Annotated in this window: 201 protein-coding genes, 1 tRNA gene, 5 pseudogenes and 3 riboswitches (1 of these 210 cut by a window edge); of the genes and pseudogenes, 89 read left to right on the top strand and 118 right to left on the bottom strand. The window is 74.0% G+C overall.

Annotation, left to right across the window (positions count from 1 at the left end; all coding sequences use genetic code 11):
- Positions 1–231 precede the first annotated feature (231 nt).
- The 3 genes from ACYP53_RS35645 (at position 232) to ACYP53_RS35635 (ending at position 3,179) form a co-directional block, all read left to right on the top strand.
- Positions 232–876 (top strand): MerR family transcriptional regulator, encoded by a 645-nt coding sequence (locus tag ACYP53_RS35645; protein ID WP_189926856.1) that lies wholly within the window; start codon positions 232–234, stop codon positions 874–876.
- A gap of 145 nt (positions 877–1,021) precedes the next feature.
- Positions 1,022–1,693, top strand: a complete 672-nt coding sequence (locus ACYP53_RS35640; protein WP_459650957.1) for a SanA/YdcF family protein — start codon at positions 1,022–1,024, stop codon at positions 1,691–1,693.
- Positions 1,694–1,769: 76 nt separating this feature from the next.
- On the top strand, positions 1,770–3,179 hold the full coding sequence (locus ACYP53_RS35635; RefSeq protein WP_189917340.1) for a DNA polymerase IV: 1,410 nt from the start codon (positions 1,770–1,772) through the stop codon (positions 3,177–3,179).
- Positions 3,180–3,326: 147 nt separating this feature from the next.
- Here ACYP53_RS35635 and ACYP53_RS35630 read toward each other — a convergent pair whose 3' ends face one another.
- Positions 3,327–4,823: an MFS transporter gene (locus ACYP53_RS35630; RefSeq protein WP_189917342.1), complete on the bottom strand. Its 1,497-nt coding sequence runs from the start codon at positions 4,821–4,823 to the stop codon at positions 3,327–3,329.
- A 203-nt stretch (positions 4,824–5,026) separates the two neighbouring features.
- Positions 5,027–6,193: a PRC and DUF2382 domain-containing protein gene (locus ACYP53_RS35625; protein WP_459650496.1), complete on the bottom strand. Its 1,167-nt coding sequence runs from the start codon at positions 6,191–6,193 to the stop codon at positions 5,027–5,029.
- A gap of 151 nt (positions 6,194–6,344) precedes the next feature.
- Positions 6,345–6,448, top strand: a riboswitch (glycine riboswitch).
- 1 nt (position 6,449) lies between these two features.
- A riboswitch (glycine riboswitch) is annotated at positions 6,450–6,582 on the top strand.
- Between the two features lie 104 nt (positions 6,583–6,686).
- Here ACYP53_RS35625 and gcvP point away from each other — a divergent pair.
- A complete protein-coding gene (gene gcvP, locus ACYP53_RS35620) occupies positions 6,687–9,587 on the top strand; it encodes an aminomethyl-transferring glycine dehydrogenase (RefSeq protein ID WP_459650495.1) in 2,901 nt (966 codons plus the stop codon).
- A gap of 152 nt (positions 9,588–9,739) precedes the next feature.
- Here gcvP and ACYP53_RS35615 read toward each other — a convergent pair whose 3' ends face one another.
- Both ACYP53_RS35615 and ACYP53_RS35610 read right to left on the bottom strand, forming a co-directional pair.
- Positions 9,740–9,931 carry a DUF5999 family protein gene (locus ACYP53_RS35615; RefSeq protein ID WP_030256473.1) on the bottom strand — a complete coding sequence of 64 codons (192 nt, stop codon included), beginning with the start codon at positions 9,929–9,931 and terminating at the stop codon, positions 9,740–9,742.
- Between the two features lie 476 nt (positions 9,932–10,407).
- Positions 10,408–10,982: pseudogene (locus tag ACYP53_RS35610) on the bottom strand (hypothetical protein).
- 382 nt (positions 10,983–11,364) lie between these two features.
- On the opposite strand from ACYP53_RS35610, the gene ACYP53_RS35605 reads away from it, so the two are divergent.
- Together ACYP53_RS35605 and ACYP53_RS35600 are read left to right on the top strand one after the other, a co-directional pair.
- Positions 11,365–12,870: a glutamate--cysteine ligase family protein gene (locus ACYP53_RS35605; RefSeq protein WP_189917361.1), complete on the top strand. Its 1,506-nt coding sequence runs from the start codon at positions 11,365–11,367 to the stop codon at positions 12,868–12,870.
- Between the two features lie 105 nt (positions 12,871–12,975).
- Positions 12,976–13,764 carry a CPBP family intramembrane glutamic endopeptidase gene (locus ACYP53_RS35600; protein ID WP_459650494.1) on the top strand — a complete coding sequence of 263 codons (789 nt, stop codon included), beginning with the start codon at positions 12,976–12,978 and terminating at the stop codon, positions 13,762–13,764.
- Here the strand turns inward: ACYP53_RS35600 and ACYP53_RS35595 are convergent.
- The 6 genes from ACYP53_RS35595 to ACYP53_RS35570 all read right to left on the bottom strand — a co-directional run bounded on the left by ACYP53_RS35595 (position 13,742) and on the right by ACYP53_RS35570 (position 19,436).
- The gene (locus tag ACYP53_RS35595; RefSeq protein WP_459650493.1) at positions 13,742–14,278 is read right to left on the bottom strand and encodes an HAD domain-containing protein; all 537 of its coding nucleotides are present in this window, start codon (positions 14,276–14,278) and stop codon (positions 13,742–13,744) included. The genes ACYP53_RS35600 and ACYP53_RS35595 overlap by 23 nt on opposite strands.
- 99 nt (positions 14,279–14,377) lie before the next feature.
- Complete coding sequence (locus ACYP53_RS35590) at positions 14,378–15,661, bottom strand: MFS transporter (protein WP_459650492.1); 1,284 nt, start codon at positions 15,659–15,661, stop codon at positions 14,378–14,380.
- A 64-nt stretch (positions 15,662–15,725) separates the two neighbouring features.
- Entirely contained in the window at positions 15,726–16,427 is a 702-nt protein-coding gene (locus tag ACYP53_RS35585) for a dienelactone hydrolase family protein (RefSeq protein ID WP_459650491.1), read from the bottom strand.
- A gap of 87 nt (positions 16,428–16,514) precedes the next feature.
- Complete coding sequence (locus tag ACYP53_RS35580) at positions 16,515–17,927, bottom strand: sugar porter family MFS transporter (protein ID WP_229928694.1); 1,413 nt, start codon at positions 17,925–17,927, stop codon at positions 16,515–16,517.
- 117 nt (positions 17,928–18,044) lie between these two features.
- On the bottom strand, positions 18,045–18,749 hold the full coding sequence (locus tag ACYP53_RS35575) for an FMN-binding negative transcriptional regulator (protein WP_189917369.1): 705 nt from the start codon (positions 18,747–18,749) through the stop codon (positions 18,045–18,047).
- A 15-nt stretch (positions 18,750–18,764) separates the two neighbouring features.
- On the bottom strand, positions 18,765–19,436 hold the full coding sequence (locus ACYP53_RS35570) for a pyridoxamine 5'-phosphate oxidase family protein (protein ID WP_189917371.1): 672 nt from the start codon (positions 19,434–19,436) through the stop codon (positions 18,765–18,767).
- A gap of 34 nt (positions 19,437–19,470) precedes the next feature.
- On the opposite strand from ACYP53_RS35570, the gene ACYP53_RS35565 reads away from it, so the two are divergent.
- Both ACYP53_RS35565 and ACYP53_RS35560 read left to right on the top strand, forming a co-directional pair.
- Positions 19,471–20,808, top strand: a complete 1,338-nt coding sequence (locus ACYP53_RS35565; RefSeq protein WP_459650490.1) for an aminotransferase class I/II-fold pyridoxal phosphate-dependent enzyme — start codon at positions 19,471–19,473, stop codon at positions 20,806–20,808.
- Positions 20,809–21,043: 235 nt separating this feature from the next.
- Entirely contained in the window at positions 21,044–22,246 is a 1,203-nt protein-coding gene (locus ACYP53_RS35560) for a GDSL-type esterase/lipase family protein (RefSeq protein ID WP_459650489.1), read from the top strand.
- A 65-nt stretch (positions 22,247–22,311) separates the two neighbouring features.
- Here ACYP53_RS35560 and ACYP53_RS35555 read toward each other — a convergent pair whose 3' ends face one another.
- Positions 22,312–23,670, bottom strand: coding sequence for an NAD(P)/FAD-dependent oxidoreductase (locus tag ACYP53_RS35555; protein WP_189917375.1), 1,359 nt, complete (start codon positions 23,668–23,670; stop codon positions 22,312–22,314).
- A 153-nt stretch (positions 23,671–23,823) separates the two neighbouring features.
- Here ACYP53_RS35555 and ACYP53_RS35550 point away from each other — a divergent pair, with 153 nt between their 5' ends.
- The 4 genes from ACYP53_RS35550 (at position 23,824) to purB (ending at position 27,052) form a co-directional block, all read left to right on the top strand.
- The gene (locus ACYP53_RS35550; protein WP_459650488.1) at positions 23,824–24,579 is read left to right on the top strand and encodes a HipA family kinase; all 756 of its coding nucleotides are present in this window, start codon (positions 23,824–23,826) and stop codon (positions 24,577–24,579) included.
- Positions 24,576–24,989 (top strand): DUF3037 domain-containing protein, encoded by a 414-nt coding sequence (locus ACYP53_RS35545; RefSeq protein WP_189917379.1) that lies wholly within the window; start codon positions 24,576–24,578, stop codon positions 24,987–24,989. Before ACYP53_RS35550 ends, ACYP53_RS35545 begins: the two co-directional genes overlap by 4 nt.
- A 104-nt stretch (positions 24,990–25,093) precedes the next feature.
- Positions 25,094–25,549, top strand: coding sequence for a MarR family winged helix-turn-helix transcriptional regulator (locus ACYP53_RS35540; protein WP_189917380.1), 456 nt, complete (start codon positions 25,094–25,096; stop codon positions 25,547–25,549).
- A 63-nt stretch (positions 25,550–25,612) separates the two neighbouring features.
- Positions 25,613–27,052, top strand: a complete 1,440-nt coding sequence (purB, locus tag ACYP53_RS35535) for an adenylosuccinate lyase (protein WP_229928696.1) — start codon at positions 25,613–25,615, stop codon at positions 27,050–27,052.
- A 25-nt stretch (positions 27,053–27,077) separates the two neighbouring features.
- Here the strand turns inward: purB and ACYP53_RS35530 are convergent, their stop codons facing one another.
- On the bottom strand, positions 27,078–28,610 hold the full coding sequence (locus ACYP53_RS35530) for an MFS transporter (RefSeq protein ID WP_459650487.1): 1,533 nt from the start codon (positions 28,608–28,610) through the stop codon (positions 27,078–27,080).
- A 311-nt stretch (positions 28,611–28,921) separates the two neighbouring features.
- Positions 28,922–29,102, top strand: a riboswitch (cyclic di-AMP (ydaO/yuaA leader).
- A 2-nt stretch (positions 29,103–29,104) separates the two neighbouring features.
- Here ACYP53_RS35530 and ACYP53_RS35525 point away from each other — a divergent pair.
- A complete protein-coding gene (locus ACYP53_RS35525; protein WP_459650486.1) occupies positions 29,105–30,073 on the top strand; it encodes a M23 family metallopeptidase in 969 nt (322 codons plus the stop codon).
- Between the two features lie 261 nt (positions 30,074–30,334).
- Here the strand turns inward: ACYP53_RS35525 and ACYP53_RS35520 are convergent, their stop codons facing one another.
- From ACYP53_RS35520 to ACYP53_RS35505, 4 genes are all read right to left on the bottom strand, one after another.
- Positions 30,335–31,054 carry a DUF2470 domain-containing protein gene (locus tag ACYP53_RS35520; protein ID WP_459650485.1) on the bottom strand — a complete coding sequence of 240 codons (720 nt, stop codon included), beginning with the start codon at positions 31,052–31,054 and terminating at the stop codon, positions 30,335–30,337.
- Between the two features lie 154 nt (positions 31,055–31,208).
- The gene (locus ACYP53_RS35515) at positions 31,209–31,637 is read right to left on the bottom strand and encodes a RidA family protein (protein ID WP_189917388.1); all 429 of its coding nucleotides are present in this window, start codon (positions 31,635–31,637) and stop codon (positions 31,209–31,211) included.
- Positions 31,638–31,666: 29 nt separating this feature from the next.
- Entirely contained in the window at positions 31,667–32,416 is a 750-nt protein-coding gene (locus tag ACYP53_RS35510; RefSeq protein ID WP_459650484.1) for an IclR family transcriptional regulator, read from the bottom strand.
- Entirely contained in the window at positions 32,413–33,618 is a 1,206-nt protein-coding gene (locus tag ACYP53_RS35505) for a sugar kinase (protein ID WP_459650483.1), read from the bottom strand. The genes ACYP53_RS35510 and ACYP53_RS35505 overlap by 4 nt, the downstream gene beginning before the upstream one ends.
- A 271-nt stretch (positions 33,619–33,889) precedes the next feature.
- On the opposite strand from ACYP53_RS35505, the gene ACYP53_RS35500 reads away from it, so the two are divergent.
- From ACYP53_RS35500 to ACYP53_RS35475, 6 genes are all read left to right on the top strand, one after another.
- Positions 33,890–35,221 (top strand): alanine racemase, encoded by a 1,332-nt coding sequence (locus ACYP53_RS35500; protein ID WP_459650482.1) that lies wholly within the window; start codon positions 33,890–33,892, stop codon positions 35,219–35,221.
- On the top strand, positions 35,221–36,909 hold the full coding sequence (locus tag ACYP53_RS35495) for an N-acyl-D-amino-acid deacylase family protein (protein WP_459650481.1): 1,689 nt from the start codon (positions 35,221–35,223) through the stop codon (positions 36,907–36,909). Before ACYP53_RS35500 ends, ACYP53_RS35495 begins: the two co-directional genes overlap by 1 nt.
- Positions 36,906–37,532 carry a bifunctional 4-hydroxy-2-oxoglutarate aldolase/2-dehydro-3-deoxy-phosphogluconate aldolase gene (locus ACYP53_RS35490; RefSeq protein WP_189917399.1) on the top strand — a complete coding sequence of 209 codons (627 nt, stop codon included), beginning with the start codon at positions 36,906–36,908 and terminating at the stop codon, positions 37,530–37,532. Before ACYP53_RS35495 ends, ACYP53_RS35490 begins: the two co-directional genes overlap by 4 nt.
- A 164-nt stretch (positions 37,533–37,696) precedes the next feature.
- A complete protein-coding gene (locus tag ACYP53_RS35485; protein WP_459650480.1) occupies positions 37,697–39,319 on the top strand; it encodes an alpha-amylase family glycosyl hydrolase in 1,623 nt (540 codons plus the stop codon).
- Positions 39,320–39,478: 159 nt separating this feature from the next.
- A complete protein-coding gene (locus ACYP53_RS35480) occupies positions 39,479–40,549 on the top strand; it encodes a hypothetical protein (protein WP_189917403.1) in 1,071 nt (356 codons plus the stop codon).
- A gap of 315 nt (positions 40,550–40,864) precedes the next feature.
- Positions 40,865–41,620: a FadR/GntR family transcriptional regulator gene (locus ACYP53_RS35475; RefSeq protein WP_459650479.1), complete on the top strand. Its 756-nt coding sequence runs from the start codon at positions 40,865–40,867 to the stop codon at positions 41,618–41,620.
- Positions 41,621–41,731: 111 nt separating this feature from the next.
- On the opposite strand, the gene ACYP53_RS35470 is transcribed toward ACYP53_RS35475, so the two are convergent.
- Both ACYP53_RS35470 and ACYP53_RS35465 read right to left on the bottom strand, forming a co-directional pair.
- On the bottom strand, positions 41,732–42,508 hold the full coding sequence (locus ACYP53_RS35470; RefSeq protein ID WP_459650478.1) for a (2Fe-2S)-binding protein: 777 nt from the start codon (positions 42,506–42,508) through the stop codon (positions 41,732–41,734).
- Between the two features lie 176 nt (positions 42,509–42,684).
- Positions 42,685–43,260, bottom strand: a complete 576-nt coding sequence (locus tag ACYP53_RS35465; RefSeq protein WP_459650477.1) for a hypothetical protein — start codon at positions 43,258–43,260, stop codon at positions 42,685–42,687.
- 188 nt (positions 43,261–43,448) lie between these two features.
- Here ACYP53_RS35465 and ACYP53_RS35460 point away from each other — a divergent pair, with 188 nt between their 5' ends.
- Positions 43,449–44,696, top strand: coding sequence for a sensor histidine kinase (locus tag ACYP53_RS35460; protein ID WP_459650476.1), 1,248 nt, complete (start codon positions 43,449–43,451; stop codon positions 44,694–44,696).
- Positions 44,697–44,786: 90 nt separating this feature from the next.
- Here the strand turns inward: ACYP53_RS35460 and ACYP53_RS35455 are convergent, their stop codons facing one another.
- A complete protein-coding gene (locus tag ACYP53_RS35455; RefSeq protein WP_459650475.1) occupies positions 44,787–46,391 on the bottom strand; it encodes a purple acid phosphatase family protein in 1,605 nt (534 codons plus the stop codon).
- A gap of 157 nt (positions 46,392–46,548) precedes the next feature.
- Here ACYP53_RS35455 and ACYP53_RS35450 point away from each other — a divergent pair, with 157 nt between their 5' ends.
- Positions 46,549–47,238, top strand: coding sequence for a response regulator transcription factor (locus ACYP53_RS35450; RefSeq protein ID WP_308437577.1), 690 nt, complete (start codon positions 46,549–46,551; stop codon positions 47,236–47,238).
- A gap of 333 nt (positions 47,239–47,571) precedes the next feature.
- Here the strand turns inward: ACYP53_RS35450 and ACYP53_RS35445 are convergent, their stop codons facing one another.
- Together ACYP53_RS35445 and ACYP53_RS35440 are read right to left on the bottom strand one after the other, a co-directional pair.
- Positions 47,572–49,236 carry a peptide-N4-asparagine amidase gene (locus ACYP53_RS35445; RefSeq protein ID WP_459650474.1) on the bottom strand — a complete coding sequence of 555 codons (1,665 nt, stop codon included), beginning with the start codon at positions 49,234–49,236 and terminating at the stop codon, positions 47,572–47,574.
- 205 nt (positions 49,237–49,441) lie between these two features.
- Entirely contained in the window at positions 49,442–50,344 is a 903-nt protein-coding gene (locus tag ACYP53_RS35440) for a LysR family transcriptional regulator (RefSeq protein WP_459650473.1), read from the bottom strand.
- A gap of 159 nt (positions 50,345–50,503) precedes the next feature.
- Here ACYP53_RS35440 and ACYP53_RS35435 point away from each other — a divergent pair, with 159 nt between their 5' ends.
- Together ACYP53_RS35435 and ACYP53_RS35430 are read left to right on the top strand one after the other, a co-directional pair.
- Entirely contained in the window at positions 50,504–51,547 is a 1,044-nt protein-coding gene (locus tag ACYP53_RS35435) for a pseudouridine-5'-phosphate glycosidase (RefSeq protein WP_459650472.1), read from the top strand.
- Between the two features lie 3 nt (positions 51,548–51,550).
- The gene (locus tag ACYP53_RS35430) at positions 51,551–52,498 is read left to right on the top strand and encodes a carbohydrate kinase family protein (RefSeq protein WP_459650471.1); all 948 of its coding nucleotides are present in this window, start codon (positions 51,551–51,553) and stop codon (positions 52,496–52,498) included.
- Between the two features lie 28 nt (positions 52,499–52,526).
- Here ACYP53_RS35430 and polX read toward each other — a convergent pair whose 3' ends face one another.
- Positions 52,527–54,254, bottom strand: a complete 1,728-nt coding sequence (gene polX / locus ACYP53_RS35425; protein ID WP_459650470.1) for a DNA polymerase/3'-5' exonuclease PolX — start codon at positions 54,252–54,254, stop codon at positions 52,527–52,529.
- A 113-nt stretch (positions 54,255–54,367) separates the two neighbouring features.
- Entirely contained in the window at positions 54,368–55,129 is a 762-nt protein-coding gene (locus ACYP53_RS35420; RefSeq protein WP_189917421.1) for a histidine kinase, read from the bottom strand.
- 273 nt (positions 55,130–55,402) lie between these two features.
- Here ACYP53_RS35420 and ACYP53_RS35415 point away from each other — a divergent pair, with 273 nt between their 5' ends.
- Positions 55,403–56,104 carry an ArsR/SmtB family transcription factor gene (locus tag ACYP53_RS35415; protein WP_459650469.1) on the top strand — a complete coding sequence of 234 codons (702 nt, stop codon included), beginning with the start codon at positions 55,403–55,405 and terminating at the stop codon, positions 56,102–56,104.
- A complete protein-coding gene (locus tag ACYP53_RS35410) occupies positions 56,101–57,474 on the top strand; it encodes an MFS transporter (protein WP_459650468.1) in 1,374 nt (457 codons plus the stop codon). Before ACYP53_RS35415 ends, ACYP53_RS35410 begins: the two co-directional genes overlap by 4 nt.
- Before the next feature lie 19 nt (positions 57,475–57,493).
- Here the strand turns inward: ACYP53_RS35410 and ACYP53_RS35405 are convergent, their stop codons facing one another.
- A complete protein-coding gene (locus tag ACYP53_RS35405; RefSeq protein ID WP_459650467.1) occupies positions 57,494–58,156 on the bottom strand; it encodes a DUF6629 family protein in 663 nt (220 codons plus the stop codon).
- A 7-nt stretch (positions 58,157–58,163) separates the two neighbouring features.
- Positions 58,164–59,183, bottom strand: coding sequence for a DMT family transporter (locus ACYP53_RS35400; protein ID WP_459650466.1), 1,020 nt, complete (start codon positions 59,181–59,183; stop codon positions 58,164–58,166).
- Between the two features lie 307 nt (positions 59,184–59,490).
- Here ACYP53_RS35400 and ACYP53_RS35395 point away from each other — a divergent pair, with 307 nt between their 5' ends.
- Together ACYP53_RS35395 and ACYP53_RS35390 are read left to right on the top strand one after the other, a co-directional pair.
- Positions 59,491–59,754, top strand: a complete 264-nt coding sequence (locus ACYP53_RS35395) for a dsRBD fold-containing protein (RefSeq protein ID WP_189917431.1) — start codon at positions 59,491–59,493, stop codon at positions 59,752–59,754.
- Between the two features lie 152 nt (positions 59,755–59,906).
- Positions 59,907–60,458 (top strand): DUF1707 SHOCT-like domain-containing protein, encoded by a 552-nt coding sequence (locus ACYP53_RS35390; RefSeq protein ID WP_459650465.1) that lies wholly within the window; start codon positions 59,907–59,909, stop codon positions 60,456–60,458.
- Between the two features lie 259 nt (positions 60,459–60,717).
- Here ACYP53_RS35390 and ACYP53_RS35385 read toward each other — a convergent pair whose 3' ends face one another.
- Positions 60,718–61,572, bottom strand: coding sequence for an alpha/beta fold hydrolase (locus ACYP53_RS35385; RefSeq protein WP_459650464.1), 855 nt, complete (start codon positions 61,570–61,572; stop codon positions 60,718–60,720).
- A 171-nt stretch (positions 61,573–61,743) separates the two neighbouring features.
- On the opposite strand from ACYP53_RS35385, the gene ACYP53_RS35380 reads away from it, so the two are divergent.
- Positions 61,744–62,181 carry a MarR family winged helix-turn-helix transcriptional regulator gene (locus ACYP53_RS35380; protein ID WP_459650956.1) on the top strand — a complete coding sequence of 146 codons (438 nt, stop codon included), beginning with the start codon at positions 61,744–61,746 and terminating at the stop codon, positions 62,179–62,181.
- Positions 62,182–62,250: 69 nt separating this feature from the next.
- Here the strand turns inward: ACYP53_RS35380 and ACYP53_RS35375 are convergent, their stop codons facing one another.
- The gene (locus tag ACYP53_RS35375; RefSeq protein ID WP_459650463.1) at positions 62,251–63,177 is read right to left on the bottom strand and encodes an AEC family transporter; all 927 of its coding nucleotides are present in this window, start codon (positions 63,175–63,177) and stop codon (positions 62,251–62,253) included.
- Between the two features lie 235 nt (positions 63,178–63,412).
- Between ACYP53_RS35375 and ACYP53_RS35370 the strand changes: the two genes are divergently transcribed.
- The gene (locus ACYP53_RS35370) at positions 63,413–63,970 is read left to right on the top strand and encodes an HD domain-containing protein (RefSeq protein WP_459650955.1); all 558 of its coding nucleotides are present in this window, start codon (positions 63,413–63,415) and stop codon (positions 63,968–63,970) included.
- Between the two features lie 166 nt (positions 63,971–64,136).
- Here the strand turns inward: ACYP53_RS35370 and ACYP53_RS35365 are convergent, their stop codons facing one another.
- Both ACYP53_RS35365 and ACYP53_RS35360 read right to left on the bottom strand, forming a co-directional pair.
- Entirely contained in the window at positions 64,137–64,511 is a 375-nt protein-coding gene (locus ACYP53_RS35365) for an aggregation-promoting factor C-terminal-like domain-containing protein (RefSeq protein WP_229928701.1), read from the bottom strand.
- Between the two features lie 584 nt (positions 64,512–65,095).
- Positions 65,096–66,733 (bottom strand): carboxyl transferase domain-containing protein, encoded by a 1,638-nt coding sequence (locus tag ACYP53_RS35360; RefSeq protein WP_459650462.1) that lies wholly within the window; start codon positions 66,731–66,733, stop codon positions 65,096–65,098.
- A 294-nt stretch (positions 66,734–67,027) separates the two neighbouring features.
- Between ACYP53_RS35360 and ACYP53_RS35355 the strand changes: the two genes are divergently transcribed.
- Positions 67,028–67,420: a ribonuclease gene (locus ACYP53_RS35355; RefSeq protein ID WP_189917444.1), complete on the top strand. Its 393-nt coding sequence runs from the start codon at positions 67,028–67,030 to the stop codon at positions 67,418–67,420.
- Positions 67,421–67,596: 176 nt separating this feature from the next.
- On the opposite strand, the gene ACYP53_RS35350 is transcribed toward ACYP53_RS35355, so the two are convergent.
- The gene (locus ACYP53_RS35350; protein ID WP_459650461.1) at positions 67,597–68,415 is read right to left on the bottom strand and encodes an MOSC domain-containing protein; all 819 of its coding nucleotides are present in this window, start codon (positions 68,413–68,415) and stop codon (positions 67,597–67,599) included.
- A 156-nt stretch (positions 68,416–68,571) separates the two neighbouring features.
- Here ACYP53_RS35350 and ACYP53_RS35345 point away from each other — a divergent pair, with 156 nt between their 5' ends.
- Positions 68,572–69,252 carry a TetR/AcrR family transcriptional regulator gene (locus tag ACYP53_RS35345; RefSeq protein WP_189917448.1) on the top strand — a complete coding sequence of 227 codons (681 nt, stop codon included), beginning with the start codon at positions 68,572–68,574 and terminating at the stop codon, positions 69,250–69,252.
- Between the two features lie 224 nt (positions 69,253–69,476).
- The gene (locus tag ACYP53_RS35340; RefSeq protein ID WP_459650460.1) at positions 69,477–70,001 is read left to right on the top strand and encodes a universal stress protein; all 525 of its coding nucleotides are present in this window, start codon (positions 69,477–69,479) and stop codon (positions 69,999–70,001) included.
- Between the two features lie 42 nt (positions 70,002–70,043).
- Here the strand turns inward: ACYP53_RS35340 and ACYP53_RS35335 are convergent, their stop codons facing one another.
- The 3 genes from ACYP53_RS35335 to ACYP53_RS35325 all read right to left on the bottom strand — a co-directional run bounded on the left by ACYP53_RS35335 (position 70,044) and on the right by ACYP53_RS35325 (position 72,794).
- Positions 70,044–70,766, bottom strand: coding sequence for an alpha/beta hydrolase (locus ACYP53_RS35335; RefSeq protein WP_459650459.1), 723 nt, complete (start codon positions 70,764–70,766; stop codon positions 70,044–70,046).
- Between the two features lie 178 nt (positions 70,767–70,944).
- Complete coding sequence (locus tag ACYP53_RS35330) at positions 70,945–71,871, bottom strand: aldo/keto reductase (protein ID WP_459650458.1); 927 nt, start codon at positions 71,869–71,871, stop codon at positions 70,945–70,947.
- Positions 71,868–72,794 carry an NAD-dependent epimerase/dehydratase family protein gene (locus ACYP53_RS35325; protein ID WP_189917456.1) on the bottom strand — a complete coding sequence of 309 codons (927 nt, stop codon included), beginning with the start codon at positions 72,792–72,794 and terminating at the stop codon, positions 71,868–71,870. The genes ACYP53_RS35330 and ACYP53_RS35325 overlap by 4 nt, the downstream gene beginning before the upstream one ends.
- A 45-nt stretch (positions 72,795–72,839) precedes the next feature.
- Here ACYP53_RS35325 and ACYP53_RS35320 point away from each other — a divergent pair, with 45 nt between their 5' ends.
- Positions 72,840–73,379 (top strand): Lrp/AsnC family transcriptional regulator, encoded by a 540-nt coding sequence (locus tag ACYP53_RS35320; protein WP_189917458.1) that lies wholly within the window; start codon positions 72,840–72,842, stop codon positions 73,377–73,379.
- 49 nt (positions 73,380–73,428) lie between these two features.
- On the opposite strand, the gene ACYP53_RS35315 is transcribed toward ACYP53_RS35320, so the two are convergent.
- Positions 73,429–74,235, bottom strand: coding sequence for an IclR family transcriptional regulator (locus ACYP53_RS35315; protein ID WP_189917461.1), 807 nt, complete (start codon positions 74,233–74,235; stop codon positions 73,429–73,431).
- 387 nt (positions 74,236–74,622) lie between these two features.
- Here ACYP53_RS35315 and ACYP53_RS35310 point away from each other — a divergent pair, with 387 nt between their 5' ends.
- The 3 genes from ACYP53_RS35310 to ACYP53_RS35300 all read left to right on the top strand — a co-directional run bounded on the left by ACYP53_RS35310 (position 74,623) and on the right by ACYP53_RS35300 (position 77,888).
- On the top strand, positions 74,623–75,963 hold the full coding sequence (locus ACYP53_RS35310) for an extracellular solute-binding protein (RefSeq protein WP_459650457.1): 1,341 nt from the start codon (positions 74,623–74,625) through the stop codon (positions 75,961–75,963).
- 126 nt (positions 75,964–76,089) lie between these two features.
- A complete protein-coding gene (locus ACYP53_RS35305; RefSeq protein ID WP_459650456.1) occupies positions 76,090–77,013 on the top strand; it encodes a carbohydrate ABC transporter permease in 924 nt (307 codons plus the stop codon).
- Positions 77,014–77,015: 2 nt separating this feature from the next.
- Positions 77,016–77,888: a carbohydrate ABC transporter permease gene (locus tag ACYP53_RS35300; protein ID WP_459650954.1), complete on the top strand. Its 873-nt coding sequence runs from the start codon at positions 77,016–77,018 to the stop codon at positions 77,886–77,888.
- A gap of 72 nt (positions 77,889–77,960) precedes the next feature.
- Here the strand turns inward: ACYP53_RS35300 and ACYP53_RS35295 are convergent, their stop codons facing one another.
- Both ACYP53_RS35295 and ACYP53_RS35290 read right to left on the bottom strand, forming a co-directional pair.
- Positions 77,961–78,719, bottom strand: a complete 759-nt coding sequence (locus ACYP53_RS35295; protein ID WP_459650455.1) for a VOC family protein — start codon at positions 78,717–78,719, stop codon at positions 77,961–77,963.
- A gap of 126 nt (positions 78,720–78,845) precedes the next feature.
- On the bottom strand, positions 78,846–79,487 hold the full coding sequence (locus ACYP53_RS35290; protein WP_189917469.1) for an alpha-ketoglutarate-dependent dioxygenase AlkB: 642 nt from the start codon (positions 79,485–79,487) through the stop codon (positions 78,846–78,848).
- Positions 79,488–79,697: 210 nt separating this feature from the next.
- Between ACYP53_RS35290 and ACYP53_RS35285 the strand changes: the two genes are divergently transcribed.
- The 4 genes from ACYP53_RS35285 to ACYP53_RS35270 all read left to right on the top strand — a co-directional run bounded on the left by ACYP53_RS35285 (position 79,698) and on the right by ACYP53_RS35270 (position 82,518).
- The gene (locus tag ACYP53_RS35285; protein WP_459650454.1) at positions 79,698–80,117 is read left to right on the top strand and encodes an ester cyclase; all 420 of its coding nucleotides are present in this window, start codon (positions 79,698–79,700) and stop codon (positions 80,115–80,117) included.
- Between the two features lie 10 nt (positions 80,118–80,127).
- The gene (locus ACYP53_RS35280; protein ID WP_459650453.1) at positions 80,128–81,225 is read left to right on the top strand and encodes a LuxR C-terminal-related transcriptional regulator; all 1,098 of its coding nucleotides are present in this window, start codon (positions 80,128–80,130) and stop codon (positions 81,223–81,225) included.
- Between the two features lie 51 nt (positions 81,226–81,276).
- On the top strand, positions 81,277–81,894 hold the full coding sequence (locus tag ACYP53_RS35275; RefSeq protein ID WP_459650452.1) for a hypothetical protein: 618 nt from the start codon (positions 81,277–81,279) through the stop codon (positions 81,892–81,894).
- A gap of 105 nt (positions 81,895–81,999) precedes the next feature.
- Positions 82,000–82,518 (top strand): universal stress protein, encoded by a 519-nt coding sequence (locus ACYP53_RS35270; RefSeq protein WP_189917484.1) that lies wholly within the window; start codon positions 82,000–82,002, stop codon positions 82,516–82,518.
- Between the two features lie 45 nt (positions 82,519–82,563).
- On the opposite strand, the gene ACYP53_RS35265 is transcribed toward ACYP53_RS35270, so the two are convergent.
- The 9 genes and pseudogenes from ACYP53_RS35265 to ACYP53_RS35225 form a co-directional block, all read right to left on the bottom strand.
- A complete protein-coding gene (locus ACYP53_RS35265; RefSeq protein WP_459650451.1) occupies positions 82,564–84,198 on the bottom strand; it encodes an amidohydrolase in 1,635 nt (544 codons plus the stop codon).
- Positions 84,195–85,127, bottom strand: coding sequence for a PaaX family transcriptional regulator (locus ACYP53_RS35260; RefSeq protein ID WP_459650450.1), 933 nt, complete (start codon positions 85,125–85,127; stop codon positions 84,195–84,197). The genes ACYP53_RS35265 and ACYP53_RS35260 overlap by 4 nt, the downstream gene beginning before the upstream one ends.
- A gap of 149 nt (positions 85,128–85,276) precedes the next feature.
- Complete coding sequence (locus tag ACYP53_RS35255; RefSeq protein WP_308437578.1) at positions 85,277–86,035, bottom strand: maleate cis-trans isomerase family protein; 759 nt, start codon at positions 86,033–86,035, stop codon at positions 85,277–85,279.
- Between the two features lie 15 nt (positions 86,036–86,050).
- Positions 86,051–86,944, bottom strand: a complete 894-nt coding sequence (locus tag ACYP53_RS35250) for a fumarylacetoacetate hydrolase family protein (RefSeq protein ID WP_459650449.1) — start codon at positions 86,942–86,944, stop codon at positions 86,051–86,053.
- Positions 86,945–87,009: 65 nt separating this feature from the next.
- Complete coding sequence (locus tag ACYP53_RS35245) at positions 87,010–88,131, bottom strand: cupin domain-containing protein (RefSeq protein ID WP_459650448.1); 1,122 nt, start codon at positions 88,129–88,131, stop codon at positions 87,010–87,012.
- The gene (locus tag ACYP53_RS35240; protein ID WP_459650447.1) at positions 88,128–89,108 is read right to left on the bottom strand and encodes a carbon-nitrogen hydrolase family protein; all 981 of its coding nucleotides are present in this window, start codon (positions 89,106–89,108) and stop codon (positions 88,128–88,130) included. The genes ACYP53_RS35245 and ACYP53_RS35240 overlap by 4 nt, the downstream gene beginning before the upstream one ends.
- An 85-nt stretch (positions 89,109–89,193) precedes the next feature.
- Entirely contained in the window at positions 89,194–91,566 is a 2,373-nt protein-coding gene (locus ACYP53_RS35235; RefSeq protein WP_189917496.1) for an oxidoreductase, read from the bottom strand.
- 73 nt (positions 91,567–91,639) lie between these two features.
- Positions 91,640–92,011, bottom strand: a pseudogene (locus ACYP53_RS35230) (acyl-CoA thioesterase); the annotation flags it as partial.
- Between the two features lie 45 nt (positions 92,012–92,056).
- A pseudogene (locus tag ACYP53_RS35225) lies at positions 92,057–93,667 on the bottom strand (AMP-binding protein); the annotation flags it as partial.
- Positions 93,668–93,913: 246 nt separating this feature from the next.
- On the opposite strand from ACYP53_RS35225, the gene ACYP53_RS35220 reads away from it, so the two are divergent.
- On the top strand, positions 93,914–95,218 hold the full coding sequence (locus ACYP53_RS35220; protein ID WP_459650953.1) for a sensor histidine kinase: 1,305 nt from the start codon (positions 93,914–93,916) through the stop codon (positions 95,216–95,218).
- Positions 95,203–95,850: a response regulator transcription factor gene (locus ACYP53_RS35215; protein ID WP_189917501.1), complete on the top strand. Its 648-nt coding sequence runs from the start codon at positions 95,203–95,205 to the stop codon at positions 95,848–95,850. The genes ACYP53_RS35220 and ACYP53_RS35215 overlap by 16 nt, the downstream gene beginning before the upstream one ends.
- Positions 95,851–95,853: 3 nt before the next feature.
- Here the strand turns inward: ACYP53_RS35215 and ACYP53_RS35210 are convergent, their stop codons facing one another.
- From ACYP53_RS35210 to ACYP53_RS35195, 4 genes are all read right to left on the bottom strand, one after another.
- On the bottom strand, positions 95,854–96,345 hold the full coding sequence (locus ACYP53_RS35210; RefSeq protein WP_459650446.1) for a hypothetical protein: 492 nt from the start codon (positions 96,343–96,345) through the stop codon (positions 95,854–95,856).
- 947 nt (positions 96,346–97,292) lie between these two features.
- Positions 97,293–98,633 (bottom strand): hypothetical protein, encoded by a 1,341-nt coding sequence (locus tag ACYP53_RS35205; RefSeq protein WP_189917505.1) that lies wholly within the window; start codon positions 98,631–98,633, stop codon positions 97,293–97,295.
- 106 nt (positions 98,634–98,739) lie between these two features.
- Complete coding sequence (locus tag ACYP53_RS35200; protein WP_189917513.1) at positions 98,740–99,237, bottom strand: GNAT family N-acetyltransferase; 498 nt, start codon at positions 99,235–99,237, stop codon at positions 98,740–98,742.
- The gene (locus tag ACYP53_RS35195) at positions 99,234–100,601 is read right to left on the bottom strand and encodes a DUF6271 family protein (RefSeq protein ID WP_459650445.1); all 1,368 of its coding nucleotides are present in this window, start codon (positions 100,599–100,601) and stop codon (positions 99,234–99,236) included. Before ACYP53_RS35195 ends, ACYP53_RS35200 begins: the two co-directional genes overlap by 4 nt.
- Positions 100,602–100,959: 358 nt before the next feature.
- Here ACYP53_RS35195 and ACYP53_RS35190 point away from each other — a divergent pair, with 358 nt between their 5' ends.
- From ACYP53_RS35190 to ACYP53_RS35155, 8 genes are all read left to right on the top strand, one after another.
- Positions 100,960–102,159, top strand: coding sequence for a peptidoglycan-binding protein (locus tag ACYP53_RS35190; RefSeq protein WP_189917517.1), 1,200 nt, complete (start codon positions 100,960–100,962; stop codon positions 102,157–102,159).
- A 172-nt stretch (positions 102,160–102,331) separates the two neighbouring features.
- Positions 102,332–103,033, top strand: coding sequence for a DUF2269 domain-containing protein (locus ACYP53_RS35185; RefSeq protein ID WP_459650444.1), 702 nt, complete (start codon positions 102,332–102,334; stop codon positions 103,031–103,033).
- 93 nt (positions 103,034–103,126) lie between these two features.
- Positions 103,127–104,134, top strand: coding sequence for an LLM class flavin-dependent oxidoreductase (locus ACYP53_RS35180; protein ID WP_459650443.1), 1,008 nt, complete (start codon positions 103,127–103,129; stop codon positions 104,132–104,134).
- Positions 104,135–104,743: 609 nt separating this feature from the next.
- Complete coding sequence (locus ACYP53_RS35175) at positions 104,744–105,127, top strand: hypothetical protein (RefSeq protein ID WP_189917519.1); 384 nt, start codon at positions 104,744–104,746, stop codon at positions 105,125–105,127.
- A gap of 190 nt (positions 105,128–105,317) precedes the next feature.
- Entirely contained in the window at positions 105,318–105,974 is a 657-nt protein-coding gene (locus ACYP53_RS35170) for a transcriptional regulator (protein ID WP_459650442.1), read from the top strand.
- Positions 105,971–106,474 carry a hypothetical protein gene (locus ACYP53_RS35165; protein WP_459650441.1) on the top strand — a complete coding sequence of 168 codons (504 nt, stop codon included), beginning with the start codon at positions 105,971–105,973 and terminating at the stop codon, positions 106,472–106,474. Before ACYP53_RS35170 ends, ACYP53_RS35165 begins: the two co-directional genes overlap by 4 nt.
- An 82-nt stretch (positions 106,475–106,556) precedes the next feature.
- A complete protein-coding gene (locus ACYP53_RS35160; RefSeq protein ID WP_308437579.1) occupies positions 106,557–106,952 on the top strand; it encodes a roadblock/LC7 domain-containing protein in 396 nt (131 codons plus the stop codon).
- A 132-nt stretch (positions 106,953–107,084) separates the two neighbouring features.
- The gene (locus ACYP53_RS35155; RefSeq protein ID WP_189917531.1) at positions 107,085–107,459 is read left to right on the top strand and encodes a hypothetical protein; all 375 of its coding nucleotides are present in this window, start codon (positions 107,085–107,087) and stop codon (positions 107,457–107,459) included.
- A 96-nt stretch (positions 107,460–107,555) separates the two neighbouring features.
- Here the strand turns inward: ACYP53_RS35155 and ACYP53_RS35150 are convergent, their stop codons facing one another.
- The 7 genes from ACYP53_RS35150 to ACYP53_RS35120 form a co-directional block, all read right to left on the bottom strand.
- Positions 107,556–107,981 (bottom strand): DUF6188 family protein, encoded by a 426-nt coding sequence (locus tag ACYP53_RS35150; protein WP_189917533.1) that lies wholly within the window; start codon positions 107,979–107,981, stop codon positions 107,556–107,558.
- Between the two features lie 120 nt (positions 107,982–108,101).
- Positions 108,102–109,301: an NUDIX domain-containing protein gene (locus ACYP53_RS35145; RefSeq protein WP_459650440.1), complete on the bottom strand. Its 1,200-nt coding sequence runs from the start codon at positions 109,299–109,301 to the stop codon at positions 108,102–108,104.
- 106 nt (positions 109,302–109,407) lie between these two features.
- Positions 109,408–110,292, bottom strand: a complete 885-nt coding sequence (locus ACYP53_RS35140) for an SGNH/GDSL hydrolase family protein (RefSeq protein ID WP_459650439.1) — start codon at positions 110,290–110,292, stop codon at positions 109,408–109,410.
- Entirely contained in the window at positions 110,267–111,496 is a 1,230-nt protein-coding gene (locus ACYP53_RS35135; RefSeq protein ID WP_459650438.1) for a glycosyltransferase, read from the bottom strand. The genes ACYP53_RS35140 and ACYP53_RS35135 overlap by 26 nt, the downstream gene beginning before the upstream one ends.
- Positions 111,493–112,794, bottom strand: a complete 1,302-nt coding sequence (locus ACYP53_RS35130; RefSeq protein WP_459650437.1) for a glycosyltransferase family 4 protein — start codon at positions 112,792–112,794, stop codon at positions 111,493–111,495. Before ACYP53_RS35130 ends, ACYP53_RS35135 begins: the two co-directional genes overlap by 4 nt.
- Positions 112,795–112,914: 120 nt before the next feature.
- The gene (locus ACYP53_RS35125) at positions 112,915–113,103 is read right to left on the bottom strand and encodes a YegP family protein (RefSeq protein WP_189917543.1); all 189 of its coding nucleotides are present in this window, start codon (positions 113,101–113,103) and stop codon (positions 112,915–112,917) included.
- 356 nt (positions 113,104–113,459) lie between these two features.
- Entirely contained in the window at positions 113,460–114,044 is a 585-nt protein-coding gene (locus tag ACYP53_RS35120; protein WP_459650952.1) for a tyrosine-type recombinase/integrase, read from the bottom strand.
- A 319-nt stretch (positions 114,045–114,363) separates the two neighbouring features.
- On the opposite strand from ACYP53_RS35120, the pseudogene ACYP53_RS35115 reads away from it, so the two are divergent.
- Positions 114,364–115,283 (top strand): annotated as a pseudogene (locus ACYP53_RS35115) (transposase).
- Between the two features lie 73 nt (positions 115,284–115,356).
- Here the strand turns inward: ACYP53_RS35115 and ACYP53_RS35110 are convergent.
- Positions 115,357–115,752: a hypothetical protein gene (locus tag ACYP53_RS35110; RefSeq protein ID WP_459650436.1), complete on the bottom strand. Its 396-nt coding sequence runs from the start codon at positions 115,750–115,752 to the stop codon at positions 115,357–115,359.
- A 252-nt stretch (positions 115,753–116,004) separates the two neighbouring features.
- A complete protein-coding gene (locus ACYP53_RS35105) occupies positions 116,005–116,790 on the bottom strand; it encodes a hypothetical protein (protein ID WP_459650435.1) in 786 nt (261 codons plus the stop codon).
- 281 nt (positions 116,791–117,071) lie between these two features.
- Between ACYP53_RS35105 and ACYP53_RS35100 the strand changes: the two are divergent.
- Positions 117,072–117,224, top strand: a pseudogene (locus ACYP53_RS35100) (DUF6349 family protein); the annotation flags it as partial.
- Between the two features lie 180 nt (positions 117,225–117,404).
- Here ACYP53_RS35100 and ACYP53_RS35095 read toward each other — a convergent pair.
- From ACYP53_RS35095 to ACYP53_RS35065, 7 genes are all read right to left on the bottom strand, one after another.
- Positions 117,405–117,481 (bottom strand) — tRNA-Met (locus tag ACYP53_RS35095).
- Between the two features lie 212 nt (positions 117,482–117,693).
- A complete protein-coding gene (locus ACYP53_RS35090; protein WP_459650434.1) occupies positions 117,694–119,385 on the bottom strand; it encodes a serine/threonine-protein kinase in 1,692 nt (563 codons plus the stop codon).
- 407 nt (positions 119,386–119,792) lie between these two features.
- Positions 119,793–121,199 carry an IS1380 family transposase gene (locus tag ACYP53_RS35085; RefSeq protein WP_459650433.1) on the bottom strand — a complete coding sequence of 469 codons (1,407 nt, stop codon included), beginning with the start codon at positions 121,197–121,199 and terminating at the stop codon, positions 119,793–119,795.
- 121 nt (positions 121,200–121,320) lie between these two features.
- Entirely contained in the window at positions 121,321–122,100 is a 780-nt protein-coding gene (locus ACYP53_RS35080) for a class I SAM-dependent methyltransferase (protein WP_459650432.1), read from the bottom strand.
- Between the two features lie 50 nt (positions 122,101–122,150).
- The gene (locus ACYP53_RS35075; RefSeq protein WP_459650431.1) at positions 122,151–123,098 is read right to left on the bottom strand and encodes a MerR family transcriptional regulator; all 948 of its coding nucleotides are present in this window, start codon (positions 123,096–123,098) and stop codon (positions 122,151–122,153) included.
- Between the two features lie 478 nt (positions 123,099–123,576).
- Positions 123,577–123,804: a hypothetical protein gene (locus ACYP53_RS35070; RefSeq protein WP_459650430.1), complete on the bottom strand. Its 228-nt coding sequence runs from the start codon at positions 123,802–123,804 to the stop codon at positions 123,577–123,579.
- 115 nt (positions 123,805–123,919) lie between these two features.
- On the bottom strand, positions 123,920–124,330 hold the full coding sequence (locus ACYP53_RS35065) for an ester cyclase (RefSeq protein WP_189917548.1): 411 nt from the start codon (positions 124,328–124,330) through the stop codon (positions 123,920–123,922).
- A gap of 128 nt (positions 124,331–124,458) precedes the next feature.
- Between ACYP53_RS35065 and ACYP53_RS35060 the strand changes: the two genes are divergently transcribed.
- Positions 124,459–125,154: a helix-turn-helix domain-containing protein gene (locus ACYP53_RS35060; RefSeq protein WP_189917550.1), complete on the top strand. Its 696-nt coding sequence runs from the start codon at positions 124,459–124,461 to the stop codon at positions 125,152–125,154.
- Between the two features lie 93 nt (positions 125,155–125,247).
- On the opposite strand, the gene ACYP53_RS35055 is transcribed toward ACYP53_RS35060, so the two are convergent.
- The gene (locus tag ACYP53_RS35055) at positions 125,248–125,907 is read right to left on the bottom strand and encodes a TetR/AcrR family transcriptional regulator (RefSeq protein WP_459650429.1); all 660 of its coding nucleotides are present in this window, start codon (positions 125,905–125,907) and stop codon (positions 125,248–125,250) included.
- A 111-nt stretch (positions 125,908–126,018) separates the two neighbouring features.
- Between ACYP53_RS35055 and ACYP53_RS35050 the strand changes: the two genes are divergently transcribed.
- Complete coding sequence (locus tag ACYP53_RS35050; RefSeq protein ID WP_189917553.1) at positions 126,019–126,684, top strand: hypothetical protein; 666 nt, start codon at positions 126,019–126,021, stop codon at positions 126,682–126,684.
- A 298-nt stretch (positions 126,685–126,982) separates the two neighbouring features.
- On the opposite strand, the gene ACYP53_RS35045 is transcribed toward ACYP53_RS35050, so the two are convergent.
- Positions 126,983–127,630, bottom strand: a complete 648-nt coding sequence (locus tag ACYP53_RS35045; RefSeq protein WP_189917555.1) for an HNH endonuclease family protein — start codon at positions 127,628–127,630, stop codon at positions 126,983–126,985.
- A 293-nt stretch (positions 127,631–127,923) separates the two neighbouring features.
- Positions 127,924–129,306, bottom strand: coding sequence for an amino acid permease (locus ACYP53_RS35040; protein WP_459650428.1), 1,383 nt, complete (start codon positions 129,304–129,306; stop codon positions 127,924–127,926).
- Between the two features lie 414 nt (positions 129,307–129,720).
- On the opposite strand from ACYP53_RS35040, the gene ACYP53_RS35035 reads away from it, so the two are divergent.
- Positions 129,721–129,945, top strand: coding sequence for a hypothetical protein (locus ACYP53_RS35035; protein ID WP_189917559.1), 225 nt, complete (start codon positions 129,721–129,723; stop codon positions 129,943–129,945).
- Between the two features lie 158 nt (positions 129,946–130,103).
- On the opposite strand, the gene ACYP53_RS35030 is transcribed toward ACYP53_RS35035, so the two are convergent.
- A complete protein-coding gene (locus ACYP53_RS35030) occupies positions 130,104–132,218 on the bottom strand; it encodes an MMPL family transporter (RefSeq protein ID WP_459650427.1) in 2,115 nt (704 codons plus the stop codon).
- A gap of 172 nt (positions 132,219–132,390) precedes the next feature.
- On the bottom strand, positions 132,391–133,332 hold the full coding sequence (locus ACYP53_RS35025) for a deoxyribonuclease IV (protein WP_459650426.1): 942 nt from the start codon (positions 133,330–133,332) through the stop codon (positions 132,391–132,393).
- Between the two features lie 187 nt (positions 133,333–133,519).
- Between ACYP53_RS35025 and ACYP53_RS35020 the strand changes: the two genes are divergently transcribed.
- The 3 genes from ACYP53_RS35020 to ACYP53_RS35010 all read left to right on the top strand — a co-directional run bounded on the left by ACYP53_RS35020 (position 133,520) and on the right by ACYP53_RS35010 (position 137,492).
- Positions 133,520–134,920 (top strand): cytochrome P450 family protein, encoded by a 1,401-nt coding sequence (locus tag ACYP53_RS35020; RefSeq protein ID WP_459650425.1) that lies wholly within the window; start codon positions 133,520–133,522, stop codon positions 134,918–134,920.
- Positions 134,921–135,304: 384 nt separating this feature from the next.
- Positions 135,305–136,390, top strand: a complete 1,086-nt coding sequence (locus ACYP53_RS35015) for a right-handed parallel beta-helix repeat-containing protein (protein WP_459650424.1) — start codon at positions 135,305–135,307, stop codon at positions 136,388–136,390.
- A gap of 67 nt (positions 136,391–136,457) precedes the next feature.
- Entirely contained in the window at positions 136,458–137,492 is a 1,035-nt protein-coding gene (locus ACYP53_RS35010; protein ID WP_189917569.1) for a methyltransferase, read from the top strand.
- A gap of 127 nt (positions 137,493–137,619) precedes the next feature.
- On the opposite strand, the gene ACYP53_RS35005 is transcribed toward ACYP53_RS35010, so the two are convergent.
- The 9 genes from ACYP53_RS35005 to ACYP53_RS34965 form a co-directional block, all read right to left on the bottom strand.
- On the bottom strand, positions 137,620–138,315 hold the full coding sequence (locus tag ACYP53_RS35005) for a class F sortase (RefSeq protein WP_459650423.1): 696 nt from the start codon (positions 138,313–138,315) through the stop codon (positions 137,620–137,622).
- A gap of 102 nt (positions 138,316–138,417) precedes the next feature.
- Entirely contained in the window at positions 138,418–138,855 is a 438-nt protein-coding gene (locus ACYP53_RS35000) for a hypothetical protein (protein WP_459650422.1), read from the bottom strand.
- Positions 138,856–139,216: 361 nt separating this feature from the next.
- Positions 139,217–139,537: a TcmI family type II polyketide cyclase gene (locus tag ACYP53_RS34995; RefSeq protein ID WP_189917921.1), complete on the bottom strand. Its 321-nt coding sequence runs from the start codon at positions 139,535–139,537 to the stop codon at positions 139,217–139,219.
- Positions 139,538–139,542: 5 nt separating this feature from the next.
- The gene (locus tag ACYP53_RS34990) at positions 139,543–139,998 is read right to left on the bottom strand and encodes an SRPBCC family protein (protein WP_189917575.1); all 456 of its coding nucleotides are present in this window, start codon (positions 139,996–139,998) and stop codon (positions 139,543–139,545) included.
- 1 nt (position 139,999) lies between these two features.
- Positions 140,000–140,260 carry an acyl carrier protein gene (locus ACYP53_RS34985; protein WP_189917577.1) on the bottom strand — a complete coding sequence of 87 codons (261 nt, stop codon included), beginning with the start codon at positions 140,258–140,260 and terminating at the stop codon, positions 140,000–140,002.
- A gap of 49 nt (positions 140,261–140,309) precedes the next feature.
- Positions 140,310–141,551 carry a beta-ketoacyl synthase N-terminal-like domain-containing protein gene (locus tag ACYP53_RS34980; RefSeq protein ID WP_189917579.1) on the bottom strand — a complete coding sequence of 414 codons (1,242 nt, stop codon included), beginning with the start codon at positions 141,549–141,551 and terminating at the stop codon, positions 140,310–140,312.
- Positions 141,552–141,556: 5 nt separating this feature from the next.
- On the bottom strand, positions 141,557–142,813 hold the full coding sequence (locus tag ACYP53_RS34975; RefSeq protein WP_189917581.1) for a beta-ketoacyl-[acyl-carrier-protein] synthase family protein: 1,257 nt from the start codon (positions 142,811–142,813) through the stop codon (positions 141,557–141,559).
- The gene (locus tag ACYP53_RS34970; protein ID WP_189917583.1) at positions 142,810–143,235 is read right to left on the bottom strand and encodes a cupin domain-containing protein; all 426 of its coding nucleotides are present in this window, start codon (positions 143,233–143,235) and stop codon (positions 142,810–142,812) included. Before ACYP53_RS34970 ends, ACYP53_RS34975 begins: the two co-directional genes overlap by 4 nt.
- Positions 143,236–143,277: 42 nt before the next feature.
- The gene (locus tag ACYP53_RS34965; protein ID WP_189917585.1) at positions 143,278–144,453 is read right to left on the bottom strand and encodes a SchA/CurD-like domain-containing protein; all 1,176 of its coding nucleotides are present in this window, start codon (positions 144,451–144,453) and stop codon (positions 143,278–143,280) included.
- 208 nt (positions 144,454–144,661) lie between these two features.
- Here ACYP53_RS34965 and ACYP53_RS34960 point away from each other — a divergent pair, with 208 nt between their 5' ends.
- A complete protein-coding gene (locus tag ACYP53_RS34960; protein WP_373313756.1) occupies positions 144,662–146,383 on the top strand; it encodes an FAD-dependent oxidoreductase in 1,722 nt (573 codons plus the stop codon).
- Positions 146,384–146,450: 67 nt separating this feature from the next.
- Here ACYP53_RS34960 and ACYP53_RS34955 read toward each other — a convergent pair whose 3' ends face one another.
- The 3 genes from ACYP53_RS34955 to ACYP53_RS34945 all read right to left on the bottom strand — a co-directional run bounded on the left by ACYP53_RS34955 (position 146,451) and on the right by ACYP53_RS34945 (position 149,838).
- Positions 146,451–148,112, bottom strand: a complete 1,662-nt coding sequence (locus ACYP53_RS34955; protein ID WP_459650421.1) for an APC family permease — start codon at positions 148,110–148,112, stop codon at positions 146,451–146,453.
- A 384-nt stretch (positions 148,113–148,496) separates the two neighbouring features.
- Positions 148,497–148,706 (bottom strand): MbtH family protein, encoded by a 210-nt coding sequence (locus ACYP53_RS34950; protein WP_189917591.1) that lies wholly within the window; start codon positions 148,704–148,706, stop codon positions 148,497–148,499.
- A 196-nt stretch (positions 148,707–148,902) separates the two neighbouring features.
- Positions 148,903–149,838, bottom strand: a complete 936-nt coding sequence (locus ACYP53_RS34945; protein ID WP_459650420.1) for a serine/threonine dehydratase — start codon at positions 149,836–149,838, stop codon at positions 148,903–148,905.
- Between the two features lie 257 nt (positions 149,839–150,095).
- On the opposite strand from ACYP53_RS34945, the gene ACYP53_RS34940 reads away from it, so the two are divergent.
- On the top strand, positions 150,096–150,968 hold the full coding sequence (locus ACYP53_RS34940; RefSeq protein WP_189917595.1) for a DMT family transporter: 873 nt from the start codon (positions 150,096–150,098) through the stop codon (positions 150,966–150,968).
- Positions 150,969–151,113: 145 nt separating this feature from the next.
- A complete protein-coding gene (locus tag ACYP53_RS34935; protein ID WP_189917597.1) occupies positions 151,114–151,374 on the top strand; it encodes a hypothetical protein in 261 nt (86 codons plus the stop codon).
- 24 nt (positions 151,375–151,398) lie between these two features.
- On the opposite strand, the gene ACYP53_RS34930 is transcribed toward ACYP53_RS34935, so the two are convergent.
- Positions 151,399–151,740 carry a hypothetical protein gene (locus tag ACYP53_RS34930; protein ID WP_459650419.1) on the bottom strand — a complete coding sequence of 114 codons (342 nt, stop codon included), beginning with the start codon at positions 151,738–151,740 and terminating at the stop codon, positions 151,399–151,401.
- A complete protein-coding gene (locus ACYP53_RS34925) occupies positions 151,737–152,048 on the bottom strand; it encodes an SAV_915 family protein (protein WP_459650418.1) in 312 nt (103 codons plus the stop codon). Before ACYP53_RS34925 ends, ACYP53_RS34930 begins: the two co-directional genes overlap by 4 nt.
- Before the next feature lie 345 nt (positions 152,049–152,393).
- Here ACYP53_RS34925 and ACYP53_RS34920 point away from each other — a divergent pair, with 345 nt between their 5' ends.
- On the top strand, positions 152,394–154,613 hold the full coding sequence (locus ACYP53_RS34920) for an NADP-dependent isocitrate dehydrogenase (RefSeq protein ID WP_459650417.1): 2,220 nt from the start codon (positions 152,394–152,396) through the stop codon (positions 154,611–154,613).
- A gap of 117 nt (positions 154,614–154,730) precedes the next feature.
- Here the strand turns inward: ACYP53_RS34920 and ACYP53_RS34915 are convergent, their stop codons facing one another.
- The gene (locus tag ACYP53_RS34915; protein WP_189917605.1) at positions 154,731–155,321 is read right to left on the bottom strand and encodes a YdcF family protein; all 591 of its coding nucleotides are present in this window, start codon (positions 155,319–155,321) and stop codon (positions 154,731–154,733) included.
- Positions 155,322–155,464: 143 nt separating this feature from the next.
- Positions 155,465–156,472, bottom strand: a complete 1,008-nt coding sequence (locus ACYP53_RS34910; RefSeq protein ID WP_459650951.1) for a cytochrome c oxidase assembly protein — start codon at positions 156,470–156,472, stop codon at positions 155,465–155,467.
- Between the two features lie 202 nt (positions 156,473–156,674).
- On the opposite strand from ACYP53_RS34910, the gene ACYP53_RS34905 reads away from it, so the two are divergent.
- Complete coding sequence (locus ACYP53_RS34905) at positions 156,675–157,661, top strand: NAD-dependent epimerase/dehydratase family protein (protein ID WP_229928704.1); 987 nt, start codon at positions 156,675–156,677, stop codon at positions 157,659–157,661.
- Here ACYP53_RS34905 and ACYP53_RS34900 read toward each other — a convergent pair.
- The 5 genes from ACYP53_RS34900 to ACYP53_RS34880 all read right to left on the bottom strand — a co-directional run bounded on the left by ACYP53_RS34900 (position 157,658) and on the right by ACYP53_RS34880 (position 163,177).
- Positions 157,658–158,653 (bottom strand): 2-hydroxyacid dehydrogenase, encoded by a 996-nt coding sequence (locus tag ACYP53_RS34900; protein ID WP_459650416.1) that lies wholly within the window; start codon positions 158,651–158,653, stop codon positions 157,658–157,660. The two genes, ACYP53_RS34905 and ACYP53_RS34900, sit on opposite strands and share 4 nt — an antisense overlap.
- Positions 158,654–158,770: 117 nt before the next feature.
- Positions 158,771–159,796, bottom strand: a complete 1,026-nt coding sequence (locus ACYP53_RS34895; RefSeq protein ID WP_189917609.1) for a 6-phosphofructokinase — start codon at positions 159,794–159,796, stop codon at positions 158,771–158,773.
- Positions 159,797–160,169: 373 nt separating this feature from the next.
- Complete coding sequence (locus ACYP53_RS34890) at positions 160,170–160,898, bottom strand: type 1 glutamine amidotransferase (protein WP_189917611.1); 729 nt, start codon at positions 160,896–160,898, stop codon at positions 160,170–160,172.
- Positions 160,899–160,944: 46 nt separating this feature from the next.
- Entirely contained in the window at positions 160,945–162,207 is a 1,263-nt protein-coding gene (locus ACYP53_RS34885) for a MurT ligase domain-containing protein (RefSeq protein WP_189917613.1), read from the bottom strand.
- A 262-nt stretch (positions 162,208–162,469) separates the two neighbouring features.
- A complete protein-coding gene (locus tag ACYP53_RS34880) occupies positions 162,470–163,177 on the bottom strand; it encodes an N-acetyltransferase family protein (protein ID WP_459650415.1) in 708 nt (235 codons plus the stop codon).
- 316 nt (positions 163,178–163,493) lie between these two features.
- On the opposite strand from ACYP53_RS34880, the gene ACYP53_RS34875 reads away from it, so the two are divergent.
- The 3 genes from ACYP53_RS34875 (at position 163,494) to ACYP53_RS34865 (ending at position 168,556) form a co-directional block, all read left to right on the top strand.
- Positions 163,494–167,420 carry a non-ribosomal peptide synthetase family protein gene (locus ACYP53_RS34875; RefSeq protein WP_459650414.1) on the top strand — a complete coding sequence of 1,309 codons (3,927 nt, stop codon included), beginning with the start codon at positions 163,494–163,496 and terminating at the stop codon, positions 167,418–167,420.
- 106 nt (positions 167,421–167,526) lie between these two features.
- Positions 167,527–167,784 carry a hypothetical protein gene (locus tag ACYP53_RS34870; protein WP_459650413.1) on the top strand — a complete coding sequence of 86 codons (258 nt, stop codon included), beginning with the start codon at positions 167,527–167,529 and terminating at the stop codon, positions 167,782–167,784.
- 73 nt (positions 167,785–167,857) lie between these two features.
- The gene (locus ACYP53_RS34865; RefSeq protein ID WP_459650412.1) at positions 167,858–168,556 is read left to right on the top strand and encodes a hypothetical protein; all 699 of its coding nucleotides are present in this window, start codon (positions 167,858–167,860) and stop codon (positions 168,554–168,556) included.
- A gap of 4 nt (positions 168,557–168,560) precedes the next feature.
- Here ACYP53_RS34865 and ACYP53_RS34860 read toward each other — a convergent pair whose 3' ends face one another.
- The 4 genes from ACYP53_RS34860 to asnB all read right to left on the bottom strand — a co-directional run bounded on the left by ACYP53_RS34860 (position 168,561) and on the right by asnB (position 173,790).
- Complete coding sequence (locus tag ACYP53_RS34860) at positions 168,561–168,974, bottom strand: hypothetical protein (protein ID WP_189917621.1); 414 nt, start codon at positions 168,972–168,974, stop codon at positions 168,561–168,563.
- Between the two features lie 77 nt (positions 168,975–169,051).
- The gene (locus ACYP53_RS34855) at positions 169,052–170,476 is read right to left on the bottom strand and encodes a pyridoxal phosphate-dependent decarboxylase family protein (protein ID WP_459650411.1); all 1,425 of its coding nucleotides are present in this window, start codon (positions 170,474–170,476) and stop codon (positions 169,052–169,054) included.
- A 132-nt stretch (positions 170,477–170,608) separates the two neighbouring features.
- A complete protein-coding gene (locus ACYP53_RS34850; protein ID WP_459650410.1) occupies positions 170,609–171,733 on the bottom strand; it encodes a hypothetical protein in 1,125 nt (374 codons plus the stop codon).
- Between the two features lie 200 nt (positions 171,734–171,933).
- Positions 171,934–173,790 carry an asparagine synthase (glutamine-hydrolyzing) gene (asnB, locus tag ACYP53_RS34845; RefSeq protein ID WP_459650409.1) on the bottom strand — a complete coding sequence of 619 codons (1,857 nt, stop codon included), beginning with the start codon at positions 173,788–173,790 and terminating at the stop codon, positions 171,934–171,936.
- A 238-nt stretch (positions 173,791–174,028) separates the two neighbouring features.
- Here asnB and ACYP53_RS34840 point away from each other — a divergent pair, with 238 nt between their 5' ends.
- Both ACYP53_RS34840 and glmS read left to right on the top strand, forming a co-directional pair.
- Entirely contained in the window at positions 174,029–174,304 is a 276-nt protein-coding gene (locus ACYP53_RS34840) for a hypothetical protein (protein ID WP_189917629.1), read from the top strand.
- 144 nt (positions 174,305–174,448) lie between these two features.
- Complete coding sequence (gene glmS / locus ACYP53_RS34835) at positions 174,449–176,275, top strand: glutamine--fructose-6-phosphate transaminase (isomerizing) (protein WP_189917631.1); 1,827 nt, start codon at positions 174,449–174,451, stop codon at positions 176,273–176,275.
- A gap of 72 nt (positions 176,276–176,347) precedes the next feature.
- Here glmS and ACYP53_RS34830 read toward each other — a convergent pair whose 3' ends face one another.
- The 3 genes from ACYP53_RS34830 to ACYP53_RS34820 form a co-directional block, all read right to left on the bottom strand.
- Positions 176,348–177,259 (bottom strand): glutaminase, encoded by a 912-nt coding sequence (locus ACYP53_RS34830; RefSeq protein WP_459650950.1) that lies wholly within the window; start codon positions 177,257–177,259, stop codon positions 176,348–176,350.
- 203 nt (positions 177,260–177,462) lie between these two features.
- The gene (locus ACYP53_RS34825) at positions 177,463–178,197 is read right to left on the bottom strand and encodes a DUF3152 domain-containing protein (RefSeq protein WP_189917633.1); all 735 of its coding nucleotides are present in this window, start codon (positions 178,195–178,197) and stop codon (positions 177,463–177,465) included.
- Positions 178,194–178,850 (bottom strand): hemerythrin domain-containing protein, encoded by a 657-nt coding sequence (locus ACYP53_RS34820; protein WP_459650408.1) that lies wholly within the window; start codon positions 178,848–178,850, stop codon positions 178,194–178,196. The genes ACYP53_RS34825 and ACYP53_RS34820 overlap by 4 nt, the downstream gene beginning before the upstream one ends.
- A gap of 363 nt (positions 178,851–179,213) precedes the next feature.
- Here ACYP53_RS34820 and ACYP53_RS34815 point away from each other — a divergent pair, with 363 nt between their 5' ends.
- Positions 179,214–179,438, top strand: coding sequence for a heavy-metal-associated domain-containing protein (locus ACYP53_RS34815; RefSeq protein WP_189917644.1), 225 nt, complete (start codon positions 179,214–179,216; stop codon positions 179,436–179,438).
- Between the two features lie 66 nt (positions 179,439–179,504).
- Here the strand turns inward: ACYP53_RS34815 and ACYP53_RS34810 are convergent, their stop codons facing one another.
- A complete protein-coding gene (locus tag ACYP53_RS34810) occupies positions 179,505–180,077 on the bottom strand; it encodes a DinB family protein (protein ID WP_189917645.1) in 573 nt (190 codons plus the stop codon).
- A gap of 100 nt (positions 180,078–180,177) precedes the next feature.
- Here ACYP53_RS34810 and ACYP53_RS34805 point away from each other — a divergent pair, with 100 nt between their 5' ends.
- A complete protein-coding gene (locus ACYP53_RS34805) occupies positions 180,178–181,173 on the top strand; it encodes a helix-turn-helix transcriptional regulator (protein WP_459650407.1) in 996 nt (331 codons plus the stop codon).
- A 98-nt stretch (positions 181,174–181,271) separates the two neighbouring features.
- On the opposite strand, the gene ACYP53_RS34800 is transcribed toward ACYP53_RS34805, so the two are convergent.
- Positions 181,272–182,606, bottom strand: a complete 1,335-nt coding sequence (locus ACYP53_RS34800) for an aminotransferase-like domain-containing protein (protein WP_189917649.1) — start codon at positions 182,604–182,606, stop codon at positions 181,272–181,274.
- Positions 182,607–182,763: 157 nt separating this feature from the next.
- Here ACYP53_RS34800 and ACYP53_RS34795 point away from each other — a divergent pair, with 157 nt between their 5' ends.
- Positions 182,764–183,540, top strand: coding sequence for a crotonase/enoyl-CoA hydratase family protein (locus tag ACYP53_RS34795; protein ID WP_189917651.1), 777 nt, complete (start codon positions 182,764–182,766; stop codon positions 183,538–183,540).
- Positions 183,541–183,619: 79 nt separating this feature from the next.
- Here ACYP53_RS34795 and ACYP53_RS34790 read toward each other — a convergent pair whose 3' ends face one another.
- Complete coding sequence (locus tag ACYP53_RS34790; protein ID WP_189917653.1) at positions 183,620–184,555, bottom strand: LysR family transcriptional regulator; 936 nt, start codon at positions 184,553–184,555, stop codon at positions 183,620–183,622.
- A gap of 242 nt (positions 184,556–184,797) precedes the next feature.
- On the opposite strand from ACYP53_RS34790, the gene ACYP53_RS34785 reads away from it, so the two are divergent.
- Both ACYP53_RS34785 and ACYP53_RS34780 read left to right on the top strand, forming a co-directional pair.
- Positions 184,798–185,367 carry an SRPBCC family protein gene (locus ACYP53_RS34785; protein ID WP_189917655.1) on the top strand — a complete coding sequence of 190 codons (570 nt, stop codon included), beginning with the start codon at positions 184,798–184,800 and terminating at the stop codon, positions 185,365–185,367.
- A gap of 71 nt (positions 185,368–185,438) precedes the next feature.
- On the top strand, positions 185,439–185,831 hold the full coding sequence (locus tag ACYP53_RS34780) for a hypothetical protein (RefSeq protein WP_459650406.1): 393 nt from the start codon (positions 185,439–185,441) through the stop codon (positions 185,829–185,831).
- A 41-nt stretch (positions 185,832–185,872) separates the two neighbouring features.
- On the opposite strand, the gene ACYP53_RS34775 is transcribed toward ACYP53_RS34780, so the two are convergent.
- Together ACYP53_RS34775 and ACYP53_RS34770 are read right to left on the bottom strand one after the other, a co-directional pair.
- Positions 185,873–188,332 (bottom strand): FtsX-like permease family protein, encoded by a 2,460-nt coding sequence (locus ACYP53_RS34775; RefSeq protein WP_459650405.1) that lies wholly within the window; start codon positions 188,330–188,332, stop codon positions 185,873–185,875.
- Positions 188,326–189,246, bottom strand: coding sequence for an ABC transporter ATP-binding protein (locus ACYP53_RS34770; RefSeq protein WP_459650404.1), 921 nt, complete (start codon positions 189,244–189,246; stop codon positions 188,326–188,328). The genes ACYP53_RS34775 and ACYP53_RS34770 overlap by 7 nt, the downstream gene beginning before the upstream one ends.
- Positions 189,247–189,404: 158 nt before the next feature.
- Here ACYP53_RS34770 and ACYP53_RS34765 point away from each other — a divergent pair, with 158 nt between their 5' ends.
- Positions 189,405–190,628, top strand: coding sequence for a sensor histidine kinase (locus ACYP53_RS34765; protein ID WP_459650403.1), 1,224 nt, complete (start codon positions 189,405–189,407; stop codon positions 190,626–190,628).
- Positions 190,610–191,263 carry a response regulator transcription factor gene (locus ACYP53_RS34760; RefSeq protein ID WP_459650402.1) on the top strand — a complete coding sequence of 218 codons (654 nt, stop codon included), beginning with the start codon at positions 190,610–190,612 and terminating at the stop codon, positions 191,261–191,263. Before ACYP53_RS34765 ends, ACYP53_RS34760 begins: the two co-directional genes overlap by 19 nt.
- Before the next feature lie 85 nt (positions 191,264–191,348).
- Here ACYP53_RS34760 and ACYP53_RS34755 read toward each other — a convergent pair whose 3' ends face one another.
- The 5 genes from ACYP53_RS34755 to ACYP53_RS34735 all read right to left on the bottom strand — a co-directional run bounded on the left by ACYP53_RS34755 (position 191,349) and on the right by ACYP53_RS34735 (position 196,661).
- A complete protein-coding gene (locus tag ACYP53_RS34755) occupies positions 191,349–191,840 on the bottom strand; it encodes an HPP family protein (protein ID WP_189917659.1) in 492 nt (163 codons plus the stop codon).
- Positions 191,841–192,151: 311 nt separating this feature from the next.
- Positions 192,152–193,555, bottom strand: a complete 1,404-nt coding sequence (locus tag ACYP53_RS34750) for an erythromycin esterase family protein (RefSeq protein ID WP_459650401.1) — start codon at positions 193,553–193,555, stop codon at positions 192,152–192,154.
- 240 nt (positions 193,556–193,795) lie between these two features.
- A complete protein-coding gene (locus ACYP53_RS34745; protein WP_189917663.1) occupies positions 193,796–194,095 on the bottom strand; it encodes a hypothetical protein in 300 nt (99 codons plus the stop codon).
- Positions 194,096–194,240: 145 nt separating this feature from the next.
- Positions 194,241–195,878, bottom strand: coding sequence for an amidohydrolase (locus tag ACYP53_RS34740; protein WP_459650400.1), 1,638 nt, complete (start codon positions 195,876–195,878; stop codon positions 194,241–194,243).
- Between the two features lie 84 nt (positions 195,879–195,962).
- Positions 195,963–196,661: a TetR/AcrR family transcriptional regulator gene (locus ACYP53_RS34735; protein ID WP_459650399.1), complete on the bottom strand. Its 699-nt coding sequence runs from the start codon at positions 196,659–196,661 to the stop codon at positions 195,963–195,965.
- A gap of 71 nt (positions 196,662–196,732) precedes the next feature.
- Here ACYP53_RS34735 and ACYP53_RS34730 point away from each other — a divergent pair, with 71 nt between their 5' ends.
- From ACYP53_RS34730 to ACYP53_RS34715, 4 genes are all read left to right on the top strand, one after another.
- Positions 196,733–198,241: a purine-cytosine permease family protein gene (locus tag ACYP53_RS34730; RefSeq protein WP_459650398.1), complete on the top strand. Its 1,509-nt coding sequence runs from the start codon at positions 196,733–196,735 to the stop codon at positions 198,239–198,241.
- 268 nt (positions 198,242–198,509) lie between these two features.
- Complete coding sequence (locus tag ACYP53_RS34725; protein ID WP_459650397.1) at positions 198,510–199,748, top strand: glycosyltransferase; 1,239 nt, start codon at positions 198,510–198,512, stop codon at positions 199,746–199,748.
- A gap of 294 nt (positions 199,749–200,042) precedes the next feature.
- Positions 200,043–200,753, top strand: coding sequence for a DUF6461 domain-containing protein (locus ACYP53_RS34720; RefSeq protein WP_459650396.1), 711 nt, complete (start codon positions 200,043–200,045; stop codon positions 200,751–200,753).
- A gap of 322 nt (positions 200,754–201,075) precedes the next feature.
- Positions 201,076–201,447 carry a hypothetical protein gene (locus tag ACYP53_RS34715; RefSeq protein WP_189917675.1) on the top strand — a complete coding sequence of 124 codons (372 nt, stop codon included), beginning with the start codon at positions 201,076–201,078 and terminating at the stop codon, positions 201,445–201,447.
- Between the two features lie 32 nt (positions 201,448–201,479).
- On the opposite strand, the gene ACYP53_RS34710 is transcribed toward ACYP53_RS34715, so the two are convergent.
- Positions 201,480–201,899: a MazG-like family protein gene (locus ACYP53_RS34710; protein ID WP_459650395.1), complete on the bottom strand. Its 420-nt coding sequence runs from the start codon at positions 201,897–201,899 to the stop codon at positions 201,480–201,482.
- Positions 201,900–202,153: 254 nt separating this feature from the next.
- Here ACYP53_RS34710 and ACYP53_RS34705 point away from each other — a divergent pair, with 254 nt between their 5' ends.
- The 3 genes from ACYP53_RS34705 to ftsH all read left to right on the top strand — a co-directional run bounded on the left by ACYP53_RS34705 (position 202,154) and on the right by ftsH (position 206,812).
- A complete protein-coding gene (locus ACYP53_RS34705; RefSeq protein WP_459650394.1) occupies positions 202,154–203,773 on the top strand; it encodes an alpha/beta hydrolase in 1,620 nt (539 codons plus the stop codon).
- Positions 203,774–203,959: 186 nt separating this feature from the next.
- A complete protein-coding gene (locus tag ACYP53_RS34700; protein WP_459650393.1) occupies positions 203,960–204,619 on the top strand; it encodes a mycothiol-dependent nitroreductase Rv2466c family protein in 660 nt (219 codons plus the stop codon).
- 108 nt (positions 204,620–204,727) lie between these two features.
- Positions 204,728–206,812 carry an ATP-dependent zinc metalloprotease FtsH gene (gene ftsH / locus ACYP53_RS34695; protein ID WP_189917683.1) on the top strand — a complete coding sequence of 695 codons (2,085 nt, stop codon included), beginning with the start codon at positions 204,728–204,730 and terminating at the stop codon, positions 206,810–206,812.
- On the opposite strand, the gene ACYP53_RS34690 is transcribed toward ftsH, so the two are convergent.
- A complete protein-coding gene (locus ACYP53_RS34690) occupies positions 206,809–207,258 on the bottom strand; it encodes an Lrp/AsnC family transcriptional regulator (RefSeq protein WP_189917685.1) in 450 nt (149 codons plus the stop codon). The two genes, ftsH and ACYP53_RS34690, sit on opposite strands and share 4 nt — an antisense overlap.
- Positions 207,259–207,334: 76 nt before the next feature.
- Between ACYP53_RS34690 and ACYP53_RS34685 the strand changes: the two genes are divergently transcribed.
- Positions 207,335–208,279, top strand: a complete 945-nt coding sequence (locus tag ACYP53_RS34685; RefSeq protein WP_189917931.1) for an SMP-30/gluconolactonase/LRE family protein — start codon at positions 207,335–207,337, stop codon at positions 208,277–208,279.
- A gap of 34 nt (positions 208,280–208,313) precedes the next feature.
- Here ACYP53_RS34685 and ACYP53_RS34680 read toward each other — a convergent pair whose 3' ends face one another.
- Together ACYP53_RS34680 and ACYP53_RS34675 are read right to left on the bottom strand one after the other, a co-directional pair.
- Positions 208,314–208,844 (bottom strand): STM3941 family protein, encoded by a 531-nt coding sequence (locus ACYP53_RS34680; protein ID WP_459650392.1) that lies wholly within the window; start codon positions 208,842–208,844, stop codon positions 208,314–208,316.
- A gap of 66 nt (positions 208,845–208,910) precedes the next feature.
- Positions 208,911–209,369 (bottom strand): hypothetical protein, encoded by a 459-nt coding sequence (locus tag ACYP53_RS34675; RefSeq protein WP_459650391.1) that lies wholly within the window; start codon positions 209,367–209,369, stop codon positions 208,911–208,913.
- A gap of 153 nt (positions 209,370–209,522) precedes the next feature.
- Here ACYP53_RS34675 and ACYP53_RS34670 point away from each other — a divergent pair, with 153 nt between their 5' ends.
- Together ACYP53_RS34670 and ACYP53_RS34665 are read left to right on the top strand one after the other, a co-directional pair.
- Positions 209,523–210,290 (top strand): SDR family NAD(P)-dependent oxidoreductase, encoded by a 768-nt coding sequence (locus ACYP53_RS34670; RefSeq protein WP_229928708.1) that lies wholly within the window; start codon positions 209,523–209,525, stop codon positions 210,288–210,290.
- A 136-nt stretch (positions 210,291–210,426) separates the two neighbouring features.
- Positions 210,427–211,707: a nucleotide disphospho-sugar-binding domain-containing protein gene (locus tag ACYP53_RS34665; protein WP_459650390.1), complete on the top strand. Its 1,281-nt coding sequence runs from the start codon at positions 210,427–210,429 to the stop codon at positions 211,705–211,707.
- 39 nt (positions 211,708–211,746) lie between these two features.
- Here ACYP53_RS34665 and ACYP53_RS34660 read toward each other — a convergent pair whose 3' ends face one another.
- From ACYP53_RS34660 to ACYP53_RS34650, 3 genes are all read right to left on the bottom strand, one after another.
- Positions 211,747–212,463 (bottom strand): hypothetical protein, encoded by a 717-nt coding sequence (locus ACYP53_RS34660; protein ID WP_459650389.1) that lies wholly within the window; start codon positions 212,461–212,463, stop codon positions 211,747–211,749.
- A gap of 225 nt (positions 212,464–212,688) precedes the next feature.
- Positions 212,689–214,362 (bottom strand): DUF885 domain-containing protein, encoded by a 1,674-nt coding sequence (locus ACYP53_RS34655; protein WP_459650388.1) that lies wholly within the window; start codon positions 214,360–214,362, stop codon positions 212,689–212,691.
- 261 nt (positions 214,363–214,623) lie between these two features.
- A complete protein-coding gene (locus ACYP53_RS34650) occupies positions 214,624–215,052 on the bottom strand; it encodes a DUF5997 family protein (RefSeq protein WP_189917696.1) in 429 nt (142 codons plus the stop codon).
- 58 nt (positions 215,053–215,110) lie between these two features.
- Here ACYP53_RS34650 and ACYP53_RS34645 point away from each other — a divergent pair, with 58 nt between their 5' ends.
- Positions 215,111–215,944 carry a LysR family substrate-binding domain-containing protein gene (locus tag ACYP53_RS34645; RefSeq protein ID WP_459650387.1) on the top strand — a complete coding sequence of 278 codons (834 nt, stop codon included), beginning with the start codon at positions 215,111–215,113 and terminating at the stop codon, positions 215,942–215,944.
- Positions 215,945–216,002: 58 nt separating this feature from the next.
- The gene (locus ACYP53_RS34640; protein WP_459650386.1) at positions 216,003–216,569 is read left to right on the top strand and encodes a DUF421 domain-containing protein; all 567 of its coding nucleotides are present in this window, start codon (positions 216,003–216,005) and stop codon (positions 216,567–216,569) included.
- Between the two features lie 61 nt (positions 216,570–216,630).
- On the opposite strand, the gene ACYP53_RS34635 is transcribed toward ACYP53_RS34640, so the two are convergent.
- Entirely contained in the window at positions 216,631–217,359 is a 729-nt protein-coding gene (locus ACYP53_RS34635; RefSeq protein WP_189917700.1) for a rhomboid-like protein, read from the bottom strand.
- 136 nt (positions 217,360–217,495) lie between these two features.
- Entirely contained in the window at positions 217,496–218,839 is a 1,344-nt protein-coding gene (locus ACYP53_RS34630) for a cytochrome P450 (RefSeq protein WP_189917709.1), read from the bottom strand.
- A gap of 316 nt (positions 218,840–219,155) precedes the next feature.
- On the opposite strand from ACYP53_RS34630, the gene ACYP53_RS34625 reads away from it, so the two are divergent.
- Complete coding sequence (locus ACYP53_RS34625) at positions 219,156–220,595, top strand: amidase (RefSeq protein ID WP_459650385.1); 1,440 nt, start codon at positions 219,156–219,158, stop codon at positions 220,593–220,595.
- A 29-nt stretch (positions 220,596–220,624) separates the two neighbouring features.
- On the opposite strand, the gene ACYP53_RS34620 is transcribed toward ACYP53_RS34625, so the two are convergent.
- On the bottom strand, positions 220,625–222,595 hold the full coding sequence (locus tag ACYP53_RS34620; RefSeq protein ID WP_459650384.1) for an FUSC family protein: 1,971 nt from the start codon (positions 222,593–222,595) through the stop codon (positions 220,625–220,627).
- A 505-nt stretch (positions 222,596–223,100) separates the two neighbouring features.
- Between ACYP53_RS34620 and ACYP53_RS34615 the strand changes: the two genes are divergently transcribed.
- Positions 223,101–223,303: the beginning of a phytanoyl-CoA dioxygenase family protein gene (locus ACYP53_RS34615; protein ID WP_459650383.1), read on the top strand. The gene runs 880 nt beyond the window's last position; only the first 203 of its 1,083 coding nucleotides appear in the window; the start codon lies at positions 223,101–223,103; the stop codon falls past the right edge of the window.

The following is a 223,303-nucleotide window of genomic DNA, read 5'->3' as shown; positions in this document are numbered from 1 at the left end:
ACCGGCTCTCTGACCGACGCGGCGAGCGTCGAGCCTTGGCGTTTTGCCAAAAACCGTCGACCTACCCACACTGGGGGCACGAAAAACCACTCTCCTGAGTGATGTGGTTTGTCTGGCCCGGCGTGGCGATCGTTGACGGGTCATAGGGGACTGCCTACCGTCAGGAGTGGCTGTCCGGGTGGCCGATGCCCGCAGTCGGGTTGCCCGCAGCACAAGTGGACGGAGGCAGGCATGAGCAGCACCGGCGATGACGCGGCCGTGGGAGGCCTGTGCGCCGTGCACGTGCCGCGCACCGCTCGCGGCGTCACGGACCTGCCCCGGGTGGGCAGGTTCCCGGCCGTACAGCCGGGCCAGCCGGCCATCGAGCGGCTGCCCCCGACCTCCGAACTGATCGGCTACCGCGGCCCGACGGCCTGCGCGGCCGCCGGCATCACCTACCGCCAGCTGGACTACTGGGCCCGCACCGGGCTGCTGGAGCCCAGCGTCCGGACGGCGTACCCGGCGGCCAGTCAGCGGCTCTACAGCTTCCGCGACGTGCTGCTGCTCAAGATCGTGAAGCGGCTGCTCGACGCGGGCGTCTCGCTGCAGAACATCCGGGTGGCCGTCGCCCATCTGCAGGCCGCCGAGCAGGGCGACCTGGCCGGGATGACGCTGATGTGCGACGGCGCGACGGTGTACGAGTGCACCACGCCGCAGCAGGTGGTGGACCTGCTGAAGGGCGGTCAGGGGGTCTTCGGCATCGCGGTGGGGGCGGTCTGGCGGGAGCTGGAGCTGACGCTCGGCCGGCTGCACGCGGAGCGCACCGACACCGGCGAGACCCTGGTCGGGCAGGACCCGGCCGACGAACTGGCGCAGCGCCGCAACCGGGCGGTCTGAGGACCAACACGACGAGGCCGTGGGCCCGGACGGGGAACCGTCCGGGCCCACGGCCTCGTCGTGTTGCCTGGCGAAATCGAACGAGGAGGGGCACGTGGGGGTCGGCACCGGGATAACGGGGTTGCTGGGGCGCAGGGCCGCGCGGATGCGGGCACGGCTGCGGCAGCGGCGGACGCAGCGCAGGGTGTTCCAGGTCGGGACGCTGCTCTGCACGCTGGCGCTGGCGCCCAGCGCCTGGGTGTGGCTCTCGGCGGGGGACCGGGTGGGCACGGTGGAGAGCGCGCCGTCCGCGCCGGTCGCCGTGGTCTTCGGTGCCGGGCTGGACTCGGGCAAGCCCTCGCCGTACCTGGAGCACCGGCTGGTCGCCGCGGTGGACCTGTACCGGGAGGGCAAGGTGCGGGCGATCCTGGTGACCGGGGACAACGGGCGGGTCGAGTACGACGAGCCCGACGCGATGTTCAGGTACCTGACCGAGCACGGGGTGCCGGCGGAGCGGGTGGTCCGCGACTACGCGGGCTTCGACACCTGGGACTCCTGCACCCGGGCCCACCGGATCTTCGGGGTGGACCGGGCGGTCCTGGTCAGCCAGGACTTCCACGTCCGGCGCGCCCTGGCGCTCTGCGAGGCGGCGGGCATCCGGTCGTACGCGGTCGGGGTGACCGAGCTGCACGACGAGACCTGGCTGTACGGCGGGCTGCGGGAGGTCGCCGGGGCGGGCAAGGCGGCGGTCAACGCCTGGCTGCGGCCGGACCCGGTCTTCCTCGGGCCCCGGGAGGACGGCATCCCGAAGGCGCTGGCGGACGCGGCGCGGAAGTAGCCGGGGGCGGGCCGGGCCGCGCGGTGTCCGGCCCGGGTTCGTACGCACTGTCGGACCCGTACGCGATGATCGGCGGGTGCGATCACTGCCGAGCATCATCCACCTCGACATGGACGCCTTCTTCGCGGCGGTGGAGCAGGCGGCCAAGCCGAGCCTGCGCGGCAAGCCGGTGGTCGTCGGCGGGCTCGGCGGGCGCGGGGTGGTCTCCACCGCCTCCTACGAGGCGCGGAAGTTCGGGGTGCACTCGGCGATGCCGATGGCGCAGGCGCGTCGGCTCTGCCCCAACGCGGCCTTCCTGTCCGGGCGTTTCGAGGCGTACCGGCAGGTCAGCGAGATCGTGATGGGCCTGCTGCGGGAGCTGTCGCCGCTGGTGCAGCCGCTGAGCCTGGACGAGGCCTTCGTGGACCTGGAGGCCGGTCCGTACGGCCCGGCGCTGCTGGAGGCGGACCACGAGACCGGCGAGCGGCTGGTGCTCGCGCTGGCGGAGGACCTGCGGGCGGACATCCGGCGGCTGACGGGGCTGACCGGCTCGGTCGGGGCGGCCGGGTCCAAGCTGATGGCCAAGATCGCCTCCGAACAGGCCAAGCCGGACGGCCTGGTGCTGATCGAACCCGGGCAGGAGCGGGCCGTACTCGGGCCGATGCCGGTCCGGGCGCTGCCCGGGATCGGGCCGGCCACCGAGCAGGTGCTGCGGCGGGCCGGGCTGACCACGGTGGCCGACCTCGCGGAGGCGGGCGAGGCGGAGCTGGTCCAGCTGCTCGGCCGGGCGCACGGCGCCGGGATCCACCAGATGTCGACGGGGCTGGACGAGCGGCCCGTGGTGGCCGACCAGGACGCCAAGTCCGTCTCGGTGGAGGACACCTACGAGGTGGACCTGGCCGACCGGGAGCGGGTGCTGCGCGAGGTGGAGGCGCTGGCCGCCCGGTGCGTGCGGCGGCTGCGGGCGGCCGGGCGCTCGGGGCGGACGGTGGTGCTCAAGGTCCGCCGGTTCGACTTCTCCACGCTGACCCGCTCGGAGACGCTCGGCGGGCCGACGGACGACGAGGCGGTGATCACCGCGACCGCGCGCCGGCTGGCCGAGCAGGTGGACATCACCGGCGGGGTCCGGCTGCTCGGCGTGGGCGTCGCGCAGCTCGCCGACTACACCCAGGAGGACCTGTTCGCGCAGGCCCTGCGGGAGGAGGCGGCCGAGCACGCGGAGGTGGCGGCGGAAGCGGTGGAGGCCGAGGAGGAGCCGGAGGCCGTCGTGGTGCGGCGGTGGATGCCCGGGCAGGACGTCCGGCACGAGGAGTTCGGGCCGGGGTGGGTGCAGGGCAGCGGCGTCGGGAGGGTCACCGTACGGTTCGAGACGCCGTGGAGCGGGCCGGGGCGGGTGCGGACCTTCGCGGTGGAGGACCCGGCGCTGGAGCCGACGCGGCCGCTGCCGCTGCGCCGGGAGGCGGAGGGGGAGGCGGCCCCGGCCCCGGCGCCGGAGGAGGGGGCTTGAGAAGACACGAAAACGGCCCCACCCGGTGGGGGAGTACCGGGTGGGGCCGTATCACCGTGCCGGTCGCCGTACGGTCGTGATGCCCTCGCGACGTACGGAGGCCGGGGCCCCGCGCCCTGTCCCTGAGCGCGGGGGCCGGACGCCTCGTCAGGCGTCGGTCTTCACCAGCTTGTCGCTGGAGTCCTGCGGGGCCGTGCCGTCGACGACGGTCAGCGGGGCGGCCGGCTTGGCGGCGCGGATCAGGAACGGGACGACACCGGCGACGACGCAGACCACGGCGGCGGTCCAGAACGCGTGCTTGTAGGCGTCCAGGGTGGGCAGCGCCAGCGGGATCTGCGGCGGCAGCTTCATGAGGTCGCCGGTCAGGATGGCGGCCATGACGGCGGTGCCGATGGCGCCACCGACGGTGCGCAGCACCGAGTTCATGCCGTTGGCGATGCCGCTCTGCTCGACCGGGACGGCGCCGTTGATGTAGGCCGGCATCGCGGCGAACGCGAGGCCGACACCGAGGCCGAAGATCGCCGAGGCGGTGTAGAGGTCGCCCTCCTTGCCGTGCCGCAGGGCCAGGTAGGCCATCGCCACGGCGCCGAGGACGCCACCGAGGACCAGCGGCAGGCGCGGGCCGCGGCGGGCGATCAGCAGGGCGCCGACCGGGGCGGCGACCATCGAGCCGATCGCGGACGGCAGCAGCATGACGCCGGCGTGCAGGACGGTGGCGGTGAAGCCGTAGTGGGTCAGCTTCTCCGGGGTCTGGGCGAAGTTGCTGATGACCATGAAGGAGCCGTACATGCCGAAGCCGATGAGCAGGCCCGCCAGGTTGGTGAAGGCCACGGCCGGGCGGGACATCATCTTCATGTCCACCAGGGGGTGCGCGACCTTGGTCTCGATGATGCCCCAGACCAGGGCCACGACGGCGGCGACGGCGAACAGGCCGAGGGTCTTGGTGGAGGTCCAGCCCCAGTGGTTGCCCTGGCTGACCGCGACCAGCAGCGCGGAGAGCCAGCCGGCCAGGGTGATCGCGCCGAGCGGGTCGGCGCCGCCCTCCTTGTCGGTGACCGGGTCGGTCGGGACGCGGAAGGCGACCAGGGCGATCGCGATCAGGCCGAAGAGCAGGCCCATCCAGAAGATCGACTTGTAGTTCCAGTGCTCCAGCAGGAGACCGGTGGCGACCAGGCCGAGGCCGGAGCCGACGCCCATCGAGGCGCTGATGGCGGCGACGCCGCCGGTCACCTTCTGCTTGGGCAGCTCGTCGCGGACGATGCTGATGGCCAGCGGCATGACGCCACCGCCGGCGCCCTGCAGGACGCGGGCGACGACCAGCCAGGTGAAGGAGTGGGTGCTGACCGCCAGCGCCGAACCGGCGACGAGGCCCGCCAGCGAGATCAGCAGCATCGGCTTGCGGCCCCGGAGGTCGCCGAAGCGGCCCAGGAGGGGAGTCAGCACGGCGGCGGAGAGCAGGTTGGCGGTCATCAGCCAGGTGACGCTGGAGGCCGAGACGTTCAGTTCCTTGGCCAGCGAGGGCAGGATCGGGACGACCGCGGTCTGCACCACGCTGAACGACAGCATCGCCAGGATGAGGGCCGGCAGGACCCGGGCGTTGCTCTGCTTCTCGGCCGCGGTGGTGGGCTGTGGTGCCTCACTCACGGTTGCTTCCTCCCGTACATAGTGAATGAACTGAAGTAACCATGCCCAGAGATACTTCAGAGTGTCAAATATCGAGTGGTTAAGCTTTGGCAAAGGGGGGAAGAGGCAGGCCCCCCGGGGTGGCCCGGGTGGGCGTGGGCGGCGTGGCCGGGCACGGCGAAGGGCCCCGACCGCGGGTGGTCGGGGCCCTTCGGGTGGGGCGGTCAGACGAGCGGGCGCAGCGCGGACGGGCGGGGGGTGTCCGCGGCCGGCGTGGTCGTCGACGGAGCCGGGGCGGCGTCCGGGGGCGTGGTGTCGTCGTGCACCTCGACGTGCTCCCGGCGGAGCTCGTCCCGGATCACCTCCTCGGCGGTGTAGCGCTCGACGACCAGGCGGACCCGCTCGATGGGCGCGAGGTACTTGCGGACCACCGGGCGTTCCTCACGGAGGGTGACCTCCTCGACGGCCTCGGCGATGTCCTTCTCGGTGAGGGAGGCGCGCTCGGCCTCGCTGACCGGCATCCGCTCGACCCGGACGCGCTCGCGCACCACCGGGACCCGGCGCTCGATCTGCTCGGTCGTCACGTACTTGCGCAGCTTCGCGGTACCGACGGTGTGCCACTCGGTGGTGACGTCCAGCCGCTCCTCGCGGCAGGTGATCTCGACCGGGCCGGCGGGGGCGGCCGGGGCGGTGCCGGTGGTGGGCGCGGTGCCCGTCGCGGCGGGTGTCGGATGCGGGGCGGCGTGCGGGGCCGGGTGCGGCTTCGGCTCGACGGCGGGTGTGACGGCGGGAGCGGGAGCGGGGGTGCTGAGGGTCCGCACGTGGGCCTCCGGGGCGGTGCTGGTGTCGGTCGGGGCGGGTTCGGGGGAGCGGAAGGCGTGCGGCTTGGCGATGGTGGTGGCCGCGGCGGGCGCGACGGCGGCGGCCGGGGCGGTGCCGAAGTCGAGGTCGGGCCCGGCGGCCCGGTCGCGGCCCTCGCCGTGCTCGCCCGACGGGTGGCCGTCCGCCGGGGTGTCGAGGCCGTAGTAGCGGTAGAGCTGGAGCTCCTGGGCGGGGGACAGGTGCTGGCCCACGCCGAAGTCCGGGGACTCCTTGACCAGTGACTTGTCGTACGGCACCCGGAGCTCCTCGCCGGAGAACTCGCTCGTGGTGAGCGGGACGAAGGCGTCCCGGCCGAAGATGCCGGTGCGGACGGCGGCCCACTCGGGCCGGCCGGTGGCGTCGTCGAGGTACACCTCGTCGACCGTGCCGATCTTGTCTCCGTTGCGGTCGACCGCCTTGTGGCCGATGAGGTCCCGGGGGTCGATGTCGGTCTGCACTCTTTCCTCCAGTGCGCTGAGCCTGCGGAACTCCCGCAGGACGGCGGCCTGATCACCCGTCCCGTCCGCCACTTCACACCAAAGGCCATGAATCGGACGGGCGCGACCGGGGTGCGCCGGACGGGCTGCGCGCTGGGCCGTCCGGGGGACGCGCGTAGACCCGGGGTGACCGGAAGCACCCGTGATCGGAAGGCCTCCCGCTGGTACCCTGGGCGGCGACCGCAGAGCCCGCTCGGGAGAGTCTCCGACCGCGAAATGCGCTGGTCGGAGCGCCGAAGGAGCAACTCCTCCCCGGAATCTCTCAGGCATCCGTACCGTGTGGGGTAGGTCACTCTGGAAAGCAGGGCAGGAGTGTCGGCGCGGGAGCCGGCGATCACCACCCTCACCGACGGTGCAAGCCGACGGAGCGCCCACAGCGCGCCGTGCGGGCGAAGCTCTCAGGTCCCGATGACAGAGGGGGAGGCCTGACGGGTCCGCCCGCCTCGGCTGAGCCGCTGTCCGCAGCGGGCAAGGCCGGCCGGCGTGCGTACCCCCGCCGGTCCGTGACCAGGAGGCCTCGACCACCATGAACGCCCAGCCGAACGCGGGACGCCCCACCGGCGCCTCGACCCTCACCGAACTTGAGCTGGCCAGCCCGTTCGAGAACCGCCACATCGGCCCCGACGCCGCCGCGCAGGACAAGATGCTGGCGTCCATCGGCTACGGCTCGCTGGACGAGCTCGCCACCACGGCCGTCCCCGAGGCGATCCGCTCCATCACCGGCCTGGACCTGCCCGCCGGCCGGACCGAGGCCCAGGTCCTCGCCGAGCTGCGCGAGCTGGCCGGCCGCAACCAGGTGCTCCAGCCGATGATCGGCCTGGGCTACTACGGCACCTTCACCCCGCCGGTGATCCTCCGCAACGTCATGGAGAACCCGGCCTGGTACACCGCGTACACGCCGTACCAGCCGGAGATCTCGCAGGGCCGCCTGGAGGCGCTGCTCAACTTCCAGACCCTGGTCTCCGACCTGACCGGCCTGCCGACCTCCGGCTCCTCGCTGCTCGACGAGGGCACCGCGGCCGCCGAGGCGATGGCGCTGGCCCGCCGCGTCACCAAGGTCAAGGGCGGCGTCTTCCTGGTCGACGCCGAGACCCTGCCGCAGACCGTCGCGGTGATCAACACCCGGGCCGTGCCGACCGGTGTCGAGGTCGTCGTCGCCGACCTGTCCGAGGGCATCCCGGCCGAGATCGCCGAGCGCGGCGTCTTCGGCGTGCTGCTGCAGTACCCGGGCGCCACCGGTGTGGTCCGCGACCTCACCCCGGTGATCGAGCAGGCGCACGGCCTGGGCGCGATCGTCGCCGTCGCCGCCGACCTGCTGGCGCTGACCCTGCTCAAGTCCCCGGGCTCGCTGGGCGCCGACATCGCCTGCGGCACCTCGCAGCGCTTCGGCGTGCCGATGGGCTTCGGCGGCCCGCACGCCGGCTACCTGTCGGTGCGCGCCGAGTACGCCCGCTCGCTGCCCGGCCGCCTGGTCGGCGTCTCCGTCGACTCCGACGGCAACCGCGCCTACCGCCTGGCGCTGCAGACCCGCGAGCAGCACATCCGCCGCGAGAAGGCCACCAGCAACATCTGCACCGCCCAGGTGCTGCTCGCCGTCATGGCCTCGATGTACGCCGTCTACCACGGCCCCGACGGCCTGGCCGACATCGCCCGCCGCACCCACCGCTACGCCGCCGCCCTCGCCGAGGGCCTGCGGGCCGGCGGCGTCGAGCTGCTGCACGGCGAGTTCTTCGACACCGTCACCGCCGTCGTCCCGGGCCGCGCCGCCGAGATCGCCGCCGCCGCCCGCGCCAACGGCGTCAACCTGTACCAGGACGGCGCGGACCGGATCTCCGTCTCCGCCGACGAGACCACCACCCGCGAGCACCTGGCCGCCGTCTGGGCCGCGTTCGGCGTCGAGCCGGTCGAGGTCCCCGAGACCGCCGACGCGCTGCCCGCCGCGCTGCTGCGCGAGGACGAGTACCTGACCCACCCGGTCTTCCACAGCCACCGCTCCGAGACCGCCATGCTGCGCTACCTGCGCCGCCTGTCGGACCGGGACTACGCGCTGGACCGCGGCATGATCCCGCTGGGCTCCTGCACCATGAAGCTCAACGCGACCACCGAGATGGAGGCGGTGACCTGGCCGGAGTTCGGTCAGCTGCACCCCTTCGCGCCGATCGAGCAGGCCCAGGGCTACCTCACCCTGATCCGCCAGCTGGAGCAGCAGCTGGTCGAGGTCACCGGCTACGACGCCGTGTCGATCCAGCCGAACGCCGGCTCGCAGGGCGAGCTGGCCGGCCTGCTGGCCGTCCGCGCCTACCACCACGCCAACGGCGACACCCAGCGCGACATCTGCCTGATCCCGTCCTCCGCGCACGGCACCAACGCGGCCTCCGCCGTGATGGCCGGCATGCGGGTGGTCGTGGTGAAGACCCTGGTCGACGGCGATGTGGACGTCGAGGACCTGAAGGCCAAGATCGAGCAGCACCGTGACAACCTGTCGGTGCTGATGGTCACCTACCCGTCGACCCACGGCGTGTACGAGACCCAGATCACCGACATCTGCGCCCTGGTGCACGAGGCCGGCGGCCAGGTCTACGTGGACGGCGCCAACCTGAACGCGCTGGTCGGCCTCGCCAAGCCGGGCAAGTTCGGCGCGGACGTCTCGCACCTGAACCTGCACAAGACCTTCTGCATCCCGCACGGCGGCGGCGGCCCGGGCGTCGGCCCGGTCGCGGTGCGCGCCCACCTGGCGCCGTACCTGCCGAACCACCCGCTTCAGGAGGAGGCCGGCCCGGCCACCGGCGTCGGGCCGATCTCGGCCGCGCCGTGGGGCTCGGCGGCGATCCTGCCGATCTCCTGGGCGTACGTCCGGCTGATGGGCGGCGAGGGCCTCAAGCGCGCGACCCAGGTCGCGGTGCTGAACGCCAACTACATCGCCAAGCGCCTGGCGCCGCACTTCCCGGTGCTCTACACCGGCCCGGGCGGGCTGGTCGCGCACGAGTGCATCATCGACCTGCGCCCGCTGACCAAGGAGACGGGCGTGACGGTGGACGACATCGCCAAGCGCCTGATCGACTACGGCTTCCACGCGCCGACGATGTCCTTCCCGGTGGCCGGCACGCTGATGATCGAGCCGACCGAGTCCGAGGACCTGCACGAGATCGACCGGTTCTGCGACGCGATGATCGAGATCCGGGCCGAGATCGACAAGGTCGGCTCGGGCGAGTGGGCGGCCGACGACAACCCGCTGCGCAACGCCCCGCACACCGCCGCCGCGCTGGCCGGCGACTGGGCGCACGGCTACTCGCGGCAGGACGCCGTCTTCCCGGCGGGCGTGAACCCGGCGGACAAGTACTGGCCGCCGGTGAGCCGGATCGACGGCGCCTACGGCGACCGCAACCTGGTCTGCTCCTGCCCGCCGCTGGACGAGTACGGCGTCTGAGGAACGGCAGGGACGAACCGGTACGGCTGAACGGTTCGGACCGAGGCGGGGCCCCGGCGGAGTCTTCCGTCGGGGCCCCGCCCTTACTCGCCCGATCGGCGGCCGCTCCCGCCTCCCGCCGTACGGCCGGACCGGGCGGTGAGGCCGTACGGTCAGGCCGCGTGGGCGACGGGGCGGCGCGGGGCGATCACCCGGCCGTCGGGCAGCAGCTCTCCGGTGTCCTCGAACAGGACGACGCCGTTGCAGAGCAGGCTCCAGCCCTGCTCCGGGTGGCAGGCCACCGACACGGCCGCCTCTCTGTCCTCGGATTCGGCCGACGGGCACTCAGGACGGTGCTGGCACATACGTACCCTCGCTTCGCTCTGCGATCCTCCCCGTGGTGCGGTCACCGGAGGTCGTGCCGTCCGGGGGCCGCCGCGGTAGTCGGATCCTGTCCGCACGCGGGCCAGGTGTTGACCAGCGCTCAAGTGGGTAGGACAGGTGGTCCTTCCACGCTGGTTCCCAGTGTCGGCATCTGCGGACGCGCCCGCAGGGATTTCGTGACATGCGCCACAACTCCCGGGCAGAGATCACCCGTTCAGGTGGAGCCGGGAGGAAAACACGCACCGGTGGGTCAGGCGGGGGATGGCCCGATCGGGCCATGGCGGGTGCCTCGTTCGGGGGGTTGCCGTTCGGGTGACGCCGCGGGGCCCCGGGCTCGGGCACGGCTGAGGGCCGCCGGGCGGGTGGTCCGGCGGCCCGTGGGATGCGGGTGGGGCGGGGGTGCGGGTGGGGCGGGGGTGCGGGGGGTCGGGGTGCGGGTGGTTCCGGCGGGGGCGCTTCAGGGGGAGCCGAGGAGCAGCGGCCCGGTGAGCGGGGCCCGCGCGAGCAGCGGCAGCAGTTCGGCGGCCGGGTAGGCGCGGTGGGCGGTGACGCCGAGCGGGGCCGGGGCGAGCGGGATCAGCAGGTCGGCGTCCGGCCCGGCGTCCGGGCCGTGCAGCCAGAGGGCCGTCGCGTACTGGCCGGGGAAGGTCAGCAGGCGCGGCTGCCGGCGGAACCGGGAGCTCTGGGCGAGCTGCCAGGCCTCGCGCAGCGCCCGGACCGTCGAGTCGAGGTAGGGGCCGGCGGTGAAGTGCGAGAAGGTGTGCCCCTCCACGCTCTGCACCACCTCGGCGGCGGCGGCGACCTCGGCGCCGTCCTTGATCAGGAAGCGCCAGCCGGTACGGCGGGCGGCGGACAGCTCGGGCGGCGCGGGCCGTCCAGGACGTGCACCGCGAGCGGATGTGCGGGGACCAGTGGGCCGGCCGGGTGACGCAGTGCTGCGGCGGCGGGCTGGCGCAGCGCGGTCTCCGAGTCGAGTGCGCCCAGGACCGCGCGTAGGGCACTCGGTGGGGGCTGGGGGGTCTGCAGAGTCATGGCGGGGTCCGCCTCTCCAAGCGAGATCGGCGTGCGAGTGCGGCATACCGGCGTGGCGTGGCGTGTCTTCGCTGACGGGCCCCGGCCGTGTCCGGTTGTGCAGGATCGCGGTGCCGGCGCGGCCGTCGCCGTCGACGAGGGCTTTCGAGGCGGGGGCGGGCCGGCCGGAGCGCTGTGCGAATTCCATCGAACGGATGCGCAGGGTGATCTGTTTATCACAGGCGGTGGCGCCGAGCAAGTCTGCAGTTGGCCTGAATCATCGTCAGATTCCTTGCTTTGCAAGCCAGTACACGCATTCGGGTATCGATCTTCGAGGTGGGCATGATGCTTGCACGGTCGGTCGGCCGGGTGGCTCAACGGGGTGTCTCATGAGGAGGGGACCGTGGGCGAGAAGGTCGTGGCGACTCGGGCTGATCTTGCGGACCGACAGCTGTACCGGCGCAAGCTCCAGGCCTGTCAGGAGGCGCTGGGACGGATGCTGCGGGAGGACCGCTTCGACCGGCCACGGGCGGTGATGGGGCTGGAGATCGAGCTCAACCTGGCCGACGAGCAGGGCCTGCCGGCCATGAACAACGCCCAGGTGCTGAGCGAGATCGGCTCCAGCGACTTCCAGACCGAGCTGGGCAAGTTCAACATCGAGGTCAACATCACGCCGCACCGGCTCTGCGGGCACGTCTTCGAGGACCTGCGCGAGGAGATCGACACCGGGCTGCGCTACGCCGACCGGCGGGCCGCCGAGGCCGGGGCCAGGATCGTCATGGTGGGCATCCTGCCGACGCTGGAGCACGCCCACACCGGACTGGACGCGATGAGCCACAACCAGCGGTACTCCCTGCTCAGCGACCAGATCCTGGCCGCCCGGGGGGAGGAGATCGCGCTCGACATCGAGGGCGTCGAGCACCTCCAGCTGGAGTCCATCACCATGGTCGCCGAGGCCGCCGCGACCTCGCTGCAGCTGCACCTCCAGGTGACCCCGGAGCGCTTCTCCTCGGTGTGGAACGCCGCCCAGGCGCTGTGCGGACCGCAGCTCGCGCTGGGCGCGAACTCCCCGTTCCTGTTCGGGCGGGAGCTGTGGCGGGAGACCCGGCCGGTGCTCTTCCAGCAGGCCTGTGACACCCGTTCGGCGGAGCTCAAGGCGCAGGGCGTGCGCCCCATCACCTGGTTCGGCGAGCGCTGGGTGGACTCGGCGTACGACCTGTTCGAGGAGAACCTGCGGTACTTCCCCGCGCTGCTGCCGATCTGCGACGACGAGGACCCGCTGAAGGTGCTGGCCTCCGGCGGTGCGCCCAAGCTCGCCGAGATGCGGCTGCACAACGGCACCATCTACCGCTGGAACCGGCCCATCTACGACGTCTCCGGCGGGGTGGCGCACCTGCGGGTGGAGAACCGGGCGCTGCCGGCCGGGCCGACGGTGGCCGACACGCTCGCCAACGCCGCCTTCTACTACGGGCTGGTGCGGGTGCTCGCCGAGCAGCCCCGGCCGATCTGGAGCAGGCTGCCGTTCGAGCGGGCCGACGAGAACTTCCGGCAGGGCGCCCGGTACGGCATCGACGCGGTGTTCCAGTGGCCGCGCCCCGGCCGGGCCGGGCGCGGCGGCGGGCTGCAGACGGTGTCCGCCGTCGACCTGGTGCTCGGCGAGCTGCTGCCGATGGCCTACCAGGGCCTCGACGAGTGGGGCGTGGAACCGGCCGACCGGGACCGCTACCTGGGCATCATCGAGCAGCGCTGCCTGCGCCGCACCAACGGCGCGACCTGGCAGAGCGCGACCTTCCACCGGCTGCGCGAGCAGTACGGGATGGACCGGCCGGCGGCGCTCGCGGCGATGACCCGGCGCTACGCCGAGCACATGCGCGGCGGGGAGCCGGTGCACACCTGGCCGGTGGGGTAGTGGCCGCGCTCCCGGCCGACGGGCCGGGGCATCCGCTGTGTCAGGATGATCGCTCCGGCGGTCGGCCGACGGCCGGAGCGACCGCCCGTCCGCTGGAGCCCCCTTGTGACCACCGTCCCGACCGCGCCGGAGACCGCGCAGCCCACCCGCGGGCGGCTCGGGGCGGAGCTGCTGATCGTCCTCGGCCTCTCGCTCGGCGCCAGCGGGATCAGCGCGCTGATCAGCTTCGCGGGCTCGCTCACCGAGCCGGTCCGGCTCGGTCAGCAGGTCGCCACGCTGAACGGCTCGCGGGCGCCCGGGCGGCCCTGGCTCGACCTGGTGTGGCAGCTGTACTACATCGGGCGCGGCCTGATGCCGGTGGTGCTGGTCGGCTACCTGCTGCTGCGCGAGGGCGTCGCGCTGCGGGTGCTGGGCTTCGACCTCGGGCAGAAGCTGCGCGACCTGGGCCGGGGCGCCGCCGTGGCGGCCGCGATCGGCGGGTCGGGGCTGGCGCTGTACCTGGCCTCGCAGGCGGCCGGTTACAACCTGACGGTGGCGCCCTCGGGGCTGCCGGACGTCTGGTGGCGGGTGCCGGTGCTGCTGTTGTCGGCCTGGCAGAACGCGATCCTGGAGGAGGTCGTCGTCCTCGGCTACCTGCTGCGCCGGGTGGGGCAGTTGGGGTGGTCCTGGCCGGCCGCGGTGGTGGCCAGTTCGGTGCTGCGCGGCTCGTACCACCTGTACCAGGGGGTCGGCGGGCTGGTCGGCAACATGGTGATGGGGGCGGTGTTCTGCCTGCTGTACCGGCGCTGGGGGCGGGTGATGCCGCTGGTGGTCGCGCACGCGCTGATCGACACGGTGGCCTTCGTCGGGTACGCGCTGCTGGCTGGGCACGTCAGCTGGCTGCCGACCCCCTGAGCGCCCCGCCGGGGAGGGCCTGGCCGCGCGGCGGGCGGGTCAGCAGGCGGTCGACGTGCCGGCGCTCCAGGCCCTGGCCGGGGTCGATCGGCAGCAGCAGGCGGTCCCGGCGCCAGAGCGACCTGCGGACCAGCCGGGCGGGGATGACGTCGTCCACCCAGGCGAACGGACGGCCGTCGGCGTAGCGCAGCAGCGGTGCCCACTTCTGGGCGGAGAACAGCTCCATCAGCGGGACGCGCGGGTCGCCGGGCTGCGGGACGTAGCCGCTGAATCGGACCACCGGGAGCGGGTCCAGGCCGATCGCCGGGGCGATGTGGGTGTTGGCGTCCTCCTCCCAGGTGGTGGCCCAGACCAGTTCGTACGTCCCGGCGAGCTCGCGCAGCCACGCGCCGTGCCGGGCGGAGAGCAGGACGGCGTAGCCCAGCAGCGTGTGGGTGTCGAACCCGGCGTCCGGATGCGGGCAGACCGGGTTCAGGACGCCGTCGACGTCCAGGAACAGCAGTGGCTTCGGCACCGGTGGCCCCCCAGAGCGGTCGTGTTTCCTACCTGTCCGGACGAACCACCCGTACCGGTGGTTGCTCACGGACGGGCGCACGCGGGGCGCACAGGGCGCTCACGACGTGGGTACGGGCTCGGCGGCGGGCTCCGGTGCGTCGGTGGTGCTACGGCGGCTCAGCCGGCGCACCTGCGGATCCAGCAGGACGGCGGCGCTGAGCACCAGGCAGGCGACGGCACAGGTCCAGAGCGCGCCGCTCAGCCCGAGCGCCACGGCGGCCGGGCCGGCCAGCGCGGTGCCGATCGGGGCGAGCGAGTAGGAGCCCAGTTCGTCGTACGCCGCGACCCGGGAGAACATCTCCGCCGGGATCTCCTGGCGCAGCGCGACCATCCAGTTGACGCCGAAGACGGTGACGCCGGCGCCGGAGAGGAACATCGCGGCGATCAGCAGCGGCAGCGGTACGGCGGCGGCGAGGGCGAGCGCGGGCACGCCGAAGAGGAACACGCCCCAGTTGCCGACCAGCAGGAGCCGGCGCGGACGCCAGCGCGCCATCAGCAGGCCGGTGACCACCAGGCCGACGCCGTAGGCGGCCATCGCCACGCCCCAGGCGCCCGCGCCGCCGAGCCGCTCCTTGGCGACGGCGGGCCCGTACACCGACTCGACCGCGCCGATGCAGGCGACCAGGACGGAGAACTGCAGGACGACCACCCAGAGCCAGCGGCGGGCGGCGAACTCCCGCCAGCCCTCGCGCAGGTCGCGCAGCATGCCGCCGCCCGAGGAGGCGGGGGCCGTCTCCGGCTCCAGGAAGAAGCGCAGCCCGGCGGCGATCAGGAAGCAGAGGGCGTCCAGGGCGAGCACCCAGCCCGGGCCGAAGGCGGCGGTGAGCGCTCCGCCGAGGGCGGCGCCGCCGATCTGGGAGGCGTTCTGGCCCATCCGGAAGACCGAGAAGGCGCGGGCGGCGTGCTCCTCGGGGACGGCCTGCATGATCATGCCGCCGGAGGCCGGGGAGTAGAGCGCGTAGCCGGCGCCGCCCGCGGCCGAGAGCAGCAGCAGGTGCCAGAGCTGCGCGTGCCCGGCCAGCACCAGGGCGGCCAGGACGGCCTGGGAGGCACCGCTGAACAGGTTGGCGGCGACCATGATCCGGTGCCGCGGCATGCGGTCGGCCAGGGCGCCGCCGAGCACCAGGAGCAGCACGGTGGGCAGCAGGCGCGCGGCGGTGACGTAGCCGACCTCGGTGGTGCTGCCGCCGTCATCGAGGACGGCGAAGGCGGTGGCGATGGGGGCGCCGGCGTTGCCCAGGCCGCTGATCACGGTGGCGGCGGTCTGGATACGGAAGTTGCGGCTCGCCCAGGCGAAGCGGCGGGGGTACGGGGGACCGGGATGCGGGGGAATGGTCGGCACCCGGCGACTATGACCGGAGCCCGGACAGGTGTCCACCGCGTTTTCGCGCCTGTCGGGCGGGCGGTCAGCCGAGGTGGCCCCAGAGGAAGGTGAGGGTACGGCGCCAGGCGATCCGGGCCTGCAGGGGGTCGTAGGTGCCGAGCAGGTTCTCGTCGTTCATGAAGGCGTGTCCGGCCGGGTAGAAGTGGAACTCGGGCCGGACGTCGGTGGCCTCGCCGATCCGGATCGCGGCCTCGTCCACGGCCTCCATCGGGATCGAGCCGTCCAGTTCGCCGAAGTGGCCGAGGACGTGCGCGGTCAGGCCGCGGTAGTCGAAGTCCGGGTCGGGCGGGAGGCCGTAGAAGGGCACCGCGGCGGCCACCTTGTCGCCGGCCCGGGCGGCCAGCAGCAGGGCGAAGCCGCCGCCCATGCAGAAGCCGACCACCCCGACCGCGTCGCCCACCACGCCGTCCAGCGCGAGCAGGTGGTCGACGGCTCCGGAGAGGTCCTCGACCGCCCGCTCGACCGGGAGTTCGCGTTTGAGCCGGGCCGCCTCGACGCGGTCGTGGGTGGTCGCGCCGCCGAACAGGTCGGGGGCGAGGACCGTGAAGCCCTCGGCGGCGAGGGCGTCGGCCGTCGCGGCGACGTGCGAGGTGAGCCCCCACCACTCCTGCACCACCACCAGGCCGGGACCGGCGCCCTGCGGCGGGCGGGCCAGGTACCCGTGCGCGGTACGGCCGTTGCTCGGGAAGGTGACGTTCTGCCGGGAGCCGCGCTGGTCAGGCATGGCTTCCTCTCGATGGGTCGGGCCGCGTGCGGCGGGGGTTCGGTGGGGCGGGCCGCGCGCGGCGGAGGTCCGGTCGGTCGGGCCGGGTCAGCCCATCTCCTCCAGGGCGCGGCCCTTGGTCTCCTTGATGCAGAAGGCCACGAACGGGATGGAGAGCAGCGCGAAGGCCGCGTAGATGACGTACGTCGCCGAGAGGTTCCAGTCGGCGAGGTCCGGGAAGCTGACGGTGATCGCCCAGTTGGCGATCCACTGGGCGGAGGCGGCGACGGAGAGGGCGAGCGCGCGGATCCGGTTGGGGAACATCTCGCCGAGCAGCACCCAGACCACGACGCCCCAGGAGAACGCGAAGCAGAGCACGAAGACGTGTGCGGCGACCAGGGCGACGGTGGCGTGGGTGTTGTCCAGGGTCGCGCTGTCACCGGTGCCGTGCCGGTACGAGAACGCCCAGGCGGCGGTGGACAGCGCGACCGCCATGCCGATCGAGCCGGCCAGGGCGAGCGGCTTGCGGCCGATCCGGTCCACCAGGGCCATCGCGATCACCGTGCCGATCACGTTGATGATCGAGGTGGAGAGGCTGATCAGCAGGGAGTTGGACTCGTTGATGCCGACCGACTGCCAGAGGAAGGACGAGTAGTAGAAGATCACGTTGATGCCGACGAACTGCTGGAACGCCGAGGCGCCGATGCCCACCCAGACGATCGGCAGCAGGCCGAAGCGGCCGCCGAGCAGGTCCTTCAGCCGGGGCTTGCGGGCGGACTGCAGCACCGAGCGGATCTCGGCGACCCGGGCGTCGAGGTCCACGTCCTCGCCCTCGACCTCCACCAGCACCTTGCGGGCCTGCGCCTCCCGGTGGTCGGCGATCAGGAAGCGCGGCGACTCCGGGATGGCGAGCGCCATCAGCCCGTACACCAGGGCCGGGACGGTCTCGACGCCGAGCATCCACTGCCAGGCCTGGACACCGCCGAGGTGACCGGTGGACTCGCCGCCCGCGGCCTGGTTGAGCGCCCAGTTGGCGAGCTGGGAGACGGTGATGCCGAGCACGATCGCCATCTGCTGGAAGGAGGCGAGCCGGCCGCGGTAGGCGGTCGGCGCGACCTCGGCGATGTAGGTGGGCGCGATCACCGAGGCGATGCCGATCGCGACGCCGCCGACCACGCGCCAGGCGGCGAGGGTCTCGATGTTCGGCGGGAACATCGAGCCGATGCCGCTGGCCGCGAACAGCGCGGCGGCCAGCAGCATCGTGCGCACCCGGCCGAGGTGGTCGGCGAGCCGGCCGGCGGCCACCGCGCCGGCCGCCGAGCCCAGCAGGGCGATCGCCACCACGAAGGCGGTGGTGCCGTGGCCCACCGCGAAGTGCTTCTGGATGCCCGTCACCGCACCGTTGATCACCGCGCTGTCGTAGCCGAACAGGAAGCCGCCCATGGCGGCGGCCGCCGAGATGAACACCACGTGGCCGAGGTGGGCCTCTCCGGACGCCCGTTGGCTGTTGAGTGTGGACACGCGCGCTCCCCGGGGTGGACGGGCCCGCTCTGACGGAGAGTGGGCAGGGCTCGTCTCACATTCGATCAGCGCCGGGGCCGACCCGCGCGTGTTGTGGGCCGACCGGGTGCGGCCGGGTCAGTCGGCGGCGCGCGGTGCGGTGGTGCGCTGTTCGGTGGTGCGCGGTCCGGTCGTGCGCGGTGTGGTGCCGCGCCGCTGGTGCCGTCGGAGCAACTGGGTACGGGCGGCGCCGTACTGGTCGCGGCCGCGGCCACCGTCGTCCGCGCGCTCGGCGAGGCGATCGGCCAGCGCGGCCTGCGACTCGGCGGGCTTCTTGTCGTCGTACTTGAACTTCGCCCGCACCTCGTCCACCGTCAGCCGCAGCCCGCGCAGTCCGGGCAGCAGCCGGGCGAACTCGCCCTCGCCGGGCACCACGCGGACCTCCGGCGTCTCCGGCTGGAAGTGCGCCAGCTGGCGGTTGAGGATCTCCGCCTTGGCGGCGGCGGACTCCACCACCTCGGCGGTGCAGTGGAAGTGGACCGAGGCGTAGTAGCTGGTCGGCGTGCCCGGTGCGCCGCGCCAGTGGCCCGGGGCAAAGGCGTAGCCGTCGGTGACCGCGAGGGTGACCTTCGGGTCGGCCCGGACGGCGGCCAGCAGCGGGTTGGGCGCGGCGAGGTGGAGCAGGATCTCGCCGCGATCGGCGTCCAGCAGGAAGTGCGTCGGGACGAGCACCGGGCCCTCGCCCGGGCCTCCGTTGGCGGCGAGCAGGCCGAAGTCGCGGCCCTCGGCCAGCCAGGCGCGCCACTCGTCCTCGTCCCCGCGGTCCCAGGACCTGATCAGCATCGGTGTGTCCTCCCGTCAGCGGGGGTAGCGGCGCAGGTGCGCGGGGAGCGGGACGGTGGTGCCGGGGTGCGGCTCGGGGGTGCCGTGCACGGTGGTGACCGGGATCAGGCCGGACCAGTGCGGGAGGTCGACGTCCTCGGGGTCGTCGTCGGCGCCGTCCTCGCGGGTCTTGGCCGAGACCTCGTCGAGCTCCAGCCGCAGGACGGCGGTGGCGGCGAGCTCCTTGGGGTTGGCCGGACGGACCTCGGCGGAGCGGCCGGGGACCGCGTGGTCGACCAGGGCCGCCAGTGCGACGTCCAGCTCCTCGGGGTCGGTGACCTGGTACGCGGTGCCGTGGGCGACGACCGAGCGGAAGTTCACCGAGTGGTTGAACGCGGACTTGGTCAGCACCAGCGCGTCGACCTGGGTGACGGTGACGCAGACCGGCATCCCCTGCTCGCCGGAGGCGCCGCGCATCGGACGGCTGCCGGTGGAACCGTGGACGTAGAGCCGGCTGCCGACCCGGGCGTAGATCGTCGGCAGGACCACGGGGGCGCCGTCGGCGACGAAGCCGAGGTGGCAGATGTAGGCGCTGTCGAGGATGGCGTGGATCGCCTCCCGCTCCCAGGTGGCCCGGTCCTTGTACCGGGTGGGCGTGGTCCTGGGGGTGCGGGAGTAGCTCGGCGAACCTTCCGTGGTGTCTGACATGACATCCTCTATGTACTAGTGCATAATTTGCTTTGTGCTAGGAGAGTATCCGCTGAAAGGGCGACGCGCCAGCGAAATCGCGGCGCACATCGAACAGGGCGTGAGCAGCGGACTGCTCGCCCCCGGAACCGCGCTGCCCCCGCTGCGCGACCTCGCCGCCGAACTCGGCGTCAACCCCAACACCGTCGCCGCCGCCTACCGGCTGCTGCGCGACCGCGGCGTGATCGAGACGGCCGGCCGCAAGGGCAGCCGGATCCTGCCCAGACCCGCGCTCACCCCGCGCGACCAGATCCGCGTCCCCGTCCCCCCGTACGCCCGGGACCTCTCCGCCGGGAACCCCGACCCGGCGCTGCTGCCCGACCTCGGCCCGGCCCTCGCGGCGGCCGCCGAAGCCGCCCGCGCCGAGCCGGTGCTGTACGGGCACCCGGTCGGCGACCCCGTCCTGCTCGGGCTCGCCCGCGCCGCCTTCGAGGCCGACGGCCTGCCCGGCGGCCCGATCGCCGTCGCCTCCGGCGCGCTCGACACCATCGAACGCCTCCTCGGCGCCCGGCTGCGCCCCGGCGACGCGGTGGCCGTCGAGGACCCGGGCTGGGGCAGCCTGTTCGACCTGCTGCCGGCGATGGGTCTCAAGTGCCTGCCCTTCCGGCTGGACGACGAGGGCCCGCTGCCGGACTCCCTCGCGGCGGCGCTGGGCGAGGGCGCCCGGGCCGTGGTGATCACCAGCCGGGCGCAGAACCCGACCGGGGCGGCGCTCACCGCGGGCCGGGCCGAGCGGCTCAGGGCCGTCCTGGCCGAGCACCCCGGGGTGCTGCTGATCGAGGACGACCACGGGCGCGGCATGGTCGACCAGCCGTACCACCCGCTGGTCGGCGCCGGCTCCCGGCACTGGGCGGTGGTCCGCTCGCCCGCCAAGGCGTACGGGCCGGACCTGCGGGTCTCGGTGGCCGTCGGCGACGCGGAGACGATCGGGCGGGTGACCGGACGGCTGCGGCTGGGCGCCGGCTGGGTCAGCCACCTGCTGCAGCGCACCGTCGCCGAGCTGTGGCGCGCCGACGCGGCGCCCGCCGAGCGGGTGGCCGCCGCCTACCGGGCCCGGCGGGACGCGCTGCTCGGCGAGCTGGCGGCGCGCGGCATCGAGGCGCACGGGGAGAGCGGGCTCAACGTCTGGGTGCCGGTGCCGGACGAGACCTCGGCACTGGCCGCGCTGGTGCAGCGCGGCTGGGTCGCGGCACCCGGTGCCCGGTACCGGATCCAGTCGCCGCCCGGACTGCGGTTCACCGTGGCCCGGCTGGAGTCGGCGCAGGCCAGGGAGTTGGCGGAGGACCTGGCGGCGGTGCTGGGAGCGGGCGGGGACGGCTCCCGGCTGGTGTGAGCGGAGCGGCCGGTGGGGTGGATGAGGCGGGTGTGAACCAGGGGCGGCATCCGGTCGTCGGTTGCCGGTCTGGTCTGAACCCGGCGGTAACAAAAGCGGAAACCTGCTGCAGATACCTAGCGGTAACCAACGAGGGCATGTCATCTTCATCGCGCCACCGGCCGGCGGCCCACCCTCACCTGAGCGTCTTCCCGTTCCCCATCCCACGGGGAGACCGAGCCGCAGGAGTTCCGCAGTGCCCGAAAACCGTTCGAGCATCACCCGCAGCACGCCTCGACTCGGCCGACGGCTGCTCACCGCAGCCCTCGCCCTCCCGCTCACCGTCGCCGGCCTGGCCGTCGCCGCACCGGCCTACGCCGCACCGGTCGCACCGACCGCCGCGCCCACCGGCCCCACCGCCAGCGTCACGCTCGGCGACAGCTACATCTCCGGCGAGGCGGGCCGCTGGAAGGGCAACTCCGCCGGCACCAGCGGCAACCGCAACGGCTCCGACCGCGCCTGGACCGGCAGTTCGTACGACCCCTCGCGGGTCTACGGCGCCACCGCGTCGAGCGGCTGTGACCGCTCGGACGTCGCCGAGGTGCTCAGCGCCTCGACCGGGGCCCAGAACGAGATCAACCTGGCCTGCTCCGGCGCCGTCACCGCGAACGTCTTCCGCGCCTCCAACGGCGGCCAGTCGTACAAGGGCGAAGCCCCGCAGGCCGACCAACTCGCCACCGTGGCACGGCAGAACAACGTCAAGCTGATCACCCTGTCGATCGGCGGCAACGACCTCGGCTTCTCGGACGTCATCTCCACCTGCGTGCAGGACTACCTGATCTGGTACTCCTACTGCCACAACTCCGCGCAGTCCCAGATCGACGACAAGCTGCCCACCGCGATGGCCGGCGTCGGCAAGGCCATCGACGAGGTCCGCGCGGTGATGGCCGACGCCGGCTACGCGCAGTCGGACTACCGTCTGGTCCTGCAGTCCTACCCGTCGCCGATCCCGCGCAGCGCCGAGATGCGCTACCCGGAGAGCGGCTGGACCCGCTCCAACACCGGCGGCTGCCCGTTCTGGGACGGCGACGCCGACTGGGCCCGCGACACGATGGTGCCGCAGATCTCCCAGGCGCTCGCGGGCGTCGCCTCCGCCAAGGGCGCGCAGTTCCTCGACCTGTCGGACATGCTGCAGGGCCGCGAGGTCTGCTCCACGGCCACCAAGCAGCCGACCACGACCACCGGACCGTCCGCGACCACCAGCGAGTGGGCGCGCTTCCTGGACGGCGGGCTCAACTCCACCCAGGGCGCGCTGCAGGAGTCGATGCACCCCAACTACTACGGCCAGCAGGCGGTCGGGCGCTGCCTGACGCTGCTGTGGGCCCGCCCCGGCGGTGACTACAGCTGCCGCAACACGGCCGGGCAGGACGCGAGCGGGATGTACCTCACCGCGCGCTGACCGCACACCTCGGCGCCCCCCGCGACAGTGTCAGCGGGGGGCGCCGGGGACGTTCAGTGCTCGGCTCAGCCCTTGGCGAGCAGGGACTGGGCGTGCGCCTTCACCTGATCCTTCGTCAGATAGGCGTCGGTGTACTCGAAGTCGCGCAGCCGGGCGGGCTGACGGGCGAGGAAGCCGGTGCGGACGAAGTCGTCCCCGGCGGTCGCGTTCAGCAGCCAGTTGGTACCCACCCGGAACTTCGCCACATTGGTGCGCATCGCCATCAGGTGGTAGCCGCGCGCCACCAGCTGGGCGGGCACCCCGCGCAGCTCCACCCCGAGCGGCTTGGACACCGCGTCCTTGCCGCCGAGGTCGACCACCAGGCCCAAGTCCTTGTGGTAGTACGGCTCCAGCGGCTGGTTGCGGAGCGAGGCGATCACGTTGTCCGCCACCACGCGGCCCTGCCGGGCGGAGTGCTGGGCGGTCGGCGGGCAGACCGCGCCGTCGCCCTTCGCGAGGTCGGGCACGGCGGCGGCGTCGCCGAGCGCGAACACGCCCTCGAACTGCGGCACCCGCATCTCCGCCGTCACGGCCAGCCGGCCGCGGACCGTCTCGGCGTCCAGGGTGCCGATCAGCGGACTCGCGGCCACCCCGGCGGTCCAGATCAGCGTGCGGCAGGGGATCACCCGGCCGTCGGTGAACTTCACCGACTCGGCACCGACTTCGGCCACCGAGACACCCAGCGACACCTCGATGCCGCGCGCCCGCAGCACCTCCAGGGCCGCCTCGCCCAGCGGATCGCCGAGCTCCGGCATCAGCTTCGGGGCGATGTCGATCAGGTGCCACTTGATCTGCTTGGCGTCCAGCCGCGGGTAACGGAGCGCGGCGGCCGTCGTCAGGCGCTGCAGGCAGGCGGCTGTCTCGGTGCCCGCGTAGCCGCCGCCGACCACCACGAACTGGAGCCGGGACTCGCGCTCCCGCTGGTCCAGGGTGGCCGAGGCGAGGTCGAGTTGGGCGATCACGTGGTCACGGACGTAGGCCGCCTCGGCGAGCGTCTTCATGCCACGGGCGTAGTCGGTGAGGCCCGGGATGTCGAAGGTGCGGGTCACGCTGCCCGGGGCGAGGACGAGGATGTCGTACTTCTGCGCGACCACCTCGTCGGTGATCTTGCGGACCACGCACACCTTGGAGGACGGGTCCACGCCGATGGCACCGCCGGGGACGATGTGGGTGCGGCGCAGCGAGCGGCGCAGGGAGACCGCCACGGACTGCGGGGTGAGGACGCCTGCGGCGACGTGGGGGAGGAGGGGGAGGTAGAGCTGGTAGCTGAACGGCGTGACCAGGGAGATCTCGGCCTCCGAGGGTGACAGCTTGCGTTCGAGGCGGCGGGCGCACTCCAGTCCGGCGAAGCCACCGCCCACGATCAGGATCCGAGATCGTTCCATCGCTCATCCCTTTGCCGTGAAGGTCCCCATTACTGTCCGCCACATTCGCACGGAGCAGCGGGTGCTGCCACCGGGGTGGGGCGGACGAGGGAGGTGGGGAGGGGCGGTCGAGTGGTGGGGGGAGGAGAGGGGAGACACCGATAGGCTGGGGGCGTGCTACCCGAGGTGACGGCGATCCGCTACGTGACGCCACTGCGAGAAGGCGGCTCGATGCCGGGCCTGGTCGAGGCCGATGACCGGCGGCTGTACGCGCTGAAATGGGTCGGTGCGGCGCAGGGGCGCAAGGCCCTGGTCGCGGAGGTGCTGGCGGGAGAGCTGGGGCGGCGGCTCGGGCTGCCGGTGCCGGAGCTGGTGACCGTCGACCTGGACCCGGTGCTCGCGCGCAGCGAGCCGGACCACCAGGTCCAGGACCAGATGCGGGCCAGCGGCGGGACCAACCTCGGCATGGCCTTCGTCAGCGGCGCGCTCAACTTCGACCCGCTCTGCTTCGAGGTGGACCCGGAGCTCGCGGGCCGGGTGCTCTGGTTCGACGCGCTGATCGGCAACGTGGACCGGTCCTGGCGCAACCCCAACCTGCTGGTGGCGACCGGCGGGCTGCGGCTGATCGACCACGGCGCGAGCCTGATCTTCCACCACAACTGGCCGGGCGCCGCCGCCTGGGCGCGCCGCCCGTACGACGCCTCCGACCATGCGCTGCTGCGGGCCCGGCCGGACGTGGCGGCCGCCGACAAGGAGCTGGCGCCGCTCGCGGAGTCGGTGATCGAGGCGGCCGTGGCGCAGATTCCCGAGGTCTGGCTGGTGGACGAGTTCGGCTTCGACTCGCCCGACGAGGTGCGCGCCGCGTACCGTGCCCAGTTGACCGAGCGACTGGCCGGTCCGCGTGACTGGCTGCCGGAGGTGCCCGCATGAGTGAGTCGTCGTCCGTGCTGCCGGCGGTCGTCGAGCTGCACGACTACGAGTACGCCGTGATCCGCGCCGTGCCGAGGGTCGAGCGCGGTGAGTGCGTCAACGTCGGGGTGCTGCTGTACTGCCGGCAGAGTTCGCACCTGGCGGCGCGCACCCACCTGGACCAGGCCCGGTTGCTGGCGCTGGACCCGGTGGTGGACGTGCAGGGGGTGCGGCGGGCGCTGCACGGGATCGAGGCGGTCTGCCTGGGCGGCCCGCAGGCCGGTCCGGCGGCGGGGGACAGCCCCGGGCAGCGGTTCCGCTGGCTGACCGCGCCGCGCAGTGCGATCGTCCAGCCGGGGCCGGTGCACACCGGGCTGACCGCGGACCCGGACGCGGAGCTGCGGCGGCTGTTCGACCAGCTGGTGCTCTGAGCCGACTGCAGCCGGTGCTCTGAGTCGACTGCCGGGCGTGGTCCGCCGACGGTTGCCGTGGTCAAATCTTGAGTTACTGAAGCACCTGGTCGTACCCTGGCCCCATGGGTTCGACAGCGACGACGACCGTCCCGACCAACGCCGAGTTGATGGAGGTGTTGGCCGCCGTGGGCGCCGCGTACTTCCAGGACTTCGCGGCAGCCGCGGCCCGGCACGGCCTCTCCTCCTCCCAGGCCAAGGCGCTGGGCGCGGTGCAGGAGCCGGTGCCGATGCGCGCGCTCGCCGGGCGGCTGGGCTGCGACGCGTCGAACGTCACCGGGATCGTGGACCGGCTGGAGTCGCTGGGCCTGGCCAACCGGGCGGCGGCGGCCGGTGACCGCCGGGTGAAGATCGTGGTGATCACGGCCGAGGGTCGGGAGATCCTCAACCGCATCCGCGGCGAGATGGCCCGCACCCACCAGGCCTTCGAGGCGATGACCGACGAGCAGCGGATCGCCCTGCACTCGATCTGCGCGCAGGTCCTGCCGGTGCTGGCCGGCCGGACGGGCGGCGCGCAGTAGCGCCATGGCTCTACGGGCGTAGCGCGTCGGTGGCTGCGAGGGCCGTGACCTCGGCTGTTAGGCTTGCGAAGCGTGAGCGCGAAGCCCCAGATCCCCAATGTCCTGGCCTCCCGGTACGCCTCGGCGACCCTGGCCCAGCTCTGGTCCCCCGAGCACAAGGTGGTCCTCGAGCGCCACCTGTGGCTCGCCGTCCTGAAGGCCCAGCAGGACCTCGGCGTCGAGGTTCCGGCGACCGCCGTCGCCGACTACGAGCGGGTGATCGACCAGGTCGACCTCGGCTCGATCGCCGCCCGTGAGCGGGTCACCCGCCACGACGTGAAGGCCCGGATCGAGGAGTTCAGCGACCTCGCCGGCCACGAGCAGATCCACAAGGGGATGACCTCCCGGGATCTGACCGAGAACGTCGAGCAGCTGCAGATCCGCCAGTCGCTGGAGCACGTGCGCGACCGTACGGTGGCCGTGCTGGTCCGCCTGGCGAAGCTGTCCGCCCAGCACTCCGAGCTGGTCATGGCCGGCCGCTCGCACAACGTGGCCGCGCAGGCCACCACCCTGGGCAAGCGCTTCGCGTCGATCACCGACGAGCTGCTGGTCGCCTTCCGCCGCCTGGAGGAGCTGATCGCCCGCTACCCGCTGCGCGGGATCAAGGGCCCGGTCGGCACGGCCCAGGACATGCTGGACCTGCTCGGTGGCGACACCGACAAGCTGGCCGAGCTGGAGCGCCGGGTGGCCTCGCACCTCGGCTTCGACAACGTGCTGACCAGCGTCGGCCAGGTCTACCCGCGCTCGCTGGACTTCGAGGTGCTCACCGCCCTCGTCCAGCTGGCCGCCGCGCCGTCCAGCCTCGCCAAGACCATCCGCCTGATGGCCGGCCACGAGCTGGTCACGGAGGGCTTCAAGGAGGGCCAGGTCGGCTCCTCCGCGATGCCGCACAAGATGAACACCCGCTCCTGCGAGCGCGTCAACGGCCTGGCCGTCATCCTGCGGGGCTACGCCTCGATGACCGGCGAGCTGGCCGGCGACCAGTGGAACGAGGGCGACGTCTCCTGCTCGGTCGTGCGCCGGGTCGCGCTGCCGGACGCCTTCTTCGCCTTCGACGGCCTGCTGGAGACCTTCCTGACCGTCCTCGACGAGTTCGGCGCCTTCCCCGCCGTGATCGAGGCCGAGCTGGACCGCTACCTGCCGTTCCTCGCCACCACCAAGGTGCTGATGGGCGCGGTGCGCGCGGGCGTCGGCCGGGAGACCGGGCACGAGGTCATCAAGGAGCACGCCGTCGCCTCCGCGCTGGCGATGCGCGCCGGCGCCCGGGAGAACGAGCTGCTGGACCGGCTGGCCGCCGACGAGCGGATCCCGCTGGACCGGGCCGCGCTGGACGCGCTGCTGGCCGACAGGCTCTCCTTCACCGGCGCGGCCGGCGCCCAGGTCGCCGAGGTGGTCCGCCTGGTGGAGGCCGTCGCGGCCGCCTACCCGGAGGCCGCCAAGTACGCGCCGGGCGACATCCTCTAGGAAGACGCCGTCCGCTGACGGACAGTCAGCTCTTCGAGGGCCCCGCCGCCGTTCCGGTGGCGGGGCCCTCGTGCGTGTGAATGTGGCCCGGGTCGAGCGGCGGGGTGGTGCCGCAGCACCACTCGGTGTCCGGCTCGGCCACCGGGTGGTCCTCGGGGGTGAGGACGTTGCCCCGGACGGCGGCGAAGGCGATGAGCCCGCCTGCCGTCAGCAGCCCGGCGCAGATCAGCATCGCGATGTGGAAGGCGTGGTCCACGGCGGAGGGCACCCGGTAGGCGTCGCCGCTCAGGCCCGCCAGCGCCGGGAGGGCGGCGACGGCCAGCAGACCGGCCGCGCGCGCGGCGGCGTTGTTGACCCCGCTGGCGATGCCCGCGTGCCGGACCTCGACGGCCGCCAGCACGGTCGCGGTCAGCGGCGCCACCAGGAGGGTCATGCCGCAGCCCATGACGGTGACGGCGGGCAGCACGTCCGCCCAGTAGGAGGAGCCCGCACCGGCGCGCAGCATGAGCAGCACCCCGGCGGCGCAGAGCAGCGGGCCGATCGTCAGCGGGATCCGCGGGCCGATCCGCTTGCCGAGGCGCGCGGCGCGCGAGGACAGCGCGAGCATCAGCACGGTGATCGGCACCAGGGCGAGGCCGGACACCAGCGGGGAGAAGCCGGCGACGATCTGCAGCTGCACGACCAGCAGGAAGAACACGCCGCTGAACGCCGCGTAGACGCAGAGGGTGACCAGGTTCACGGCGGTGAACAGCCGGGAGGAGAACAGGCCGAGCGGCAGCATCGGCTCGGGGGCCCGGCGCTCGACGACGATGAAGGCGGCACCGATGGCCAGTCCGAGCACGCCGCTGACCCAGACCGTGGCGGACACGCCCTCACCGGCGGCGGTCAGGGCGTAGGTGATCGCGCCGAGCGCGAGCGCGGCGAGCACCGCGCCGAGCACGTCGAAGCGGCCGGAGGCGCCCTCGTCCCGGCTCTCCGGGACGTACCGGGTGGCGACGGCGATCACGGCGGCGGCGAGCGGCAGGTTCAGCAGGAAGATCCAGCGCCAGCCGGGGCCGTCCACCAGCCAGCCGCCGAGGAAGGGGCCGACCGCCGCCGACACCCCGCCGAGGCCGGACCAGAGGCCGACGGCCGCCGAGCGGTCGTCAGGGTGGAAGACCGCCTGGAGCATGGCGAGGGAACCGGGGGTGAGCAGCGCCCCGCCGATGCCCTGGACGGCCCGGGCGGCGACCAGCACGTGGATGTCCGGCGCGGCGGCGCAGGCCGCGGACGCGACGGCGAACCAGACCACGCCGATCAGGAAGACCCGGCGCCGCCCGTACCGGTCGCCGAGCGCGCCGCCGAGCAGGATCAGGCCCGCCAGGGTGAGCAGATAGGCGTTCAGGGTCCATTGCAGCGACGCCAGGGAGGCGCCGAGGTCGGCGCCGATCCGGGGCAGGGCGACGTTCACCACGGTGCCGTCGAGCATCGCCATGCTGGAGCCGAGCACCGTCGCCAGTAGTACCCAGCGACCCTGCGCGGTGCCCAGGCGCAGGGTGCCGGCCTCGGAGGTGGCCACGGCTCGATCCTCCGCCCCGCGGGGCGTACGTGACAAGGGTCACCGGTGGGTGTGTCGGGGGTGGCGGTGCGTGAGCGGACGGCAGCGCAGTGCCGACGACTTCGGCGCAGGGTCGTGGATCAGTGGCGCGGCGTAAATGGATTGTGTACGCACCGTACAGCGGATCATTCGGAGGGTGACCGGCGCAGGGGGGATGGTTGCCCGTTCAAGAGATCGACATTGCTTCACCCGAACGGATGGGTTTTAGTTCAGCGACCGCCCGGCCAGTCCGGACGGATCCTCCGGGCGGAACGCCGAATCCTGCCGCTGCCCGGTGGTTCGATCTGAACTCTGTACGGCAGGAGCGGGGGACCCACAGGTAAGTCGCCGGACCGGAGTTCGCGCCTCAGGGCGCGGGCGTCCAGGGCCGGCTTGGGGTGAAGCCGCGCATGCGGCCGGGCAACTCCAGCCCGAACCCGACAGCTCACCTCGCAGGCGTCGGAGAGGAAACTTCCATGCCTGCTCAGGCTCGTCGTATCGCCCTGCCCCGCGCCGCCCGCATCGGCATCGCCACCGCCGTCACCGGTGTCTCCTTCGTCCTCCCGCTGGTCACCGCGGTGAGCGCCCAGGCCCACACCGCTCCGGCCGCCCCCTCCGCCCCGGCTGCCGCCGCCACCGTCGCCGACGCCAAGCCGGCCGGCCAGGCCGCCCCGGCCGCCGCGCACGAGAGCTACCGCGTCATCAGCGGCGACACCCTGTCCAAGATCGCCGACGCCAAGCACGTCGACGGCGGCTGGCAGGCGCTGTACGAGCAGAACCGCTCGGTCGTCGGCGCCAACCCGAACCTGATCTACCCGGGCCAGCAGCTCGCGCTCGCCGGCCACGCCGCGGCCCCGTCCGCGGACGCCGCCCCGGCCGCCCCGGCGAAGCCGGCCGCTCCCGCCGCCCAGACCGCCAAGCCGCAGGCCCAGGTCCAGGTCAAGACCGAGGCCGCCAAGCCGGCCGCCCCGGTGCAGACCCAGGTTCAGACCGCCGCCCCGGCCCAGGCCGTGACCGCCGCTCCGGTCGCCGCGACCTCCGGCTTCGTCGCGCCGCTGGCCAACCCGCAGCTCGGCACCGCCTACGGCGTGGCCGGCTCGATGTGGGCCTCCGGCCACCACACCGGCCAGGACTTCATCGCCTCCACCGGCACCCCGCTGCGCGCCGTCGCCAACGGTGTCGTGGTCAAGGCCGGCAACGGCGGCGCCTACGGCAACGAGGTCGAGATCAAGCTCGCCGACGGCCACTACGCCGAGTACGCGCACCTCTCCGTGATCGGCGTGACGATCGGTCAGACCGTCACCGTCGGTCAGCAGATCGGCCTCTCGGGCGCCACCGGCAACGTGACCGGCCCGCACCTGCACTTCGAGATCCGCACCGGCTCGGAGTACGGCTCGGACATCGACCCGGTCGCCTACCTGCGCGCCCACGGCGTCGCGCTCTGACCCCTCCGGGGTTTCAGTAACCACCGCTGCTGCGGAGCGAATCGATCCTCCGGGATGGTCATGTCGGGTGACCGCTCGACCGGGTGATCGCCGCACAGTGGTCATGGGCGCGGGACACGCCCAGGCCGGCCCGGCTCGCGGGACAATCCTCCCTCGCGAGCCGGGCCGGCCGTTGTCGTTTCCGGGTGCGGCCGCTGCTGTGCGTGCGAGGGGTTGCCGGCCCGGTCAACTCCCCTGCGGGGGAACGGCGGTGGGCCCGGTTCAGCTCCGGTGGGCCGGCTGGCCGTACCGGGCGGCGGCCAGCAGGTCGTGCATCCGGTGGCCGAAGTCCTCGGTGTCGCGGGCCGGTTCGGGGAAGACCAGGCGGACGTCGCGGTGGCCGTCCGGGTGGTCCAGGCGCAGCACCAGGCCGTGGCGGTCGAGGGCGAGCGGGCGGACGTCCGGGTTGCGGACGAGCAGTACCGGGTCGAGCAGCCGGGTGAGGACGTCGAGCGCCTCGGCGTGCTCGTCGGCGAAGTGGGTGAGCATCGCGGCCTCGTGGCGGGCCATCGGGTCGGCGGCGGCGAGGGCGAGGTCGGCGCCGGTGACCGCGCCGGTGCGGTACGGGGTGGCGAGGACGGCGTGGGCGACGTCCACGTGCAGGTGGACGCTGAGGCCGTCGTCGGCGAGGTGGGCGAGGTGGAGCCGGCCGGCCAGGGTGAGGCGGGCGCGGACGCGGTCGCGGACGGCGACGGGGGAGACGTCGGTCACGTCGAGGACGACGGCGAGGCCGTCGGTCGCCTGGGCGGCGGCCAGGGTGAGCGGGGCGTCCAGCGGGGCGCGCAGCCGAAGGCGGGAGCCGTGGGCGGAGACCGGGGTGTCCAGGTCGTGGTGCTCGCCCAGGGCGCGCACCGTGAGCGAGGAGGCCGTGCTGAGCAGGCTGTGGATCCGCTCGGCGGTGGTGGGCTCGGGGACCTCGGCGTCGCCGGTGGGCAGGCTCATGGGCGGACCTCCAGGTAGTTAGGTGAGCCTAACCTAATGTCGCCGTCGGGGTGTGGCAAGCGGGACACCGGAACTCGCCGTGGGGGGCATGCCGTGGGCCCGGACATGCCGAGGGCCCGGACGCGGCGTCCGGGCCCTCGGGGTGGCGGGAGTGTCAGCCGATGACGGCCTGGGCGTCGATCTCGACCAGCATCGGCTCCTGCGGGAGCTCGACGAAGACGGTGGTGCGGCAGGGCTTCACGCCGCCGGGCTTGATGTTCTCCTCGATGAACTCGGCGTAGACCTCGTTCATCAGCGGGAAGTCGGCGCGCTTGGTGAGGTAGACGCGGAACATCACCACGTCCTCGATCGTGGCGCCGCCGGCCTCGACGATCGCCTTGACGTTCTCCAGGGTGCGCCGGGTCTGCGCCTTCACGTCGCCGCGGTGGAGGTACTCGCCGGTCCCCGGATCCTGCGGGCCCTGGCCGGAGACCTGCAGGATCGGGCCCTTGCGCACGCCCTGGGAGAACGTCCAGGCGGGGGCGGGGGCGCCGTCGGTGCGGATCTCGACCTTCCGGTCGGTCTGGGGGTGCTCGGCGGACATGGGACTCCTCGGAGGTTCTCGACGGTTCGTCAGTGGTGGTCGGGGCGGCCGCAGTCGGCCGAGACGGCGCGGGCGGTGGCGAGCAGCTGCGGGAGGAGGTCCAGCACCCGCTCGTACGGGAGCACGACGTCCGGGACGGAGATGGAGGCGGCGGCGACGACCCGTCCGCTGGCGTCCCGGATCGGCGCGGCCACGCAGTTGATGAAGGCCTCGTACTCGGCGCGGTCCTGCGCCCAGCCCTGGAGGGCGACCCGCTCCAGCTCGGCGAGCAGCGCCTCGGGCGAGGCGAGGGTCCGCTCGGTGTGCGGGGTGAAGTCGATCCCGGCCACCACCCGGCGGCGCTCGGGCAGCGGCAGGTCGGCCAGCAGCACCTTGGAGACGGCGGCGCTGTGCAGGGCGGCGCGCAGGCCGATCCGGGAGTACATCCTGACCGGGTGGCGGGAGTCGAACTTGTCGATGTAGACCACCTCGCCGCCCTCGTACGCGGCCAGGTGCACGGTCTGGCCGGTGGCGGCGTTCAGCTCGGCCAGGTGCGGGGCGGCGATCCGGCGGACGCCGCGCTGCTCCAGGGCCAGGCCGGAGAGGGCGAACAGGCCGGCACCGAGGTGGTAGCGGTAGGCCGGGTCGCGGTAGACGAATCGTTCCTCTTCGAGGCTCTGGAGCAGCCGGAGCACGGTCGTCTTGTGGACGCCGAGCACCTCGGCGAGCTGGTCGAGGGAACGTTCGCCCTCGCCGAGCTCGGCGAGGATGCGCAGGGCGCGGCTGACGGTCTGGCTCATCGTGCTCCGCTTCGAGGGCTGGGGGTCCCGCTCATTGTGCCGGGGCCCGGTCGGCCGGTGTGCGGGGCCCGGGTGGTGCGCCGGGTGCCGCCGGCAGGCGGGGGCGGGCCGGTGATGCCGTCCGGGGGCAGGGCCGGGCCGGTGATGCCGTCCGGGGGCAGGGCCGGGCCGGTGATGCCGTCCGCGGTGACCCGGGTGGCGGCCCAGTGCGCGGGGGAGGCGTCGAGCAGGGCGGCCACCACGGCGGCGGGCGGCAGTTCGGCCTGGTCGCCGTGGGCGGTCAGCGCGCAGGCCGCGCTCAGGTGGCCGAGCCGCAGCCGGCGGCGCTGGTCCAGGCCCCGGAGGGTGCCGGCCAGGTAGCCGGCCGCGAAGGCGTCGCCCGCGCCGGTGGCCTCGACCACCTCGACGGCGAGGGCCGGTTCGGTGACCGCGGTGCCGTCCCGGTCCAGGGCGGTGACCTGCCGGTCGGCGTCCTTGACCACGAGCGTGGCGGGGGTGGGGAAGCGGCGGCGCAGCGCGGCCGGGTCCCCGGTGCCGAAGGCGGCCTGGGCCTCGTCGGAACCGAGCAGCAGCAGGCCGGCGGCGTCCAGCAGCGGCGGCAGCACCGCCGGGTCGCGGTCCCGCCAGAGCGCGGGGCGCCAGTTGAGGTCGAAGCTGACCGTCCGGGTCGGCCGGCGGTCGGCGAGCAGGGCGTGCAGCAGGGCCAGGCAGTCGTCGGAGAGCGCGGCCGTGATGCCGGACAGGTGCAGCAGGCGGGCACCGGCCAGCAGCGCGGCGGCGGCCGGGTCGGCGAGCAGGGCGGGGGAGAGCGCGGCGGCCGCGGAGCCGCGCCGGTGGTAGTGCAGCCGGCTGCGGCCGGGGCCGAGGTCCCGGTCGTGGCCGGTGGTGCCACCCACCTCCTTGAGGTAGAGGCCGGTCGGGCGGTGCGGGTCGACCGCGACGGCCGAGACGTCCACACCGCGCGCGGCGACCTCGGCGACCAGCCGGCGGCCGAAGCCGTCGTCGCCGACCCGGCTGATCCAGGCCGTCGGCACGCCGAGGGCGGCCAGCGCCCCGGCCACGTTGGACTCGGCGCCGCCGACGGCGAGCCGGAAGTTCTCCACCGACTCCAGCGGTCCGGGGCGGTCCGGGAGCAGCACGGCCATCGACTCGCCCAGGCACACGGCCGTCGGGGCCGGGCCCGGGGTGTCCTGTCGCGGCATGTGCGGGGCTCCTCGTCTGCGGCCGTTCCGTCGAGAGCGGGCCGGCTCCGTCGACCGGGGCCGTGGGTCGACTCCGGGACCGACTCCGTGGGCCCGGTCCGTCGCCTGGTCCACTGGTCCACCGGCCGGGTCCGGTGGTGGGGGCCGTGGGCGGGTCCGGTGAGCGTGGGTCAGTTCCGTTGACCGTGATCCGGCGCCGATGCTAGAACCGTGCTGCCAGCATGTGCAACCCGCGTTGCACATGTTGCAACATGGCGGATGGAGGAAGACGGTGGAGCAGACCTTCGCGAGCGCCGGCACCGGACCGGGCATCGCCGGCGGAGCGGTGGCGGCCCTGGCCGACGAACCGCTGGACTGGCGGTTCAAGGCCGCTCCACCCGAGTCTCCCCCGGCCTGGCGGCCGGGAGGTGCCCCCAGGGGACGCACCGTACGGGAGTGGCTGGCCGACGGCCCGACCCTCTCCTCGCTCGGCACCCCGCTGCTCACCCTGGACGGCGCCGCGCTCGACCACAACGTCCGCACCATGGCCGACTGGTGCGCCAAGGCCGGCGTCACGCTCGCCCCGCACGGCAAGACCACCATGGCGCCCGCCCTCTGGCAGGCGCAGCTCGACGCCGGAGCCCACGGCATCACCCTCGCCAACCTGCCCCAGGTGCGGGTCGCCCGGGCCTTCGGGGTGCGGCGGATCCTGCTCGCCAACACCCTGCTCGACCCGGCCGGGCTGGCCTGGCTCGCCGACGAACTGGCCGCCGACCCGGCCTTCGCCTTCCTCTCCTGGGTTGACTCCGCCGAGAGCGTGCGGCTGATGGACGAGGCGCTGCGCGCCGCCGGGGCCGAGCGGCCGGTCGAGGTGCTGGTCGAACTCGGCGGCCCCGGCGGGCGGACCGGTGCCCGCGGCGTGGACGCCGCCGTCGAGGTCGCCGCCGCCGTGCTGCGCGCCCCCACCCTGCGCCTCGCGGGCGTCGGCGGGTACGAGGGCGCGCTCGCCCACGACGCCACGGCCGACGGACTGGCCACCGTCCGGGACTACCTCCGCACGCTGGCCCGGCTGCACGGCCGGCTCGCCGGCGCCTGCCCGGACGACGCGCCACCGGTGGTCACGGCCGGCGGCAGCGCCTACTTCGACCTGGTGGTCGAGGAGTTGGCGGCACTCCCGGACGCCCTCGTGGTGCTCCGCTCCGGCGCGTACGTCGCCCACGACGACGGCTTCTACCGGGGCATCTCACCGCTCGCCCGGGCCGACGGCGAGGCGCCGTTCCGCGGTGCGCTGCACGGCTGGGCCCGGGTGATCTCCCGCCCCGAACCGCAACTCGCCCTGCTGGACGCCGGCAAGCGCGACCTGCCCTTCGACGAGGGCCTGCCCGAACCGCAACGGGTGCGCGGCGGCGCCGAGTTGACCGGAACGGCGGCCCGGATCACCGCACTCAACGACCAGCACGCCTTCCTGCGCGACGCGGGCGACCTCGCCCCGATCGGCGCGGTGCTGCGGCTGGGCGTCTCGCATCCGTGCACGGCCTTCGACAAGTGGACGGCGATCCCGGTGCTGGACTCCGCGGACGCGGCGGAGCCGAAGGTCACCGGGCTGGTCAGGACGTTCTTCTGATGGCGGGCGAGAGAACGGGCCCGCGGCGGACACCGGCCCGGACGGCTCCGGCCCCGACGGCCCTCCGGGGCGGCGGCGGTCCGGAGGCCGCGACGGTCTTCCGGGGCGCCACCGTCGTGGACGGCACCGGCGCGGACCGCTACCGGGCGGACGTACGGATCGCCGACGGCCTGATCACCGCGATCGGCGACCGGCTGGACGCACCCCGGGTGGTGGACGCCGACGGCCTGGTGCTGACCCCCGGCTTCATCGACATGCACGCCCACTCCGACCTCGCCCTGCTGCTCGAACCCGAGCACCCGGCCAAGGTCACCCAGGGCGTCACCTGCGAGGTCCTCGGCCAGGACGGCCTCTCCTACGCCCCGGTGGACGACACCACCCTGCCCGGCCTGCGCCGCCAACTCGCGGGCTGGAACGGCGATCCGGCCGAGCTCGACTGGGACTGGCGCGACGTCGCCGGCTACCTGGACCGGCTCGACCGCACCGGCGTCGCGGTCAACACCTGCTACCTCGTCCCGCACGGCACGCTGCGCACCCTCGTCATGGGCTGGGCCGACCGCCCGCCCACCCCGGCCGAACTCGACCGGATGCGGCAGGTGTTGGCGAGGAGCCTGCTGGACGGCGCGGTCGGCATGTCCAGCGGCCTCAGCTACACCCCCGGGACGTACGCGGACACCGCCGAACTGGTCGAGCTCTGCGTGATCGTCGCGGCCTACGGGGGTTTCCACGCACCGCACCAACGATCCTACGGGGACGGAGCGTTGGAGGGGTACGAGGAGATGGTGGAGATCTCCCGGCGGAGCGGCTGCGGGCTGCACCTGACCCACGCCACGATGAACTTCGGGGTCAACCGGGGCCGGGCCGGCGAGTTGCTGGAGCTGGTCGACCGGGCGCTGGCCGACGGCGTCGACCTCACCCTGGACAGCTACCCCTACCTGCCCGGCTCCACCACCCTGGCCGCCCTGCTGCCGAGTTGGGCCACCGCGGGCGGACCGGCGGCGACCCTGACCAGGCTCACCGACCCGGCGCAGTGCGCCCGGATCCGGTACGAGGTGGAGGAGAAGGGCAGCGACGGCTGCCACGGCGTGGTCACCGACTGGGCGACGATCCAGATCTCCGGCGTCCGGTCGGCGGAACTCGCCCCGGCCGTCGGCCGGACCGTCGCCGAACTCGCCGTCCAGGAGGCGCGGACCGGCACGGAGGTCTTCCTGGACCTGCTGCGCCGCGACGAGCTGGCCACCACGATCCTCCAGCACGTCGGGCACGAGGAGAACGTCCGGGCGATCATGCGCCACCGGGCGCACACCGTCGGCAGCGACGGGCTGCTGGTCGGCGCCCGTCCGCACCCCCGGGCCTGGGGCACCTTCCCGCGCTACCTCGGCCGCTACAGCCGGGAGTTGGGCGTGCTGACGCTGGAGGAGACGGTCGCCCGGATGACCGGCCGGCCCGCCGCCCGGCTGGGCCTGCACCGGCGCGGCGTGATCGCCCCCGGCCACCACGCCGACCTGGTGCTCCTCGACCCCGAGCGGGTCCGGGACGCCGCCACCTTCGAACACCCCCGGCGGCCCGCCGAGGGCATCGAGTACGTGTACGTCAACGGCACCGCCGTCGTCCGGCAGGGTCGCACCACCGGAGCCCGCCCCGGGCGTGCCCTGCGCCGCACCGATCGAGGGACCCGAGCCGCATGAAGACCCTCTCCGCCCTGCGGGACGACCGGGTGATCGCGGTGGTCCGCGCGCCGAGCATCCCGGACGCCGCCGCGCTCTGCGCCGCGCTCGCCGCCGGCGGCATCACCTGGACCGAATTCACCTGCACCACACCGGAGGTGACCACGCACCTGCGGCGCGCCGCGCGGGCCGGGCACCGGGTCGCCGTCGGCACCGTGCTGACCGCGGAGCAGGCCGAACGGGGGGTCGCGGCCGGAGCGTCCTTCCTGGTCACGCCCGGCTGCCGGCCCGAGGTCGCGGAGGCCGCCGGGGCCGCCGGGGTGCCGGTGGTCCTCGGGGCGCTCACCCCGACCGAGGTGGCCCGGGCGGTGGACCTCGGCGCCGCCGCCGTCAAGATCTTCCCGGCCAGGGCGTTCGGCCCCGGCTACTTCAAGGACCTGCGCGGCCCGTACCCGGACGTCCCGCTGGTGGCTTCCGGCGGGGTGAACGCGGGCAACGCCGCCGAGTTCCTGGGGCAGGGCGCGCTCGCGGTCTGCGCGGGGACGGACGTGGTGCCGCCGGAGGCGGTCGCGGCGGGGGACTGGGCCGAGATCACCCGGCGGGCCCGGGCGTTCACGGCGGCCTGCGGGGCGGCGCAGGCTTAGGCGGGCGTGGGGGAGACCCGGTGAAAGGGGCGAGGCGGGCTGTCGGGACGGCCGGGATCGGACGAGAATCGGTGGCACCCCGGTTCGGCCGCCGGCCGAGTCGGGCCCGGCTCAGCCCCGCCCGGGTGCACCCCGGGCCAGGACCCGGCAGGAGGACCCCGCCCATGACCTCGACCCGCCCCGGCCCCGACTGGCTCGCCGACGCCGTCCTCTACCAGATCTATCCGCAGACCTTCGCCGACTCCGACGGTGACGGCATCGGGGACTTCGCCGGCATCGCCGAGCACCTCGACCACCTCGCCTGGCTCGGCGTCGACACCGTCTGGCTCAACCCCTGCTTCGCCTCGCCGTTCCGCGACGCCGGGTACGACATCACCGACTACTTCACCGCCGCCCCGCGCTACGGCAGCACCGAAGGGCTGGTCGCCCTGGTCGAGGCCGCGCGCCGACGGGGCATCCGGATCCTGCTGGACCTGGTCGCCGGGCACACCTCCGACCGCCACCCCTGGTTCCTGGCCGCCGCGCAGGACCCGTCCGACCACCGCTACATCTGGTCCGACCGGCGGGTGGACGGCTTCGTCGCCTCGCCCGGCAGCCGCCCCGGCTGGTACCGGCCGAACTTCTTCGACTGCCAGCCGGCCCTCAACTTCGGCTACGCGCGCAGCAGTCCGGAGGAGCCCTGGCGTCAGCCGGTGGACGCCGAAGGCCCGCGGGCCAACCGGGCCGCGCTGCGCGACATCATGGCGCACTGGCTCGGCCTCGGGGTGGCCGGCTTCCGGGTGGACATGGCGTACTCGCTGGTCAAGGACGACCCGGGCAAGGCCGAGACCGGCAAGCTCTGGACCGAGCTGCGGGACTGGCTGGACCGCGCCCACCCCGACGCCGCGCTGTTCGCCGAGTGGGGCGAGCCGGCCGCCGCCGTCGCCGCCGGCTTCCACGCCGACTTCTTCCTGCACTTCGGCGGCGAGGACCACGGCCTCCCGCTGCGCTCACTCTGGAACAACAACGGGGGGACGGTCGAGGAGTTCTGGCACCAGGAGGCCTGCTACTTCGAGGCCGAGGGCCGGGGCAGCGCGCAGCCCTTCCTGGACGCCTGGCGCTCCGCGGCCGAACTCACCGAAGGCAGCGGGCACATCGTGCTGCCCACCGCCAACCACGACTTCTCCCGGCTGGCCGCAGGACCGCGCACCCAGGAGCAACTCGCCCCGGCCTTCGCCTTCCTGCTCACCTGGCCCACCCTCCCGGCGGTCTACTACGGCGACGAGATCGGCATGCGCTACCTGCCCGGCCTGCCGGACACCGAGGGCAGCGTGCTCGGCCCGCGGTTCAACCGGGCCGGTTCGCGCACCCCGATGCAGTGGACGCCCGGTCCGTCGGCCGGCTTCTCGACGGCCCCGGCCGATCGGCTCTACCTGCCGGTGGACCCGGACCCGCGCCGCCCGGACGTGCTCTCCCAGCGCGCCGACCCCACCTCGCTGCTGCACACCGTCCGGCGGCTGATCGCCCTGCGGCGGTCGCACCCGGGGCTGGGCACGGCGGGCGGGGTGGAGGTCCGGCACTCCGGCTACCCGCTGGTGTACACCCGGGCCGGGCGGTACCTGGTGGCGGTCAACCCGCGGCGGGAGCCGGGGGCCGTACGGCTGGCGGACCTGCGTCCGGGGGAGTCGCAGGGGGTGCGGCAGGGAGTGCCGCAGGGGGTGTGGCCGCTGGACGCGCAGGGCGTGCGGGTGGCGGACGGGGAACTGCGGGCGGACGGGTTCTCGTACGGGGTGTTCGAGCTGCGCTGAGCGCGGGAGAGGGGAGCCGGCCGGCGGGGCCGGCTTCCGCCCACCGTCAGATGGTTGTAAGCTACATCCGTAGACGGTTGCATTTGCCATCTTAATTGGTTGCATTTACCACCCTCTATGCGACATGCGGAACACTCACCGGAGGACGGTACGAACGCCATGAGCACACCCCAGAACCCCGCCGCGGCGCCCGCACCGGGGCACTCGCTCAAACACCTCGCCGTCCACCTGATCACCCCGCTGCTGATGTGCCTCGGCATGGCACTCGCCTACCAGGGCGCCTTCCACCAGCCCGAGCCGCACCACCTCGAGGTCGCCGTGGTCGGCACCACGCCGCAGGCGCACGGGCTGGCACAGGCCATCCGGGAGAAGGCCGGGGACGCGCTCGACGTCCGCACCGTCGACGACCGCGCCACCGCCGAGCGGCAGCTGCGCGACCGCGACCTCGTCGGCGCCTTCGTGCCGGACGCCAGGAGCCCCGAGCTGATCGTCGCCAAGGGCAACTCGGACACCTCCGTGGTGGCCGCCACGGCCGTGTTCACCAACGTCACCGACAAGCAGGGCGTCCCGCTCCACCTCACCGACCTGACCACCCCCGCCGAGGGCGACCCGACCGGCCAGGGCCTCTTCTTCCTGCTGGTCGCGCTGAGCATCGGCTCGTACGCGAGCGTGGCGGTGATCGGCGCCGCCGGAGCCGCACTGAGCATGCGGGTCCGGGTGCTGGCCGGGGCGGCGGTCTCCCTCGTGGTGAGCCTGATCGGGATCGTCACCGCCGGGCCGGTGTTCCACGTCGTCGACCACGACCTGGCCGCGGTCTGGGCACTGGGCTGGCTCTACTCGGCGGGCATCGTGCTGATCGGCGTCGGCCTGCACAGCTTCCTGCGGAAGTGGACCACGCTCACCATGATGGTGCTGTTCGTGATGCTCAACTTCACCTCCTCGGGCGGCATCTACCGGCCCGAGCTGCAGAACGGCTTCTTCGGCGCCCTGCACGGCTTCTGGACCGGCGCCGGCTACCTGGAGGGCGCGCGCAGCATCCTGTACTTCGACGGCGGCGCGGGCCTCGGCGGGCACGTGGTGACCCTGCTGCTCTGGCTGCTGCTGGGCGGGGCGGCCGTGGCGGCCGCGGCGCTGTACGAGGGCCGAGGACGCCGCGGAGCCCGTCCGGCGGAGACGGCGGAGACGGCGGCGGAGGCCGAGGAGGAGATGGAGGAGGCGGTCGCGGTCTGACCGCACCCCCGCAAGGCTTCACCCGTGTCAGGGCATCGGCGCCGGGTGGGGATTCGCGGCCCGCGCCCGGCCCTGGACAAGCCGGACGCGGGCCGCACGCATCGGCCGACGGGGTCAACGCCGGCACGGGGCCCAGGGCGCGGTCCGGTACGCGGTCCGGTACGCGCGGCCCGGGCCGAGGGTGGGTCGAGGCCGCCGGAAAACCTACGAAACCGGGTTTCCGGCGCCAAGGGTGCGCGCCCGAACGAGAGGTACCCTGCCGGAGACGTCCGACCCGGCGGTGGCCCGCCGGTGGCGATCGAGGAGGGGTGTGGGGTGACGACCATCGGCGGATCGACCCCGCTGCTCGACGCCGCCCTCGCGCCGCTCACCGACCTCGGGCGGGCCGACGCGGTGGCCCGCCGGATCACCGAGGCGATCGCCCTCGGCCTGGTCGCCGCCGGGGACCAACTGCCCAGCGAGAACGACCTCGCCGACCAGCTCGGCGTCGCCAACGGCACCGTCCGGGAGGCGCTCGCGCTGCTCCGCGAGGCCGGCCTGATCGAGACCCGGCGCGGCCGCAACGGCGGCAGCTTCGTCCGCACCCCCGTCGAAGGCTCCGAACACCTCCGGCTGGCCCGGCTGCGCGACCTCGCCACGGCCGACCTGCGCGACCTCGGCGACGAGGAACTGGCCGTCTTCGGCACCGCCGCCCGACTGGCCGCCGAACGCGCCGCCTCCGCCGACCTCGGCCCCCGGCTCACCCGCCTGGTGCACGAGCTGCGCGAGGCCACCGGGCCCGCCGAGCGGTGCCGCGCCGACGCCCGCTTCCACATCGAACTCGCCGTCGCCGCCCAGTCGGTGCGCCTCACCCGGCTCGCCGTCCGGCTGCAGGCCGAGCTCGGCCCGCTGCTCTGGCTGCCCGCCCCGTACGGGCCCGACCAGGAGCGGTTCGCCGAGCAGCACCAGGAGATCCTGGTCGCCGTCCTGGCGGGCGATGCGGCGGGTGCCCGGGTCGCGGCGGAGACGCACGCCGTCGCCGGTGTGCACCAGCTGGTCCGGGGGCACCTGGAGTTGGCGGAGGTCGGCTGACCGCGGGTCGGGCGGTCGGTGCCGGTGTGGTGGCCCGCAGGGCGCGGTGCGGATGCGGTGCGGGTGCGGGTGCGGTGCGGGTGCGGCCCATGACATTCAGTGTTGGAGGTTTCAGCCGGTCCGCTTCCCCCGGGCGGGTGGCTCGGTGAAGCAGCAGTCCCCGCAGAGCCCGGCGCCCGATCCGACCCGGTAGTAGAGGCAGCAGCTGGTCCGGCGGAACGCGGTGCCGCGCGGGCCGGTGCGCAGGGTGCCGGTCCCCGCCAGTGGCGGGCGGTCCAGCAGCTCCGCGACCAACGCCCGTGCGGCGCCCGGCGCGTGGGGGTCCAGCACCCGCAGCGTGCCGGCCAGTGCGGAGGCGGAGTTGCCCAGCAGCAGGCGCGGGGAGAGTGGCGCGGCGGCCCGGACGGCTGCCGCCAGCGGCTCCAGCCGGCCGACCAGGACGGCCGCGTGGAGCTGGTCGGCCAGGGTGCCGGGGGAGGGACGGGCCGGCTCCGACGGTGTCCAGAGATCGAGCGGGCCCTGGTCCGGGATCCGTACCCAGGCGCGCTCCAGCGTCGGGACCGTGCCCAGCAGGACGGCCGAGCCGAGGCCCACCGACCAGAAGCGGGCGGCCAGCCCCAGGTGCAGGATCGAGGCGGCGACCCGGGGTTCGGCGGTGCCGAGCCGCTGCGCCACCACCCGGATCCGGGCGGCCAGCGGCGCGTCCGGGCCGGTGCCGAACAGCTCGGCCAGCGGGCGGAACCCCTCGGGCGGGGTGCCGTCGGGGGAGGTGTCCAGCGCGAAGTACGGGCCGACGGCGGCGAGCCGGGCGTAGTCGGGCGGGCGTGGCCCGGGCGCCGGGGCCGAAGGGTCGGATGAGGGGGCCGACGGGTCGGGCGCGGGGTTCAACGGCCCTCCCCTGTGAGGCCGTTGAACCCCGCGCCGGCTCGGGACGGCCCGGGTGCGGTCGGGCGGTCGGGCGACATCGGGGCCTCCTGGGGGTCCGGGACGGGGGCGGCGGCCGGGCGGCGGCGTGCTCCCCGCGGACGGACCGGGAGGCCCCGGAGGGCCCTGGTCGGGAGGGGTCAGCCGCGCACGGTGAGGTCGCCACCGGTCGTGCGGATGAACGGTACCGTGCCCTGGCAGTCGGACACCGGCTGGCCCAGCGCGCCCCAGATCCAGCCGAGCCGGTCCCCGTGCCGGCCGTTGTCCTCGACCGAGAGCGAGACCTTCTGGCCGACCACCTCCAGGCCTGGGAACCAGGGCGCCTCGCCCTTGGTGATCACCCCGGTGGCGATCGCCTGCCGGCCGCCGACGCCGAGGCAGGTGATGTCCCCCTCGAAGTCGGCGACCAGCCGGCCGTCGTGGTGCACGTGGCGGACGTGGAAGTGGCCGCGGGTGCCGCGCGGGTCGGTGTTGGTGGCGGCGCGGGCGTCGACCGAGATCCGGACCGGGTCGCCGGCGAAGTCGTTGAACGCCGGGGTGAGGACGGTGTCGCCGGTGCCGCGCACGCTCACCGCGCCGAAGTCCTGCGCGGCGACGGCGAGTTCCCCGCCGGACACGGGCGCGGACACGGGCGCGGCGGAGGCCGGGGCGGCAGTGGCGACCGTCGCGGCCAGCAGGAGGAGCGAGGCTGCGGCGGTGGCGAGGCGACGGTTCATGGCGGTTCGTTCTCCTTCGGACGGTTGCTTCGACGAGTACGAGTCTGCTGCGGACCGGCCGGGCGATCCTCCCGCTGCGGAGGGGAGTTGGCGGAGCACTCCTCCCACCCGGGGAGGAGTCAGGCCTCCCCCGGGAGAGCTGCCCCGGGTGATCTGACGTGGATGATCTGCCCCGTAGGCTCGGCCGGGTGCGCACCGAATCCCCCTCCCACCCCGTACGGCGGCGTTCCGTACGGCTTCGGCGGCCGTTCGCCGTCCTGGCCGCCCTGGTCCTGGCGGCGCCCGTCGTGCTCGCCCACCCGGGCGAGCACGGCCCGGCGCTGCTGCTCGCCCTGACGGCGGCGCTGGCCGCGGTGGTGGCGCTGCTGCCGTGGCCGAGCGGGCGGGTCGCGCCGGGCGCGGCCGCCGGGCTGGTGGCGGGCGCCTCGCTGCTGCTCGACCTGCTCTACCGGGGGCCGTACCGGCTGCCCGCGTTCTGGCTGCCCTTCGAGTGGCTGGCGCTGCTCGGGGTGCTGTTCCGGGTGGTCCGGCGGCTGCCCGACCGGTGGGCGGGGGCGGTCGGCGGACTGGTCGGCTCTGCGGCCGTGGTGGTGCCGCTGCGGTTCGCCCTCCGGACGCCGCAGGGCGGTGCGGCCGGCCCGGTGATCGGTGTGCTGCTCTCCCTGCTGCCGGTGCTCGGGGTGGCCGGGGCGGCGCTCTACCTGCGGGTGCTGGACGCCCGCCGGGAGCGGGCGGTCGAACGGGCCCGCCGGGAGCAGCGGCTCGACGTGGCCCGGGGGCTGCACGACTCCGTCGCCCACGAGGTCACCGGCATCGTGCTGGAGGCGCAGGCGGGTCAACTCCCGGGCCAGGAGCCGGCGGAGACCGCCGCGCTGCTGCGCCGGCTGGAGGAGGCCGGGCTGCGGGCGCTGGACTCGATGGACGAGATGGTCGGGGCGCTGCGCGAGCCGCGGGGCGGCGGCCCGGACGGGCGCGGCGGGCGGGAAGGACCGGCCGGGCACGACGTCGGGGCGACCACCCGCCGGTTGGGCCTGGCCGACCTCCCCGAGTTGGTCGGCCGCTTCGGCGCGACGGGCGGCGGCGGTCTGCGCGCCACCGTCGAGCTGGCCCCCGGCGTCGCCGACCTGCTCCCCGCCGAGGCCCAGGCGACCGTCTACGCCGTCGTCCTGGAGGCCCTCACCAACATCCGCCGGCACGCCCCGCAGGCCACCGAGGTCACCGTCCGGGCCGCCCCGGACGGTGATGGCGGGGTCCGGGTCACCGTCACCGACAACGGCGGCCCCGCCCGCACGCCGCTGCTGGGCCGCCGTCCCGGCTCCGGCGGGACCGGACTGGCCGGCCTCACCGCCCGCGCCGCGGCCCACGGGGGCTCGCTGACGGCGGGCCCGGTCGAGCCTGCGGGCTGGCGGGTCGGCTGCACGCTGCCGGCCGCGTGATCGCGAACGCCCGCGGTGGCGCCCGCAGGCGGCGCCGGCAGGGGGCCGGCGCCACCGCGGCGGGTCGGCCGAGCCGCGAGGGCGGAGCGGTCAGCGGCCCCGGCCGCCGCCGCGGGTGCCGCGCGGGCGGGTCAGGGTGAAGCGGTCGACCGGGACGAGGTCGCCGTACGGGCCGCTGACGGCGTAGTAGGTGACGGCGATGGTGGTCTGTCCGCCGCGCTGGCCGGGGTCGACGTCGAAGGACGCGAAGCCGTACGGGTTGTCGGCGTCGCGGAAGGCGGACCAGGGAGCGTCCTCGATCACGTACACCGGCGGGCGCTTGCCGGTGGCCGGGTCGACGGCGCCGACGCCGGTGATGACCCGGGCCTTCGGGGGGTTGAAGAAGAGCTGGTTGGACGGGACCGAAGTCCCGCCGCCGCCGATCACCATGTGGACGGTGCCCTTGGTGGTGTCGATGGTCTGGGTGCCGGTGGCGACCGGGATCGGGGTGCGGGTGTCGGTGGGCTGCTGGCCGCGGATCGGGTGCGAGCGCTCGTAGTGGTGCTCGTGGCCGCAGACGACCAGGTCCACGCCGTACTTGTCGAACAGCGGCACCCAGGCCTCGCGCACGCCGAGGTCGGCGCCGTTGAACTTGTCGGCGGTGGAGATCACCACCTGGTGCATGCAGACCACGATCCAGTCGATCCCCGGGTCCGCGTCGGCGGCCGCCAACTCCCGCTCCAGCCAGCGCTGCTGGGCGCCGCCGGAGTAGCCGTGGACGTAGGAGTTGCCGGCGTCCTGGAGGGCGACGTCGTCGTTGTTGAGGCTGATGACGCGCACCGAGCCGGCGGTGAACGCGTACCAGAGGCCGTGCAGTTCGTCGTCCGCGCCGGCGTTCGGCAGCTCGAAGTAGGCCTGGTAGGCGCCGTAGCCGATCGGGCCGTTGCCCTTCTCGTTCTCGTGGTTGCCGGCCGCGGGCATCCAGGGGCGGTGCCGGGCGGAGCGGGTGTTGTTCTCGAACCAGTCGGACCAGGTGCGGACCCGGTCGGTGGCGATGTTGGCGTAGCAGAGGTCGCCGTTGAGCAGGTGGAAGAGCGGGGCGATCCGCTCGACCCCGGCGGTGGTGTCGCCGGCGGCGGGGCTGCCGAGGTTGTCGTTGGCGTAGCCGTTGGCGGTCTTCTTGCCGAGGGTCGGGGTGCCCTGGTCGCCGAAGCTGGTGAAGGTGAACGCGGAGCGGCCGCGCGGGGCGGTGCGGACGGTGCCCAGTTCGGGGGTGGTGCCGTCGTGGACGGCGGCGTAGACGTAGTCCGTGTCCGGGTGCAGGCCGGTCAGCCGGGCGTGGTGCACCTGGACCTCGGTGCCGGAGGCGGCATCCCGGTAGGTGCGGGTCGCGGCCTGCGTGGTCCGGCCGAAGCCTCCGTTCGAAGTCCCGTACATCACCCGGGGGTTGGCCACGGACCGGGTGGTGTGCCAGGAGACCACCACCTCGCGGGAGGCGTCCGAGCCGAACTGGAGGTGCAGCCCGGCCACCCGCGGGGCGCCAGAGCGCCCGGGCCGCTGCCACAGCAACGGGGAGGCCGCCGGGGCCGGGGGAGCCGCGGCGGCGGGGGTGGCGGCGAGGCCGGAGAGGGACACGGCGCCACCGAGGCCGAGGCCGGAGGCGCCGGCCAGGAGCCCGCGCCGGCTGACGGGGGGACGTCCACTGGAAGCGTTCATGGCCGTCAGCTCACCGTACGGAGGTGAACCGCGCCGGGGCCGCCGCGTGAACTTTCCGGCCGGTCGCGGGGTGAGTCTTCCCGCCGGTCGCCGCGGGAACGTTCCGTCCGTCACCGCGGGAGCGTCCCGTCGGCCGGTGCGTGGCAGACTGCTGGACGTGACGAGTGCGAACGGTGGGTCCCCGCGGGTGATCCGCACCCTGATCGCGGACGACCAGGAGGCCGTGCGGCGCGGCGTGCGGCGGATCCTGGAGGCGCAGCCGGACATCGAGGTGGTGGGGGAGGCCGCGGACGGGGCGGCCGCGCTGGAGCTGGCGGGCCGACTGCGGCCGGACGTCGCGCTGGTGGACATCCGGATGCCGAGGGTGGACGGGCTGGAGGTGACCCGGCGGCTGGCCGGGCCGGGCGTGGCCGAGCCGGTACGGGTGGTGGTGCTGACCACCTTCGACCTGGACGAGTACGTCTACCCGGCGCTGCGGCACGGGGCTTCGGGGTTCCTGCTGAAGCGTTCCGGCCCGTCCCTGCTGGCCGAGGCGGTGCGGGCGGCGGCGGACGGGGAGAGCCTGATCAGCCCGTCGGTCACCGTCCGGCTGCTGCGGCACGTGACGGCGCCGCGCCGGCCGGAGCGTCGGGGGCCCGTGGCGGCGGTGCCGCTGACCGAGCGGGAGGTGGAGATCGCCGGCCATGTCGCGGAGGGCCGTACCAACGCGGACATCGCCGCCGAGCTGTTCATCTCGCCGGGGACGGTGAAGACCCACGTCGCCAGCATCCAGCGCAAGCTCGGGGTGGCGAACCGGGTCGGGATCGCCGTGCACGCCTGGGAGATGGGCTACGCCGGGTCGGTCTAGCGCTGCTCCGTAGGGGCCGGTCGCGCGGCCGCGGACGTGGAGAGCGCGCCCACGGAGACGAGGGGATGCTCCGTGGACGCGCGGCGGAACCTGCGAGGCGGGGGTGGCCTCCGGACGTCACGTCCTCCGGCCGAAAGTTCGATCGTCGACCGAGGTAGAAATGCCAGCGGCAGACCCTGATCCGTCTCGATCTGTCGCCACTGCCTCCTGCGGTCGAACTCCTTCAGCTACCTCGCAGGTCCACCTCCCATCATGCGCCTCCCACGCCGCGTGCACCAGGGGCGAACAGCATGAATTCGGGCAATTTTCGCAACTCCGTGGCAACCGGTCGGCTCAGGGCGAGGGCCATCCGTCCACGAAGCTCAGCGTCCGGTGGTACGGCCCCTGCGGACCGGTGCTGCGGTAGTCCTCCGTGCTGCTGCCGGTGCGCACGGTGCGGTCGCCGTCGTGGCGCCGGGCGGTCGGGCGCAGGGTGTGGTCGACGGTGGAGCGCTCGGTGACGTGGCCGCCGGTCGCCGCGGTGGTCTCGCGGTGGTAGCCGAGGTCCATGGCGGTGGTCTGGTCGGTGTTTCCGGCCGCGTCGTGGCTCACCTTGTAGGTGACGTCCAGGGGTTCGCCCTCGTGGACGGTGGTGGTGCGGTGCGGCCCGCCGCCCCAGGTCGAGGTGGTGCGGGTGAGGTCGGTGGCGTTGTGCAGTGCCACGTCGTTGCCGCTGTCGCGCAGTTGCTGCCCGGAGCGGAACGAGAGGTCGTCGCGGACCTCGGTGGTGATCCGGCCGTGCGAGGTCTGCACCCAGCCCCGGGCGAGGTCGTGCCGGGCGGCGGTGACGGTCCAGTCCCCGCTGCCGCCGCCGTGGTCGGCGAGCGCGGTGCCGACGGCGGCCTCGGGGGCGACCCGGCGGTCGGTGAGCTGTCCGGTGGTGCGGGTGGCGCCGTGGTCGACCTCGGCGAAGAGGTTGACCTGGCCGGTCCACACGTCGTTGCTCTGCGCCTCGGCCGCGTTCACCGTGACGCCGACGGTGTGCGGGCGGCCGTCGAGCAGCAGGCCGACGTACGGGGTGAGGTCGAGCCGGTAGGCGGGCAGGTCGAAGGCGAAGACGCCGGGGACGGGCCGCCACAGCAGCGGGTCCCAGCCGCCGGTGTAGATCACCGGGTACGGCCAGACCGCGCCGGCCACCGTGCCGTCGACGGTGAGCCGCAGCTCGCGGAACGGGCCCTTGCCGCAGAGGCCGAGGCCCGGGTTGGCGGCGACGAAGGCGTCCGGCGCGGAGGCGTACGCGAACTCCTCGCAGGCGCCGCCGCCCCGGGTGTAGACCTCGGCGGTGAGGCGTTCGAGGTTCTGCGGGAAGGTGAGGTCGCGCCCGGCGGAGGGGGCGGCTCCGGTGAGCGCGAACGGCCCGGTGGTGAGCAGCCGGTCGGCGCCGCGGGCGGCCGGCCAGCGGGCGTCCGCGGTGTAGAAGGTCAGGCTGGCGGTGATGGTGAAGACACCGGTGTAGGTGGCATCGGTGACGTTGGCGAGGTCGAAGGAGAACTCCTGCGGACCGGCCGCGAGGAGCGGGGCGTAGCGGGTGACGTCGTGCTCGACGTTCCACTCGATGCCGTCCTTGGACGGCTCCGGAGTGGAGGAGAGCAGCACCTGGACGCCGCCGACGCGGACGCTGAAGATCCGGTCGAACTGCCGCCCGGCGACCTGCCCGTGGAGGTCCAGCACCACCGCGGACCAGGGGCCGGCGCAGTCGGCGGGCGGGGTGAGGGTGGCGGTGTACGGGGTGTCGGGCGGGTTGCCGTAGCCGTCGCGGAACTCGCGTCGGTGCATCGCCTCGACGGTGCAGGAGCGGGTGTCCGGGCGGGTCAGGGGCTTGGTGGCGGTGACCGGGTCGTGGTAGTCGGTGCCGAAGTCGGCGTGGGCGGGGCCGGCGGCGGTGATGGTGCCGGCCAGGGTGAGGACGGCGGCACCGAGTAATCCGGCGGCGCGGCGGAGCAGCGGGCGCAGGGCCATGGCAGGTCCCGGGGTCGGGCGGCCCGTGGCGCTGCCGCGGGCCGGAGGGATGATCCGGCATCCTTCCGGCGGTGGCATGCCAGCGTCAAGGGTGGTCGTCGGGGTGGGGCGGGTGCGGGGCGCGGGGTGCGGTGGGCCTCGGGGTGTGGTGGGCCTTCGGTGCGGGGCGAGGGGTGCGGCGGCCCGGGGCGAGGGGTGCCTTCCGCTACGCCTCCTCCAGCGCGGCCGCCTCCTGCCGGATGAGGTCGCGCAGGCCGGCCAGCCGGGGCCTGCGGTCGTCCAGCCGCCACTGCATCTCCAGCGGCAGGGTGGCCCGCCCCTCCAGCCGTACGGTGGCCACGTCCTCGGTGAGGTGGCCGGTCATCGAGCCGGGCACCAGTGAGAAGGCGCGGTTGCGGGCGAGCAGGTAGAGCCGGGAGCCGACGATCCGCGGCGGGCTGACCAGCACCGGCGGGTCGACGCCGTGGTCCCCGCACAGCCCGAGCACGTGGTCGTAGTAGCGGGGGTGCTGCTCGCGCGGCCACAACAGCAGCGGCAGGTCGCGCAGTTCGGCCAGTCGCAGGCTGGCCCGGCCGGCCAGCGGGTGGTCCCGGCCGAGGGCGACGAGCACCGGCTCGTCGGCGATCCGCTCCAGCCGGTAGCCGTTCACCTCGTCCAGGAAGCGGCCGAGCCCGATGTCGGCGAGTTCGCCGGCCAGGGTGGTGGAGACCTGGCCGGTGTCGACGGCGAGTTCGGCGGTGTCGAGCGCGGGCAGCTCCTGCTCGGCCCGGCTGACCACGGCGGGCAGCAGCCGGTTCACCACGCTCGGCGAGGCGACGATCCGGGCGGTGCCGAGCCGGGACTCCTCGTGCAGCCGGACGCGGACGAGCAGGGTCTCGGCCTGGCCGAGCAGCCGGGCGCTCTCGGTGGCCATCACCTCTCCCGCCTCGGTGAGCGCGACGGAGCGGCGGCTGCGGTCGAACAGCTCGACGCCGACGGTCCGCTCCAGCCGGGCGACCTCCTGACTGACCGTCGGCTGCGAGATGTGCAGCCGTTCGGCGGCCCGGCCGAAGTGCAGCGTCTCGGCGACGGTGAGGAAGACCTCCAGCTGACGCAAGGTGAAACCCATGGCCGTCAGGGTAGACGAAGCAGGGACGAATGGTGGACGAACCAATAGGTGTCGGCCTATCACAAACCCCAGGACGCATTCTGGATCCCGATGCGAACCGTCCATACGCTGATCAGCACGTTGCCCCGCCGCAGTGGCATCTCACAGAGAGTTCGCGACATGACCGGACTGCCGCCCAGCACCCCCGCCGCCTTCTCCGCCGCCTCCGCCCCCGGCTCCTCCGCCGGTCCGGCCGCTCCTGCCGTCCACGTCGCCGAGGAGGTCGTGCGGGCCCTCGCCGACGGCCGGCCCGTGGTCGCCCTGGAGTCGACCATCTTCACCCACGGCCTGCCGCGCCCGCGCAACCTGGCGGTCGCGCTGGAGGCGGAGCGGCAGCTGCGGGAGGCGGGCGTCGTCCCGGCGACCATCGGCGTGCACGCCGGGGTCCCGACGGTCGGCCTCACCACCGAGCAGATCACCGAACTCTCCGCCATCGACGGCCTGGACAAGGTCAGCCTGCGCGACCTGCCGGTGGTCGCCGCGCTCGGCCGGCACGGCGGCACCACCGTCGCGGCCACCGCCTTCCTGGCCCACCGCGCGGGCATCCGGGTCTTCTCCACCGGCGGCCTCGGCGGCGTCCACTTCGGCGCCTCCGAGAGCTTCGACGAGTCGGCCGACACGACCACCCTGGCCGCCACCCCGGTCACCGTGATCAGCGCCGGCGTGAAGTCGATCCTCGACATCCGGGCCACCCTGGAGCGCTTCGAGACCTTCAACATCCCGGTCATCGGCTACCGCACCCGCAAGTACCCCGGCTTCTACGTCACCGACTCCGGCCACGAGATCAACTTCAGCGTCGAGTCGCCCGAGGAGGCCGCGAAGGTCATCGACGCCCGCGACCGGCTCGGCCTGCCGCAGGCCGTCCTGATCGCCAACCCGGTCGACCCGGCCAAGCAGCTGCCGCCGGAGGAGCTGGACGGCATCCTGGCCCGCGCCTGGGCCGAGGCCGAGCGCCAGGGCATCACCGGCAACGCCGCCACCCCCTTCCTGCTCGACCACATCCAGCGGGACACCGGCGGCCGCAGCCTGGAGGTCAACGTCGAGGTCTACCGCGGCAACGTCCGGCTCGGGGGCGAGATCGCCATCGCGCTGGCCGCCGCCGCTGCCGCTGCTTCCGCCGGTGGGCCGGCCGGCCGCAACTCCGTCGCGCAGACCGGGGCCTGAGCCGTGCTGGGGGTGCTCGGCGACCTCGTCGAGGACATCGTGGTCTGGGTCGACGGCCCGTTGCGGCACGGCACCGACTCCGGCGCCCGGGTCTTCCGGCGGCGCGGCGGCAGCGCGGCCAACGTCGCCTGCTTCGCGGCCGACCGGTACCCGGTCCGCTTCCTCGGCTGCGTCGGCGAGGACGCGGTCGGGGACGGCCTGGTCGCCGAACTGGGCGGCCACGGCGTCGACGTACGGGTCTCCCGGCGCGGACGGACCGGCAGCGTGGTGGTGCTGATCGACCGGGAGGGCGAGCGGACCATGCTGCCCGACCGGGGCGCCGCCACGCTGCTGGAGCGCGTCCCGGACTCCTGGCTGGCCGGACTGACCCACCTGCACGTTCCCGCCTACTCCTTCGACGGCGAGCCGGTCGGCGCCACGGCGGTGGACGCGCTCGCCCGGGTCCGGCAGGCGGGCGGGACCACCTCGGTGGACGCCTCCTCGACCGGCATGCTGGAGCAGTTCGGACGGGAGCGCTTCCTCGCGCTGCTGGCCGAGTTGGCGCCCACCTTCCTGTTCGCCAACCGCTCCGAGTCCGCCTTCCTCGGACTGCTGGCGGACGGCCTGCCCGGGCCGGAACGCGCCCGGCTGGCGGCCACCACGGTGGTCACCAAGGCCGGCGCCGAGGCGACCACCGTGGACGTGCCCGGCGAGGGGCTGTTCACGGTGCCGGTGCCGCCGGTGGCGGAGGTGCGCGACCTCACCGGGGCCGGGGACGCCTTCGCGGCGGGGTTCCTGGCCGCGTTCCTGGACGGCGGTGGCCCGGCCGGCGGGGGCGCGAATGGCGGAAGCCTGGACGGCGGGGGCGCGGACGGCGGGGACCTGCTGCGGCTGGCGGCCGCGCTCGGCCACCGCAGCGCGGCCCGGGTGCTGGCCTCGCCGGGGGCCTCCTGCGGGGAGGCCACCGTGTGACGAGGGCGCCGAGGAACGCCCGGTGCGCTCAGCGCAGGGCGTCCTTGCGCAGGAAGCGCTTCAGCTTCTGCCACGGCCAGGTGTTGATCACGTCCTCGGCAGTGAGCCACCCGCGCTGCGCCGTGCCGATGCCGAAGCGCGGGTAGGCGAGCTGCGGCGTGGCGTGGGCGTCGCTGTCGACGCTGAACCGCACGCCGTGCCGCCTGGCCCGCAGGATGTCCTCGTCGCGCAGGTCGAGCCGTTGCGGGGAGCTGTTGACCTCGATCGCGGTGCCGGTGCGCGCGGCGGCCTCGAACACCGCGTCGAGGTCGACGTCGATCGGACCGCGGCTGCCGATCCGCCGGGTGGTCAGGTGGCCGATGACGTGCACGTACGGGTTCTCGCAGGCGCGGATCAGCCGGCGGGTCTGGGCGGCGCGGTCGAGGGTGAAGTGCGAGTGCACCGAGGCCACGCAGACGTCGAAGCCGGTCAGGAACCCGGGCGGCCAGTCCACGCCGCCATCCGGGCCGATGTTCAGCTCGGTGCCGTGCAGCAGCCGCATCCTCTTGTGCCGGTCGGCGAGTCCGCGCAGCCGCTCGCGCTGGGCCAGGATCTTCTCGTCGGTCATCCGCTGCATCACCAGGTCCGGCGCGTGGTCGGTGACGGCGAAGTAGGAGTAGCCCCGGGCGGCCGCGGTGTCGATCATCTCCTCCAGGGTGGCCAGCCCGTCGGTCAGGTCGGTGTGCGTGTGCAGGTCGCCGCGCAGGTCGGACTCCTGGACGAGGTCCGGGAGTTCGCCGTTCAGGGCGGCCTCGATCTCGCCCCGGTCCTCGCGCAGCGGCGGCGCGATCCACGGCAGGCCGAGCGCCGCGTACACCTCGTCCTCGGTCCGGGAGACCACCTTGGCGCCGCCGTCCACCTCGAACAGCCCGTACTCGGAGAGCTTCAGCCCGGCCCGTACGGCCATCGTGCGCAGCTTGATGTTGTGCGCCTTCGAGCCGGTGAAGTAGACCAGCGCCGCGCCCCAGTCCTCCTCCGGGACGACCCGCAGGTCCACCTGGACGCCCCGGTCGGTGCGCACCGAGGTCTTGGTCGTCCCGCTGCCGATCACCTCGGCCACGTACGGGAGTCCGGTGAGCGCGGCCATCAAAGGGGCGGAGTCCTCGGCGGTCGCGAGCACGTCGATGTCGCCCACCGTCTCGCGCATCCGGCGCAGCGAACCGGCGTACGCGCAGCGGGTGCAGCCGGGGACGGCGGAGAGCGCGGCGACCAGCTGCTCGGCCAGCTCGGTGGCGGCGTCCAGCAGGGTCCGGCCGCCGGACTGCCGCACCAGCTCGATGCCGTGCAGGATCTTCTCGCCGCTGCGCTCGCCGAAGCCGGCCAGGCCGGACAGCCGGTCGGCGCGGACCGCCTCGGCGAGTTCGTCCACCGAGGTGATGCCGAGGTCGCGGTAGAGGGCCAGGGCGCGCTTCGGGCCGACGCCGGGGACGGCCGTCATCTCCCGCACGCCGGCCGGGATCTCGGCGCGCAGGGCCTCCAGGGCGGTGATCCTCCCGGCGGAGAGGTACTCGGCGATCTTCTCGGCGGTGGACTTCCCGACGCCGGGGATCTTCTGCAGGCCCTTGACGTCCAGGCCGGCCAGGTCCTCGGGGTGGCCGCCCACCGCGCGGGCGGCCTTCTCGTAGGCGCGGGCCCGGAAGGCGTCCCCGCCGGTGATGTTGATCAGGTCGGCGTACTCCTGGAGCAGCTCCCTGACCTGGTCGTTGAGCCGGGGCATGGGGCAAGTCTAGGTTCGGCGGGGCGGGTCCGCCGGGTGTGCGGCGTCCGGCGCGGGGTCTTTGATGTGGGGCCCGCGGCGGGGCTGTCGTGGAGCCTGCCGCGGGGGCCCGGTCATTCGTGGGCGACGGTCAGCAGCAGCACCACGGTCAGGCCGCCGCCGGGGGTGGACTCGACCGCGAGCCGGCCGCCGGCCGTCAGGACCAGGCTGTGCAGGGCCGGGCCCGCCGGGCTGTCGGAGCGGATGCCGGCGAGCAGCCACTCGCGGGCCTCGGGCAGCACGTGGGCGCCCCGGTCGGAGATCCGGATCTCCACCCGGCCGCGGCCCCGCCCGCCGTACCGGCCGTCCTCGCGCGCGGGGCCCCGGCCGACGCCCGGGCCCCGGGCCGCGGACGCCCGGCCCGGCGAGCGCCAGACGGACGGGCCGGCCGCCACGTCGGCGCGGACCAGGACCCGGCCACCGGGCGGGTTGCGGCGGATCGCGTGGTCGACCAGCCCGGCGAGGGCGGCCTCCAGCCGTCGGGCGTCCCCGGCCACCACGGGCAGCCCGGGCGCCATCCGGACGGTGACGGCCGCCGACCGGCCGCCGCCGCGCACCACCCGGCGGACCACGTCGGCCACCTGGACGTGCCGGGCCGTCGGCTCGCAGCCGGCCTCCCGTCCGGTCCACCGCAGCCGCTCCAGCTCCGTCCGGGAGAGCGCCCTGGGCGCGGCCATGGTGCCGGACTGGAACGGCGCGAGGCCCTCCTCGCCCTCGGCGGTGGCCGGCCCGCCCGCCCGTCCGGTGCCGGTCCTGCGCCCGGTGCCCCCCGTGCCGCCGAAGGCCGCGATCGCTCGGGCCCCCGACGTGACGTAGCCCCAGAGACTGCGTGTCATCGCCCTGCCCCTCGTGCCCCACCGGCGGCCGTCATCGGTTCCGCGGCCGACCGGGGCGGGCCGCTTCCCTGGCCCTCCTGCCAGCGTGCGCCTCACCCGGCCGGGTGACAATCCCGCTCCCGGTCGCGAAGCCGGCCCCGGCCCCCGCCGAGCGGCCGGTCGCGCACCCGCCGACCGGCGGGGCGGCGCCCGTGACCAGGGGCGGACGGACCGCAGAGAAGTCTTCGCGAAAAATCCTTTGCAAAGGACTCTTTGCGGTTCTACGCTCCTGCCATGACCGAGAACCGCGGCTGGAAGCACAGTGACGACCCGGACACCGCCATCACCGCCCGGGGGATGCGGGCGATGGCGCACCCCGTGCGCATGCAGCTGGTCGGGCTGCTGCGCAAGCACGGCCCGTCCACGGCGACGAAGCTCGCCGCGCGGCTCGGGCTCAACTCCGGAGCCACCAGCTACCACCTGCGCCAGCTCGCCGCCGCGGGCTTCGTCGAGGAGGACCCGGAGCGCGGCAACGCCCGTGAGCGCTGGTGGCGTTCGGCCCAGCGGCTCACCGTCTGGACGGTGGACGACATGGCGGACGAGGACACGGACACGGCCGTCGGCTTCCTGCGGTCCGTCCTGGCCGCACACACCCTGACCAGCCGGCGCACGCTGGACGCCTTCGAGACCATGCCGCGGGAGTGGCGCCGGGTGGCGGACCTGAGCCACCTGATCCTGCAGCTCACGCCCGCCGAGGCCGAGCAGCTGTCCGGCGAGCTGTCCGAGGTCCTCGGCCGCTACCGCCGGATCGACGTCGACCGGCCGGCTCCGGAGGGCACCGAGCAGGTCTCCGTGATCGTCCACGTCCTGCCGGACCCGAGCACCACCATCACCGAGGGGGAGACCGCATGCACGGAGGGGGAGAGCGCACACGCGGAGGGGGAACGCGCGTGCGCCGAGGGGGAGACGGCACACACCGAGGGGGAGACCGGATGACCGCCGCCGCCGTCGAGCCGCCCGTGCGCAGCTTCCGGCCGCTGGCCGGGGTGCTGACCGCCACGGCCGTCTCCATCACCGGGACGCGTGTCTCGGCCATCGCCCTGCCCTGGTTCGTCCTGGCCACCACCGGCAGCGCCACCATGACCGGCCTGGTCGCCTTCGTCGAGATGGCGCCGTACGTGCTGGTCAAGGCCCTGACCGGGCCGGTGGTCGACCGGCTCGGGCCGCGGGCGGTGTCCTGGACGACGGACGCGGTCAGCGCCGCCGCGGCCGGGCTGGTGCCGCTGCTGCACGCGCGGGGGCTGCTCCCGTTCTGGGTGCTGCTGGTGATGGTCGCGGTGATCGGCGCGATGCGCGGCCCGGGGGATCTGGCCAAGTCGGTCATGGTCCCGGAGGCCGCGGACCACGCCCGGGTGCCGCTGGAGCGCGCCACCGGGCTGTCGGGGGTCACCGAGCGGCTGGCCTCCACCATCGGCCCGGCCGCCGGCGGCGGGCTGGTCGCGCTGCTGGGCCCGCTGGCCGGGCTGGCGGTCAACGCGGCCACCTTCGCCCTCGGGTCGCTGATCATCGCGGTCGCGCTGCCGCGCGGCATGGGGCGCCCGGTGGTGGCCGGCGGGCCGGTCGATGGGGCGGCCGACGGGTCGGCCGTGCCGTCGCCCAGGGGGGAGGGGCAGGACGGCGGTTACTGGCGGATGTTCCGTGAGGGCTTCACCTTCCTGCGGTCCGAGCCGCTGCTGCTCGCGGTGATCGTGATGGTGGGCGTCACCAACCTGCTCGACGCCGGCTTCTCCACCGTCCTGGTCCCGGTCTGGGCCCGGGAGTCCGGCAACGGCCCGGCCGCCATCGGCCTGACCGCCGGCGTCATGGGCGCCACGGCGGTGGTCGGCAGCCTGATCGCGGCGGCCGTCGCGTCCCGACTGCCCCGCCGGACGGTCTTCTTCGTCGGCTTCCTGCTGTGCGGTGCGCCCCGCTTCCTGGTGCTCGCGCTCGGGGCGCCGATGTGGGCGGTGCTCACGGTCTTCGCGATCGGCGGCTTCGGCTCCGGCTTCCTCAACCCGATCCTCGGCGCGGTGCTGTTCGAGCGGGTGCCCCGCCGGCTGCTCGGCCGCGTCCACGCCCTCGGCGACTCCCTGGCCTGGGCCGGGATCCCGCTCGGAGGCTTGGTCGCGGGCGCGTCGGTCGCCCTGTTCGGGCTGATACCCAGCCTGCTGGCGGCCGGTGGCGTCTACTTCGCGACCACCTCGCTGGCCGGCCTCCGGTCCGAGTGGCGAGAGATGGACCGCCTCCGGGGCCGCGCGGGCGGCGCGGCCGCCGATGGTCCGCCGACCGCGGAGACCGAGCGGGAGCCGGCTGCGGCGCGCGGGTAGCAACCGTCGGCCGGGCCGTTCATCTCAGCGGTTCGGCGGCCTCGGAGACGGCTGGGCGGCCCGCCCACCGGAGCAGCAGGAGACTGGCCACGGCGGCGAGGGCGCACCAGGTGGAGACGAAGGCGAGGCGCCAGACCAGGGCGCAGACGAGGGCGCCCACGGCGGTGACGAGCCCCAGGTGCCGGAGCAGACGGTCGCCGCTCACGAGGAGGGAGCCGATGGTGGCCAGGAGGTAGCCGCTCAGGAGAAGGGCCGGGTGCGGGACGCCGATGGCGTAGCCCAGGGTGTGGCCCCGCTCGGTGGCCGTCACCGGACGCGCGGCGACGGCCACGGCCAGCGGGACGGCGACGGCCGCGCCGAGCAGGGCGAGCCCGGCGAGCACACGCCGGCGCGGCCCGGCGGTCGCGCACCACACCGAGGCCGGGACGAGCACGGGCAGCAGCGGAAGGGCGATCACCGCCCAGGCGGTGCGGGCCGCGTCGGCGAGGGCGTCGGGCAGCCCACCGTCCGTACCGAGCCAGACCAGCGCCTCGATCAGCTGGTGCAGCCCCAGCACCAGGGGGAGCGCGGCCAGCGGCAAGCGCTCCGGCCGGCCCGCCCGGTGGGCCCGGACCAGGCAGGCCACACCGACGGCCGCGACCACCCCGCCGGCCACGGCGTCCGCCTGCGCGCTCCAGCACATCGGGGCGCTAGCCGGGCCGCTGCCGGCCGCCGTCGGGGTCGCCGTCGGGCGGGCCGTCCTCAGGGCCGTCCTCGTTCTCGGTGCCGGACCCGTCCCCGACCCCTTCCCCAGCCCCGACCCCGACCCCTTCCCCGGACCCGTCCTCCGGCGCTGCCCCGATGCTCTCCAGGGTGTCGCGGACGGTGCCGGGCATGGCGGGGTGGCGGCCGATCACGATCACCCCGATCACGATGGCCAGCAGCCCGGCCGACTGCCAGGCCAGCGCGCCCGGGGTCACCCGCAGCCGGTCGCCGAGGAAGCCGACCGCGCAGGCGATCCCGGCCAGCGGCTGGGCGGCGGTCAGCGCCGGCAGCGACATCCGCAGTGGCGCGGCTTCGAAGGCGCTCTGCACCAGGAGCAGTCCGACCACGCCCGCCACGATCACCGCGTACGGCTGCCAGCTGCGCAGCACCGGCCCCAGACCCTCGTGGTCCAGCCGCAGGGTGGTGGTCCGGGTGAGCGCGTCCTGGAGGCCGTAGAGCAGTCCGGCGGCGAGCGCCAGCAGGGTGGCCTCCTCGAACAGCGGCAGCCGTCGCGCCAGCGAGACCAGCAGCACGACCAGTCCGACCACCGTGCCGACCACCAGCCAGTGCCGCAGTTCCCCGGCGGGGGCCCCGCCCCCGGTCGGCTTCCCGGCCACGATGAACGCCGTCACCCCGAGCCCCAGCAACAGCACCCCGGCCCAGCCGGAGCGGCCCAGGGTCTGGCGGGTCAGCACCCGGGAGAGGGCCATCGCGAAGAGCAGGTTGGTGGCCAGCAGCGGTTCGACCAGGGACACCTCACCCTTGTTCAGGGCGAGCGCGGAGAGGATCAGACCGCTCACCATGAACCCGGTGCCGAGCAGCCACTGCGGCATCCGCATCAGGTCCAGCAGCAGGCGCCAGTGCAGCAGATCGGCACGGGGGGCCCGCTGCGCCGCGTGCTGCTGGAGGACGAAGCCGAGTCCCAGACAGCAGGCCGCGCTGAGGGCGAGGAGGAAGACCACCACGGAGGGACCACCAGGTTGTCGCTGCCCGCGCCGCGCCGACGAGTCCGAGGTGGGCGGCGGTCGCGGCCGCTCCCGTCAGCGTACCGCCGGGGCGGCGCCCGGGCCGATCGGACGGGACGGCCGGAGCTCGGCCGGACCTTGGCCGGACCTTCGCCAGGGGCGGACCCGGGCCGCCCCGCCGGGTGCCGTCCGCCGCGCTTGCCGCCACGGGCGGGGCAGGCGCACGCTGGTGTGAGCGGCCGCCACGGGTCACCGTCCGTGCCGGTCCGGACAAGGCGCGACGGGGGCCGGCGCCAGGAGGTGTGGCATGCACAACCAGTGGGACGTGGAGCTGACATTCAACGAGGACGGCGTGCACACGGCGTGCGACGCCAGGTTGACCGGCGCGCGGGCGCCGGGCCTGAGCGCGCACGGCGAGGCCGTGAAGAGCGCCGAGGACCGTCCGCTCGCCAGGATCGGCGAGGAGGTCGCGGCCTCCCGCGCCCTGGAGGAGCTGTCCCGCAAGCTGCGGGCCCAGGCCACCGGGGAGATCGACGACGAAGGGCGCCGCCCGGGCTACCTGGTCTACTGACGGACGGATCCGCCTCCGCCCCCACCGGCACAGACCGGGCCGGGCCGGGTCGGGCGCCGCGTCGTACTGCCGGGCGGGGGCGGGCAGTTGGGTCGTACCGGGCACGGCGCCCGGGTGTTCTGCGGCGCCGACCGCGCCCGTACAGTGGGGTGATGACCTCTCCGTCGAAGAACCCGCCGCGCCGGCCGCGCCCGATCGCCGAGGGGGAGCGCGAGGCTGCCGTGACGCGCCTTCAGCAGGCCTACGCCGAAGGGCACATCACGCACGAGGAGATGGAGCTCCGGCTGCACGAACTGCTGACCGCCGGCACGCGCGGCGACCTGGCGCGGGTCCTGGACACCCTGCCGGAGGAGGAGCCGGGCCCGACGTCCGTGATCTCCGCCGCCACCGGACGGATCCGGCGCGGCGGGGCCTGGACGGTCCCCCGGACGCTCAGGATCGAGTCCGCGATGGGGCGGGTACGGCTGGACCTGTCCCGGGCGGTCATCGAGCATCCGGTGATCGACATCGAGCTGAGCCTGGGCACCGGCGGGGCCGCCATCACGGTGCCACGCGACGCCGTCGTGGACATCGAGGGCCTGACGACGGGCTGGAAGACCACGCTCTACCGGCCCCGGCACCCCGCCCGCCCCGGCGGACCGACGATCCGGTTCAGCGGCGCCATCGGGTTCGGCCGGGTACGGATCCGGCACGCCTGGCGCTGAACACCGGCACCTGGGCGCGTGGTTCCGATACCGGCTGGGATCGCCGGTTCTGCTTCGAGCATGCCGGAAGGGTGTCCGGCACCGGGTTATGACGACCGAAGGGCCGGACACCCTCCTGACGTCACTCTACGAGCAGATCGATGATCACCTGCCCCGAACGCGCTGGTCGGGGCGCTCGCCCCGGTCGACCGACGCCAAACTGCTCTGCCTGGCTGTGGCCGTGGCCGGGTCAGGTGCAGGCGACGAGGGGGCTCGGGCCCTACGCGAGGAAGTCGACGAGGCGCCGGTTGACCTCGGGGGCGGCGGCCGTCGGCAGGTCGTGGTGGGTGGCGTCCGGGAGGACGGCGACCTCGGCGGAGGGGAGGGCGCGGCGGGCGGCGTCGGCGATCCGGGCGGGGTCGTGGGTGCGGCTGCGGGCGGCGAGGAGGGTGAGGACGGGGGCGGTGAGGGTGCGGAGGCGGGCGGGGGTGGGGCGGGGGCCGGTGACGACGCGGGAGGCGGGGAAGTCGGCGTAGCCGAGGGCGTAGAGCTCGCGCCAGTCGGGGTCGAGGTGGTGTCCGCCGCCGGTCTCCCAGTCGAGGTAGGCGCGGGCGCGGGCCGGGGTGCGGCCGGGGAGGAAGAGCGGGAGCGCGCGCAGCAGGTAGCCGGGGCGGAAGCCGGCGAAGCACTGGGTGGGGTCGAGCAGGGCGAGCCGGCGGACCCGGCCGGGGGCGTGCAGGGCGTACTCCAGGGCGATCCAGCCGCCGTACGAGTGGCCGCAGAGGTCGGCCTCGGTGACGGACAGTCCGTCGAGGACGGCGTCCAACCAGCCGAGCAGCCCGGGGACGCCGTCGAGTGCGGCGCCGTCGTGGACGCTGCGCCCGGGGTCGCCGATCAGGTCGACGGCGAGGACGCGGTGTCCGGCCCCGGCCAGGGTGGCGGCGTTGGCGGACCACATGGTGGAGGTGGCGCCGCCGCCGTGGAGGAGGACGAGGGGGCGTCCGTCCCGTGGGCCGCAGGCGTTGATCCGGGTGGTGCCGTGGTCGGTGCGGACGGTGAGGGCCTCGACCGGGACGGGCCAGCGCGCCAGCAGGGCGTCGTAGGCGGCCAGGAAGCGGGCGGTGCGGGCGGACATGACGGGCCTCCGCGGGTGTGGTGTGATGGCGCGCGGAAACACTCGCCCACCATGCATCTCGTTCGGCAAGTATCTCGCTGAACGAGAGAATAACGGGACGGGCGTGATCGAGGAAGCGTCATCGAGGAAGCCATCGAGGAGGGCCGACGGGTGTCCGAGGTTGAGGAGCCGATGCGGCTGGTGCACCTGCTGCGCGGGCTGACGGTCGAACTGGATCTGTTCGGGGCCGAGTTCGCGTCCCGCAACGGTCTGCACCCGACCGATCTGCGGGCGCTGATCCATCTGCTGGACGCCGCCCGAGCGGGGGAGGTGGTCACCCCGGGCCGGCTCGGCGAGGCGCTGCACCTGAACTCGGCCGGCACCACCGGCCTGGTGGACCGGCTGGAGCGGCTCGGGCTGATCCGTCGCGAGCGCGACCCGCAGGACCGGCGCCGGGTGCGGCTGCTGGTCGAGGAGCGGGCGATGGAACTGGGCCAGGGCTTCTTCGGCGGGTTGATCGGTGACCTGCTGGCGGCGATGGGGCGGTTCGAGCCGGGGGAGCTGGCCGTGGCCCGGCGCTTCCTGGAGGCGATGGCCGAGGTGGTGGCCACCGCCCGGCAGCAGGAGTGAGCGGGAGCGGACGTAGGCGAGAAGCAGGCGGGAAGTAGGGCGAGAAGTGGGCGGGAAGCGGGCGAGGGGCTACGCCGGCCCGAGGGTCCAGCTGATCACCGACAGCGTCGCCATCGACACCAGCGTCGACCAGAGCACCGCGTCCCGGGCGAGCAGCGTGCCCTGCGCGTACTCACGGGCGTAGGTGTACACGTTCTGCGCGGTGGGCAGTGCGGAGAACAGGACGACGGTGAGGAGTTGGTGGGCCGGCAGGTGGAGCAGCGGGCCGGCGACGGCGAAGGCGGCGAGCGGCTGGATCAGGGTCTTGACGGCGACGGTCAGGCCGACCTCGGCGCGGCGCGAACGGCCGTCCGCCGGCGGGCGGTTGTGCAGCGAGATGCCGAGGGCGATCAGGGCGGTCGGCACGCCGGCACCGCCGAGCAGCTCGCAGGAACGATTCAGCTCGGTGGGCAGGTGCACCCCGGTCGCGGAGACGACGGCGCCGAGTGCGGTGGCGAGCAGGATCGGGTTGCGCACCGGCAGGGTGAGCAGGGCTCGGCGGCCGGCCGCGCCGCTGTCCAGCACGGCGAGGACGGCGGGGGTGACCAGCAGGATCTGGAACAGCACCACGGGGGCCACGAAGGAGGCGTCACCGAGCACCTGCATGGTCACCGGGATGCCCAGGTTCGCGGAGTTGACGTACCCCGAGGCCATCGCGCCGATGGCCAGTTCGCCGCGCTTGCGGTCGAAGAACACGCGTCCGGCGAGCAGTCCGAGTCCGGTCGCTATCGCGGTGCCGGCGGCGAAGGCCGCGATCGAGGGGTTGGCGAACCGGTCCAGCGGGGTGCGGGAGATCATCAGGAAGAGCGCGGCCGGCATCGCCACGTGGAAGACGAACCGGTTGAGCACCGCCTCGGCGTGCGGCCCGAGCAGCCCGGTGCGGCCGACGACGTAACCGACTCCGGTGAGCGCCCAGATGGGAGCGAAGCCGGACAGCAGAGGATGCAGGGATGGCATGGTTCCTCGGATCGCTCGGACGAGTCTGCCGGGTGCGGCAGGGGTTTCCGCCGGGGGCGTCAACTCCCTGGCTGGTGAACCCTCGAAGCCGTGAACCCCCGGGGCAGTAAACCAGTGACCGTCCACGCGCTGATCACGGGCCTACGATGAGCCGAGGGGGAGGCGACGGACGAACCGGGGGAAGCCCGTGGTCGGACCGCTGGACCAGGTGATGGATCAACCGATGGACGAACCGATGGACGAACCGAGGGGTGGGCCGGTGGACGATCCGGCGCGGGAGCAGCGGGAGCAGCGGGAGCAGCGGGAGCAGAGGGACGAGCCGGGCGGCGGGCCGACGGCGGACGGGTTCCTGAGCCTGTCCGAGGTGGAGGCGATCGCCCGCCGCGCCCACCGGGGACAGGTGGACAAGAACGGCCACCCGTACGGCGAGCACATCGCGGCGGTCGCGCACGGGACGGCCGCGCGGGGCGGCAGCGCGGCGCAGATCGCGGCGGGCTGGCTGCACGACACCGTCGAGGACGACCGGCTGAGCCGGGAGTGGCTGGCGGCGGCCGCGCTGCCCGAGGAGACCAAGGCGATCGTGGACGCGCTCACCCGGCGCTCCGGGGAACCGGTCGAGGAGTACGCGGCGCGCATCCTGGCCACGCCCGGCGCCCTGCTGGTCAAGTGCGCCGACCTGGCCCACAACTCCGACCCGGCCCGGCTGGCCGTGCTGGACCGGGCGACCGCCGAGCGGCTGGCCGCGAAGTACGCGCGGATGCGCGAGCTGCTGGGGCTGACGGGCGAGCCGTAGGCCGGGAGGTGCGGGCGGGTCGGCGGTGGAAACCACGAGAGGGCCCGGGCCACGCGGATCGCGCGGGTCCGGGCCCTCTCGGGCACCCCGGTGGTCCCTGTCCGACCCCGGGGTGAGGGGGAGTGGTCAGGGGGCGGGAGGGGATACGTGGGCCGACGGGGCCGGCTTAGTACCAGTGGTGGTTCTGCCAGAAGGCCCAGGCGGCGTTCGGGCTGCCGTAGCGGGAGTTCATGTAGTCCAGCGCCCACTTGATCTGGGTGCTGGGGTTGGTCTGCCAGTCCGCGCCGGCCGAGGCCATCTTGGAGCCCGGCAGCGCCTGGGCCAGGCCGTACGCGCCCGAGCTCGGGTTGGTCGCGGTCACGTTCCAGCTGGACTCGTGCGAGATGATCTGGCTGAACGAGGCCAGCTGGTTCGCCGGGACGATCTGGGCGGCGATCGCCTGCGGGGAGGCGGTGGCGGCGTTCGCGGTGGCGGGCAGGACACCGGCGCCCAGGGCGGTCAGACCGGCGGCGCCGGCGAGAATCGCGGCCGAAGTACGCATACGGAGCTTGAAAGCGGGCATGAAGAACAAGACCTCAATCAGGTTGGGCCGGGTCGCGCCCCGCCCAGGACCCACGGCCGGACAGGGGCCAATGCGGTCACGGGGTGCGACTCGGCAGTAAGCCGTTCACCGGCGGGACAGGAGCCGGTGCGGCTGACGACTGAGCCATTGTTGCCAGACCGGATCGGCCGTCGCCAAGACCCCCTCGTTACGACCGGCGGTCGTACGGCGCGCGGTCGCCGTGGATTCGAAGGGCCGGTCGCGCGAAGCGCGCCGACCCGTTCTGACCTGCGCGAACATGGGCTACGGGGGGCCAGGGGCGGCCCCGCACCGCGCGGCGGGGACTACTACGGACCGTCGTGGACGCTGAATCCGTGTGAGCGCACTCACCGTTTGAGCCGTTCGGGCCGTCACCCGCCGGTCCGGGGGAGGAACTTTGGGTACAGACGATCAACGCGGTGGGTGAGACCGGGGCCACGCCCTGCGACCCCTCGGGGGAGTGATCGACCGGTGGACAGCCGGCTGTCGGCCGGCTGTCGGTCGGCGAGCGGTCGGCAGGCGGTCAGTGGCCGGTCAGTGGCCGGTCAGCGGAGGTCGCCCAGCCGCCGGTGGCGGACGGCCCTGGCGGCGAGCCGGTCCGCGTCGGGCGTCGCGGTGAGGGCGCCGAGCGCCGCACCGACCGCCCGGCCGAGCCGGGCGCAGAAGGCCTCCGGTTCGTCGGCGGCGTCCGGCAGCTCCGGGATCACCTCGTCCACGAGGCCGACCTCCGCCAGGTGGTGCGCCCCGATGCCCTGCGCCCGGGCCAGCTCGGCGGCGTGCCCGCCGTCCCGGTGGACGATCGCCGAGGCCCCCTCGGGCGGCAGCGGCGCCAGCCAGGCGTGTCCGGCGGCGAGCACCCGGTCGGCCGGCAGCAGCGCGAGCGCGCCCCCGCCCGAACCCTGGCCGAGCAGCACCGCCAGCACGGGGGTGCGCAGCGCGAGCAGGGTGGTCAGGCAGTGCGCGATCTCCACCGCGACGCCCTCCCGCTCGGCCCCGGCGGACAGCTCGGCGCCGGCCGTGTCCACCACGGTGACCAGCGGCAGTCCGAGCTGCTCGGCCAGGCCGGCGGAGCGCCGGACCGCCCGCAGGTCGGCGGCGGTGAAGGGGCGCTCGTGCTCAGGGGTCTGCCGCTGCTGGCCGACGACCAGGACGGGCCGGCCGCCGAGCACGGCGAGCGCGCGGACCAGGGCACCGCCGCGTCCGCCGGGGGCGTCCAGCAGCACCAGCTCTTCGGCGGTGTGCCGCAGGAACTCGCGGGTGCCCGGACGGTCCGGACGGCGGGTGCGGAGCACGGAGTCCCAGGCGTCGGGGGCGGCCGGCTCGGTGGAGGGGGCGCTGACAGAGGTGGAGGACGTGGAAGGGGTGTCGGTGGCAGGGGCTGCCGTCGGAGCGTCGGCCGGTGGCGTCGTGCCGAGGACGGCGAGCGTGCGGCGGACCAGCTCGCGCAGCTCCTGCGGCGGTACGACGGCGTCCACCAGTCCCTGCTCGGCCAGCGTCTCGGCCCGCTGGACGTCCGGCGGCAGCTCCACGCCGCGCAACTCCTCGTACACGCGCGGGCCGAGGAAGCCGAGCCGGGCGCCCGGCTCGGCGAGGACCAGTTGGCCGAGGGTGCCCCAGGAGGCGAAGACCCCGCCCATGGTGGGGTTGCGCAGATAGGTGAGGTAGGGGAGACCGGCCGCGCGGTGGGCCTGGACGGCGGCGGTGATGCGCAGCATGCAGAGGAAGGCCGCGGAGCCCTCCTGCATCCGGGTGCCGCCCGAGACCGGCAGGGCGAGCAGCGGCAGGCGTTCGGCGGTGGCGCGCTCGACGGCCCGGGTGATCCGTTCGGCGGTCGCGACGCCGATCGAGCCGCCGAGGAAGCCGAACTCGGAGGCGACCAGGGCGACCGGCCGGCCGTCGATCAGGCCGCGGCCGGTGAGGACGGCCTCGTCCAGGCCGGTGCGGGCGCGGGCCCGGTCGAGCGAGGCGCGGTAGCCGGGGTCGGCGGGCGGGCCCGGGGTCGGCTCGTCCCAGCCGTGGAAGCTGCCGGGGTCGACGAGCAGGCCGATCAGCTGGTGCGCGGTCAGCGCGGTGGAGGGCCTGGCGACTCCGGCGGTCCCGGCGGCCTCGGGGGCTTTCCGGGCCGTGGGGTGCGGTGTCGCGGTCGGTGCCGTCCGTGCGCCGTCGTCGTCGTTCGCAGCCATGTCGTCCACCCCGTCAGAGCTCGTTCCGGCCCATCATGATCCGTCACTCTATGCGGCGCGCTCCGGGCGCGGCGAGGGCCCGTGGGGCGGAGGAGGGCGGCTCCGAGGCTAGTTTGACGACGGTCGATCCTTGTGTTGTCCGGGCGGTTCGTGGACGGCGTCGGCGAGTGGGCGGGGAAGCGCGGCGGGGGTCGAAGTACGCGCCAAGTCCTGCTAGGTAAAGGGGAGTTACTCACTGGTTAACATTTGGATGGAGGGCTTCCGGATTTGACCGTGTCTCGCCAGACTGGGGACATGTCTCGCACTCTACGCGCGTGGAAGTCCCGCGCTGCCGCCGTCACCGCCGTCGCCCTGATGACCCTCGCGCCGCTCGCCGTCACCACGGAGGCGCACGCCACCGTGAGCGGAACGGTCTGCCTCTCCGCGCTCCCGCCGGAGGCCGGCGACACCCTCGACCTCATCGCCTCCGACGGGCCGTTCCCCTACTCCCAGGACGGCGTGGTGTTCCGGAACAGCGAGCGCGTCCTGCCCAGCCAGTTCTCCGGGTACTACCACGAGTACACCGTCGTCACCCCGGGCTCCCGGACCCGCGGGGCCCGCCGGATCGTGACCGGTCAGGGCAACCAGGAGGACTACTACACCGGCGACCACTACGCCACGTTCTCCCTGATCGACCAGGGCTGCTGACCACCCCGGCACGACGGCGGCCCCGGCACACTTCCCCACCGGGGCCGCCACCGCCCCCGTCGACCCGTCGCACCCGCCGACCCGTCGACGGTTCGATCCACCGCACCCGCCGATCCACCGCACCCGCTGACCCGCCGCACCCGCTGACCCGCCGACCAGTCGACGGGCCGGCGGGCTCACAGCTCGGACGGCCCCCAGGCGCTCACCGACAGCTCGTCCCCGACCCGCAGCGAGCCCGGCCGCAGCACGGAGAACTTGCTGCCGAACGCGACCCCGCCCGCCGCGGCCCGGCGGTACCGGGCCAGCGTGCGCAGCGGCTCCGGCCCGGCCTTGGCCCCGCTGGACTGGTCCACCATCGTCACCGCGCAGCGGATCGCCAGCTTGGTGTAGCCCAGTTCGGCGCCGCCCACCGTGAGGCGCCGGACCAGGTCCTCGGTGTGCGGCTCCGGCCAGCCGTCCACCACCAGGTTCGGGCGGAACCGGTCCACGGACAGCGCGGCGGCACCCGACAGCTCGTTGAAGCGGTCCAGCGTGGCACGCGACAGCAGGTGCACGGCGCTGCTGTCGGCGTAGCCGGAGGTGCCCGGGGTCAGACCGTCGGTCACCCGGTCGTGCTCCGGCGGCACCCGGACCAGCCGGCCGGGCACGCCCAGCACCTCCGAGAACCAGTCCGCCGCCTCCTTCCCCTGGTCGATGCCCAGGAACGGTGCGCCGAACAGCCGCACCTCGCGGCGCGGACCCTCGGTGTCCACCGCGACCGTCAGCGGCTCCACCCCCGCGGCGGCCAGCGCCAGCACCCGGCCGCCCTCCAGCACCACCGGGCGGACGGCGGCCAGCAGCGGGTCCCGGCGCTGGGAACGGAACACGCCGAGCTCGTCCACCACCATGAACTCCCGGTCATGGGCCAGCCCCGCCGGCGTCAGCTCCGCCCGCGCCGCCGACACCCCGCCGCACCCCTTCACCGGGTAGTACCGCAGCTCCGTCACCGTGGCCATGAATTCCCCCGCCCCCGTCGATCTTTCCGGACCCGATCGATCCGTAGGGTAGTTGAGCGGTCCACTCGCCCCGCGCGGGACCCCGCTCGACCACCGCGACCGGGCCGGTCAGGTCGTCGGCGGTCCACCCGCCCCGCGCTTGCTAGGGTCGGACGCATGGCACCGAGCAGCGCGAACCCTCCGGGACGGCTCCGGCGAGACGCGCAGCGCAACCGGGACCTGCTGCTCGCCGCCGCCCGCGACATGTTCTCCCGGAACGGCCTGGACGTGCCGCTGGACCAGATCGCCAAGGAGGCCGGCGTCGGCAACGCCACCCTCTACCGGCACTTCCCGACCCGCGAGGCACTCATCGGCGAAGTGTTCGCGGACGCCGGAGCCGGCCTGGCCGCCGCGGGAGAAGAGGCCCTCGCCACCGACGACGCCTGGACCGGCCTCGAACGGTACTTCGGCCGGATCTTCGAACTCGTCGCCGCCGACCGGGGCGTCAACGACCTGGTCACCCAGGCCATCCCGGCCATCCCCGGCATGCTGGAGATCAGCCGGCAGCACGCCACCACCGTCGGCACCCTCATCGCCCGCGCCCAGGACCAGGGCACCATGCGGCGCGACGTGGTCACCATGGACCTGCTGTTCCTCCTCGGCCCGCTCTGCCGCGCCCTGCCCGCCGCCACCGAAATCCGCCCCGACCTCTGGCGCCGCTACCTCGCCCTCCTCCTGGACGGCTTCCGCGCCCGGGCCGCCCACCCGCTGCCGGTCCCGCCGATCGGCGAGGAACACCTCGACCGGATGTTCGCGGACCTCTGGGAAGCGGAGACACCGGCGACCCCCGAGGGCTGAGCAGGGCTGCGAAGGGCCGAGCAGAGAAAGGCTGAGCAGGGCTGAGAGCGGCGGCCTCCCGGCATCAGGGACGCGTACGGAACACCCGGCCCCGCGTCAGAGCCCCGTCAACGAGCGGTGGCCGCCCGGCCGTGGGGCGCTTTGCTGGGCCCGACGGTCCGCGGTTCGGCGGTCTGAGGTTCGGCGGGCCGCGACAGCGGCGACAGCAGCGGGAGGGGCGGAGCATGGCGGGCAGCGGTGCGGACGGGAGCCGGATCGTGGTCGGCATCAGCGGCTCGCTGGGCAGCCTCGCCGCCCTCCACCACGCCGTCGCCGAGGCCCGCAGGACCGACACCGAGGTGCTCGCCGTACTCTGCTGGACCCCGCCCGGCGACGAACTCGGCTACCGCCGCACACCCTGCCCGCCGGTGGTCACCGCCGGCCGCGACGCCGCCGTGGCCCGGCTGCGCCAGGCCCTCGACGAGGCCTTCGCCGGCCGGTACGCGGGCGTGCGGCTGAGCTGCCAGGCCGTCCGTGGCGACACCGGCCACTCCCTGGTGCGCTGCGCCGACCGCCCCGGCGACCTGCTCGTCCTCGGCGCCGGCCGCGAACGCGGCCGCCTCGCCCGGCTGGTCCACCCCTCGATCACCGCCTACTGCGTCCGGCACGCGAGCTGCCCCGTGCTGGCCGTCCCGCGCCCGCCGCTGCAACGCGACCTCGACGCCCTCGAACGCGGACACGGCCTGCGGGCGCCGGCCGTACGGAACTGACCGGCCGCGCCCGGACCGGCCCCGCCCGGACCTGCGGCGTCGCTAGGCCAGTCCTGCCGCCTCGGCGAGGACGGCGGCCGTGCGGCGCCCGGCCGCCACGGTGCCGGCGTCGGTCGCGGGCACGCAGCGTCGGGCCTCGGGGCTGTAGCGGGTCATCACCACGCCCGCGTGGTCGGTGGGGAGTTCGAGACTCCGCACCGCCGACATCTGCTTTGTAAGAGCAGCGCTCAACAGCTGAGTGTGCTCGACGTCCACGATGGAGTCGGCCGTGCCGTGCACCAGCCAGAGCGGGACGGGGGAGGGACTCGCCGCCAGGTGGTCGAGCGGGGCGTCGCCGGTGGTGACGGCCGGGTCGGCGTAGCGCGAGGCGATGCCGACGGCGGCGGTGGGCCGGAGTTCGGCGGGCGTGCTCGGGTGGGTGGCCACCGCGACGGCCTCCCGGCCGCCCCAGGACCAGCCGGCCAGTACGAAACGGGCCGGGTCCCCGCCGAACCCGGAGGCGATGCGGCGTGCCGTGGCGAGGGAGGCGAACAGCTCGGCGGCGCCGCCGTCCGCCCCCTGCGGGTCGAAGTCCGGGACGAGCACCAGCAGTCCCAGCCCGGCGGCCTCCTGGGCCAACGGCCGCAGCACATCCCGCTCGTCCGCCCCGCTGCCGTGCCACAACAGGACGACCGGAGCCGGCCCACCGGCAGCGCCGACCGGCCGGTGGACGTCCAGAAAACGACCGTCGGTATACGGAACGACCTCGGGTTCAGGGCGGGTCATACGGGGTTCGCCTCCGATTCGGTGACTGATCACTGAACTGGTACTGTACTTCTTGTCGCGAGGGAGATGATTCCTCGTCAGGCGTCAGCGGTGCTACCAGAGCACGTCCTACTTTCAGTAGGAAGAGTCCGTGCGATCCGGGCCTGGCGCTCTACTGTCGGACAGGGTCCGGTGCCTTTCACAGGTGCCGGGCCCTGTTCGCGTTCGTCAGGCGGGACAGTTCGTCCTCGGTGAGTGTCAATTCGCCGGCGGCGGCGGAATCGCGGATGGTTTCCGGACGACTGGAGCCCGGGATCGGGATGGTCACCGGGGAGGTGGCCAGCAGCCAGGCGAGGGCGACGCGTTGCGGGCTGACTCCGCGTTCGGTGGCGACGGCGGCGAACGCGTCGCCGGCTCCGCCGAGTCCGGCGGAGTGGCCGATGCCGCCGAGGGGGCTCCAGGGGAGGAAGGCCAGGCCCAGTTCGGTGCACAGGTCGAGCACCGGCTGGTGTGTGCGGACGGCGGGGGAGTACTCGTTCTGGACCGAGACCAGGGCGTCGCCGAGGATCTCGCGGGCGAGCCGGACCTGGGCGACGTCGACGTTGGAGATGCCGGCCGCGCGGATCTTTCCCGCCTGGTGGAGGTCCCGGATCGCGCCGAGCGAGTCGGCGTACGGGATGTGCCGGTCCGGGTGGTGCAGCTGGTAGAGGCCGATCGCCTCGACGCCGAGGCGGCGCAGTGAGCCCTCGCAGGCGCGCTCGAGGTGGGCCGGGTCGCCGTTGACGGTCCAGGTGCCGTCGCCGGGGCGGCCGCGGCCGCCCTTGGTGGCGATCAGGACGCGGTCGGCGTCCGGGCCGTAGGCGGTGAGGGCCCGGGCGATCAGGTCCTCGTTGTGGCCGTACTCGTCGGCGTGCCAGTGGTAGGAGTCGGCGGTGTCGATCAGGGTGATGCCCGCGTCGAGGGCGGCGTGGACGGTGGCGACGGCGCGGGCCTCGTCCGGGCGGCCCTCGACGGAGAGCGGCATGGCGCCGAGGCCGATGGCGCTGGTCCGGACGGTGCCGAGGAGGCGGGTGGCGGGGTTGGTGGTCGGGCGGATGGTCGGGCGGATGGCCGGGTCGGTGGTCATGCGGGGAGCTCCTGTCCACGGGTGGCGGCGAGCAGGCCGGGGAGCCAGTCGCGGGTGTGCGAGAGGGGGTGGCCGAGCCGCTGGGCGCGGGAGTTGTCCATGCCGTAGTAGCGGTCGAAGGAGAACGGCGAGGCCTCTTCGCCGGGGCCGGGTGCGGCCGTGCGGTAGGGGCGGCCGGCCGCGATGAGGTCGCAGAGGTCGGTGGCGGTCAGTTCGCCGTGCGAGGAGAGGTTGACCGGGCCGGTGAACTCCTCGGCGGCGGCCCAGGCCAGGAAGGCCGCGGCTTCGGCCTCGTGGGTGTAGGAGGAGGGCAGGTTCCCGGGGTGTACCAGGACGGGCGCGCCGGTCTCGATCCGCTCGGTGTAGTGGGCGAGCCGGCCGGTGAAGTCGCCGGCGCCCAGGACGTGTCCGAGCCGGACGGAGACGAACGGGAACGCCCCGCTGCGGGTGAGCACGGCCTCGGCCTGGCGCTTGCCCTCGCCGTACGAGGTGTCGAGGAACTCCCGGTCGGTCCAGGGGAGTTCCATCCTGACCGGCCATCCGGCCGGGTCGACGGCGGACTCGGCCAGGGGCCGGCCGACGGGGTGCGGTTCACCGGTGCCACCGGTCCCACCGGTGTCGTAGACCTCGATGGTGGAGGTCATCAGGTAGCGGCCGGTCCGCCCGGTGAAGGCGCGGACGGCGAGTTCGGCCTGGCGCGGGGTGTAGCAGACCTGGTCGATCACCGTGTCGAAGTCCCGGCCGGCGAGTGCGGCGGTCAGCGCCTTCTCGTCCGCCCGGTCGGCGACGAGTGCGGTGACGCCGGGGGGTGGCGGCGTCGAGCCCCGGTTGAGCACGCTGACCCGGACTCCGGAGTCGCGCAGTCGGCTGACCAACTGCCGTCCGAAGTACCGGTTTCCCCCGATGACGAGCACGTTTTCCATACCCACAAGTGTTATGGTGCGGCGCGGTTCGATGAAGGGGTGATCATGGGAGTTCAGGCGCTGCGACCGAAAGACCAACGGCAGTCGGGCGGTTCGGCCGACGATTCGTCGGTGGGTGCCCGGGGCGGTGCCGGCGGGGGTCTGGACGCGGTCGACCTGCGGCTGCTGGAGCTGCTCCAGTCGGAGGGCCGGATCACGCTCAGCGAGCTGGGCCGGCGGGTGAACCTCAGCCCGGCCGCGGTCGGGGAGCGGGTGCGCCGGCTGGAGGCGGGCGGCACGATCACCGGGTACGCGGCGCAGGTCGCGCCGGAGCGGCTGGGGTACGGCATCCGGGCCTTCGTCCGGGTCTCGCCGCACGCCCGGATGACGGTGAAGTACCTGCGCAGCCAGGACCTGCTGCACCGGCCGGAGGTGCTGGAGGTGCACCACGTGATCGGTGAGGACTGCTGGGTGTTCAAGGTCGCGGCGCGGGACACCGCGCACCTGGAGGAGCTGATCGAGGTGATCTCGCTGCTGGGACGGACGACGACCTCGGTGATCCTCTCCTCGCCGGTGGACCAGCGGGTGCTGCTGCCCTCGGACTGACGGGGCGCCCCGGCCGGACTGGCGGGGGTCCGAAGACGGGCCCGGGGGCTCAGGACGGCTGCCGGTCCGAGCCCAGTTCGCGCGAGATCCGCAGCCCGGCCTGGGCCACGACCGGACCGAGGGCGCGCACCCGGGCGGCCGTCATCCGCGAGGTGAGTCCGGAGACGGAGAGCGCCGCCGTCACCTCGCCGGTGTGGTCGAAGATCGGCGCGGCGACGCAGCGCACCTCGGGCTCGTTCTCCCGGTCGTCGATGGAGTAGCCGCGGGCGCGGATCCGGGCGAGGTCGGCGCGCAGCCGGGTCTCGTCCGCGATGGTCCAGGCGGTCACCGGGCGCAGGCCGGCCGCGACGACCTCGGTGACGGCCTCGTCGGGGAGCCAGGCGAGGATGGCCTTTCCGGTGGCGGTGCAGTAGGCGGGGGCGCGGCTGCCGACCCGGGAGGCCATCCGGACGTTGGTCTCGTCCTCGACCTTGTCCAGGTAGACGATGCCGGGGGCCTGCCAGACGGTCAGGTGGACGGTCTCGCCGGCCTCGCGCTGGAGCCGGCGCAGGTGTTCGGCGGCGACGCTGCGCAGGTCGAGGGTGGTCAGGTAGGCCTGGCCGAGGCGCAGCGAGCCGTGGCCGAGCCGGAACCACCCGGTCTCGCGGTCGCGGTCGAGCAGGTGCTCGTCGAGCAGTGGTCCGGCGAGCCGCAGCACGGTGCTCTTGTTGAGGTCGAGGGCCTCGGCGAGTTGGGCGAGCGGGACGCCGCGCCCGTCGGCGTGGTCGCGGACGTAGCCGAGGACGGCGAGCGCGCGGCGCAGCGAGGAGGACTGGTTGCGTTCGGTCGCGGGCTTCTTGGGTGCCGTCTCCGTCATGGGTCGGGTCCGTTCCCTGGTGGTGTGTTCCCCGGTGGTGTTTCCCGGTGGTGCGTGCCGGTGCCGTGTTCCCCGGTGGTGTTCCGCGGGTGTTCCCCCGCGCGTCGGCGGCGGTTGTCAGAACGTACCCGTTCGAGGCCGTGGCACCGCGTCTTCGATACAACGTTGTGCATTGCAAAACTTTCGTCAACCCCCTCTTGTTGGCGCCGATCGCCCCCGCCTAACGTCCCTGCCATCGAGCAGGCGACGTCGCCCCACCCGAGCGCTGCGGCCTGCCCCCACCCCACCACTTCACCCACCATCGGCCCCGGTCAGGGCCTGCTTCGACGCGCCCGCCCCCGGCGGCGCGCGTCCCGGCGGCAGCTGTCGGGAGGGGAGGTCTCCACCATGCGACCCATCGGACGGACCGCGGTGGCCGCGGTGCTCGCCGCCGGCTGCCTGGCCGCCACCGCCTGCGCCCCGGGCACCGCCTCGTCGGCGGGCGGCAGGGCCGGTGACGACCGGACCGGCACGCTGCAGGTCTGGCTGTACAACGAGGCGGGCAACGCGGCCAAGGAGGCCGTGATCGCCAAGGCCGTCAGCGAGTTCCACTCCTCCCACCAGGGCGTCACCGTCAACGTCAGCTACATCGACACCGACGCCTCGGCCCGCGCGGCCAAGATGAAGGGCGCCTTCAACGACCCCAACAGCGCCCCGGACCTGGTCGAGTTCGGCAACACCGACCTGCCCGGCTACGTCGCCGCCGGCGGCCTCGCCGAGATCGGCGCCGACCTGGACGCCTGGAAGGACAAGGGCGACCTCGACCCGGCGATCGCCAGGACCGCCGTGGTGGACGGCAGGACCTACGGCCTGCCCTGGTGGGTCGGCGTACGCGCGCTCTACTACCGCACCGACCTGTTCGCCGAGGCCGGGCTCACCCCGCCGACCTCGTACGCCGAACTGGTCACCGCCACCCGGAAGATCCACGCCGCGCACCCGGACACCTTCGGCATCGCGGTCGGCGGCAAGTACACCTTCGGCGCGCTGCCCTTCGTCTGGGACGCGGGCGGCGACATCGCCGCCAAGGACGGTGCGACGAAGGACGGTGCCGCCAAGGACGGTGCCGCGTTCAAGGCGGCCCTCGACTCGCCCGCCTCGCAGGCCGGGATCAAGCGCTACACCGACCTCTTCGGCGCCGACGGCTGTCCCGCCCAGCAGTGCGCGGACCTGACCGGCGGGAAGACCGTCGACCTGTTCGCCGCCGGGAAGTCGGCGATGGCGATCCTGCTCAACTCCAACCGCGGCAAGGTGGAGGCGGGCGGGGCCAAGGGCAGGTACGGCGTGGTGCCGCTGCCCGGCGAGAAGCCCGGCTCGGTCGCCCCGGCCTTCGCCGGCGGCAACAACCTGGGCGTCATGAAGGCGGCCAGGCACCGCACGCTGGCCGTCGAGTTCGCCGAGCTGCTGGCGAGCCCGGCGTACCAGGAGCAGATGTACGACGCGATGGGCAACCTGCCGACGCTCAGGTCCGTCAGCGGCAAGGTCGCGGCGAAGGACCCGTTCCTGAAGCCGTTCACCGACACCATCGCGGCCGGCACCAGGTTCGTCCCGCTCCACCAGGCCTGGGCGCAGATCGACGCCCAAGCGGTGATCCCGACGATGCTGCAGCAGGTCGTCACCGGCAAGGCGGACGTGGCCAAGGCCTCCGGCGACGCCGCGGCGCAGATCGACGCGGCCTTCGCCGGGCACTGACGGGCCCGCATCGGCGTCTGTCCGACGCTCACGCGCCTGACGGTCCCGCGCCTGACGGCCACCCACCTGACGGCCCCGCGCCTGACGCTCCCAGTCCCGGTTCGTCACAGAGAGCAGGTCCCGCACGTGTCCGCATCCACCACGGCACCCCCGGGCGGCCGGCGCCGTCGGCCCCCGTTGCTGCTGCTCCTGCCGGCCGCACTCGTCCTGATCCCGCTGGTCGCCTACCCGATCTACCAGCTCGGCCTGCTGTCCGTCCTGGACTTCGGGCAGGCCCAGGCGTCCGGCGGCGTGCCGACCTCCTTCGTCGGGTTCGGCAACTACGCCACGATCCTGGCGGACGACCAGTTCTGGACGGTGCTGCTGCAGACCGTCGGCTTCGCCGCGTTCTGCGTGGTCGCCACCCTGGCCGTCGGCGCCACCCTCGCGGTGCTGCTCACCAAGGTCGGCCGATGGCCGCGGCTGCTGCTGACCACCGCGGCCGTCGCGGCCTGGGCGGCGCCGGCGATGACCGGTTCGACGGTGTGGAGCTTCCTGTTCGACACCAACCTCGGCCTGGTCAACCACACCCTGGAGCGGATCGGGCTCTCCGGCTTCCACGAGTTCAACTGGTTCTACGACAAGTGGACGGCGTTCCTGATCGTCGGCGCCGTGGTGGTGTGGCACTCCTTCCCGTTCGTGATGGTCACCCTGTACGCGGGCATCCGCGCCATCCCGGAGGAGGTCATGGAGGCGGCCGCGCTGGACGGCGCCGGCACCTGGACCACCTTCCGCCGGATCACCGCGCCGATGCTGCGGCCGATCCTGACCATCGTGGTGATCCAGTCGGTGATCTGGGACTTCAAGGTCTTCACCCAGATCTACGTGATGACCGAGGGCGGCGGCATCGCCGGCCAGAACCTGGTGCTCAACGTGTACGCGTACCAGAAGGCCTTCGCCTCCTCGCAGTACGGGCTGGGCGCGGCGATCGGCGTGATCATGCTGCTGATCCTGGTGGTCCCGACGGTCCTGTACATCCGCGGCCTGCGACGGACGGGGAACGAGCTGTGAACATCCTCCGCAACAGCCGCAACAGCCGCAACAGCCGCGGCCGGTGGCGGCTCGCGGCCGACACCGGCGCGGTCGTGGTGGCGCTGGTGACCGCCTTCCCGGTCTTCTGGATGGTGCTCTCGGCCTTCAAGCCCAAGGGCGAGGTGCAGTCGCTGGATCCGAAGCCCTGGACGGCCCACCCCACGCTGGAGAGCTTCCGCCAGGTGCTGAGCGTGGACGGCTTCGGCCGGTACTTCCTGAACAGCCTGGTGGTCGCGCTGTCGGTGGTGGTGCTCTCGGCGGTCGTGGTGTTCCTGGCCGCGGTGGCGGTGACCAGGTTCAGGTTCCGGTTCCGCACCACGATCATGGTGATGTTCCTGATCGCCCAGATGATCCCGGTCGAGGCGCTGACCATCCCGCTGTTCTTCATGTTCCGCGACGCCGGGCGGTTCGTCCCGGGCGTCGGGCTGAACACCCTGGCCTCGCTGGTCCTGGTGCAGTTGGCGTTCTCGCTGCCGTTCGGGATCTGGATGATGCGCGGCTTCGTGGCCGCCGTCCCGGTGTCGATCGAGGAGGCCGCGCAGATCGACGGCGCGAGCCGGACCCGCATCCTGTGGCGGATCCTGCTGCCGCTGGTGGCCCCCGGCCTCGCCGCGACCAGCGTGTTCTCCTTCATCGCGGCGTGGAACGACTTCGTCTTCGCCAAGACCTTCATCATCAGCGCCACCGACAACCAGACGCTGCCCTCGGCGCTGCTGGTCTTCTTCAAGCCGGACGAGAACGACTGGGGCGGCATCATGGCGGCGTCCACGCTGATGACGGTGCCGGTGCTGATCTTCTTCGTCGCGGTGCAGCGCAAGCTGGTGTCCGGACTGGCGGGCGCGGTGAAGGACTGACGCGGTGAAGGCCCGGCGCGGTGGAAGACCGAGGCGGTGACGGACTGACCGGAGGACCGGTACCCGGTCGGCTCAGGCCGCCCGCGCGGACTCCCGGGACGGGACGGCGACCAGGACGAACACCGCCCCGACGTCGTCCCGGACCAGTGCGGCGCGGCCGAACGGCGTCGGCCCGGGCCCGGTGAGGACGGTGCCGCCGAGGGCGCGCAGCAGGTCGGCGGCGCGGTCGGTGTCGGCGGTGCCGAAGTGGGCCAGCCAGCGCGCTTCGTCACCGGCACCGGACGGGCCGAGGCTGCAGGCCGGGAGGCCGCCGGCCCGGGCGAGGGAGTGGCCGGCCCGTGGCCGGTCGTAGGTGTAGCCGAAGACGCGGCGGTAGAAGGCGCGGGCGGCGTCGGGCTCGGGGGAGAGGTGCTCGTTCCAGGTGAGCGCACCGGGCTCGTCCACCAGGCCGGCCCCGTCGATGGCGCCCGCCTGCCAGAGGCCGAAGGGCGCGCCGAGCGGGTCCACGGCGAGCGCGGCCCGCCCCTGGTCGGGGACCTCGTACGGTTCGCGGGTGATCCGGCCGTCCGCGGCGCGGATCAGCGTGGCGGTGCGGCGGAGGTCGGCGCAGGCGAGGTGGGTGGTCCAGCCGACGGGCAGCGCGGGGTCCGGGGGTGGTCCGACGGCCGCGACCTGGGCGCCGTACCGGGTGGCGACCGCCTCGGCGGGGCCGGTCGGGACGAACTCCCAGTCGAACAGGGCGCCGTAGAAGCGCTGCGCCCCGGGGCCGTCCGGGGTCGTGAGCACGACCCAGCAGGGCACGCCCTCGTGGTACCTGCCCGGCTTCGGCATGCCGCCGCCCTCCTGCTGCCACTGGCCACAGCCACCGGCCCCCACCCGCCAGCCTCCGCGCCGGGCGGGGGCGCGGCAACCGGGGGCGGGGCAGCGAGTGGCGCGGCGGCCGAGCCGGTCCGGGGCTCAGGCCACGCCGTGCGGCCGGAACTGGATGCTGATCCGCGGCCCCACCGGGCGGGCGGTCTTGGGGATCGCGTGCTCCCAGGTGCGCTGGCAGGAGCCGCCCATCACCACCAGGTCGCCGTGCCCGAGCGGCCGCCGGACGACCGTCCCGCCGCCGAACCGCGGCCGCAGCGCGAGGGTGCGGGGCTCGCCGACGGAGAGGATCGCCACCATGGTGTCCTCGCGGGCGCCGCGCCCGATCCGGTCGCCGTGCCAGGCGACGCTGTCCCGGCCGTCCCGGTAGTAGCAGAGCCCGAGGGTGCGGAACGGTTCGCCCAGCTCGTCCGCGTAGTGCCGGCTCAGTGCCGTGCGGGCCTGCCCGAGCACCGGGTGCGGCGGTTCGGTGTCCGCCGGGTAGGAGGCCAGCAGGCGGGGGACGTCGACCGTCCGCTCGTACATCTCGCGGCGCTCGGCCCGCCAGGGCACGGTCGTGGCCAGCTGTTCGAACAGCTCGTCGGCGCCGTGCAGCCACCCGGGCAGGACGTCCAGCCAGGCGCCGTCACCGAGCTCCTGCCGGCGCAGGCCGACGAGCGGGCCGAGGCGGACGCCGTCCTGCTCCGCGTCGTCGAACAGCGAGGGCTGGAGGTGGAGGGTGCCGTGCATGGGGCCAGCGTACGCCCTCATTCGAACACCTGCTCGAAAATCTCGTCGCGATCGGCAGCGTACGGCCGGGGTACGGCCGGGGTGCGGCCGGGGTGCGGCCGGGGTGCGGCCGGGGTGCGGCCGGGGTGCGGCCGGGGCAACCGCCGGGGCTCCCGAAGACCCCAGACTTCTGGGGTACCGGCCGGGCCCGGCGGGTCGAAGACTGCGGGTATGGACACCATCGAACGGAACAAGAGCACGGTCACCGCGTTCATCGACGCGCTCTTCAGCAAGGGTGACCTGGGGGCCGTCGACGAATACCTCGCCGAGGACTTCGTCAACCACGACCCGCCGTTGGGCGGCGGCGCCGACCGTGAGGGGATGCGCCGGGCCGGAGCGCTGTTCCGGGCCGCGTGCCCCGACTGGCACAGCGACCAGGACCTGGTCATCGGGGAGGGTGACCTGGTGGTCGAGCACTTCACCGCGAGCGGCACGCACCGGGGTGAGCTGTTCGGTGTGGCTCCCAGCGGCCGACCGCTCAGTCTGCCCGGGATCAACATCTTCCGGGTCCGCGACGGGCGGATCGTCGAGCGGTGGGGCCGCCTCGACGAGCTCGGACTGCTGAGGCAGCTGGGCCTGGCGCAGGAGTAACGTCGGTCCCATGGCGGCATCACTGGTGGAACGCCGGACGGCCGGGCTCGTCGAACGCTGCTACGCCGGGTCGGACCCGGTCCGCTTCCGGGCGGACGTGGTGCCGCGCCTGCGGCGACTGGTCTCGGCCGAGGCGGTGTTCTTCGCCACCGTGGACCCCGCCTCCCTGCTGTTCACCTCCGCCGTCGCGGAGGACCCGCTGGCAGCCGAGACCGCCCGCTTCCTCGAGAACGAGTTCGGCCGGGCCGACGCCAACAAGTTCTCCGAGCTGGCGGGGGCCGCCGACCCGGTGGCCACGCTCGGCCGGGCGACCCGGGGCGACCTCACGGCCAGCCCCCGCTACCGGGAGATCATGGCGCCGCTCGGTCTCGGTGACGAGCTCCGGGTGGCCCTGCGGTACGGCGGGTGCTGCTGGGGCGTGCTGTGCCTGCACCGGGAACGGGCGGACACCGGTTTCGACGACGGGGACCTCACGGTGCTGCGGGCCGTCGCGCCGCACCTGGCCGAGGGGATCCGGCGCTCGGTCGCCCTCGGTCCGGCCGCCCTCGGTCCGGCCGGCGCGGGGCCGGCGCCGCCCCGGCCGGAGGTCCCCGGAGTACTGCTGCTCGGCGTCGGACCGGCGCTGCTCTCCGCCAGCGGGGAGGCCCGCGAGTGGCTCGCCCGACTCGACCCGGCGGACTTCCCGCCCGGCGCCCAACTCCCCTTCGCCGTCAGCGCGGTGGCCGCGAGGCTGGCGCGGCTCGACCACGAGCCGCCCGACCGGGTGCCGCCGCCGTCGGTGCGGGTGCGTGACCGCTTCGGCGAGTGGTGGAGCGTCCACGCCACCCGGCTCACCGGCCCGCCCCGGCCGCAGACCGCGGTGGTCGTCGAGCCCGCGCCGCCGCACCAGCGGTACTCCCTCCTGCTCAGCGCGTACGGGCTGAGCCCGGCGCAGACCCGGGTCGCCACCCTCGTCCTGCGCGGCCGTTCGACCCGCGAGATCACGGATGAGCTGTGCATCTCGACGAACACCGTGCAGGAGCACCTCACCGCCGTCTTCGACCGGCTCGGCGTCCGCAGTCGCCGGGAGCTGGTCGCGCTCGCCTTGGCAGGGGGCGGCCCGGCCTGACCGGGTGGGCATCGCGGGCGGGGGCTTGAAGGCAGGCCCTAGCCTGCCGGTATGGCGATCAACGGCTTCGGGATGACCGAGTTCCAGCTGGTGCTGCTGCGCCGGATGGCCGACTACCAGCCCGGGCTGGTGGAGGAGGCGGTGCGGCGGCTCGGGGCGACCAGGGGCTCGATGCGGGAGGCGAACAAGCGGTGGCAGGCGATGGTCAGGGCGCCCCGGTTCCCGCGCGGGGCGGCCCGGTTCACCGCCGTGCTCGGGCCGGCCGGGGCGAGTGTGCCGCGGCGGATCGGGGACCTCGCGTGCACCGCGCGCCAGTGGGAGCTGCCGCTCTGGCCCGAGCTGAGGTTCGAGGTCCTGCTGGGCCCGGCGGAGATCGGCTCGCCGGTGCTGAACGAGTGGCTGGTGCGGGCGGCCGGGGTGCCGCCGCCCGCGCTGCGCACGCTCGCCGATCTGCGGCCGTGGAGCTGTGTGGTGGGGGATGTGGGTGCGGCGTTCCCGGCCGCGGTGCCGCGCGAGGGGAGTGCGCCGACCCGGTTCCAGCTGGACTTCGGGGCGCCGGACGGCGCCGGGCGGGTGGGCCGGTGGACGGCGGACTTCACCTGGGGGCTGCTCCAGGAGGTCCGGCCGGTGGACGGTACGCCTGGCCACGGCGCGGGAGGGGTTGAGTGATGCAAGGAGATATTCAGTTAATGCCTTCGATTTGCAGGCAATAAAGGAAGCATGGCAGCATAATCGCAGTCACCTTGAAAGCCTGACATCGGAAAGCGAAGGATCATGTCGGACGGCGCTCGCGTCATCGTCGGAGTAACCGGTTCACTGCACAGCCTGACCGCCCTGCACCGGGCGGCCGAGGAGGCCCGGATCCGGCAGGCCGTCCTGGTCCCGGTGCTGGCCTGGACGCCGGTCGGCGGCGAGCGCAACTACCGGGCCCGGCCGTGCCCGCCGCTGCTCCGTGCCTGGCAGGACCTCGCCGACGCGCGGATGGAGCGCGCCCTGGAGCAGGCCTTCGGCGGGCTCCCGATCGGCGTGCCGGTGCGGCCGCTGGTCGTGCGCGGCGAGGCCGGGCCGGTGCTGACCGAGCTGGCCGACCGCCCGGGCGACCTGCTGGTGATCAGCACCGGCGAGCAGGGCGGCCTGCGCGCCCGGCTGCGCCGGCTGACGCGCCGCTCGGTCACCCGCCACTGCCTCGACCACGCCCGTGCCGGGGTGCTCGTCGTCCCGCCCTCCACGCTGCACGAGGACCTGCGCGCGCTGCACCGCGGCATCGACCTGCGGGAACTGGTCGCCGCCTGACCCGCCGCCCGACGTCGCGGCCCGCCCCTGCTGCCCGACTGGCCGTCAGGAGTGGTGCACCGTCCGGCCGTCGACCACCGTACGGGTGGGGAGGAGGTCGCGCAGCGCGTCCGCCGGGCAGTCCAGCGGGTCGAGCGGCCAGACCGTGAGGTCGGCGAACGCCCCCGGCCGGAGGCTGCCGCGGACGGTGTCCTCGCCGGTCAGCCGGGCCGCGTTGACGGTGTGCAGCGCGATCGCCTCGGCCCGGTCGATCCGGTGCTCGGGGCCGACCACCCCGGCCGTGGTGCCCCGGGTCGTCATGCCCCACACCGAGACCATCGCGCCGTACGGGCCGACCGGGAAGTCGGAGCCGCCGGTCAGCAGCGCGCCCTCGTCCAGCCACTCGCGCAGCGGGAACAGCGCGGCCGTGCGCTCCTCGCCCCAGGCCCGCTGCTGGGCGAGCGCACCGTCGTGCAGCAGCGGGTGCTGGACGGTCACCGGGATGCCGAGCGCGACCGCCCGGGCCCGCTGGTCCGGGCGGGCCAGGCCGCCGTGCTCCACCACCAGCGTGCCGGGCGCCAGGCCGGGGTGGCGCTTGAGCACCCGCTCGAAGACGTCCAGCAGGACGCGCAGACCGCGGTCGCCCCACGCGTGCACGCCGACCCGCCAGCCGCGCCGGACCACCCGGTCCACCGCTTCGAGCAGCTCGTCCGGCTCCCAGAGCAGTCGGCCGTGGTAGCACGGCTGCCCCTGGTACGGCTCCTCCAGCGCGCCCGCCTCGAAGCCGCCGTCGATGCCGAACTTGACGCCCCACAGCCGCAGTCGGTCGTCGTCGCGGCCGTCCGCGCGCCAGGCGTCCATCCGGTCCAGCAGGGCGTCCACCTGCTCGGGCGTGCGGGCCGCGAAGCCGGACACCAGCGCCCGGACCCGGACGGCGAGCGCGCCCTCGGCCCGGGCCGCGTCCAGCACGTCGAGGTCCTCGACCGGGACCAGGCAGTCGCGGACGGTGCCGATCCCGGTGGCGGCGTAGTCGGCTGAGGCCGCGCGCAGCCCGTCGATCCGCTCGGCGAGGGTGGGGCTCGGCAGCACCCGTTCGACCGGCTCGACCGCCCGGTTGATCAGCCGCCCGGTGAGCCGCCCCCGCTCGTCGCGCTCGATCACGCCCCCGGGCGGGGCCTCGCTGGCGTCGGTGATCCCGGCCAGCCGCAGCGCGGCCGAGTTGAGCACCATGTTGTACGCGCCGCGGCGCACCAGTACGGGGTGGTCGGTGGTGGCGGCGTCCAGCTCCTCGGTGGTGGGCATCCGCTGCTCCGCCAGCAGCACCTCCTGCCAGTTGATCGTGGTCCGGATCCACTCCCCGGCCGGGGTCCGGGCGGCGCGCTCGCGGATCAGCGCGAGGAACCCGGCGAGGTCGCGGGCCCGGTGGACGGGCACCCCGTGCACGCTGTGGGCGGCCAGGACCAGGTGGGTGTGGGTGTCGTCGAAGGCGGGCAGCACGGTCGAGCCGGGGGCGTCCACGACCTCGGTGTCCGGGCCGATCAGGGCGTCCAGGCCGTCGGGCGCGGGGGAGAGCGCGGTGACCCGGCCGTCGGTGACGGCGATCGCGCGCCGCGGCGGCTCGCCGGGCACCAGCGTGTGCACGGCGGCGGCGCGGATCAGCAGGTCGGCGGGGGGCTGGCCGGCGGGGGGCTGGGGGGTCATGACGGCTCCTGGGGGTGCTCCTGGGGGCGGGACAGACCGGTGACCTTCTCGACGTACCGCAGACTGGGCTCGGCGAGCAGTCCGTGCAACTCGGTGAAGACCGCGCGGGCCGGGACGGCGTTCCAGTCGGCGGGCAGCAGCTGCGCGGGCAGCCCCGGGTCCAGGTAGGGCAGGCGGCGCCACTGGGTGAGCATCGGGACGTAGGCGCGGAACGCCTCGGCGGGGTCGGGCCGGGGCGGTCGTCGCTCACCGGGTTCCCGGCGCTCACCGGTCGCCCTGGGCTCGCCGGGCTCGTCGGTCGCCCTGGGCTCGCCGGGCTCCCTGAGCTGGTCGGCCACCGGGCGCCAGGCGTCGGTGAAGGCCGCGTACTGCGCCTCGATCGCCGGGAGGTCCCACCAACCCGCCACCGCCGTACGGAGGTCGGCGAAGCCCGCGTACTCGGCGGAGAGGAAGAGGTGCACGTAGGCGCTCAGCCCGAGGCGCTCCAGCAGCCGGCGGGCGTCCGGCAGCAGCCGGGCGGGGGCCAGCCAGACGCCGGGCGCGGCGTTGCCGAAGCCGAGCCAGCTCAGCCGGGACCGCAGCTGGTGGCGGTGGGCGCGCTCGGACTCGGGGACCGAGAAGACCGCCACCACCCAGCCGTCGGCGAGCCCGGCGGGCTCCAGGCTGTGGAAGATCCGCCGGTCGCCCTCCTCGAACACCGGCTCCATCGCCGGGGCGAGCCGGTAGCCGGTCCCCGCCCGGCGCTCCTGGAGGAGGGTGCCGGCCTTCTTCAGCCGGGACGTCGCCGAGCGGACCGCCGGGCCGTCGACGTCCAGTTCGGCCATCAGCGCGATCAGGTCGGCGATCGATATCCAGCCGCCGAGGCGGCGGACGAACTCCCCGTAGACGGTGTGGATCAGCGAACTCGGCCGGGGCGTGCTCTCCGACATGCGTGGGCGCTCCTCCCCGGCGAATGGTGGTGCCCCGGCGGTCCGGTGGCGGGGTGCCCCCGTGAACCGGCGCGTGACCGGGCGACTGAACCGGCGCGTGAACCGGTGCCCCGGTGACCGCTGGTGATCATAGCCTCGGTCCCGGAGGTTCAGGCCTCCGCGTAGGCGCCGGAGAGCAGGTGCCCGGCCCCGGGCGCGACGGCGGGCAGGCCGAGCGCGCGCAGCAGCTGGTGGGTGGTGCAGATCGCGGCCGAGACCACCGGTTTGCCCAGCTGCTGCTCGGCCTCCTCGACGGCGGACAGCGAGGGCATCTGCACGCACGCGGAGAGCACCACCGCGTCCGCGTCGGCGTGGGCGAGGCCGCGGGCGATCGCGGGCAGCCGGGCCGGGTCGTGGGCGGCCACGTCGAGGTTGTCGGCGATCTCCAGGGCGGCGTGGTCGAGCACCTCGATGCCCTCCTCGGCGAGGTAGTCGACGACCGTCCGGGCCAGGGGCCGCAGGTACGGGGTGACCATCGCGACCTTCTTGGCGCCGAGCGTCCGCAGCCCGGCGACCAGGGCCCCGGCGCTGGTGACCACGGGCGCCGGCGCGCCGTTCTCCACGGTGCGCCGGTGCAGCCGCCGTTCGGCCTCGCGGTGGTAGCCGGGGCCGGTGGCCATCACGGCGACCAGGCAGGCGTAGCCGATCACGTCCACCCGGGCGTCCGAGAGTTCGGCGGCGCAGCGGTCGGACTCGCCGTCCATGGCCCGCAGTTGCTCGGGGGTGACCCTGGTCATCCGCATCCGGCTGGAGTGGAAGGTGAACCGCTCGGGGGCGACCGCCTCACGGGCCCGCAGCAGGGCGGGCACCTCGGTCTCCATGGTGACGTTGGAGCTCGGGACGATCTGGCCGATCCGGTACGGCGGCATCAGCGGGTGCTCCCTTCAGCGGGCGTCGATCACGGGGTTGGCGAGCGTGCCGATCCGTTCGATGGTGGCCTCGACCAGGTCGCCGGGCTGCAGGAACTGGGGCGGGACCATGCCGGCGCCGACGCCCGAGGGGGAGCCGGTGGCGATCACGTCGCCCGGTTCCAGGGTGACGCCGGAGGAGATGTCGGCGATCAGCCGGGCGACGCCGAACAGCATGTGGCGGGTGTTGGAGTCCTGCCGCGGTTCGCCGTTGACCCGCAGCGAGAGGTCGAGCCGCTGCGGGTCGGGGATCTCGTCGGCGGTCACCACGACCGGGCCGAAGGGCGCGTAGCTGTCCTGCCCCTTGGAGAAGAACCACTGCCCGGAGCGGCGCTGGTCGCGGGCGCTGATGTCGTTGACGATGCTGTAGCCGAACACGTGCCGCAGGGCGTCCCGTTCGTCGACCTGGAAGGCGGGTTCGCCGATCACCACGGCGAGTTCGCACTCCCAGTCGAGCTGCTTGGTGAGGTTCGCGTTGTGCCGGATGGGCTGGCCCGGGCCGGTGACGGCGGTGGACGGCTTGCCGAACAGCACCGGGCGGTCCGGCAGTTCGCGCTCGGTGTCCAGGGTGCGGTGCGACTCGGCCACGTGCTCCACGTAGTTGAGACCGACGCCGACGATCTTGCCGGGGCGCAGCGGCGCGCGCAGCGTCACCTCGGCGAGCGGCCGGGTGGCCGGCGTCCCGGCGGTCAGTTCGCGCGCGGTGGCCAGGGCGGGCGCCCCGGCGCGGATCAACCCGAGCAGGCTGTCCGGCAGTTGCGCCCCGGCGGCGTCGGCCAGGGCGGTGAGCTCGGCGACCCGGTCCCCGTCGAGCAGCGCGCCGAGGCGCGGGGTGTCGTCGCCGTCGGCGCAGTAGGTCAAGAGGTGCATGGCGGTGGGTCTCCTGGTCGGGCGGTTCGGCGGGCAGGCGGGTAGGCGGTCGAGGGGTTGGGCGGTCAGCCGGTGGTGGTGGGCTGGTGCCCGTCGTGGTCCTGGTAGGCCTCCTCGCGGTACAGGCCGAGCGAGTGCGTCACCGGGAAGTCGTTGAAGGAGAACAGGCAGGCGTCCTCGCCCTGGTCGAGGTTCGCGTGCTCGTGCCAGGCCCAGGACGGGACGACGAAGATGTCCCCCTGCTGCCACTCGAAGCGCTGCCCGGCGATCACCGAGACGCCCCGCCCCTTGGCCGCCGTGTAGACCACCGAGCCGGTGTGCCGGTGGGCGCGGGTGGCCTGGCCCGGGCGCAGCAGTTGCAGGTGGGCGGCCATGGTCGGCATCACCGAGCCGCCGGTGACCGGGTTGGTGTACTCCATGATGACGCCGTCGTACGGCGATCCCTCGGTGGCGCGGGCCAGTCGGCACAGTGCGTGGTAGCTGGGCTCCCAGGGCCAGCCGAACAGCGGCGAGTACGGCCGGCTCCACTTCTCGGAGCCGTACGGCAGCAGGTTGCCGCCGTAGCTGAGCAGCGAGGAGTTCACCACCGGGCCGGGGCGCTGGTACAGCTCCGGGTGGACCTCGTAGAAGTTGGCGTCAAGCGTGTTGACCAGCGGGATGTCCAGGCCGTCCTGCCAGATCACCGGGGCGTCGTCGGACTCGTTCCCGTGTTCGTGCCAGGTGTTGTTGGGGGTGATCGCGAAGTCGCGCGGGCCGACCTTGAGCCGCTGGCCGTCCACGACGGTCCAGGCGCCGTTGCCCTCGTGGACGAAGCGCAGCGCGGAGGCCTGGTGGCGGTGCGCGGTCATCGCCTCGCCGGGGCCCATGATCTGCAGACCGGTGTACAACAGGCCGACCGCTGCGCTCAGTTCGCGGCGGCCGGGGTTCACCAGCATCACCACCCGGCGGCCGGCGTCATCGGCCTTCACCAGGGGCAGCGCCTTGCGCACCAGCGGGCGCAGCTCCGTGTAGCGCCAGAGCACCGGCACGGACTTGGGCTGCGGGTACCAGGGCTCGATCTCGTTCGCCACGGTCCACAGCGCACCGGCCTCGTGCTTGGCCAACTCCTCGTAGTAGGCGAGCAGTTCGGGGCTGTCGGGGACGCGGGCCCGGCCGATCCGGTCGTCGTCGTGACTGCTGTCGGTCATGACTCCTCCTCCTCTTCCTCGGGGAACACCAGGGGCCGCAGCGGGCGGTCGTTCACGTGCAGCCGGAAGACGTCGAAGCGGTTGTAGTGGCCGACGATGTCGTGCATCTGCTTGGGCTGGATGCAGCGGCCGAGGTCGATCTCGGCGTAGACGATGCCCTCCTCGTCCACCAGCGGCTCGGTGACGGCGCGGCCGTCGGGGCCGAAGATCCCGGAGAGGGCGTTGCGGGGGCGGGAGAGCTGCTTGCGGATCTGCGGGTCGTCGCCGGCGATCTCGTCCACGATCTCGGGCGAGATGGTGGAGCAGGAGACGACGGTGAACAGCTTGCCCTCGAAGCAGTGGGCGGCGGCGCGCAGGGCGATGGCCTCGGCCATGTCGTAGTCCTCCGGGGCCACCGGCAGGGCGATGTAGGCGGCGGCGTGGACGAGTTCGCCCTGGGCCAGCAGGGTGAAGCGGGCCAGCGTGTTGGTGTTCTCGCCGCAGGCGAGCGCGCCGAGCGGCCCGACCTTGGTGCGGTGCACCTTGAGGGTGCTGCCGTCGCCCTGGGTCCAGGTCAGCTTCTCGGCCCAGGTCGGCGCCAACTTGCGGTGGACGCTCAGCAGTTCGCCGTCCGAGTCGATGATCAGCAGGGTGTTGTGGAGCACCCCGAGGCTGTGCCGGCCGCGCTCGTTGACGCCGATCACCAGCACCACGCCGGCCTGCCGGGCGGCGGCGCGCAGGGTGTCGACGTACGGACCGGGCACGTCCACGGCGGCCCGGTAGAGGCGCTCGTACCAGGGCGAGCCCTGCAGCGGGGTCATCGTCCAGTTCCAGTACGGGTAGCCGGGCACGAAGACCTCGGGGAAGACCACCAGTTCGGCGCCGTGCCCGGCCGCCTCCTGGATCAGCGCGACGGCCTTGTCGACGGTGGCGGCCGGGTCCAGGTAGACGGGGGCGGCCTGGACGGCGGCGGCGGTGAAGCGGGGCAGGTGGGGCATGTGCTCAGCACTCCTCGGTGCTCGTCACTGCTCGGTTCTCGTCTCTCCTCGGTCCGCGTCGGTCCTCGGTCCGCGTCGGTCCTCGTCACTCCTCGGGCGGGGTCGCCGACCAGCGGCGGTGGACGGGGGCGGGCGGCTCGCGCAGCAGGTGCAGCCGTGGGGCGACCCGGTCGGTGCCCGGGCCGGGCGGCTTGCGGCTGCCCGCCCGCCAGGGTTCGGGCCAGTGGATGCCCGGCCCGGTGTAGCCCCGCTCGGCGGCCGCGTGCAGGGTCCAGAGCGGGTCGTACAGCTGGGCCCGGCCGACCGCGACCAGGTCGGCCCGCCCGGCCAGCAGCACGGAGTCGGCGTCGTCGGCCCCGGAGATCGCGCCGACCGCGACGGTCGGCAGTCCGGTGGCGGTGCGGACCAGCTCGGCGAAGGGCGTCTGGTAGCCGCGCCCGTACGGCGGCCGCTGGTGCGCCACCACCTCGCCGGTGGAGACGTCCACCGCGTCCGCCCCGGCCTCGCCGAGCGCCCGGCAGACCGCCACCGCCTCGGCCTCGGTGGTACCGCCGGGCGCCCAGTCGCAGGCCGAGATCCGCACCAGCAGCGGCTTGCCGGCCGGCCAGGCGGCACGCACCGCCGCCAGCACCTCCAGCGGCAGCCGCAGCCGGTGGGCGAGCGGGCCGCCGTACTGGTCGGTGCGGCGGTTGGTCAGCGGGGAGAGGAAGGAGGAGACGAGGTGCCCGTGGCCGAACTGCAGCTCCAGCACGTCGAAACCGGCCCGCGCCGCCCGCTCGGCGGCGGCCGCGAAGTCGGCGGTGACGGCGGCCAGCTGGATGTGGTTGGCCTCGTGCGGCACCGGACTGCCGGCGTCCCAGGGGATCGCCGAGGGGGCGAGCAGCGGCCAGCCCTCGGCGAGCGGGCGCCCGATGCCGTCCGGCCCGGGGACGGCGGTGGCGCCCCGGCGCCCGGCGTGGGTCAGCTGGATGCCGAGCGGGGTGTCGCTCACCGCCCGTACGGACCGGACGAGTTCGCGCCAGGCGGCCTCCTGGTGGTCGCTCCACAGGCCCGGGCAGTGGTCGGTGGCCCGGCCCTCGGGGGTGACGGCGGTCATTCCGGCGAGGACCAGCCCGGCGCCGCCGAGCGCGTGCCCGGTGAGCTGGGCCCGGTCGAAGGCGCTGGGCAGCGCGTCCGGGGAGGTGAAGGTCGCGAGCGGCGGCACCACGACGCGGTTGCGCAGCTCCAGCGCGCCCAGCTTCAGCGGCCGGAACATCGGCGGCACCCCGGGCGAGCCGCCGAAGGCGGTGTCCACCGCGTCCACGAAGCCGGCGTCGCGGGCCCGCAGGTTGTCGTAGGTGACCCGCCGGCTGCGGGTCAGCAGGTTGAAGGCGAACCGGTCGATGTCCTGCCCGGTGCGCCGGTCGACGGTCTCGAACCACTCCAGGCTGGCCTGCGCGGCCCGCTGGGTGGACTCCACCACCGGGCGCCGCTCGGCCTCGTAGGCGGCCAACGCCTCGGCGGTGGTGGGCTGTTCGCTCAGTGCGGCGGCCAGGGCGAGGGCGTCCTCCAGGGCCAGCTTGGTGCCGGAGCCGATCGAGAAGTGCGCGGAGTGCGCGGCGTCGCCGAGCAGCACCACGTTGCGGTGGTGCCAACTCGCGTTCCGTACCGTGGTGAAGCGGATCCAGCGGGAGGCGTTCGGGATCAGCCGGTGCCCGTCCAGGTGGCCGGCGAGCAGTTCGGCGCAGCGCCGCACGCTCTGCCCGTCGCTCTCGCCGCGCGCGAACTCCCGTGCGGCGAAGGCCTCGAAGCCCGCCCGGCGCCAGGCGTCCTCGGCGATCTCGACGATGAAGGTGGAGCGGGTGGTGCTGTACGGGTAGGCGTGCACCTGCAGCACGCCGAAGTCGAACCGCTCGACGATGAAGGTGAAGGCCTCGAAGACCCTGTCGGTGGCGAGCCAGATGTAGCGGCAGTGCCGTTCGTCCGTGGTGGGACGGAACGCCTGCGACCAGGCCGCCCGGGTGCCGGAGTGGATGCCGTCGGCGGCCACCACCAGGTCGTACTCGGCGGCGAGCCGCTCGACGGGCGGCGCGGGGGTGCGGTAGCGCACGTCCACCGCCAGTTCCTCGCAGCGCTGCCGCAGGACGGCGCGCAGCCGGTTGCGGTCCAGGGCGGCGAAGCCGTGGCCGCCGCTGGTGCGGACCCCGCCCGCGTAGCGGACGTCGATGTCGCTCCAGTGGGCGAACTCGGCGCTGATCGCGGCGAAGACCCGCGGGTCGGCCTCGGCGATGCCGTCCAGGGTCTCGTCGGAGAAGACCACGCCGAAGCCGAACTCGTCGTCCCGGCCGTCCCGTTCGAAGACGGTGAGCTCCCGGTCCGGCGCCAGCTGCTTGGCCAGGGCGGCGAAGTAGAGCCCGCCGGGGCCGGCGCCGATCACCGCGATGCGACGGGCCGGAGCGCCGCCCGGCGCGGTACTCATGCGCCCGCCTCGCAGCGCTCGGCAGGGGCATTCGCCCATACGCACCTTTCGATGGTGTGCTCGCTGCGCTCGCTCACGTCACCACCTCCGGCTGCTGCGGCCCGGCCTCGCTCAGCGCCCGGCGCGCCCGCGCGGGCCAGGGCTCGGCACCCTCGGCGTGCGGTGCGGCGTGCACCACCGACATCCGGCCGCTCGCGGCCAGGCCGTGCGGGCCGTGCACCTCGAAGGCGTAGTGCAGCGAGGAGCCGCCGACCCGGTCCACCCGCAGCTCGGTGCGGACCACGTCGCCGAACCAGAGCCGCTCGCGGTAGTCGGCCTCGAAGTGCACCCGGGGGATCCGCCCGAACAGCTCCGCCAGCCCGAGCCGGCGCAGCAGCGCCGCCTCCGCCGCCTCGGCCCAGCGCTGCACGGCGGAGAAGTGGTAGTGCCCGGCCGCGTCGGTGTCGGACCACTCGACCCGGCGCTCGATCGTCACGCTGGCCGGGGCCAGCGAGGCCCGTCGCCGCAGCTCGGCGCGGTGCAGCTTGCCGGTGGCGGTGCGCGGCAGCTCGGTGACGAACTCGACCACCCGCGGGTACTTGTACGGGGCGATGGCGCGTTTGACGTGCTCCTGGAGGGCGCGTGCCGTCTCCGGCCCGGCCGGGATGCCCGGGCGCGGCACCACGTACGCCTTGACCACGGTGCCGCGCCGCTCGTCCGGCGCGCCGACCACCGCGCAGTCGGCCACGTCGGGGTGGGCGGCGAGCGCCTGCTCCACCTCGGGTCCGGCGATGTTGTAGCCGGCCGAGACGATCATGTCGTCGTTGCGCGCCTGGTACCAGAAGTAGCCCTCCGGGTCGCGGACGTAGGTGTCGCCGGTGAGGTTCCAGCCGTCCCGGACGTAGCTGAGCTGGCGCTCGTCGTCCAGGTAGCGGCAGCCGGTCGGGCCCTTGACGGCGAGCAGCCCGGGTTCGCCGTCCGGCACCGGGCGGCCCCGGCCGTCCAGGACCGCGGCGCGGTAGCCGGGCACGGGCTTGCCGGTGGAGCCGGGGCGGACGGCCTCGTCGGCGGCCGAGATGAACACGTGCAGCAGCTCGGTGGCGCCGATGCCGTCGATCAGCCGCTGTCCGGTGGCCGCGTGGAAGGCCCGCCAGACGGCGGCGGGCAGCGGTTCGCCCGCCGAGACGCAGCGCCGTACGCCGGCCAGCCGGTCGGCCAGTCCGGCGGCCAGGATCGCCCGGTAGGCGGTCGGCGCGGTGAACAGCACGCTCACCCGGTGCTCCCGGACCCGCTCGGCCAGCTGCTCGGGGGTGGCCTGTTCCAGCAGCAGGCTGGCGGCGCCGGCCCGCAGCGGGAAGACCAGCAGGCCGCCGAGGCCGAAGGTGAAGCCGAGCGGCGGGGTGCCGGCGAACAGGTCGTCGGGGGTGGGGCGGAGCAGGTGGCGGGAGAAGGTGTCGGCGTTGGCGAGCACGTCGCGGTGGAAGTGCAGGGTGGCCTTGGGGCGGCCGGTGGTGCCGGAGGTGAAGGCGATCAGCGCGACGTCGTCGGCGGCGGTCGGGACGGCGGTGAAGCCGGGCGGTACGGCGGCGCAGCGGGCGGTGAGGTCCTCCGGACCGCTGCCGCCGTAGGGGAGGATCCGCAGGCCCGGGGTGCGGGCCCGCCGCAGTTCGTCCAGGAAGCGGTGGTCGCACAGGGCGAGGACGGGCCTGGCGACGGCGGTCAGCTCGGTCAGTTCGGTGGCGCGCAGCAGCGGCATGGTGGTGACGACGACCCCGCCGGCCTTCAGTACGCCGAGCCAACAGGCAGCCAGCCATGGGGTGTTGGGGCCGCGCAGCAGTACCCGGTTGCCGGTGGCGAGGCCGAGCTGCTCGGTCAGCAGGCGGGCGATCCGGTCGGCGTGGTCGCGCAGTTCTCCGTAGGACCACTGCTCGGTGGGGGTGAGCAGGCAGCGGCGGTCCGGTCCGAGGCGGTCGATGGTGTCGTCGAGTAGGGCGGCGGCGCAGTTCAGTCGGTCGGGGTAGGCCAACTCCGGTAGGTCGAAGAGGAGTTCTGGCCACTGCTCGAAGGGCGGGAGGTGGTCTCGGCAGAACGTGTCCACATGCGCCGAGGGGGAGAGCTCCATGGGCGGGCACCTCATCGTGCGAGCGGGAGTGAGGCCAGTATGGCGTGCTCGTGACGCCAGTCAAGAGAGCGATACATGCATTCGGGCGACGGCCGTCGCGGCGCCCCGGTCCGGCCCGGCGGGCGGTACCGGGGCCAGGGCACACGGAAGGGTGGGGCTGGCCACACTCCTCCGCTGATCAGGGCGTCGGCCGGCTCCGGCTGGTGCAGAGTGGGGGCATCGAACGGAGGCCGAGGAGCGGGGATGATGAGACAGCTGGCTTCGTGGGGCGCGCGCGTCGGAGTGGGGTTCCTCCGGGCCTGCGCGGTGGCGGTCGTCACCCTGCTGATCCCGGTGGTGTGGGCCGGCGCGATCGCGCTGGGGATCCTCTGGGGGCCGGCGAACCCGTGGTCCTGGCTGCTGCCGGTGGTGCTGGTGGGCACCGGCACGCTCACCCTCGCCCGCCCGGTCTGCCGGGCCGTGCGCTTCCTGGTCGAGCGGTGGACCGGCACGGTCGTCCCGCCCGGATACCGGGAGCCCGGGCCGGTCACCCGGATGTCCACCGGCTACTGGTGGAACGGCCACTCCTACGAGCGCAGCCGCCGGGACGCAGTGCGGGACCAGGCCTGGCGCACCTGGTGGGGCGACCCGGCGACCTGGCGGGACCTGCGGTTCGCCGCGACCGCCCCGTTCACGGCGGGCCTGGCCGCGGCCGTCCCACCGGCCGCGCTGGCCGCCGCGGTCCTCGCACCGGCCGGGCCGTCGCCGCTCTCCCGGCTGGTCGGGGCCCTCTTCGCGGCGCTGGCCGCCGCCTCCGCGCCGTACGCCTGGCGGCTGCTGGAGCCGGTGGCCGTCCGCTCCCTCGGCCCTTCGCGCGCCATGCTGCTGGCCGAGCGGGTGGACGAACTGACCTCCCAGCGCGCGGACGTGACCGTCGCCCAGGCCGCCGAGCTCCGCCGGATCGAACGCGATCTGCACGACGGCGCGCAGGCGGGCCTGGTCGCGCTCGGGCTCTCGCTGGCCACGGCCGAGAAGCTGATGGAGTCCGATCCGGAGCGGGCCCGCGCACTGATGCGCTCGGCGCGGGCCGGCGCGGCCGGCTCGCTGGCCGAACTGCGGGACCTGGTCCGGGGGATCAACCCGCCGGTGCTGACCGAGCGCGGCCTGGTGGAAGCCGTCCGGGCGCTCGCCCTGAACAGCCCGCTCGACGTGACCGTCACCGCCGACGGGGGGTTCCGGCTGGAGCCGCCGATCGAGTCCGCCGTGTACTTCGGGGTCGCCGAACTGCTCACCAACGCCACCAAGCACGCCGGGGCGAGCCGGGTGCGGATCACCGTCCGCCGCGGCGAGACCGGCATCGTGGTGGAGGTCGAGGACGACGGCCGCGGAGGCGCGGTGACGGGCGATGCGGTGACGGGTGGCGTGGCGACGGGAGGCGCGGTGACCGGCGCCGAGGGCGGGCTCGCGGGCCTGCGCCGCCGGCTGGCGGTGTTCGACGGCACCCTGGAGATCAGCAGCCCCGACGGCGGACCGACCCGGGCGACGATGATGGTGCCATGCGAATCGTCGTAGCCGAGGACCTCTACCTGCTCCGGGACGGCATGGTCCACCTCCTGGAGGCCTACGGGCACGAAGTGGTCGCCACCGCGGCCACCGGCCCGGAGACCCTGAACGCCCTGCTGACCCACCGTCCGGACGCCGCCGTCGTCGACGTCCGGATGCCGCCGACCCAGTCGGACGAGGGCCTGCAGGCCGCCCTCGCCGCCCGCCGCCAGGTGCCCGGACTGCCGGTGCTGATCCTCTCCCAGCACGTGGAGCAGCTGTACGCCCGGGAGCTGCTGGCCGACGGCGCGGGCGGCATCGGGTACTTCCTCAAGGAGAGCGTGTTCGACGGCGAGCAGTTCGTCGACGCCCTGGAACGCGTCGCCAAGGGCGGAACGGCCATGGACCCGGCCGTGATCGCCGCGCTGGTCTCCTCCGCCCCCTCGAACCGCCGGCTCGACCGGCTCACCGAGCGCGAGCTGGAGGTGCTCGGCCTGATGGCGGAGGGGCTGTCCAACCAGGCCATCGCGCAGCGGCTGTTCCTCAGCGACAGCGCGATCAGCAAGTACACCACCTCGATGTTCGGCAAGCTCGGGCTCACCGACGACGAGAACGGCAACCGGCGGGTCCTCGCGGTCCTCGCCTACCTCAACAAGCCCTGACCGTCAGGGTGTCGATGGGGTGTTCGCGGCGGCGTCGGGGGTGCGGCCGTCCTGGGCCTGCCGGGCGCGCTCGGCGAGCAGCCGGGCGAACACGGTGAGCCAGGGCGCGGTGACGGCCGCCCCCGGCCCGTCGTCGTGCACCAGGAGCACCACACCGCCGACCCGCACCAGCGCCACCGCCGAGGAGGCGCCACGGGTGCGGACGGCGCTCTGGTCGCCGATCCGGGGGAGGGCCACCGCCCCCGAGTCCTCGCCCGCGGTGCGGTCGAGCGTGGTGTCGAAGGCCCGGGCGGCCGCCTCGGCCGAGGCGAAGGTGACCACCTCGAACTCCACCGTCTGGATGTCGGCCGCGCTGAAACTGACTGTGGCATAGGCGAGTTGCTGCTCGCAGGAGTCCGGCAGCAGGCATGGCACGTCGCCGTCCGTGCCCGTCCCCGACTGCGGTGCGCGCCGCACCTGCCAGCCGCCCGGCATGGCCCCCGCGTCGGGCAGCACGCCCCGCACCAGCGCCGGGTCGCTCAGCGGCGCGGCGTGCGCCAGGCCCGGCCCGCCCGGCCTCCACCGGGTCGACCCGCAGCTGGACGGTCGAGGGGCCCTTCGGCGGCGTAGTGGGCGGGCCGGTCCGCAATTGGACGGTCGAGGGGCCCTTCGGTGGCGTGCCGGCCGGGCCCGTCCGCAGCTGGACGGTGCCGGGGTCGGTCCGCAGGTGGACCGTCGGCGGATCGGCCGGCCGGCCGAGCGCGGTGGTCGCCAGGTAGCCGGCGAACGCCTGGTCGGAGGCCAGCAGGTGCTCGACCGCGAGGGACAGCCGGTCCCGGGCCCGCGGGTCCTCCGGGCTCGCCTCGGCCGCCGCGAGCGCCCGCGCGCCCTCCGGCACCAGCCGCAGCCGCGCCCGCACCACGTCCGCCACGGCCTGGTGCGGGCCGCCGACCAGCAGCGCCTCCACCACGCCGGGTACCGTCCCGCGGCCGTCCCCCATGGCAACTCCCCTTGCCGGACCAGTCGTCGTCTCCACGATCCCGGACCGGCCGGTACTTCGTACGCCCGTCGAAACGGAACGGAGACTCAACCGCAACCGGCTCCGGACGTTGCCGGTGGGGGAGGGGCGTGAGGGACGGGTGGGGCGGGACGGTTCCGCCGCCGGCGGCCACCGTGCCCCGCACCTCCCGGTGGGACTCCGGCCGGTACGGGACCTCGGGGCCGAGCGCGACTCTCGGGACGGCCGCGGTCGTCCGCTGCGCCTCCGCCAGGGTGAGGGCCCGCGGCGAGGCGCGGACCGTCAGGCCCGCGTCCCGGTGAACGCTCGTCCCGGTGAACGCTCGCCCCGGTGAACGGCGAGGTCGAGCAGGCGCCGGGCGCTCGCGCAGCAGGAGTACCGCCGACGCGACCCCGCTCGCAGGTCACAGCGGTTCTTCGGGGTCGTGCGGGGCCTCCCGGGGCCGCTACCGGTCGGGCTCGGCCGCTGCCGCCTCCTCGGTGAGCGCGGCGATGACCTCCGCCGGCAGGGCCGGGTTGGCCGCGGCGGCTTCGGCGGTGCGTTCGTCCGGGGAGGCGAGGCACCGGGCGAGGGCCGCGGGCCCGGCGTGGGGGTGGGCCGCGATGGCGCGCAGGGCCTTGACCGGCACCGGTTCGGTGGCGGCGATCCGGTCGAGCAGTGCGGTCGGGGCGTCCGGGTTGGCGGCGAGGCCGGTGGCGACCTTGGCGGCGAACCGGTCCAGCAGGGCGGTGAGTCGCGCGGAGGTCAGGCCGGGGTGCGGGGCGACGGAGTTGGCCACCGCGGCGTCCGGGTCGGCGGCGAGCGCGTCCCGGACGGCGGCGGGCAGGTCACGGCGGCGGGCGACGAGCATCCGCACCCGGGGCTCCGAGGACGCCGCCAGCCGGGTGACTTCGGCCGGCCCGGCGGCGGCGACCCGGGGGAGCAGGGCGGCCCCGATCCGGACGGTGACGGCGAGCCGTTCGACCAGGTCGAGCGGGATGGCCGGATGGTGCGCGAGCCGGCGCCGGACGTCCGGATCGTCGTCGGCGGCGAGCCGGTGCATCAACGGCAGGTCGATCCCCGGGTTGTCGGCGAGGTTGCCCCGGACCCAGGGGGCGGGGTCCTCGGCGAGCCGGTGGTAGACCGCCGCGGGCAGCCCGGGGTGCTCGGAGAGCTGGTGGCGGACCGTCGGCTCGTCGTCGACGTGCCGGGCGGCCGCCGTGCCGGGGGTCGCGGGGTTGCCCGCCGCCTGGCGCCGGACCAGGACGTCCCGGTCGGCCAGCAGCGCGGTCAGCAGACCGGGCGGCGCGGCCTCGTTCGCCGCGACCCACCGCCGCACCTCGGCCTCCGGGTGGGCGGCGAGCCGCACCAGCAGGTCAGGGCGCTCGCTGTAGAGGCCGAGTTCGGACACCACGTCGACGGATTCGTCCACCGCGAGGAGGTCGGCGGTCTCGTCCGGCAGCCCGGGGCAGGAGCCGAGCCGCATCCGGACGTACGGGTCCGGGTCCCGGGCCAGCTGGCGGGCCCAGGCCGGGTCCCCGCGCCCCTCGTCCAGGAGGGCGAGCGCGACGAGGGGCCGGGTGACCGGGTCGACGTCCGCCGCGCGCAGCAGGCCGCCGTAGGCGAGCCGGACGGCCGTCTCCTCGTCGCGCCCGGCGAGCCGGCACACCTGCTCGGGCCCGAGGTCCGGCCGGTCGGCCAGCGCCTCGGCCAGGTCCCCGTCGGCGTCGGCGGCTTCGATCAGTCGGCCGAGGAGCTCGGGCGGCAGCGCGGGGTTGAGGGCGACGGCGTACAGCAGGGACGGCATCCGGGCATTGTGCCCGCCGCCCGGCCGGGCGCGCCCCCGAATTCCGCCGACCGACCGACTGGGTCTGCCGACCGGACCGACCGACCGGACCGGGCCCGCCGACGGGTCAGCGCACGGTCGTCGACATGTAGACCGCGCGCCGCCCGTAACAGGCCGGCACCGCCACCTCCCGGTGCGCGCGGTAGCCGATCAGCCGCAGCAGGATCTCCGCGCCGCGCACCGCGACCATCGAGATCCGCTCGAAGCCCAGCTCCTCCGCCCGCTCCCGGAAGTGCCGCATGAACCCCAGGGCGACCTCCCGGCCGCGCAGGTCCTCGGCGATCACCAGGTCGTGCACGTGCAGGTTGTCCGACTCGTACCGCGCGTCCTCCGGCCGGGTGAGGTCGGGGCAGCGCAGCGGCGGGTACGGGAGGCTCAGCAGGTAGCCGCGGACCGTGCCGCCCTGTTCCAGGACGAAGCAGGTCTCCGGTGAGCCGAGCGCGCGGGACTGCAGCGCCTCCCGGCCCTCCGACAGGCCGTCGGCCGCGTAGGCCTCGTGTTCCAGCGCGACCACGGCGTCCCAGTCCCCGTCGGCCAGCAGCCGGATCCGGAGGTCCCCGCTCACCGGGACGGCTCCTCCGTCGCGGCGTCGAGCCCTTCCGTCGCGGCGCCGAGCCCCTCCGTCGCGGTGCCGAGCCCCTCCGTGCGGGCGGTGGCCACCAGCGCGGCCCAGGCCTCCACCAGCACCGCCCAGCGTTCGGCGTCCTGCCGTGCCTCGTCCAGGAGCTGCTGCCGCCGCCCGGCCACCGCGTCCGCGAGCTCGGCGTACTTGCCGCCCAGCTTGCGGTAGGAGCGGTCCAGGACGTCCAGGCAGTGCTCGTTCCCGGCCCGGTCCCAGTCGACGCTGCCCCGCACCAGGTCGAGGATCGGCTCGACCTTCAGCCCGTGCCGCTCGTCCAGCAGTCCGCGGCCGAGGTCGATCATCCCGCCGTAGACCGGGTACAGGTACAGCATCGAGAGCAGGAACTTGACGAACCGCAGCTGGTAGGCGATGAAGCCGGCGCCGGTGCGGCGCTCGGGCGTGTAGTAGTTGACGATGTGGCGGTTGTGGGTGACGCCGGGCAGCCGGGAGTGGACCAGGGCGTGCAGCAGGGCGTAGTCGCTGCCGATGGTCTCGACCGAGGGCAGCAGCGGCAGCACCTCGTAGGCCCGGTGGTCCAGGGCGATGTTGCACATGTAGACGTCCCAGATGTCGGGCACGCCGAGGACGGATTCGTCGGTGGTGAACGGCTCGGAGCCGGCGCCCTTGAAGGAGACGTCCACCATCGCGTCCCGCTCCTCCTCCGACCAGACCGGCGGGGTCCACAGCCGCACCACGTCGCGGTAGACGGCCGGGTCCAGTTCGTGGATCTCGCTGATGTCCACGTTGAGTTCGCCGATGAAGGAGCCGCTGACCAGCATCACCGGCTTGTCCGCGTCGGCCGGGTCGAGCTCGGAGCGGGACACGCCGGCCGCCGCCTCGCCGGCCGGGCGGCCGATCGAGAGCAGCTCGTGGTGGATCGGGAAGACCTTCCGGCCGTCGACCACCTGGAAGTCGGCGTCGTCGTTGCGCAGGTGCGCCGAGGTGCAGCCCAGGGCCGCCGCGCCCAGGAAGAGGCGGTTGACGCAGGAGCCGTACGCGACGGCCGGCGGGAGCATCAGGTCGAGCAGCAGCCCGGGGTCGGCGGCGCCGGAGCGCTCGGTCACCCGGCGCAGGAACTCCCGCTGCCGGGCCTCGCCGAGGTGGTGGACGACCACGCCGGGGGTGGGCTCCAGCGCGGCCACGGCCTCCGCGTTCTCCGCGAACCCGGCGGCGTCGGTGGTGTCGACGACGAGGAGGTGCACCTCGACCCCGAAGTTCGCGACGGCGTAGGCCGCCTCTTCGGCGAGTTCCGCGATGGTGTCGGGGCAGGGCCGCATGGTGGGCAGGGCGAGGCAGACTCTTTGCATGGTGCGGGTCTCTCCATCGGATCGTCAGATTCGGTTCCACAGCGGTCAGTTGGACGCACGGGAATGCCCGGGTGCGAGGCTTCCGCCGGTCCGCCGGACCACCGTGGACTAGACCACTTTTGATGTCAACGATTGACAGCGGCGCCCCGACGGGGTGGAATGCGCCCCCTTCCGCGCGATCGACCGCACCCGCACGGGCGCCCGAATCGCACGCGGGGTCGAATGGCCCCCGCTGAGTCGAACGGCCGGACGGATACGGGGGGTTCAGTGCCGGGCATTTGCGCCGTCGGGGTCAATCCGTGACCCGTACCTGCCGATACCGGAGGTGATGCCCTCACACCGTTCGGAGGAGCCAGCAATGCCCGAACTGTGGCTGCCCGGTGCCGAGATCCACGACCTCGGCGACCACGCGCCGACCGACCAGCAGTACCCGCCGAAGGCCATCGCCCACATCACCTGGGACCGCAACGCGACCGCCGCCGCCCCGCAGGATTGGTGCAGCTACGAGGACCTGGTGAACTACTTCACCGGCAGCGGCGCCGGCAACGCGCCGCACCTCGTCTGGGACCCGTTCAGCGGCCGGACGACGCAGCTGTTCCCGGCCGACTCCCGCTCGAAGAGCGTGCTCAGCCCGCCCGAGAGCCCGACCCGCACCAACCGGGCCGGGCGCGTGGTGATCCAGATCGAGGCGGTGTTCTTCCCCTACTGCCGCTACCGGGGTCGGGTCTACCCGCGACTGGTCGACACCCCGTGCGCGGGCTGGGACCGGATCCACGCCTGGACCGCCTCCTGGGGCGTGCCCGACGTGTGGCCGATGGGCCGGCCGGCCGGCTTCTCCGGCCGCCGCGACGAGCACGTCTGGGAGACCCGCGGCGGCTGGTACGCGCACGCCGACGTGCCGTTCAACGACCACACCGACCCCGGCTCCTGGCCCGACTTCACGGCCGGCCCCGGCTCCCCGGACGACCCGCCCTCGCAGCAGCACCCGGTGCCCCCGGCGGACCGGACGCCCGCCCGGTACCAGGTCTCCATCAACGGCCTGCCGTACGGCTACGGCGCCCGGGGCTACCAGGTGACGGCCGTCGGGCGGGCGCTGGTCGCGCGCGGCTTCGGCTCCCACTACCACTCCGGCCCCGGGCCGAACTGGACGGACGCGGACACCGAGAACTACGCCGACTACCAGGGGAGTCTGGGCTACTCCGGGCCGGCGGCGGACGGCGTCCCCGGCGAGGGCTCGCTCAACCGGCTGCTCGGCTACATCCCCGGGCAGCGGTCGGTGTCGGTCTCCCACGTGGTCTCCGCCGCGCGGACCGACCCGGGCGCGGAGCAGGGGCACCGGACGTACGGTTCCGAGGTGGCGATCGTGGAGCAGGCGCTGGTGGACGAGGGGCTGCTCGAACAGCAGTGGGCGGACGGCTCGTTCGGCACCCGTACGGTCGCCGCGTACGCCGCCTGGCAGCGGCGCTGCGGGTACGAGGCCGGGGCGGCGGACGGCATCCCGGGGCCGTCCTCGCTCCACCGGCTGGGTGCGGCGCAGGGCTTCACGGTGACCGACTGAGCGGTGCCGCCCTCCGGTGGTACTCCTCCTGAAGGTGTGTCGACCCGTTCGGGCGGGGCCGCCTACTCGCGGGGGAGTAGACGGAGTTACTTCCGTCGGCAGATGCCCGATGAGGGGCGGAGGGGAGAGTCTGGGGCCGTCCTCGTGACCCCGACTCGAAGGAGGTACCCCCGTGCGCCCGTCCATCGGAGCCTCGGACGCTGCCGGTGCCGCTGGTGCCGCTGGTGCCGCTGGTGCCGCCGGTGCCGCCGGTGCCGCGGACGCCGCCGGTGCGGTCGGTGCCGTCGCGACGCCCGGCCCGGCCCCCGGCGGCAGACGGCGATCGGCGGACCGCCGCCTGCCGCCGGGGGTGCGCAAGCCCCTGGTCGTCCTGCACGTCGTCGCCTCGGTGAGCTGGCTGGCGCTGATGCTCTGCCTCCTCACCCTGGCGGTGACGGCGCTGACGACCGCGGACGCCGACCGGCTGCGCGCCGCCTACCGGGCGATGGGCATGCTCGGCGACGCGCTGGTCCTGCCGCTGAGCCTGCTCACCTTCCTGAGCGGGGTGGCGCTCGGACTCGGCACCTCCTGGGGGCTGTTCCGGTACTACTGGGTGAGCACCAAGTTCTGGCTGACGCTCGCGGCGATGGCCGCCTCGGTCTTCGCCCTCACCGCCCGGCTGCACGACGCGGTGCGCGTGGCGGACGCGCACCCGAGCGGCCCGATCCCGGTGGCGGAGCTCGGCTTCGTCCGCTACAACACGGTCATCGTCCCGGCGGTCGCCCTGTCGCTCTACCTCTTCAACGTGGCCCTGTCGGTGTACAAGCCCTGGGGCCGCCGCGGCACGGCCACCGCGCGCCGGCGCCGAATACCGGAGGCGGGCAGCGGCGCATGAGCCGACGGCCGTCGGCCCGGGGCGCCGAACCCCGTGGTGCCGAACCCCTGACCGGGGGAATGGCCGCGCGTCCGGTGGGCGTTGTCCACCCACGTGACCAGCGCTACGCCCACCCTCAGGCTCTCCGTGCTCGACCGCTCCCGTACCCGGCAGGGGGAGGAGCCGGCCCGGGCGCTGCGGGACACGGTGGACTTCGCCCGTGAGGCCGAGCGGCTCGGGTACCACCGGTTCTGGGTCTCCGAGCACCACGGGGTGCCGGGGGTGGCCGGTTCGGCGCCCACCGTGCTCGCCGCGGCGGTGGCATCGGCCACCTCGCGGATCCGGGTCGGCACCGGCGGGGTGATGCTGCCCAACCACCGGCCGATGGTGGTGGCCGAGCAGTTCGGGGTGCTCGCGGCGCTCTTCCCGGGCCGCATCGACATGGGCCTCGGCCGGTCGGTCGGGTTCACCGACGGTGTCCGGCGGGCGCTCGGGCGGGAGAAGGACGCGGCGGACGACTTCGGCGCCCAGTTGGCCGAGCTGCTCGGCTACTTCGACGGCTCGCAGGACGCGCACCGCGGGGTCCACGCCCGTCCGGCCGAGGGCCTGCACGTGCCGGCCTTCGTCCTGGCCACCGGCGCGGGCGCCGACCTGGCCGCCGACGCCGGCCTGCCCCTGGTCATCGCGGCCGCCCGCGGCGAGGAGCGGATGCTCGCGGCGATCGACCGCTACCGCGCCCGCTTCCGCCCCTCGGCGCAGGCCGCCGAGCCGTACGTGGTGGTCTCGGGGACGGTCGCGGTCGCCGACACCGCCGAGCAGGCCCAGGAACTGCTCGTCCCGGAGGCCTGGTCCGGCGCCTACTCCCGCACCCACGGCGAGTTCCCGCCGCTGGCCCCCGCCGCCGAGATCCACGCCCGGTCGATGACCGAGCGGGAGCGGGCCGCGTACGAGGCCTCACTCAAGGGCCACATCGCGGGCACCCCGGAGCGGGCGGCCGCCGAGCTGACCGCGCTGGTGGAGCGCAGCGGTGCGGACGAGTTCCTGGTCACCACCAGCACCTACGACCGCACCGCTCTTCTCGACTCCTACCGGCTGCTCGCCGAGGCGGTCGGCCAGGCCTGAACCGGGGTGGCCCGGCCCCGGTCCCGATTTCTTGCCGGGGCCGCTGACCTGCTACTGTTCATTCCGTCGAGAGGAAATGATCTTCCGAAACGGAGATCTTCTCGAGCAGGCGTCAGCGGTGCTACCAGAGCACGTCCCACTTTCAGTGGGAAGAGTCCGTGCAACCCGGGCCTGGCGCTCCACCCGAAGGGGCTCGTTCCGTCCAACGGAACGGGCCCCTTCGTCATGCGCCCCTTCGTCATGCGCTCCGGAGGTCTTCCGCCCACGGCGTGGCGTCAGGTGTTCGACCCTCGCGGAAACGTCCCTCTATCGCACTCGCGGGCTCGAAACCCTCCGGCGCGGCCGGGTATCGGCCAAGGTCCCGTTCCAGGTGGCCGATGAACGCCGTTCCCGAACGGTCCACCGGCCAGCGGATTTGCCCCTCCGGCATGGCTGACGCATCGTCATACCTTGGCCGGAACTAGCTGCTTCTGGTGTGAATATGCCATTGGAATGTTCGTCGTATGGGATCCGGCAGTAGCCTTCCGTGTCGGACCTGCCACTGCTGGTGGCGACCCGGCCGGTGCCGCGCGGCGCTCCGGCCGCCCCAGACCCCGCGAAGGAGCCGGTGTGCCGGGTATCGACGAATGTCTCTCCGGAGCGATGGCGATCGCCGGAGCCCGCGCCGCGAGCCTGGTCGACTGGGGCAGCGGGCTCGCCCTCGGCAGCCTCGGGGACGGCCCCACGGGCGAACACGAGACCTCCGCCGCCGAGGCAACGGACTTGGTGCGAGCGGCTGTTGAGAGTCAGACCTTCACGGCGGCGGAGGACCGGCGGTCCCCGCTGGAGGACATCATCGTCACTGCCGGCCGCAGTTACCACCTGATCCGCTTCATCGACACCGTCTTCGACAGCCGGCTCGTCCTGCACCTCTGGCTGGACCGCGCCGAGGGCAACCTCGCCGCCGCACGCTTCCGCCTCCAGGCGCTGGCCGAGGAGCTGGTGCTGGGGTGAAGACGACGCCGATTCCCTCCGCTCCGGCCCTGCCGCCCGTCGCTTTTCGGCCGCCGGCCCGCCGTACTGGCAGTACTGCCCGTACGGCCAGTACTGCCAGTACTGGCCGTACGGGCCGCACGGGCCATCTCACGAAGCGCGTGACCGGCTCCGGCACCCGCCGTACGACCGGCCTCCGGCGGTGGGCCGTATGACCACCGCCACCGGTACCGTCCCGCCCCCGGCCGAGTACGCCGCGCCGAGGACGCCGGGCGAAGCCCTCGCCCTGCTCGCCGACCGCCGCGCCACCGGCGCCCTGTACGGTCCGCTCGGCACCCTGCACCTCGTCGACGGCGAGGTGGTCGGCGCCGAGTCCCCCCGGGCGCCCGGTCTCGCCGACCTGCTCACCGGCTGCGGCCGGATCACCCCCGAGCACTGGTCGGAGCTCGTCCACGTCCACGGCCCGCGGGCGCGGGTCGGCGAGGTGCTGGTCGAGCGGCGGCTGATCACTCGGGGAGAGCTCGAACTCGGCCACCTGGGGACGCTGTTCGACGCCGCCTTCTTCGTCCTGGCCGATCACGGCGGCGGCTTCTGGCGGTTCGAGTCCGACACCCGGCACTGGCTCGGGCCGGTCGCGACGGTCGACCCGGAGCGGCTGTGCCGTGAGGTCGAACGCCGGCGCCGACTCCTCGACCGGATCTGGCCCTGGGCGCAGCTGGACACCGCGCCGGTCCGCCCGGTGGAGCACAGCCGCCGGCCGTCCCACCGCCCGCCCGGCCGCCGGCGCCGCGAACTGCTCGACCACGCCGACGGCCGAAGAACCCGGCGGACCTGGCCCGCCTGCTCGGCCGCTCCGGCTTCGGCGTGACGGCGGACGTCCGCCGCCTGGCGGCCGCCGGACTGCTCGACGCGCCGTCGACCGCGGTGCCGTCGACCGCGGTGCCGTCGACCGCGGTGCCGTCGACCACCCTGCCGTCCAGCGCGGTGCCGTCGGCCACCGAACCTCCCGTCGCGGCCTCCCAGGCCGCCGTGCCGCCGCCGGTCGCCCGTGCGGCCGCCGCCGGACGCACCCTCGGCGGCCTGCACCGCCGGATCCCCGGCGCCAGCCTGCGCGGCGCCGCGCAGTCCGGAGCGGTGATCGTCGGCACCGTGCAGGTGGGCCCGGTGGTCGCGGCGCCGGCCGCCGCCGCACGAGCCGCCGCCCCGGGACCCGCAGTCCCGGGACCCGTCGCCCCGGGACCAGCCGCCGGAACGTCCGCCCGCCCCGAACGCCAGCCCACCCCGGCAGCGGCCCACCCGCTGACCGTCCCCGACCCGGACATCGCGCTGCTGACCCGGGTCCGAGACCTTCTGGAGGCCCGACTTTGACCCACTCCCCGCCCGCGACCCCGTCGTTCCGGCCATGAGGCGGGCACTCAAGCAGCGAGTCGGAAGGAGACAACTGATCGCCTTGGAGACCGAGCTGCTCGCCGAACTGCGCGCCTGCAAGCACCGCGTCCCGCACCTGGCGGGCGGTCTGGTGGCCAGCGTGGACGGTCTGCTGGTCGCGCACGACACCCACGGGACGGAGCCCTCCGGACTGGCCGCGATGACGGCGGCCTCGCTCTCGCTGGCCCAGCGGCTGGCCGACACCACCGGCCAGGGGGAGTTCCGGGAGTCCCTGGTGCGCGGCGAGAACGGCTACGTCGCGACCTACGCGGCCGGCGGCAGCTGTGTGCTGACCCTGCTGGCGCACCCGGACGTCAACGTGGGCCGCCTGCACCTGGAGGCCCGCCGCAGCGCCCAGCGCATCGCCGGGCTGCTCAACGACAGCCTCCTGCCCAAGGACCCGCGCGACGCGGGCTGACCCGGACCGACCCCGACCGACCCCGACCGACCACCTCACCACCGCAGAACCCCAGAAGCCCAGCACCCCAGCACCTCAGAACCCCAGAACTCCAGAACCCCGACAACCCAACCACCGAACGGGAGTTACCAGATGACCGACGCAGCCGGCGCACTCAAGCAGGCCATGACCAGCATCGAGGGCGCCATCGGCGCCGCCCTGGTGGACTACAACAGCGGCATGGCGCTCGCCACCCTCGACGGCCCCGGCGGCCTGGACCTCAATGTGGCCGCGGCCGGGAACACCGACGTGGTCCGCGCCAAGATGCGCACGATGGACATGCTCGGCCTGCAGGACGGGATCGAGGACATCCTGATCACGCTGTCCAGCCAGTACCACCTGATCCGCCCGCTGACCGGCCGCACCGGCAAGGGCCTGTTCCTCTACCTCGCGCTGGACAAGGCCCGGGCCAACCTGGCGATGGCCCGCCACCAGCTGGTCAAGATCGAGGCGGACCTGGAGGTCTGACGCCCGCCCGGGCGCCGGAGGAGTCCCCGGCGGCGGCTCACGCCCCGCCGGGCTCCCCCGCGGGCCCGGTCCCGCATCAGTCCCTCACCCCGCCCCTCACCCCGTCCCCGGCCCGGACGCGTGCTCCGCTCCCTGCTCCTCCCAGCGGACCTCGCCGCCCGGCAGCCCCGCGCACGCCACGCCCCCGGCGGTCAGTACGCTCCACGGCGCCAGCTGAGCGTGCGGCGGGACGGACAGCGCACCGCCCCCGGCGAAGCCCAGCTCCAGGCCGCCGGCCAGGGTGATCAGCGCGGTGTCGACGGTCCGCCCGACCAGCGCCAGCAGCGGGGCGCTCGGCTGGACGGTCAGTGCCGGGAAGAAGTGCCCGACCTCCTCCGGCGCGGTGAACGACGGCGCCGCGAAGCGGAATTCGTGCGCCACCCGGACGGTCACCCCGCCCGCCAGCCGCAGGTCCAGCCGTCCGCCCCCGCTGACCGACTCCACCAGACGGCCGGCCAGCACCTCCGTGATCGCGTTCTGCATGCCCTCAGTCTGTCCCACCCGGGCCCCGCCATCACTTCCTGCCGCCCGACCGAACGACCGCCCGACCGGCCACCGGCCCGCCCCGACCGGCCGTCCCCCCGCCGACCGGCCCCCCTCCCGCTAGTCCGCCGCCAGCCCGCCCACCAGCTCGACCGGTCCGCCCGTCCCCGCGCGGGCGGCCAGTGCGGCGGCCGTACGGCCCCAGGACGGCCCGGTCAGCAGGGTCCGCGCCTCGGCGGGATCGCAGAGCCGCCACTCCACCAGCTCCGCCTCCTGCAGCACGATCGAGCCGAGCATCCCGTCCGTGACCGTGCCCCCGTCGTACACGTACACCAGGACGGCGGTGTCCCGGCCGGTGGCGGGGTTCGCCGCCGGATCGGCGGCGGCGCCCGGCTGCCAGTCCAGGGCGAGCAGCTTGCCGGGCTCGACCTCCCAGCCGAGCTCCTCGTGGATCTCCCGCCGGGCCGCCGTCCGGGGCGTCTCCCGGTCCGCCTCGACGCCGCCGCCCGGCAGCGTCCAGTACGGTTCCTGGCCGCGCGGGCCGTCCCAGGGCCGCAGTCGTACCAGCAGCACCCGCCCGGCGGTGTCGGTGAACAGGGCCCGGGCCTTCGCCCGGATCCGCGGTCGGGTGGCGTAGTAGGTGTCCCGGTCGAGCGGGGGCTCCGGCCGCTGTTCGACCTCGGGGTGCAGTTCCTGGGCGGCGGCGAGTCCGAGGTACTCGGGCACCGGCCCGTCGGCGGGCAGCTCCCGCAGGGTGTGCCCGACCGGCCGGCTGTCCTCCAGTTCCAGCGGCCCGGCCGCCCGGGGTGTCCGCAGGCAGGCCGTCACCCGGCGCGACAGCAGGGGCGGCAGGGCCTGGCCCGCCCGGTCGGTGGTCAGCCAGGTCCATCCGCCGACCTCCGCCGCGTCCGGCCGGATCACCGCCGCCTGCTGCTCCGTCAGCGGCTCCGCCCAGTACAGGTAGGCGACGATCGGCGGACGGTCCTCGCGGAGCGCCCAGTCGACGCAGGCCAGCGGCCCCAGCCGCGGTGTGAACCCGAGCTCCTCGGCGATCTCCCGCCGCGCCGTCTCCCGCGGCGACCGGTCCGTCGGCTCCCAGCCGCCGCCGGGGATCGCCACCGGATGCTTCCCGTCGTACGGCAGCCGCACCACGAGCAGCCGCCCCTCCCGGTCCGGGAACAGCACCCCGGCCGCCGCCAGAATCCCCCGGCCGCCCGCTTCCGCGTTCTCCACCCCGGCTCCCTCCGTCACGCTCTCCCCGCTCTCCCGGGTCATGTCGTTCCCGGTCGTGCTCTCCCCGGTCACGACAACCGCGGCCACCCCCATGGTTCCCACCCGGCCGCCGCCCCGATCACCACAGCCGGGTGACGCCGTACGGACGAGCGCCCCCGGGCGGCGCCGTGCGGGCCACCGCCCCCGCGCGGGGCTACCCCAGGGAGGCCAGTGCCTGAGCCGCCGCCCGGGCCATCTGCTCGTCGTGCCGTCCGCTCGCGCCGCGCAGACGGGCGACGGTCTCGGAGGCCGCCAGTGCCAGCAGCCCGGGCAGCAGGTCGGTGCTGCGGGCGGCGACCCAGCGGGTGCCCCGGGTGGCCATCCACCAGAGGTCGGCGGCCAGTCCGGGCGGGGGCTCGGCCGGTGCGGAGGCGGGTGGCGGCCCGAGGGGGTGTCCGGCCTCGGCGAGGAGTTCGTGGAAGCGGTGGGCGATCAGGTGGTGGCCCTCGGCGCTGGGGTGCAGGCGGTCGACGCTCAGGAGCCGTCGTTCCTCCAGCCAGGGAAGGTCGGCGAGGTGCAGGTGCACCGCCCGGTGGCGCGCGGTGAGGGCGTGCACCACGGTGTTGACGGCCCGCATCCGCCGTGCCAACGGCCGGGCGAGCGGGGCCGGGAGGCGGAGCAGCGTGCCGGGGTCGGGCAGGCAGGCGGTGAGCAGTACGGCGCCGTGGCCGGAGAGTTCCCCCAGGGTGGCGTCCAGTTCCAGGGTGGTGCGCCGGATGTCGAAGCCGGCCCGGAGGGTGTCGTTGCCGCCGACCACCACGGCGGCCAGCTGCGGCCGGGCCGCCAGCGCGTCGGGAAGTTGGCGAGTCGTCAGATCACTGGTGAGCGCCCCGCTGTAGGCGAGGTTGGTGAACTCGGCCTCCCGGCCCTCGGGGAGCAGCGCATGGGCGAGGACGGCCGCCCAGCCGCGCCACCCCTCGCCCGTCGAGTCGCCGACCCCTTCGGTGAGCGAGTCCCCGAGCGCGACGAACCGGGCCAACTCGCCCGCCGGTGACCGCTCCCCGGTGACCCGGTCAGGTCCAGTGCCGAGCACGCTCATCCTGACCCCCTTCCCCGGCCTCGCCGTTCCGCACGCCGTACGGTTTCGCGCCCTCTCCGCTCCGCACCCCGTGCGCCGCCAGGAACGCGGTCACCGCGGCCGGCCAGCCGTACCGTTCCGCCTGTGTCCGGGCGGCGGACCGGCGTACGCCCTCCGGCCGGTCCAGCAACTGCCGTACCGCGGTGGCGAACCCGGCGCCGGTGTCGACGGCGGCCACCCCGGCGAGCCCGACCAGGCCGGGCAGCGCGGAGGAGCGGCTGACCACCACCGGTGTGCCGCAGGCCAGGGCCTCCATCGCGGCGAGCCCGAAGGTCTCCACCGGCCCGGGTGCGAGCGCCACGTCCGCGGACCCCAGCAGTCGGGCCAGCGCCTCGCGGCCGCTCAGGTGGCCGAGGAAGCGCACCGGGACCCGCAGCCGCGCGGCCCGGTCCGCCAGCCGTTCCCGGAGCGGGCCGGTTCCGGCGACCACGAGGACGGCCGGTACCCGGCGCGCCCGCAGCGCGGCCAGCGCCTCGACGGCCCGCTCGGGCTGCTTCTCCGCGGAGAGCCGCGAGCAGAGCACCAGCAGCACCTCCTCGGGCGCGGCGTACCGGGCCCGTTCGACGGCTCGTTCGGTCCGGGGCAGCGGCCGCATCGCGTCCAGGTCGACCCCGAGCGGTGCCCGGACCAGGTTCGGCGTGCCGATCCGCCGGAACTCGGCCGCCGCCCAGTCGGTGGTGCACAGCACGGAGTCGTACGCGCGGGCGGTCGCCGCGTTCAGCCGGTCGGCGGCGGTGCCGGCCAACGGTCCGGGAACGCCCCAGGTGCGCAGCACCCCGGTGGCGCTCTCGTGGGACACCATCACCGAGCGCACCCCGTGCCGCCGGGCCCAGGCGCCGGTCCAGCGCAGCGTGGTGCGGTCGGACACCTCCAGCCGGTCGGGGGTGAGCCTGGTCAGCTCGGCGGCCACCGCCCGGCGGTCGGTGAGCAGCCGGTAGCCGCCGCTGGCCGGCAGTACCGGGCCGGGCAGGGTGACCACCAGGCCCTGCTCGGTCTCCTCCTCGGAGCGCCGCTCCCCGGGCACGATCAGGACCGGCCGGTGCCCGGCGGCCCGGTACCCGGCGCCGAGGTGTCGCAGCGCGGTGCGCAGGCCGCCGGAGACCGGGGTGACGAAGTTGGCGAGCCGCACGATGGTGAGCGCCTCGCGGTTCGGGGCGGAGGTCATGCCGGCAGCTCCTCCGGCAGCGCGCTGCCGGCCGCCTCGCCCCCGGCGGCCGCACCAATCCCAGCGCCCCCGGCGGTCGAGACCGCACCGTCCGTAGGAGCGCCGACCCCCGCGACCGCGGGGGCGAGCAGCGGACCGAGGGCCCCGACCGGCACCCCCCGGTGCTCCGCCAGCACCTCGGCGTAGTGCCGCAGCAGCAGGTCGCCGACCGCCTCCCAGGTGCGGGCGGTCACCTCCGCCCGGCCGGCCCGGCCGTACGCGGTCCGCCGCGTAGGGTCGGCGGCCAGTTCGGCGACCGCCCGGGCCACGGCGGCGCCGTCCCGGGGCGGTACCAGCAGGCCGGTGCGGTGGTGCCCGACCAGGTCCAGCGGGCCGCCCGCCGCCGGGCCGATCACCGGCACCCCGCTCGCCATCGCCTCCTGGATGGTCTGACAGAAGGTCTCCAGCGGGCCGGTGTGCACGAACACGTCCAGGGTCGCGAAGCAGCGGGCCAGTTCCTCACCCGTCCGGCGGCCCAGGAAGACCGCGCCGGGCATCGAGGCCTTGAGTCCGGGCGCCGTGGGTCCGTCCCCGACGATCACCACCCGCACCCCGGGCAGTGCCGAGGCGGCCGCCAGCAGGTCGACCCGCTTCTCCGGCGCCAGCCGCCCCACGTAGCCGACCAGCACCTCGCCGCCGGGCGCGAGAGCCCGGTGCAGCGCCTCGTCCCGGTGCCGGGGGTGGAACCGCACCGAGTCCACCCCGCGCGGCCACAGCTGCACCCGGGGCACCCCGTGCGCGGTCAGGTCCTGCGCCGCCGGTGTGGACGGCGCCAGCGTCCGGGCGGCCGCCCGGTGCACGGCCCGGATCCGCCGCCACGCGGCGGCCTCCCCGAGGCCCCGGCCGGCCCGGTAGGCGTGCGCGTACCCGGCGAGGTCGGTCTGGTAGACGGCCACGGCGGGCACCCCGAGCCGGGCGGCCACCTGCATCCCGCGCGCGCCGAGCACGAACGGGCTGGCCAGGTGCACGATGTCCGGCCGGTGCCCGGCGACCGCGGCCGCGAGTTGCCGGCTCGGCAGGGCGATCCGCACCTGCGGGTACCCCGGCAGCGGCATCGACGGGATGCGCACCACGGGGATCGCGGCCGCCCCGGCGCTCCCGAAGCTCTCCGGCGGGCACTCCGCGCCCCGCGCCGGCGCGGGGGTGACGACGAGGGGCTGATGGCCGCGGCGGACCAGATGCTCGGCCGTCCGCAGCACGCTGTGGGCGACCCCGTTGACCTCGGGAGGGAAGGATTCGGTGACGATGACGACGCGCATGCCAGTGTTCTGTCCCCGCCCGGCGTGCACCCGGCCAAAGGGATCTGTCGTACAAGCGAACGCGGGTCGGCGATTTGCACCACCGACCCGCGTCCCCCGTCACCTGCCGCCGTTCCGGGCTCACAGCGAGCCGGCGGCCTCCTTGAGCTCGGCGTACGGCGCGAGCTTGCGGATCGACTCGATGCTCTTCAGGCAGTCGTCCTTGCTCTCCTCCGGGTCCCCGGTCACCACGACCGACCCGTTGCTCGCCTTGAGCTGGAACCGGTGCATCCCGGTTTCGTCCACGTACAGCTCGAACCTACCCGCCATGACAGAAACAGCCTTCCGTTCGGAGTGCCCCCTGGCACCGGACCGTAGGCTCAACACCCTTGTGTTGCACGCTAGATGAGCCATCCGAGTGGGCTCCTCGTGGCGGTCTTACTCCGGTTGGCGGCTTCTTCCAGGAAGCCGATGGGGATTCTGTGGGGATTTGGCTGCGGTGGGGTGCCCCGGGGCAGCCACCAATGGGGTGAATGACTGGCGACGTGCCGATCATCACCCCATAGGCGCGGTGCCCAGCTATGCCGGTGTCAGCTGCTGGGAGTTCTTGGCTGCCTTCTTCTCGCGGGCACGCCGTAGAGCGGAGAGCTTGCCCGTTCCAGGTCGTGGGTCGCCAGCCGACTGGGTCAGCGCGGGCGGTGTAATGGGAGCGGTCTCAGGTTCGGGTAGAAGGGGCCGCGTGGCGCGAGGGACCACTGACAGAGCGGCTTCGGCCTGGGCTCGTCGGTACTCCGGGAACACGTTGGTATAGATGTCCATCGTGATCTGGATGCCGCTGTGGCCAAGCTGCTCCGAAATCGCCTTTGGAGTGGAGCCCCGGCGTGGGCGATGCATGCCGCGCCGTGCCGTAGCCCGTGGAGGGTGAGAGGCGGTAGGTCGGCCAGGTCGACGAGTCGTTTGAAGAGCTTGGTGAGGTAGTCGGGGTGGTAGCCGGTTCCATCTTCGCGAGTGAAGACGAGTCCGGTGTCCACCCAGGCCTCGCCCATCCGGGCGCGTGCCTCGGCCTGGCGTGCCTGCCGAAGATCGAAAAGACGAGCCGACTCGCTATCGAGGTCGATGGTGCGTTCCGAGTCGGCCTTCGGGTCAGCATCGAACAGCTCGTGGGCGACGCTGACGATTTGCTGGTTGATCGTGACTTGGCGATCATCCAAGTCCACTTCGGTCCATGAGAGGGCGCAGACTTCGCCGCGGCGCGGGCCTCGAAGCGCCATGAAGTGGAACAGGTCAAAGAGCTCATGGTCTACGTATGTGTCTAGGAACTGCCCGGTGAGCTGAGGGGTCCAGACCATGACAGCCCCCGGGACTTCGCCCGTCTGGCGCCAGCGGGCGACACGGGCCGGCGTCCACAACATCGGCCGGGGAGGCCTCCTGCGGGGGAACTTGACCAGCGTGCCCAGTTCTTGGTCATGAGTTCTGCGCGGACGGCGTCGTTCAGCGCCGACGAGAGTACGTCCATGACTAACGACCTGGTGCGTGATTACGGCGGCGATGTGACCAGCGGCGTTGTGGGCGGCATGATCTGACGGCGTGATGATCAAGGTGAACCGTGCAGTCCTCGGCCATCGGGTGCTGACCGGCATCTCGTGCCGACACCTGGCGGAGCTCATCGCCGAGCTCGCAGCTCCCTGGCAGGCCGATGTTGAGGGACGGCGGCGTGCCGCCCGTGGTGGAGCGCGGCAACGGGCTGCCGTGCGGGTGCCAGGCACCGGCTCGTGTTCATCGACCGCGTGACCGCTACGCTCATCCACCTGCGCCACGACCTGCCGCACGCGGTCCTGGCCCTGCTGTTCGGTGTTGACCGCTCCACGATCAGCCGGGCCGTCGGCGAGGTCAGGGGCCTGCTCGCCGCCCGCGGCTTCGCGGTGCCAGACCGCCCCGGGATCCGGCTGCGGACTCCGGCGGACGTCTTCGCCTACGCCCAGGCCGAGGGCGTCGTGCTGCGACTGGACGCAACCGAGGTCCAGGTCCGCCGCCCGACCTCGCACCGGGGTGGGCGTCGGGCCTTCGTTTCCGGCAAGAAGAAGCAGAACACGATGAAGGCCACGATCGTCGCCGACGCGAAGGGCCGCACCCTGTGGGCCGGCAACCTCCGCCCGGGACGCATGCACGACGCCACCGCGATATGGAGCGAAGGCATCGACGAGCTCTTCAGCCAGTTCCCCAAGGTCCAAGTACTTCTCGACGACGGCTACTTGGGACTCCGCAGGGACCATCCCGGCAAGGCCGTCACACCACCCAGGAAGCCGAACAAGATCGCCGCACCGGAAGTCCACGAAACCCGGGAACGGGCCCGCCACGAGCACTCGTCCCAGCGCATTCCCGTCGAGCACGCCCTCGCCGACCACAAGCGCTGGAAGGGCCTGGCCCGCTGGACCCACCGGCGCGACTCCCTCCCGGCGACCTACCTCGCCGTCGCCGGCCTTGTCTCCGACCGCACCGCCGCCATCTGACCAACGGCCGCCGCTCAGGCCGTCACATCGCCGCCGTAATCACGCACCAGGTCGTACCGGCGGTGCCGAGTGCTCACGCTTCTCGCCGCTGACCGGGCCAGAGATCCTGAGAGGCAGCGTCCATGAACTCGACCTGCGCCCTACCCAGTTCGGGTGCGCCCGCCGCTTCGCCGCGGGCGGCTTCCACCAGGCGAGCGGCACAGCGGTAGGTGGCTCCCCGCAGCGGCTCGTTCCTGGCCGCCAGATCGATCTCCGCCTGCGCCAGCCACAGCTCGTCCACGAGCTGATCAAGCACACCGCCCCCCGAACGTTCGCCGTTGGGCAGGCGGGCGGATGCCTCCTTCTCCACCCGGAACGCGACGCTCAGGAACTTGAGGATCACGTCCTTGAGCTCGGCGCGGTGCGCGGCCGCCTCCTGGACCGCCAGCTGCCGAGTACTCGCCCGCGACACCAGGTACTGCCAGAACATTGATCCGACCGAACCTAGTGCAACTCCCGCCAGGGGCAACACCGCTGGCCCCAGACTCCCCCAAGATCCCATGCCTGAAGTCGCTCAGCAGTGCCCTGCCCCCATCCAGAGGCCCCGAAGTCCGGGCACGCTTCCGACTCCAGGCGGATCCGATGTCCTCTGACAGGCGATCTCGACCGATTGCGAAGTGACTTTGACCGCTCGACTTCGGTGTTCTTCCCGGACTGTCTACCGGGTCCCTGGCTCAGGACGCTAGCGGAGCGCGTTCGCCGGCGACTGGATCAGGATGCAGGTGAATCCGACGCCCCAGTCGTCGCGGTCGTCGCAGCGCAACTCACGGTCGCTGAAGGCGTCCAGCAGCTCCGCCAACGGGATGATGGTGACCTCGGCGTGCGGTTCGGCGACGTGCAGCACCTCGATCACGCCCTCGCGGACGAGCCGGACCAGCGGGGTGAGGTCCGCCGCCACGTACGCCCGCAACTCCTCGCCCTCCAGCCCGGACGGCAGATCGGCGAGGATCCCGAACGGGCCGGTCAGCCAGCCGCTCGCCTCCATGGCACACACCCGGATCCGCTCCTCGTCCTCCGTCAGGTCCAGCTGGTGGATGGTGGCCCGGGCGTCCGGCGCGTACGCCCGGGCCTCCCAGCGGCGGCGCCCCTCGGCGGTGACCCGCAGCGAGAGGACGGGCAGGTCGGCCTCATCGCCCGACGGCATCAGCCACGTCGCCGCGTCGGTGATCATCTGCTCCAGCTCGGGGCCGGTGACCGCTGGGCTGTCCTCCTGGACGAAGCTGGTGCCCATGGCCCGACGCACCGTCAACCACCCGTCCGCGATGAGCCGGCGCGCCGCCGCCGCCAGCTCCGGCACGCGCTCCAGCTCTTCCACGGGCGACGCGTTGCGGTGCCCGGGCACCTCCGGCGAGCCCGCCCAGCGCAGCACGGCCGTGATGTGCTGCGCGCTGCCGCGCGGGCTGGTGTCGGTGACAGCGCGGCGGACCAGCACCTGCTCGGTGACGGTCAGTTCGTCCCAGTTCTCCATGGCAGGCGATCCTGGCACATCCACCCGCTCCGACCTGCAGGATTTTCGCCCGCGGACCCGGCCCCGGCGGGACCGCCCGCCGGCAGGGTGCCGCCGTGTGTCTTCACGGCAATCCCCCACCGCTCCCTACCGGTCAAGATCAGGTGGCAGGAACCTGCTGGTGGTAAAGATCGAATGGCAAACGGTCAAGGCCTCCTGTCAGAGGACATCCGACCGCCTGCGGCCAGTAGTTACGGGACAGCCCTTGGCCTCCGCGCTCACCGGGAGGCCACCTACCGGCGGGCCGGCGGGCAGCCGGCGGGCCCCTCAAGATCTGGACCGCCAACGCCAGGGAGTGGCACGAGCCCGGCCGTGCCCCGGGCGGCGGCTACCTCGTCAAGGTCCACCAGCCCGCACCCGAGGATCCCGCGCCAGAGCAGTTGACCTTGATCTGACCCAAGACGACTGTCGCCCTGGAAGAAACCGTTGGGTGAGGAGAAACAGGGCTTCTCCGAAGGCAAGATCCTTAACCGTGGGGTCGCGTAGGGTCGAACGCAGGTTATGGCCCGGCACAAGCAGTTATGCGAAAGCCGCCGAGAGCGGATGCGAAGTTCCGTATCCGCCCTCGGCGTTCGTGGTAGCGGGGACAGGATTTGAACCTGCGACCTCTGGGTTATGAGCCCAGCGAGCTACCGAGCTGCTCCACCCCGCGTCGGTGGTCCCGACTGTACGGCACAAACGGGTGGTCACAAACCAGATCCCTGCGCCGCCAGTGCCGGCGGGCTCACTGAGCGAGTTCTCCGGCGAGGGCGGGAGAGGGCTGGGGCACCTCGCGGCGCCTGGTAGCAACAGCCCTGCCCGCGCCGCCCGAAGCCGGAGGGGGCAGGGCGTATCGCCCATCCCGTCATGCAGATGGAAAGGCGGTTACCGATTGCCCGAGTAGTTCTGTGGGCCTGCAGCATCGAATGCAGCTTTGGCTGCGGCCCTCGTCCAAGGCTTGCCACTCGGGTCCTCTCCCAGATTGACATAGAGAGCCAATGAGTGGAACAGGTATCGATGGCCTGTGCCCGTCCAGCCGGATTGAGTTGCCGAGCTAATGTCGGCGCCCCTGTCGCATAATTCTGATCCGACTCCGCTTTTCGGGCACCAGTAGCCCCAGCTATTGCTGTACTCGTCACTAAGCGAGTTGTAGGTTGCGTCAGCGGTTGCTTTGTCCGACATCGGTATGATCACGACGACCACCATGATCGTGGCATTGTGTGGGCTGTACGTTCCGATGATCTGGTTGGTGCATCCGCTGTCCCGCAGGACGGCCTTGACATGCTGCGTCCCTGCGTCCAGGCAACTCCGCGAGAAACCGCTGGTTTGCGTGTAGTACACCCCTTTGTCATCGGTGAAGGAATCAGGGAGCAGTGCCGCTGGGGTCAGCGGGGTTTTGTCGGTCTGCGCGCTGTCGAGGGTCGCGGGATCGAAGGCCGGGGGTGTGTAGACCGGGGGTGTGTAGACCGGGGGTGTGTAGACCGGGGGAGTGTAGACCGGGGGAGTGTAGGTGGGAGCTGGAGGAGAGTAAGGGGTGCTGAGCGGATCTGAGACCGCGCGGGAAGGGATTGAGAGCGTCGACCCGGGCTGAGCGGTGGAATTTTCCCTTTGGTTGGCGGCGGCCACCCAGATGATTATTCCTGTGATGGCGGCGAAAAAGAGGAGGTTGCCGATCGCGCGCTCCCTTTTCCTGCCTCGCAATTCCTGTCCGGCGACAGTATTCCTGGCGAAGGGATTAGCAGGATGATTAGTCGGCCTGATGTCGGGGGATCCCGACCGCTTTCTGGACAGCAGAACGAGTGCTTCGTCGGCGCTCGGCCGCGCGTCCGGATTACGGGCCAGGAGAACCTTAAGTAACGGCTCCAGGCGGCCGGCGCGCTGCGCCGGCCGGGGTTCCTGGGTGAGAGCCGCTACAGGATTCTCCCGAGGGAACGGGAGCTGTCCTTCGATCGCCTCGTAGAGCGTCACCCCCAGTGAGTACATGTCCGACGACGAGCTGGGGGCGACACCCTGCCAGCGTTCTGGTGCGGTGTACCCGGGGGTCCCGATGACGATGTTGCTTGGGGTGAGCTTGGTGTCGGCGCTTTCAACCGCAATGCCGAAGTCGGTCAGGACGGTATCCCCGTGAGGCGTCAGCATCACGTTCGCGGGTTTCAGGTCCCGGTGGATGATCCCGGCGTCATGGGCGGCTCCCAGCGCGCCCAGTAGCGCCTCGGCGACGGCTACCGCCGCCGACTCAGTGAGTCGACCGTTCGTCCTGATCTCCTCGGCGAGCGAGTGCCCTTCCACCAGTTGCATCACAATCCAGGGGGCGCCGTCGACTTCGACGACGTCGTGCACTGTGACGATATTCGGGTGTTCGCGCAGCCGAGCTGCATGGCGCGCTTCCCGCGCGGCCCGCACGAGGAGCTCGGCCCGCTCCTCCGCCGATACCCCTCCAAGGCGAATCTCCTTGAGAGCTACCGGAACGCCGAGCGCCACATCATGCGCAGCCCAGACCTGGCCGAATCCACCGGCCCCCAAACTGTGACCTAACCGGTAGCGTCCGCCAATCAGCCGCCCGTTCCCAGAGTCCATCTGCCGCACCTTCCCCCAAATGCGAATGCTGGCGATGCTGTTGACCTACTTTGACGCAGTCATGCAGGGGGCGCCAGGGGCTGCGCGCGGCCTCTCCCCTAAGGCGTGGAGCCGGAGTGACTGTGGCCGTCCCATCAGCGAGCAACGGTCGGTGCGGGCGGCGTGATCACTGGCATGCGATAGACGGGATTCTGCACCGGGCGAGGAACCGGGGGCACTGGCGTGACCTGCCGGAAGGCCTTTCTGAGCTAGCCTCGCTGTTTCGGTTCGTGTCAATTGAGCTGGGGTGATGCCTGCGTCGGAGGCCCTGGGGCTGTCGGCGGACGTTGGGCATGCCGAGGTCCCGGCGCTGGGGCCGGGTGCTCCTGGGTCCTCGGGGCGTGGGTGGTCAGCGGCGACGTCGGCGGTCAGGTGGCCGGTCGGGGCAGCGCGGCGAGGCGATGGAACGCCGTGGTCAGTTCGTGGCGCCAGGGCCAGGTGGCGGCGATCCGCAGGCGGAGGCGGCGGGCTCCGCGGGTGATTCGGGCGGCTGTGTGCAGGAGACGGTGGCGGAGCTTCTTGGGTTCGCCGGTGGCCAACTCGCCATCCAGCAGCAGGGTTCGCGTCCAGGCGAGCAGGTCGATCGCGGTCAGGGACAGCTCCAGCCAGGCCTGGTTGATGGCGAAGCGGCGGGAGGGGGAGCGGCCGAAGCCAGTGGTCTTGCCGCAGCGGATGTGGTCCTCGATGCGGGCGTGGGCGCGGTGGCGGACCTCCAGGTATTGGATGGAGCCGCCGCCGGTGACGGGTGTGTCGGTGAGGAAGGCCTGGTGGCGCATGCCTTCGTCCTGGTCGAACAGGGACAGCTGCGCGCCGGGGTGGGGGCGCTCGCGGCGGACGATGACGCGGGTGCCGTCCGGGTATCCGGTGAGGTCGACCAATCCGGTCAGCTCGGCGACCTCGGCGCCGGCGCGAAGGGTGCCGTCCTGTTCGAGTGCGGGGTGCCAGACCTTCTCGGGCAGGACGCGGATGGCCTTGCGGACAAGTTCGGTGACGGCGTGTCCGACGGAGAAGGTGGTGTGGATCCCGCTCTTTCGCAGGTCGCGGAGGTGGTTGAGGAAGGCCTTCGCGCCGCTGGCGCTGTCGGCGCGGACGAGGATCTCGGTGCCGTGGCGGTGGGCGTCGGGGATCTGCGCGAGGGCCTGGTCCAGGACGGTGATGTGGTCGGTGGCGGTGTTCGCTCCGGCGTTGCCCGGCCGCAGGATCCCGGCGAGGGCTTCTCCGGCGTTGTCGAGGAAGCAGAGCAGCGGGTGGTAGCCGAAGCCGCGTTTGTAGGTGGCGGCGGCCTGTTCCTTCTCGGAGTGGCAGGTGACCAGGGTAGCGTCGACGTCCAGGACCAGGCCCGATAGTTCACGTCCTCCGGCGTGGGATGCCGGTATCGCCTGTCCGGTCTCGTCGGCTTGCAGCCAGGCGACCTCGCGGGCCTGGGCCCGTGCTGCCCGCAGCGTGTTCAGGGCTGCCTTGTCGATGCCGGCGAGCATGCGCCAGGCGGTCGGAGTGGAGGCGACGGGGCCGAACACGTCGCGTTGGTCGCGCAGCACGGCCAGGTCGGCGATCGCTTCGCCGCCGTCGGCGAGCATCACCGCGAGGTCCACCGCGACGCGGCCGGGATCGTGCCCGGTCCCGCGCGGCCGCAGCCGGCGCAGGGCGTCGGAGAAGGCACTGGTCAGCGTGGTGGCGTCGGCCAAGTCCGCGAGCAGACGCGAGCCGGCGTGGCTGACCACCCCGTTCCCGTCGGCGCTGACGACGAGCTTGGGGCGTGACCGGGTCGTGTGCACGCAGAAGGTGCCTTCCCGCTGGAACGACAGAGACAAGCTTCATCGTCGCAGCCCAGAAGGCACTTTCGCTTTTCCGATCACGGTCTGGACCCGACCCGCAGAGTAGTAGCGCCGAATACGGTCAGTCTGGCAGCGCCCGGACGAGAACGAGCGATCCGAGCAGGTGGGGCTGGGCGCGCAGGTGGCCGTGCCGGTGGTCCCATGCGCCGGAGGCGAGATCTTCGCGTAGGTGCTGTGTGTACTTTTCGCGGGTTTCCGCGTCGATGAAGCTCCAGGCTGAGCAGGCCTGCCGGGCGGCCGGGTCCAGGAGCATTTCCGGGCGGGCGTAGTATGCCTCGTTGAACCCGTCGGCGCAGTCGGTGGGGATCGGGACGGTCTCGATCTGTGCCCGCCCGCCCAAGGCGTCGGTGATCTCGCGAATCGCCGGATAACGTCGGGCTTCGGTTTCGAGCACCAGCGGTGCGTACTGGTAGAGCCAGAACTCGCGCACGCGGTCGGGGTCGCAGGTGAGCACGACGACCGGACCGGCGGCCACGCGCCGCATCTCGAGCAGACCGGATTTCAAGTCGCTCCACTGGTGAACGCTGAACGTAGTCATGGCGCCGTCGAAGGAGTTGTCCGGGAAGGGCAGGTGTTCGGCGACAGCGTTGACAGCGGGTGGCAGGTGTAGTGGCCGTTGGGCGCGCATGGAGGCGGACGGCTCGACCGCGGTGATCGTGAACGCGCTCGATTCGTAGGAGCCGGTGCCGGCGCCGACGTTCACGACGGTGCTCGCCCCGGTCAGGGCCTGCTTGATCAGGGCCGCGATACGCGGATCGGGCCTGCGGAATTTCGAGTAGCCGTCGCCGATGGTGCCGTAGTCCGCATCTCCTGCGCTGCCGTCAGGCGTTCGCCGCGTCACGGGGTGACCTCCTGCTTTGTTGGGCGTGTGAGATTTGCCGAGTAGTCGGCTCAGTGGTCGCGAAGCCAGGCCAGCACCTGTGCGGCGTGGCGGCCGGGCTCGCAGACGGGGTGGAAGACATGCTCGATCGCCTGATCCCGCACGATGAGGGTCAACCGCCGGTACAACCGCATTCCTGCCGCCGAGAAGGTCGGCAGATCGAGCGCCGAGCCGAGTGTGAACCCCGGGTCGGAGAGCATGGCGAACGGCAGGCCCAACCGCTGGACCAGTTCGAGTTGGTAGGCGCTGTCCTGGCTGGACAGGCCGTACACGTGCGCGGCGCCGGCATCGAGCAGTTGCCGGTGATGGTCGCGGAATCCGCAGGCCTGCGGGGTGCACCCACTCGCGCCGGGAATGGTCTTCCAGCCTTCGGGCAGGTCCCTGTCCGGTCGGCCGGTGAGCGGATAGAGGTAGAGCACCGTTCGACCGGTGCCCAGGTTGTCGATCCGAACCGTGTCCCCGGTGGTGGCGGGCAACGCCAACCCGGGAAGGCGGCGGCCGGTGAGATAGTCGAGCGGCTCATGGTCGGGGCGTGAGGCGGGTTGCGCGTGGTCGCCCGAGGAAAGGCTCGGTGCGGCGGGCGTTGCGGCGGGAGATACCACGCTGTCGCGGTATGCGGCTTCCCTTAGGCGGTGAAGGAGCACAGCGCGCCGGTCTGTCAGTTCGTTGATGCGCGCGGTCAGCTCGTCGATCGCGGTCGCGTACTCGGCCAGAGACGCCGGGCACTGGTCGCTTTCGGTGGCGCCAGCGTCCAGGCATTCCAGGAACGGGCGCGCGTGTTCGGCGGTGATCCCCAGCTCCCGCAACGACCGCAGTTCCCGCGCGATCCGGACGTCATCGTTGTCGAACTCCCGGTATCCGTTGGGCATCCGGCGCGGGCTGAGCAGCCCCAACTGCTCGTAGCGGCGCACCGCCTTCGGGCTTACCCCCGCCTGCCTCGCCATCTCGCCTATCTTCATTCCCGCCCTCCGCGTCGTCTGCCGCGATAACCAACCTAAACCTTGCCCCTGGGGTCAAGGTCAAGCGCGCAGAAGAGCCGCCATCGCCGGTGATGCTGTCGAAGCGGTGGCCGCTCGCGTCGGTGAGAGCGGGTGGCCGTTCGCCGAGGCGCTTTGGCCAACGGCCGTGGGGCCTCCGCGACTTTCGCCTGCACGACCCGATGGCTACTGCCTGCGGGTTTCGAGCCGCTACCGGTCCCTGCGCCGCACGTCAGAAGTGCCATCCGAGTGGGAACCCCCGGGCGGTCGTCGGCCGTCTGCCCGATGCCTCAGGGTAGTGGGTGGGGGATCATCAGCGGGGACGCGGGCGCGCGGGGGAGTCCGAGGCGGAAAGAGACGGGCGACCGACCGCGGTGCGCGGCCCGTTAGCCGGTTGCCACGACGGAGCGAATGACCGAAGGCTCCCCCGGCCGTGTGCCGGGGGAGCCTTCGCCACCGCTCAGTAGTGCCCTTGGTTCTGCCTGTCCGTCACCGGATGCACGGGCGTGGCGGCGTCGGCGGTGTCGGAGGTGTCGGAGGTGTCGGCGGGTTCGTCGGCTCGATGGGCAGCGGAGACCGGCGCCTGTGGCGCGGCGGCGTGCGACGGTGTCGCGAGGCCGAACGCGGCGCTCGCCACGACGGCGCTCATGACGGTCATCTTCGCGAGCCCGCCACCGAAGTCCGGCATGTGATACCTCCCCCGTTCATCTCCCGCCCCATCGGCGGGAGTTGATGCCGTCAGCAAACCACCGGCCGGGGGCGGGAGCAACCCTCCGGGGCCCCTGGTCGCGGGCGGCGGTGGGTCACTCGCCCTTGAGCTGCTGGACCAGGCCGAGCCGGTCGATGACGGCGTGCCGCTCGCTGATGCGGTCGCCGACGAAGCGGAACAGGGCGAAGGCCTCCGTGCTGACGCGCTTGCCGGTGGCCGGGACGCCCATCAGCGGGCCGGAGTGGGTGGCCGTCATGCGCCAGCGGACGACGACGTCCTCGCCCTCGCCGAGCAGGTCGAGGATCTCGAACGACGGGTCGGCGTGGGTGGCGTGCACCTCGCGGATGGCGTCCTTGAAGCCCTGCGGGCCCCGGACGTTCTGGTGCTTGCCCTCGGTGGTGGTGAAGTCCGCGGTGAACAGTTCGTCGGCGACGTCCAGGTCGCCGGCCTCAAGTGCCTTGTAGAGGCGGCGGACGGCGTTCTTGCGGTACTCGACGGTGGTCATGGGTCCCCTCCCGAGGTGGATTGCGAGCGGATCGCCGAGCGACTTACTGAGCGATCCCTCAGTAAGTTAACCTGTTCCTGAGCGATTACTCAAGTAGTCGAGGCGGCGGGAAGAGACGGAGGCCGGAGATGGCTCAGGCGCGAAGCGGTCGGCCCTCGACCGGGGTGCGGGAGGCGGTGCTCAAGGCGACCGAGGAGGCGCTCGGGGAGGCCGGACTGGCGCTGTCCACCAAGGAGATCGCGCGCCGGGCGGGCGTCGCGGAGTCGAGCATCTTCTACCACTTCGGCGACCGGCTGGGCCTGCTCCAGGCCGTCATCGGGCTGCACCTGCCCGCCTTCGCCGACGCGACGGCCATCCTCGGTGCGCCGGAGGCCGACCCGGAGACCGACGCGCGGACCGACCCGGAGACCGACGCGCGGACCGGCCCGGAGGCCGACCCGGGGGCCGGCCCGGGAACCGACCTTGAGGCCGATCTCACCGCCCTGCTCACCCGCCTCGAACAGTTCTACCGCCGGATCATGCCGATCCTCGGCGCCGTCCAGTCCGACGTCCAGCTGCGCGGGCTGCTCTCCGAGCGCGGCGGCGAGATCGGCCCGCACCTCGCCCTCGGGGCGGTCGCCGACGCCGTCCGGGCCCGGCAGGCCGCGGGTCGGCTCCCGGCCGCGCTGGACCCGGCCGCCGCGGCCGTCCTCCTCGTCGGCGCCGCCCATCAGCGCGCCCTCCACGCCCATCTGCTGGGGGAGGCCGCGGCCCGCTTCCTCCCTCCGGTCGAGACGGTCGCCCGCACCCTCGCCCCGGCCTTCGGGCGGCACCCGAACAGGTAGCGCCCGGACGGGCAGTGCTCGAACGGGAAGCGCCTGACCGGGCGCTCGAACGGCAAGCGCCCGGTCAGGCAGCGCCCGAAAGCGACCCCGTCCCTACGGCCGGTCTCCGCCGCTCCCCGGACCGTCCGCGAGCAGCGTGCCGAAGCCCGCGCACAGCAGTCGGACGCTCCGGGTGAACTTCTCGTCCTGGCCGGGGCGCGGGGCCGACGGGTCCATGAGCAGGGGGAAGCGCCGGCACAGGTCGGCGTAGAGCTCGGCGGTGACGGGCGGTGGCGCGGCCGGCTGGTTCTGCTCCTGGAGCACGAAGCCGGTGACGTGGCTGAGCAGGGTGTCGGCGGCAATGACGCAGTGGTCGGCGGGCAGGCCCGCGTCGTGGAGGGTGCGCAGCAGCCGTTCCATGAGGGAGAGGGCGCCGGTGCTGAGCGTGCCCGGGCTCTCGGCGAGGAGTTGGGCGCCGCCCGGGTGCTGTTTGATGCTCAGGCGCAGGGTGGCGGCCTGGGCTTCGACGCGGTCCTGCCAGGCGGCGTCGGGCGGGAGGGCGGCGATGGCTTCGGTGCCGGCGTCGTACGCCTGGCGGCAGACCCGGTCGGCCATCAGGGCGAGCAGTTCGTCCTTGCCGCGCACGTGGTAGTAGAGGCTGCCCGCGTGGGTGTCGAGCCGGTCGGCGACCTGGCGCATGGACAGGTTCTGGTAGCCGACCTCGGCGAAGACGGCCATGCCCGCGTCGACGATGCGCTCCTTGGTGAGCTTCATGGGATCCACCGTAACAAGCTTTTCCAACACTGTTAGAAAACTGTGCTAGTTTTGCGCCATCAGGTTTTCGAACGGCGTTGGAAGCGCCGTCACCAGGGGGAGGAGCCGGCAATGGAGGCGATCGTCTTCAATGTGACCACGGCCGCGCTGATGGTCATGATGGTCAACAGTGGACTCGGCGTGGTCGGCCGGGACACCCTGCGCGGGCGGCCGCTCCCCTGGGCGGCGATCGCCCTGACCGCGATCGCCGTCGGCGGCGTGCTGCTGCAGCTGGTGTGGTCCGGTGCCATGGACGCGCTGGACGGCGACCCGTCGAAGTCCGGCTGGTGGCGCGAGTTCACCTCGGTGTTCATGCAGAACGGCGGCCTCTTCGGCGGCCTGTGGAACCTCGTCACCCTGGCCGCCGTCGCCGCGCTCGCCCACTGGTACTGGGGCGGACCGCTCACCCTCGCCTTCTTCCTCGCCGGCATCGTGCTCCCCGGCCGGATCGACACCCTGCTCGGCTTCGGCGAGGGCCCCAGCACCGACCCGCGCAACTTCGCCGGCAGCTCCGGCGCCACCTACTTCCTCGGCGCCACCCTGGCCCTCGCCTTCCTCACCCGCACCCGCCTCCCCAAGGAGATCGCCCTGGCCGCCGGTGTCCCCGCGCTCGGCCTCGCGATGTGGCTCGCCCAGGACAACGGCCACGGGCTCGTCTCCGTCTACGGCTTCGTCCTCGCGGCGGCGGTCTGGGCGGTCCGCCGGCGGCTGCCCCGCCCGGTCGAGCGGACGGCCTGACCCCCGAACGGCCCCGGCCGACACCACCACCCGGCGGCACGGCACCTGCCACCCGCCGCCGAAGGCCCGCCGATCCGGCGGGCCTTCGCTGTTCGCCGTCACGAGCGTCCGGCGCGGGCGCGGATCCCCGGCCGTCCGGCCCGCAGTGGCTCGAAGTCGGCGGCCACCGGCCGCGGTTGCTGCCCGGCATCGCATCCGAGGCCCGCCCCTCCGCACCTCGCCCGACCGCGCGCCGGAGGGCGCGGCTAAGCCCCGCGCCGTGGGCCGGGGCGCGGGGCGTCACGCAATGGGCCTGGGGTCAGCAGCCGTTGAGGATGCCGGTGAGGGCGGTCTTCTCGGCGCTGTCGACGCCGAGGCCGTAGTACTGCTTCACCTGCACCCAGGCACGGGCGTAGGTGCAGCGGTAGGAGGCCTGGGGGAGCCACTCGGCGGGGTCGCGGTCGCCCTTGGAGCGGTTGCTGCTGGCGGAGACCAGGAGCAGCTGGGGGCGGGTGACGTCGTTGGCGAAGGCCTGGCGCTGGGCGGTGGTCCAGGACCAGGCGCCGGAGGCCCAGGCCTCGGACAGCGGCACCAGGTGGTCGACGTCGAAGGAGGAGGCGTTGGTGGTGGTCGCGTTGTCGTACGGCGAGGACCAGGAGCCGCTGGTGGCCTTGCAGGAGGTGTCGGTGGCGACGTTGCTGCCGTCGCGCTTGACGACCCACTCGCGGGTGTCGCAGGTGCCGCTGACGGTGATCCAGGTGGGGAACAGCGTCCGGTCGTAGGTGCTCGCGTGGGTCTCGGCGGTGGCGGGCATCGCGGCGAGGTAGGACCGGGCGGTGGCCGCGGAGATCGGGGTCGGGAGGGCGGCCTGGGCGGGGGTGCCGGCGGTGAGCACGGTCGCGGCGGCGAGGACGGCGGCGGCCGGGACGAGGGGCAGGAACCGGCGTATGGACGCGGTGGGGGCCATGGCGAACGCTCCATCATCAGATCGGATGAGCTGCTGAATTGCGTGCGCCAGTGTGGCGAGCGGGTCACCTACGCGGGTAGACCCGGGAGGTGAAATCCTCGTGGATATCGGCCCCGTACCGGGCCACGGCCGGACAAGTCCGGCGTCCGCCAAGGGGGTTCACAACCACCCCGGGCCCCGGAACCGCATCCGTCCCGACCCCCGGAGCCGCACCGGCCCGGCCCCCGGAAGCACAGCGGCCCCGGCCGCGCGAACCGCGACCGGGGCCTTGCCGGGGGAGCTGGGACCGGAGGTCAGTCGCGGCGCCGGCCCGCCATCCAGACGTAGACCAGGATCCCCGCGAACAGGAACAACACGCCCTGGTAGACGGCGGCGTAGCCGGCGCCGGCGAGGAGCCAGAGCGAGAAGGCGAAGGCGCCCAGCCCGAGGACGGCGTCCCGGACGAGCCGGCCGTGGTCGACCTTCTCGGTGGCGCCGCGGACCAGCCAGTACAACTGGGCGGCGGTGGAGAGCAGGTACGGGACGGTGGCGGTGAAGGTGGTGACCAGCACCAGCATGTCGAAGGCGTGCTTCGCGCCACTGGCGAAGTTGAGGACGGTCAGCACCGAGGCCAGGGCGACGCTCACCACCACGCCGAAGGTCGGCACCCCGCGCCGTTCCTTCCCGAAGGCGGCCGGGAACAGGCCGTCCTGGGCGGCCGCGTACGGCGCCTGGGCGGCGAGCAGGGTCCAGCCGTTGAGGGCGCCGGTCATCGAGACCAGCGCGGCGACGGCGATCGCCGTGCCGCCCCAGGAGCCGCCGAACATGCCGTTCACGGCGTCCGAGAACGGCGCGGTGGAGTGGACGAGCCGGTCGTGCGCGACGCTGCCGAAGACGGCCAGCGTGCCCAGCAGGTAGACCACCGCCGCCCCGGTGGTGCCGAGCACGCTGGCCCGGCCGACGTTGCGCTCGGGGTCGCGGACCTGACCCGCGCTCATCGCGGCGGACTCCACACCGAGGTAGCTGAACAGCAGGATGGCCGCGGCGGCGGTCATGCCGCCCGCCCAGCCCTGGCCGCTGCCGTCGAAGGGGCCGAGGTTCTTCGGGTCGAAGAAGAACAGGCCGCCCACCGAGACCAGCAGCAGCGGGATGAACTTCAGGACGGTGGAGACGAGTTGGACGGCCCCGACGTACCGGGTGCCGGCCAGGTTCGCCAGCGCGGGCAGCCACTGGAAGGCCAGCGCGGCGGTGATCTCCAGCGCGATGTCGTGGTGGATCGGCACCAGCACGTCCAGGTAGCCGACGGCGGCCACGGCGAGCGCGGCGTTGCTGACCCAGGTGGTGATCCAGTACGACCAGGCGGACAGGAAGCCGGCGAAGTCCCCGAAGGCCTCGCGGGCGTAGACGTACGGCCCGCCGGTGCGCGGGTTGCGGCGGGCCAGTTGCCCGAAGACCAGCGCCAGCACGATCGCGCCGACGGTGAGCACCGCGAAGGCGAGCAGGCTGACCGTCCCGTACGGGGCCACGGCGGCGGGGATCATGAAGATGCCGCCGCCGATGATGTTGCCCATCACCAGGGCGGTGGCGGTCGCCAGCCCGAAGCGGCCGTTCTTCGCGGGGGTGGGGTCGACCGGGCCCGGGTCTGTCGGGCCGTCCGGTCGGGTCGCCTGCCGGGGTGCGGCGGGACTGGTCTGCATGAGGGTGGTGCGCCTTTCGTGGTCCTGCTCGGGCTCCGGCCGCGCGCTCGGTGGAGCGGGTACGGGCGTGTGGAGCGACTGTTCATGCTCGGACCGGACGCCATCGGCTACCAAATCGACGGGATTTGTTCAGTTCGCCCGGCATCTGACCGCAAGTCTTACGGTCCTGCGGCGGCCGGACGGGCACTCGTCCGGAGTTCTCCGCCCGGGTGTTCGACCGTGATCACCTTCGGACCACAGGGTTCGCCCGGCCGGGGGAGTTCCCTCACCCGAATGCCTCAGTCGGGTTGCGAATGAGGCGGATTCGTGGGCGTTCGTGTGCCAACCTGTGCCGGTGCCGCGGGGTGGCCGGGTGTGTTGGTGGCCGGCCCCGGGGCACTCCTCCCATGCCAGAAACCACCCAAAGGACAGTTGATGTCGCTTCGTGGAAACGCCCGCAAGCTCGCCGTGATCGCCGCCGTGACCGGCGCCGCCGCCTTCGCGGCGCCGGTGCCGGCGATGGCCTCTTGGCACGCGTCGCACTCGGCGACCGGCACCAGCCTGGAGTCGGGTTCGGCCGGTGTCGGCCTGTTCGGCCCGCACGCCCAGTGGCTCAACGTTCACGAGCACACCGAGGACGACTGCATCGGCGACTGCTGATCGACTGACGGTCGACCGACGGTCGGCGGCTGATCGACGACTGAGCCCGGGTACCGCCACGTCGGTACCCGGGCTCACCGCTGTCCGCCCGCCGTGCCCTGTCAGTCCCGCGCGAGCCCGTCCGCCCGCCGCGCTCCGTCAGTCCCGCGCGAGCCCCGTCAGTCCGGTACGTCCGCCGGCTCCTGCGCGCCCGGCGCGGCCCGTGCGACCGCCCCGGGCCGGGACAGCAGGCTCGGCCACCACATGTGCCGGTCGAGGTCCATGGTCAGCGCGGTGACCAGGACCGAGCGCACCACCAGGGTGTCCAGCAGCACCCCCAGCGCCACCGCGAAGCCGATCTCGGCGAAGCCCACCACCGGCAGGGTGCCGAGCACCGCGAAGGTGCTGGCCAGGATCAGCCCGGCCGAGGTGATCACCCCACCGGTGGCGGACAGCCCGTTCAGCGCCCCCTGCCGGGTGCCGTGCTGGGCGGACTCCTCCCGGACCCGGGTCATCAGGAAGATGTTGTAGTCGATCCCCAGCGCGACCAGGAAGACGAAGACGAACAGCGGGAACGCGTTGTCCTGGCCCTGGAAGTGGAAGACGTGCTCGAAGAAGAAGACGCTGATCCCGAGCGCCGCCGCGTACGACAGCACCACGGTCGCGATCAGCACCAGCGGCGCGGTGACGGCCCGCAGCAGGACGGCGAGGATCAGCAGCACCACGCCGAGGACCAGCGGGATGATCGCCCGGTTGTCGTTGCCGGCGGCGCGTCCGGCGTCCAGGATCACGGCGGTGCTGCCGCCGACCTTGGCGTCCGCTCCCGGTACGGCGTGCACGGCGGCCCGCACCCGGTCGACGGTGGACTTGGCGGCCCCGCTGTCCGGCGGGTCGGTGAGGGTGGCCTGGAACAGGGCCTGTCCGCCGTGGACGACCGGCGGCGTGGTGGCGGCCACCCCGGCCGTGGTCCGGGCGGCCTCCCGTACGGCGGGGGCGCCGGTGCCGGTGGAGATGATCGTGAGCGGCGCGCCGGTGCCGCCCGGGAAGTGCTGCGACAGCACCTGCTGGCCGACCACCGAGTCCGGTTTCCCGGTGAAGGTCCCGGCGGTGCTGAGGCCGTTGGCGTCGAGTGAGACCAGGCCGACGCAGCAGGCCGCGAGGGCCAGCGCCGTCCCCACCCACACCTTGCGGGGCCGTCGGCCGATCCAGGTGCCGATGTGCGCCCAGCGTCCGGTCCGGGTCGGTTCCGGGGTGCCGTAGGCGGGCCGGACCGGCCAGAACACCCAGCGGCCGACGATCACCAGCAGCGCGGGCAGCAGGGTGAGCATGGCGAGGAGCGCGATCAGCACGCCGATCGCGCAGACCGGGCCGAGGCCGCTGGTGGAGTTCATCTCGGCGATCAGCAGGCAGAGCATGGAGGCGATCACGGTCGCCGAGGAGGCGAGGATGGCGGGCCCCGCGCGGTGCAGGGCGAAGGCCATCGCCTCGTGCCGGTCCTGGTGGCGGCGCAGCTCCTCGCGGTAGCGGGCGGTGAGCAGCAGCGCGTAGTCCGTCCCCGCGCCCAGCACCAGGACGATCAGGATGCCGGCGCTCTGCGCGTTGACGGTCAGGCCGGCGTGCTTGGCGAGGAGGTAGATGAGGGCCTCGGAGACGGTCAGTGCGCCGGCGGCCGTGACCAGCGGCAGGGCCCACAGCACCGGGCTGCGGTAGGTGAGCAGCAGTAGGACGATCACCACGCTGACGGTGGCGGCGAGCAGCGAGCTGTCGATGCCGGAGAAGGCCGCGGCCTGGTCGGCGCCGACCCCGCCGGGGCCGGTGACGTGGGTGGTCATGCCGTTGCTGTCGGCGGCGGCGGTGCGGCGCAGCTGCTCGACGGCGGGCTTCAGGTCGTTCCAGCCGTTGGTGCCGATGTCGATCGGCACGATGGTCTGCATGGCCTGGCCGTCGGTGGAGACCACCGGGCCGACCACCGGTCCGACGACATGCGGGACGGCGGCGAACTCCACCGCCTGGCGGGTGGCCTCGGCCCGGTCGGCGGGGGTGATGCCCCCGGCGCGCTGGTACACCACGACGGCCTGGGCGGTGTCGACCGGCTGGAAGGTCCGCTGCTCGTCGAGCACCTGGGTCGACTCGGCGTTGCCGGGCAGCCAGCTGGACGCCTGGTTGTCCTCGGCTCCCATGAGCTTGCCCGCGAGCGGGCCGAGCGCCACGAGCAGCACCAGCCAGAGGGCGAGCACCACCCACTTGCTGCGGCGTCCGCACGGCAGCGCGGCGAGTTTCCGGGTCGGAGACATCAGGGTCCCCCAGGGAGGCCAGAGGCGATGATTTTTTCCAGCCTGCCATCGGTCCGGCCATCCGGCAGCTCCGGTCCGCCGCCCGGCACGGGCCAGACCCTCCCCGCAGGGGCCAGACCCTCCCCGCAGGGGTCAGACCCTCCCCGCAGGGGTCAGACCCTCCCGGCCAGGGTCAGACCCGGACCGCCGCCCGCTCCCGCAGCTCCTTCAGCACCGCGATGTCCATCGCGTGCCCGGTGCCGTCCCCGCCGTGCTTGCGGTCCGGGGTCTCCACCAGCAGCGGCACGCCGGCGGTCTCCGGGTGCTCGAACAGCTCGCGGAACGGCTCGGCGCCGATCATCCCGGCGCCGATGTTGGCGTGCCGGTCCTTGCGGGCACCGACGACGTCCTCGGAGTCGTTGGCGTGGATCAGCCGCAGCCGGCCCGGACCGGCGGCGGAGGCCAGGGCGTCCAGCGCGGCCGTCACCCCGCCGGGCACCGCCAGGTCGTGTCCGGCGGCGAAGGCGTGGCAGGTGTCCAGGCAGACCCCGACCTTGGGGTGGCCGTCCAGCGCCTCCACGTACTCGGCCAGTTCCTCCAGCCGCGAGCAGAGCGAGCTGCCCTGACCGGCGGTCGGCTCCAGCAGCAGCCAGGGCGCGTCCTCGCCGAGCGCGTCGAGCTCGTCCAGCAGCGGCCGGACGTCCTCGCGGACCTGCGCCATCGCCTCGGCCCGACGGGAGCCGCCGCCGGGCGCGGTGCCGACGGCCGAGCCGGTGTGCAGCACGACGCCGAGGGCGCCGATGGTGTGGCCGCGGCGCAGCGAGTGCCGCAGCGAGTCGGCCGAGCGCTCGCGGGTGGCCGGGTTGTCCGAGCCGAAGTTGATCAGGTAGGGCGCGTGCACCCAGGCCGGGACGCCCTGCTCGGCGCAGGCGAGGCGGAACTCCTCGTCCTGGGCCGGGTTCCCCGGGGGAGTGGCCCAGCCGCGCGGGTTGGCCACGAACACCTGCACCGTCTCGGCGCCGACCCGCCGCGCGTACGCCAGGCCCGTCCCGGCCAGCCCCCGGCCGGCCACCGGGACGTGGGCGCCGATCGGGTTGCGGACGGTGGCGACGGGCGGTACGGGCGCGATGGTCATGGCCCCGAGGATGTCACGCGGCCGGACGGGGGTGTCGGGCAGACCGGTACGGCCGTCCCGGGGGAGACCCGGCGAAACGATCCTCTGTACTCGATCGAGTGAATTCGGGGTGGAAATCACGACCTCCGAGCTCCGGCTCCGTCACGATCCGTGACCACGTGGACTCCACGACTCCGAGGAGACGACCGTGACCACCGCCGAACCCGTCGAGACCGTCGACCTGCGCGCCGACCACCTGGTCCGCGACCCCTTCACCGCCTTCGCCGACCTGCGCGAACGCGCCCCGCTCGCCCGCGCCACCATCCCCGGCGTGGACCCGTTCTGGATCGCCGTCCGCTACCAGGACGTCCGCACCGTGCTGTCCGACCCCCGCTTCGTCAACGACGTGAACACCGTCGACCACCCGGCGGACCGGACGGGCGCGGCGGGCACGACGGCGGGCGCGGCGGACGCGGCGGACACGACGGGCGAAACGGCGGACACGACGGCTGCGACGGCCGACACGGACCCGGCCGGGGTGCCCGCCCCCGCCCACCGCACCGAGCAGGTCTGGCGGGCCCGCGGCATGCCGCCCGAGTGCGCCGAGTTCCTGCGCGCCGGGGTCTTCGGCGCGGACGGCGCCCGGCACCGCCGGATGCGCGGCCTGGTGCACCCCGCCTTCACGGCCGGCGCCGTCGAGCGCCTGCGGCCCCGGATCGAACGGCTCGCCGAGGAGTACGCCAGGGCGCTGGCCGAGCACGCCGACCCGGACGGCGTGGTCGACCTGGTGGCACACTTCGCCTACCCGCTGCCCGTCACGGTGATCTGCGAGCTGCTCGGCATCCCCGAGTCCGACCGCCCGCAGTGGCGCCGCTGGAGTTCCTACCTCGGCCGGGGCGCCGGGCCCGGGCTGGACGAGGCGCTGCGCGCCATGGTGGCCGCCGCCCGCGAGCTGATCGAGCGCCGCCGCGCCGAGCCCGCCGAGGACCTGCTCTCCCGGCTGGCCGCCGCTGAGGGCGACACCCTCGACCCGGTCGAGACCGTCTCGCTGATCCTCAACCTGATCGTGGCCGGGCACGAGACCACCGCCACCCTGATCGGCAACGGCACGGCCGCGCTGCTCGCCCACCCCGAGCAGCTGGCCCTGGTCCGCGAGGACCCGGCCCGGCTGCCCGCCGCCGTCGACGAGCTGATGCGCTGGCGCGGACCGACCATCGGCGGCGTGCCGCGCTACGCGACCGAGGACCTTACCCTGGCCGGCACCCTGATCCGCAAGGGCGAGGCGGTGATGCCGATCCTCGCCGGGGCCAACCACGACCCGCGGGTCTACGCCGAGCCGGAGCGACTGGACGTCTGCCGCGCGAGCGCGCCGGACCGCGACGGGCCGCACGACGCGCACCTCGGCTTCGGCCACGGCGCCCACCGCTGCCTGGGCGCGGCGCTGGCGCACGAGGAGGCGGTGGTCGCCTTCGGCGCGCTGCTGCGGACCTACCCGCGGCTGGAGCTCGCGGTCGGACCGGAGGCCGTCGAGCGCGGCCCCAACCCGGCGGCCTGGCACCTCGCCGCCGTGCCCGTCCGCCTCGGCCCGCAGGCCCCGGCGGAGGGCTGAGCCTCCGCCTCGGGAGCCCGGCCGCACCCGCGCCCGGCCGCACCCGACCCTGACCGACCCGCTCCCGGCCGCACCCGCGGTCGGGCGCGTCGTCATGTCCGGGCGGAGCGCGCCACGCCGGGCCCGTCCCACCACCGGCCGACGCCCCGTCAGCCCCGCAGCCCAGCCCTGGTGGCGGCTCCACCCGGGCGACCGTACCGTCGACTCGGCCGCACCCACCGGCCGTCACCACCCGGGTACAGCGCGTCAGCCCACACCCGCCGGCCCGGGCCGGACACCGCGACACCGCCCCACACCGCGACACCGCCCCACACCGCGACACCGCCCCACACCGCGACACCCCACCTCGAAGCACCGCGCGCGCCGAAAGACAGGTCACCACTGATGCCCACGCGACGGGTCCACCACCTCGCCGCGGCCACCGCCGCCGCCACCACCGCCCTGACCACCGTCCTCACCACCCTGGCCGCCGCGCCCGCGGCCCATGCCGTCGACATCGGCCCGATGCACCTCCTCCGGCCGGGCGAATCGATTCAGCACGCGGTGGACGCCGCCCACCCCGGCGACACCGTCCTGCTGCTCCCCGGCACCTACCGGGGCAGCGTCCGCATCACCACCCCTGGCCTCACCCTGCGCGGCTCCGGCCCGGACACCGTGGTCACCCCCGGCACCGGTACGGAGAACGCCTGCGCCACCGCCGGGCACGGCATCTGCGTGGACGGCACCGAGGCGAACCCGCTGTCCGGCGTCACGGTCGAGTCCCTCGCCGTCACCGGCTTCGCCAAGAACGGCATCGACGCCAGCGGCACCACCGGCCTGACCGTCCGCCGCACCTACGTCCACGACAACGCCCAGCAGGGCATCAGCCAGGAGATGTCCACCCGGGCCGTCATCGTCCACAACCGCTCGACCGACAACGGCCAGTCCGGCGTCTTCCTCGCCAACTACGCCTACCGCGAGGGCGGTTCGCCCGACACCGGCGGCACCGTGGTGGAGGGCAACGAGCTGTCCGGGAACCGGGTGGGCGTCACCGTCCGCCGGCTGCGCGGGCTCACCGTCCAGAAGAACGACATCAGGGGCAACTGCGGCGGCGTCTTCGTGGTCGGCGACGAGGGCGTGCCCCGCGCCGGGAACCTCGACGTACGGAACAACCGCGTCGTCGCCAACAACAAGTTCTGCCCGGCCAACCCGCGCCTGGGCGCCATCCAGGGCGCCGGGATCGTGGTCACCGGCACCGAGGACGTCCGGGTCACCGGGAACGAGGTCCGCGACAACACCGGCACCTCGGACTTCTCCGGCGGCATCGTCCTCTACAAGAGCGTCGTCGGCGTCCCCAACGCCCGGACCGTCGTCACCGACAACCGGCTGAGCGGCAACGGCCCGGCCGACCTCGCCGACCGCGACGCCGGCACCGACACCACCTTCGCCCGCAACACCTGCGACCGCTCCGAGCCCTCCGGCCACTGCTGAACCCCCCTCACCAAGCCCCCCCGCCAAGCCCCCGCTCCCCACCCCCGCTCCACCGGGAAGGACGTCCATGACCACCGCACCCGCCCACACCAGCCCGCAGGCCGCGATGCGCCTGCGCGAGCTCGTCTTCGGCGCCGCCTGCGCCGCCGCCGTCCGCGCGGCGGCCCGGCTCGGCGTCGCCGACGCGCTCGGCGACACCCCGACCGCCGTCACCGACCTCGCCGCCGCGCTCGACACCGAGCCCCGCCAGCTGCGCCGCCTGCTGCGCGCCCTCACCTGCTACGGGATCTTCGCCGAGACCGCCGACGACCGCTTCGAGCACACCGAGATGTCCCGGCTGCTGCGCGAGGACGCCCCCAACTCCCTGCGCTACATCTCCCTCTGGTGCACCGAGCCGTGGACCTGGGAGGCCTGGCCGAAGCTGGACGAGGCGGTCCGCTCCGGCCGCAACGTCTTCCCCGAGCTGTTCGGCAAGGAGTTCTTCGAGTACCTGCACAGCGAGGGCGGCGACTCGGCGAAGGTCTTCGACAAGGCGATGACCACCTCCAGCCGGCAGTCCGCCCGGGACTTCGCCGACTACCTGGACCTCACCGGCGTCGACTCGGTCGTCGACATCGGCGGCGGCCAGGGCCACGTGCTGGCCAGCCTGCTGGACAAGCACCCGGCGCTGCACGGCACCCTGCTCGACCTGCCCAAGGTCGTGGCCGGCGCCGACCCGCGGCTGCGGGAGGGCGGCGCCTTCTCCGCCCGCGCCCGGCTGGTGCCGGGCGACTGCCGGGTGGACATCCCGGTCCGCGCCGACCTCTACATCATCAAGAACATCCTGGAGTGGGACGACGAGAGCACCCGCCGCACCCTCGCCAACGTGGTGAAGGCGGCCCGCCCCGGCGCCCGGGTGGTGGTTGTCGAGAACCTCGTCGACAACAGCCCCTCGATGCGCTTCACCACCGCGATGGACCTGATGCTGATGCTCAACGTCGGCGGTGCCAAGCACTCCGAGGAGAGCATGGTCCGGCTGATGGAGGAGGCCGGTCTCACCGTCACCGAGGTCTGCCCGGTCAACCCCTACCTGCACGCCTTCGAGGCCACCGTCCGCGGCTGACCGCAGGCACCGACAACGACGACCGCCGGCCCCCGGTCTCCCGGGGCCCGGCGGTCGTCGGCGTGCACCGCTCCTGGTGGGCGCGTCAGGCAGGGCGCGCCAGGTGGGGCGAGTCAGGCAGGGCGCGTCAGGCCTTGTGCGAGGACTCCAGGTGGGCGAAGACCACCACGTTGTCCAGGTAGTCCCGGCGCTTCTTGTCGTAGGTGCCGCCGCAGGTGATCAGCCGCAGCTGGGCGTCGGGGGTCTTGCCGTAGACCTTCTGGTCGGGGAAGGCGTCCTTGGCGAAGGTCTCCACCGAGTCCACCGAGAAGACCGCGACGGTGCCGTCGGCGCGGGCCACCTCGACCTTGTTCCCGGGCAGCAGCAGGCTCAGCAGCAGGAACACCGCCGGGCCCTTGGTGGTGTCCACGTGGCCGGCGACGACCGCGCTGCCGCGTTCGCCCGGGGTCACGCCGTCCCGGTACCAGCCGACCAGGTTCTTGTCGTCCGGCGGCGGGGCGTTGAGCTGGCCGCCCGGGCCGAGGGTCAGCTCGGTGAACGGCGCGTCCACGGCGATCTGCGGGATCCGCAGCCGGGCCGGCTTGGCGCGCTTCAGCGCCGGGGCCGCCGGGGCTGCGGGCGCCGCCGCCGGTGGCGGGGTGGCGGCCGCGGACGGCCCGGGGGCGGCCGGTGCGGTGGCCGCCGGGGGAGCGGCCTGGGTGGCCGTCGAGTCGGTGTTCGGCTCGGTGTCCACCGAGTTGTAGATCAGCAGCAGACCGACCGCTGCCGCGCCCATCCCCGCGCGCAGCAGCCGGGGCATTCCAGAGGCGGGACCGCCCGTCATTCCTGTCCTCCGCTCACACGGGTCCGAACGGACCGCCGCCCCCGGTGCGCCCCGTCCCGGCCGGGGAGGCGCCCGGAGGCGGCGGAAGTGGGGCGCCGGGCGTCAGGCGACCGCGCCGGAGGCACGGCGGCCGCGGCGCAGGGCGTAGGCGCCGGCCCCGAGGCCGCCGAGCAGCAGCACCGCGCCGGAGGCGAGCCCGCCGCCGGACAGCGCCAGACCGCCGCCACCGGTGTGCACACCGCCGTGCGGGGTCGTGTGGTCCTCGTCCTTGGCCTCGGTGCCCTTGTGCTCACCGGAGCCCTTGTGCTCCTCGGAGGCGGCGGGGGCGCCCTTCTTGTCGTCGGCCGGCTTGGAGCTGTCGGCCGGCTTGGCGGCGTCGGCGGGCTTGGAGCTGTCGGCGGCCGTCGACTTGTCCTGCTTCTCCTGCCAGGTGAGGTTCTTGCCCTGGTCGGAGGAGCCGTCGGCGAAGGCCATGGGGGCGCCGACGGTGAGGACGGCGGCGACGGCCGCCCCGGCGAGCAGCGTGCGTGCAGAACGCATGAGGATGATCCTTCCGGCGCGCGGACCCGCGACTGCCGGCTCGGTGCCGGACAAAGGGGACTCGCGGGGGGTGCGCCTGATCCACCGTCATCCACCGTGCCGCCGCCTGCCACCGGAGCGTGGCAGCGCCGGTGCTGACTGTGCGCCCTTCGGGTGGACTCCCGGGTGTGTTCACCCGGGCGCGCGGGCGATCCGGGTGAATCCGCGCCCGGGACGGCGCGAGGCGGTAGGGGAATCACAGGGGAACGGCAGGGAGTCACAGGGGAACGGCAGAGGAACGCACGGGGAAGCGGCAGGTGGACGGCACATGGGCCCGCCCCCGGCGCGGTGCCGGGGGCGGGCCCATCGGGGCGAGCCGGGATCAGCGGTCCCAGCGGTAGAACTCCCGCGCCATCGCGTCCTTGGGCTCGCGCCAGGTGGCGGGGTCGTAGGCCTGGACGAAGGAGGTCAGGCGGTCGCTGACGGACCGGAACTCCGGGTGTCCGACGACCTGGGCGACGGCCGGGCCGGGCGGGCGGTCGGCCTCGATCAGGTGCAGGTAGACGTCGCCGAACTGGAAGAGGCTGCGTCCGGTCACCCCGATCAGGTGCGGCAGTTCGCCCTGGTCGGAGGCGGCGAACACCTCGGCGATGTCCGGCGCGGCCTCCGGCTTCATCCGGGCGACGATCAGCGCCCGGTGCACGCCGCTCACAGCTCCGCCGCCCGCTTCTCGACCTTCTCGCGGATCAGCTGCATCTGGATCCGCGAGTTCTTGTTGATGTGGTTGACCATGCCGTCGTCGTCGACCGGGGCGGTGGGCTTCATCGCGAAGTCCTGGATCCAGCGCATCCTGGTGCCGGCCGGGACCTCCGCGTACTCCCAGCGGATCTCCATGAACTCGAACGGGCCGGGCTCGACCCGGCGGGCGTTCACCGCCAGCGAGGGCTTGTCGGTGGTCCGCTCGGAGACCCAGCTCCACACCTGGCCGTTGTCGTCCGGGTGCATGGTGAGCCGGAACTGCACCCGGTCGCCCTCGCGTTCCAGGACCTCGACCGAGGCGTACTCGCTGAACAGGTCCGGCCAGTTCTCCAGGTCGTTGGTGATCTCCCAGACCAGGTCGAGCGGCGCGGCGATGACGATCTCGTTGTCGGTGTGTCCGGGCATCTCAGGCACCAGCCTTCGCGGCGAGGGAGGAGTTGACCAGCTCCATGAACTCGGCCGGGGTCTTGGCCGACTCGGCGCCGGAGGTGACCTTGAGGCCGTGCCGGTTCTCCAGCTCGCCGACGACGCCGAGCAGGCCGAGCGAGTCGACGCCGAAGGCGTCGAACTCGGCGCCCGGCCGCTCAAGGTCGCCCGGGTCGACGGTGACGCCCGCCCGCGACTGCAGCAGGGCGGCGAGTTCCGGATAGCTGAGGGTGTTGCTCACGGGGTGTCCCTTCGGGGTGTGACGGAGCGGTCCAGGACCGCGGTGTGGTTCAGGACCGCTCCCCGCGCCGGAGCACCAGCGCGGAGTTGGAGCCCATCAGCCCGCGGCTGAGCACCAGGGCGGTGCGCAGTTCGGCCGGGCGGGCGCGGTCGGTCACCAGGGCGAGGTCGTGGCAGACCTCGGTGACGTTGGGGGTGGGCGGCAGCACGCCGTCCTCCATGGCCAGCACGGCGGCGGTCACGTCCAGCAGCGGGGCGCCGCAGTAGGCCCGCCCCGTACCGGTCTTGGGCGCGGTGACCGGGACGCGTTCGGCGGCCGGGCCTAGCGCGTCGGCCAGCGCCAGCGCCTCCGCCCGGTCGGCTTCGGGCACGCCCAGGGCGTCCGCGAAGACCACGTCGATCTCCTCGGGCGCGATCCGGGCCCGGTCCAGCGCGATCCGGATCGCGGCGGCCAGCCCCTCCCGGGACTCCGCCCAGCGGGAGGCCCCGGTGAAGGTGGCGCCGTGCCCGGCCAGGTGGGCCCGGACGGCGGCGCCGCGCCGCCGGGCCGCCTGCTCGTCCTCCAGCAGCAGCATCGCGCCGCCCTCGGCGGGGGCGAAGCCGCGGGCCTTCGCGGTGAACGGCAGGTAGGCCTCCTCGGCCCGCTCGGCCAGGCTGAGCTCGGGGTAGCCGAGCTGGCAGACCATCGAGTACGGCGCCAGCGGGGCCTCGGCGGCCCCGGCCACCACCGCGTCGGTGCCGCGCTCGATCGCGCGGGCGGCGTGCGCGAGGGCGTCCAGGCCGCCGGCCTCGTCGCTGGCGACGACGCCGCACGGGCCCTTGTAGCCGCCGCGGATGGAGATCTGGCCGGTGCTGGCCGCGTAGAACCAGGCGATGGACTGGTACGGTCCGACGAACCTCGGCCCCTGGCCCCAGAGTTGCTGGAGCTCGCGCTGGCCGAACTCGCCGCCGCCGGAGCCGGCCGCGGTCACCACGCCGACCGCGAAGGGGTCCTCCGGGTCGGGCCGGAAGCCGGCGTCCGCCACCGCCAGGTCGGCGGCGGCCATCGCGTAGTGCGTGAACCGGTCGGTCTGCACCAGGAAGCGGTTGTCGATCGCCGACTGCGGCTCGAAGTCCCGCACCTGGCCCGCGATCCTGAGCGGCAGCCCGGTGCAGCCCTCGCGGGATATCCGGTCGAGGACGCTCACGCCCTGCCTGGTGGCCTTCCAGAAGGCGTCGGCCCCGACACCGTTCGGTGCCACCACGCCGAGGCCGGTGACCACCGCCCGGCGTCCCTGCTGACGTGACGTCATGGAACTCACCCCGTTCTGTTGAGCACGACGGCGGACTGGAATCCGCCGAATCCGCTGCCGACCGAGAGGATGTGGCTCAGCGGCAGCTCGCGCGCGGTGCGCGGCACGTAGTCGAGGTCGCACTCCGGGTCCGGAGTCTCGTAGTTGGCGGTCGGCGGCACGACGCCGTGGGCGAGCGCCAGGGTGCAGGCGACGACCTCGATGGCACCGATCGCGCCGAGCGAGTGCCCGACCATCGACTTGATCGAGCTCATCGGCGTGGCGAACGCGTGCTCGCCCAGCGAGCGCTTGACGGCCGCGGTCTCGTGCCGGTCGTTCTGCTTGGTGCCCGAGCCGTGCGCGTTGACGTAGTCGACGTCGGTGCGGTCGACCCGGGCATGGGCGAGCGCGTGGTCGATCGCCCGGGACATCTCCAGCCCCTCCTTGGTGAGGCCGGTCATGTGGTACGCGTTGCCGAAGGTGGCGAAGCCGCCGACCTCGCCGTAGATCCGGGCGCCGCGGCGGCGGGCGTGCTCCAGCTCCTCCAGCACCAGGACGGCGCCGCCCTCGCCCAGGACGAAGCCGTCGCGGTCGGCGTCGAAGGGGCGGGAGGCGTGCTGCGGGTCGTCGTTGCGCTCGCTGGTGGCCTTGATGGCGTCGAAGCAGGCGACGGTGATCGGCGAGATCGGGGAGTCGGACGCGCCGGCGACGCAGATGTCGGCGCGGCCCTCCTCGACCGCCTGGAAGCCGTAGCCGATCGCGTCCAGACCGGAGGTGCAGCCGGTGGAGACGGTCTGCACCGGGCCGCGGGCACCGGTCCGCTCGGCCACCGCGGAGGCGAGCGTGCTGGGCGCGAAGGCCCGGTGCAGCTGCGGCTCCGCCTGCCGGTGGTCCACGTCCCAGCGCGCGCCGCCGGCGCTGACCAGGGCGTAGTCGTGCTCCAGCCGGGTGGTGCCGCCGACGGCGGTGCCAAGCGAGACGGCGATCCGCCACGGGTCCTCGGCGGTGAGGTCCAGACCGGCGTCGGCGATCGCCTCGTCGGCCGCGACCATCGCGAACTGGACGTAGCGGTCCGCCCGTCGGACGTCTTCCGGTCCAAGCCCGTGGGCCGCCGGGTCGAAGTCGACCTCGGCGGCGATCCGGGAGCGGAACCCGGTGGGGTCGAAGAGCGTGATGCCCCGGGTCGCGGTGCGGCCGGCCGTGAGGAGTTCCCAGAACGCCGGGACCCCGACCCCGCCGGGCGCGACCACACCGATCCCGGTGACGGCGACGCGCCGGGTCACGAGGCCACCTTGGCGTGTTCCGGCGGGCCCGAGGCGGCGGACTCCTCGGTGGTCACGTGGCCGAGGTCGGGGCGCGGGGCGAGCGGGCCGAGGTGGAAGACCATCCGGGCCTCGGTGTCGCCGACGTTGCGGAAGCGGTGGCGCATGTTGATCGGGATCATCAGGCCCTGGTCGGGCTTGAGCGGGTGGGGCTTCCCGTCCAGGTCCACCTCCAGCTCGCCGCAGACGACGAAGACGAACTCCTCGGAGTACGGGTGGTAGTGCTCGCCGATCCGCTCGCCCGGCTTGACGATGGCCAGGCCCATGAAGCCGCTGGTCGCCCCGCAGCTGGTCGGGGTGAGCATGGTGCGCAGCTCGGCGCCGTGGCGGCGGTTCTCCGGAGCCTCGTCGACGTTGACGATCCGTGGGTAGTGCGTGGTCATGGTGGTCTTCCTCCGGTGGAGTTGACGAGGGGGGAGGGAGGGTCAGTCGGTGCCGGGCCCGTCGGAGCTGCGGTCGGTGACCGGGTTCATCGCGCGGGCGGCGAGGAACGCGCTGAGCCCGGCGACGGTGCGCAGGTCGCCCTGCGGGCCGAGGTCGAGCAGCCGGGCCAGGGCGGCCGCCTCCTGGTCGTCCGCCACGCCGAGCGCGGCCGCCGGGTCGGCCTCGGCCGGCACCCGCAGGTCGACCAGGCGGACCACCACGTCCTCGCGCTGGAAGACGGTGCCCGCCGCCACGGGCCCGGTCGGGTCGGCGGTGGCCAGGTTGTCGTAGTCGGCGAGCAGCTCGGCCACGACCCGCCCCTCGCCGGGGCGGACGGGGTAGAGCACGGCGTGCCGGTGCAGCCGGCCGGAGGCGGGGGAGCTGGCGATCGCCTGGTGCCTGGCGGGCAGCGCCGCCTTGGCGAAGAAGGCCCGGGCGGACTGCGGGTCGCCCAGCTGGCGGGCTTCCTCCAGGTAGGGGTTGATCGCCTCCTCGACCGCCCGGACCTCGGGCTGCATCGCCACGTGGCGCAGCGCGTCGCCCAGGCTGCCGACCACCTCGACGGCCCGCACCACCCGGTTGCCGTGCATGAACAGCGAGGTGCGCCGCAGCCGGGTGTGCTCGTCCACCTCGGCCTTGGGGGAGGTGTAGCCGGAGAGGATCCTGGCCACCTCGGACTCGCTGCCGGGCTTGACGGTGAAGGTCAGCGCGTGCCGGACCACGCCGTCCGGGCCCGGGTCGGCCTTCGGCGGGCCGACCTGCCCGGCGGGCGCGGTGCGCGGCAGGCCCGGCGGCACCTCCATCGGGGCCCGGGTGCCGGTGGAGCCGGCCGCCGAGGTCTCGCGCAGGACGGCGTAGCGCAGCGAGCGGAAGTTGTCGCTGACGCAGCCGTGCATCGGCTTGACCATCTCGCGGTGGGCCGGGCTGTCCACCCACTCCAGGAAGGTCTCCTGGTCCCTCCACTCGCTGGTGATCAGCCACTGGCGCGGGTCGTTGATCGACTGGCACAGCTGGTCACTGACGTGGCCGGGGACCGAGGCCACCTGGTGGCGCAGCTGCTCGTAGACGTCGAGGAAGCGCTGCTGGGCGCCGTCCTGGATCTCCAGCATCAGCACCACCCGCAAGCGGGAGTCGGACTCGTCCTGCTGCTTCGGCTGGGGTTCGGACAGAGTTGTCATGATCCACTTTCTGCTCTGGGCGCGCGTGCTGCGGGCCGTGTCAGCCGTGCCCGGCGGGTGCTCCCCGGCCTGGGAAGGCGGTGCGACGGCGGTCGGCCCGGGCGGACGGCGCCAGGCCTGAGGTCGATCGTGGGCGGCTCACCGGGCGCGGCGCGAGATTTGCGGGCCATCCGGGCGAAGGGGCGGCACAGCGGGCCCCCGACGGGGGATGGAAGAGCGGGGCCCCCGGCTGAGCGGGCCCGTCGTGGGCGGCGCCGGGACCGGTCGCCGCTCCGCGGAATCCCCTTACAGGGTGGAGCAATTGATGAATCCGAAGATCGACGACCGGGTGCCCGTCCTGATCGTGGGCGGCTCGCTGGTCGGCCTGTCGGCCTCACTCTTCCTCGGTCGACTCGGGGTCAGGCACCTGCTGGTCGAGAAGCACGCCGACACCTCGCGTCACCCGCGCGGCCGAGGCAACAACGTCCGCACGATGGAGCTGTACCGGGTGGCCGGGATCGACTCGGCGATCCGCGAGGCGGCCTCGGTCCTCGCCCCCAACCACGGCATCCTGCAGGCGCCCTCGCTGACCGGCGACGAGCAGGAGTGGCTGTTCCGCGAGATCGACCCGGGCGGCCGGCTGGCCCGGTTCAGCCCGGGCGCCTGGTGCCTGTGCAGCCAGAACGACCTGGAGCCGGTGCTGCTGAGCTCGGCCCGCGACCTGGGCGGGGACGTCCGGTTCAACACCGAGCTGATCTCCTTCGAGCAGGACGCCGACGGCGTGACCTCGGTGCTGCGCAGCCGGGAGACCGGCGAGGAGCGGGTGGTGCGCTCGGAGTACCTGGTCGCGGCGGACGGCCCGCGCAGCCCGGTCCGCGAGCGGCTGGGCATCGGCCAGAGCGGCAAGGGCGAGCTGTTCCACAACGTCAGCATCACCTTCCGGGCCAAGCGGCTGGCCGAGGTGGTCGGCGACCGGCACTTCATCGCCTGCTACCTGACCAACCCGGAGGCGGACGGCGCGCTGCTGCCGGTGGACAACCAGGAGGAGTGGGTCTTCCACGCGCCCTGGCACCCCGAGCACGGCGAGCCGCTGGAGGCCTTCACCGACGAGCGCTGCGAGCGGCACATCCGCACCGCCGTCGGCATGCCGGAGCTGGACGTCGAGGTGACCGGCCGGGCGCCCTGGCACGCCGCCGAACGGGTGGCCGACCGGTACGGCGACGGGCGGGTCTTCCTGGCCGGGGACTCCGCCCACGAGATGTCCCCGACCGGCGCCTTCGGTTCCAACACCGGCATCCAGGACGCCCACAACCTGGCCTGGAAGCTCGCCGCCGTGCTGTGCGGCTGGGCCGGGCCGCGGCTGCTGGAGACGTACGGGCAGGAGCGGCGCCCGGTGGCCCGGGTGACGAGCGAGCGGGCCTCGGCCCGCTCCGCCGAGCACAGCCACCCGGGCTACGCGGTGGTGCCGGGGGTCGGCCGGCAGGCCGGGGTGCTCGCGGTGGCGCTCGGCTACCGCTACCCGGTCGGCGCGGTGATCGGCACGGACCGGGAGGGCGCGGTGGTCCCCGAGCAGTTCGAGTCGACGGGCGAGCCGGGCAGCCGGGCCCCGCACCAGTGGCTGCTGCGGGCCGGGGTGAAGCTCTCCACGCTCGACCTGTACGAGCAGGCGATGGTGCTGCTCACCGGTTCCGACGGCGCGGCCTGGCACGCGGGCGCCCGCCGGGCGGCCGACCGGCTGGCCGTCCCGCTGGACACCTACCGGATCGGCGACGGCGCCGAGGACGACCTGGCCCCGGAGCCGGGCGGCGACTTCGCCGCCCTGCACGGCGTCGGCCCGCAGGGCGCGGTGCTGGTCCGCCCGGACGGGTTCGTCGCCTGGCGCTCGGCCGGTCCGGTGCTCGACCCGGAGGCCGAGCTGGGCAGGGTGCTGCGGACGGTGCTGGCCCTCTGAGGAACGCGGAAGGGCCCGCCGGTCGTCCTGCGACCGGCGGGCCCTTCCCGATGGTGGGGGGTGGAGGTCAGTGACCGCCCGCGTCGATCACCTCGACGTCGGCGACCTCCCGCTCGATCTCCTCGGCGGGCAGGGCGACCCGGATCGCCCAGTAGTAGATGCCGATCGCGAACACCGCGACCAGGCCCATGTCGTACCACATCGGGATCCGGCCGGCGCCGTCACCGAAGCCGCCCTGCCAGGAGATCAGGCCCAGGCCCAGCAGGTAGACCGGCAGCCACTGGGCGGCCTTCCAGTTCAGGCGCGGCGCGTTCGGCAGGCGGTTCTTGATCGCGTACGCGGCGTAGCCGCCGAGCAGGGCGTAGCCGAGCACGATCGCCAGGCCCAGGCGGGACAGGGTGTGCCAGCCGGCCCAGTAGATGATCAGGCTGGAGACCACGAAGGCGGCGGGGGAGATCACGCCGCCCAGCGGCAGCCGGTAGGAGCGCTCACGGTCGGGCAGCCGGCGGCGCAGCGCGCCGAAGGCCAGCGGGGCGCCGGCGTACATCAGCACGCTGGCGGAGGTGATGAAGCCGACCAGCTCCTGCCAGCTCGGGAAGGGCAGGAAGCAGATCACGCCGGTGACGAAGGACAGGATCAGGCCGAACCACGGCACGCCGTTCTTGTCCAGCTGCTCGAACTTCTGCGGCGCGTAGCCGTTCTTGCTCAGGCCGTAGGAGATGCGCGAGGTGGAGGTGGTGTAGATCAGGCCGGTGCCGCCGGGGGAGATGATCGCGTCGACCTTCAGGATCCAGCCGAGCCAGCCGAGGCCGATCAGGGTGGCGAGACCGGCGAAGGGGCCGTCGATGCCGGGGAAGTCGAGCTTGTCCCAGCCGTTGGCGAAGGAGCTGACCGGCAGCGCGCCGATGAAGACCACCTGGAGCAGGGTGTAGATCAGGGTGCCGATGGCGACCGAGCCGAGGACGGCGCGGGGGATGTCGCGCTTGGGGTTGCGGCTCTCACCGGCGATCTGGATGGCCTGCTCGAAGCCGAGCAGCGCGAAGATGATGCCGCTGGTGCTGATCGCGGCGAGCACGCCCTTGGCGCCGAACGGGGCGAAGCCGTGCGAGGTGAAGTTCGAGGTGTGGAAGCTGGAGATCGCCAGCATGAAGATCGTGAACAGCGGCACGAAGATCTTCAGCCAGGTGGTGATGGTGTTGGTCCGGGCGAGGGCCTTCACGCCGAGGAAGTTGACCGCGACGAAGACGCCCATCAGCAGGGTGGCGACGACGAATCCGCTGAGGGTGAGAGTCTTGTCGGCGTTCAGCAGGCCCCCGGCCCCGGGCAGGTCCTTGCTGTAGTTGATCATCGCCTCGACCTCGATCGGTGCGACGGTGGCTGCCTGGAGCCACGAGAACCAACCGAAGGACATGCCGGCCAGGCCGCCGAAGGCGTAGTGCGGGTACCGCGCGGTACCGCCGGCGACCGGGAAGAGGCCGCCGAGCTCGGCGTGCACGAACGCGAGGAGCACGATCGCGACGGCGCCGATGACCCAGGAGATGACGGCCGCCGGTCCGGCGGCCATGACGCCGCTCTTGGCGCCGAAGAGCCAGCCGGAGCCGATGATCGAGCCGACCGATGCCCACATGAGGCCGACGAGGCCGATGGAGCGGTTGAGCGACCGGGTGGTGGTGCCGGATTCGGCGCCGGTGCTCTGTCCGGGCGGCGAGATCTGGTTGAGGGAAGCCATTAGCGATCTCTCTGTGTGTGGGGGCTCCGGGGTGGGCGGAGCGCGGAGAGTTGCCACACAGTAGGGCTATTCATAGACCTCTGCACAGATCTCATTACTGAATGTTTACTTTCTTTGCCGGAGATCCCTGCTGGTAGGAGGCATTCTGTTCAGTTGTCTGTTACGTTACTTGTGGGTAAGTCCGGGATTTGAGCGTTGATTGAGGTTTGCCTCGCGAGCCTGCATTATTGACAGCCCCGGCGATTCATGACGATGGCTTTATCCGCATAGTGATGCGGGCTGCGCCTGTGGGTGACGGGGTGGTCGCCGACCGCGCCCAACGACTCCGCCCCCGGCGGCGGCCGTGGCCGGTACCGGGGGCGGAGTCGTTGGGCGGGGCGGGGGCTACCGCTCGGTGGCCTCGATCAGGCTCTTCGGGCGCATGTCGGTCCAGGAGCTCTCGATGTGGTCCAGGCACTCCTGGCGCCCGGCCTCGCCGAACACCTGCCGCCAGCCGGCCGGGACCTCGGTGAAGACCGGCCAGAGCGAGTGCTGGCCCTCGTCGTTCACCAGAACCACGTACTTGGCCTCGGGGTCCTCGAATGGATTCGTCACCGCGTCACCTGTTCTCGCATCAGCCGGCTGACCGGCTGGCCGGATGGACAATGAGGAGGTGGCGGAGGTGGATCCTCGCTCCGGACGGACCGCCCCCGCCGGATCCGGCCGCCAGTCTTCCTCATCCGGGCCCGATAGGGGAAGTGCGTACACGGCGTCGCCCGGCCCCGGAGCGGTGCACCGCCCAAGTCGGCTGTCACGGGCGGCCGTTGGGCTCCACCAGGTCGGACGGGTCGGTGTTGGCGCCGCAGAGCAGGACGGCGACGCGCTCGCCGTCGGCCTGGTCGAGGGCGGCGAGAGCGGTGGACGCCGCGTGCTCGACGGCGATCCGGCGGTCCTCCCAGAGCTGCCGACGGGCGCGCACGATGGCCTCGTCGTCCACCAGGACGGACCGGACACCCCCCTGGGCGGCCGCGCCGACGGCCAGCGCGGTGGCGCGACGCGCCCCGAGCGCGTCCTGGGCCACCGAGGCGACCGGGACGTCCACCGGACGGCCCGCCGCCAGCGCCGCGTTGAGCGCGCGGCTGCCGGTCGGCTCCACCGCGAGCACCCGGACCCCGTGCTCGCGCGCCGCCACGGCCACACCCGCGAACAGCCCGCCGCCGCCCACCGACACCACCACCGTGTCCAGGCCGGGCACCCGGGCGCGGATCTCCGCCAGGACTGTCCCCGCGCCGGCGGCGATCAGCGGGTGGTCGTACGCGTGCGAGGCCAACGCCCCGCTGCCCGCCGCGAATTCCTCGCACGCGGCCAGCGCCTCGGCGTACTCCCGGCCCGCCAGCCGTACCTCGGCGCCGTACGAGCGCAGCCGCGCCAGCTTCACCGGGGAGGCCGTCTCCGGGAGGAACACCGTTGCCCGGACGCCGAGTTCGCGTGCGGCCCAGGCGCAGGCCAGCCCGGCGTTGCCGCCCGAGGCGATGGTGACCCCGGCATCCGGGAGGGTGCCCGCCTCGGCGTGCGCGAGCAGGAAGTTCTGCGCGCCGCGGGCCTTGAAGCTGCCGGTGTGCTGCAGGAACTCCAGTGCCAGCCAGGTCCGTCCGCCGTCGTCCCCCGGCGCCACCGCCACCGGGCGCACCCGCCCGGCGATCCGCTGCCCGGCGGCCTCGATCTCGTCGTACGTCAGCTGGTCCATCGCGTGCTGCTCCTTCGCCGGGGGCGTTGCTTCGGTCACGGCCGACGGTACGTCGCACCGCCGGACGGCGGAAGGAACACCGGCCCCGCGGGCGTACGCTGATCACGTGCGTCTCGTGATCCTCCCCCCGCCGGCCCGCTAGCGGGCGGCCACTCCACCCACCCCGGCCCCGCGGGACTCTCCCGCAGCCGGGGCGATGACCGCCGCCCGCGCACCCCGCGGACCCGAACCGGCGAACCATCGTGGAGTACCGACGCATGACCTCCCACACCGCCGTGCCCTTCCGGCACGGCCTCCTGTCCATTTCCGCCGCCGCCGTCGCCTGGGGTGCGGGCGGCGCCGTGGCCGCGCTGCTGATGCGCACCAGCGGCCTCGGCCCGGTGGCCGTCTCCTGCTGGCGCTTCGGCGTCGCCGCGCTCTGCCTGGCCCTGCTGCCCGCGCGCGGACCCCGGGCCGTACGGCGGGGCACGGCCCGGTGGGGCGCACCCGTGCTGACCGGGCTCGGTCTGACGATCAGCCAGTGCGCCTACTTCGGCTCCGTGCGCTACGCGGGCCTGGGGCTGGGCACGCTGATCACCATCGGCGCCGGGCCGGTGCTCACCAGCCTCGGCGCCCACCTGCTGCTCGGCGAGCGCCTCACCCGCCGAGCGCTCGCCGCCGTCACCCTCGCGCTGGCCGGGCTCGCCCTGCTGGTCGCCGCCCCGGCGGCCGGCCCGCGCCCGGCGCTGGGCGTCGCCCTGGCCGTCCTCGCGGGCGCCGGGCAGAGCGGCCTCACCCTGTGGGCCCGGGGCGGCGGTTCGGCCCGGGCCGACACCGGCGCCTTCACCACCGGACTGCTCTGCCTGCTCCCGCTCGCGGCCGTCCAGGGCGTCCTGCCGACGGCGGGGGAGCCGGCGGTGACGGGCGGCGCGCTGCTGTTCCTGGGCACGGTGCCCACCCTGCTCGCCTACCGCTGGTACTTCACCGGCCTGGCCGCCGTGCCGGGCACCACGGCGGCGGTGCTGGTGCTGCTGGAGCCGGCCACCGCGGCGGCGATCGGGGTGCTCTTCCTCGGTGAGCCGGTCACGGCGGGCCTGGCGGCCGGTTCGGCGCTGCTGCTGGCGGCGATCGCGGTGCTGACCCGGGCGTGACGGGCGCGAGCCGGGCGGGAGTCGGGCGGGGGTCGGGCGTGCCGGGACCGGCGTGACCCGGCTCCCCCGGCCCGGCTCCCGGGTGGCCACCCGGGCGGGCGCCCTGTGGTCGCAGGGGGCGGGCGGCCGTGCTGGGGTGGTCCGCATGAACCGCTCACGCCTGGCCCGGGTGGCCGCCACGACCGCGTCCGTCGTCCTCCTCTCCACCGCCGCCGGTGCCGCGGTCGCCGCCGCCGTGCCGACGGCGGCGACCGGGCTCCGGGACGTCACCTCCGACACCTGCCGGGGCGCCGGCGGGCACGTGGAGGGCAGCGGCTACTGCGTCGACGCGCTCGGCGACGACCCCTGGGGGCAGCCGATCGACGGCCAGGCGATCAACCCGAACCCCCGGCCCGGGCAGGAATGACCCCGCCCGGGCCGGGGGCCCGGTTCACGGCACCGGCCGCAGGGTCACCGGGGGCGGGGCCGACGGGGACGGGGTGAGGGCGCGCAGGACCAGGTCGATGTGGACCCTCGCGGCGCCCGCGCGGTGGAGCGCGGCGGCGATCGTCCGCAACTCCTCCGGGCCGGTGCAGACGAGGCGGAGCTCCAGATCGGCCTCGCCGGCGAGGGCGAGGCCGCTCCGGACGGCGGGGAACTCGGCCGCCAGGCGGTCGAAGTCCAGCGGGACCGGACCGTGGCTGACCCGGGCGATCGCGTGCAGGGACCGGGCCGGCGGGGGGTCCGCCTCCGGGGCGCCGCCGCCCGGGAGGAGCCGGAGCGGGGCCGTCACCGGTGCTGGAGCTGTGCGGTCGGGGCCGGGGCGGGCGGCACGGGCACGGCGGGGGTGGTCACGGGCGGGGCGACCAGTCGCGGGTCCAGGACCAGGGTGTCCACCCCGAGCGGGGCGATGAGCTCGCGCAGGGCGGGTTCGCCGAGCTCGGTGCGGGCCTGGTCCGCCCCGAGGAGGGCGGCGAGGGCTTGGGGGCTGGAGAATCCGACCGCGCAGCGGCGGCCGTCGCGCAGGCGGAAGAGGCGGAGTGCGGTGGTGCTGCCGGTGCCGGTGGTGGTGACCGGTACGTGCCAGACGTCGCGGGCCATGCGGATGCTCCCGAGTGGAGTGGTGGTGCCTGCCGGAACTGCTCCTCCGACGCTAGGACCGCTCGCGCCCGGCGTCCCCGGTCCTGACGCGGCGTTGACCGAACGGGGTGGTGCGTTGACGCACTCCTGACGTCCGGCTCACCCGGGTGGACCACACCGGTGCCCCGGAGCGCTCCGGTTGCCCCGCGTCCCGGCCCGGACGACCGTGGATTCCGTACCCCGGGACGGCCGCCGGAGCACCCCGGCGAGGACCGGCGCGCGTCCCGGGACGGGGGGAGGTGGAGCGAGGGGCCCGTGACGAGATATCTTGACGTCAAGACGTTGGAGACGTGAAGCGGAGTACCGATGACTGACTCGACCATCATCTATACGCACACCGACGAGGCTCCGGCCCTGGCGACCTACTCGTTCCTGCCGGTCGTCCAGGCGTACGCCTCGACCGCGGGTGTACGGGTGGAGACCCGCGACATCTCCCTGGCCGGGCGGATCATCGCGAGCTTCCCGGAGCGTCTGACCGAGGCGCAGCGGATCGGCGACGCCCTCGCCGAGCTGGGTGAGCTGGCCAAGACCCCGAGCGCCAACATCATCAAGCTGCCGAACGTTTCGGCCTCCGTGCCGCAGCTGAAGGCCGCCGTCGCCGAGCTGCAGGCCCAGGGCTACGCCCTGCCGGACTACCCGGACGACCCGCAGACCGACGAGGACAAGGACGTCCGCGCCCGGTACGACAAGATCAAGGGCAGCGCCGTCAACCCGGTCCTGCGCGAGGGCAACTCGGACCGCCGCGCCCCGCAGTCGGTCAAGAACTACGCCAAGACCCACCCGCACCGCATGGGCGCCTGGACGGCGGAGTCCAAGACCAACGTCGCCACCATGGGCGAGAACGACTTCCGGTCCACCGAGAAGTCCACCGTGATCGAGGCCGACGGCGCCCTGCGCATCGAGCTGCTCGGCGCCGACGGCACCACCACCGTGCTGCGCGAGAAGGTCCCGGTGCTGGCCGGCGAGGTCGTCGACGCCTCCGTGATGCGCGCCGCCGCCCTGAACACCTTCCTGGCCGCCCAGGTGGCCCGCGCCAAGGCCGAGGGCGTCCTGTTCTCGGTGCACCTCAAGGCCACCATGATGAAGGTCTCCGACCCGATCGTCTTCGGCCACGTCGTGCGCGCCTTCTTCCCGAAGACCTTCGCCGCCCACGGCGCCGCCCTGGCCGCCGCCGGTCTGAACCCGAACAACGGCCTCGGCGGCATCCTGGCCGGCCTGGACGCGCTGCCGAACGGCGCCGAGGTCAAGGCCTCCTTCGAGGCCGAGCTGGCCGAGGGCCCGGCCCTGGCCATGGTCGACTCCGACAAGGGCATCACCAACCTGCACGTGCCGAGCGACGTCATCGTCGACGCCTCGATGCCGGCCATGATCCGCACCTCCGGCCACATGTGGGGCCCGGACGGCCAGGAGGCCGACACCCTCGCCGTGCTGCCGGACAGCAGCTACTCCGGCGTGTACCAGGCCGTCATCGACGACTGCCGCGCCAACGGCGCCCTCGACCCGGCCACCATCGGCTCGGTGCCGAACGTCGGCCTGATGGCCCAGAAGGCCGAGGAGTACGGCTCCCACGACAAGACCTTCGAGATCGAGGCCGCCGGCACCGTCCGCCTGGTCGACGCCGAGGGCAACGTGGTGCTGGAGCAGGCCGTCCAGCCGGGCGACATCTTCCGCGCCTGCCAGACCAAGGACCTGCCGATCCAGGACTGGGTCAAGCTGGCCGTCACCCGCGCCCGCGCCACCGGCGACCCGGCGGTGTTCTGGCTGGACGAGACCCGCGCCCACGACGCGGTGCTGATCGAGAAGGTCAAGCGGTACCTCCCGGAGCACGACACCGAGGGCCTGCAGATCGAGATCAAGTCCCCGGTCGAGGCCACCACCTTCTCGCTGGAGCGCATCCGCCGCGGCGAGAACACCATCTCGGTGACCGGCAACGTGCTGCGTGACTACCTGACCGACCTGTTCCCGATCCTGGAGCTGGGCACCAGCGCCAAGATGCTGTCGGTCGTCCCGCTGATGGCGGGCGGCGGCCTGTTCGAGACCGGCGCCGGCGGCTCCGCCCCGAAGCACGTCCAGCAGCTCGTCAAGGAGAACTACCTGCGCTGGGACAGCCTGGGCGAGTTCTTCGCGCTGGCCGCCAGCTTCGAGCACCTGGCCACCACCACCGGCAACGCCCGCGCCCAGGTGCTGGCCGACACCCTGGACCGCGCCACCGGCACCTTCCTCAACGAGGACAAGTCGCCGAGCCGCCGCCTCGGTGGCATCGACAACCGCGGCAGCCACTTCTACCTGGCCACCTACTGGGCCCAGGAGCTGGCCGAGCAGACCGACGACGCCGAGCTGGCCCAGGCCTTCGAGGGCCTCGCCAAGGCGCTGACCGAGCAGGAGCAGGCCATCGTGGACGAGCTGATCGCCGTCCAGGGCTCGGCGGTCGACCTCGGCGGCTACTACCAGCCCGACCCGGCCAAGGCCGCGGCCGTGATGCGTCCGTCGAAGACCTTCAACGAGGCGCTCGCCAACCTCGGCTGACCCCGGTCCGGCCGAGCCCGGCCGGACCCGGCCGAACCGCAGCACCGGGAGGCCCCCGGGTCCGTGAGAACGGACCCGGGGGCCTCCCCGCGTTCCGGCGGGGAACGCGCTCCAGGGTCAGATCCGGCCGAGCAGGGCCAGCGCGGTGCCCACGGCCTCGCGCAGCAGCAGGTACGGGCCGTGCGCCAGCGGGCCGTCCGCGCCGAGCACCTCCGCGGTGGCGCCGGCCCGGCGGGCGGCGAGCGCGGAGCGGACGGTGTGGAAGCCGCTGGTGACCACCGTGCAGTGGTAGCCGGGGCGCTCGGCGGCCATCAGTCCGGCGCTGAAGCGGAGGTTCTCGGTGGTGTTCACGGCCCGCTCCTCGCGCCGGATCCGCTCGGCCGGGACACCCCGGGCGGTCAGGTAGCGGGCCATCGCGGCGGCCTCGGTGCACCGCTCGTGCGGGCCCTTGCCACCGGTGACCAGGACCAGCGGGGCGTACCCGGCGGCCTCCTCGGCGGCGAACCGCTCCAGCGCGGCGTCCAGCCGGGCCGCCAGGGTGGGCCCGGGCTCGCAGCCCTCCAGGGCCGCGCCCAGGACCACCAGGTAGTCGGAGCCGACCGGCGCGGGCCGGCGGTGCCGGTGCAGCAGCGCGAAGCCGAGGAAGCCGAGCAGCCAGAGCAGGACGCATCCGCAGAGCAGGACGGCGACGATCAGCAGCGCGTGCATATCCGTTCGAACGCGTACGGCGGAACCACCGTTCCAGGGCGGCTCCGACGCGGGCAGGCCGGGGCGGTGCGGGGTGGGCCCGGGAACGGCGGAACCCCCGTTCCGCGGGCGGAACGGGGGTTCTCGGGAACGGGGGTTCCGGCTCAGCCGGCCTCGGCCGCGGGGGCCACCGGAGCGGCCGCTCCGCCCTGGCCCGCGCCCGGGCGCCGGTCACGCTTGTGCAGCGAGGCCAGGTAGGCGTTGTACGCCTCCAGCTCGGCGTCGCCGGAACGTTCCTCGGCGCGGTCACGGCGGCGGGCGTGCCGCTGCTCCGAGCCCATCCACTGGTACACCAGCGCGATCAGCACGATCGCGGTCGGGATCTCGCCGAACGCCCAGGTGATGCCGCCGGCCAGCTTCTGGTCCTCCAGCAGGTTCGTCCCGGGCGGCGCGCCCTCCGCCGTGAAGGTGGTGACCAGCGGGTGGGCGGCCATCATCACCGCCACGCCGAAGAAGGCGTGGAACGGCATCCCCATGAACAGCTCGATGATCCGCATCACGTGGCCCGGGCGGTGCGGGCCCGGGTCCACGCCCATGATCGGCCAGAAGAACGCCAGCCCGGCGAACAGGAAGTGCACCATCATGAAGATGTGCCCGGCGCGGTACTGCATCAGGAAGTCGAACAGCGGGGTGAAGTAGACCCCGTAGAGGCTCGCGATGAACAGCGGGATGGTGAACGCCGGGTGCGAGATCACCTTGACGTACCGGCTGTGCAGCAGCGCCACCAGCAGCTCGCGCGGCCCGCGCGGGCGGCCCTTGCCGGCCGGGCGCAGGGCGCGCAGGGCCAGCGTGATCGGGGCGCCCAGCAGCAGCAGGATCGGCGTCAGCATGGACAGCACCATGTGCTGGATCATGTGGGCGCTGAACAGCACCATGCCGTAGTCGTTCAGCCCGGTGCAGGTCACCAGCAGCATGCTCACCACGCCGGCCGTCCAGCCGACCATCCGGCCGACCGGCCAGCGGTCGCCGCGCCGGTGCAGGCGCACCACGCCCGCCCCGTAGAGCCCCAGGACGACCAGGCCCGCGAGCAGGAACACCCAGTCCGGCGACCACGTCCACAGGTTGGAGAAGCTGAACGGACCTAGCCGGGTCATCCCGCCGTGGTGGTGCATGCCTGACATTCCGTCGCCCATCGGCGGGTCCTGCTTTCCGTCCTGGTGGTCCCCGGTGGGGGTCCGGTTCGCCCGTTTTGCTTGGCATACAGCCTAGGCGGGCCTTACCTCGGGCCGTTCCCCCACCCCCTCCGTACGGGCGTCTCCCCGCCACGCGGGCCGGTGGCTAGACTGACCGACCGGTCGGCAGGGAGGCCCAGGCATGGCGACGGAACCGCGCACGGCGGCGGAACGGGGACCGGTGATGACGCGCACGGTGGTCGCGCTGACCGGGGCGACCGGCTTCATCGGCTCAGGCGTCCTGGCGGCCCTCGCCGGGCGCGGCGTCCGGGTGCGCGCGCTGTCCCGCCGGGTGCCGGGGTCCACCGCCCCCGGCACCGACTGGGTGCCGGGCGACCTCGCCGCCGGGGCCGGGCTCGGCGAGCTCTGCGAGGGCGCCGACGTGCTGGTCCACCTGGCCGCCCGGGTCGACGGCTGCGCCGAGGAGTGCGAGGCGGCGAACGTCCGCGGCACTGCCGCGCTGATGGCGGCCGCCACCCGCGCCGGAGTCGGCCGGATCGTCCACCTCTCCACCACCGCGGTGTACGGCGAGGGCCCGCACGCGGGCATCACGGTGGACGAGGTGCCCCCGGCCCCGCTGTCCGAGGCCAGCCGCACCCGGCTGCTCGGCGAGCGCCACGCCCTGGACGCCGGCGCGTACGTGCTGCGCCCCGGGCTGGTGACCGGGCCGGGCGACCGCTGGGTGGTGCCCGCCCTGGCCGAGCTGGTCCGCCGGGTGCCGGTCCGCTGGGCGGGCGGCGCGGCCCGGCTCTCGATCGTGGACCGCACCGACCTGGCCCGGCTGGTCACCGCGCTCGCCCTCGACGAGCACGCCGTCCCGGCCGGCGTCCACCACGCCTCCCACCCCGAGCCGGTCCGCGCCGGGGACCTGCTGGCCGCCCTGGCCGCGCTGGACCTGCTGCCCGCCCCGGCGGCCGGCCCTGCCGTGGACTGGGAGGAGTGCCTCCGGCTGCTCGCGGCCGCGCCCGGCCGGGTCTCCGCGCGCCAGTTCGGCCTGATCGTCCGCGACCACTGGTACCGCAGCGAGGAGGTCTGGCGCCTCGCCGCCTGCCCGCCCGGCCCCGGCCCGCTCGCCCGCCTCCCGGAGGCCGCCGACTGGTACCGCACGGCGCTCGGCCGCAGCGGCTAGCGTCTGGGGACGAGGGTGTTCTCGTTGGTGCGTCCGGCGGCGAAGTCGTCGATGTTGTGGGCGGTGGCGTCGATGATCTGGCTGACGGCGGTGTGGGTGAAGTACGCCTGGTGGCTGGTGACCAGGACCTGGGGGAAGGTGACGAGGCGGGCGAGGACGTCGTCGGTGATGCCCTCGGCGGAGCGGTCGGTGAAGAAGACGCCGGTCTCCTCCTCGTACACGTCCAGGCCGACGCCGGACAGCCGCCCGGCGCGCAGGGTTTCGACCAGGGCGGCGCTGTCGACGAGGCCGCCGCGGCTGGAGTTGACCAGGATGGCGTCGTCCTTCATCCGGGCCAGCGCGGCCGCGTCGATCAGGTGGTGGGTGGCGGGCAGCAGCGGGACGTGCAGGCTCACCAGGTCGGCGCGGGCGAGGAGTTCGGGCAGTTCGGTGTAGGTCATGCCGAGGTCGCGGCAGGCCGGGTTCTCGGCGATGTCCCAGCCGAGGAGTTCGGTGCCGAAGCCGGCCGCGATCCGGGTGAAGCACTCGCCGATCTTGCCGGTGCCGATCACGCCGACCGTCATCCCGCGGACGTCCCGGCCGAGCAGGCCGTCGAGCCGGAAGTCGAATTCGCGGGTGCGGTTGGCGGCGCGGGTGAGGCGGCGGTTGACGGCCAGGGCGAGCGCCCAGGCGTGTTCGGCGACGGAGTACGGGCTGTAGTGGGAGACCCGGGCGACGGTGAGGCCGAGTCCGGCGGCGGCGTCCAGGTCGATGTTGTTGAAGCCGGTGGAGCGTTGGGCGATCAGCCCGGTGCCGCCGGCGGCCAGCACGGTGAGCGTTTCGGCGTCCAGGACGGCGTTGACGCTGCTGCTGACGACCGGGTAGCCGGCGGCGAGCGGGGCGGTGTCCCGGTTGAGGAACACGTCCAGGCAGCGCAGCCCGTGCCGGCCCGCCAAGGCCCGTTCCAGCAGGGGCCGTTCGTCGGCCTGCACCCCGTACGCGAGGATCTCCATCGGCGCTCCTTCCTCCGGCCGTCCCACGCTAACCCGGACCGCCGTCGGAACGCCCGCCGGACGCACGGGAGCCCCCGCGTCGCGAACGACCCGGGGGCTCCGCAGCAGTGCGGGAGGTCAGAGGACGGTCTCGGCCTCGAGGTAGCGCTCCTGCGGGACGGTCTTCAGCTCGGCGACCGCCTCCGCCAGCGGCACCAGGTTGATGTTGGTGCCCTGCAGCGCGGTGATGTGCCCGAAGGCGCCCTTGTGGACGGCCTCGACGGCGTGCCAGCCGAAGCGGGTGGCGAGCACCCGGTCGTAGGCGGTCGGGGTGCCGCCGCGCTGGGTGTGGCCGAGGATGACCGGGCGGGCCTCCTTGCCGAGGCGGTGCTCCAGCTCGCGGGAGAGCTGGGTGGCGATGCCGGTGAAGCGCTCGTGGCCGTAGATGTCCTTGGTGCCCTCCTCCCAGTGCATGGTGCCGGGCTCGGGCTTGGCGCCCTCGGCGCAGACCACGATGGCGAACTTCTTCTGGCGGTCGAAGCGTTCGCGGACGACGGCGGTGAGCTGGTCGATGTGGAACGGGCGCTCCGGGACGACGATGGCGTGCGCGCCGGCCGCCATGCCCGCGTTGAGCGCGATCCAGCCGGTGTGCCGGCCCATGACCTCGACGACCATGACCCGCTGGTGGGACTCGGCGGTGGTCTTCAGCCGGTCCAGTGCCTCGGTGGCGACCGAGACGGCGGTGTCGAAGCCGAAGGTCACGTCGGTGGCGGCGATGTCGTTGTCGATGGTCTTCGGCACGCCGACGATCGGCAGGCCCGCGTCGCTCATCAGCTTGGCGGCCTTCAGGGTGCCTTCGCCGCCGATCGGGATGACCGCGTCCAGGCCGAGGTCCGAGCAGTACTTCTTGGCCCGCTCGACGCCGTCCCGCAGGTGGCTCGGCTGGACCCGGGAGGAACCGAGGATGGTGCCGCCCTGGGCGAGGATGCCGCTCACCGAGTCCAGGGTCAGGGGGCGGTGGTGGCCCTCCAGGAATCCGCGCCAGCCGTCCTCGAACCCGATGATCTCGTCGCCGTGGTCGACCACCCCCCGGTGGACCACGGAACGGATCACCGCGTTCAGGCCGGGGCAGTCACCGCCGCTGGTCAGCACTCCGATACGCATTAGCTTTGCAACTCCCGAGCAGAACCGAGGAACGGCCGGACCACAGGCTGGGACGACGAGCCGACACCGTAACGGGGTGCCCCCACGCCGCGGTGGCGGGGAGGTGGCCGTGGGGTGAAGGACCGGTCGATCCGGACAGAACGTCCGAAAAACGACCGTGAAGTCGAGCATACGACCCCTGGTCCGGCCGGGCAGGAGCCGACGCGGGAGCGGCGCCGTCGGCGCCCCCGCGCGGAATTGCGGCCTGCTGCCGAGGAGGGTGTGCAGTAGGCAGCCCCATTGTCGTACGTCCGGGGCCGCCCGCGGGCCGGGTGACCGCATCGCGGGCACCCGGCCGGGCGGGCCGGGGTACTGGCCGGGGCGAACCGGCGGACTACGCGGGGCGCGTCGCGGCCGCGATGCGCTCGGCGCGCAGCGCGTCGTACCAGGTGGTGTCGGCCGGCGGCAGGGCGTTGACGTCCAGCGCCAGCTTGATCAGCATGTCGGCCACGGCGGGGTTGCGCGCCAGCACCGGACCGTGCAGGTAGGTGCCGAAGACGGTGTCCCGCCAGGCGCCCTCGGTGCCGTCACCGGTGCCGTTGCCGCGGCCGACGGAGACGTTGGCGAAGGGCTGGACGCCCTGGCCGAGGTGGGTGACGCCCTGGTGGTTCTCGAAGCCGGTCAGCTGCGGCAGGCCGAGCCGGGGGTCGACGTCGGCGAGCACGTCGCCGACGCAGCGGGCGCCCTCGCCGCGCTGGGTCCAGACGTCGAGCAGGCCCAGGCCCGGCTCCCGCTCGCCGAGGTCGTTGATGAACTCGTGGCCCATGATCTGGAAGCCCGCGCAGACGCCGAAGATGATCGCGCCGTTCTCGGAGGCCCGGACCAGGCCGCTGTCGGCGCGCAGCCGCTCGGCGGCCAGCCGCTGCGGGCGGTCCTCGCCGCCGCCGATCAGGTAGATGTCCCCGCTGGTGGGGATCGCCTGGTCGGAGCGGACGTCGATCCGGGTCACGTTGAGATGGCGCTGGCGGGCCCGGCGCTCCACGACCAGGGCGTTGCCGCGGTCGCCGTAGGTGCTGAGCAGGTCCGGGTAGACCCAGACCACGCGCAGGCTGCTCTCACTCATCCTCGAAGGCCTTCCGTCACGAAAAGACTGGTGTGCGGGCGCGGCATCAGCCGGCCACGACCTTCCGCAGCTGCTGGAAGGCGGTGTAGTTGGCGATGGCCTCGATCCGGCCGGGCGGCGCCATTCGGACGGCCTGCTCCAGGGTGTCCACCACGTGGAACTGCAGCCCGGCGACCTCCAGGCGGACGGCCAGGTCCAGCTTGCGCTGGCCCATCACGAAGACCGGGTGCCCGGCGAGGCGCTCGTAGTCGACGTCCCACAGCCAGGAGGTGTCGGTGCCGTCGGCGTCGAGGGCGTTGACGGAGAGGATGACCGGGGCGGGCGGGCCGTCGATCAGCGAGAAGGTCTCCAGCCAGCCGGCCGGGTTCTTGGCGAGCAGCAGCCGGATGTCGCGGCCCTGGTACTGGACCACGTCGTAGCGGCCGGCCACGGCGGTCACCGAGCGCATCCGCTCCAGGGCGACCTGCGGGGAGACGCCGAACACGGCGGCGACGGCGGCCGAGCTGGTGGCGTTGGCCAGGTTGGCCCGGCCGGGCAGCTGCAGCTGGATCGGCCAGGCGCCGCGCTGCGGGTCGATCACGTGGGTGCCCTGGAGCGCCCAGTGCGGGTTGGGGCGACGGAAGCCGCACTCCTGGCAGAACCAGTCGTCGCCGGGGCGCTGCATCACACCGCCGCAGGCGGGGCAGGACCAGGCGTCCTCCTTCCAGGCCTGTCCGGCGGCCACCCAGACCACCTTCTTGCAGGAGGAGGCGGCCCAGGTCACCAGCGGGTCGTCGGCGTTGGCGATGACCACGGCCTCGGTGTCCTGGAGGCCCTCGCGCCACTTCTCGGCCATCATCCGGGTCTCGGCGGCGCGGTCGAGCTGGTCGCGGGAGAGGTTGAGCAGGGCGATCGCCTTGGGGCGGGTGTCGCGGGCGACCGTCGCGAGGTACTTCTCGTCGACCTCGATCACGCCGAAGCGGGCCTCGGAGCCGCCCGCCAGGGCCGAGGTGATGCCGGCCGGCATGTTGGCGCCGAGGGCGTTGGAGACCACCGGGCCGGCGGCGCGCAGCGCCTCGGCGATCAGCCGGGTGGTGGTGGTCTTGCCGTTGGTCGCGCTGACCAGGACGACGTCGAGGTGGTCGGCGAGGGTGGCGAGCAGGTCGGGGTCGAGCTTGAGGGCGACCTTGCCGCCGATCACCGAGCCACTCCCGCGTCCGGCCTTGCGGGACACGGCGGCGGCGACCCGGCCGGCCGTGACCGCGATCTTGGCGCGGGCCGGCAGCGAGGCGTCGCGTGCGCCTGTGGGCTCCGATTCGGTGCCTGCCATGCTCAGTGGTTCCTCCTTGCTGCGGCACCACCCGGGACCGGATAACGGGCCGTCGGGCGGCGGGGACGGGGGCCAGCCTACCGACTCCGTCGCTCGGCCGGACGAACCGGACCCCGCGCCGCCTGCTGCGACGCGCCGGTACGGACTGCTGACGCCCCGTCAAGGAGGGCGGTGTACGGAGGGACCCTGCTCTGCTTGAGGACGCTCCGGGGCCGCCCGGGGGTTCCCGGGAGGCGCCGGTAAGGATCTCGTGAAGAAATGATCAGCGGCCCGGATGGTGGGAGCAGGCGGCCGTCTCCCCGGCGTCCAGGGTGGCGGTGATGACCAGGGTCCCGTCCTCGGACCGGAAGTCCAGCGGCGCGGCCAGCCGGCGCATCGCGGTGATCAGACCGGTGTTGGCGGCGTGGGTCACCGCGTACACCGTCTCGATCCCGGCCGCCCGGGCCGCCTCCGCCAGCCGCCGCAGCAGCGCCACGCCCAGCCCGCGCCGCTGCCAGGCGTCCTCGACCAGGACGGCCAGCTCCGCCTCCCCGTCGTCCCACATCAGGTGCCCGAGGGCGAGGACCCGCCCGTCGGGGGCGGCCACCGCGAGGCTGTGGCCGTGCCGGGGGTCCAGCAGGTGGTCGAGGTAGCGGTCGGCGTCGCGGACCGGGCCGTGGTAGCGCAGCCGCAGCGCGGCGGGGGAGCAGCGGCCGTGCATCGCCAGCGCCGCCGCCTTGTCGGCCGGGCCGGCGGGGCGCAGCAGCAGCGCGGTCCCGTCCGGCAGGGACAGCCGGGACACCGCCTCCGCCGCCGTACGGGGACCGCCGTGCCGGGCGTGCGGGTGCGGGTGCGGGCGGGCGACCCGGAACGGGCCGTCGGTGAGCGCGGGCAGCCGGGTGGCCTGCCCCTCCGGCGCCGCGCACCTGCGGTCCGACCTGCGGAAGGGTCGGTGCCAGAGCCGTTCGGTGCGAGTGCGTGATGCCGTCATGAGGCCGACGCTACCTACGCTTCGCTTCCGGTCGGTTACGTGATCGTGAACGGCCGAATGCCCTGGAGCCACTCCGGTCCGACCCCGGGTCGGCGACCGCCCGGCCCCGCCCAGGACCGGCCGGGTCCGTGCCCGGGACAGCGGGGGCGGCGCCCGGGACGGCTGGGCCCCCGGTCCGGGACGGACGTGGCACAGGTCCAGACCGCTGCCTCAGGCGGGCGGGACAACGGGCGGCCGACGGTGGATCCCGTACCCGGCGCTCCTGGTGAGCAGGACGCCCGGGATCCCGATCCCCCGAGCACCGAAGGCCGTTCCCATGCGCAACACCCCGTCCGTCTCCGCCGCCACCGCCACCGCCACCGCCACCGCCGCCGTCCCGCACGCCCGCCGGGCGCCGGTCGGCACCTCGCTCACCGCGCTGCTCGACCGGCAGGTGCACACCCGGCCGGACGCCCCGGCCGTCGTCGGCGAGGGCTGCGGCCTCACCTTCCCCGAGCTGGCCGGGACCGCCCGCGGGCTGGCCGCCGAGCTGCGCCGGCTGGGTGCCGGCGCCGACACCTGCGTCGGGCTGTACGTCGAGCCGTCGGTGGAGCTGGTCGCCGGGGCCTGGGGCGTCCTGTACGCCGGGGCCGGCTACCTGCCGCTGTCGCCCGAGTACCCCGAGGACCGGCTCCGCTACATGATCGAGGACAGCGGCACCCGGATCGTGCTCACCCAGGAGCACCTGCGCGGGCGGCTGGCCGCGCTGGCCCCGGCCGGGACGGCGATCGTCACCTTCGAGGAGGTCCCGGCGGGCGACACCGCCGAGGACGCCGCTACGGAGGAGCACGCCCGGCCGGAGTCGCTGGCCTACGTCATCTACACCTCCGGCTCCACCGGCCGCCCCAAGGGCGTGATGATCGAGCACCGCGCGGTCGTCTCCCAGCTGCGCTGGATGCTCGACGCCGGGCACCTCGACCCCGGTGTCACCGTGCTGCAGAAGACCCCGATGAGCTTCGACGCCGCCCAGTGGGAGATCCTCGCCCCGGCCGTCGGCGCCCGGGTGGTGGCCGGCGCGCCCGGCCTCTACCGGGACCCGGAGGCGCTGGTGGCCACCGTACGGCGGCACGGCGTGACCGCGCTGCAGTGCGTGCCCACCCTGCTCCGGGCGCTGCTGGACACCGAGGGCTTCACCGACTGCACCAGCCTGGCCCGGCTGTTCTCCGGCGGCGAGGCGCTGTCCGTGCGGCTCGCCCGCCAGCTGGGCGAGGCGCTGCCCGGGGCGGCGCTGGTCAACCTGTACGGTCCGACCGAGTGCACCATCAACGCCACCGCGCACGTCGTCGACCCGGCCGAGCTGGGCGACGGCGCCGGCTCGGTGCCGATCGGCCGGCCGGTCGACGACACCCAGTGCTACGTCCTGGACGAGCGGCTGGTGCCGGTGGACGCCGGCGGCGTCGGCGAGCTGTACATCGGCGGCGTGCAGCTCGCCCGCGGCTACCTGCACCGGCCGGAGCTGACCGAGGAGCGGTTCGTCCCCTCCCCGTTCACGCCCGGCGAGCGGCTGTACCGCACCGGCGACCTCGCCCAGTGGAACACGGACGGCACCCTCCAGTTCGCCGGCCGGGTCGACAACCAGGTCAAGCTGCGCGGCTACCGGGTCGAGCTGGACGAGATAGCCCGCGCGATCGAGGAGCACACCTGGGTGCGCCGCTCGGCCGCGATCGTCACCGGCGACGAGCGCACCGGCCACCAGAACCTGGTCGCCTGCGTCGAGCTCAACCCGCGCGAGGCCGCCCTGATGGACCAGGGCAACCACGGCGGCCACCACCAGTCCAAGGCCAGCAAGCTGCAGGTCAAGGCGCAGCTCTCCGACCCGGGCGTCCGGGACCCGCTCCAGCTGGCCGGCCGCGAACGGGTCGAGCTGCCCGGGCGCCGAGAGAGCGCGGCCCAGCGCCGGGAGACCTTCGCCCGCAAGACCTACCGCTTCTACGACGGCGGGCAGGTCACCCGCGAGGACCTCACCGCGCTGCTCGCCCCGAAGCCGGCCGGCACCTTCGGCCGGGACCTGGAACTGCTGAGCTTCCCCGAACTCGGGCGCGTGCTGCGCTGGTTCGGCCAGTTCCACAGCGAGGAACGGCTGCTGCCCAAGTACGCCTACGCCTCGCCGGGCGCCCTGTACGCCACCCAGCTGTACCTGGAGACCGGCGGCCTGGACGGACTCGCGGCCGGGCTGTACTACTACCACCCGGTCGAGCACGGCCTGATCCGGATCGGGCCCGCCGAGCCCCGTGCGGAGGCGTACCTGACGCTGCACTTCTCCGGCAAGCACGGCGCCGTCGAGCCGGTCTACAAGAACAACATCCGCGAGGTGCTGGAGTTCGAGACCGGCCACATGCTGGGCGTCCTCGAGGAGGTGCTGCCCGAGTACGGGCTGGACGTGCGCCCGCTCGGCCTCGACCCCGCGGTCAAGGAGCGGCTGGACGTCGCCGAGGAGGACCACTACCTGGGCAGCTTCACGGTCGGCCGGGGCGGCGGCCCGGCGCGCGCCGAGCGCACCGAGCTGTACCTGCAGGCCCACGAGGGCCGGGTGGACGGCCTGCCGGGCGGCCTCTACCGCTACGCCGACGGCGCGCTGGTGCCGGTCTCGGACGAGGTGGTGGAGTCCCGGCACGTGATCGCCATCAACCAGTCCGTCTACGCCAGGGCCTCGTTCGGCGTCACCGCCGTCAGTCGCGCCGAGGAGGAGTGGCTGGAGTACATCGTGCTCGGCACCAAGCTGCACCACCTGCAGCGCAACGGCCTCGGCCTGGGCTTCATGTCCTCCGGCTACAGCTCCAGGTCCGGCCACCCGCTGCCCGCCGCGCGCCGGATCGACCAGGTCCTCGCCGACCGCGGCATCGCCGGCGGCGCGTCGTACTTCTTCGTCGGCGGCAAGGTCAGCGAGGAGCAGATCCGCAGCGAGGGCATGCACGAGGACACCGTCCACATGAAGGGACCGGCCGAGATCATCAAGGACGAACTGGCCAACCTGCTGCCCGACTACATGCTGCCCAACCGGGTGCTGGTGGTGGACGCCCTGCCGCTCACCGCGAACGGCAAGGTCGACCTCAAGGCCCTCGCCGCCTCCGACGCCGTCCGCACGGCCGAGGTCCGCAGCGAGTACGTCGCGCCGGGCACCGAGGACGAGCGGTGGCTGGCCGAGGCCTGGGGGCAGGCGCTGACGTACGAGGACGTCTCCGTGGCGGACGAGTTCTTCGCCGTCGGCGGCAACTCGCTGATCGCCGTCGCCCTCGTCCACCGGATCAACCGCGAGTTCGGCATCGCCCTGCCGCTGCAGGTGCTCTTCGAGTGCCCGATCCTCCGTGACCTGGCCGCGCGGATCGGGCGGGCCCGCGCCGCGGACGGCGGGGACGCGGCCGGGGCCCCCGGCTCGCGGCTGATCCCGCTGCACCCGGGCGACTCCGGCCGGCCGGTGTTCTGCTGGCCCGGGCTGGGCGGCTACCCGATGAACCTGCGCCTGCTCGGCCGGGAGGCGAGCGCCGGCCGCGCCTTCTACGGCGTCCAGGCGCACGGCATCAACGAGGGCGAGACGCCGTACCCGACCATCCGGGAGACGGCCGCCGCCGACGTCGCCGAACTGCGCCGGGTGCAGCCCGAGGGCCCGTACACGCTGTGGGGCTTCTCCTTCGGCGCCCGGGTCGCCTTCGAGGCCGCCTGGCAGCTGGAGCGGGCCGGCCAGCGGGTGGAGAACCTGCTGCTGATCTGCCCCGGCAACCCGGAGGTGCGCCAGGACGAGGGACGGCAGTGGGGCCGCGAGGCCTCGTACGCCAACCCCGCGTACGTGACCATCCTGTTCGGGGTGTTCACCGGTCGGATCAGCGGCCCCGAGCTGGAGCGCTGCCTGGCCGAGACGGCGGACGAGTCCACCTTCGTCGCCTCGGTGCGCCGGACCCTGCCGGAGCTGGACGAGGAGCTGATCCGCCGGATCACCGGAATCGTCGGCGAGACCTACGAGTTCGAGTACAGCTTCCGCGAGCTCGCCGAGCGGCGGCTGGACGCCCCGGTGACCCTCTTCAAGGCCGCCGGCGACGACTACTCCTTCATCGAGGGCAGCACCGGCTACTCCGCCGCCCCGCCCACCGTGGTCGACCTGGCCGGCGACCACTACGGGGTGCTGAAGGAGCACGGCGTGGCCGAACTCGTCGCCGCGATCCGGGCGCTGGAGCGGTCGGACGACGAGGAGGCCTCCCGGGGGCGCTGACGCGGACACGCTCACGGATGGCCCAGGATCCGTGAGCGGGGGAGCCCCTTCGGATAGGGATGGCTCGGCTTTCCGCCGATTCCGTCCCGATCCGAAGGGGTTCCCCATGTCCGTGAAGAAGCCGGTGCAGAAGTCCGTACGGGCCGCCGCGTGTTGCGCGCTGCTCCTCGTCGCCCCGCTCGCCCTCGCCCAGCCCGCCGCCGCGATCACCTCCTCCACCGTCACCTCCGACTCCGGCAGCAACGGCCCCAAGACCCCGGAGGAGGCCGCCGCCTGCAAGTCCGTCACCAGCGCCCTGCTCGGCGGCTTCGGCTCGATGCTCGGCAACGCCGTCTGCGTGGTGAAGCCCGCCGACCAGGGCTGAGCGGCGCACGACCCGTCAGCGCACGGACACCCCCGTCGGGGAGGGTCCGTGCGCTGACGTAGTATCCGGCGCCATGACGAACGAGGACACGGCCGTCGCCGAGCCCGAGGAGGCCGGCGGCCTGCGGGCGATCTGGGCGAACACCCTGGTGCCGGTGGCACCGCTGCCCTGGTACCGCAGGGTGCCCCTGAAGCTCGCGGCCGCGGGTGTGGTCGTCGTCGGCCTGGCGACGGCGCTGACCGTGGCGGCCGTGACCGGGGCGGGCGCCCCGACCCGGCACCGGATCGTGCTGGGGGACGAGCTCGGCCACCAGGTGCGGATGCCCGAGGACGGGGACCTCCGGGCGACGCACGCCGACTACCAGAGCCGGATGACGGCCTTGCGGCCGTACCGGGAGCTGACGGTGGCCGGCTACGGCACCGCCGGGACGAGCACGATCACCCTGACCGTGGTCGGGCTGACCGGGACCTATTCCGACCCCTTGCGGGAACTGGACATCTACTTCGACCGGCTGGCGTGGCGCGAGCAGACCGGCGGGAGCGGCTTCGGCGCGACCCTGTCGACGCGGCTGAACTTCCCGTCCGGCCCGCTCGGCGGCCTGCTCGACTGCGCGGAACTCGTCCGCCCGACCGCCTCCGAGACCACCTGCGCCTGGGCCGACGGCAGCACCGTCGGGATCGTGGTCGACCGGACCGGAAGCCTGGGGCCGGCGGACCTGGCCGCCCGCACGCTGGAGATCCGCGCGGCGGTCGAGGTCGAGGCGAAGGGCTGAGCCGTCAGGCGATCCGGGTCGGGGGGGCTTCGACGGTGTGGCCGGTGGTGGCGAGGACGGCGGCGAGGTCGGCCGGGGTGACGGAGCGGGGGGTGCGGAGGAAGAGCTCCTCGGGGTGGAGCGAGAGCAGGGTGATCCGGTGGTCGGCGAGGGCCGCCGGGGTGTGCGACAGCGGCGTGGTGCGGACCCGCCAGAGCGTCGTCGGCGGCGGGGCGTGCGGGGACCACCAGGTGTGGAACAGCGCGGTGGCGATCAGGGCGAGCGCGGAGCTGACCAGGACGACGGGGCCGTCCGGGCCCTCCACGACGAGCTTGGCGATGAGGTCGGCGGCGGTGACGGAGAGGAAGACGGCGGCGAGCTCGACGGTGTCGCGGCGCCAGCGGTGGGCGCGGGGGAGGGAAGGCTTCGAGTGCTCCATGGCCTCCACCGTGCCCCACCGGTGTTTCCCGACCACGAACCGGCCGTGACCTGACGGTTACGGTCCGCTCGGGGCTGTTACGGGCGGAGATCGCGGGCCGCGGCCTTCACCTCGGTGAGGAGCAGGCGGAGGTCGTCCTCGGTCGTGGCGGCGTTGAGGAGGCAGGCGCGGAGCATCTCGTCGCCGCCGAGGCGGGCGCCGGTGACGAAGACCCGGCCGCGCCGCTGGACGGCCGCCGGGAGGTCGCGGTTGAGGGCGTCGCGGGTGGCGGCGTCCAGGCCGGGGGCGCGGTGACGGAACGCCACGATGGACGTCTGGACCTCGGCGAGCAGCTCCAACTCCTCGTCCGCCTCCACGAGTTCGCCGAGCCGGCGGGCCAGCGCGGTGCACCGGGCGATGTCCTCGGCGAGGCCGGTGCGGCCCCGGTGGGCGATGGTGGCCCAGACCTTGAGGGCGCGGAACGGGCGGGTCTGCTCGGTGCCGTACTCGGAGAACCAGCCGAGCGCGCCGGCCGACTCGTCCCGCAGGTAGGAGGGGACGAGGCTGAAGGTGCCGCGCAGCTCCTCGGTGTCACGGACCAGGGCACAGCCGCAGTCGACCGGGACGCCGAGCCACTTGTGCGGGTCGAGGGCGAGCGAGTCGGCGCGCTCCAGGCCGGCGTAGCGGTGGGCGATGGCGGGGTCGAGCCGGCCGAAGGCGCCGTACGCACCGTCCACGTGCAGCCAGAGGCGCTGCTCCGCGCAGAGGTCGGCGATCGGGTCGAAGGCGTCGACCGCGCCGGTGCCGACGGTGCCGGCCGAGGCGACGACCAGGAAGGGCAGCAGGCCGGCCGCGCGGTCGCGTTCGACGGCCGCCCGCAGGTCGGCGGTGTCCAGGCGGCCGTCGGGGCCGGTCGCGACGGTGCGCAGGTGCCGGCTGCCGAGGCCGAGGAGCTCGGCGGCCTTGCGGACGCAGGAGTGGGTCTCGCCGGTGACGTAGCCGACCAGCGGGGGCAGGCCGGCCAGGCCCTCCTCGCGGACGTCCCGGCCGGCCAGGCGGGCGGCGCGGTTGCGGGCGGCGGCGAGGCAGACGATGGTCGCCATCGAGGTGCCGGAGGTGAGCAGCCCGCCGCCGGCCGGATGCGGGAAGCCGACCAGCTCGGCGATCCAGCGCACGACCGCGCGTTCCAGGTGGACGTCGGCGTGGTCGCCGCCGGCCGAGCTGGGGTTCATGGCGGAGGCGGCGAGGGTGGCGAGGACGCCGGCCGGGGCGGGGGCGGCGTTGACCCAGCCGAAGAAGCGCGGGTTGCCGTTGCCCATGGGGTACGGGAGGACGTCCCGCCCGATGGCGTCGATCAGCTCGGCGAGCGGGCGGCCGTCGGAGGGCAGCGGGGCGTCGAGCAGGGCGCGGCGGGCGGTCTCGTCCATGGGCTGCCAGACCGGGCGGCCGGGCAGTTCGGCGAGGTAGTCGGAGACCAGCTCGGCGGTGGCGCGGGCGGCGGCGCGGAAGTCGTCGGTGGCCATGCGGGGACACTCCAGGGGGCCGGGGAGGGCAGGAGCGGCGTCCTCGGCGCATCCTGATCAGGCGATGGTCGGGTGATCCTATGCAAAGAGCCCGCGCCGTGCGGCGCGGGCCCTGTCGGTGAGACGGAGGGGTCAGTCCAGCGAGCCGGACAGGCCGCTGGCGGAGCGGCAGTAGCCCTGCATCTCCTTGTTGGTGATCTTGGCGCAGAGCCGGCCGGCCGCGCCGCCGTCGGTGTAGTTGACGGTGTAGTAGCTGACCAGGCCCTCCGCACAGGCCTTGCGCTGCCAGCCGTCGGCGGCGGTGGCGCACTGCTGGGCGGCCCAGTCCTCGCGGTCCAGGTTGTACTTCATGGTCCGCGAGCCGACGCCCCGGCTGCAGTCCACCGACCCGCCGCTGGCCTTGCCGTTGAGGCACCACTTCAGGGCGTCGGCGTAGACCTCGGGGTGGTTCGGGTAGTCGTGCGAGGAGAGGTAGAAGGTCGGGGCGTAGAAGAAGCAGGCGGACTGGAACAGGGACGGCTGGTCCTTGCACGGGTAGAGCGGGTCCTGGGCGATCTTGTCGGCGGGCAGGTTGGCCTTGGCCTGCTCGTCCTCCTCGTCCGGGCCGAAGAGCTGCATGAACAGGCCCTCGGAGCAGCGGATCCGGTTCTGGTCGGTGGTGAACTTGTTGCACAGGTCGCGCGCCTTGGCGACGTCCTGCTTGGCGACGAACATGGTGCCGTGGCCGACGCCGTGGATGCAGGGGCCGCTGTTCTTGGGGGCGCAGAGCTTGAGCAGGTCCACCTCGGGCTGGGCGGAGGCGTTGAGCATCTCCTCGACCGCGCCGTGCAGGTAGCCGGCCGCGCAGGTCTCGTGCGGGAAGGAGATGACCTTCTGGAAGTCGGCGTTGAAGCGCTTGACCGCCGCGTGGCCGAGCTCGTGCGCGATCGGGTGGCAGAAGCGCACGGTGTACGGCTTCTCCTTGGTGATCTTGTCGAGGTCGGCGAGGGCGACGCCCGGGTCGGTGGCGTCCATCTCGGCCATCATCTTGTTGCGCAGCGTCGAGCGGGTCCACACCGCCGGGTCACCGGTCGGGGTGGCGCTCGCGGGGCCCGCCGAGGCCGGCTGGGCTCCGGCGGCGGGCGCCCCGGGGGCCGGGGCCTCGGCGGCCCGGGCCGCGGTGGCCGCCGCGGGCGACCAGTCGGTGACGGCCACCGACCCGAGGCCCAGGACGCCCAGGAGCAGGGCGGTGAGAATCGCGAAGACTCGCGGCTGCATGACGGGATCCCCCGGCGGATCGAGGTGAACGGTTCGCTCCCATCCTGACGGCACGGCGGCGGGAATCCATGATTTCGCCCGCCATTCGGGAGGTGTCGGCGACGCTACCGCACGGTGCGACGCCCGGGCGCGCCGGGATGGTTCCCGACGTTCACCCGGACGGCCCACAGGCGTCGTGTCCGGCGAGGTCTTCGGTGAGGTCAGAGCTCCAGGGTGACCTGGTACTCCGTCAGCCAGGCGTCCAGGTCGAGCGCGAGGTCGACGCCCAGCCGGACGGACTGCGGATCGGTGTCCGGGGCGAGCGCGTCGGCGAGGCGCCGCCGGTCGAGCAGGTCCAGCGCCGGGGAGTCCGCGGCGTCGACGAGCCGGGCGAGTTCGGCGCGCAGCTGCGCCGGGTAGCGCGGGTCGGTGGTCACCGGGTACGGGCTCTTCGGCCGGTCGGCGATCTCCGGGGGCAGCAGGTCCCGGACGGCGGCGCGCAGCAGGCTCTTCTCCCGTCCGTCGAAGCTCTTCATCGCCCACGGCGTGTTGAACACGTACTGGACCAGCCGGTGGTCGCAGAACGGCACCCGTACCTCCAGTCCGTTGGCCATGCTCATCCGGTCCTTGCGGTCGAGCAGGATGCGGACGAAGCGGGTCAGGTTGAGGTAGGAGATCTCGCGCATCCGCCGCTCCAGCGGGTCGGCCGCGTCCAGGTGCGGGACCTCGGCGATCGCCTCGCGGTAGCGGGCCCGCCGGTAGTCCGCGAGGTCGAGCTTGCGCAGCAGTTCGGCGTCGAGCAGCTGTTCGCGCGGGCCGGAGCCGGCGCCGGCGATGCGGGTGAGGTCGGCGGCCCAGGGGAAGTCCTCGGTGGCGACCAGCTCCGGGTCGTGGAACCAGCGGTAGCCGCCGAAGAGCTCGTCCGCGGACTCGCCGGACAGCGCGACGGTGGAGTGGCGGCGCACCCCGCGGAAGAGCAGCAGCAGCGAGACGTCCATGTCGCCGACGCCGCCCGGCAGGTCGCGGGCGCGCACGGCGGCGGTGCGCCGGGAGCGGTCGGTGAGCTCGGCGGCGTCCAGCTCGATCACGCTGTGGTCGGCGCCGACGTGCCGGGCCAGCAGCCGGGCGAACGGGCCGTCCGGGGTCTCCCGGACCTCGCTGGCGCGGAACTCGCCCGGGCCGGTGAAGTCGACGGAGAAGGAGCGCAGCGGGCCGGCCCCGGCGGCGCGCAGCGTCCGGGCGGCGAGGGCGGTGACGGCGCTGGAGTCCAGGCCGCCGGAGAGCAGCGAGCAGAGCGGGACGTCGGCGTCGAGGTGGCGGTGCACGATGTCGTCCAGCAGGGCCCGGACGGTGGCGACGGTGTTCGCCAGGCCGTCGGGGTGCTCGCGGGCCTCCAGCGCCCAGTAGCGGCGGAGCGTGACGCTCCCGCGGCGCACCCGGACGACGTGCCCGGGCGGGACCTCGCGGATGCCCCGGTACGGCGTCAGGCCGGGGGTGCGGGTGTGGCCGAGCAGTTCGCGCAGCCCGTCCAGGTCGACCACCGGGCGGACGGCGGGGTGGGCGAGCACGGCCTTGGGCTCGGAGCCGAAGACCACGCCGTCCGCGGTGGGGTGGTAGTGCAGCGGTTTCACGCCCATCCGGTCGCGGACCAGCAGCAGCTCCTCGCTCCGGGCGTCCCAGACGGCCAGGGCGAACATGCCGTTGAGCCGCCCGGCCAGGCCCTCGCCCCACTCCAGGTAGGCGTGCAGCACGACCTCGGTGTCGCTGCGGGTGCGGAAGCGGTGCCCGGCCGCCGCCAGCTCGGCGCGCAGCTCGCGGTGGTTGTAGACCTCGCCGCTGTAGGTGAGCACGACCGGCGGCCGGCCCTCCGGCCCGAACGTCATCGGCTGGGTGCCGCCCTCGACGTCGATCACCGCGAGGCGGCGGTGGCCGATCGCGGCGTGCGGCTGGAGGAGGACGCCGCCGGCGTCCGGGCCGCGGCAGAGCTGGGTGGCCGTCATCGCGTCGAGGACCTCCCGGCCCTCCGGTCCGGCGGTGAGGTCGCGGTCGAAGGCGACCCATCCGGTGATCCCGCACATCAGCAAGCCTCCGGTCTTCCGCTACGTGTTCAAGGGCTCACGCTACGTGTGGAGTCGGTGGCGCTTCAAGGGTTCGGGGGAAGACGAACGGATGGGGGGTGGGGTGGTCGGCGCGGGTGGGTGGGGGGTGGTCGGCGGGGGTGGGTGCGGGGTGCTGCTGAGCCGAAAGGTGTCATGCCTGCCCGATTTCGGGCAGGAACTTTGGTTTCGGCGGCGTTGCGGCCTAGTGTCTTCACTCGTGCCGAGCTCACCCCACCCTCACGAAGACCTCCTCGCCCACCTGACCCGGACCAGCCCGCTCGGGCCCCGGGAGGCGGCGCGGGTCGTGGCGGAGGTGCTGGCGTACTTCTCCGAGAGCACCGAGGACTACGTGCGCCGCCGCCACACCGAGCTGCAGGCACGCGGACTGACCAACGAACGGATCTTCGCCCGGCTCGCCGAGGAGCTCCCGCAGCGCCGCGTCGCGGCGCCGGAGCTCTCGGCCCGCCAGCTGCGGCGGATCGTCTACGGCTGAGCGGCCGTCGCCGACGCCCGGCCCCGGACGTCGCGCCCGGGGCGTCGCGCCAACGGTGCCACGCCTGGGCGGCACGCCCACGTCACTTCGAAACTTCGAACGACTTCGAACGACTACGAACGACTACGAACGAGGAGTCCACCCATGTGCGGGATCGTGGCCTACATCGGCCCCAAGGACGCCACCCCCTTCCTGCTGGAGGGCCTGGCCCGGCTGGAGTACCGCGGGTACGACTCGGCGGGCGTCGCCGTCACCGGCCGCAGCGGCGGCGTCAAGCTGCGCAAGGTGAAGGGCCGGGTCGCCGACCTCGCCGCCGCCGTGCCGGCCCGCTTCAAGGGCACCACCGGCATCGGCCACACCCGCTGGGCCACCCACGGCGTCCCCAGCGACGCCAACGCGCACCCGCACCTGGACAACGCCGAGCGGATCGCCGTCGTCCACAACGGCATCATCGAGAACGCCGACGAGCTGCGCGCCAAGCTGACCGCCGACGGCGCCGTCTTCCGCTCCGAGACCGACACCGAGGTGCTCGCCCACCTGATCGCCGCGCACCTCACCGAGGGCGGCGAGCTGGAGGACGCGGTGCGCGCCGCCCTCCACCGGGTGGTCGGCACCTACGGCATCGCGGTCCTCGACGGCGAGCAGCCGGACCGGATCGTGGTCGCCCGCAACGGCAGCCCGATCGTGCTCGGCATCGGCGAGAAGGAGATGTTCGCCGCCTCCGACGTCTCCGCGCTGGTCCGCTACACCCGCCAGGTCGTCCACCTGGAGGACGGCGAGCTGGCCACCGTCCGGGCCGACGGCTTCCGCACCTTCACCGCGGACGCCCGCACCACCCACCGTCAGCCGTCCACCGTGGACTGGGAGATCGACTCCTTCGACACCGCCGGCTACGAGCACTACCTGCTCAAGGAGATCCACGAGCAGCCCGGTTCGGTCGAGCGCACGCTGAGCGGCCGGCTCGACGAGCGCTTCGCCACCGCGCACCTCGGCGGCCTCAACCTGGACGCCCGGGAGCTGCGCGAGATCCGCCGGGTCAAGATCCTCGGCTGCGGATCCGCCTACTACGCGGGCGAGATGGGCGCGCAGCTGATCGAGGAGCTGTCCCGGATCCCCGCGCACAGCGAGCCGGCCTCGGAGTTCCGCTACCGCAACCCGGTGATCGAGGCGGACACCCTGTACGTCGCGGTCAGCCAGTCCGGCGAGACCTACGACACGCTGGCCGCCGTCCAGGAGATCAAGCGCAAGGGCGGCCGGGTGCTCGGCGTCGTCAACACCGTGGGCAGCGCGATCGCCCGCGAGTGCGACGGCGGCATCTACCTGCACGCCGGCCCGGAGGTCTCGGTCGCCTCCACCAAGGCGTTCACCTCCACCGTGGTCGCCTTCGCGCTGCTCGCCCTGCACTTCGGCCGCATCCACGACCTCTCGCCCGCCGACGGGCGCCGGATCGTCTCGGCCCTCCAGGCGCTGCCGGACCAGATCCGCGAGGTGCTGGAGCAGAGCGACGCGATCGCCGAACTCGCCGCCGAGTACGCCGAGTCGGCGGGCATGATGTTCATCGGCCGGGTGCGCGGCTACCCGGTGGCCCGGGAGGGCGCGCAGAAGCTCAAGGAGATCTCCTACGTGCACGCCGAGGCCTACCCGGCGAGCGAGCTCAAGCACGGCCCGCTGGCGCTGATCAGCCCCGAACTGCCCACCGTGGCCCTCGTCCCGGACGACGAGCTGCTGGACAAGAACCTCACCACGCTCGGCGAGATCAAGGCCCGGTCGGGCCGGGTCATCGCGGTCGCCCACCGCCGCCCGGAGGAGAAGCTCGCGGACCACTGCATCCTGGTCCCCAAGAGCGAGCCCGAGCTGGACCCGCTGCTGCTCAACATCCCGCTGCAGCTGCTCGCCTACCACGCCGCCGTCGCCCTCGGCCGTGACGTGGACAAGCCGCGCAACCTGGCGAAGAGCGTGACGGTCGAGTAGCCGCCACCCCTGATCCCCGGGCCCCGGTCGCTGTGCGGACGACCGGGGCCCGGCGCTGTTCCCGCCCTCGTCCTAGAAGACGGAGCAGCCGGAGAGGGTGGTGAGGGTGTCCAGCGCCGTGACCGCGGCGACGGAGTTGCCGGCCTGGTCGAGGCGCGGGCCCCAGGCGCAGACGGCGGCGCGGCCGGGCAGTATGGCGAGGATGCCGCCGCCCACGCCGCTCTTGCCGGGCAGGCCCACGCGGAACGCGAACTCGCCGGCCGCGTCGTAGGTGCCGCAGGTCAGCAGGACGGCGTTGATGCGCTTGGCCTCGCTGCGGGACATCAGGCGGGTGCCGTCGGCGCGCACGCCGTAGCGGGCGAGGAAGGAGCCGGCCAGGACGAGGTCGCGGCAGCTCGTGGTGAGGGCGCAGTGCGCGTAGTAGTGCTCCAGGACGGTCTCGACCGGGTTCTCCAGGTTGCCGTGGCTGGCGATGAAGTGGGCCAGGGCGGCGTTGCGGTGGCCGTGCTCGGCCTCGGAGGCGGCGACCACCGGGTCGGTGTCCAGCCCGGGATTGCCGGACTCGCGGCGCAGGAACTCCCGGACCGCGCCGGAGGCGTCGCCGGTCATGGTCTGCAGGCGGTCGGTCACCACGAGGGCGCCCGCGTTGATGAACGGGTTGCGCGGGATGCCGTGCTCGGTCTCCAGCTGCACCAGCGAGTTGAACGGGTTGCCGGACGGCTCGCGGCCGACGCCCCGCCAGAGGCTGTCGCCGCCGTAGGCGACCGCGAGGGCCAGCGAGAACAGCTTCGACACGCTCTGGACGGAGAACGGCCGCTCCCAGTCCCCGACGCCGTACAGCTCCCCGTCGACGGTGGCCACGGCCATGCCGAAGGCCTCGGGGTCGGCGGTGGCGAGCGCCGGGATGTAGTCGGCGACCCTGCCCCGGCCCCTGGTGGCCCGGGCGGCCGCCTCGGCGGCCTCCAGCAGCACCGGCCAGTCCAGGTGCTCCCCGCCGTTCTGCCCGCCGGGCACACTGTTCAACGTTCTTCCTCCACCGGCACCGAGTGCGGACACGACCGGGACCGGGCGCTCGCCGGTGCGGGCGGCGTCCGGTCCGACCAGGATTATCCGTGTGTCGGGAGGAGGGGTTGGTACGGGGGGTGCGGCAGGGCGCGTCAGGGTGGTTCGGGGGGCGTCAGGCGGGTTCAGGGGGCGTTGGTGGGGGCCTGGACGGGCGGGCCGGTGAGCAGGGTGCCGGTGTCGGAGTACGGCCGGCCGTTGGGGACGCAGCCGTGCAGGCCCTTGATCTGCTGCATCATCACCGGCGCCGGGGCGCCCGGCCCGGGGCAGTCGACGTGGCCGTTGCCGAGGATGTGACCGACCTCGTGGTTGACCGCCAGTGCGTGGTAGGTCTCCGGCTGGCCCTGGTAGAACTCGGACAGCTCGGTCCAGCGCTTGAGGTTGATCACCACCTGGTGGGTCACGCCGCAGTTCACCCAGCCGCCGGTGTCCAGCCCGTACTGGCCGCAGATCCGGTCGGTGGAGCGGGGGGTGGCCAGGTAGACCGTGAAGTCCACCGGGTCGGCGGGGACCCGCTGGAAGGAGGCCGTGCCGCCGGCGGCCCAGCCGCGCCGCACGTCGCCGAGGACCGCGTCCACCTCGGCCGCGAACTGCTCCGGGCTCTCCGCGATCCCGTTCTCCACCCGGACCTTGTACCGGTACAGGTGCTCGCCGGTGCCGAAGCGGGCGGAGCCGCCGGGCGCGGTGGTGAACGCGAGCGGGGCCGGGCCGTCGTCGTGCCACGGCTGCCACCACAGCAGGCCGGCGGTCAGGGCCGCGGCCACCGCGGCGGCCACCGCCGCGGCGAGCGCGCCCTGCCGGCGGCTGCGGGGCCGGAGCCGGGACCGGGACCGGGACCGGAGCCGGGCGAGGGCGCTCACCGGACGCCCCCGGCCGGGAGGTGGCCGTACACCACGCGCATCCGGCGGTGGTGGGCGGGCAGCGTCCGCCGGAAGGCGAGGTAGCTCTGGAGCCGGCCGCCGGTCGCGCGCAGGTGCGCGAGCTGCTCCGGACTGCCGTACGACAGCAGGAGGCCCTCGACCCGGGACCGCAGGGACGGCGGGATCCGCCACCTCCTGGTCTCCTCGAACCGCTCCCAGGCGGACATCGGCAGGAAGGCGCGGATCCCCTCCAGACAGAGCCCCTCCTTCACCGTCAGGTACGCCGCCACGGCTTCGCCCGCCTCCCGCAGGGGGCCGGCGAGCCGGTCCGGCGGGCCCGCCGAGGCGACCCGGACCCGGGCCAGCGGGACGGCCAGCGAGGCGCGCTCGGCGGCCAGCGCGCCCAGCTCGGGGCGCAGACACGGTGCGGCCCCGGACAGCGCGGGCCACAGCACGTCCTCCTCGGCCTCGTGCAGCAGGCGCAGGACGTCCAGCACCAGCGCGAGGTGATCGGTGATCCCGGCCCGCAGCGCCTCCGCGCCCGGGGCGCGGCAGGCCTCGGCGAGGCGGGCGAACTCGCCGCGCAGCGCCGCGTGCGACAGCAGGAGGGCGGTGGTGTCCGGCCGGGCGTGTATCGGGGCCAGTGTGGACATGGCGGTACGGCTCCAGTACGGGGATCGGCGGTCGGGCGGCCGATCGGCGACCGGGGACCAGTGAGGCCCGGTCGGGCGACGGGGTTGTACCTGGAGGAACGCGAACGGGTGGGGTGTTGGTTCACGGCGGTGTCGCCCGGGCGCGTCGCGGGGCCCCTGTCGGACGCGGGGCCCGGCCGGTTCCCGGAACCGCTCGATGGTGTCACCCGTGCGGCGTGTCCCTGGGGCCGGGGCCCGGATTGGGGTGTCGTGGTGCGGGTCGATCCGTTTCACGGTTGCCGTCGGGGTGCCTGCTGAGGTGCCTGTCGGGGTGCCGTTGGAACGTGACCGGAATGCCATCGGAATGCCATGGGAGGCACCGTCATGTCCATCACCGCCGTCACCACCGTCCTCGCCGTCGACGGGATGAGCTGCGGCCACTGCGAGCGGACGGTCGCCGCCGCCCTGTCCGCGCTGCCGGGCGTCAGCGAGGTCGTCGCCGACGCGCCGAGCGGGCGGGTCACCGTGGCGTCCGAGCGGCCCCTGGACGAGGACGCCGCCCGCGGCGCCGTCGACGGGGCCGGGTTCACGCTGGTCGGGCGGGGCTGAGGCCCGGGGGCGGGGCGGGGCGGGTCCGTCGGTGGTCGTCGGCGGACCCGCCCCCGCCCGTCCGGCTCAGCCCATCGTCTTCGCGCCGTCCAGGGCCTCGCGGATGATGTCGGCGTGGCCCGCGTGCTGGGAGGTCTCGGCGATCACGTGCAGCAGCACCCGGCGGGCCGACCAGCGGGCGTCCGCCTGGAACCAGGGGGCCTTCGGCAGCGGGTGCGCGACGTCCAGGTCGGGGAGGGTGACCACCAGCTCGTCGGTGCGGCGCGCCACCTCCTCGTACGCGGCCAGGACGCCGGCCAGCGTCTCTCCGGGCAGCATCCGGTACTCGTCGGCGCGGCGGGCGAGGTCGGCCTCGGTCCAGTTGCTGAAGTCGGGCATCGCGGACGGGCCCTCCAGGATGAAGTCCGCCCAGAGCCGCTCCATCGAGGTCACGTGCTTGATCAGACCGCCCACGCACAGCTCGCTCGTCGTGGTCCGCAGGCCGGCCTGCTCGTCGGTGAGGTCACGGGCGGTGAAGCGCAGGAAGTAGCGGTGCTTGGCCAGCGCCTCCAGGAAGTCCGCGCGCTCCCCGGTGATGTGCGTCGGCACGGCGTCGGAGGTGGCGGTGACGACGCTGCTCGCGGCGTTGGTGGTGGTCATGATTCAGGCCTTCCGTTCGGTTCCTGCTCCCTCGGACAAGAACAACGCTACGGGCCATAGCGGTCACTTCCTGTCCTGAATGCGCGGCAGAATCGGAGGCATGGCGAACACCAGCTCCAGAACGCTGCGACTGCTCTCCCTGCTCCAGACCCACCGGTACTGGCCCGGCGAGGAACTGGCCGACCGGCTCGGCGTCTCCGTCCGCACCCTGCGCCGCGACATCGACCGGCTGCGCGAACTCGGCTACCCCGTCGAGGCGCAGCGCGGCGTCGAGGGCGGCTACCAGCTGGCGGCGGGCGCGGCACTGCCGCCGCTGGTCATCGACGACGAGGAGGCGGTGGCGCTCGCGGTCGGCCTGCAGGCGGCGGCGGAGAGCCCGGTGGAGGGCGTGGGCGAGGCCTCGGTGCGGGTGCTGGCGAAGGTGGTCCAGGTGATGCCGGCCCGGCTGCGCCGCCGGGTGGAGGCACTGCGGGCGGTCACCGTCCCGGTGGACTGGGGCACCCGGGCGGGTGCGGGCGTCGACCCGGACGTCCTCACCGTGGTCGCCCTCTCCTGCCGGGACGGCGAACGGCTGCGGTTCGCGTACACCGCCGCCGACGGGCGCGGCACCGAGCGGCACGTCGAACCGCACCGGCTGGTCAGCCTCAACCGCCGCTGGTACCTCGTCGCCTACGACCTCGACCGCGCCGACTGGCGCAGCTTCCGCCTCGACCGGCTGACCGCCCCGCAGGGCAGCGGCGCCCGCTTCGCGCCGCGCACCCTCCCGGCCGCCGACGCGGCGGAGTTCGTCCGGGCCGGGCTGAACCACGTGCCCCGGCCGCACCGGGTGGAGGCGCTGGTCGCCGCGCCCGCCGACGTCGTCCACGCCCGGGTCGGCCGCTGGGGCACGGTCGAGCCCGCCGGCCCCGGCCGCTGCCGGCTCGTCATGACCGCAGATTCCCTCGACTGGCCCGCGATGGCCCTGGGCTCCCTGGGCGCGGAGTTCGAGGTGGTCGAGCCGCCCGAGCTGCGCACGCTGCTGGCGGACTGGAGCTCCCGCTTCGCACGGGCCGTCGGGGAGGGCGGGGAGGGGGCGGCTGTGGGGCGGCTGGAGTAGCTGGAGTAGGAAGTCGGGCAGGTCGACTTTTGGTGCGGCGTCGGGGGCCTTTCGGGAGAAATATGCAGACCGGTCTACTGATTCGATGGGGGCGGGCGTTACGGGGCGATGGCGTCCAGGGTGGCGCGTAGGTGGGTGAGGGCGGCGGGGAGGTCGGCTAGTGGGGGTGTGGCGAGGGCGAGGCGGATGGCGTTGGGGTGGTGCGGGGTGGTGGCGAACGCGTCGGCGGTGGAGATCAGGATGCCCTCGGTGGCGAGCGCGGCGGCCACGTGGTCGGGGCGCTGGTGGGGTTCGAGGGTGAGCCAGACGATGTACGAGGCGGGGTGGGCGGTGGTGGCCAGTCCGGCGAGGGCGGTGCGGGCGAGGGTCTGGCGGGCGGCGGCGTCGGTGCGGCGCTCGTGCTCCAGGCGGGCGACCGTGCCGTCGGCGAGCCAGCCGGTGGCGAGCGCGGTGATCAGGCCCGGCGTGCCCCAGGCCGCCGTGCGCAGCTGGGTGGTCGCGGCCCGCAGCAGCCGGTCGGGCAGGACGGCGAAGCCGAACCGCAGCCCCGGCGCCACGTTCTTCGACAGGCCGGCCACGTAACAGGTGTGCTCGGGGGCGAGGGCGTGCAGGGGCTGGGGTGGCGCGGTCTCCAGGAAGGCGTAGGTGCCGTCCTCGATCAGCGTGCAGCCGTGGGTGGTGGCGAGGGCGGCCAGGCGCTCGCGCCGTGCCTGGTCGAGCACCCAGCCGAGCGGGTTGTGGACGGTCGGCATGGTGTACACCGCGCGTACCGGGCGGGCGTGGCAGAGCCGGTCGAGCGCGTCGAGGTCCGGGCCCGCGGGCGTGACCGGGACGGGCGCCAGGTCGAGCCCGTGCGCGGCGGCGAGCAGCTTGATGCCGGGGTAGCTGAGCGCGTCGACCGCCAGGACGTCCCCGGGGTGGGTGAGGGTGCGCAGCACGCAGTCCAGCGCCTGCTGGGCGCCGTTGGTCAGCAGGACGTTCTCCGGCGCGGTGTCGATCCCGCGGTCCAGCAGGTAGGTGGCGACGGTCGCCCGGTCGTGCCGGTGGCCGCCCGGCGGGTGCTGGTGCAGCAGGGACTCGGCGTCGCCGGAGGCGGCGAGGGTGCGCAGGGCCTGCCGCAGCAGGTCGCCCTGGCCGGGGGTGAGCGGCTGGTTGAAGGAGAGGTCCGCTACCCGGGGCACCGGGAGCGTGCGGGAGGGTTCGAGGCCGTCGTAGCCGGCCCGCTGCCGGACGAAGGTGCCCCGGCCCTGCTCGCCCACCACCAGTCCGGCGGCGGCCAGTTCGGCGTAGACCCGGGTGGCGGTGGCGAGGGCGACCCGCCGCTCGCGGGCGAGGGAGCGGTGGGTCGGCAGCCGGGTGCCGGCCGGGAGCGCGCCGGAGCGGATCGCCGCCGCGTACTCGTCGACGATGGCCTTGTAGGAGGGCGGTCGCACGGGTCACCTGCCGTTCCGGGGTGTCGTGGGTGCCGGGAGTGTATCCAGGACAATAAGTGGATTGTCCTGGACGGGTGTTCCTAACCTCGGAGGTGTCCGGCGGAAGGCCGGGGCAAGGCAGGGTCCGGAACAGAGGCCGGGAACGGAGCGCGCGTCCATGACCATCCGCAGCGAGCGGGACCAGCACGTCGTCACCCTCACCATCGACCGGGAGGCGAAGCTCAACGCCCTCGACTACCCGACGATCGACGCGCTGCTCGCCGAGCTGGACCGGATCGACGCCGACGACACCGTCCGCGCCGTGATCCTGACCGGCGCCGGGCAGCGGGCGTTCAGCGCGGGCGCCGACATCCCGTCCCTGGCCGCCAGCGTCGCCGGCGGGCCCGAGCGGGCGCTGCGCGAGTTCGTCCGGCGCGGCCACACGCTCACCCGGCGGATCGAGGAGTTCCCCAAGCCGGTCATCGTCGCGGTCAACGGCTTGGCGTACGGCGGTGGTTGCGAGGTGACGGAGGCGGCGCCGCTGGCCGTCGCCGCCGAGCACGCCACCTTCGCCAAGCCGGAGATCTCGCTCGGCTTCCCGCCGCCCTTCGGCGGATCGCAGCGGCTGCCGCGCCACGTGGGCCGAAAGCGCGGACTGGAACTGATCCTCACCGGCGACCCGGTCCCGGCCGCCCGGGCGGCCGAGCTCGGCCTGGTCAACTCGGTCGTCCCGGCGGCTGAACTGCTGGACGCGGCCCGGGATCTGGCCGACCGCATCATCCGGCACGCCCCCACCGCGGTGGCCGCGTGCCTGCGCGCCGTCACCCGGGGCATCAACCTCCCGATCGACGAGGGGCTCGCGGTGGAGGCCGCGGCCTTCGCCGCGACCGTGCCCACCGAGGGCGTCCGGGACGGGCTGCGGCGCTTCCTGGACCGTACGGCCGACGCCCGCTGAGGCGGCCGCCGGTCCTGCGTCGTCCCTGTTGGTGAACGAGGCTGATCGGAAGGGAAGTTGGCGGATCGATCGGGGGGGATCAGGGTCCGTCCGGTCGATCCGACGGTTGATTCGACGGGAGGGTGACCTCGGCGCCGCAGTGGGCGGCGACCGTGTCGGCGAAGGCGCGGGCGAGCGGGCCGAGGCTGTCCCAGTCCCGGACGGCCCAGCCGGCGGTGAGGGCGGGCAGGTCGGGGAACGGGAGCAGCCGCAGCGCGGGGTGGCCCGGGCCGCGCCACTGCGGCAGGACGGGCACGATGGCGTGGCCGAGCCCGAGTTCGGCCAGCAGGATCGCGGTGTCCCAGTCCGCGACGCTGGTGTCGAAGACCGGTCGGATGCCTGACTTCCCCAGCCAGGCGTCGAGTTGGGAGCGGGCCACGGAGTTCGGCGGCAGCCCGATCAGCCGGGCGTCCTGCAGGTCGGCGGGCTCGATGCGGGCCCGGGCGGCGAGCGGGTCGCCCGCCGCGACGGCCAGCACCCACGGCAGGTCGACGACCGGCCGCTGCTCGATGCCGCGGACCGGGGAGCCGAGGGTGATCCAGGCGAGGTCCGCCCGGCCGGCGGTGAGCGACTCCAGACAGCTGCGGCTGGAGACCTCGGTCTGGAACTCCAGGCTGACCTGCGGGAAGCGCCGTCGGAAGGCCACCACGGCCTCGGACATGAAGTGCCGGACGCTGGTGGCACCGGTGGTGATCCGCACGGATCCGCCCTCGCCGCGCGCGAGTTCGGCGATCCGGTGCAGCGCGTGGTCGATGCCGCCGAGCCCGGTGGCGACGGCCGCCTGGAGCAGTCTGCCCGCCACGGTGGGCACGACCCCGCGCGGATGCCGCTCGATCAGCGAGAGCCCGAGCTCCCGCTCCAGCCGCTTGACGTGCTGGCTGACCGCGGACTGGGTGCAGTGGAGGTCGCGGGCGACGGCGCTGAGCGAGCCGGCCCGGCAGACCGCGGCGAACACGCGGAGGTCTTCGATGGTCACGGTGGCCCAAGATATCGCGGACACCCAAGGAATCACTTGGACCTGCCCCAGCAAACCGGCGGATTGACTTGGGGGTTCGCCGGGCTCGATCATCGATTCCGGGCCCAGGGCGGCAACCCGCCCGCTGTCCTCGCGGCGTTCCGGACGCCGAGGCGGGGGCACGGGCGGGTGTCGACCCACGACTGATCCGCTGATCCGCAGGGATCCGCGACACGAACGACGTACACCACCGTGGGGGGAACGTGACGCGCTACGCCGACGGACCGGGGACGGTCTGTGAGATCTACGTCCAGGCGCCGGTCGAACGGGTGTGGGAGCTGGTGACCGACATCGCCCTGCCCGCCCGGCTCAGCCCGGAGCTCCACCGCGTCGCCTGGCTGGACGGCGCCGACGGCCCCGCGCCGGGCGCCCGCTTCGAGGGCCACAACAGCCGCCCGGGCATGCCCGACTGGCGGACGGTCTCCGAGGTCATCGAGCTGACCGGCGAGGCCGGGACGGCGGCCGAGGCCGGCCCGGCCGGCCCTCGCGCCTTCGCCTGGGCGGTGATGGACGCGGACGGCCGCTACGGCGAGCCGGTCGCCGAGGTGGCCGGCTCGCTGGCCCGGTGGCGCTTCGAGCTCGCCCCCGAGGACGGCGGCACCCGGCTGCGCCAGTCGGTGGAGATCGGCCCGGGCCGCAGCGGCATGAGCTCCTACATCGACGCCAAGCCGGAGGCCGAGGAGAAGATCGTCGAGTTCCGGCTCGGCGAACTGCGCACGGGCATGACGGCCACCCTCGAAGGCGTCAAGTCGCTGGCGGAGCAGGCAGGGTAGGCAAGGCAGACAAGGAAGGCAGGGCAGGCGGAGTAGCGCGACCCGCCGGGCTTCGCGGAAGGAGCGGCGCGGTGGCGCGCGTCACGTGGGCGGGCTCGGAGGTCCGCTGGGTGGGGCGGCTCGGTCGGCTGCTCGCCGTGGAGCGCGAGGTGGACGGTCGGCTGATCCTGCGGATCGACGACTGGTCCACGGTGGTGGACGAGTGGACCGCCGTCCACCACCGCACCGGGCCGCTGCGCCACCGCATCGTGGTCCGGCAGCCCGGCCGGTTCCCGGTCGAGTTCCGCTACCGGCTGCGGTGGGCTGCTCAGTTGGCCCCGCTGTGGGAGGCCACCCACGACCTGTGGTCGGCCGAGGCCGACGACCCGGGGCTGGACCTCGTCGCCCTGCTCGGCGGCACGGACGACCGGGTACGGACGACCGGGTGTGAACGACGGCCGGGTGTGAACGACGGCCGGGGGTGACCGGGGACGACCGGGGGTGACCGGTGCCGGGCGGTCGGTCCTCAGCCGCTCGCCCGGGCACCGGTGCGGCGCAGCGCCAGCCGGGCCGGGAGCACACCGGCCGTCAGGGCGAGGGCCAGGCAGACGCCGACGGTCAGCGCCGCGGTGGACCACGGCAGGTCGAGCTCGACCCGGGTGCCGAGCTGGGCCGAGAGGCCGGAGCGGAGGCCGACCAGGGTGACCAGTGCGACGGCCAGGCCGAGCGCGGTGCCGATGCCGACGGACAGCGCCGACTCGGCGGCGACGACCCCCAGCACCTGGCGGCGGGTCGCGCCGGACAGCCGCAGCACGGCGAGGTCCGCGGCCCGTTCGGCGGTCGCCATCAGCAGGGTGTTGGCGATGGCGAGGCAGGTGTAGCCGAGCGACATGCCGATCAGGATGACCAGGAAGATCCGCACCAGCCGGTCGTCCTCGGAGTCGGTGCGGGCGGCGTACTCGGCGGTGCTCGACGACCGCGCGCCGAGCGGGCCGAGGGCGGTCGGCCAACCGGCGTCGGTGCCGGTTTCGGCGTCGGCGTCGGCCGAGTAGACGACCGGGGTGAGCGCCGAGGGGTCGTGGGCCCGGACGGTCTCGGTGGTCAGCAGCACGCTCGCGGTGGTGGAGTCGTCGGTGACCTCGGCGACGACGGCCAGCTCCACCGTCCGTCCGTCCTCGAAGGTGACCGGGACGCTGCGGCCGGTGGTCCAGCCCAGCCGGCGTGCCGTGGCGGCCCTGACCACCATGGTGTTCGCGCCCGTGAACCCCTCTAGGGAACCGGAGGTGACGGTCATTCGGGTGCGTGCCCGGTGGAACGCGGTCCCGCTGATCCCGACCGCGCCGACGTGGTCGGTGCCACCGGCGTAGAGCTGGGTGGGCAGCAGCCAGGCGGCGCCCGGCACCGCGGCGACGGCGGCGTCCGACAGCCCGGGCGTGCCCTGCGGGGTGACCACCGTGGTGGCCTTCTGCCGAACGGTCTCCTCCAGCGCGTAGCCGGTCGCCCGCAGCTGGAACAGTCCCGAGATCAGCACCGCGAAGCCGACTGTGACCAGGACCGGCGCGGCGGTCGAGGCCGTGCGCCGGACCGCGGTCAGCGCGCTCTCCCGGGCCACCAGAGCGGTGGCACCGCGCAGTCCGGACAGCGGCCACCAGACGGCGCGGACGATCGGCGGGACGATCGCGGGCGCGACCAGGGTGAGCCCGACGATCAGTGCCATGGCCGCGTAGAGGGCATTGTTGATCATGCTGTCGGACTCGCTCCCGGCCGCGACCACCACCAGGCCGAGTCCGAGTGCTCCGCAGACACCCCCGGCGATCCACCGCCCGCGGGTCATCGGCCGCTGCTCGACGGCGGCCTCGCGCAGCGCCTCCAGCGGGGCGGTCCGGGCCGCCCGGCGGGACGCCGACCAGACGCCCAGCAGCGCGACCACCAGGCCGAGCGCGAACGCGCCGAGCAGCGGCAGCGCCCGGAAGCGTACGGCGAAGCCCGCCGGCTCCAGGCCGCCCTCGACCAGCAGCGCGCCGAGCACGGGCGCCAGCAACGCGCCGAGCGCCGCACCCGTGCCGCCGGCCAGGACCCCCACGCCGAGCGACTCGGCGTACACCAGCCGCCGGATCTGGCGCGGGGTGGCGCCGACGGTGCGCAGCAGGCCGAACTCGCGCCGCCGCTGGACGACCGCGAAGGCGAAGGTGGAGGCGACCACGAACACCGAGACGAAGACGGTCAGTCCGGCCATCGCGACCAGGATCTGCATCCCGATCCAGCGGGTCCGCTCGGTGCTCCCGGCCTCCAGCCGGGCGAGCGCGTCGCCGTGCAGCACCGTCCCGTCACCGCCCACGACGGCGGCCGCTGCGGCGGCGACGGCGGAGACGTCGGCGTCCGGTGCGGTGACCAGTCCGATCACCCGGACACCCGGGGCGAGCGCCTCGGCGGCCGCGTCGGAGAGGTAGAAGGCCGGCGAGTCGACGGTGCCGGAGACGGTGTACCCGGCCGGTCCGGTCGCGGTCAGCAGGGTGACCGGGGAGCCGGGTGGCAGGCCGAGCGAGGTGTCCAGGACGACCTGGCGCGCGTCGGCCGGGGCGCTGCCCGCCACCAGCCGCTCGGGGCCGAACGCGGCGCCGGACCAGGCGTGCCCGCGCGGCTCCGGGCCCGGGTCTGCGGCGGGCCGGCCGTCGATCACGGCCTGGACGTAGAACGCGCGGTCCGGCACGGCCCGTGCCACGCCCGGGACGCTGCCGAGCGCCCGTACCAGCTCGTCGGCGCGCTGCGGGGACCAGGGCCGGCTCGGGGTGAAGGTGCCGTCGGACTGGTCGACGGCCGGGCTCCGCACCACCACCCGGGTGGCGGCGTAACGGCGGGGCGCCTCGGGCTCGGCGGAGGCGAGCACCAAGGCGGTCATGGCCAGGATCGTCACACCCAGGCCGAGCGCGACGAAGGTGCCGAGGAAGGACACCCAGCGGGCCCGGACGGTGGCGGGGCTCAGCACGCCGGCACCTCCGGCGTCTCCGGTACCTCCGGCGTCTCCGGTACCTCAGATACCTCTGGCACCTTCGGCATCCCCGGTACCTCCAGGGCGGCCATCCGGCCGGCGATGACTGCGGCCTCGGTACGGCCGAGCAGCCGCTCCACGATCCGGCCGTCGGCGAGCAGCAGCACCCGGTCGGCGTAGGAGGCGGCCGCCGGGTCGTGGGTCACCATGATCACGGTCTGCCCGTGGCGGTCGACCAGGCCGCGCAGCAGGGCGAGCACCTCGTGCGAGGTCCGGGTGTCCAGGGCACCGGTCGGCTCGTCGGCGAACAGCACGGCGGGCCGGGTGATCAGGGCCCGGGCGATCGCCACGCGCTGCTGCTCGCCGCCGGAGAGTTCGGTCGGCCGGTGCCGCCCGCGGTGGGCGAGCCCGACCTCGGCGAGCGCGGCGGTGAGCCGGGCCCCGGCCGGGCGGCGCCCGGCCAGCCGCAGCGGGAGCGCCACGTTCTGCTCGGCCGTCAGCGCGGACACCAGGTTGAAGGCCTGGAAGACGAAGCCGACCCGCTCGCGGCGCAGCAGGGTCAGCCCGGTCTCGTCCAGGCCGGCGAGATCGGTGCCGTCGATGGTGACCGTGCCGCCGGAGACCCGGTCCAGGCCGGCCGCGCAGTGCAGCAGCGTCGACTTGCCGGAGCCGGAGGGGCCCATCACGGCGGTGAAGCTGCCGCGGGGAAAGGCGACGGTGACGTCGTCCAGCGCGGTCACGGTGCTCGGGCCGGTGCCGTAGCGCTTGGTGACGGAGCGGAGGTGGACCGCGGCAGCGGTGCGGTCGACGGGCTCGGCGGCGTCGGTCGGCTCGGCGGCGTCGGTCGGGTCGGTTGGGTCGGGCCCGTGGGGCGGAGCGGCCGCCCGGGTCGGCTCGGTGGGGTTCGTCATGCTGCCAAGGCAACCGCTCGGCCGCGGGCGGGCGCAGGGGTGTTGGGGCGAGACCCGAGGTAGAGCCAGCACCCCTGCGGCGGCCGGTGCGGGCGGGCTAGGGTCAGTTGTCGATCTCCCGAAGGCGGGGGTTCGACGACGGACCGGGGGGTCGCAGGGTGATCGTTCGCAACACGCTGGAGGCCCTGGCGCAGCGGCCGTTGGCGTTCCTCGGATCCTCGTGGCCCTGGCGGTCGTTGGGCTTCCTGCTCGCGGGGGCCGCCGTGGGCGCCGGGGCCTTGGGGCTGGCGGCGCTGCTGGTGCTGCTGTGGGGCGGGCTGGGGCCCGGGGCGGTGGCGGTGCTGCTGCCGCCGGTGGCCGTGGCCGGGCTGGCCGCCGCCGGGTACGAGCGGTGGCGGTTGCGGCTGGTGACGCCCGTACGGGCCGCCGCCGCGCCGGAGCCGGCCCCGGCCGGGGCGTGGGCGCGGCTTCGCGAGCTGGTCCGGGCGCCCGGGACGCTGCGCGACCTCGGCTACGGCCTGGTGTCGCTGCTGCTGCTCTGGTGGATCGACCTCGGGCTGACCGCCGTCGGCCTCGGAGCCCCGCTGTTCCTGCTGACCGCGCCGCTGCAGCCCACCGCGAACCCCGCCGTCTCCTGGCTCGGGCCGCTCGCCGGGCTGGTCCTGGTCCCGGTCGCCGCCTATCCGGTGGCGGCCTGGGCCGGGGTACGGGCGGTGACCGCGCAGGCCGTCCTGGAGCCGGCCGAGTCCGAACTGACCAGGGTGGTGGCCTCCCGCGCCCGGCTGGTGGACGCCTACGAGGTGGAGCGGCGGCGGATCGAGCGCGACCTGCACGACGGAGCCCAGCAGCGGCTGGTCTCACTGTCCGTCAAACTCGGCCTGGCCGGCCTCGACCTGCCCGAGGAGTCGGCCGGCGGGCGGCAGGTCCGGGAGGCCCAGCAGGAGGTGAAGCTGGCCCTGCGGGAACTGCGCGAACTGATCCACGACATCCACCCGCAGGTCCTCACCGACCGGGGCCTGGAACCGGCGGTGCGGGACGTCGCGGGCCGCTCGGCGGTGCCGGTGGACGTCGACATCGAGCTCCCCGGGCGGCCGCCCGCGCCGATCGAGGCCGCCGCCTACTTCGTGGTCTGCGAGGCCCTGGCCAACGTGGTCAAGCACAGCGGCGCCGGGCGGGCCTCGGTGCGCGGCCGGGCGGCGGCGGGCGGACTGGTGCTGGAGATCCGGGACGACGGGGCCGGAGGTGCCGACACGGCCGCCGGGACCGGCCTGCTGGGCATCACCGACCGCCTCGCCGTGATCGACGGCACCCTGTCCCTGCGGTCCCCGGCCGGCGGGCCGACCGTTCTGCGAGTGGAGATCCCGTGCAAGCACTTCGCCTAGTCATCGCCGAGGACTCGGTGCTCCTGCGGGAGGGGCTGGTCTCCCTGCTGGAACGGTTCGGGCACACCGTGGCCGCCGCCGTCGGCGACGCGCCGTCGCTGATCGAGGCCGTCCGGGTCCACCGGCCGGACGCCGTGATCGTCGACGTCCGGATGCCCCCGGACAACACCGACGACGGCCTGCGCGCGGCCCGCCGGCTGCGCGCCGAGGACCCGCGCCTGCCCGTCCTGGTGCTCAGCCAGTACGTGTCGCAGGGGTACACCTCGGAGCTGATCGCCTCCAGCGATCAGGGCGCGGGCACGGGGTACCTGCTCAAGGACCGGATCGGCGAGGTGCAGGACTTCGTCTCCGCCCTCGCCAGCGTCGTCGCGGGCGGCACGGTCGTCGACCCGGAGGTGGTCCGCCAGCTGCTGACCCGCCGTCACGACCCGCTCCAGCGGCTGAGCCCCAAGGAACTCGAGGTCCTGGGACTGATCGCCGAGGGCCGCTCCAACGCCGCCATCGCCCGGCGGCTGGTGGTCACGGAGGCCACGGTGTCCAAGCGGATCGCGAGCATCTTCACCAAGCTCGACCTGCCCCAGGCGCCGGACGACCACCGGCGGGTGCTGGCGGTGCTCACGTACCTGGGGTCCTGAGGGCCCGGGGCTCGGCGGCCGCCGGGGTTCACCGGGAACAGCCGGGGACAGCCGGGGAGCGGTTGCCAGGGCGGTTCGTCGGCGGTCACCAGGACAGCGGGTAGCGGACCGGGTGGCCGCCGATCCGGCCGGGGAGCAGGCCGATGAGGACCAGGAGGGTGGTGGCCAGCACGAGCAGGGGGAGGAACGGCACCGGATGCGGCGCCTGCAGGACCACGATGACGGCGGTGGCCGCCGCCGGGGAGTGCGAGAGGTGGGTGAGCATCATCGCGCCCAGTGAGAGCCCGGCGGCGATGGCCGCTCCCCAGGCGGTGCTGCCGGTGACGGCGAGGGTGGCGAAGCCGATCAGGGCCGACATCAGCTGACCGCCGACCAGGTTGCGCGGCTGGGAGATCGGCAGGCCGGGCGCCCCGTGCACCAGGGCCGCGCTGGCGGCCAACGGGGGGATCAGCAACGGTTGGTGGAGCACGACGCCGACCGCGGCCAGCAGGAGCAGGGCGCCGATGGCGAAGACAGTGGCCCGCAGGACGTGCAGCGGGTGCGGCCTGGGCGTGGCGGCGGACGGTGGCGTGGGCATGCGCGAGTGCTCCGGATGGGGGACGGGGACTCGGAGATGATAAACAGACTGTTGAGTGAAAGGTAGGACGTTTTGCCTCCCGGGCACATTCGTCCCCACCCGAGGAACGAGAGCGAGCCGGATCGACGGCACCCGGGCGGTGCGGGCCCATGTGGACGTGGCGCCCGCGTACGGGCCGGCCGGGGTCACCGGGCTCGCCGAGGTGCGCGAGCGGCTGGCCGGGGTGCTGGACGTCCAGCTGGTGGCCTTCCCGCAGCACGGGGTGAGCGGCACCTTTGGCCCGGGCGGGCCCGGCCGGCCGTTCGCGCAGCTCAGAGGCGGTGGGCGGCGGTCGTCCGGTGGAGGTGGACGAGGGCGTCGTAGGCCCCGCCGATCGCCAGGGTGGGCAGGGGGTCCCGCTCGAACACCGTCCCGGCGTCGTACGTCGGGCGGGCGGTGTCCAGCCAGGCGCGGGTGGCCGGCGGGACCGAGCGCAGGTCGAGGTAGTAGTCGCGGTGCCGGACCCGGTCCAGGGTGTGCTCGGCCATGCCCGGGGCGGCCGGCGGAACGGTGACCGTCTTCCAGTCGGGGGCGAGCGGGGCGTCCTTGGTGAGGAAGGATCCCTGGCCGAAGGTGACGCCGATGGCGCGGTAGCCCGCGCCGAGGGCGTCGCGCAGGTAGGAGCCCTGGGTCCTGGGGTACAGCTCGGGGTGGGCGGTCCGGTAGCCGACGTGGCCGTTGTGCGCCGAGAGCAGTACCTTGCCGCCGGTGCGGCGCTGCCACCAGAGGGTGTTGTCGGTCATCGCCCGGTCGCGGAGGTTCTGCTTCTCGGCGACGTCGGCCGGGTCGTCGAGGTTGATGCCGGTGAACTCGAAGGTCCGGGCGATGGACCGGGCGTGCTGCAGGGCCCACTCGTACGCCTCGCCTCCCTCGCCCCCGGCCTCGGTGACCAGGGCCAGGGACTGCCGCGCCAGTTCGGCCCTGCGGCGGCGCTCGGCGAGCGGTGTGGTGGTCAGGTACGCGATGGCGTCCTCGAACGGGCGCAGTTCGGCGTACAGCCGTTCCAGGCGCGGCAGCGAAGCGGGGGCGGCTGCGCGTACGTAGGAAGTCACCCGGTCGAAGAGCTGGTCGCCGATCCCGGGGATGTTCACGTCGTCGCCGACGAAGTGGACCGGACGCTGCGGGTGTTCGCGGTTGTAGCCGCGCATCCAGGCGATGAGGTCGGCGAACTCCTCTCGGTGCCACGGGGATTGGGCGAACACCTGGTCGGCGATCCGCCGGGCGTCACCCCCGGTGCGGCCCTGGATGTAGTCGTCGATCCGCAGGCCCGCCGACCAACTGGTCTCCAGCGCGAAGGCGGTGAAGCCCTCCTCCTCGACGAGGTAGCGCAGGACCCGGTGCTTCATGGTGAAGAACTCATGGGTGCCGTGGGTGGCCTCGCCGAGCCCGACCACCGTGGCGTCGCCGATCATCGTGCCCAGGGCCCGCAGGTCGGTGTTCCGGCCGCCGGGGTCGGTGGACCGCAGAGGACGGGCAAGGGTGTTCAATTCGCTGATGACGGAGGCTGTCTGACGATCCGTCACAGCGTCGGCAGCAGGCTCCGATCGGTCGGCCGGCGGTGCTGCCGCGGTTGTCGCCGCCGCTTCGGTGGCCGGGGCCAGCAGGGCGGTGGTGGCGACGGCCGCCGTGGCGGCCAGCAGGGACCGTCGGCCGACGGGCGTGCTGCGTACGGTCATTCTCGACTGCTCCTCGACTCGGTGACATCGGCGGGCGGCGGCGGGCGCCGGCGGGAAATCGTTCGCCGGCGAACGCCGTAGACGAATCGTCGATCACCGAGGGGCTGTTGCGCGCTGAGGACACCCGCCGGGTCGGGGCGGGGGATAACCCCCTGGGCGACCCGGCCGGTCGTGGCGTCAGGGCTGCCGGGATCAGCCGGGATCCACCGGGATCAGGTTGGAGGGATCAGGTTGGAGGGGTCAGGTCGAGTGGACGAACTGCTGGTAGCAGGCGACGTCGTACTGGGACGGCGCGCCCGCGTTGCTGTAGGCCTGGCCGCCCTTGCCGCCGTTCGGTTGGCTGCCGAAGCCCGGCTCGTCGAAGGGGGAGCCGGGGGAGGAAGCCGTGTGGCCCGGGGCGTGTCCGCCGGCCGCCAGGAAGTCCTGGCAGGTCTGGTTCGGTGGCCCCGGCTGGTTCGGGGTGGGGTTCGCGAACGCCGCGGACGCGCCACCCAGGCAGAGGAGTCCGGCGAGCAGCCCGGTGGCTGCGGTGCGGAGCATCGTGTCTCCTCGGTCGGGCACGTACGCGGGACCGGGCGGCCCCGCGCCCCCGTTCAGGGGTACGCGGCGGGGCCGCCCGGTGTTCAGCCGGGGGAGGGCGTGGCCTGGTCCGGCCCGTCAGCGCGAGCCGGTCAGAGCGCGACGGTCAGAGTGAGTCGGCCCGGTGGGTGGGCCGCCCGTCGAGGACCGTGAGCAGGACGGGGAGGCCGGCGAGTTCGGTGGCCGGGGTGGTGAGCGGGTCGGCGGCCAGCACGGTGAGGTCCGCGCGGTGGCCGACCGTGATCCGGCCCGCCGACTGCTCCTCGCCGGCCGCCTGGGCGGCGTTGACGGTCATCGCCCGCAGTGCCTCCAGGGCGGTGAGCGCCTGGCCGGGGTTGTGCGGGGGCCGGTCGAGGTCGCGGGTGGGACGGCGGTGGCGGGCGCCCGCCATCACCCCCAGCGGAGGGTAGGGCGCGATCGGCCAGTCCGAGCCGAGGACGACGGTGGCGCCCGCGTCCCACAGGTCGCGGCAGCGCCAGGCGCGGTCGGCCCGCTCCTCGCCGAGGCGGCGCGACCAGTTGTCGGTGTGGTCGGCCCGGGTGAAGTCGCAGCAGTGGGTGGGCTGCATGGACGCCGTCACGCCCAGCTCGGCGAAGCGCCGGACGACCTCGTCGGGGACGGTCTCGATGTGCTCGATCCGGTGCCGGACGGCCGGCGCTCCGCCGAGCGGCGGGTTCCCGCCCGCGGCCCGCTCGATCGAGTCGAGGGCGTGCCGGACGGCGGCGTCGCCGATGGCGTGGGTGGCGGTCGGCACACCGGCCCGGTGCAGCTCCCGGATGACGTGGGTGTAGTGCGCCGGGTCCGGCCAGAAGGCGTGGGTGGACTCGCCGTGGCAGTCCGGGCGTTCCAGCCAGGCGGTGCCGTTGTCGATGGTGCCGTCCATGAACAGCTTGACGCCGGCCACCCGCCAGAGCAGCCCGCCCCGGCCCTGCCGGTCGACCAGCGAGCGCAGGCCGTCCGCGTCCACGCCGGGCTGGCACCAGGGGGCGACCCGCAGGCGCAGCGGCAGCTCGCCGGCCTCGTCCAGCTCGGCGTAGAGGTCGAGGCTGTCACCGTTGGCGTCCATCGCGTGGCCGCCGGTGAGGCCGGTGGCGGCCATGGCGCGCAGGGCGGTGGCGAGGCGCTCGCGGCGCTCGGCGCGGGTGGGCTGCGGGGCGGCGCGCTCGACCAGCTCGCAGGCGGCGTCCTCCAGCAACAGGCCGGTGGGGCGGCCGTCGGCGTCGCAGACCACCTCGGCGGCCTGGTCGAAGCTGCGCGGGCCGTCCACTCCGGCCAGCTCCAGGGCGCGCGGGCTGGCGAGCATGGAGTGGGCGTCGAAGAGCTGGAGCAGGGCCGGGACGCCGTCCAGGACGGGCGCGAGCGCGGCGGACCCGATCGGGCGGTCGCCGAAGACGTTCGGGTCCAGGCCCCAGGCGTGCAGCCACGCGCCGCGGTCGAGGCGGTGGACCTCGGCGGCGAGGGCGGCACGGACGGAGTCCAGGTCGGTGCAGCCGGAGAGGTCCAGGCCGTGGGTGAGCTCGGCGCCGGTGACCGGGTGCAGGTGGCCGTCCACCAGGCCGGGGGTGACCACGGCGCCCTTGAGATCGATCACCGTCGTTGCGGGGTCGGCGAGTTCGCGGATCGTGCGGTCGTCTCCGAGGGCGGCGATCCGGCCGTCCGTGACGGCGAGCGCGGTCTGCGGGAGGAAGCCTCCGGATGCGGGGTCGAGCAGACGGGCGGAGAGGAGGACGAGGGAGGTGCGCACTTCGGCTCCAGCGGTGGTGCGGGGCGGGGGTGGTGTGGGGTCAGGACGGCTCGGCGGCGGGCTCCGTGGTGGGGGCTTCGGGCTCTACAGCGGGGCGGCGGGCTCCGCGGCGGGGGATGCGAGGGTCGTGGCGGTGCCGGGTTCCCCGGTGGCCGCGGGGGTCGCCAGTGCGCCGTCGGGCAGGCCCAGTTCGCGCTCCGCGGTGGCGGCGGCGAGCCGGGTGACGGTGGCCGGGTGGTTGCCCAGCCCGGTGTTGGCGTGGCCGGCCAGGCCGTCGATCACCACGAGGATCCGGACCGCCGCCAGCACCGGGTCCTCGGTGCGGAACTCGCCCCGCTCGACCCCGGTGGCGATCACGCCGCTGAGCCGGCCGCGCCAGTCCTTCTCCTGGTCGAGCACCCGGTCGCGGAGGACGGGGCGGTACCGGCTGAGGTGGCGGGCGTTGAGCCAGAGCCGGCTCATGTCGTCGTAGGCCGGGCCGGTGGTGCGGGCGAAGAAGCGGGCGAGGTGCTCCTGCGGGGACCCGTCCCGGGGGCCGACGGGCAGCAGCGTCTCCAGTTCGGCGGTGGCGGCGCTGCCGAAGGCTTCGGCGACGAGGTCCTCCACGGCGGGGAAGTAGTGGCTGATCAGGCCGGGCCGGACGTCGAGCTGCTCGGCGATCCGGCGCAGGGTGATGCACTCCAGCCCCTCGGTGAGGGCGACCTCGGCGGCGGCTCCGACGATCTCGGCCCGTCGGTCATCGGGGGACTTGCGAACCCTTTTGCGCTGAACGCTTGACGTCATGTGACGGATGCTATTGAGTGTGCGACCAATAAGCAAGCAGGTGGGCACGACACCCCCATGGAGGGCCCCCAATGGCGTCCACGCTCCCGGACCACCCCCACACGTCCCCCGACCTCTCCTCGCCCGTCGCAGCCCCACACGCTGCGGCCCCGCACCTCGCAAACCCGCACGTCACAGCCCCGCACGCCGAAGCCCCGCCCGCTGCGGCCCCGCCCCAGCAGGAAAGGGGCGGGCGGGTCGAGGTCCACGGCATCGACCACATCCCCGAGACCGAGCGGCGCGGCCGGGCCCGCGAGCTCTTCTCCGTCTGGGCGGCGGCCAACGTCAACTACCTCAACCTGGTGGTCGGCGGCGCGCTCGTGCTCACCGGACTCAGCCTCCCGCAGGCCTTCGCGGTGGTCGTGGTCGGCAACCTGTGCTGGCTCGGCACCGGCCTGCTCGCCGTCTCCGGACCGGCCGCCGGCGCACCCAGCGAGGTCATCACCCGCGCGATGTACGGCGTGCGCGGCAACCGCGCGAACAACGCGGTCACCGGCTGGATGATCTCCGTCTGCTACTTCGCGCTGAACCTCGCCGCGGCCGCTGTCGCCGCCTTCTCGCTGGCCGAGTGGGCGGGCCTCACCCCGACCACCCCGATCAAGGTCGCCATCGTGATCGCGATCGTCGTGGTCACCCTCACCATCAGCGTGTACGGCCACGCCGTGATCGTCCGGCTCTACCTGCCGATCACCCTCGCGCTCGCCGCGGCCTTCGCCGTCGTCGGCTACGCGATCGTCCGGCACGCCGACTTCGGCTGGACCCAGCCCGAACCGCTCACCGGCGGCCGGCTCTGGGCGGCCGTCCTGGCGGGCGTCACCCTGATCGCCTCCGGTCCGCTCTCGTACACCACCAGTGCCGACTTCTCCCGCTACCTGCCCGCGACCACCTCCCCACGGGCGGTCCTCGGCTGGACCGCCCTCGGTGGCTTCCTGCCCAGCGTCGTGGTCGGCGGCCTCGGGGTACTCGGCGCCACCGCCGTCGACATGACCGACCCGCAGGCCGCCCTGCAGCGGATCCTGCCCGGGTGGTTCAACCCGGTCTTCCTGCTCTCCCTGGTCGTCGGCACCATCGCCGTCAACGCGCTCACCGCCTACAGCGCCGGCCTCGCCCTGCAGGCCGTCGGCATCCGCATCCGCCGCACCCTCAGCGTGCTGGTGGACGGCGCGGTCGCGGTCGCTCTCACCCTGTACGCGCTGCTGGTCTCCAACTTCCTCGACACCGTCAGCAACGTCCTCCAGCTGACCGTCGTCCTGCTCGGGCCGAGCACCGCGATCTACGCCGTCGACATCCTGCTGCGCCGCAACCGCTACGACGGACACGCCCTCGGCGACGAGAGCCCCGGCAGCCCCTTCTGGTACCGCGCGGGCGTCAACCCCGCCGGTGCCCTCGCCCTCCTGGGTGGCGTGGTGAGCGCGGCCCTCTGCGTCGACACCCTCTACACGGGCCCGGTGGCCGCGCTGACCGGCGTCGACCTGGCGCTGCCGGTGGGCACGACCGTGGCGGCGGCCCTGTACGCCCTGCTGATGCGCCGCCGGGCCTGAGGCGGGGCGTGCCGGGGGCGTGCGGCGGAGCGGCTGGGTGGTGCGTGGTGGTGGCCGGGAACGACGACGGGCCGAAGCGGAACCGAAAAGGAACCCGAAAAGGGGTCCGAAAGGGATTCGAAAGAGGCCCGAAAAAGAAAACGGCACGGAGAACACTCTCCCTGCCACTACCAAGCTATACCGCACCCGGGGGCTTGCGGCAAGGCCCCCCTCGTCCCGCAGAATCGACGGCCTGAAGGCCTTGACCTGCGGAAACGGGAGTCGTGAAATGCGCGTTTTGTTGACGACATGGGGATCGCGCGGGGATGTCGAACCGCTGGCCGGACTGGCGGCGGCACTGCGGGGGCTCGGCGCCGAGGTGCGGGTCGCCGCTCCGCCGGACCAGGAGTTCGTCGACCTGCTGGCCCGGGTCGGAGTGCCGCTGGTGCCGCTCGGCCCGACGGTGCGCTCGGTGGTGGCCGGACCGAAGCCGCCCACGGCGCAGGACGCGTTCCGGCTCGCCCCCGCGCTGGTCGACGCCCGGTTCGAGGTGCTCACCGCGGCGGCCGAGGACTGCGACCTGATCCTGGCGACCGGCCTGATGCCGGCCGGCGCCCGGGACGTGGCCGAACACCTCGGCCTCCAGTACGTGTTCGCGTGCTTCCACATCTTCGGACTGCCCTCGCGGCACTTCCGCCCCGGCTCGCGGCCGGGCACGCCGTCCCCGCAGGACGAGACCGACCACCGGGTGCTGTGGGAGCAGGACGCCCAGCGGGTGAACGGGCTGTACGGCGAGGCGCTCAACCGCAACCGGGCGGAGCTCGGCCTGCCGCCGGTGGACAACGTCCGCGACCACGTGTTCGCCGACCGGCCGTGGCTGGCCGCGGACCCGACGCTCTGCCCGTCCCGGGGCATGACGGAGCTCGACCCGCTGCAGACCGGGGCGTGGATCCTGCCCGACGATCGCCCGCTGCCGGCCGATCTGGAGGCGTTCCTGCAGGCCGGCGAGCCGCCCGTGTACGTGGGCTTCGGCAGCATGGCCACGCACGCCCCGGCGGACATCGCCCGGATCGCGCTCGAAGCGGCCCGGGCACACGGCCGCCGGCTGGTCCTCGCCCGCGGCTGGGCCGGCCTGGACGCGGTCGACGACCGGGACGACTGTCTGGTCGTCGGCGAGGTCAACCAGCAGGCGCTGTTCCGCCGGGTGGCCGCCGTCGTCCACCACGGTGGCGCGGGCACCACGACGACGGCAGCCGTGGCCGGCGCGCCCCAGGTGGTCGTCCCCCGGATCGCCGACCAGCCCTACTGGGCCGTCCGCGTGGCCGAGTTGGGCATCGGCGCCGCCCACCTCGACCCCACGCCGACCGTCGACTCCCTGTCCGCCGCGCTCGCCACCGCCCTGGCGCCCAAGACCGCGACCTGGGCGCGGGCCGTGGCCGTCACCATCCGCACCGACGGAGCGACGGTGACCGCGAAGCGGCTGCTCGACCTGGTGGCGGGCGGGGAGCGGCGGCCCGGGCCGGCCTGAGCCGCCGGTATCGGTGCCGGGCGGTGGTGCCGGTGCTGGTGCTGGTGCTGGTGCCGTGCCGGTACTGGTGTCCGCAGTCGGCGTCCGCGCTGTGTGCCGCTGGAACGTCCTTGTGGGCTGGGTGAGTTCCGCTCGATGGTCCTCCTCCGGACGGCTGGTCGGGGATGGGTGTCGGCCGACGGCGGGCCGTGTTCCGGCACCGTTCCGGCGACCGGGCTCCGGCCGTCGGCGGCGTCGGTTAGGGTGCCCACCGGCGCGCCCGGTCACCGCAGGCCGGCGCGAGGGGAGGGCGCCATGACCGACGGCACGCGCAAGGCATCCGTGAGGGACGGCGACGGCATCCAGTGGCTCGCGGAGGTCGGCCGCCCCGGCACCGGCCCACAGGGAACGGGCGGGCCCGGCGCGGACGGTGAGATCGGCGGAGTGGTGTTCGCCCGGGGGGTCCCGCCCGAGGAACTCGCCCGCCGGATGGGCGCCGACCCGGCGGCCGGGACGACGCCGATCAGTGGCACCGAGATCCAGGACCTGGACATCGAGGTGTACCGGCCGAGCGACGACGGCGACGGCGTGATCCGGGTCGGCGAGTGCGGCGGCTGGTCGTTCGCGATCGAGTACGGCGACTCCACCGGCGGCGAACTGCTCACCGAGATAGCGCGCGACGGCGTCGAGGTCGTGCACTTCCGCCCGATGCCGGAGCAGCCGCCGGCACTGCTCGACTACGCCCACGACGGCGCCGTGCTGTGCGGCTTCGGCCTCGGCCAGGAACGCTGGCGCTGGGGCCAGGAGCCCGATCTGCTGGTGCCCGACCTGGTCGCCGCCGGCGTGCTGGAGGCGGACGGCGTCACCCCCTGCCACCCCGAGGGCGACGGCGGCGACGCTGCCCACCGCCGCACCCTCGGCGCCGTCGAGCGGCGCTTCGGACTCAGCCTGCCCCGCGCCGCCCTCGACGGACTGCGCCTGGCGGCGTACGCCGTCCGCGGCACCCCCGGGCTGGTCCCGCGGTGAGGCACGGGCGGCCACGCCGCCGGCGGGGACGGCGGTGCGGGCCACGGCGGTGACGGTCACGGCGAGCACCGCGAGCACAAGGGACATCACGGTCATGGCAGGGCTCCTTCCCGGGCCCCACCGGAGGGGCCCCGATGACCGTCATCCTTGCGCGCCACCCCTCCCCGCACATGTGCCGATCGGGAGGTTCCCCGGCCCGAACCCCCGCTGAGCCCCTGCCGATCGGCAGGGGCTCAGGCCCGCCCCGGCGCCGGCGCGGGTGGCGCACGTGCTGCCGGAAACCCGGATGTGCCGTCGGTTGCGCCGCGCCTAGGCTGCGGCCATGGAATTCTCCTCGGGGTGGGGTGTCGGCCCGGCCTTCGACGGTCGGGAGCCCGTCGTCGAGATCAGCGGTTCGGTGCCGACGGCACGCGATGCCCAGCAGGTCGCGGAGCTCCTGTTCGGGGCGGGCTGGCGGGTGCGCAAGCAGTCCTGGACGGAGTTCGAGGCCGAGCACACGTACGCCCGGTTGTCGGTGCTCCCGCTGGACCCGGTGGTCTTCACGGGGGAGATCGCGATCGACGGGATCACCGCGTTCGTCGAGACCTTCGGCCGGACCGGCCACCGGTGCACCATCGAGTTGTACGACCCGGACAGCGGCGAACTCCTCATCGAACGTCCGGTCCGTCCGGTCGGCCGTGGCCCAGGGTGCTGAGGAGGACCCACAGCGGGCGCGGAAGGGCAGGCCTAGGCGGACGTGTCCGGGGGACCGGCGGGGTGCCGGGGCCGCCAGGCGGCGAGGTGGGCGGTGAGGACGGCGGCCGGGTCGGGCGTGGTCTCGCGCAGGGCGACCATGGCCGCGGTGATCACGTCGCAGAGCTCGCCCTGGAGGTCGGCGACGGTGTGGCTGACGCCCTTGCGGGGGTTGGCGCCGAGGACGCCCAGCAGGGCCTCGGCGACCTCGCCGGCCTCCTCCTGGATCTTGACCACCTGGAGCGGCAGCAGCGGCTGCCCGATGAGCGCCCGGTGCCCGGAGAGGTGGCGGTGGACGGCGTCGACCACGGCCCAGTCGCCCGCGCGGGAGCCGGAGCCGATCCCGGAGCCGGAGCCGGAGTCGGCGTAGTCGGCGTGGCCGTTCCGGTCGGATGCGGTGGTGTCGTCGGTCAACTCGCCCTCCGTGCCGAGGTTCCGGTGCCCGATGCGGGCGGACGGCGGTAAGGGTGCCACCGGGCGGGGCGGTTGAACCCTCACCCGGGTGGCCGATGGCAGAGCGGGTGGCGCGCGCCGTCCGTCCGGAGGCTTCCGGCAGGCAGCGGGGGTACCCGGCGCCTAGGGTCTGTCGTGCGTCGACCGGGCTGCGCGCCGGGCGCACGCCGCCGCGCGCCGGGGTGACCGGCCCTCCCGAGAGGTGGACCCGCCCCATGCACACCGTCGTCCGCGGTGCCGGAGCGCTCGGCCTGGCCGCGCTCCTGCTCACCGCCACCGGCTGCCAGGGCGAGGGTTCGTCCGTCGCCGAGCCCGCGCCCACCTCCCCGGTCACCGGCAGCTCCGCGACGGCCACCTCCGCGACCGGCGCCTCCGCGACCGGCACCTCCGCACCCGCCACCGGGCTCGCCGCCCAGCAGCCGGCCTGGCACGCCTGCGCCGCCCCCAGCACCGCCCAGGGCGGCGGCACCGCGCCCGCCGCCGACTGGCAGTGCGCCACCCTCAAGGCGCCGCTGGACCACACCAAGCCGGACGGGGCGACCATCGACCTCGCGCTGATCCGCAGCCGGGCCACGGACGAGCAGCACCGGATCGGCTCGCTGCTCTTCAACTTCGGCGGCCCCGGGGCCTCCGGCGTGGCCACCCTGCCCGCCCTCGCCCCGACCTACGCCTCCCTCAACACCCGTTACGACCTGGTGAGTTTCGACCCCCGCGGGGTCGGCGCCAGTGCCGGGGTGAGCTGCCTGGACGACCAGGCGACGGACGCCTCCGCGGCCGTGGACAGCACCCCCGAGGGCCCGGCCGCGGTGAAGGTCCTGGACGACAGCAACGCCCGGTTCGTCGCCGCCTGCGAGCACAACTCCGGGGCGGTGCTGCCGTACGTGGACACCGAGAGCGCCGCCCGCGACATGGACCTGATCCGCCAGGTGCTGGGCGACCCGAAGCTCTCCTACTTCGGCATCAGCTACGGCACCCAGCTCGGTGGCGTCTACGCCCACCTGTTCCCGCAGCAGGTCGGCCGGCTCGTGCTGGACTCGGTGGTCGACCCGACCAAGGACCCGCAGCAGTCCGCGCTCGGCCAGGCCCAGGGCTTCCAGCTCGCCCTCGACGACTTCATGAAGGCCTGCGCCACCGAGGTCGGCGCCTCCTGCCCGACGGGTGCGGGCGGCGACGAGGGCACCGCGAGGATCACCGCGCTGGTGCGGAAGCTGGAGCAGTCGCCGCTGCCCGCCAAGGACGGGCGGCAGCTCACCGAGACCCTGGCCGTCACCGGCATCGCCGGGGCCCTGTACAGCCAGCGGACCTGGCCCGTGCTGGCCGCCGGGCTGACCGAGGCGATGGAGCAGGGCTCGGGCACCACGCTGCTCCAGCTCGCCGACGGGCTGAACGGACGCGACGCGCAGGGCCACTACAGCAACCTGAACGCCGCGAACCGGGCGATCAGCTGTGTGGACGCCCGGCAGCGCTACTCGGACCAGGACGTCGAGCAGCAGCTGCCGCAGTTCCGTACCGCCTCGCCGGTGTTCGGCGCCTTCACCGCCTGGGGCCTGACGGGCTGTACCGGCTGGCCCGTCCCGGGCAAGGCCGACCACCCGGAGGTCACCGCCCCCGGAGCCGCCCCGATCCTGGTGGTCGGCACCACCGGCGACCCGGCCACCCCGGTCGAGGGCGCCCGGGCGATGGCGCAGCAGCTCGGCGCGGGCGTCGGCGTCACCGTCACCCTGCAGGGCGAGGGCCACGGCGGCTACAACACCGGCAACCCCTGCCTGAAGCAGACCGTGGACGCCTACCTGCTGGACGGCACGGTGCCCGCGGACGGGACGACCTGCAGCTGAGCGGCCCGCTCGGCCGGGAGAGCGGGCGGCCGGGAGAGCGGGCGGACGGAGAGCGGGCGGCCGGGAGAGCGGGCGGACGGGCGGCGGGAACCGTCCGCGGAGTGCGATAGCGGGGCAAAGTGGCCCAATGAAATGTGATCAGATTGGCTCTTTGGAGCGGTCCACTTGGCCGCTAGGCTCTTCGACGTGACGAACACCGAGACGAACACCAAGACGAACACCAAGACCGCCGAGACGACGAAGCCCACCAAGGTCGACTTCTACTTCGACCCCGTCTGCCCCTTCGCCTGGATCACCTCGCGGTGGATCCTGGAGGTCGACCGCCACCGCGAGCTCGACCTCAACTTCCGGGTGATGAGCCTGTCCGTGCTCAACGAGGGCCGCACCGACCTGCCCGAGCGCTACCAGCGCCTGATGACCACCGGCTGGGGCCCCGTCCGGGTCTGCATCGCGGCCGCCGAGAAGCACGGCGCGCACGTCCTGCGCGACCTGTACACCGAGCTGGGCACCCGCCTGCACGACCAGGACCGGGCCGCCGACGACACCCTGATCAGGGAGGCGCTGGTCGCGGCCGGCCTGCCCGAGGAGCTGGCCGACGCAGCGAACAGCACCGAGTACGACATCGCGCTGCGCAAGAGCCACCACGAGGGCATGGACCCGGTGGGCGAGGAGGTCGGCACGCCGACCATCCACGTGGACGGCGTCGCCTTCTTCGGTCCGGTGCTGACCGCGATACCGCGCGGGGAGGACGCCGTGCGGGTCTTCGAGGGCGTCCGGCTGCTGGCCGGCTACCCGAAGTTCTTCGAGCTCAAGCGGACCCGGACGGGCTCGCTCGACTTCTCCTGACCGGCCCGGGGTGACCACTGACGGCCCTCCGGACTCCCGTCCGGGCGCTGAGCGTCCGACCATGGAGACGGAGGCCCGGGTGGTCCCCCCGAGAGGCGGTGAGCGTGGATGATCGTACGAATCCGGCTGCGCGCCGCCCGTCACCCCGCGACACCGCCGAAACGCGGCCCCGACTGGACCCCGCGCCCCGGCCGGGGACCGGCCCAGAACCCGAGGCAGAACCCGAGGCAGGGCTCCGGCCGAGGGCCCGGCCGCCCCGGCCCCGGCGGGCCGACCCAGTCCCCGCCGCCCTCCTGGCGGCGCTGGCTGCTGCCCGTCGCCGTCCTGGTGACCCTGCTCCTGCTGGTGCTCTTCGCCAACCCCGGCAAGCCCGGCACCCGCTACGGCTACACCGACTTCCTGAACCGGGTCGACGCCGGCCAGGTCCGGACGGTGGACGTCAGCGACACCGGCGGGGTGAGCGGCACGCTCAAGGACGGCACCCGCTTCACCTCCCAGATCCCCACCGCCCTGGACACCTCCCAGCTCAGCCGCGCGCTCGGCGACCAGCACGTGACCGTCACCGGCACCCGCTCCGGCGGCAGCTCGATCTGGTCCACCCTGCTGCTGTTCCTCCCGCTGCTGCTCTTCGGCGGGCTCTTCCTCTGGTCCGGCCGGATGGCCGCCCGCTCGCTGGGCGGCGGGCTGAGCACCATCGGCCGCTCCCGGGCGAAGATCATCGAGGCCGAGCGGCCGGACACCGGCTTCGCCGACGTCGCCGGGTACGAGGGGGTGAAGCAGGAGGTCAGCGAGGTGGTCGACTTCCTGCGCAACCCGGAGCGGTACGTCGCCGCCGGGGCCAAGGGGCCGCGCGGGGTGATCATGGTGGGGCCGCCGGGCACCGGCAAGACCCTGCTGGCCCGGGCCGTCGCGGGGGAGGCCGAGGTGCCGTTCCTGTCCGTGACCGGCTCCGGCTTCGTGGAGATGTTCGTCGGCGTCGGCGCCTCCCGGGTCCGCGACCTGTTCGACGAGGCCCGCAAGCGCGCGCCGTCGATCGTCTTCATCGACGAGATCGACGCCGTCGGCGCCCGCCGCGCGGGCGGCACCCGGATCGGCGGCAACGACGAGCGCGAACAGACCCTGAACCAGCTGCTCGCCGAGATGGACGGCTTCGACCAGAGCACCGGCATCGTCGTCATCGCCGCCACCAACCGGCCCGACGCCCTCGACCCCGCGCTGCTGCGCCCCGGCCGCTTCGACCGGCAGGTCACCGTGCCGCTGCCCAACCAGGCCGAGCGGGCCGCCATCCTCGCCGTGCACGCCCGCGGCAAGACCCTCGCCCCGGACGCCGACCTCGACCGGATCGCCCGCGGCACCCCCGGCTTCTCCGGCGCCGACCTCGCCAACCTGCTCAACGAGGCCGCCATCAACGCCGTCCGCGCCCAGCGCGCCACCCTCACCGCCGCCGACCTCGACGACGCCCGCGACCGGGTGCTGCTCGGCCGCCGCGAGTCCTCCAACGCGCTGCTCCCGGACGAGCGGCACGCCGTCGCCGTGCACGAGTCCGGACACGCCCTGATGGCCGCGCTGTGCGAACACGCCGACCCGGTCGCCAAGGTGACCATCCTCCCGGCCGGCGTCGCCCTCGGCGCCACCGAGCAACTGCCCGAAGCCGAGCGGCACCTCTACAGCGAGGGCTACCTGACCGACCTGCTCACCGTCCAACTCGGCGGCCGGGCAGCCGAACTGGTGGTCTTCGGCGAGGGCTCGACGGGCGCCGCCAACGACCTCGCCAACGCCACCTCGGTCGCCACCCGGATGGTCCGCGAGTTCGGCCTCTCCCCGGAGCTCGGCCCGGTCGGCTACTCCAGCGGCAGTCCGCACTACCTCGGTGACAGCCCCGAGGACCTGCTGCGCCGCCCCTACTCCGAGCAGACCCAGCGCGCGGTGGACGAGGCGGTCGCGGGCCTGCTGCGCGCCGCCGAGCGCCGGGCCGTCGGCCTGCTGACCGAACACCGGCACCACCTGGACGAGTTGGCGGACCTGCTGGTCGCCCAGGAGACCGTGGACGGTGCGCGCGTGCTCGACATCCTGACCCACCCGGCGCCGGCCGAGCGGCCGCCGCCGGCCGATCAGCCGGTGCCGCTGGAACACCCGGTGTCGCTGGAGAAGCCACGAACGGCCGGTCCCGAGGAGCGAACCGCGGATTCCTAAGGCGCGGGCGGCCGTTCGAAGAAGGTCTCGAGGACGACGGTCGCCTGGGTGCCGCTCACGCCCTCGATCGCGTAGAGCCGGCGCAGCACGTCCTGGAGCTGCTCGGTGGTCGCCGTCCGCACCTTGACCAGCACCGAGGCGCTGCCCGCGATGATGTGCGCCTCCTCGATCTCGGGTATCGCGGCGAAGGCCCGGGCCGAATCCCCCATCCAGGCCGAGGAGTCCACCATCACGAAGGACAGCACCCCGAGCCCGAGGCTCCGCGGGTCCACCTCCACCGTGGTGCGGCGCACGACCCCGCGCTCGCGCAGTTTGCGCACCCGTTCGTGTGCTGCCGCCGTGGAGAGGCCCACGGCCTTGCCGAGGGCCGCGTACGCCTGCCCGGCGTCCTGCTGGAGCAGGGCGAGCAGCGCGCGGTCGGTGTCGTCGAGGTGATCGGAGGCCATGGTGGGACCATACCGCGTTCTGGCATACTCCAGGTCGTCGGAACAACATTCGGTCAACGACCATTCGGGGTGGATGATGTCTGGTTCCATCGAGTTCGGGCTGTACGAGATCCTGGACGACCGGTTCCGCCGGTGCGCCAACGGGGACACCCGGCTGGAGAAGCTGTACGGGGACTGCCGCTGGGCCGAGGGCCCGCTCTACCTGCCGGCCTGGCGCCAGGTGATCTGGAGCGACATCCCCAACGACCGCCTGCTGCGCTGGGACGAGGCCACCGGCACGGTCGGCGTCTTCCGCTCCCCGGCCGGCCACCCCAACGGCAACACCCTCGACCGCGAGGGCCGCCTGATCAGCTGTGAGCAGGGCAACCGCCGGGTCACCCGCACCGAGCACGACGGCCGGATCACCGTCCTCGCCGACCGCTACCGGGGCAAGCGGCTCAACTCGCCCAACGACGCGGTGGTCCGCTCGGACGGCGCGATCTGGTTCTCCGACCCGGACTTCGGCATCACCACCGACTACGAGGGCCACCGCGCCGAATCCGAAATCGGCGCCCGCAACGTCTACCGGATCGACCCGCACACCGGTGAGGTGCGGCTCGCCGCCGAGGACTTCGAGGGGCCGAACGGACTGGTGTTCTCGCTCGACGAGCGGCAGCTCTACGTCAACGACAGCCGGGCCGGGCACATCCGGGTCTTCGACGTCCGGGAGGACGGCACCCTCGACGGCGACCGGATCTTCGTCAAGGGCGGCGAGGGCCCGGCCGGGCGGGTCCGCTTCGACAACATCCGCTTCGACGTCGACGGGCGGCTCTGGGCGGCCGCCTTCGGCGACGGCGTCCACTGCTACGCGCCCGACGGCACGCTCATCGGCCGGATCCTCGTGCCCGAGCCCGTCTCCAACCTCACCTTCGGCGGCCCGAAGAACAACCGGCTGTTCATCACGGCCACCACCTCGCTGTACTCCCTGGTGACGACGATGACGGGCACCCACCGCGTCGCCGGCCCCGAGCGGTCGCACTGACCGGGCCCTCGCACCCGACCTTCTGGAACAAGCTTTAGCCCGCGACGACCAGCGCCGGGTGCTGGTGGCGCATGGCGTCGACGACCGCCTCGGGGCCGACCGGCAGGGTGGTCGTGGAGATGTTGGCCGGGCCGTAGCCCATGCCCCGGTTCGCGGCGGCGGTCGCCCGGACGATCCGCGGGGCCCGGGCCAGGTACCCGGCGGGGTCGGCCAGGAGCAGCTCGATCATGGGCTGGGCGGCGCCCCTGACGGTGATCACCCGGATCCGGACCGCGGCGATCTCGTTCCAGGCGATCCGGCCGAGCTGGACGTGGTCCAGGCCGGCCGGGTCCAGCACCAGCTCGGGCCGGCCCCGGACGAGCCGGCTGGCGCACACCACGGCGCAGAGCCCGAAGAACGGCACCGCGAGCCCGCCGGCGACCACGGCCTTCACCGACTCGCCGTCCCCCGTCAGCAGGACCGCGCCCGCGGCCACGAAGGCCAGCGAGCCGATGAGGACGAGGACCATCCGGAGCGGGGAGGAGCGGTACACGGTCGGCGGCACGGCCGCGGTCTGATCAGTCACGCGGGACAAGGTACCGGTGGCGATCCGGGCCCGGCCGCCGGGGCCGGGCAGGTGGGCGCGGTGGCGCTACCAGGGGATGGTGATGGTCGGGGGGTTGAACAGGAACCAGACGACCAGGAGCGCCGGCAGGGCGAGGTGGCCGAGGACGGGGCCGAGCATCGCGCAGCGCCAGCGGCGCTGCGGGGTGGATTGCTGGCCGGCGACGGCCGCGCCGAGGAGCGCGGTGAAGAGGACCAGGGCGATCAGGATCAGGGTCGCGCTGCCGGAGTCCCGGCGGGCGACGGCGGTCTGCTCGTGGGCGTCCTGCCAGATGACGGACAGCAGCCACCCGTCCGTCGTCGCGGTGAGCGCGCCCAGCACCACGGCGAGCAGGCTGTCGAAGGTCTCGCTGCCCCGGCCCTTGAGGCCCGTACCCCCGGCGCCCGTCTGCGCGGCGCCCGTACCCCCGTCACCCGTCTGCCCGGTGCCCGTGTGCTTGATCCCCGTGTGCTTGGTGCCCGTGCCTTTGATGTGCGTGCGCGCCACTGTGCCATCCCCCCGGTGTGGGGCCGTTCGCGTGTCTCGCTACGGTACCGGGGAGCGGGCACGGGCCCGAAGGGGCGGGAACGCCCCGAGGCCGAGTCGTGACCGAGGCACGGGTGGCCGACGCACCGTCGGCCCGGGTACGAGGGGGACGAAGTGACGGGGGAACAGCTCGCGGTGGTGTCCGGCGGGGGGACCGGGATCGGCCGGGCGATCGCGGCCCGGCTGGCCGGGGACGGGTACCGGGTGGTGGTCGTCGGGCGGCGGGCGGCCGTGCTGGAGCAGGCCCGGGAGGAGATCGAGTGGACGGTGGGGCCGGGCCGGATCGTTCCGGTGGTGGCCGATCTGACCGACCCGGAGGCGGTCGGCGCGGCGGCGGCCCGGATCGCCGGACTCGGGCCGGTGGACGCGCTGGTGAACAACGCGGGCGCGATCATCACCCCGCCCGAGGACGGGGGCCTGGCCGCCCTGGCCCGCTCCTGGCGGCACGACCTGGACGTCAACCTGCTGACCGCCGTCCTGCTGACCACCGCCCTGCAGGACGCGTTCCGCCGCCCGGGCGGGCGGCTGGTCGTGATCAGCTCGGCGGCGGCCCAGCGCGGCGGGGCGGGCCCGCACTCGGCCGGTTCGTACGCCGCCGCGAAGGCCGCCCTGCACGGCTGGGCCTTCGGTCTGGCACGGCAGTTGGGGCCGGACGGGATCACCGTCAACGTGGTCGCGCCCGGCTACATCGAGGAGACCGAGATCTTCGGCTCCCGGTGGAGCGAGGACTTCCACGCCCGGAAGGTGGCCGACACCCTGGTCGGCCGGGCGGGCACCCCCGCGGACGTGGCCGACGCGGTCGCCTACCTGGTCTCCCCGGCGGCCGGGTACGTCACCGGCCAGGTCGTCGGCGTCAACGGTGGTGCGGTGCTCGGGCGCTGACGCGTTCACGGCTGCGGTCGCCGTCCCCGGCGCCGCCGCGTTCATCGATCGTCAACCGGGCGTCCCTACGGTGGGGACCGACCACGAACCGTCTTCGACCCGGGAGCCTCCGCTGTCCAGGATCATCACCACCGCCATGCCCGCCCACGGCCACACCAGCCCGCTGCTGGCCGTCTCCGCCGACCTCGCCGCCCGGGGGCACGAGGTGGTGTTCCTCGGCGGCTCGCGGTTCGCCGCGGCGGCGGAACGGGCGGGGGCGCGGTTCGTCGCGCTGCCCGCCGGCGCGGACTTCGACGACCGCGACCTCGACACGAGCTTCCCCGGACGGTCGAGCCTGCCGCCGGGCCCGGAGCGGATCGCGTTCGACGTGCGGCACGTGTTCGTCGACCCGATCCCCGCCCAGTACCGGGCCCTGCTCGCGCTGCTGGCGGAGTTCCCGGCCGACGCCGTGGTCGCGGACGCCTTCCTGCAGGGCGCGCTGCCGCTGGCGCTGGCCCGGCCGCGCTCGGAGCGTCCGGCGCTGATCAGCCTCGGGGTCACCCCGTCGATGCTGCCGAGCGTCGACACCGCGCCCTTCGGGCTCGCGCTGCCGCCGCTGCCGGGGGAGGAGGGCCGGGCCCGCAACCGGGCCCTGCAGGAGGAGGCGGACCGGCGCGGCGAGCCGCTGCGCGCGTACGCCGAGAAGGTGTACGAGGGGCTGGGCGTCCGGCTGCCGGAGGGGCCGCGCGGGCGGGCCGTGGTGACGGTGCCGGACCACTTCCTGCAGTTGACCGTGCCCGGGTTCGAGTACCCGCGCAGCGACGCCCCGGAGGGCTTCCGGCTGATCGGCGCGCTGCCTGGGCTGGTCGGGGCCGAGCAGCCGCTGCCGTCCTGGTGGGACGAGCTGACCGACGGGCGGCCGGTGGTCGTGGTGACGCAGGGGACGCTGGCCAACGCCGACCTCGGGGAACTGGTGGCCCCGACCGTCACCGCGCTGGCGGGGCGGGACGTGCTGGTGGTGGCCGCCACCGGCCGCCCGGACGGGCCGGGGGAGCTGGCCGAGCTGTTCGGCGGCGCGCTGCCGGGGAACGTGCGCGCCGTCGACTACGTCCCGTTCGAGCGGCTGCTGCCGCACACCGACGTGCTGGTCAGCAACGGCGGCTACGGCGGGGTGCAGACCGCGCTGCGGTACGGGGTGCCGCTGGTGGTGGCCGGGGCGAGCGAGGACAAGCCGGAGGTGGCGGCCCGGGTGCAGTGGTCGGGGGTGGGGCTTGACCTGCGGACGGGCCGGCCGGCCGCGGCGGGGGTCGGCGCCGCCGTCGACCGGGTGCTCGCCGAGGGCCGGTTCCGCGAGCAGGCCCGCGCGCTGGGCGCGGAGCTCGCGGCGCACCGGCCGTTCGACACCATCGCCGAGCTGGTGGAGTCCGCGGGCCGCTGACCCTGCCTGCCGGTCGCCCGGCGGCGGCCTGGCGCCCGGTCAGTCGCCGTCGGCGTCCGCTTCGGTGGTCGGCGTGCCGCCGGACTTGAGGCCGAGTTTGACCTCGGCCGTCGTCCAGTCGGTGGCGATCGCCTGCTGGGCGGCGGCGAGGGTGACCTGACCCTTGCAGATCGCGGTGTGCAGGTGGGTCTCCACCGAGTCCTTGGGGTTGTTCGGGCCCTTGCCCGGGACGTGGCCGGGGGAGGGCGGCTGGATCCAGAGGTTGCGCGCGTCGTTGGGGTCGCCGCCGAGCTGGAGGCTGATCAGGTGGTCGTACTCGGCGTCGCCCATCGGGCCGGTGTAGCCGTAGGACTTGGCGTTCTCGGCCTTCTCCTTGCCGGTGAGGTTCGCCGGCGGGCGGATGGTCGAGGTGTAGCCGCCCTGCTTGCAGATGGTGTCCTTGAGGTTGTCCTGGCTGACCGCGGGACTGAGCGCGCCGGGAGTGCAGTTCGGGTCGGGCAGCGGCTGCTTGTCCGCGGTGTAGCGGTAGTGGCAGCTGCCCGCGGCGGGCTGCGGCTGGACCTCGTAGGAGCTCTTCGGACCGGCGCCGGTGACGATCGCGGCCGGGGCGGGCTGGGCCGCGTCACCGGCCGCCGCCGGGGCGGAGCCGTGGGCGGACCCCTTGGCGGGGTGACCGCCGCCGGACGAGCAGCCTGCGGCGGCGGCGAGCAGGACGGCCGCGGCCACGGCCAGGGCGTGGCGGGCGGGAGCCGGCACGGTTCCTCCATCTGGGTGTGCGTGGGTCGCGGGCGCCGGGGTGCCGGGGACCGCGCCAGCGGACACTACCGTGTCGACAGGGCCGAAAGGGTGACGCCACGTCCGGGCGGGTGAAGCCTTTGCCGGGCGCGCGGAACCGTTTCCGCACCACCGGGGTCGCGGAGGGGCCCGCGGCCCGGCCCGGCCCGGCTCCCGCCGTGGCCCGGGCCGTCGGTCGCGGGGCGGCTACTGCGCCGCGATCCAGTCCGAGACCAGCTCGTCCAGCACCGCCAGCGGCAGGCTGCCGTGCCCGATCAGCTGGTGGTGGAACTCCCTGACGTCGAACCGGGCGCCCAGCGCGGCCTGCGCCCGCTCGCGGTGCCGGACGAGCTCCCGACGGCCGATCAGGTAGGCGGTGGCCTGGCCCGGCCAGGCGAGGTAGCGGTCGATCTCGTTGCGGACGTTGGCCTCGGGGGTCGCGGTGTTGTCCCGCATGAAGTCCATCGCCCGCTGCCGGGACCAGCCGTAGTGGTGCATCCCGGTGTCCACCACCAGGCGCACCGCCCGCAGCGCGTCCATCGAGAGCATGCCGAAGCGGGAGAGGTCCGAGCCGTACAGCCCCATCTCGTCGGCGAGCCGCTCGGTGTACAGGCCCCAGCCCTCGACGTGCGCGGTCAGCTGGCCGCTCGGCTTCTGCCGGAACAGCGGCAGGTGGTGCAGGGTCTGCGCGACGGCGATCTGCAGGTGGTGGCCGGGGATGCTCTCGTGGAAGGCGATCGCCTCGTACTCGTAGCTGAACCGGGTCTCCGGGCGCAGCGTGTTGATCCAGTGGGTGCCGGGCCGCTCGCCCGGGCCCGGCGGCTGGTAGTAGGCCAGCGGCGCGGTCTCCGCCTCGATCGGGTCGATCTCCCTGGTCACGCAGTCGGCGATCGGGTACGGGCGGAACCAGTCCGCCGAGGCGCGGCGGGCCCGTTCCAGGGCGCCGTCCACCAGGGCGATGATCTCGGCCGCGCTGCCGAAGCGCAGCGAACGGTCCTCGCGCAGCGCCGTCAGCACCGCCGCCGGGTCGGTGATGCCGAGCACCTTGCCGCCCAGCGCGGCGAACTCCTCGCGCAGCGCCTCGACCGTGTCCAGGCCGGTCCGGTGGATCTCCTCCGGGGTGAGCCCGGGGCGGGTGAAGCGGGAGACGGCGTCGGCGTAGCCCTCGGTGCCGCCCGGCACGTGGCAGACGCCGGCCCGGTCGTCGGGCCGGGCGCCGGGGGCCGACTGCTGGGCCAGCCCGGTCCGGTAGCGGGCGATCGCCGGGCGGACGGCGTCGCGCACGATCGTCAGGGCGCGCTCGAACTCCGGGCGGCCCTTCAGCGGGCGCAGCAGCGGGTCCTCGTCCGGGGCGGCCGCGAGGTGGGCGTCCAGCTGGGTGACGGCGGCGTCGACCCCGCTGCGCAGCGGGTGCCGGCCGTCGGCGGCGGCGTCCAGGGTGCGGCGCAGGACGGCGTCGTAGTAGCCGGGCAGGCCGGCGAGCCGTTCGAGGTAGGCGTCGGCGCCCTCGTGGTCGACCGGGGCCATGGTGAGCGAGGTGACCGCCGTGTTGTGCGGGGCGACGATGGTGGCGGAGACGCTGAACTCGTCCAGCCCGTGGGCGAGTCGGCCGGTGCCGTTGTCGATCAGCCGGGCGAGGACCCGGTGGGTGGTGCGGTCCTCGCCGTTCAGTCCCTCCAGCGGGATCGCGGCCAGCCGGTCGGCGAGCGCCCGCAGCACCTCGCGGTGGTGCCGGTCGGCGTCGCGCGAGGGATCGGGCAGCAGGTGGGCGTAGCCCTCGACGCCGCTGAGGGTCGCGTCGAACGGGTTGTGGGTGTTCTCGGCGGCGAAGTACTCGTCCGCCAGTGCGGCGAGTCCGGCGTGCTGCGGCTGCTCGATCATTGATCCCCCTGGTCCGGTGCGGTCGGAGCGGCACGGGACTCTCGGCCCCCGTCCCCGATCCCGCCGATTATTCGGAGTGCTCGACGCCATGGTCAATACGCGGTGGCGGGAGGGGAGTTCCACCCTCCGGGCGGCGCGCCCGGACACGACTGTGCCGACGCCCGTCGGAACGGACGTCGGCACAGTCGGCACAGTCGTCGCGCGGGCGTCTGACGACCCGCGCCGGAGCGCGGGCGGACGCCGGGAGCGTGCAGGCGGGGGTCAGCGGGCCTGGGCGGCCTTCGCCTCCTTGGCGGCCTTGGCCGCGGCCTCCTTCTCCTGCTTCTCCTTGATCCGCACGGCCTCCTTGCGGGCGTCCACCTGGTTGGCGCGCTCGTGCTGCAGCCAGAGCGGGTTCTCGGCCTTGATCGCGTCGATCTGCTCGGTGGTGAGCGCCTCGGTCACGCCGCCGCGGGCGAGGCCGGAGATGGAGATGCCGAGCTTGGCGGCGACCACCGGGCGCGGGTGCGGGCCGTTCTGGCGCAGGTCCTGGAGCCACTGCGGCGGCTCGGCCTGCAGAGCGTTGAGCTCCTCGCGGGAGACCACGCCCTCCTGGAAGTCGGCCGGCGCCGCAGCGAGGTAGATCCCCAGCTTCTTGGCCGCCGTGGCCGGCTTCATGGTCTGGCTGGTCTTCTGCTTGAGCGATGTCATGAGGACAAGGGTAAGGGAGCGCGCGGGCTCTTCCGGTCACGGTCGGTAGCCTTGCCCTGTGACAGACATGCAGGTGAACCCCTCCTTCCGGCTGGTGTACGTCCCGGGCGTGACCCCCGGCAAATGGGTCCGGGTCTGGGGCGAGCGACTCCCGGACGTCCCGCTCGACCTCCTCGCGGTGCCGGTCGGTGACGGCGAGCGCACCCTGCGCGAGGGCGGTGCGGACGCCGGGCTGGTCCGGCTGCCGGTCGACAAGGACGCGCTGAACGCGATCCCGCTGTACGCCGAGACCACCGTCGTGGTCTTCCCCAAGGACCACTGGCTCGCGGCCGCCGAGGAGGTCACGCCGGACGACCTCGCCGAGGAGGTGGTCTTCCACCCCCTCGACGACACCCTCGGCTTCACCGCCGACACCCTGCCCGGGCGCCCCGCGATCGCCCGGCCGGACACCACGGCGGACGCGATCGAGCTGGTCGCGGCCAACGTCGGCGTGCTCCTGGTGCCGCAGTCGCTCGCCCGGCTGCACCACCGCAAGGACCTCACCTACCGGCCGGTGCCGGACGCGCCGCAGTCCCAGGTGGCGCTGTCCTGGCCGCAGGAGGGCACCACCGACCTGGTGGAGGAGTTCATCGGGATCGTCCGCGGCCGTACGGTCAACAGCTCGCGCGGGCGCGGGGCCGGGGCGGCGGCCGCCGAGGCGCAGCCGAAGAAGGCGGCGGCGGGCCCGCGCAAGCCGCAACAGCAGCAGAAGGCGGGCGGCCAGAAGGCCGGCGGGGCGAAGGCGGGCGGGGCGAAGCAGGCGCCGCGGGCCGGCGGGCAGAAGCCCAAGCCGGCGGCCGGCGGCCGGGGCGCGGCGGCGGCCCGGCGCGGCAAGCCGAAGCGGCGCGGGTAGCCGCCGGTGGCGTAGCGTCGGCCCCGTTCCGTCGAGTCGTGGTGGGAGGAGCGGGGCCGTGTGGCATGACCTGGCGGTGGTCCAGATTCCGATCGTGGAGAAGATCCTCCGCACGGTCGCCGTCTACGCGCTGGTCCTGGTGCTGTTCAGGGTGGCCGGGAAGCGCGGGCTGGCGCAGCTGAACACCTTCGACATGGTGGTCGTCTTCCTGCTCTCCAACGTGGTGCAGAACGCCATCATCGGCAACGACAACAGCCTGTTCGGCGGTGCGATCGGGGCGGTCACCCTGATCGTGGTGAACTCCGTCGTCACCCGCTGGCTCGCCCGGGACCCGCGGGCCGCGCGGCTCCTGGAGGGCACGCCCACCACGGTGGTGCGGGACGGCAAGCTGGTGCCCGGCGCGCTGCACGAGCTGGCGCTGCGGCCCTCCGAGCTGGAGCACGCGATCCGGGTGCAGAACGGCGACAGCGTGACCGACGTCGCCAGGGCCCGGCTGGAGCCGGACGGTCAGCTGCTGGTCACCCTCAAGGCGAGCGAGCAGAGCGCCACCCGGGGCGACGTCGAGGACCTGCGGCGGCGCCTGGAGACGATCGAGCGGCTGCTCACCGAGCGGGGGCGGGCCTGACGATCCCCGCCGGGCCGTACCGCAGCCCCGCCGGGTCGTACCGCGGCCCCGCCCCGGACGGTCACGGGTGGGCGTCCGCCGTGGCGGGGGCGGCGGCCCGGCGGCGGCGTGAGGCCGTGACGGCGGCCGCGCCGGCCAGGGCGAAGCCGAGGGCGGCCGAGAGCAGGTGGCCGACGGTGGTGAAGTCCGGGAGCGGGCCGGGCCATTCGGTGTCGCCGGAGAGCGGCCAGGCGACCACGAACGCGGCCCAGGGGAGGCGGGCCCAGCGGGGCAGGGCGAGGGTGGCGAAGGCGAGGGAGGTCTGGGCGCCGTAGCTGATGCCGTAGTCCCGGTCCTGCCGCACGCCCTCCGGGTACCAGCCGTGCCGCAGGGCGACCAGGATGACGAGGGCGGTGATCAGGGTGGCGCCGATGTGCCCGCCGAGGAGGACGGCGGCGGCGCGCAGTCGGCCGAAGCGGCGCTCGGCCCAGGCGAGGCAGCAGCAGATGCCGAGGCCGAGGGTGATCAGGGTGCCGCCGAAGCCGGTGGAGGCGATGTCGGTGAGCGTGCCGTCGAAGAGCAGCGCGCTGCTGAACAGCGCGGTGACCGGATGGTCGTGCAGGTTGTCGAGGTTGGTGCTGATGTAGTCCCGGAGGGCATCGGCCCGATCGGGGGAGATCCACTCCTCGACCCAGACGTGTCCGAGGACGAGCAGGGCGACGTAGCAGAGCGTCAGCGGCGAGCGGCGAGGGTACGTCAGGACGGCGCGGAGCAGCCGGGCCGGGATCCCCTGTGGTGATCGAGCGTTCATGGTTCTGATGGTGCCCCAGTCGAGCCGACAGTCCGACCGGCGCAACCCCGCCGGCCCCCGGCGCGACAGTACCGCCCCGGCCGGGCGGGTGCGCAAAGCCGCCCGGCGACGGGCGCCGGGGTGGAGGCGACGGGCCCTAGCGCCGGGCCAGGGTGGCGGTGAAGGGGCGGGGGGACAGCGAGGAGCTGCGGGTGGGGCGGACGCGGTGGCCCGGGGTGGGGGTGATGGTCCAGCGGGCGGCGATGGTGGCGATGGCGAGGACGGCTTCGGTGGTGCCGAAGGTGTCGCCGATGCAGCGGCGGGCGCCGAGGCCGAACGGGGCGTAGGTGCCGGGGGCGGGGCGGGCGGTGGTGAGCCAGCGGTCGGGGTCGAAGCGGTCGGGGCAGGGGAAGACGTCGGCCCGGCGGTGCAGCAGGTACGGGCTGAAGAGGATGGTGGCGCCCGCCGGGAGGTGGTGGCCGCCGAGCCGGGTGTCGGCGGTGACGGTGCGGCTGAGGATCCAGACCGGCGGGTAGAGCCGCAGGGTCTCGCTGACGATCCGGGCGGTGAGCGGGAGGGCGGGCAGGTCCTGGTGGCGGGCGGGGCGGCCGTCGAGGACAGTGTCGAGTTCGGCGTGCAGCCGGTCGCGGACGGCCGGGTTGGCGGCCAGCAGGGTCCAGGCCCAGGAGAGGGTGGCGGCGGTGGTCTCCATGCCGGCCAGCAGGAAGGTGACCACCTGGTCGTGGATCTCGGCGTCGGTGAGGCCCTGCCCGTCCTCGTCCTCGGCGCTGAGCAGGACGGAGAGCAGGTCCCGGTGGTCGGTGCCGGCGGCGCGGTAGTCGGCGATCAGCCGGGTGGTGATCTCCTTGAGGTCCTGCTGGGCGCGCCGGAAGCGGCGGTTGCCGGGGGTGGGGATCCGGTCGGCGCCGGGCAGCGGCATCATGACGCGCCGGCCGACGCCGCGGGTGATGACGTCCATGCTCGCGTGCACCGGCAGCGAGCCGGCCCGTTCGTGCGCGGCGAACAGGCAGCGGGCGGTGACGGCGGTGGTGAGGCGGTACATCGCGGCGGGCACGTCGATCGTGTCGCCGTCGTGCCAGGGCGCGGTGGTGCCGGCGATCTCCTCGGCCATCATCGCGGCGTAGCCGGGCAGCCGGTCGCGGTGGAACGCGGGCTGCAGCATCCGGCGCTGGCGTCGGTGGGCGGCGGCGGGGCAGGTGGCGAGGCCGTCGCCGAAGACCTCGCGGGCCTTGTCGAGGACGATCCCGCCCTTGTCGTACGTCCGGTCCTCGGTGAGCAGCCGGCGGACGAGTTCGGGGTGGCAGGCGACGTACGCGTCGAGCGGGCCGAGCCGCAGCCGGACGAGGTCGCCGTGGGCGGGCAGGCCGGCGACGAAGTCGAACGGGCGGCGGATGAAGGCGGGGACGTGGCCGAGCAGGGGGAGGCCGCCGGGGGCGGTGGCGGCGGTGAACCGGCTGGGCGGGAAGAAGTGGGTCGGCACGGGCGTCACCTTCGGTCGGGTGGGAAGGACCGGAACGGTTCGTGCTCGTGATCTTTCCCGGCCGCCGTGCGTGAAACGATCGTGGACGGGCGGGTGGGGTGAACACGGGGGCGCATGCCGAACGTCCGTGCGCCCTCGAAGATTTGACGGATCGTTTACCTGCTGATGGGGCGACCGGGATCCAGGGCGGCGATGGTTACATAGAATCGAAGTCCTGTGCGACTACCTGTCAGTAGCTCTGGGCAGGAGTACCCCCCGGCGAGACGCCGGTGCGACGGCCGGACGGCGGAGTTCCGGCAGGGAGTGGGGATTTCGGATGACCGACGAGCGGGTTCACGCGTTCACCGACGACGCCCTCGGCCCGTACGACGCGGTGGCACTGGCCGCCCTGGTACGGGCCGGCGCGGTCAACCCCCGGGAGCTGGTCGGCGCGGCCGCCGCCCGAGCCGCGCGGGTCGACGGCAGACTGCTGCCGGTCGCCCACGCCTCGTACGACAAGCCGCAGATCAGCCGGGAGGGCATCGGCGGGGCGCTGTGGGGCGTACCGACCTACCTCAAGGACAACGTCGACCTGCGCGGCCTGCCGACCGCGATGGGCAGCGAGGCCTTCCGGGCCCAGCCGGCCCGCCGCAACGCGCGCTTCACCGACCAGTTCCTCTCCACCGGCCTGGCCGTCCTCGGCAAGACCCGGCTGCCCGAGTTCGGCCTCAACGCCTCCACCGAGTTCGCCACCGCCCAGCCGGTGCGCAACCCGTGGAAGCCCTCGCACTCGGCCGGCGCCTCCTCCGGCGGCGCGGCCGCCCTGGTCGCCTCCGGCGTGGTGCCGATCGCGCACGCCAACGACGGCGGCGGCTCGATCCGCATCCCGGCGTCCTGTTGCGGCCTCGTCGGACTCAAGCCCACCCGGGGCCGGCTGGTCACCAACGCGCAGGGCGCCAAACTGCCGATCGACCTGGTCACCGACGGCGTGCTGACCCGCTCCGTGCGCGACACCGCCGCCTTCTTCGCCGCCGCCGAACGGCACCGCCGCAACCCCAAGCTGCCCCCGCTCGGCCTGGTCGAGGGACCGGGCGACCAGCGGCTGCGGATCGGCCTGGTGGTGGACTCGCCGATCGCCGACACCGACCAGGCGACCCGCCGGGTGGTCGAGGAGACCGCCGCCCGGCTGGAGGCGATGGGCCACTTCGTCGAGCCCACCGCCCTGCCCTTCGGCGAGGAGTTCTCCCGCGACTTCGTCACCTACTGGGGCTACATCGCCTGGGCGATCGCCTTCACCGGCCGGCTGCTGATCGACCCGAGCTTCCGGGCCGGGAGGCTCGACGGCCTGACCACCGGGCTGCGCCGCCGGTTCCAGGCCGAGTTCCCGCAGACCCCGGGCGTGCTGCGGCGGCTTCGCCGGGCCGAGGGCGTATACCGGCGGATCTTCCGCCAGCACGACGTCATCCTCTCCCCGGTGCTCGCCCACACCGCCCCGCTGATCGGTCACCTCAGCCCCAACGTGGACTTCGACGAGCTGATGGACCGGCTGATGCGCTACGTGGCCTTCACCCCGGTCAACAACGTGACCGGCGGCCCGGGCATCGCGCTGCCGGCGGGCGCCGCTCCCGGCGGCCTGCCGGTCGGGGTGCACCTGTCGGCGGCGCACGGGCAGGAGCGGGTGCTGCTGGAGCTGGCCTTCGCGCTGGAGGCGGAACGCCCCTGGCGCCGGATCGAGGACTGCCGGGCGATCGAGGAGCGCCGGGCGATCGAGGGCTGACAGGGGCCGGACGGATCACGGATCACGGATCACGGCGCCGGCGCCGCCGCCACCGAGCGGGCCGCGTGCACCTCGTGGTGCAGCCGGGCCAGCGCGCAGTCCGGAGCCAGGACGTCCCGGTGCGCCTCCACCTCGGCCTCCGACAGCGGCCGCCCGGTGCGCAGCGCCTCCGCGAGGTCGGCCAACTCCCTGGTGACGAAGCCGACCTCGGCCGTCGTCGGGACGGGCGCGCCGTGCTCGATCCGCACCCGGGTGGCGGTGGTGGTGTCCACGATCCGCTCCACCGCGATCACCACCGGCCACCAGGCCTCCGCCCTGGTACCGAGCGGCGGCGGTTCGGTGAGCGCCCGCTGGAACTCGCTGCGGACGGCCGACAGGTCCCGGTAGAGCCGCCGCCGGTACCGCGCCCGGGCCGGCTCGTCCTGCCCCGGGCCGGTGGTGAACGCCAGCGACACGTAGGAGGCGGTGTCCCGGACGGCCTCGGCGAGGCGGTCGCCGATCCGGGCGTGCCAGGACTCCGGCCAGAGCAGGTAGCCGCCCAGCAGGGAGATGGCGCAGCCGATCAGCGAGTCGTAGAGCCGCGGCAGCACCAGCTGGAAGCCCTGGTGGTTGAGCAGGTCGGAGAGCAGCAGGATCACCGGGGTGATCGCCGCGGTCTGGAAGGCGAAGCCCTTGGCCGACATCGCCGGGATCAGCATCGCCAGCACTGCCATCACCGGCACGTCCCACCAGCCGCGCGGCACGGCGGCGAGCACCGGGACGGCGATCAGCAGGCCGACGGCCGTGCCGAGCGCGCGCAGCACCGCCCGGGAGAACACCGAGCCGAAGTCCGGCTTCATCACGAAGACGACGGTCAGCGTCACCCAGTACGAGCGCGGTACGGCGAGCACCGAGACCAGCACCTGCGCCAGGCCGATGCACAGCGCCAGCCGCAGCCCGTACCGCCAGGACGCGCCGGACAGCAGCAGCGCCCGCGCCGCCCGGCGGGCCCGGACCTCCAGTCCGGCGGGCCGGCCGAGCCGGTCGTCGGCGGCGTACGGGTCGGGGGCGGCCTCGTGCACCACCACGGCGGCGTGCCCGATCGCCTCCTCCAGCGCGCGGGTGGACGGGCCGACCGGCCCCGGCAGGGCGAGCCGCGGCACGGGCCCGCTGCGGCCCCGCTCGACGGCGGCGGCGAGCGCGCGGACGGCGGCCGGGTAGGCGGGCGACAGCGGGCCGAGCTCGGGCGGGAGCAGCTGCGCCGCCGAAGCCCCCTCGACCACCGGGATCACCGCGTTGAGCTGGGCGAGCAGCCGGGCGAGGGCGGGGGAACGGCCGTGCCGGCGGGTGCGGCGGGCGAGCAGCAGGTCGTAGGAGTGGTTGAGCGACTGGGTGAGTTCGCGGCGCCGCTCGTCGTACCCGGGGGTGCCGGTGGCCTCCAGCAGGTCCGCGACCGCCCGGTAGGTGCCCGCGACCACCGTGCGTTCGGGGACGCCCTGCCGCAGCGGCCACGCGAGCAGGGTCAGCACGAGCACCACCAGGCCGCCGAGCAGCAGCAGTCCGGGCGGCAGCCACCAGGGGGAGGGTAGCGGCAGTCCGGCCCCGACCACCGCGTTGAGCAGCAGGAGCAGTCCGGAGACGGAGGCGACCGCGCCGATCGAGGAGATCATCCCGGAGACCAGCGCGACGAGGGTCAGCGCCACGACGGCCGTCCAGCCCGAGCCGTACACCAGGGTGCCGAGCAGCACCCCGAGGGCGCCGAACAGCTGCGGCACGGCGATGTTGAACACCCGCATGCGGTAGGCGTCGGCGGTGTCCCCGATCACCCCGGACAGGGCGCCCATCGACACCAGCGCGCCGTAGCCGGGCCGCCCGGCGGCGGTGCCGACGGCGAGCGGGGCGGCGAGCGCGACCGAGGCACGGGCGACCGCCGCCCACGGGATCGGCGCGGACCGGGGCCGCAGGCTCTCGGTCAGCCAGGTGGGCGGGGCGAGCCGGGCGGCTCCGGTGGGTCGTGCCATGGGCCCAACCTACGCCGGAGCCCGTGCGCGGCCTGGGCGCAACACCTCCGGGGAAACGGATCCCGGGGCCGGTGAGGTTCAACCACCGGTTCGTCTGTCAGCTTCATCCGTCGCGGTTATGTCAATTTCGGAAACATACCCCGTCTTATGTCCGCCCGCGAAACATAAAGCGCACCGGGAGAGCCGTCATGAGCTGCGCGGATTTCCCAATCGGTAACCGCCGGGAAAGGGTTGACACCATTAGTTGGTCTAGTCCAGTGTGTGGGGAGCGTGGTTCGGCGAAGCCTGAGGCGAGGTGAGAGGCCTTGTCGCGCAGGCGAGTTGACCCTCCGACGTGGCGCCGAGGCGCGGTCGGGGGGCGAGCCGAGAAGGAGCGTGTGCGGACCGCCGACGGTCCGCGGGAAGAATTCCCGACCCGGCCGGAGGCCGGTCGAACTGCCCGCCGCGTCCGCACCGACCGCTGAATCAAGCGCTGCGTCGACTACGAACCGTGGAGTGACTGCCCATGCCGAGCCCAGACGGACAGGCCGAGGAGCATCTGTTCCGAGCCGCCTCGGAGCGCCCCTACTTCAGCGCGGACACCGAGAGCTACCTGGCCCGCACCGCGCTGCGCGAGATCCGCAAGAAGCACCCGCTGCGCGTGCTCTCCGAGGAGGACCACGCGTTCTGGCAGACCTACGGCTACGTCGTGGTCGAGCAGGCGATCCC

This window comes from Kitasatospora sp. Ki12, from assembly GCF_054601375.1.
Note: the sequence above shows the minus strand (reverse complement) of the source record. Positions and strands in the feature narration are given on the sequence as shown.

What these genes read in the sequence shown, in the direction of transcription:
- ACYP53_RS35645 (WP_189926856.1), top strand. Translation starts at nt 232, where the DNA reads ATGAGCAGCACCGGCGATGACGCGGCCGTGGGAGGCCTGTGCGCCGTG.
- ACYP53_RS35640 (WP_459650957.1), top strand. Translation starts at nt 1,022, where the DNA reads ATGCGGGCACGGCTGCGGCAGCGGCGGACGCAGCGCAGGGTGTTCCAG.
- gcvP (WP_459650495.1), top strand. Translation starts at nt 6,687, where the DNA reads ATGAACGCCCAGCCGAACGCGGGACGCCCCACCGGCGCCTCGACCCTC.
- ACYP53_RS35615 (WP_030256473.1), bottom strand. Translation starts at nt 9,931, where the DNA reads ATGTGCCAGCACCGTCCTGAGTGCCCGTCGGCCGAATCCGAGGACAGA.
- ACYP53_RS35585 (WP_459650491.1), bottom strand. Translation starts at nt 16,427, where the DNA reads ATGCCTGACCAGCGCGGCTCCCGGCAGAACGTCACCTTCCCGAGCAAC.
- ACYP53_RS35575 (WP_189917369.1), bottom strand. Translation starts at nt 18,749, where the DNA reads ATGCTGATCAGGTCCTGGGACCGCGGGGACGAGGACGAGTGGCGCGCC.
- ACYP53_RS35570 (WP_189917371.1), bottom strand. Translation starts at nt 19,436, where the DNA reads ATGTCAGACACCACGGAAGGTTCGCCGAGCTACTCCCGCACCCCCAGG.
- ACYP53_RS35555 (WP_189917375.1), bottom strand. Translation starts at nt 23,670, where the DNA reads ATGGAACGATCTCGGATCCTGATCGTGGGCGGTGGCTTCGCCGGACTG.
- ACYP53_RS35545 (WP_189917379.1), top strand. Translation starts at nt 24,576, where the DNA reads ATGAGTGAGTCGTCGTCCGTGCTGCCGGCGGTCGTCGAGCTGCACGAC.
- ACYP53_RS35540 (WP_189917380.1), top strand. Translation starts at nt 25,094, where the DNA reads ATGGGTTCGACAGCGACGACGACCGTCCCGACCAACGCCGAGTTGATG.
- ACYP53_RS35525 (WP_459650486.1), top strand. Translation starts at nt 29,105, where the DNA reads ATGCCTGCTCAGGCTCGTCGTATCGCCCTGCCCCGCGCCGCCCGCATC.
- ACYP53_RS35520 (WP_459650485.1), bottom strand. Translation starts at nt 31,054, where the DNA reads ATGAGCCTGCCCACCGGCGACGCCGAGGTCCCCGAGCCCACCACCGCC.
- ACYP53_RS35515 (WP_189917388.1), bottom strand. Translation starts at nt 31,637, where the DNA reads ATGTCCGCCGAGCACCCCCAGACCGACCGGAAGGTCGAGATCCGCACC.
- ACYP53_RS35510 (WP_459650484.1), bottom strand. Translation starts at nt 32,416, where the DNA reads ATGAGCCAGACCGTCAGCCGCGCCCTGCGCATCCTCGCCGAGCTCGGC.
- ACYP53_RS35505 (WP_459650483.1), bottom strand. Translation starts at nt 33,618, where the DNA reads ATGCCGCGACAGGACACCCCGGGCCCGGCCCCGACGGCCGTGTGCCTG.
- ACYP53_RS35495 (WP_459650481.1), top strand. Translation starts at nt 35,221, where the DNA reads ATGGCGGGCGAGAGAACGGGCCCGCGGCGGACACCGGCCCGGACGGCT.
- ACYP53_RS35490 (WP_189917399.1), top strand. Translation starts at nt 36,906, where the DNA reads ATGAAGACCCTCTCCGCCCTGCGGGACGACCGGGTGATCGCGGTGGTC.
- ACYP53_RS35485 (WP_459650480.1), top strand. Translation starts at nt 37,697, where the DNA reads ATGACCTCGACCCGCCCCGGCCCCGACTGGCTCGCCGACGCCGTCCTC.
- ACYP53_RS35480 (WP_189917403.1), top strand. Translation starts at nt 39,479, where the DNA reads ATGAGCACACCCCAGAACCCCGCCGCGGCGCCCGCACCGGGGCACTCG.
- ACYP53_RS35465 (WP_459650477.1), bottom strand. Translation starts at nt 43,260, where the DNA reads ATGAACCGTCGCCTCGCCACCGCCGCAGCCTCGCTCCTCCTGCTGGCC.
- ACYP53_RS35455 (WP_459650475.1), bottom strand. Translation starts at nt 46,391, where the DNA reads ATGAACGCTTCCAGTGGACGTCCCCCCGTCAGCCGGCGCGGGCTCCTG.
- ACYP53_RS35445 (WP_459650474.1), bottom strand. Translation starts at nt 49,236, where the DNA reads ATGGCCCTGCGCCCGCTGCTCCGCCGCGCCGCCGGATTACTCGGTGCC.
- ACYP53_RS35440 (WP_459650473.1), bottom strand. Translation starts at nt 50,344, where the DNA reads ATGGGTTTCACCTTGCGTCAGCTGGAGGTCTTCCTCACCGTCGCCGAG.
- ACYP53_RS35435 (WP_459650472.1), top strand. Translation starts at nt 50,504, where the DNA reads ATGACCGGACTGCCGCCCAGCACCCCCGCCGCCTTCTCCGCCGCCTCC.
- polX (WP_459650470.1), bottom strand. Translation starts at nt 54,254, where the DNA reads ATGCCCCGGCTCAACGACCAGGTCAGGGAGCTGCTCCAGGAGTACGCC.
- ACYP53_RS35420 (WP_189917421.1), bottom strand. Translation starts at nt 55,129, where the DNA reads ATGACACGCAGTCTCTGGGGCTACGTCACGTCGGGGGCCCGAGCGATC.
- ACYP53_RS35415 (WP_459650469.1), top strand. Translation starts at nt 55,403, where the DNA reads ATGACCGAGAACCGCGGCTGGAAGCACAGTGACGACCCGGACACCGCC.
- ACYP53_RS35410 (WP_459650468.1), top strand. Translation starts at nt 56,101, where the DNA reads ATGACCGCCGCCGCCGTCGAGCCGCCCGTGCGCAGCTTCCGGCCGCTG.
- ACYP53_RS35405 (WP_459650467.1), bottom strand. Translation starts at nt 58,156, where the DNA reads ATGTGCTGGAGCGCGCAGGCGGACGCCGTGGCCGGCGGGGTGGTCGCG.
- ACYP53_RS35395 (WP_189917431.1), top strand. Translation starts at nt 59,491, where the DNA reads ATGCACAACCAGTGGGACGTGGAGCTGACATTCAACGAGGACGGCGTG.
- ACYP53_RS35390 (WP_459650465.1), top strand. Translation starts at nt 59,907, where the DNA reads ATGACCTCTCCGTCGAAGAACCCGCCGCGCCGGCCGCGCCCGATCGCC.
- ACYP53_RS35385 (WP_459650464.1), bottom strand. Translation starts at nt 61,572, where the DNA reads ATGTCCGCCCGCACCGCCCGCTTCCTGGCCGCCTACGACGCCCTGCTG.
- ACYP53_RS35380 (WP_459650956.1), top strand. Translation starts at nt 61,744, where the DNA reads ATGCGGCTGGTGCACCTGCTGCGCGGGCTGACGGTCGAACTGGATCTG.
- ACYP53_RS35375 (WP_459650463.1), bottom strand. Translation starts at nt 63,177, where the DNA reads ATGCCATCCCTGCATCCTCTGCTGTCCGGCTTCGCTCCCATCTGGGCG.
- ACYP53_RS35370 (WP_459650955.1), top strand. Translation starts at nt 63,413, where the DNA reads ATGGACGAACCGAGGGGTGGGCCGGTGGACGATCCGGCGCGGGAGCAG.
- ACYP53_RS35365 (WP_229928701.1), bottom strand. Translation starts at nt 64,511, where the DNA reads ATGCGTACTTCGGCCGCGATTCTCGCCGGCGCCGCCGGTCTGACCGCC.
- ACYP53_RS35360 (WP_459650462.1), bottom strand. Translation starts at nt 66,733, where the DNA reads ATGGCTGCGAACGACGACGACGGCGCACGGACGGCACCGACCGCGACA.
- ACYP53_RS35355 (WP_189917444.1), top strand. Translation starts at nt 67,028, where the DNA reads ATGTCTCGCACTCTACGCGCGTGGAAGTCCCGCGCTGCCGCCGTCACC.
- ACYP53_RS35350 (WP_459650461.1), bottom strand. Translation starts at nt 68,415, where the DNA reads ATGGCCACGGTGACGGAGCTGCGGTACTACCCGGTGAAGGGGTGCGGC.
- ACYP53_RS35345 (WP_189917448.1), top strand. Translation starts at nt 68,572, where the DNA reads ATGGCACCGAGCAGCGCGAACCCTCCGGGACGGCTCCGGCGAGACGCG.
- ACYP53_RS35340 (WP_459650460.1), top strand. Translation starts at nt 69,477, where the DNA reads ATGGCGGGCAGCGGTGCGGACGGGAGCCGGATCGTGGTCGGCATCAGC.
- ACYP53_RS35335 (WP_459650459.1), bottom strand. Translation starts at nt 70,766, where the DNA reads ATGACCCGCCCTGAACCCGAGGTCGTTCCGTATACCGACGGTCGTTTT.
- ACYP53_RS35330 (WP_459650458.1), bottom strand. Translation starts at nt 71,871, where the DNA reads ATGACCACCGACCCGGCCATCCGCCCGACCATCCGCCCGACCACCAAC.
- ACYP53_RS35325 (WP_189917456.1), bottom strand. Translation starts at nt 72,794, where the DNA reads ATGGAAAACGTGCTCGTCATCGGGGGAAACCGGTACTTCGGACGGCAG.
- ACYP53_RS35320 (WP_189917458.1), top strand. Translation starts at nt 72,840, where the DNA reads ATGGGAGTTCAGGCGCTGCGACCGAAAGACCAACGGCAGTCGGGCGGT.
- ACYP53_RS35315 (WP_189917461.1), bottom strand. Translation starts at nt 74,235, where the DNA reads ATGACGGAGACGGCACCCAAGAAGCCCGCGACCGAACGCAACCAGTCC.
- ACYP53_RS35310 (WP_459650457.1), top strand. Translation starts at nt 74,623, where the DNA reads ATGCGACCCATCGGACGGACCGCGGTGGCCGCGGTGCTCGCCGCCGGC.
- ACYP53_RS35295 (WP_459650455.1), bottom strand. Translation starts at nt 78,719, where the DNA reads ATGCCGAAGCCGGGCAGGTACCACGAGGGCGTGCCCTGCTGGGTCGTG.
- ACYP53_RS35290 (WP_189917469.1), bottom strand. Translation starts at nt 79,487, where the DNA reads ATGCACGGCACCCTCCACCTCCAGCCCTCGCTGTTCGACGACGCGGAG.
- ACYP53_RS35285 (WP_459650454.1), top strand. Translation starts at nt 79,698, where the DNA reads ATGGACACCATCGAACGGAACAAGAGCACGGTCACCGCGTTCATCGAC.
- ACYP53_RS35280 (WP_459650453.1), top strand. Translation starts at nt 80,128, where the DNA reads ATGGCGGCATCACTGGTGGAACGCCGGACGGCCGGGCTCGTCGAACGC.
- ACYP53_RS35275 (WP_459650452.1), top strand. Translation starts at nt 81,277, where the DNA reads ATGGCGATCAACGGCTTCGGGATGACCGAGTTCCAGCTGGTGCTGCTG.
- ACYP53_RS35270 (WP_189917484.1), top strand. Translation starts at nt 82,000, where the DNA reads ATGTCGGACGGCGCTCGCGTCATCGTCGGAGTAACCGGTTCACTGCAC.
- ACYP53_RS35265 (WP_459650451.1), bottom strand. Translation starts at nt 84,198, where the DNA reads ATGACCCCCCAGCCCCCCGCCGGCCAGCCCCCCGCCGACCTGCTGATC.
- ACYP53_RS35260 (WP_459650450.1), bottom strand. Translation starts at nt 85,127, where the DNA reads ATGTCGGAGAGCACGCCCCGGCCGAGTTCGCTGATCCACACCGTCTAC.
- ACYP53_RS35255 (WP_308437578.1), bottom strand. Translation starts at nt 86,035, where the DNA reads ATGCCGCCGTACCGGATCGGCCAGATCGTCCCGAGCTCCAACGTCACC.
- ACYP53_RS35250 (WP_459650449.1), bottom strand. Translation starts at nt 86,944, where the DNA reads ATGCACCTCTTGACCTACTGCGCCGACGGCGACGACACCCCGCGCCTC.
- ACYP53_RS35245 (WP_459650448.1), bottom strand. Translation starts at nt 88,131, where the DNA reads ATGACCGACAGCAGTCACGACGACGACCGGATCGGCCGGGCCCGCGTC.
- ACYP53_RS35240 (WP_459650447.1), bottom strand. Translation starts at nt 89,108, where the DNA reads ATGCCCCACCTGCCCCGCTTCACCGCCGCCGCCGTCCAGGCCGCCCCC.
- ACYP53_RS35235 (WP_189917496.1), bottom strand. Translation starts at nt 91,566, where the DNA reads ATGAGTACCGCGCCGGGCGGCGCTCCGGCCCGTCGCATCGCGGTGATC.
- ACYP53_RS35220 (WP_459650953.1), top strand. Translation starts at nt 93,914, where the DNA reads ATGAGACAGCTGGCTTCGTGGGGCGCGCGCGTCGGAGTGGGGTTCCTC.
- ACYP53_RS35215 (WP_189917501.1), top strand. Translation starts at nt 95,203, where the DNA reads ATGCGAATCGTCGTAGCCGAGGACCTCTACCTGCTCCGGGACGGCATG.
- ACYP53_RS35205 (WP_189917505.1), bottom strand. Translation starts at nt 98,633, where the DNA reads ATGCCGTCCCTGCTGTACGCCGTCGCCCTCAACCCCGCGCTGCCGCCC.
- ACYP53_RS35195 (WP_459650445.1), bottom strand. Translation starts at nt 100,601, where the DNA reads ATGCAAAGAGTCTGCCTCGCCCTGCCCACCATGCGGCCCTGCCCCGAC.
- ACYP53_RS35190 (WP_189917517.1), top strand. Translation starts at nt 100,960, where the DNA reads ATGCCCGAACTGTGGCTGCCCGGTGCCGAGATCCACGACCTCGGCGAC.
- ACYP53_RS35170 (WP_459650442.1), top strand. Translation starts at nt 105,318, where the DNA reads ATGACCACCGCCACCGGTACCGTCCCGCCCCCGGCCGAGTACGCCGCG.
- ACYP53_RS35155 (WP_189917531.1), top strand. Translation starts at nt 107,085, where the DNA reads ATGACCGACGCAGCCGGCGCACTCAAGCAGGCCATGACCAGCATCGAG.
- ACYP53_RS35150 (WP_189917533.1), bottom strand. Translation starts at nt 107,981, where the DNA reads ATGCAGAACGCGATCACGGAGGTGCTGGCCGGCCGTCTGGTGGAGTCG.
- ACYP53_RS35140 (WP_459650439.1), bottom strand. Translation starts at nt 110,292, where the DNA reads ATGAGCGTGCTCGGCACTGGACCTGACCGGGTCACCGGGGAGCGGTCA.
- ACYP53_RS35135 (WP_459650438.1), bottom strand. Translation starts at nt 111,496, where the DNA reads ATGACCTCCGCCCCGAACCGCGAGGCGCTCACCATCGTGCGGCTCGCC.
- ACYP53_RS35130 (WP_459650437.1), bottom strand. Translation starts at nt 112,794, where the DNA reads ATGCGCGTCGTCATCGTCACCGAATCCTTCCCTCCCGAGGTCAACGGG.
- ACYP53_RS35125 (WP_189917543.1), bottom strand. Translation starts at nt 113,103, where the DNA reads ATGGCGGGTAGGTTCGAGCTGTACGTGGACGAAACCGGGATGCACCGG.
- ACYP53_RS35120 (WP_459650952.1), bottom strand. Translation starts at nt 114,044, where the DNA reads ATGGCGCTTCGAGGCCCGCGCCGCGGCGAAGTCTGCGCCCTCTCATGG.
- ACYP53_RS35110 (WP_459650436.1), bottom strand. Translation starts at nt 115,752, where the DNA reads ATGTTCTGGCAGTACCTGGTGTCGCGGGCGAGTACTCGGCAGCTGGCG.
- ACYP53_RS35105 (WP_459650435.1), bottom strand. Translation starts at nt 116,790, where the DNA reads ATGGAGAACTGGGACGAACTGACCGTCACCGAGCAGGTGCTGGTCCGC.
- ACYP53_RS35090 (WP_459650434.1), bottom strand. Translation starts at nt 119,385, where the DNA reads ATGGACTCTGGGAACGGGCGGCTGATTGGCGGACGCTACCGGTTAGGT.
- ACYP53_RS35075 (WP_459650431.1), bottom strand. Translation starts at nt 123,098, where the DNA reads ATGAAGATAGGCGAGATGGCGAGGCAGGCGGGGGTAAGCCCGAAGGCG.
- ACYP53_RS35070 (WP_459650430.1), bottom strand. Translation starts at nt 123,804, where the DNA reads ATGCCGGACTTCGGTGGCGGGCTCGCGAAGATGACCGTCATGAGCGCC.
- ACYP53_RS35065 (WP_189917548.1), bottom strand. Translation starts at nt 124,330, where the DNA reads ATGACCACCGTCGAGTACCGCAAGAACGCCGTCCGCCGCCTCTACAAG.
- ACYP53_RS35060 (WP_189917550.1), top strand. Translation starts at nt 124,459, where the DNA reads ATGGCTCAGGCGCGAAGCGGTCGGCCCTCGACCGGGGTGCGGGAGGCG.
- ACYP53_RS35055 (WP_459650429.1), bottom strand. Translation starts at nt 125,907, where the DNA reads ATGAAGCTCACCAAGGAGCGCATCGTCGACGCGGGCATGGCCGTCTTC.
- ACYP53_RS35050 (WP_189917553.1), top strand. Translation starts at nt 126,019, where the DNA reads ATGGAGGCGATCGTCTTCAATGTGACCACGGCCGCGCTGATGGTCATG.
- ACYP53_RS35045 (WP_189917555.1), bottom strand. Translation starts at nt 127,630, where the DNA reads ATGGCCCCCACCGCGTCCATACGCCGGTTCCTGCCCCTCGTCCCGGCC.
- ACYP53_RS35040 (WP_459650428.1), bottom strand. Translation starts at nt 129,306, where the DNA reads ATGCAGACCAGTCCCGCCGCACCCCGGCAGGCGACCCGACCGGACGGC.
- ACYP53_RS35035 (WP_189917559.1), top strand. Translation starts at nt 129,721, where the DNA reads ATGTCGCTTCGTGGAAACGCCCGCAAGCTCGCCGTGATCGCCGCCGTG.
- ACYP53_RS35030 (WP_459650427.1), bottom strand. Translation starts at nt 132,218, where the DNA reads ATGTCTCCGACCCGGAAACTCGCCGCGCTGCCGTGCGGACGCCGCAGC.
- ACYP53_RS35025 (WP_459650426.1), bottom strand. Translation starts at nt 133,332, where the DNA reads ATGACCATCGCGCCCGTACCGCCCGTCGCCACCGTCCGCAACCCGATC.
- ACYP53_RS35015 (WP_459650424.1), top strand. Translation starts at nt 135,305, where the DNA reads ATGCCCACGCGACGGGTCCACCACCTCGCCGCGGCCACCGCCGCCGCC.
- ACYP53_RS35010 (WP_189917569.1), top strand. Translation starts at nt 136,458, where the DNA reads ATGACCACCGCACCCGCCCACACCAGCCCGCAGGCCGCGATGCGCCTG.
- ACYP53_RS35005 (WP_459650423.1), bottom strand. Translation starts at nt 138,315, where the DNA reads ATGACGGGCGGTCCCGCCTCTGGAATGCCCCGGCTGCTGCGCGCGGGG.
- ACYP53_RS35000 (WP_459650422.1), bottom strand. Translation starts at nt 138,855, where the DNA reads ATGCGTTCTGCACGCACGCTGCTCGCCGGGGCGGCCGTCGCCGCCGTC.
- ACYP53_RS34990 (WP_189917575.1), bottom strand. Translation starts at nt 139,998, where the DNA reads ATGCCCGGACACACCGACAACGAGATCGTCATCGCCGCGCCGCTCGAC.
- ACYP53_RS34980 (WP_189917579.1), bottom strand. Translation starts at nt 141,551, where the DNA reads ATGACGTCACGTCAGCAGGGACGCCGGGCGGTGGTCACCGGCCTCGGC.
- ACYP53_RS34970 (WP_189917583.1), bottom strand. Translation starts at nt 143,235, where the DNA reads ATGACCACGCACTACCCACGGATCGTCAACGTCGACGAGGCTCCGGAG.
- ACYP53_RS34965 (WP_189917585.1), bottom strand. Translation starts at nt 144,453, where the DNA reads ATGACAACTCTGTCCGAACCCCAGCCGAAGCAGCAGGACGAGTCCGAC.
- ACYP53_RS34960 (WP_373313756.1), top strand. Translation starts at nt 144,662, where the DNA reads ATGGAAGAGCGGGGCCCCCGGCTGAGCGGGCCCGTCGTGGGCGGCGCC.
- ACYP53_RS34955 (WP_459650421.1), bottom strand. Translation starts at nt 148,112, where the DNA reads ATGGCTTCCCTCAACCAGATCTCGCCGCCCGGACAGAGCACCGGCGCC.
- ACYP53_RS34945 (WP_459650420.1), bottom strand. Translation starts at nt 149,838, where the DNA reads ATGGACCAGCTGACGTACGACGAGATCGAGGCCGCCGGGCAGCGGATC.
- ACYP53_RS34940 (WP_189917595.1), top strand. Translation starts at nt 150,096, where the DNA reads ATGACCTCCCACACCGCCGTGCCCTTCCGGCACGGCCTCCTGTCCATT.
- ACYP53_RS34935 (WP_189917597.1), top strand. Translation starts at nt 151,114, where the DNA reads ATGAACCGCTCACGCCTGGCCCGGGTGGCCGCCACGACCGCGTCCGTC.
- ACYP53_RS34925 (WP_459650418.1), bottom strand. Translation starts at nt 152,048, where the DNA reads ATGGCCCGCGACGTCTGGCACGTACCGGTCACCACCACCGGCACCGGC.
- ACYP53_RS34920 (WP_459650417.1), top strand. Translation starts at nt 152,394, where the DNA reads ATGACTGACTCGACCATCATCTATACGCACACCGACGAGGCTCCGGCC.
- ACYP53_RS34915 (WP_189917605.1), bottom strand. Translation starts at nt 155,321, where the DNA reads ATGCACGCGCTGCTGATCGTCGCCGTCCTGCTCTGCGGATGCGTCCTG.
- ACYP53_RS34910 (WP_459650951.1), bottom strand. Translation starts at nt 156,472, where the DNA reads ATGCACCACCACGGCGGGATGACCCGGCTAGGTCCGTTCAGCTTCTCC.
- ACYP53_RS34905 (WP_229928704.1), top strand. Translation starts at nt 156,675, where the DNA reads ATGGCGACGGAACCGCGCACGGCGGCGGAACGGGGACCGGTGATGACG.
- ACYP53_RS34900 (WP_459650416.1), bottom strand. Translation starts at nt 158,653, where the DNA reads ATGGAGATCCTCGCGTACGGGGTGCAGGCCGACGAACGGCCCCTGCTG.
- ACYP53_RS34895 (WP_189917609.1), bottom strand. Translation starts at nt 159,796, where the DNA reads ATGCGTATCGGAGTGCTGACCAGCGGCGGTGACTGCCCCGGCCTGAAC.
- ACYP53_RS34890 (WP_189917611.1), bottom strand. Translation starts at nt 160,898, where the DNA reads ATGAGTGAGAGCAGCCTGCGCGTGGTCTGGGTCTACCCGGACCTGCTC.
- ACYP53_RS34885 (WP_189917613.1), bottom strand. Translation starts at nt 162,207, where the DNA reads ATGGCAGGCACCGAATCGGAGCCCACAGGCGCACGCGACGCCTCGCTG.
- ACYP53_RS34880 (WP_459650415.1), bottom strand. Translation starts at nt 163,177, where the DNA reads ATGACGGCATCACGCACTCGCACCGAACGGCTCTGGCACCGACCCTTC.
- ACYP53_RS34875 (WP_459650414.1), top strand. Translation starts at nt 163,494, where the DNA reads ATGCGCAACACCCCGTCCGTCTCCGCCGCCACCGCCACCGCCACCGCC.
- ACYP53_RS34870 (WP_459650413.1), top strand. Translation starts at nt 167,527, where the DNA reads ATGTCCGTGAAGAAGCCGGTGCAGAAGTCCGTACGGGCCGCCGCGTGT.
- ACYP53_RS34865 (WP_459650412.1), top strand. Translation starts at nt 167,858, where the DNA reads ATGACGAACGAGGACACGGCCGTCGCCGAGCCCGAGGAGGCCGGCGGC.
- ACYP53_RS34860 (WP_189917621.1), bottom strand. Translation starts at nt 168,974, where the DNA reads ATGGAGCACTCGAAGCCTTCCCTCCCCCGCGCCCACCGCTGGCGCCGC.
- ACYP53_RS34855 (WP_459650411.1), bottom strand. Translation starts at nt 170,476, where the DNA reads ATGGCCACCGACGACTTCCGCGCCGCCGCCCGCGCCACCGCCGAGCTG.
- ACYP53_RS34850 (WP_459650410.1), bottom strand. Translation starts at nt 171,733, where the DNA reads ATGCAGCCGCGAGTCTTCGCGATTCTCACCGCCCTGCTCCTGGGCGTC.
- asnB (WP_459650409.1), bottom strand. Translation starts at nt 173,790, where the DNA reads ATGTGCGGGATCACCGGATGGGTCGCCTTCGACCGCGACCTCACCGCC.
- glmS (WP_189917631.1), top strand. Translation starts at nt 174,449, where the DNA reads ATGTGCGGGATCGTGGCCTACATCGGCCCCAAGGACGCCACCCCCTTC.
- ACYP53_RS34820 (WP_459650408.1), bottom strand. Translation starts at nt 178,850, where the DNA reads ATGTCCACACTGGCCCCGATACACGCCCGGCCGGACACCACCGCCCTC.
- ACYP53_RS34815 (WP_189917644.1), top strand. Translation starts at nt 179,214, where the DNA reads ATGTCCATCACCGCCGTCACCACCGTCCTCGCCGTCGACGGGATGAGC.
- ACYP53_RS34810 (WP_189917645.1), bottom strand. Translation starts at nt 180,077, where the DNA reads ATGACCACCACCAACGCCGCGAGCAGCGTCGTCACCGCCACCTCCGAC.
- ACYP53_RS34805 (WP_459650407.1), top strand. Translation starts at nt 180,178, where the DNA reads ATGGCGAACACCAGCTCCAGAACGCTGCGACTGCTCTCCCTGCTCCAG.
- ACYP53_RS34795 (WP_189917651.1), top strand. Translation starts at nt 182,764, where the DNA reads ATGACCATCCGCAGCGAGCGGGACCAGCACGTCGTCACCCTCACCATC.
- ACYP53_RS34770 (WP_459650404.1), bottom strand. Translation starts at nt 189,246, where the DNA reads ATGACGAACCCCACCGAGCCGACCCGGGCGGCCGCTCCGCCCCACGGG.
- ACYP53_RS34755 (WP_189917659.1), bottom strand. Translation starts at nt 191,840, where the DNA reads ATGCCCACGCCACCGTCCGCCGCCACGCCCAGGCCGCACCCGCTGCAC.
- ACYP53_RS34750 (WP_459650401.1), bottom strand. Translation starts at nt 193,555, where the DNA reads ATGACCGTACGCAGCACGCCCGTCGGCCGACGGTCCCTGCTGGCCGCC.
- ACYP53_RS34745 (WP_189917663.1), bottom strand. Translation starts at nt 194,095, where the DNA reads ATGCTCCGCACCGCAGCCACCGGGCTGCTCGCCGGACTCCTCTGCCTG.
- ACYP53_RS34735 (WP_459650399.1), bottom strand. Translation starts at nt 196,661, where the DNA reads ATGACGTCAAGCGTTCAGCGCAAAAGGGTTCGCAAGTCCCCCGATGAC.
- ACYP53_RS34730 (WP_459650398.1), top strand. Translation starts at nt 196,733, where the DNA reads ATGGCGTCCACGCTCCCGGACCACCCCCACACGTCCCCCGACCTCTCC.
- ACYP53_RS34725 (WP_459650397.1), top strand. Translation starts at nt 198,510, where the DNA reads ATGCGCGTTTTGTTGACGACATGGGGATCGCGCGGGGATGTCGAACCG.
- ACYP53_RS34720 (WP_459650396.1), top strand. Translation starts at nt 200,043, where the DNA reads ATGACCGACGGCACGCGCAAGGCATCCGTGAGGGACGGCGACGGCATC.
- ACYP53_RS34715 (WP_189917675.1), top strand. Translation starts at nt 201,076, where the DNA reads ATGGAATTCTCCTCGGGGTGGGGTGTCGGCCCGGCCTTCGACGGTCGG.
- ACYP53_RS34705 (WP_459650394.1), top strand. Translation starts at nt 202,154, where the DNA reads ATGCACACCGTCGTCCGCGGTGCCGGAGCGCTCGGCCTGGCCGCGCTC.
- ftsH (WP_189917683.1), top strand. Translation starts at nt 204,728, where the DNA reads ATGATCGTACGAATCCGGCTGCGCGCCGCCCGTCACCCCGCGACACCG.
- ACYP53_RS34690 (WP_189917685.1), bottom strand. Translation starts at nt 207,258, where the DNA reads ATGGCCTCCGATCACCTCGACGACACCGACCGCGCGCTGCTCGCCCTG.
- ACYP53_RS34685 (WP_189917931.1), top strand. Translation starts at nt 207,335, where the DNA reads ATGTCTGGTTCCATCGAGTTCGGGCTGTACGAGATCCTGGACGACCGG.
- ACYP53_RS34665 (WP_459650390.1), top strand. Translation starts at nt 210,427, where the DNA reads ATGCCCGCCCACGGCCACACCAGCCCGCTGCTGGCCGTCTCCGCCGAC.
- ACYP53_RS34655 (WP_459650388.1), bottom strand. Translation starts at nt 214,362, where the DNA reads ATGATCGAGCAGCCGCAGCACGCCGGACTCGCCGCACTGGCGGACGAG.
- ACYP53_RS34650 (WP_189917696.1), bottom strand. Translation starts at nt 215,052, where the DNA reads ATGACATCGCTCAAGCAGAAGACCAGCCAGACCATGAAGCCGGCCACG.
- ACYP53_RS34635 (WP_189917700.1), bottom strand. Translation starts at nt 217,359, where the DNA reads ATGAACGCTCGATCACCACAGGGGATCCCGGCCCGGCTGCTCCGCGCC.
- ACYP53_RS34625 (WP_459650385.1), top strand. Translation starts at nt 219,156, where the DNA reads ATGACCGACGAGCGGGTTCACGCGTTCACCGACGACGCCCTCGGCCCG.
- ACYP53_RS34620 (WP_459650384.1), bottom strand. Translation starts at nt 222,595, where the DNA reads ATGGCACGACCCACCGGAGCCGCCCGGCTCGCCCCGCCCACCTGGCTG.